Raw genomic sequence first — 227,197 nt, forward strand, 5'->3', positions numbered from 1 at the left:
CCCGACGCCGTCGCCCTCGACGCCGCACTCGGCCCCGTCGCGCAGCAGGTGTTCGGGATGGCCGAGGGTCTGATCTGCTACACCCGTCTCGATGAACCGCGCGAGCTTGTTCACCAGGTGCAGGGTTCGCCGATGTCGGAGCTCGACGAGGTGCGCGTGGTCGACGAGGACGGCGACGACGTCCCCGATGGCACGGAAGGTGAACTCCTGGTGCGTGGGCCGTACACGATCCGCGGTTACTACCGGGCCGCAGCCCACAACGAGAAGTCCTTCACGCCGGACGGTTTCTATCGCTCCGGCGACAAGGTGACGAGGCTGCCGTCGGGCCACCTCGCGGTGACCGGCCGCATCAAGGACACCATCGTCCGAGCCGGCGAGAACGTCGCTGCCGACGACGTCGAGGAGAACCTCCTCGCCCACGACTCGGTCCGACAGGTGGCGGTGGTCGGCCTACCCGACGACGCACTCGGGGAGAAGATCTGCGCCGCCGTGGTGCTCTCGCATGAGCACCCCCCGGCCCAGCCGCTGGAGCTCGCGACCATCCGCGCGTTCCTCGCCGAGCGCGGACTCGCCTCGTTCAAACTGCCCGACGCGGTGCGGATCGTGACCACCCTCCCGGTGACCGCGGTCGGCAAGATCGACAAGAAGGTGCTGCGCGAGACCCTGCTCGCCGACTGAGCCGGCGCACCCCTCACACCGGAGCGAGGGTGACGATCCCGGGATGGCTGTCGAGGTAGCGCTTGGTGAACGTGCACACCGGACGCAGCCGGGCGCCCTGTTCGCGGGTGTAGTGCACGACGGTGCGGGTGAGCCGGGTGGCGAGACCGTGTCCGCTGTACTCGTCGTAGAGCACGGTGTGCAGCACGGTGATGGTCGTCTGACCGTCGGCCGTCTCGGTCGTGTAGCCGAGAACGCCGACCAGATCGCCGGCCACCCAGAGTTCGAATCGGTCGCGGTCGGGGTTGTGTACCACCTGCGAGATCTGTTGCAGAATCGACTTCGCCGACTGTGGTGGTCGCTGACGATGCTTGCGGAGCACCCGACCCTCCTCACCTCGTGATCACGGACATCGGACCACCGGCGCGCGCCGCCCTGACTCGACATGACACCCGCCTGTGATCCGGGTCACACGGTACCTTACGGAACCGTAACTGCCGACCCCATGGCTCGGTTGTCGCATATCGATACGGTTCGCCGCACCCTGCCCGCCCGTCTCGTCGGGCGATGTAGGGTTGCGGACGCACGACAACTACACACCGCGGGGGCTCTCACGATGACCGAGGGCTGAGATGGCGACGGGCGGTCGCCGACCGCTCGAACCTGTCCGGGTAATGCCGGCGTAGGGAGATGAGCCATGGGTACGTCTGTATCCGCCACATACGACAGCAGCGCACCCGCCGATTCCGGATCCCTGTCCCTCGAGACGGTTGGCGAGAAGTGATGCGCACAGTCGACGCAGAACAACGCACAGTCGACGGACATCGACGCACGCTCGACGAGGGTTTCGTGGAACTCCCTGTTGCACAGCCCGGTTCTGCTCCCGTTCGGGTCCTGACCATCGCCGGATCGGATTCGGGTGGTGGTGCGGGAATCCAGGCCGACATGCGCACCTTCGCTCTGCTCGGGGTGCACGGGTGTGTCGCGGTGACTGCGGTGACCGTCCAGAACTCGCTGGGTGTCCGCGGTTTCGAAGAGATCTCACCGCAGACCGTGGCGGCGCAGATCGACTCCGTCGCCGGTGACATCGGTGTCGCCGCGGCGAAGACCGGCATGCTCGCGTCGGCACCGATCATCGAGGCCATCGTCGAGCAGTGCGGCGCGAGCGGCATCGGCCGCGATGCATCCGTCCCGCTGGTGGTCGACCCGGTGTGCGCATCGATGCACGGAAACCAGCTGCTCGCCGACTCCGCGCTCGACACGTTGCGTCACAAGCTGTTCCCCCTCGCCACGGTCGTGACACCCAATCTGGACGAGGTCCGCTTGATCACCGGGATCGAGGTCACCGACGCCGATTCGCAGCGCGATGCCGCCAGGGCACTGCTCGATCTCGGGCCGCGGTGTGCCCTGGTCAAGGGCGGGCACCTGCGGACGTCGGATCGGTCCCCGGACCTGCTCTACGACGGTGACCAGTTCATCGAACTCAGTCATGAGCGGATCGACACCCCGCATGACCACGGCGCGGGCGACACCCTCGCCGCGGCGATCGCGAGCGCCCTCGCACACGGCTACCCGGTCCCCGAGGCGGTCGGCTTCGGAAAGGGTTGGGTCACGCGCTGTCTGGCCGCTGCGTATCCGCTGGGCGCCGGTCACGGTCCGGTCAATCCGTTGTGGCGACTGGGCGCCGGTTCAACGGACTGACTGATACGGCTGGTTCGCCGCTACGCATCGGCGACGACCCGTGGCCGCGCCGTCCCTATCGACGGGTCACCACCGGTGGAATCCAGGAACCGTCAGCGATCGCCGATCGCCCACCGTAGGCACGTAGGTACAGTGAGAATTCGCCGGCCGGAGACGGTAGCCAGTTGGCCTGCCGGCGCTTTTCGGGTGAACTGTTACCGACCTGAAGGGTCAATGAACCGTCCTCGCCGTACACCAGCGACTTGTTCTTGGTGCCGAGCGAGTACCGCGCCAACTCGTTGGGCACGAAAAAGTGTGCTGGGTCGTACATCGTCAGCGACCAGAACCCGTCCACCGGAGGCAGATCGCCTGCGGCAAACGTGACCTCATACTGATGCTCGCCGGTCAATTGCACACCGGCAGAATCGACATCGAGGTAGTAGTACTGGGTTTCGTTCGCTCGGTTCTCGAACATGTTGGACCGCGAGGTCGCCGCCCGGTTGTAATAGTCCAACCCCCATTCGGAATTGTTGACCGACCTGTTCCACCCGTTTCCTACCGCTTTGCCGTTGTACTGCCACCGCATCGCGTTCGCTACGAAGGTGTCATCGGCCTCGTGGAATGCGTCCACAATCTGCCGTCTGATCGCGGGATCGCGCTCGCCGGAGTCGAGCAGCGCGGCGAACTGGGCGTACAACGCCTCTTCGCCGCGTTGCGGTGGTACAGACTGCAGCACTTCTCCGAGTTGATCGAAAAATCGCTGTGGATCAACCCATTTGGTCTCCGCACCCGCGCTCGGCCCGGCATCGAAAGCCGGAACATCACCCCAGTCCTTCGCCTGCATGTGCCCGGTGAATCGGTCAGCGGGTACACCATGATCTGGTTGATGAGCGGACGAATCGCAGCACGGTCCTCGGCTGTGTCATCCATGAAGACACGCGGGATCGCGTTGCCGAGAGTGGTGGGGCTGCGCAGCACATCGACGATGCCATCAGGAACGGCCCCCTCCCACGACGGGCCCGCCAACAGATAATGGCCGGGAGCACTGCCATACAACGATCCCACTCGGCCGAACTGATCGGTGCGGGCATCGTAGAAGGCGTACACATAGAACCGGTCACCGAAGTCCGGTACCTGCACCACCACCGGTTGCTCGTCGAGTGAAAAGAATCCAAGCCCGTACACCACATCCTGATTCGGGCAGGCGATGAACCTTTGCTCCGGATCGATGTAGTCGTCGAGCATGGCGATCTGTCCAGTCGGCGACGCCGGCAGAACCCCGCCGAGGCGGCCGGGTTCCGGTGCCTCACTCAACTTGGCCCGCCGGTTCAACCTACGAAACATCTGCGGCGGTCACGCGTTCACAGCCGATTCGGTTCTGGCTCCCGTTCTCCATGCCCGATTCCCCGACTCGGGCATCAGCCGGCTCTCCACATGGCGTCAGGCGACATACCGAGGCGCCGCGTCCGACATCAGGCAGGACCCGGTGCCTCATGGGCAACCGCGTCGGCGACCGTGGGGTACAGCTGCAGCCGGTCTGCGGGGTCGACAGCATGCACCACATCTCTGAACTGACCGATGTCCCGGGCTATGCGCAGACCGACGCCCCTGCGGGCCAGTGCATCTCGGAGTTCGATCAGCATCTGCACCGCGCTCACATCGATGAACGGCGAGGTCTCGGCGTCGAGCACCACGACCCTGGTGTCGTCGTCGGCGATCGATTCGATCCGATCCCGGACGTGGTCGGAGTTCGCGAAGTACAGACCGGATTCGACCCGGACCACCCGGACGCCGGGGATCGTCGTCAGGCCCGGGTTGTAGGCGACGTCGACCCAGCGCCGTCCATCCTTGGCCAGGACGGCAACATTCGGCTGGGACGACCGGTAGAGCAGCAGCAGAATCGATACGACGATCCCGATCACGAGTCCGGGAAGGGTGTCGAAGACGAGGACCCCGGTCATCGCAGCGACCGCGGAGAGAAAGTCGAGTCGGGTGGTCCGGCCATAGATCCCGGCAAGTCTCGTGGTCCAGACCCGGAACAGGGCCCGCAACGCGGGCGTGTCCACCAGTTCGATCACCGCGGCGATGACGACCGCGGCGAGGGTGGCCTCGGGCAGTTTCTCGAAGAGTGGCGTCAGCACGAGCAGGGTGACGATCACCAGCGCCGCGACGATCAGTCCACTTGCTTGTGTCCGGGCACCGGCCCCACCGTTGACCGCGGTCTTGGAAAGACTGCCGTTGACGACCATCCCCGACGCCAGGCCCGAGCCCAGGTTCGCGGCGCCCAGACCTGCCAATTCGCGATTCGCGTCGACGGTGTAGCCGGCCTTGGCCGCGTACGTTTTCGCCGCGCCCAGACCTTCGGCGAATCCGATCAGGACCACACCCACCGCGGGGCCGGCCAGGTCCAGATAGTCCGACCAGTCGAGTCCGGTCGGCAGCCCGAGCGCGGGCAGCCCGGCGCTGATGTCGCCGACGACCTCGACCCCGTGGTCGTCGAGTGCGAACACGTAGACCGCCACGATGCCCACGGCGACGACGACCAGCGAACCGGGTATCAGCGGAAGCCACCGTTTGAGGGCCACCACCACGATGAGGCTTGCGATCCCGACTGCCGCCGTCGTCCAGTCGATCCGCCCGATCTCCCGGAACACACCTACTAGCTGTTCGAAGAAGTCGCCGGGTTCCTTGTCCATCCCGAGGAGCGCCGGCACCTGACCCACGATGATCGTCAGGGCGAGTCCGACGATGAAACCCTTCAGTACCGGTTCGGAGATGAACGACGCGACGAAGCCGAGACGGGCCACGGCGGCCAGCAGCGCGACCGCCCCGGCGACGATCGCCAGTGCCGTCGACAACGCGATGTAGATCGCCGGGTCGCCGCCGGCCATCGGCGCAATGATGGCCGCTGACAGGGCAGCGGTCGCCGACATGGGTCCGACGACGAGGTGGCGCGAACTACCCAGTGCCGCATACAGAATGAGAGCAGGTACCGCCGCATAGAGGCCGACGACGGCCGGCACCCCCGCGATCGACGCATAGGCGAGCGCCTCCGGCACCATCACGGCCCAGACCGTCAAACCGGCGATCAGGTCGGGTCGGATGTATCTGCGCCGGTATCCGGCGAGGGACGGAAACAGCCGGAGTGAGGTCGACACACCGGTAGGTTACGTCCACGACGGCGACAGCGGGCAGGTTGAACAGCACCGCACGCCGATCACCGGACAGATCTCGCCGAACAATGGCATGCTCATTACATGTCAAATCCCAAGAAAGTGGAATCGACGATCACCAAGCAGCACCGCGCCCTTCTCGAGCAGCTGCCCTTCTCCGACACCCAGGATTTCGAGGACGCCACGCGGGGACTCATCGCCCGCCGCGAGCCGAATGCGGTTCGCTCGGACAGCGGCGAGATCATCTGGGACAACGACACTTACGATTTCCTCGACGGCGACGCCCCGGACTCCGTGAATCCCAGCCTGTGGCGGCAATCGAGACTGAACGCCATTCAGGGACTGTTCGAAGTGGTGCCCGGGATCTATCAGGTTCGCGGTATGGACCTTTCCAACACGTCGTTTATCGAGGGCGACGACGGCGTCGTCGTCATCGACACCTTGTTGTCGGTGGAGACCGGCAGGGCGGCGCTCGAACTCTACCGCGAGCTCCGCGGAGACCGCCCGGTCAAAGCCATCATCTACACCCATTCGCACGCCGATCATTTCGGCGGCGTTCGCGGATTCGTCACCCCCGAGGAAGTCGAGTCGGGAGCGGTGAAGATCTTCGCGCCGGAAGCATTCCTCGAACACGCGGTGTCGGAGAACGTCTACGCGGGCATCGCGATGAACAGGCGCGCTGCGTACATGTACGGAGCAGCACTCGATCGCGGCGCGAAGGGCCAGGTCGGTGCCGGGCTCGGGCAGACGATCTCGACCGGTACCGTGTCCCTGATCCCGCCGACCGACACGATCTCCGTCACCGGTCACGAGGAGACCGTCGACGGGGTACGCATGGTCTTCCAGATGGCCCCGGGGACCGAAGCCCCGTCGGAGATGCTCATCTACCTTCCCGACCACAAAGCGCTCTGCGCCGCTGAAGACGCCACCCACACGCTGCACAATCTCCTGACCCTGCGCGGCGCGATCGTCCGGGACCCGCATGCATGGGCGTTCTATCTGACCGAGGCGATCGACCTGTTCGGGGACGATGTCGAGACTGTTTTCGCGTCGCATCACTGGCCGACGTGGGGGCGCGAACGTGTCGTGGAGTACCTGTCGATCCAGCGCGACATCTACGCGTACCTCCACGACCAGACCCTGCGGCTCCTGAACAAGGGCTTGACCGGTCCGGAGATCGCCGAGGAGATCACACTCCCGCCCGTCCTCGAAAACGCCTGGAGTGCGCGGGGATACTACGGTTCGGTCAGTCACAACGTGAAGGCGATCTATCAGCGCTACCTGGGCTGGTTCGACGGCAATCCGGCCCACCTGTGGCAACATCCGCCGGTCGAGCAGGCGAAGCGGTACGTCGACTTCATGGGCGGCGCCGACGCGGTGGTGGACAAGGCACGCACGTCATTCGACGAGGGCGACTTCCGCTGGGTCGCCGAAGTCGTCAATCATGTGGTCTTCGCCCAACCCGACCACGCAGCCGCGCGTGAACTTCTCGCCGACACCTACGAACAACTCGGCTACGGCTCGGAGAACGGGACCTGGCGTGACTTCTACCTGTCCGGGGCAACGGAGTTGCGCGACGGCCAGTTCGGCACCCCGACCGAGACGAATGCACCGGACGTTCTCGGCCAACTCACCCCGTCGATGCTGTTCGATGCCATCGCCATTCAGGTCGACGGCCCCAGGGCATGGAACGAGAAGGTGTCGATCGACATCGTGTTGAGCGATGAACAAAACTACCGACTCCGGCTGGCCAACGGCGTCCTCACCTACAGCACCGCAGCACAATCCACCGCTGCCGACGCGACCGTGAGGGCCACGCGCAAGTCACTGCTGGTCCTCGCGGGCGGGGACCTCAGCGCTGAGACGCTCAGCGCGGCCGGCATTCAGATCGAGGGTGACACATCGGCGCTCGGGCGCCTGACCGCCGTCCTGGACCCAGGGGACAAAGACTTCGCCATCGTGACTCCGTGACCCGCTTCGCACAAGCGACAGTCAACCGTCATCGCTCGAGGAGGATTCCATGGCAGCCACCCCCACCCCGAAGGCCACCCCATCGAAACGAAACCCGTTGGCCGCCATCTCCCTGACCGGGTGGGTGGCACTGGTCATCACGATCGTGGCCGTGGTGTTCATCCTGCAGAACCGCACGTCGGTCTCCATCGAGTTGTTCTGGGTGAGTGTCCGATCCCCCATGTGGTTCATCCTGCTGGTCATCTTCGCCGTCGGCTGGCTGGTCGGTGCTCTCACCGTGGTCGGGGTGAACAGGCGACGGGCCAAGGCCCGGGCTGCATGACACCGGACTGAGTCACTTCGCTCGGCTTCGCCCGCGATGCCGCAGATGAGCGGCTTCGGGCGGGTCATGGTGCGCTGCACTCAGTTGGAGAGTCGCTCACCGAACTCGTGGATGACCTCGATGTCGGATTCCCACGGCAGCAGATCATGGATGGACTGTTCGAGTTCGGACAAGGGCGGCAGCTTCTCGGGACCGAGCACGGAGATGGTCGCGGTGTCTCCCTGCCAGGTCACGCTGGACACCTCGGCACCCGGCGTATCCGCGAGCCACTGCTCCGCGGCGTCGTACACCTGCTTCGCCCACACCGCGGACAGGGAGTTGAGCACCATCGGGACGACGACGAGTACGAGTGCGGCAGAGAGCACAACATAAGCACGACGGCGTCGACGACGACCCTCGTCTGCCACATCGTGGTACTTCGCGATCACCAGCACGACCGCGCAGGTGATGATCATCGCGATCATGTTCGAGGCGAACAGGATGAACGCTCCGATTGCGAGAGAGGGCGCACCCGATCCGAAGCACACTCCGGTGACTGCCAGCGGAGGCACGAGAGAGATCGCTATGGCCACACCGGGCAGCACATCGCCGAGGTCGCGCCGGGTGACTGCTATCGAACCGACCAAGCCGGTGGCCAGCGCCGCCAGCAGATCCATCAGCGTCGGCGACGTCCGGCCCACCACTTGCGAATTGCTCAGCACGGCGGTGGGATTGGGAAGCAGCTGGGCGACTACGATGCCGATGGCGACCACCATCAGCATCCCCGCACAGACGTACAGGAGACTCTTCGTCGCGAGACGGCCGCGACCTGTGACGATACCGAGGCCGATACCCAGGATCGGAGTGGCGAGGGGAGCGACGATCATCGCGCCGATCACCGTGGCGGTCGAGTCTGCCGCGACCCCCGCGGTCGCGATGACGCTCGACAAAACCAACATGAGCCAGAAGGCCGACTGCTTGGCACGGACGTCGCCGCTGGACAGATCGAGTCGGTCGTCGAGCTCGTCAACGGTGCGCCGCTGATTCTTCGGGATCAAGTCGAACATCGTCAGCTCACCGCCCCCACACCCTTGCCGATCAGCGCCACACCGATCACGAGGATGAGGACCGCCATCACCGTCGCGTTGTTCTCCTGTAGCCAGACCTTCACACTGTCCAACGGGGTTCGTAGACGTTGGGCGGCAACCTGGTAAGCGACCACGGGGACGACAACCGACGTGGCTGCGAGCACCGCGAACACCGCAACCACTGCGACATCGTCCGACGTCGACAAGCCGCCGGTCCCGATCGTGACGCCGGCCGCCGCGCAGAGGACCAGGTTCTTCGGGTTGATGGCGGCGAGAGCGAATCCGATGCCCATCGCAGCGGGCGGCTTCATCTCGTCGATGGCCGCCATCCACTTCGGCGTGGCGGATTCGGCGTTCCGAGAACGCCATTGCCGCACGCCTACCACCAGCAACAACACACCGAGACCCATCTTGATCCAGCCCGATGTCGTCGACGACTCACCGCCCGAATCGACGGCGCTGCCCAGCACGACGAAGATCGTGACGGCCACGACGATCCCGGCCAGCCAGCCGATGGCGAAGCCGATGCTAGTGGTCCGGGCATGACGCCCGAGGAGCATCAAGATCGCCGCGATGATGGGGATCGGCGACACGGCCACACCGACCGCCAACGGCAACAGATCTCCGATGACCGAACCCATGGAGCATCCCTACTTCATCTATCCGATTGATGTCCGCTCGATTTCGGCGGAGATCCGACACCGACAACCGACATCGGAGTCGACCGGAGAGGCAAACGGGCGACGGCGTCGTACGCCGTCGCCCGTGTCCTCAACACTCGAACGGGACTCAGACGGTCGTCCCGAGCGCCTTGGACTTCAGGTGCTCGAACTCCTGGGGAGTGATGGCCCCGGAATCGAGCAGCGACTTTGCTTCGGTGATCTGCTGGGTCGGCGAGGTACCGGCGACGGACTTGATGTACTCGTCGGAGGCCTGCTTCGCCTGGCTGTAGGCCTCACGCTGACGCTCGGCCATCCCCTTGCCCTTGGCCAGCAGGTACACGATGGCGGTGAGGTATGGGAAGACGATCAGGAAGATCACCCACGCCGCCTTCTGCCAGCCCGAGGCGGCCTTGTCCCGGAACAGGTCGCTGATGATGTGCCACAGGACGATCAGGTAGGCGACGAACGCGAAGATGACGATCGTGTACCAGATGAAGTCCCAGAATGAATCCCACATGAATAGTCTCCTTTGTCTAGAAGCAAGCCCTGCCCGGCGCACCGGACCCGTGAATCCCTATGAGCATGTCACAGCTCTACGGTGGTCAGCGCAACGAACATAGAAGAAACTCGTGAAATCCTGGGACTGCGGTAATCGATCGGGCAACCCAAGAACGGGATCGATCAACTCCGAAACCCGCGAAGGGCGACATGAACTCTCACACTGCGGTCTCCGGCGTCGAACTCGGGCTCGACACGTTCGGGGACATCACCGCCGACGCCGACAGCACCCGGCGTTCCGGCGCCCAGACGCTCCGCGATCTGCTCGAGCAGGCCGTACTCGCCGACGAGGTGGGCGTCGACTTCCTCGGTGTCGGTGAGCATCACCGGGACGACTACGCGGTGTCGGCACCCGAGGTCGTGCTCGGCGCGATCGCGGCGCGCACCACCCGGATGCGCCTGGGTTCGGCGGTGACCGTGCTCAGCTCCGATGATCCGATCCGCGTCTTCCAGCGATTCGCGACGGTCGACGCCCTGTCGTCGGGACGAGCGGAGGTGATTCTCGGTCGCGGATCGTTCACCGAGTCGTTCCCGCTGTTCGGATTCGACCTCTCCGACTACGAGGAGTTGTTCAGCGACAAACTCGCCCTGTTCGCCGAACTGCGCACCGGCCGACCCGTGTCGTGGTCGGGTTCGACGCGCGGACCGCTGCAGGGGCAGACGGTCTACCCCGAACTCGAGAACCCACCCCTGCCGACCTGGATCGCCGTCGGCGGCAGCCCCGAATCGGTGGTGCGCGCCGCGTCGTACGGGCTGCCCCTCATGCTCGCGATCATCGGCGGCGACCCGCTTCGGTTTCAGCCGTACGTCGACCTCTACCACCGCGCCCTGCGCGAGATGGACAAGTCCCCGTTACCCGTCGGCGTGCATTCGCCGGGCCATGTCGCCGAGACCGACGCCCAGGCACGCGACGAGTTGTGGCCGCATTACCGCGAATACGTCGGTCGCATCGGCCGCGAGCGCGGGTGGCCGCCGCCCACGCACATCGAGTTCGAACGCTCGACCGGACCGGGGGGCTCGCTCTACGTCGGGTCACCCGAGACGGTCGCGCGCAAGATCGCATCCACCGTCCGCGCACTGGGTGTGAGCCGCTTCGATCTGAAGTACTCGCACGGGACACTCGGCCATGCCGAACTGATGCGGAGCATCGAGTTGTACGGGACGCAGGTCATCCCGCGCGTGCGGGAACTGCTCAGCGCCGAGTCAGGGTGAGCTGAAAATCCCCGGCCGGGTCGGTCCAGGTCGCCTCGACGGTCAGGCCCGACGCCTCGAGTTCGCTCTGCAGCGCACCGGGTTCGAACTTGGTGCTGATCTCGGTGTGGATCTCCGTCCCCGCGGGCACCCGCCATGACCGGCCGAGCGCTCCGAAGTAGGCATCGACGTCACGTCGGGCGCGCAACCACATCTCGATGCGGTGCTCGTCGGGATTCCAGCGCGCGATGTGCTCGAAGTCGTCGACGTAGAGCCCGCGCGCATCGAGCCCGGTGCGCAGCACCTCGATCATGTTGCGGTTGAAATCCGCTGTGACACCCGCCCGGTCGTCGTACGCGGCAACCAGACGCCCGGTGTCCTTGATGAGGTCGGTGCCGAGCAGAAAGTAGTCACCGGGCGCGAGTGACGCCGCGAGCCGTCGATAGAACCCGGCGCGGTCGTCGGGTACGAAGTTCCCGATGGTGCCCCCGAGGAACACCGCGAGCCGAGGCCCGTCGGCCGCGGGCAGCTCGAGATCCGGTTCGGTGAAATCAGCGACGACCGGCACGACGTCGATCCCGGGATAGTCGGCCGAGAGCACTTCCGCAGTGGTGGTGAGCATCTCGGTGCTCACATCGACCGGAACGTAGGTCAGGCGCCGATCGGTGCCCATCGCCGCGCTGAACGCGTCGAGCAACAGGCGCGTCTTCGTCGAGGTTCCCGATCCGAGTTCGACGATGACCGCCGCCCCGGTCGTCGCCGCGATCTCCGCGGATCGTGCACGGAGGATGGCGGTCTCGCGGCGCGTCGGGTAGTACTCGTCCAGCCGCGTGATCTCGTCGAACAGCTTGCTGCCGCGCTCGTCGTAGAGCCACTTGGTCGGCAGGGTCGGCGGGTTCTGCCACAGGCCCGACAATGCGTCGGCGGCAAGACCGCTGGTGGTGGTCCCGGAATCGACGCTCGCGTCGCTGTCGAGGGTCATCGGGCGAGTCGCAGCCCCGAGAAGACCCAGCGCGACTGTGCCGGGAAGAAGTTCCGGTAGGTGATCCGCTCGTGGCCGACCGGGGTCACCGCACCGGCACCGCGCAGCACGTGCTGATCGGACATGAACTTGCCGTTGTACTCCCCCACCGCTCCGTTGGCCGGCACGAAACCCGGGTACGGGAGGTAGGCGCTCGCGGTCCACTCCCAGACGTCGCCGACCATCGCAGCACCCGCGCGACCGGGGTGACACCGCTGCGGATCGAGGAGCATTCCGCGTTCGTCGCCCAGCGACGCCGCGGCGATCTCCCACTCGAACTCGGTGGGCAATCGTGCGCCCGCCCATCGCGCGTATGCGTCGGCCTCGTAGAACGAGACATGCAGCACGGGCTCGTCGAGGACGATGGGGCGTCGTCCGGACAGCGTGTAGGTGGTCCACTCCGCGTCCCGGCCGGTGGACCCGGCCCCGGCCTCGTTCCGCCAGTAACCCGGGGCGTCCCAGCCGGTCTCGCGGATCCTCGCCCAGCCGTCGGACAACCAGAACTCGGCACGGCGGTAGCCGTCGTCGGCCATGAACTCCAGCCAGTCCGCATTCGTCACGGCGCGGTCGGCGATCTCGAAGTCCTCCAGGTAGACGCGGTGCCGGGGCCCCTCGTTGTCATAGGAGAACCCGTTGCCCAGAGCACCGATCTCCTGGACGCCGCCGTCGAATCGCCGCCAGCCCAGCGGTTTCGACGTGCCCGGTTCGTCCGGTTCGCGATCGACGTACACCGGGGCGAACACGTTCGTGGAGAACAGATGCTTGATGTCCATGAGCAGAAGCTCCTGGTGCTGCTGCTCGTGATTGCACCCCAGCTCGACGAGCTCGAGGGTCGCGTCGTCCAGAGTCCCGCTCTCGAGCCGATCGACCATGGCAGCGTCGACGTGTTCGCGGTAGCGGGTCACGTCGCGCACTCCGGGCCTGGTGACCAGGCCTCGATCGGGGCGCGGATGTCGTTCTCCGACAGCCTCGTAGTAGCTGTTGAACAGGTAACGGAAGGACTCGTCGTAGACCCGGTATCCGGGATCTTGCCGGAGGACGAACTCCTCGAAGAACCAGGTCACATGTGCCCGATGCCATTTCGCGGGACTGGCCTCGGTCATCGACTGCGGCGTCTGATCCTCGGGTGACAGCCTCGATGCCAACGTGTCGGTCAGCGCACGGACATCGACGAACCGCTGGGCGGCGTCGGTGCGCGAGTTGTGGGTCGGCGACGCCGCGCCGTTCACGGGCACGTCATGCGAGGACTCGGGACGGATCGACGGTTCGGTGATGCTCACTGGAATCCTCCGTGGCAAGAAGGGAGTCGCCGGCGACGTCTTCGCCGATCTCCGCATCCATCGTCACGACGGTTTCCGATCCTGTCAACGAACGCGGCCGAACGCCCCGGTCGCCGCGGTTCGTCAACCAAGGGTTGACGGGCATCGGTCGTCAACCTATGGTTGACGCATGCCTGATACACCTGTCACCATCCGTCTCGACGACCTCATCACCGCGATCCGAAAAGTCCACGACGACCCGCTGGATCAGCTGTCGGACGCCGTCCTCGCCGCCCAGCATCTCGGCGACGTGGCCGACAGCCTGATCGGCCATTTCGTCGACCAGGCACGACGCTCCGGCGCGTCCTGGACATCGATCGGCGCCAGCATGGGGGTGAGCAAACAGGCCGCCCAGAAGCGGTTCGTCGACCGGGTGTCGACGGCGAGCAGCGACGAGGCCCCCGCCGACGACAACCCGTTCTCGCGCTTCACCCCACGCGCGGCGAACGTTCTCATGGCTGCCAACGCAGGCGCGGCCGCCGACCGGGCCGAACACGTGACCCCCGCCCATATCGCGCGGTCCCTCACCGCCGAGCCGACGTCTCTCGTCTTCGTGGTGTTGTCCGAGTTCGGTGTCGACGCAGCCGCGTGGACGACCGCGATCACACCGCTGGTGCCGAGTCCGCGGGACATCCCCGACGCGGAGGCCACCAGCGTGGTGCCCTATGACGAGGCGGCCAAGGCGGTACTCGAGTCGACCGTGGGCGTCGCGGTCGAGCTGGGCCACAACTACATCGGCACCGAACACCTGCTTCTCGGCATGTTCGTCGATGACGGCCTGGCCGGCGCACTCGGCGGACTGGGCCTGACCCCCGAAGCAATTCGGGGGAAGATCGTCGAGGCGCTCGCTCAGGTCATGGAGCAGACGCCGCCGTCCGATTAGCGCACGGTCAGGCCCGAGGGAATGCCTGCGCCGCAACGCTTTCCGTCGAATCGCTTCGGGGTCCGACGGGTGGTGGAGTTCTCGGCGAGACCAAATGAGCGCCCGGCATTAGCATGCGTTCATGGGTCAGGTCATCGTCCACGCATCCGCGGTACCTGCCGGCCACGGCCCTCATCCGGCAGCCAGCCCGTTCGACCGGCGCATCAGCGAGGCCATCGACGTCACGGCTTTCGAGATCTACCAGGTGGAGCTCCCACCGGGCGCCGAAACGGTCGACCACGATCACATCGACGATCGCAACGATGACGTCTACGCCGTCATCGCGGGCAGCGGCTGGGTCGTCGTCGACGACGAACCGACGCCGATCGCGCCGGGCCAGTTCATCTCCGTCGATCTGCAGACCCGCCGTCGCCTACGCGCCGGGCCCGACGGGCTGACCGTCATCGCCGTCTGCGCCGAACAGCGCTGAGGAGAAGGGTTGTGGACGCCCCTACTCCGGGCTGTCCGAGATGTAGTGCACGGCAGCCTCTTCCGCGGAGGCCCCGGCTCCGTCGATCCCGGCGTCCTCGGCGACCGCCTCGGCCTCGGTGTCGATGCCGGAGCCCGCATCCGGGGCGATCAGCCGACCCGCTCGGGTATCCCCGACCTCGTCGTCCTTTTCGAACTCTTCGTCGCGGTCGGAATCATGTGCGCGCCAATCGGTCCGAGAACGTTCCTCGGCGGTGATCTCGTCCAGCGGGTCCACCGCCCCGACGTCGGGCTCCTCCTCGGCGAGCCTCTCGTCGAGCGTCTCCCCCTCGGCCTGCTCGCGGGAGGTCAGCCCGTGCACCGCACCCTTGGGCTCGTAGTCGGGCGGTGAGTACCCCTCGTCGAGGACGTCGTCGACCCCGCGGTCGTCGAGGGTGTCCTCGGGCTGGAGCTGATCGTCCTCGTCGAGGCTGTACTCGCCGTCCGAGCCCTCGGGGGTACTGCCGATGTCGTCCTTCATCCTTGCCACGATGCCAGCCCGTCGGTTGCTCCGCCAGGCGCGCAGGTGCGTGGGTCCTTTGAGCGCTGCGACCGCCGCCCGGTTCGGCGAAACGAGCCATGGTGGATCGCGCTATCGGCGACAATCACAAAGGTGATCGAGGAAATGCAGGCCGAGGCCCAGGCGCTGCTCTCGGCCGGTGAATACGACCACGCGCTGGCCGAGTTCTCCGTGCTCCGCGAGATCAGGTCGCGCCGTGAGGGACCCTATTCGGTGATGTACCTGTCCAATCTGCACGACTGCGTCCGGTGCATGTCTCACCTCATGCTGTGGTCCGACGCCAGTCATCTGTGTCGTGAGTTGCACGGCAAGTACGTGCGCACGCACGGGCGGGCCGAGGCCGACACGGTGGATGTCGCGAAGCACTGGGCCTGGGCGCTCGTGCACCTCCACGAGTACCCACCGGCCGTCCGCTTGTATCTGCTCACCGCCGACGCGCTGTGGGAATCCGATCCGGGCCAGGCGCAACGCCTCCTCGGCGCGGCGGTCATCCACCGGCACGATACCGATCCCCTCGCCCTGCTCTCGCCCGGTCTCATCGACGGCGTCGGCCTCCGTCACGCGGAGGAGGAACGCGAGACGATCGCACGACTCGTCGCCGCCCTCGCCGACACCGGCGCGGTGTCGACGAGCACGGCCACGATCGATGGTCTGGCCTTCGCCTGATCCGTCAGACGACGTCTCGGCGTCGTCGCCGCATGATGTAGCTGTCGGCGCCCATCCGGCCCGCCGACGTGTACCCGACCGCCAGCAGGCCCGCGATCAGCGCCAGCGGCCACTCGTAACCGCCGTCCATGTTCCAGAACCCGGCGTCCCAGTGCACGAAGACGATCGCACCGATCATGTCCGCGATCAGCAGGGTCGCGACGATCGGCAGCAGCAGTCCGAGGATCAGCAGGATGCCGCCGATCAGCTCGACCCAGGTGGCGTAATAGGCCGCCAGCTCCGGGTAGGGCACGTCCATCCCGCCGGGCCCGAAGGCCACCTTGGTGGCATCCATACCCTGCGTGAACAGCTTCTGCCAACCGTGGGCGATGAAGATGATGCCGAGTATCAGGCGCGCGAGAAACTGCGCCACACTACCGAATCCGCTCATTCCGCACTCCTCGAATCGATCGGGCGGGCCGGTTGCGCCGCCGCCAGGTACTCTCTCAGTGTCCGGGACAGCATCGCCCCGTCGCGGGTGAACTGCAGAATCGAGACATCACCACCCAACCGCAACCGCTTCGTGACCGGTCGCAGCGCGTCGCCGACGCGACTCGTCGAAGCGCGTGACCGCACGTCAGCCCGCAGGGCAGAACGGAGTAGGAGTCGAGAGTGCCGGGAAAGTTTGGGCTGGGTTCACGGGGCAATTCCGGGCAACCAGTGTTGGGAGCACCCGCCGACGTCCTCGATCCCTACCTGCCCGACAACGGCAATCTGGGGTATCGGATCTCCCGATACGACCTGGAGCTCGAATACAAGGTCGCCAGCAACCGGCTCGAGGGCACCGCGATCCTGACCGCGACGTCGTACGCCGAGCTCAAACGCTTCACCCTCGACCTGGCGAGTTCGCTCTCGGTGCACCGGGTGTCGGTGAACGACAAGCGCGCCCGCTACTCGCACCGGAACCACAAGCTGACCATCACGCCGGACACTCCGCTCCCCCCGGGTGGAGCCATGACCGTCACGGTCCGGTACCACGGCAGCCCCCACCCGATCCGCGGCCCGTGGGGCGAGGTCGGCTGGGAGGAACTGACCGACGGTGCGCTCTGCGCGAACCAACCCAACGGGGCGGCATCGTGGTTCCCGTGCGATGACCACCCGAGCGCCAAGGCGCCGTACCGGATCTCGATCACCACCGACAGCCCGTACCACGCGCTGGCGAACGGCGTGCTGGAGTCCAAACGTGTCCGCGCCGCGCACACCACCTGGGTGTACGAGCAGGTGGAGCCGATGCCCACCTACCTGGCGTCGATCCAGATCGGCCAATACAAACAGATCTCGTTGGCGTCCAAGCCGATTCCGGTCTCGGGTCTGGTTCCCGCGCGCCTCGAGGAGAACTTCGGCATCGACTTCGGCAAGCAGACCGAGATGGTCTCGGCGTTCATCGAGATGTTCGGGCCCTACCCCTTCCCGCTGTACACCGTCGTGGTGACCGATGACGAGCTCGAGATCCCCATCGAGGCACAGAGTTTCTCCACCTTCGGCGCGAACCACTGTGACGGCAGCCGGCATGCCGAGCGGTTGATCGCCCACGAACTCGCACATCAGTGGTTCGGCAACTCGGTGACCGCGGCCCGGTGGCGCGACATCTGGCTCCACGAGGGTTTCGCCTGTTACGCCGAGTGGCTGTGGAGTCAGCACTCGGGTGGCCGGAGCGCCGACGAGTGGGCGCGTCACTACTACGCGAAACTCGAATCGTCTCCGGTGCGTGTGCCACTCGCCGATCCCGGCCCTCGCAAGATGTTCGACGACTGGATCTACAAGCGCGGCGCACTCACCCTGCACGCACTGCGGCTGACCCTCGGCGACGGGGACTTCTTCGCACTCTTGCAGCGATGGACCGACAAGCACCGCTACGGCTCGGTGACCACCGAGGACTTCATGGCGCTCGCCGCGACCCAGTCGTCGACGCCACTCAAACAACTCTGGGACGACTGGCTGTTCACGCCCGAACTGCCGCCGTTCCCAGGTCCCTCCTGACCGTTCGATGACGACCGATCCGACGACGCCGGGTCCCGACCCGAGTGCGACGGTCCCGTCCGCTGACATGTCCGCCCGTTCGCTGGGTCGGGTCACGATCGCGACGGTTGTCGCGGCCGCGTCGGGATATGCCGTCCTGCTCTTGGCGGCCCGCCATCTCGGCGCCGTCGGTTATGGCGTGTTCGCCGTGTTCTGGGCCGCGTATGGGCTGGTGACCGGCGCGCAGAACGGACAGCTGCAGGAGACCACCCGAACGGTGCGAACCGCGGCGTCGGAGGGCCTCGCCCGGTCGAGGCCGCTGCTGGTGAACACGGGCATCGGTGTGGGCCTCGCCGTTCTCGTCCTGGTGTCGTCACCGCTGTGGAGCGGCCGGGTCTTCACCGCGGACCGCGGACTGTCGGTGCTGCTGCTCGCAGTGGGCGTGGCGAGCTTCGCGGTCTACGCCCACCTGTGTGGCGCATTGTCGGGACGACTGAACTGGTCGTCGTTCGCGATGTTGTTGTCGATCGACGCGCTGATCCGGCTCGCCGGTGCCGGGATCGTGGTGGCAGCCGGCTGGGGCACCACCGCGTTCCTCGTCGTCACCGTCATCGGTTCCGTGTCGTGGTGCGTGGTCCTGGCGGTCTCGGCGACGGCCCGCCGCGCGATCGGCGTTGCCGGCGACATCCCGCCCCGGAGCCTGACGGTCAACACGCTGACCGCGATGGCCGCCGCAGCGGCGAGTGCCGTCCTCGTCATGGGGTTCCCGGTCCTCATCAACCTCACCACCGACCTGCGCGGCGGGTCCGACGCCGACGACACCCGGACGATCGGCGCACTGATCCTCGCCGTCACCCTGACGCGCGCGCCACTGCTGGTGCCGCTCAACAGCTTTCAGGGCGTTCTGATCTCGCGATTCGTCGATGGCCGGGACCGTCGGCTCGCCTCGCTCGGTGTCCCACTCGGGATCGTCGCCGCGGTCGGCGGGGTGGGGGTCCTCGCCGCGTGGCTGCTCGGCCCGTGGTTGCTGAGGTCGGTGTTCGGGGCTGATTTCGATCTCGACGGGCTGGTCGTTGCCGCCCTGACACTCGGCGCGACCTGCCTGGCGCTGCTGACGGTGACCGGCGCCGCCGCGATCGCCGCGGGCGCCCACCGCTGGTATGCGGCCGGTTGGTGGGTGGCGACCCTCGTGGCGGTTGCGATGCTCCTGCTGCCGTTCGACGTCGCGACCCGGACCTGCGTCGCCCTCGTCGTCGGTCCGCTGATCGGGCTCGGTGTGCATCTCGTCGGGGTCCTGCGGGCCTGACCCTTCGTGACGCTCGCAAGCTCGCTCCTCAGGGAGCAGGGGTCCGCTCGCAAGCTCGCTCCTCAGGGAGCAGGGGGGTCCGCTCGCGAGCGCGCTCCTAGCTCGCGGACGACCCCCGCAATCGGCCGATGCCCGGCCCGACGCGAGCGGAGAGGTGGTTCAGCCTCGACGTCGCGTGCCACCTCGCGGCGCGCGCCGCCTTCGGCCAACCGCGCGCGGCGCATCGCTGCGCTTCCTCTGCGAAGAAGCGGTTCTCCTCGGCGAACCGCCGGCCGTCGACCGCCTGGATCGAACTCACCGACGCGCTGTGTCTGCGGTAGGAGAAGACCACCTCAGGGTCGTAGACCAGTGAGCCGTCGGCGCTCGCGAGATCGACGAGAAGCGCCAGGTCGAGGACGATCTCGAGTCCCGGACGGAACCCGACCTCGCGGACGGCGGCGGTTCGCCACAGCAGGGACGGGAAATATGTCCAGTTGCCGTGGTAGAGCGTGGTCGCGAGCCGCTCCCCTGCCAGCACGGTCGCGCGCGGCGGCGCGAGGATCGACTTGATCCGGTCACCCAGCGGTGTGACGGCCTGACCGTTCTCGTCGATGACGTCCACACCGGGCGCGATGACCGCGGCATCGGGGTGGTGGCCGGCCAGCGTGCGGACGGTGCTCAGGTAGTCCCGATGCATGAGGTCGTCGCATCCCATGACGACGAACCAGTCGGCGGTCACCAGGTCGACGCAGCGTCGGAAGTTCCCGTTCACGCCGAGGTTGGTCTCGTTGCGCAGGTAGTGGACCCGGGCATCGCCGAGCGACTCCAGCCACCGTCGGGGCGTCGGATCCGGGTAACAGTCGTCGACGACCACCAGGCGCAACTCCGGGTCGCTCTGCTCGAGAACGCTGGTCACGGCCTGCTGGAACTGGTCGACGTCGCCATAAAACGGCATCATCACGTCGATCGTCACCGGGCAAGACTAACCAGGTCCGAACCCACTGCCGCGCAGGAGGCGTGCCAGACGACAGACACCACGTGGGAGCGGGTTAGGGTTGGTGACCATGGCCGACCCCAGTACCAACGCCGACGTGTGGCTGGTGGTACCCGTGTTCAACGAGGGCCAGGTCATCCGCGAGGTGGCAGCCAAGGCCCGCGAGACGTTTCCCAACATCGTCTGCGTCGACGACGGCAGTTCGGACAACTCGGCCGAGGAGATCCGGGCCGCAGGCGTGCATCTGGTGCGCCACCCCGTGAACCTCGGTCAGGGCGCCGCCATCCAGACCGGCGTCGAATATGCGCGTCGCCGGCCGGGGGCCCGGTTCTTCGTGACGTTCGATGCCGACGGCCAGCATCAGGTCGACGACGTCTCGGCGATGATCGAGCGGTTGCGACGCGAGCCGGTCGACATCATCGTCGGAACCCGCTTCGCCGACGGCCGAAGCGAGTCGGTTCCGTTGCTGCGCCGAATGGCGTTGCGCACCATCGTGTTCCTGAGCCCGCGCACCCGTCGCCTCGGATTGTCCGACGCGCACAACGGGCTTCGCGCTTTCAACAAGACCGTGGCCGATGAGCTCGATCTCCTCATGAGCGGGATGAGCCACGCGTCGGAGTTCATCGCGCTGATCGATCACCACCGGTGGCGGGTGGCCGAACAACCGGTGACGATCCTCTACACCGACTATTCGCGCGCGAAGGGTCAGTCGCTGATCAACGGGGTCAACATCGTCGCCGACGGACTCTTCCACACGCGGATGAGGAAGTGAGGCCTCGATGATCTGGTTCCAGATCCTCGCGATCCTCGGTCTGGTCGCGCTCGTCGGTTTCTTCGTGGTGAACCGCGGAACGGCTCGCGCATCAGCGGGTGTCAAGCTGCTGTTCGTCGCGTTCATCGGATTCGGCCTCTACGCGATGCTGCGTCAGGACGATGTCACCTGGGTCGCCAACAAGATCGGCATCCAGCGCGGCCTCGACCTGGTGCTGTTCCTGTTGGTCATCGCGTTCGCGTTCACCACGGTGTCGACGTATCTGCGGTTCCGCGATCTCGAGGTCAAATACGCGCGCCTGGCCCGCGCCATCGCGCTGCAGGACGCCGAGCGGGAGCACCGGGGCGGACCAGGCGACTAGCGTCCGACCGTCACCTCCTGAGCCGTTGCATCCGCCGACTCGGGTTGTTCGTTGTCATCATCGACGGCAGAACGCCTTACGGTCGTGGCCACCTGAAACATGCCGGCGACGATGGAGGCGTACAGAACGAGCTCGCCGAAGTTGCCGAGCCAGAGAACCGACATACCCCCCGCCGCGGTGACCAGCATCATGACCGACCCGATGAGCAGCCAGCACGATCGGGCCTGACGCCAGGCGGACACACCGATCGCGATGAGCAGCAGCACGGTGCCCAGCGCCGGGATCGGCTGGCCGGCAGCCGCCGCGTTGGCGTACCGCAGCGCGTCACCGTCAGTCTCCGGCGTCAGATCCAGCGCCACGAACAGTTCGACGATCCCGACGACCACGAGCGCGGCGACCAGGAGGGCCCCGACAACGACGACCGAGCGGCGCCACCGAACTCCCAGACGCCAGACCAGGATCGCCGCGGCCACCACGATCAGCGGGGTCATCAGACCGTGAATCCAGAAGCGCGGCAGATTGATCGCGTGGAGCACGTCGCCGAATCCGACCATGCGTCCGACCGCGACCGCGACATTGTCGAACGTCAGCGCAACCCCGAGGAGGACCACGAGCCAGGTCACCGCCCCGCACGATCGCCTCAGGTGGAGCGCACACGCGGTCAACGCGATCATCCCCAGCCCTATCGCGGCCATGATCGCCGAATTTCCCAACAGTTCCGAGAGCATCCGCTCGCCACCTCCCAACACTCAGCCTACTGAACGATTCGGAGACCCGAGGCCGGCGGACTGGTCGCCCGAGGAACTTCGCATTCACCCTTGCGTCTACGTATACATCTACTTATAGTTGGCGCATGCCCAACAAGACCATCTACGTCTCCGACGAGGACATCAAGGTCCTCGAACGCGCTCAACAGGTGTCGGGAGGCAATCTCTCCGGCGCGGTCGTCGAAGCGTTGCGCGCCTACGTCCGGGCGGCCGATTACCGCGACGCGGGCTACGAGGAGGTGGTCCTGCGGGACGGACCCGACGGCGTCCGACGCAAGCGATTCTTCGGTCGACTCCTGGCCGAGGAGACCGAGTACGACGAGGCCACCGGCAACGCGACGAAATTGAGCGCCTACGAGGGTCGCACGGGCAAGATCGTCCTCGCGGTCCACCACGTCGACTGGGCGAACTACGGGGTGACCCATCGGCAGAAGACCGGCAACTGGCTGAAGGACTTGACCGGTCTGCCCAGCGTCCGCAGCCTGTTCACCGCCGACCTCCCCGACTGGGGTGACTACCGCGTCGACATCGTCGACACTGCCGAGCAACTCAAACCTCTTGTCCCCGAGCGGTTCTACGCGCGCACCGCAGCCGCCCTCCGACCCGAGGTCGAAGACCTGGACGTGTGACAGTCGAAGACCCTTCGTGACGCTTCGCTCCTCAGGGAGCAGGGGTAATCCCACCCGACCGACCCGCTAGCACAACCGAGCACTTCCGACGACGTCCATCAGGGATGGCCGTCTACCCACCTATGCATATATGCGCATGTGTTTATTCATTTTTCCATCCACCGTAGGGAGCACGATCATGACAACGACCGCCATCCGCGCCACCGGACTCACGAAGTCCTTCGGCGATCACACCGTCCTCGACGGTATCGATCTCGAGGTACCCGCGGGCAGCGTGTTCGCACTACTCGGTCCCAACGGTTCGGGAAAGACGACCACGGTCAAGATCTTGTCCACGTTGTCGCACCCGGACGCCGGGGACGTGGAGATCGCCGGCCGCGATCCGCGAACCGACCGCGCGGAGATCTGCGCCCAGATCGGTCTGACCGGCCAGTTCGCCGCCGTCGACACCTTGCTGACCGGACGGGAGAACCTCACCATGGTCGCCCGGTTGCGGCACCTGTCGAAGACGGCGACCCGCGAACGGGTCGATCGGCTGCTCGCCGACTTCGACCTCACCGAGGCCGCCGACCGTCGGGTCGCCGAGTACTCCGGCGGCATGACCAGGCGCCTCGACCTGGCCATGACGCTGGTGGGCGAACCGGCGATCATCTTTCTCGACGAGCCGACGACCGGACTCGACCCACGGTCTCGTCGCACGGTGTGGGACACCGTCCGCGGCCTTGTCGCCGGCGGCACGACCATCTTCCTCACCACGCAGTACCTGGAGGAGGCCGACCATCTCGCCGACCGCATCGCCGTGCTCGACCGGGGCCGGATCGTGGCCGAGGGCACGGCCGCCGAACTGAAACGACTCGTCCCCGGCGGGTATATCCGGATCGACTTCACCGACGCCGACGACCTCGAACGGGCGCGGGTCCGCTTCCCATCGGCGGTGGACACCCCGGGCGAGAACACCCTCGCCGTGCCGGGGGGTGCCGGCATCGGCGCGGTCCGGGACGTCCTGTCCACCCTCGACGAAGCGAACATCGACGCCTCCGGGATCTCGGTGCACACACCGGATCTCGACGACGTCTTCCTCACGATCACCGGCCGCGCCGCCGCCACCAACTAAGGAGAAGCCATGACCACCACGCTCGACCACACCCTGTCGGACTCCGCTGTGATGGTGCGACGCAATCTGATCCGGTTGCGGCGTTATCCCACCATGATGTTCTCGACGATCGCCATGCCGGTGGTGATCCTGCTGATGATGACCTACTTCTTCGGCGGTGCCATCGAGAGCGCACTGTCCGCGGACGGACCGATCGACGGAAAGTACATCAACTATCTGCTGCCCGGCCTGCTCCTCTTCGTGCCGTCGTTCCTGACGGTGGCGGTGGCTGTCTCGGTCAACCAGGACGTCACCGAGGGCATCATCAACCGGTTGCGATCGCTGGCCACTCCGCCGACGGCGATCCTGGCAGGACACTTCGTCGGCGCCCTGATCCAGGGTGTCGTCGCGGTCTGCTTCCTGTTGGCGGTGGCCTTCGCACTCGGATTCCGCGCCGACGCAAGCCTTCTCGACTGGTTCGCGGCCGGCGGGCTGCTCCTGCTGCTGACCGCGGGCCTGGTGTGGATCGCGGTGGCCATGGGCGTCGTCGCGCCGAACCCCGAGAGTGCCAGCAACATGCCCTTGCCGTTGCTGTTCCTGCCCTACCTGGGCAGTGGGCTGGTCCCGACCGACAGCATGCCGAACGGCGTCCGCCAGTTCGCCGAGTACCAGCCGTTCAGTCCGATCGCCGACACGCTTCGCGGACTCCTCATGGGTCTCGACATCAGCGATCGCTGGCCGTGGGCGCTGGGCTGGTGTGTGGTGTTCCTGGTCGTCGGTTACTTCTGGGCGGTCACCGCCTTCCGGCGGTCGACCAACGGCTGACTTCCGCCCGCCCCGGCACGTGTACGGCCACGCCGTACACGTTTCGGCGTTCGGACGCCTCAGCTACGTCGGGCCCGCAGGAACTCGGCCACCTCGTCGTAAACCGGGAGCAGGCCCGACTCACGTGCCTCGGAAAGCCCCGGCGCAGCGGTGTCCTTCGGGGAGAGTTCGAATTCCAGGGGTGAACCGTCGCGTGCCCGCGTCGGCCAGTCGATGGCGAGCTCGGGATCGAGCGGATTGATGCCGTGTTCACCGGTCGGGTTGTAACCGGTGGAGCAGAGGTAGGTCACGGTCGAGTTGTCGGCGAGGGCACAGAACGCGTGTCCGAGTCCCTCTGCGAGGTAGACCGCCCGGCGGTCGACATCGTCGAGCAGGACGGTGTCGTACGCACCGAAAGTGGGTGAGCCGACCCGGATGTCGACGATGACATCGAGGATCGCACCGCTGGGGCAGGTGACGTACTTGGCCTGTCCCGGCGGGACGTCGGCGAAGTGGACACCGCGGAGGACGCCGGCGGCCGACACCGAGAGATTCACCTGCGCGAGGTCGAAGCGGTGCCCGATGGCCTCGGCCAGCACATCGGCCTTGAACGCCTCCGCGAACAACCCCCGGGCGTCGCCGTGCTGGACCGGCGTGAACTCCCAGGCACCCTCGATGGCGAGTGGGCGGACCTTCATGAGAAGCCTTTCGCGTCAGAAACCCTTGCCACGCTGAAGGAGCTCCAGCAGGTAGTCACCGTAACCCGACTTGCGCAATGTGTCGGCCCGAGCCCGCAGCTCATCGTCGTCCAGATAACCCTGGCGCCAGGCGATCTCTTCCGGAACAGCGATTTTCAGCCCTTGCCGTTGTTCGACGGTGCGCACGAAGTTGCCGGCGTCGAGCAGGCTGTCGAACGTTCCGGTGTCGAGCCAGGCCGTCCCGCGGGGCAGCACGGTGACCGACAGCTTGCCGCGGTCGAGGTAGTGCGCGTTGACGTCGGTGATCTCGTATTCGCCGCGGGCGCTGGGCTTCAGGTCACGGGCGATGTCGACGACGTCGTTGTCGTAGAAGTACAGACCGGGCACCGCGAAGTTCGACTTCGGGTCGGCGGGCTTTTCTTCCAGCGAGATGGCGGTGCCGTCGGCGTCGAAGTCGACGACGCCGTAGGCCTCCGGGTTGGCCACCCAGTAGGCGAAGACCGCACCGCCGTCGACGTTCTCGAAACCCTGCAGCCGGCTGCCGAGACCGGGGCCGTAGAAGATGTTGTCGCCGAGCACGAGTGCGACCGACTCGGTCCCGACGTGCTCGGCGCCGAGGACGAAGGCCTGGGCGAGGCCGTCGGGCGAGGGCTGGGTCTTGTAGGTCAGGTTGATGCCGAACTGGTCCCCGTTGCCGAGCAGGTTCTCGAAGGCCGGGGCGTCGTGCGGGGTGGTGATGATCAGGATGTCGCGGATGCCGGCCAGCATGAGCGTCGAGAGCGGGTAGTAGATCATCGGTTTGTCGTAGACCGGGACGAGCTGTTTGCTCACCCCCTGCGTGATGGGGTGAAGCCGGGTGCCCGTACCGCCGGCCAGGATGATCCCTTTCATGGCGATCAGGGTAATGCCCGACACCCTTCGCGACGCCAGGTGCGTCGTGCCACCATGCGTTCACCCGGGACGCCCGCACCGGCTGCTCGGTAGAGTGACGGCGTCCACCGACCTCGACGAAAGGCGTCGCACGTGCGTGTTCTCGTGACCGGGGGTGCCGGGTTCATCGGCGCCAACTTCGTGCTGCGCACGCTGGCCACCCGCCCCGACACCTCGATCCGGGTACTGGACAAACTCACCTACGCCGCCAACCCCGACACCCTCGCCCCGGTCGCCGACCGCGTCGAACTCGTCGAGGGCGACATCACCGACGCCGCCCTCGTCGACCGCCTGGTCGCCGAGGCCGACCTCGTCGTGCACTTCGCCGCCGAATCCCACAACGACAACTCCCTGGCCGACCCGTCGGCCTTCGTCACCACCAACCTCGTGGGCACCTACACCCTGCTCGAAGCCGTCCGCACCCACCAGGTGCGCTACCACCACATCAGCACCGACGAGGTCTACGGCGACCTCGACCTCGACGACCCCGCCCGCTTCACCGAGACCACCGCCTACAACCCGTCGAGCCCCTACTCCTCGACCAAGGCCGGCAGCGACCTCCTCGTCCGCGCCTGGGTCCGCTCCTTCGGCGTCGCCGCGACCATCTCCAACTGCTCCAACAACTACGGCCCCTACCAGCACATCGAGAAGTTCATCCCCCGCCAGATCACCAACGTGCTCTCCGGCGTGCGCCCCAAGCTCTACGGCGACGGCCGCAACATCCGCGACTGGATCCACGTCGACGACCACAACGACGCCGTCTGGACCATCATCGACCGCGGCCGCATCGGTGAGACCTACCTCATCGGCGCCGACGGCGAAATCGACAACCGCACCGTCGTGGAAACCATCCTCGAACTCCTCGACCAGCCCACCGACGCCTTCGACTTCGTCACCGACCGCCCCGGCCACGACCGCCGCTACGCCATCGACTCCACCCGCCTGCGCACCGAACTCGGCTGGACCCCCTCCTACCTCGACTTCCGCACCGGCCTGGCCGCCACCATCGACTGGTACCGCGACCACGCCGCCTGGTGGCAACCCACCAAAGAATCAGTCGAACAGAAATACGCCGCCACCGAACGCGTCACCGGGTAGCCGCCCCGCCGCTGGTTGAGCCGCCCCGCCGCCGGTTGAGCCGCCCCTCCGCTGGTTGAGCCGGCGACGAGCGCAGCGAGGAGCCGAGTCGAAACCACGCCCCTTGGCCCATTCCCAGGGTCGCCGCATACGGTGGGGGTCATGCGCGTACTCGTGAGCGGCGGCGCGGGCTACATCGGCTCGCACACCGTCGTCCAATTGGTCTCGGCCGGACACGACGTGGTCATCGTCGACGATTTCAGCAATGCCAAACCGACTGTCGTCGGTCGGCTCGAGGCGCTGACCGAGCGTTCCATCCCGGTGCACGCCTTCGACCTCGCCGACGTCGACAAGACCGAACACTTCTTCGCCCACGAGGACATCGACGCGGTCATCCACTTCGCGGGGTACAAGGCGGTCGGCGAGTCGGTGGCCAAACCGCTCGACTACTACCAGAACAACCTCGGCACGACCTTCGCGCTGCTCCGCGCGATGGAGCGCCACGACGTGCACACGCTGGTGTTCTCGTCCTCGGCGACGGTCTACGGTGCCGAGCCCGAACTACCGATGACCGAGGATCTGCCCACGTCGGCGACCAACCCGTACGGCTGGACCAAGGTGATGATCGAGCAGATCCTGCGCGACGTCGCCGCGAGTTCGGATCTGTGGCGTATCGCGGCGCTGCGCTACTTCAACCCCGTGGGCGCTCACCCGAGCGGGACGATCGGCGAGGACCCGTCGGGCATCCCCAACAACCTCATGCCGTTCGTCGCGCAGGTCGCGGTCGGCCGGCGCGAGAAGTTGTCGGTGTTCGGCGACGACTACGACACCCCGGACGGAACCGGTGTCCGCGACTACATCCACGTCGACGACCTGGCCGCGGGTCACGTCGCCGCGCTCGACCGGATCAGCACCGGAGGGGCCGGCATGTCGACGTGGAATCTCGGTACGGGCCAGGGCGTCTCGGTCCTCGAGGTCGTGCACGCGTTCGAGCGGGCCAGCGGCCGACCCATCCCCTACGAGGTCGCTCCCCGTCGTGCCGGTGACATCGCCGCGTCCTACGCCGACCCGACTCGGGCGAACGCCGATTTGGGCTGGCACGCCGACAAGACCATCGACGACATGTGCGCGGACACCTGGCGGTGGCAGTCGGGCAATCCGAAGGGGTACCCGGACGCCTGAGGCGGTCCCCGGCCCCCGCTCACGCGGGCGTGTGCGGGTCGTCGGGGTCGACGATCTCGTCTGTCGCCCAGCCGATGTAGCGCCGGGCGGAGGTTTCGACGACGCCGCGGGCGTCGTGGTCGATCACGACGCCGAACGCGTCGTAGAGCCGGTCGAACCGGAGTTCACCGATACGGTCGACGATCTGGCGGACGAGCCGCGGCGACAGCGGAATCATGTTCGGGTAGCTGCGCATGAAGGTGACCATGCCCGGTTGCATCACACCCTTGACGGTGTCGCCGGTCAGGATCGCGCCCCGCCCGTTCGCGGCGTCGGGTAGGTGGAGGACCGCGCTCCCGGGAAAGTGCCCACCGCACCGGACGAGTCGCACCCCGCCGGGAAGATCAGCCGTGTCGGTCCAGAATTCGATCACCGGGTCCGGGCGGGTCACCCAGCGTCGGTCGAAGTCGTTGTAGTACACGGGGACCCGACCGAATCGATGGCTGAGCGACACACTCGCGCCGACGAGGTGCGGGTGGCTGGCGGCGACGGCGGCGAGCCCGCCGTGCCGTTCGAGCCACTCGACCAGCGCGGGCCCGATGAACCCCGGTGGCTCCCACAGGATGTTCCCGTCGGACGTGGCGATCACGAAGCCGCGCTGCCCGATCCCGACCGACGGACGCACCGTCAGCGCGGTCAGGCCGGATTCCACCTCGTCAGTGGTCAGTGCGTTGTCGGCGGTCTCGTCCAACGGCATGAAATACGGTCCGCTCTCCGGGAGCCACTGCCGGTCGTCGTCGCAGATCGGGCACATCGCGGGCGGGGTATCGCCCGGCGGGAACTCGTTGGCGCAGAAGACACACATCCAGGGCCGCATGTGTCGACGCTAGACCCCATCACCCGCGCGGTGTCGGGGATCGGCGCCGCGGCCGGGGCAGGACGATCAGGGCGCGGGCGGCGGATAGACCAGGTCGTTGACGCGGTAGATCACCGCGTCGCCGCGGCGGAACACCTCGGTCAGTCCGGGCGCACCGTTCTGCCGTAGCGACAGGAACGGGTCCCCCTGGTGGCCCCGCGAGGGATCGGGCATGCCGCGCTGGAACTCCCAGTAGCTCGGCGGCGAGTCGATGACGTAGTGCACGTTCATGTCTCGCACGATCTGGTCGATCGCCGGGTCGGCGCCGATCTTCGACACACCCCAGAACACGTCGCGCTGCCGCTCCGAGAACTCGTTGGCCCGATAGAACGGGAACATGGGTGTGACCCCGGTGACCGGGTAGAGCCAGCCGGTCCCCTGGTCGAGGTTGTTCAGGACGAGCACGTCCTGGGCATCGGGTTGCGACGCCAGCCATGCGTAGGCGGCGAGGTCGTCGGGGCCGACGTACTTGCCGCCCCGCTCCTTCGACGCGATCTGCGCATTCGGCGGATAGCGGACGACGGCGGCGCCGGCGATCAGCGCCAGCAGCACCACATACGTCGCGGCCACCACCCAGCCCGCCTTCCCCGACGTCGTCTCGCCCGGTTCCCGGCCCTCGGCCTGACCGGACACCGCGCGGCGTCGGACGAAGCCGGCCACGCCCAGCGCGAGAGCGCCGATCGCCACACCGGCGGCCGCCGCCGAGATGATCGCGACGACGAACGTGAGGCGATGCGGCGAGTTGTAGAAGTACCCGCCGATCACCCCGAGGGGCGCCGACAGCGGGCCGAGAGACACCATGGCGTTGGCGGTGACCAGCGCGAACACGAACCACGCGGCGAGCCCGGCCCAGCACCGCGACCAGGCCAGCGCGATCAGGCCCAGCAGGGTGACGGCGATCAGCGGCCACACCGGGAAGTGGTCGAGTTCGAGCGGGATCGTCCCGTTGAACGCACCTTTGACAAGTCCGTCGAGCACGCCGATCGTGTCCTCGCGGAAGTCGAAGAACGGGAGCTCGTTGGTGTCGGCGACCCGGATGGTACCCAGCACAACCGGCGCGATGAGGACCAGTGTCAGCACGGCCGTCACCGCCAGGGCCGCAAGGTCGCGCAGGCGCCCGGCAACCGGACGCCACAGACCCTCGCACAGCCACCATAGGCCGACGATCACGCCGACGACGATGAGACCGGACGGGTGCGTGGCGGTCACACCGGCAACGGCAAGCGCGGCGGGCAACACACGGGAGCGGTCCGAGACGACGCTCATCACGAGCACGGCGGCCACCGGCGCCAGGCTGACGCCCACCGCATTGGGCACGGAGGTCAGCTGGATCTCGACGTACGGCAGCGACGGGAACAGCGCGCTCAGCGCTCCCGCCGTGCCGGCGATGAAGGCGGCCGAGTCGACGTCGTAGCGGTGCCGCGCGAACCAGTAGGCCAGCGACGCGACGCCGAGCGGCACGGTTACCGCAAGCACCGCAGGCGAATAGGTGTTGTAGAGCTCCACCGGGTCGACGCCGGTCAGCGGAAACAGCAGCGCGCCCAGCGCATGCCAGGTGTTCGGGTAGTAGTTGAAGCCCTGGGTGTCGTAGTTCATCAGCTCGCCCATACGCATGGCCGAGCCGATGCCCGTCTCGTGGATCCAGCGCAGAGAACTGGCGTGCCACAACGAGTCCCACACCTGCGAGATGTTGCCGAGACCCGCGAACGCGGTGTTCACGATCGGCCGGATACAGGTGACGGCGATGACGATGCCCCCGAGTGCGAGGCCCGCGGCGACCCGCAGCACCGCCGTGCGGCCCACCCGGTGTTCACCGGTGTCCTCGGATGGCGGCGCCAGCCGTCTACCCCGGCGCGTGAGCAGCAGCGCCGAATAGATCCAGGCGCCGGCGACCGCGAAGACCAGGCCGACGAGCGCCGACACCCCGTTCCACTCGAAACCGACGATCGAGTACAGCACCGTCAGGATCGAGACGAGAGCGAAGGTGATGGGCGGGCCGGCGGCCAGCGCGACCGGCCACGGGAGGTTCATCCGCCGGCCGACGAGCGCGCCCGGCACGATCAGCACGAGCGCCGACACCACGACGACCCATGCCCCAAGCATCATCGCCCGCGCCTTTCCACACTCACCCGCTGCACTCCCCGTCGCACCGTCGACCACACCGCCTGCGGTGGCCGACCAAACTCCCAGCAGGGTACCGGGTGGTTGCGCGGCGGTGCCGGGTCACCGCGCCCGGGCGGCCCCGAGGTCTGCGGTCGCGAGCGGGGCATGCGGGTCGACCGCGGCGTCCGGCCCGTGGCGTCGATGCCCGACGAGTGTCACCGCCAAGCACACGACGGCGGCGACGGCCCCGAACCCGAACATCATCGGATACGAGATCCCCACCCACGTCTCCGAGATCCACGCCAGCACCGCAGGCACGGCGAAGCCCAGGTAGGTCACGCCGTAGTAGACCGCCGTGAGACCGGCGAGGTCGTCGGGGCCGGCGATGCGCTGCACCTCCAGGAGACCGGCGATCATCGCCATGCCGTAGCCACAGCCGAGCACCGTCGACGCCAGGAGCGCGACCCAGACGGTCAGCACGTGGGCGGCCACCGCCGCCAGGACCATTCCGACCACGAGCACCACCAGGGCGACGACGACTCCGCGGATACTCCCCGGCCGGTCGATCCGCCGCCCCAGCGACTGGATGCCGAAACCGGCGGTCAGACCGACCACGCAGCACAGGCCGGCGAACGCGATCGGCGCTCCCGCGGTGCGCGCGGACATGAGGGCGGGGACGATCGCATAGCCCGACGCCGCGGCACCGAACACCCAGGGTGCGAGCGGCATCACGACGACCAGGAAACGACGATGACCTGCGGACGGGATGCGCAGGTCGTCGCGCAGACGCCCCGGAGAAGCCTGCCGGGCACGCGTTTCCGGCACCAGCACGATCAGGTTCGCCGCCACGACCGCGACGCCGATGTTGATCAGATAGGGCAGGACGTGCGGCCAGGGTCCCCATTGCGCGAGCACACCGGCCACTCCCGCCCCGACGCCGAAACCGGCGGTGAGGCTCATCGCCGCGCGACCGGCACCGGCCCCGGTCCGCGCGCCGTCGCGGTCGGAGAGCTCCTTGATCCAGCTCCCGCCGACAGCCATCGACAGACCCAGCGCGATCCCGCTGCACACGCGCCCTGCGGTGAGCAGCGCCACCGACTCCGATCCTGCGGCCAGCAGGCCCGAACCGACGGCCGCGAACAGCGGGGCGGGCAGCATGAGTGGTCGTCGACCCAGCCGGTCCGACAGCGGACCACCGATCAGCAGAGCGGGCACGATGCCCAGCACGTAGGCGAACAGCAGCGCGTCGACGACCACCGGTGACAGATCGGTGATCTGGCGGTACATCACCAGCAGCGGCGTGAACTCGTTGCCGCCCCACGCGGTGGCGAACACGGCGAGCGCGACGGCGGGCCATCCGAAGCGCGCGCGGCCGGCGCTCACGCCCGTGCCCCGGGGAGGTCGTGTCCGGGTAGATCGTGGACCGCGACGAGGTGGCCGGCGAGCAGCTCGTCGAAGCGGTCGGCATCGGCGGACTCGACGGCGTCGAGGAGCGCGAGGTGGTCGTCGAGGATTCGGGCGGCGACGGCGGCGTCCCGGTGGACCGAGGCCGTCGTCATCCGACGATGGCGCTCCCCCAACGTCGTGTAGAAGTCGGAGAGCAACGGATTGTCGCCGGCTGCGGCGATCAGCTGATGGAACTCGGCGTCGATCCGCGCGAACTGCCGGATGTCAGCGGCGTCTGCTCTGCGATGCGCGGTCAGGTTGTCGCGCAGACTCCGCACGAGTGCGGCGGTCGCGGCCGGGCGCGCGACCACCGACTGGACCGCGTGCCGTTCGAGGAGGAGCCGAGCGTCGACGACGTCCCGGATCTCGCGCTCGCCGATCGGCACCACGAGCGCCCCGCGCTTGGGGTAGAGGCGCATCCAGCCCTCTGTCTCCAGACGCAGGAATGCCTCGCGCACCGGAGTGCGGCTCACAGAGCACCTCGCAGCGATCTCGCCCTCGCTGATCAGCTCACCGCCGGCAATCTCGTTTGTGAGTATTTGCTCTTTGACCTCGGCGTATACCCGCTCAGCAGCAGATTCGGTGGTCGCATGCAACATAGACACAAGTTGTACCTTACCAATGACCATTGTGTGGTCTACCTGGCCCGACCCACCTATCGGCACAATCCCAGACGGTGAGACACTTAATCCGGCCGTAACGAGCGTCACCCCGCTCACACGAGCCCGACCCGCGTCCGCTGAGTCCACCCGCTCGCGTCGATGCGGATCACTTCTAGCTCGCGGGCAGCGTGGCCGGCGAGACGATGCAACCCGCATATTTCGCGGCATTCCAGGAGGACCCGTGACGAGCACGGAGGACACACGTATGGGTGAGACCCCCTACACCGAACCCACGATCGCCGATCACCCCATCACCGATGAAGAGATCTTCTTGGCGCACGTCGGCGGCAAGCTCTCGGTGGAGTTGCGCGCACCCATCGACACGCAGCGCGACCTGTCGATCGCCTACACCCCGGGCGTGGCCCAGGTGTCGCGCGCGATCGACACCGACGCCACCCTGGTGAACAAGTACACGTGGACCGACCGGCTGGTGGCCGTCGTCAGCGACGGATCGGCAGTTCTGGGACTCGGCGACATCGGACCGCGCGCTTCGCTGCCGGTCATGGAGGGCAAGTCCGCACTCTTCCGCAGCTTCGCCGGACTCAACTCGATCCCGATCGTCCTCGACACCCAGGACCCCGACGAGATCGTCGAGACCCTCATCCGGCTGCGTCCGAGCTTCGGCGCCGTGAACCTCGAAGACATCTCCGCGCCCCGCTGCTTCGAGATCGAACGTCGCGTCATCGAAGCCCTCGACTGCCCGGTCATGCACGACGACCAGCACGGCACCGCGATCGTCGTCCTGGCCGCCCTCAAGGGTGCGACGACGCACCTCGGCCGCGACCTCGCCGGCCTGAAGGTCGTGATCTCGGGCGCCGGCGCCGCGGGCGTCGCCTGCGCGAACATCCTTCTGGCAGTGGGTATCTCCGACGTCGTGGTGCTGGACTCCAAGGGCATCGTGTCCCAGGGACGGGACGGACTGAACGAGTCGAAGAGCGAACTGGCCTCCCGCACCAACCCGCGCGGGCTGACCGGCGGCGCGGTCGAGGCACTCGCCGGAGCCGACGTCTTCATCGGTGTGTCGGCGGGTCTCATCCCCGAAGAGCTCATCGCGTCGATGAACGACGATTCGATCGTCTTCGCGCTGTCGAACCCCGACCCGGAGATCCATCCGGAGGCCGCGGCCAAGTACGCCGCGATCGTCGCGACCGGCCGCAGCGACTTCCCGAACCAGATCAACAACGTGCTCGCGTTCCCCGGCGTCTTCAAGGGTGCCCTCGACGCGGGCGCACGCCGCATCAGCGAGGGCATGAAAATCGCTGCGGCAGAGGCGATCTTCTCGGTCGTCGCCGACGACCTGCGCGCCGATCGCATCGTGCCCAGCCCGCTCGACGACCGGGTCGCCCCGGCCGTCGCGGCTGCTGTCGCCGAGGTCGCCCGCGCGGAGGGGCACTGCTCGTAGTCGCTCGGCACTGACTGCCAGACCTCAACTCGACTGCCAGACTTCGATCGAAGTCTGGCAGTCGAGTTGAGGTCCATTGGTCAGAGAGTGCTCAATAGTTCTGGTCCTGCCAGGTGCACAGGCACACCTCGTTGCCTTCCGCGTCGGCAAGCACCCAGAAGGCCGGGGCGTACTGGTCGGTGAGCAGTTGTCCGCCGGCGGTGATCGCCGCTTGCAGACGCTCGTAGAGTTCGTCGGTCGGAATCCACAGGTCGACGTGCATGCGGTTGCGTTGCGGGCGCGGCTCGTCCATCTGCTGGAACCAGACGCTGGGCAGTCGGCCTGCCGGGTCGACGAGGTCTACGGGTTCGCGCTCGGTGGCGTCGCCGTAGCCCAGCACTGCTTTCCAAAACGGCCGGATGGCCGGGATGTCAAGGGCGTCGATGGCCAGGTTGAACTGCGTGACGGGTGCGGAGGCCGGTTCGAGGCCGAGGTCGGCGGCGATGCCGGTGATCCGGTTCGCCAGTGCGACATCGGCTTCGGTGAGCTGATGCGCACTGTGCGTGGTGAGCACGAGATGCACTGTCCCGTAACGCAGATCGATGTCGGGGTGGTGGTTCGCTTCCTCGGCGGCGTCGATGATCTTCGCGACGAACTCACCGCCGCGCACCATCGAGCCGGTGTTGTAGGCGGCGGCCAGCCTGTCGGCGATGACGCGCCAGGGATCGGCCACCATCTCGGCAGCCTGGGCGGTGGTGAGCGGTGAGCGGGTTGAGCCGGTCATACCGCCCCATGCTGCCCGCTTCATCGGCTTTACGAAAGGGTGCGCGCGGTTCAGCTTCTGTTGGTGGTCGCCGCGGCGAGTGTTGCGATCGCTTGGTGCGTCGCCGGGAGGCACCCGCGACGCGCATCGTGATCGAGGGCGGTACCCGCGCCGATGACGGGGTCGTAGTCGAGGCCGATCACGCCGCCGACTGCCCCGGACACCACATTGACCAGCATGTCGGCGAGTCCGTCGTCGTGGGTGGTCGGCAACTGCGAGGAGATGACGACGATCGTCTTTTCGAGTACGCCTGCCCGGTCCCATTCGGCGAAGACGACGCGGGCGCGGTTGAGCAGGTCGGGCCGCGCCGCGATGACGAGTACCGGTGTGAGATTCGGGAGGTCGTCTTCGGCGAGCTCGGGCAGCAGCGTGAGCGGGTGCGCGCCGGCGTCGACGACGGGAACCGCGCCCTGCCGCCACGTTTCGACGACGGCGTCGGTGGCCGTCGCATCATCGGGCGGGAGCCAGAGGCCGGTCCCCGACGCCGTGCGGAGCAGTTCCTGATTCCCCGAACCACGCAATCGCAGCTCGATGTCGCAGTCGTTGCCCGAGGCGTCCACCCACCATGAGAGTAACCCGAGCGTCGACGACGCCCGATGCTCGGCAAGCAACGCCGAAACAACCGATGCCCCAACGCCGCCGGCTGTCCCGCACACGACGACGGCCCGCTCGGCCCAGGCCTGCGGGTCGCCGTCGCGTGGGGTGGTTGGTGCGGTCATCTGGGGTCAGGGAACGAGCATGTGAAACCCGACGAGTCCACCGGTCGGTGTCCGAACTGGGTTGTTGATGGCGTAGGTCGTGATGCCGATGGTCGCCGGCCCCGACCCGGTCGGGACATCCCACACCTTCTTCGCTCCGGGCCGGGGGCCGAACGTCGCGGGCACCCACTTGTGTAGGGCGTAACCCCGGATGCTCGTATACGTCGTCTGAAATAGCACGCGGCAGTTCGGATTCCGTTTCCAGCTGGCACCGTCACCACCAAATCCGTTGGACCGCGCAGTGACCCGGACAACGCCACGCTCGTTCTGCGGTGTACGGATCGTCACGTTGACGGTCCCGCGGCAGTAGGAATGGTCGCCCATCGTGCCCAAGTTGTTGCCGTAGAGCGCGATGTTCGGAATCGGCGCAGCAGTCGCCTGACCGACACCAGACACCATCGCCGCCGCGAATGCGGCCAGCAAAACCACAATAGCCAGTTTCTTCACGTCCAACTCTCCGTCGCTAGGACTATTCTGCTTCTCGTCGGAATTGCGCGCCTCGCAGCAAGCAGCGCCCGTCGAAGGGCATGCAACTCGCCCAGGACCTTTGGCTGTAACGCTCGATTTCAGGGAACGAGAACGTAGTAACTGACCCCTCGCGAGTAGATCTGACGGAATCCGCTATTGGGCGCATACGTCCGAGTCTCAATTGCCACTGGGCCCGAGCCCGTGTGCACGTCTTGCACCACTCTGGTTCCGGGTTTTGGTCCGAATGCGACGTTGGAGTACTTCGGCACGAGATACCCACGTGCGCTGATGAACTCGGTGCCAAGGACCATGCGGCACACTGGATTTCTTCTCCACCCAGGCCCGTCTCCAGTGAATCCATGGGAAGTTGCAGTCACGCGGACTACACCTTTCTTGCCTTTCGGAACCGAAAGCCGGACGTTTATAGCTCCGCGGCAAAATGAGTGGTTCCCGATCGTCCCAAAGTTGTCACCCAGCACCGCGAACTGAAGTGGGAGTGGTGCAGACTGTGAACTTCCAGTCCCTGCAAAGGTGGCTGCAGAAGCGATCAGCGCAGCCAAACAAACGACAATCAATCGTCCCATCGCTACTCTCCTTTTATAACCACAAGACAGCGAATATTTCCGAACCGCTAGAGTCCGGGCCTATCAGCGCCCGTCGCTTCCGCAGGCCACAGCACGTCCCCGCCGGGGATCGCGTTCTTCAGACTGTCGGACTGAGAACGGGTCCAGGCACGAACCGACTTCTCAGCGTGCGGACCAAATACCGCGTACGGCGATCGAGCCTGCACACCAGACCATTTGAAAGTCGAGGCTCCGATCTTTGCGTCAACGTCGCCACGGTGGTTCACCACGTAGACCACCGCAGGCAGTCCTGAGCGGCGTGCGTGATCTGCCGACAGATGAAACTCGAACTGGTTCGGTCCGCTGGCATCGGGAAGTGCGTGACGCGGACGCTTTTGGCGCCACGGCTCATCTGGGTTCGCTCCGGGGTCTCCCGCTCCCAGTGCGTAGGCGAGGACTCCGCCGGCAGTCCCGCCGATAGCGAGACCAATCGCCGCGCCCGCGGCGCCCGCGCCGATCCCTCCGACTGCCGCTCCGATACCGGCACCGGTTCCAACCGCGGGAACCAAGTTAACGAATCCGAGCACGGACCCCACACCTAGTCCGATGCCTGCTCCTACTCCTGCGCCTACCCCCGCCCCCACAACCGCCGACGGAATACCAAGCGCGACAGCACCAGCGGTACCACCGGCCATCACACCGATGATCGTCGCAGCAGCACGACGAGTCGCCTCGTCCTCCGGAACACCAGCAGAGATCAGACCCTGCGCGATCTTCGCCTCGCCATACGCCGACCACGCATTGATCGAGTTCACATCCCGCTTCGACATGCCCTGCGGGATGTCAGTGACGAAGTTGCCCACACGAATCTTCTCCGGCGGCGGCGCAATCGGCCGAACCGGCGGCGCAACCCGCGGAGCCACCCGATTGTTGATCAACGGCGTGTACGGCTCGTCATACGAATAAGACCCAGGCGCGGTGTACGCCTGATACGGCGCCTCCACCGGCGGACCCGGAATACTGCCCGGACCCGGAACCACGACCGGCTCGACCGTCGCCTCAGCCCCGGCACCACCATCCGGAGACACATCCCCCGGACTCGTCCCACCCTGCTCCGGCACCGCAAACGCCGCCCCCGCGCCCGCGGTGATCGACACCGCGACCACCGCCGACGTCACCGACAACAACGGACCACTCGGCACACGACGCTTCCGATGCCGACCCCGACCATGACTCATTACTCGACTACCTCTCTGGTACGCCCGCGGTGACCCCAAGCACAGTACGGTTTTTTTCGCATGTTCCATGCTCGAAATAGCGGAAGCCATTCTCCTACTCGGCGAGAAGCGCTTTCATCCCCGTTTGCTTGCTAGCCAAGTCCGATCATGAGAGCCGGGCCTCGACCTAAGGCACCAGCATGTAGTGGGAAACTCCGTAAGACTGCATGACGCGAACGGGGTTGTTCCGCGCATACGAGACGGCCTGGAACTGAACAAGACCGGACCCGGTCCGGATGTCGTGGACCACCTTCTGCCCACGCCTAGGACCGAAATCGGCGTTGAAGAAGCTCCATTTGGCATACGCCTCGATGCTCGTATGCACTGTGCCGATCAGAAGCTTGCACACCGGCTTCCGCTTCCAGCTCGGACCGTTTCCTATGAAGCCGGAAGACGTGAGGGTGACCCGAACGACCCCGCGCTTGGATGGGGCGGCAGTCAAGCCCACATGCAGGACCCCTCTGCAGTAGGAATGATCACCAAAGGTTCCCATGGTGTCGCCAGTAATACCTATGCGTGGCAGCTGAGGTGCAGCATCGCTCTTCCCAGCTCCGACGACCAGAGCCGCGCACGCCACGATGAGGGCGACCGCTAGACACAGCAAGCGTTTCATTTTTTCTTCAGAGCTCCGTTTCTCAGTGGTTTATGGCCGCAGAGTGGCCGCCCTCGGCCGGCCACAGGACGTCACTCCCGGGGAATGCATTCTGCAGGCTGTCAGATTGTGCGCGAGTCCAATCACGGACCGACTTCTCAACGTGGGGACCGAGCACTGAATATGGCGATCGAGCCTGAACCCCGGACCAATTGAAGGTTGAGGCTCCGATCTTTGCGTCAACGTCGCCACGGTGGTTCACCACGTAGTCCACCGCGGGCAATCCCGAGCGGCGTGCATGGTCTGCCGATAAATGAAACTCGAACTGATTTTGCCGTTCTGCCTCCGGAAGCGCGTGACGCGGGCCATTCGGACGCCACGGCTCATCTGGGTTCGCTCCGGGATCACCCGCTCCAAGCGCGTATGCGAGTGCTCCGCCAGCCGTCCCGGCGATCGCGAACCCGACCGCAGCCCCGGCAGCGCCCGCGCCGATGCCGCCAATCGCGGCACCTGCACCGGCTCCGATAGCCGCCCCTGTCAAACCCATCACGCCCCCGAAGAAGGGTGACGAACCGATGAGCGCACCCGTTGCAGCACCAATCGGCGCGCCAACGACTGCCCCCACAACCGCCGACGGAATACCAAGCGCGACAGCACCAGCGGTACCACCGGCCATCACACCGATGATCGTCGCAGCGGCACGACGAGTCGCCTCGTCCTCCGGAACACCAGCAGAGATCAAGCCCTGCGCGATCTTCGCCTCGCCATACGCCGACCACGCATTGATCGAGTTCACATCCCGCTTCGACATGCCCTGCGGGATGTCGGTGACGAAGTTGCCCACACGAATCTTCTCCGGCGGCGGCGCAATCGGCCGAACCGGCGGCGCAACCCGCGGAGCCACCCGATTGTTGATCAACGGCGTGTACGGCTCGTCATACGAATAAGACCCAGGCGCGGTGTACGCCTGATACGGCGCCTCCACCGGCGGACCCGGAATACTGCCCGGACCCGGAACCACGATCGGCTCGACAGTCGCCTCGGCACCGGCACCACCATCCGGGGAGACATCACCCGGACTCGTGCCGCCCTGACCGGGAGCCGAATCACCCGGACTCGTCCCACCCTGCTCCGGCACCGCAAACGCCGCCCCGGCGCCGGCGGTGATCGACACCGCGACCACCGCCGACGTCACCGACAGCAATGGACCACTCGGCACACGACGCTTCCGATGCCGACCCCGACCATGACTCATTACTCGACTACCTCTCTGGTACGCCCGCGGTGGCGGGCAGAAACTCACTCAACGGATCGAATGGACTGGATGTAGGACTTGCCGCCGGTGGTCGTGGTGCGGATGACCTGCCGGTAGGTAATGGGCGCCGCGTCGGGCTGCAATTCGGTCAGCACCACCGAGTACTCGCCGGGTCCGCGGTCAGAGACTGTCAAGCAGTGCCGGGTCCCGAGCGGTCGCTGGTTGATGTACTGCTGCATGACGTACTCAGAGGCCACCGCGCCCGGGGCTGCGACCGCGCGTGCCGCCCTCGCCGAACGCAGGACGTAATACGCGTGGTTGAAGGCACGGATCGCCCCGGCGCCGGACTCCTGATTGCCGGCGTCGTCACCGTCGGACACCGTGGTTCCGGCACCCACCGGGCGCTGGGTACACGCGGGCTCCGGGACCACGGGCGATGTGGACGCTGCCAACCCGGCAGACGTGGCATCGCTGCTCGACGTCGATGCCGTCGTCGCCTCGGGTCCGTCACCGCGGGTCAGTACTACACCCAACACTGTGGCCACAATCACAAGAATCGCTGCTGCCGCACCGGCGATTCGCAGTGGCGAACCGACACGTGGGGACTTCTCGTCGCGCCCACCCGATCCGGTCTTCCGCTTGGCTCGCACCGACTTCTCGGCCTCGGCCAGGAACACGTCGAGCTCCGAGGGGACGCGTGGCGTGATGACTTCCGGCCCGGCGACCACCGGCCTGCTCGGCGGCGCGACAACCTCAATCGGCCGCTCGAGGACGGCCACTCCGGACGACTGCGCAGCTGCGTGAGCTGGGCCGACGGAACGGTGTCGGGCCAGGTGAGCGGCCAGATCGGAGGCGGGTGTCGCGTCGACGGCAGGCCACGGCGGGACGTCGGGAAACCACAGAGCAGGAGCGCGCGGCGGCACCAAAGATCCCTCCCCCCGGCCGGTGATCGTGTCGTCGTGAAGTTGCGCTCAACGACAGCACGACGCACGGGGTCCCCCGAATACGTCGGCAGTGCCGTCGCTGACCTCGGGTCACCCTACAACAGCTCTCAGGGACCTCTCAGCTGTCATCCACAAGGGTGACACGGGCGCCTGACCTCGGGTCCTGCACCGAAACGCCCCGCTCGCTAGGGTCGCGACTGTGCTTCTCACGGCCGCAGTTGCTCGCGGGGTCGCCGACGGAACAGTCGACCTCGCCTTCCGGCGATGGGGCGATCCGCGCATACATCCGGGCTCGAGCTTCATCGCGCTGAAGCACATGATCGAGGTGACGTCGATGCAGCGCGTCGACCCCGAGCGGATCACGGACGACGACGCACGTCGCGCGGGATACGAGGCTGCCGACGACGTGCGCGCCGCCCTGTGCGTCAACGTCCAGAACCCGACCTACCGGATCGGACTGCGGTGTATCGGCGAGGACCCGCGGATCGCCCTGCGCGCCGATGATGATCTGTCCGACGACGACGTAGACGAGATCCGGAGCCGCCTCGATCGCATGGACGCGCGGTCCAATCGCGGACCGTGGACGCGCGAAGTGCTCGACGCCATCGCCCGCCGCCCAGGGGTGGTGTCGACCGACCTTGCGGCCGAACTCGGTCGGGAGAGAGCGGGATTGAAGCAGGACATCACCAAGCTCAAGAAGCTCGGACTGACCGACAGCCTCGTCGTCGGTTACGAATTGTCGCCGCGTGGCGTCGAGTTCCGCCGTCGCGACGCCCAGTAGAGGCGAAACGCCGTGCCCCTACCGTCCGGTCGGCCACAATCCTCCGCATGGACCGCATCCGAGCCGGAGTCACGTCAGCGTTCGTCGCGGTGGTGGCCGCAGTTCTGTGCCTCGCCGCGGGCACCGCGCACGCCGCCCCGTTCCCGGTCACGACCGACGCGGCGACTGCCATCGCCTCTCGGTATCTGAGCCCGGCGTCGGAGTCGCCTCCCGGCGCCAATCGCTTCGACTGCCGTGACCGTGACGGACGCAACCCCGTCGTGCTGCTGCACGCGACGGCCATGAACCAGAGCGCCAACTGGGCGTACCTCGCGCCCACGCTGGCGAACGCGGGATATTGCGTGTTCAGCCTGACCTACGGCCAGACCAGTTGGAGTGGCAACACCGGCGGGCTGGGGAACAAGGAGCAGTCCGCCCGCACGGTCTCGGACTTCGTCGGGCGGGTCCTCAGCGCCACGGGCGCAAAGCAGATCGACTTCGTCGGTCACAGCCAGGGCGGCGCGATCGCCCAGCTTGTCACCCAGATACCCGGACGCGCGGCACAGGTGGGCACGATCGTCGGACTGTCCGCGTCCAACCGCGGCTACTCGCGCGTCGGCTCCCTCACCGATCGGCTGCCGGCTCGGGCACCCGGACAGAGCTATTGGGGTCCCAGGCATCCCTCGATCGAGTACGTCAATCTCGCGACGCGATACGACGAGATCTCGACGCCGTACCCGGTCACCTTGATGCCGCCCGGGCCAAACATCACCAATACGCTGGTCCAGGATGTGTGCCCGGCGTCGAGGATCGGTCATGTCGGGATGGCCTACTCCCCCACCGTCGGGGCGCTGGTCCGCAACGCGCTCGACCCGGATCACCGGGTGCCCGTCGTCTGCGGCTCGGACTTCCCGGGCTGACCGACATCCACTTCGACGGAAGCTCCACCTGCGTCGACGACCCGGGTTTTGCTCGTTCTCCGACCCTCGCTAGACTCGTCTGCGCTGCCTCGCGTAGCACGCCGCCCTAGCTCAGTCGGTAGAGCAATTCACTCGTAATGAATAGGTCAGGGGTTCGATTCCCCTGGGCGGCTCGGATAAGGCCAGGTAGATCGGGTTCCCACACTCGGTCGCCTGGCCTTCGTCGTTTCTAGGGCACGAATACGGCACGGAATCAGGCCAATCGGTCGAGGATGTGGCGGGTGTCGGGGGCGTCGATGGCGCGCTCGACGTAGTGCCGTTCGGTGACCGCTGTGCCCGAGTGGCCGAGCTGGATCGATGCCGCGCCGACGCCGAGTTCGCGCTCGACCATCGTGCCCACGGTCTTGCGGAAGCTGTGCGGCTTCACCCACCCGTAGTCGTCGCCGCGGGCTTTCCGCCACGCGGTCCGGACGTTCGCCGGCCATCGCGGTGCGCCGGTGCGCGTCGGGAAGATCAGGCCCTCGGCCGAGGGGATACCGCGGTCGCGTTGGCGTCTGAGCGCCTCGACGGCGAACTGGGGCAGGATCACGGTGCGCCGACCCGCGTCGGTCTTCGTTCGGTCCTGTCGGTAGCAGCCGCGGCCCTTGCTCGTCACGACGGTGCCGGCGATCGTTGCCGCGACGCGGTCGGCGTCGAGGTCGGTGAGGTCCTGCCAGCGGAGCGCCAGCACTTCTCCGATCCGGGCGCCGGTGCCCAGCATGACGTCGACGATCTCGACGAGGTCGTGCGCGCGCTTCGGCCCAAGGCGCTGTTCGTCCTGCCACGCGCGGATCCGCCGGCGCAACTCCTGGACGTCGTCGACAGTCAGGGCCTTCGGTTTCGCGCGGGACGTCGGCGGCCGATACGCGTCTGTCACGGGATTGTGCGGGACGCAGTCATACCGGGCCGCGAGTGCGAACGCCTGCCGCAGGACGACCCGGGCGTCGCGCTGACCCGACGGTGTCGGGATTGCGCGGAGGAATCGGTCGATCTGGCCGACCGTCGACTCGCGGAGGGTGACCGCGCCGAGACCGGGCTTGATGAACTTCTCGACCGCCCGTTCGTAGTACTCGACGGTGGACTGCGAGCGGTCCGAGTTGCGGACGTCGCCCATCCAGCGGTCCAAGAGGTCGGCGACGGTGCTGTCGGCGGTGAGGTCGTCACCGCCCGCCGCGCGGTGTCGTTCGCGGATCGCGTCTTTCAGCGCCGCTTCGGCTTTCGCGCCGGTCGTACCGTGGGCCTTCACCTGACGGGTAACTCCGTCGAAGTCGCGGTATCGGGCTCGCGCCATCCAACGACCGTCGCCGAGCTGGCTGCGCGTGATCTTGCCGTACGTGCCGATCCCGAGGCGCGGCCTACCCATCGTCATCCCCGTTCATCTGCTCCGCAGACACTCCCCAGTAGAACGGGTAGTCAGCCTGCCTCATTGAGCGCTCGGCAATCTCAACATCCTTTGCACGCCTGAACAATTCGACACGAGTCTCTTCGGGGGCGTCTCGAATATCCGGCTCGTCGAGCAACTTTCGCGCGGCCTGTCCGCGGTCCGCCGTCGCTTCAGCCCACCGACGTGCCATCGCCATGACGTCGATTGACTCATCTCCCGAACCGGGCTGCGGGAGCTCGCCCGCGAACATCTGGGCCGCGTCGATTGCACGAACGGAGCCACCGGGGAGGTATTCGACTGGCGCGCTGGGCAAACCGGGATACAACAACTGCAACGGGGGCACCTGCAGAGCAGCGGCGAGCACCACCAACTCCTGGACCGGCAGGGTTCCTCTCCGGCGCCCTGTTTCAGTCTCGGAGATCGTCGTTCGGGGGACGGGGTAACCCAGCTCGGCGGTTCGGTCCGACAGCCACTGAGCAGAACGCTTGCCTCGCAGCCTCTTGATCTCGACTCCCACGCGACTGGTCATATCTGTTGCCCATGACGACATGCCGTCAGATTACAGCGTCGTAGACGCACCGCCGACACTGTGCTAGGAATGACGTGTGCTCGTCGTTCATACGGCACCTTGACGAATCACAGTCAAACTATTGGAGATCACATGACACCCGAAGAGATCGCCGCCCTCGGCGTCAGCACCGACCTCGTCACCGCTGCCCGCGCCCTCGGCGTCAGCAAGTCCAGCGCGTACGCCGCAGCGCGGAGCGGCACGTTTCCCGTCCGCACGATCCGGGTCGGTTCGCGGTACGTCGTCCCGACGGCCGAACTGAAGGCTGCTCTCGGTCTCGCGGCATCAGCATGACCTCAACCGTGAACCGCTACCAGCGCCTCGACGAGTACAGCGATCTGGGCCTCGGCGCCGACGAGGTCGGTACCCGTCGATTCACCCGACCGTGCGAGCGGGTCGATCCGGACGCCGAGGCCTCGCGCGTGGCCGTCGACAGCTCGCGCGTCGAGGTAGGAGACCCGTCCGGGATGGACCTCGACTCGATGTTCGCCGCGATCGACGACGGCCAACGAGCGGACCTCGAATCCGAGATCGCCGAGGGATGGCGCGAATGGGAGACGATGCCCGCCGGCGCCGACCGCGACGCGTTGCGCGACCACATCTGGGCGATGGAAGACCGCGCCGACGCCATCACCACCGAAGACTCCCGGGCCGACCGGCCCGGAGATGGAAGCGGCCTCGGCGGTGCGCCAACACCGTTTTCCGAGGCCCGAGTTTCCAACCCCCACCAAGAGGAAGAGAACTACTGATGAGGAAGACTACTCGCCCCGGCCGACAGTCCGCACCCCCCGTCGTTCGAACGGTTACACCTCTGGCGGCCGACGACGACCTCGTGCTCGATGTCCTGCACGACGCGCTCGCCGTGATCGAGCCCGAGACGATCGCCGATCTGCTCGAGCTCGCGGACCTGGCGCTCGATGTCGACCGCGGTGCACTCACGCTGCAGACGGCGGTGGTCGTATGACTCACGACGAAGGGTGGCACACCCGGCTCGTCAGGCCCACGGCGTTCGACGCGATCCGCGACTTCGTGCAGGTCCGCGTCGACGGCGACGAACCGGTGTTCCGGTTCCGCGACGGGCGCCTCTGGAAATCAGCCTGCTGGATCAAGGTGTGGGACGACGGCCGCGTCCTGGTCGTAGCCGAGAAGCACCTCACAGCGCGGCAATTCCGCGTCGTTGCCGGTCTCGCCGAGGAGTACTGGCGGGGCGGACCGGCACAGTGCCGCGTCGAGCGGTGGCGCCGAATCCGCAAGTGCAAGAACCGTCCCGTCGGTTCGTGGTGCTCGGACTTCTGGGTTGTCGCCGACCGACACGAACCGGGACACGCCGCCGCACACGCCGACCACGCGTTGGTCGTCCAGTCCGCCGATCCCGGCCACCTGGATTCGACCGCGGAGCAGTACTCGACCGGTCGTCGTAGCGCGGGAGTGCCGTGACCGACACGATCGCAATCACCTGACGAACCGCCCTGCGGTGGCCGGGCTTTCGGGCCTGCCACCGGCCACCGCAGGGCACCCCATCCCTACCGACGACAGGAGACCGGGTGTGGACCCGACACCATTCACAGACGACGATCCGGCAGGCCCGCCGACACGAAGGCACCTGCGACCGGTGAACGACGACTACGACGCCCTCGTGTTCAACGAGCACGGCCGCGCCGGCATCGGCAGGTATCAGTGGGAGCGCTGGGTCAAGCGGATCGGTATGCCGCAGACAGTGAAGCTCGTCGCGATGATTCTCGCGACGTACGCCGACGGCCGCGGCGAAGGCGTGCGGCCGTCGGTTATCCGCGTCGCGCTCGAAGCTGGCGTCTCTGATCGGACCATCAACCGGGCCATGAGGACACTGCACGGTCACGGACTGATCGAGCTTGTGCGCCAGGGCGCGCGGCGCCACGGTGGCGAACCGAACGAGTATCGACTCACGATTCCGGACGACGTGCTCGATCGCTGCCAACTTGATCCGGACGGCCGACGGATCGGCGGCGGCGATGTCTAGGCGACACGGGTGTCGTTCAGAACCGGCTTTCCAGACGACACGGGTGTCGCCTAGAAACGGATTCCAACTGACACGGGTGTCGCTCAGAACCGGCTTTCTAACCGACACGATTGTGTCGCTTAGAAATACGATCCCGGGCGGCTTCCAACCGACACCGGGGACCGTTCTAACCGACATCTGGCGTTTTCTAACCGACACCGGTGACCGTTCTGACCGACATAGCTGTGTCGCACGACCAACCAGACCAACCACTAAGACCATCCATAGACCAACGAGTGGTTGCGTTTTCGGGGGACGTTGCGTCGCGCGCAAGATCGGCGGCGTGCAATGACTCCCCGACTCGACCGGACCGGCGAACCGATCGACGACGAGGGCCCGACGCTGCCCGCCCACGACCCCGCCTGTGACGCCGGCTGGATCGGCGGCCGCGACGCCGACCATCCCCGCCCGTGCCTGCAGTGCCGGCCCCACCTCCGGCAGCTCGCCGACGTCGCCGACTGCACACCCGAACCCCGCCCAGGAGACCCGCGATGAACCACCCCACCGACCGCCGGCACCAGGACGAGCACCAGTGCCACCCTCATGGCCTGTGCTGCCGTCTGCTCGACCCGCACACCCGCGTACCCCTCGGCCCGTACGGCGCCCCCGGCGTCGAGGTCGCCGAAAGCGTCGACGGGTTCGGCGACCGCCAGCTCTGGATCGTCCAGACGGCCCACATCGGCGCAGCTGTCGACCACGGAAACCCGAAGCCCGACCACGAGAACCGCGGCCGGCTCCCTGCCGAGATCCGAGACCGGATCTGGGGATCGGCGCTGCGCTGTGGTCGACCGACCACCGCCGGCCGTCCGTGCCGCGCTCGCGTGGCCGAACCCGGCACAGCGTGCCCGTCCCATCGGGAGGTTTGCCGATGAGTCCCATCATCACCGCGGACGAGCTGACCCGCGTGCACCTGTCGCTCGTCGCGCTCCTGGCCGAGGACCGGCGCGACGACGCACGAGCGCTGCTGAAGACGCTCGACGCCGAGACCGAAGCAGCGATGTGGGCGCGCAGCCTGTTCGACACGCTGCTACTGGCCACCGCGCTCGCCGCGACCCTCGGCGTCGAGGACCTACCCGCGTGGTTGCGCGACTTCGGCCGCAGCGACGGAGAACCGTCGTGAGGGCGGAGCCACCTTTTTCCCGGCGCCGGGAAAAAGGTCACCGGCGCCGGGGACCTTTCGAGAGCGCCCCAGAGCTTTTCGGTGGCGTCACCGAAAAGACCACGACGTCGGAAGTAGATGAGTCGTGAGAGTCCACGGCCACACCGCGCCCGCCCGGGTCCGCCGAGTCGACGCCGACCGGCCGATCCAGTTCCGAGTGGGATCGCTGCTCGTCTCGATGACCGACCACGAAGCCCTCGACCTCGCCGACCAGCTCGTCGACGCCGCAGAAGGAGACCCCACGTGAACGAACACGCCCCGGACGACTTCCCCGAGCGCGACCTCGCGGTCGTCCACCGCGAACGGCGCATCGAACGTGCCGTCGTCATGGCGGTGCTGCACGGCTACGAACGCCAGAACGTCGGCTACAACGAAGCGATCGCCGACCTCGCGCTCGTCGAGCACGCAACCATCGCCGAGATCGTCGGCACGCTGTGGTGGGCGCTCGAACGCGTCGGCCGCGACGGCGGACCCGACCTCCTACGCCAACACCTCCTCCTCCTGACCGGGATCCCGAATGCCGACGATTGAACCCATCACCGGTGTCCTGCTGGGCGTCGACGAGGCCCGGGTCCTGGCCGAAGCGCTCGACGTGTTCGTCGAGGTCCTGGCCGAACGCGGCTCACAACCGACCGCCAAGCTCGACGACCTCCGACACCGCCTGTCTCGCGCAAACACTCGCGTTTCAACGTCCAACACTCGCGTCCACGCGAGAGAAGTAGCGCCGCAACCAGATTCGGGTGTACACCTCGGATATGAGCTCATCGACACCGCCCGCGCCGCGGCAATCCTCGGGATCTCACCCGACGGCGCCCGCGACCTCGCGCGCCGGGGGACGCTACCGGCTACACAAGCCGGCGGGCGGTGGCTATTTGCGGCGGCTGCCGTCGTCGCCCGCGCCGACCAACGCGGCCACCCCACCCCCCAAAGTCTTGAAAGGGGGGCCTCGCGCGCCACTCCCCGGTGAGTGGGATTTTTTTGCGCGCGACCCCAGAATTGCCGGGGCGCACCGTGGGTGAGGTCGAGCGGATCCGCGATGTCGAGCTCGCGAAGGTCGGTGAATGGGGCATCTCGACCGGCGACTGGACCGTCACTCGCGAGGACCTACGCTCGGCCGTCGAGGCGCACCGCGCCGGCGTCCTGCGCAAGCCCGTGATCAAGCTCGGACACGTCGACGACCGGTTCGACGGCCAGCCCGCATTCGGGCACATCGAGAACCTGCGGCTGGCCCACGGCGGCGACACCCTCGTCGGGGACCTCGTCATGCCGGCGTGGCTGGCCGCCGCGGCGCCGATGCACTACCCCGACCGGTCCGTCGAAGCGCTGCAGGGATTCCGGGCCGCCGACGGCCGGACGTGGCCGCTGGTGCTGACCGGCGTCGCGCTCCTGGGCGCCACCGCCCCCGGCATCGACACCCTCACCTCGTTGCAGGACCTCGTCGCTGCCTCGACCGCGCGGATCACGCTGCGCCCCCGAACGCCTGCCAGGAACACCCACACCGTCCTCGTCGCGGCCGCCCGACGCCGCCGCGCCACCCGAAAGGCGCCCTGAATGTCGACCACCATCGCCAACCCCCGCGTGTACGCGCCCGGGGCCGACGTCACCGCCGAGGCCACGGCCGCGGTGACCGCCCGCCGATTCGTCGGCATCTCCGGTAGCCGCGTCACCGGCGGGAACCTCGCCGTTGCGCACGCCACCGCCGCCGGCCGCTCGTTCGGCGTCGCCAAGCACGACGCCAACACGGGTGAGCTCGTCGGCGTCGCCCGCGACGGCGTCGTCCTCGTCCGGGCCGCCGCGAACATCGCCGCCGGCGCCGACGTCGAGGTCGGCACCGCCGGCCAGGCCATCACCAAGACCAGCGGGGTGGCCGTCGGCTACGCCGTCACCGCCGCCGCGTCGGGAACCGACGCCGAAATCGCGCTGATCTGACAGGAGACCACCGATGCCCAACGCACTGATCCCCGAACTCAACGGCCGCCGACTCACCGTCGACACCGCACTCAGGACGCCGAACGTCATCCGCAACCAGATCGCGAAGCTCGCCGACGACCAGATCCTCCTGCCGAAGTTCTTCCACGCCCTCGGCGCGCCGGTCACCGGTGGCGGCATGCTCTACAGCGTCATCAAGGCGAGCGACTTCTACACCTCGAACATCGAGAAGCGTTCTCCCGGTAACGAATACAAGGTCGTCGAGGGTGTCGACCCCGAGCCGAAACTCGCGACCGTCGAGGACTGGGGCGGCAAGTTCCAGGTCCCCGACGAGGTCGTCCGCCGCAACGACACGAACTACCTCGACCAGCAGACCACCCAGCTCTCCAACACGATCGCCCGCAAGCTCGACACCGCCGCGATGGAAGCCGTCGCCGACGCCGCTATCGAGTCGATCGTCGGGAACAACTGGGCGACGCTGGTGATCGTCGGACCCGAGGCCGACCTCACCCCGTCGATCGCGCGGCCCACCGCCGACCTGTCCGCCGCGCAGCTCGAAGCCGACCTCGAGGAACTCGGCGTCACCCACAACCTGCTCGTCGTGCACCCCAACGAGGCCCACAGCCTGCGCACCGCGTACGGCGAAGGTCTCGACGCGATGCTCAAATCGGCCGGCGTGAAGCTGTTCTCGAACCCGCGCGTCGAGGCCAGGCGTCGCCTGGGCCGTCGAGGCCGGCGAAGTCGGCACCGTCGGTTTCGAGGCGCCGCTGACCACCGAGGTGTGGGACGACCGCTCGACCCGCTCGAAGTGGGTGCAGAGCTACGCGGTGCCCGCGTTCGCCGTCGACCGCCCATTCGCCGCCAAGAAGATCGTCGGACTCGCTGCCTGAGAGGGGCACCCGCCATGACCATCACCTTCACCGACGAGCAGACCACCCGGCTGCTCGAACTGATCGGCGCACCCGCCGACACCAGCGACGTCGAGGCGATCCTCGCCGTCATCGACGACCTCGCCAAGCAGGCCGTCGAGGCAGGCGACGACGCGAAGCCGTCCGAGATTGCCGCCGCGGCGAAGCGTCTCGGACTCGAAGCGATCGACGCTGACACCCTCACCGCGCTGCGCAACGACGCCGCCGAAGGCCGCCAGATCAAGGCTGCAGCTGCCAAGGCGAAGATCGAGGGCCAGGTCGACGACGCCATCCAGCACGGCAAGATCACCGTCGGCCGCCGCAAGCACTGGGTCGACCTCATCACCGCCGACCCCGGCATGGCCGACGTCCTCGCCAGCGTGCCCAACGAGACCGCCGTACCGCTCTCCGAGATCGGCCACGGCCAAGGCGCCGACGGCGAACCCATCGAGGAAGCCGCCTGGTTCCGCTGACCGACAGACCTCGGCGTCAAACTCACCCCGACGGCCGTAACGCTCCAGTTCCAGCCACCCAGGGGAATGCATGGCCGCGAGAGTCCCGTCCCGCCAGTGGACTTTCCAACTCGAAGACCGGCCAGCGCCGACAACCCGAGGCCCCCGGACCCTCCCAGCCCGGGGGCCTCGGCACATCGACGACACCCGCGAGAGGACCTGCCGTGCCCATCCTCCTGTCCGACGGCCGCCGGTTCTCGGCACGAATTCCGGACCCTCCCCACAATCGGATGCGCATGTGGTCGCGCGACCTCGACGACCTCGGCCACATCGACAGGGCGGACGCCATCGTGGGCTGGCGCCTGTGGTGGCTCCTGGCGAAGTCCGATCAATGGGGACTCGCCGAGGCCAAGCTCACCTCGGCGCTCGACGGCCAGCCGATGTTCGAATCGCTGCCCGCAGAGTGCCGAACCGAGGCCGACCTCGCCGGCTGGTACGGCCGGCAACGTCAACACGCGGCCGGCGCCGACCACGAAGTGCCCGACCCCGACTGCACCTGCGGCTACTGCGTCGTGCGCGACCTCGAGGACCTCGTCGAGCTCTTCAACGACCACGAGTGGCGCACGCGCGTCGACGACCGAGCCCACACCCGCATCGGCGACCTACAGAACATCCCGATCCTCACCTACGTCTCCGCGTGGGGGGTGTGCGCCGAAGGCATGCCCTACGACCCCTGGGGGACCGCCCGCGTCCAACACTGCGCCGTCCACTACGCCATCCTCCCGGCGAGTACGAACCCCGACTGGGTCGACAACATCAGCGGATCCGGGCTCTTGAAGGTGCTCGGAACGGCGAACTTCGGCACCCTCGAAGAACGCCGGATCACCGTCCCGAGCCGCAACGGGAGGAAGAAGCGGAAGAACCGCCGGCGCTGACCCCACCCCCACCAAATATCCGACGGGGGCCGACGCCTGACTGGCCGGTGAGTCAGGAATATTTTTTGCGCGCCCCACGGTTCCTTGTGCATATTCGATGCGAAACCGTCACCGCCAGCCGCTACGGTGTCCGCATGGCGACGTCAGGGCTGGAAGTCACCTTCCACCAGGGACGAGAGCGTGCGCAGGTCATGCGGTTTACGCACACTCTCGACGAGGTCGTGCGCTCCCTGCGCGAGATCGACCAGGTCTATCTCGCACGTGCCGCGCGAGCGACGTGGGTATTGGCTTCGCTGGATCAGAAGTCGAACAGACTGGTCGTCCGTCTCGAGGCGAGCAACGTCCCCAACGGCCGCGGGGTCGCGGACATGCTGGTGCCGGCTGAAGCGTTCGTCGAGGGCGCCGAAACGCTCGCACAGGTCGCTACGGTGCCTCGGCTTTTCCGTCCGCACACCGTCACGCGTATGGCCCATCTTGCGGTTCCGAAGAGCGGTGTTCAGACCGTGTCGGTGGCCATGTACAACGGGACGCGAGGGCCCTCGGTCGAGCTTTCAGATCTCGTGCACGACAACGCGACCCGTGCGGTGCAGCCCTTCAGCATCTCCTATGGCACGGTGACTGGCCGGGTCTTCGGGGTCCGCGAGGTGCGCAAGGGGAGAGTACGACTCTCTATCAGGGATGAGCGCAACCAGACCGCGATCGAGGGTGAGATGACCGAGAAGCTGGCCGAAACCGCGCGAGAATCGTGGCGCCACAGGTTCATCCTGGGCGGCAAGATCCGGCGCAACGGACGAGGCCAGGCGATTCGAATGGACGTCGATCGACTCGAACCGATGCCCGAGGACAACAGCGGCCGGCCGACTACCGAAAGCCTTCTGGGTGCGGGAGCGTCTTGGTTCGAGAACGAGTCGGTCGACGACGCGATCGCGAAGATGCGCAATGACTAGGGCGTCGGCTCCGCCGATCGTGTACGTCGACACGAACGTGTACTGCGATCTCATCGGCAGGAACGGCGAGAAGCACAAAGACACCGGCGAGAAACGATGGAAGATCGCGAAGGCAATTTTCGACGCCGTCAACGCGGACCGCATCGTCCTTGCAGCTTCGGCGTTAGTTCAGGCCGAGGTCATGTGCCTCGGCGACTATCGAAACGGCGACCAGTCCGTCCACGATCTGGTCCGCGGTTGGTTTACAGCACGGTCCACTCTCTGGACCGACGTAGACCGCTTTCTTGCAGATGATGCCGCGAGACTCGCGCGCGTCTGGCACCCTCATCGGTTCGACCCCGAGAAGAAGCTGGGTGGGGCCGATGCCACCCACCTCGCGGCCGCGGTGCGCCTCGGGTGCAGCTTTCTCCTCACCCACGACGAAGGCTTCCCGCTCGGAATGGAGGTCGAAGGCGTCAACGTGATGCGGCCGCGCATCGTCTGGGAGGTGACCCTTGAGGACGAGCTCGCTGAGCTCGAAACCGAGGCTGCGGACACGTCTAGGGCACGCAAACCACCGGAATAGCTCACTCAGTCCGTTCCACACGTGACGGTCACAGCCGATCGACCAGCGATAACCGGAATGAGCGAACCTCGACGTCCTACCTGACTCGGCGGTTCTCAGTGAATAGGTCAGGGGTTCGATTCCCCTGGGCGGCTCCATCTCGTCTCGACCCGGTTGCGCCGCATGGCGCAGCCACTCCTCGCCCCCTTCGGGCAGCACAATCGCGCAGATGTCCCGATTTGCGTCATTCAGACGACACCATGCCACCCGTGCGTCGTCTACTATCTGATCGACAAAAGAGGGGGCCCAGGGGTGGCATCACATCGGCGCGGGACGCACCGCGCCGTCGACAACGACGGCGGCGGTCCTCTTCGACGACCCCCGGGTGTCGCCGGCACCTCCCTCACTCTCGCCGCACTTTCGCTTTTCACGGTGATCCCGACGGCAGTCGCGTCGATCAACGCCACCACCCTGGTCCACGCCCTCGCCGCACCCGCCACTGTCCAGGTCGCTGCGCAGCAACTCACCACCCTGCTCGGCCCGAACCCGGCCCCGCCGTCCGTCGTCGTGAACACCACGCCGCACACGCCTGCCGTATCGCTGCCGACCGACCCCGGCGCGGCCATCGCGCGCGAACTGCCTGTCGCCGGCGCGCCTCGGATACTGGTCATCGACCACCCGCAGTCAGTCGGTCCGATCATCGCCAGCGGCCCCATGACCCGCACCGTGTTGTCGACGGAGCTCGACGACGAGACCAAAGAGCGTGCGGTGCAACAGAACTTGGCGGTGATGACCGTCATCGCCGGACTGGACGCGAACAGCCCGTTCGTCGTCTACACCGGCGACCCCCAGGCCTCCGGCGGCCCGGGCGAGACCGACGGCAACACCAGCCTGACGCCTCCACCTCCGACCGACACCGATGGACCGGTCATCGTCCTGGTGTCGGATCCGCGGGGGCCGTGGAGCATCCGGGTCTGGCTCGAGACCATCCCGCTCGTCTCCGCGCTCCTGAAGTCACTGGGTCGAGACAGCGGTACCCCGCGAACCGACTCGCCTGTCGAGACGCCACGCACCGATCCCGACCCCCGCGGCGAGTCGGGCACCACGGAACCGCCGCGCGGCCGGCCCATCGAGCCGAACACCGGGACTCGCGAGACCGAGACCTCCTCTGACGGGGGTTCCGATGTCGAGTCGCCTCGGGGAGAAGTGGAACCACGGCGGGTGGATCGAGAGACGGTGCACGACACCGATGTCGACAGCAGTGCGGACACGCCGACCGAGCGCGAGGACGGTGGCGCCGACCCCGATACCGACTCGCAGTCGGGTGAGCAGGTCGACGACAGCCGGCCCGGTGAGTCCGGCGACCCGGGGTCGGGAGATCCGGCGGGTGGCAGCGGTTCGGGATCGGACCACGACTCCGACTCGAGTGACCGTTCCGATGGCGACAATTCCGGCAGCGAGTCGGCGGATTCCACCGCCTAGTTCATCGTCGGCCTCAGAACACGCACGCGAGTGGCCCGGCCGAGTCCGCGGACAACGGCGAGGCGAGCATCACCGGCCCCTGGGCCATGAATCGCGGTGTGGCGCCGCGATGTTCGTCGGCCGCGTGCACCGTGAACGGATGGACCACGTAGACGTCACCCGGGTTGCCGGTCGCGAAGGCAATCGGGCGGTCACGGCTCGCCGCTTCGACCGACGGGCCGACGTCGAACGGACTCTGCCCGTCGTCGGTGAGGACATCGACGGCATCGCGGTGCGATCCCAGCCGAATTCGGGTCGGCGCATCGGTCGGCCCGACCTCGGACAGCAGGGTCAGGATCAACACGGTATGGGGGCGTCGGCTCACCACCCATGACCCGTCCTCGCGCGGCGTGTTGGCGTCGATGTGCCAGCCACGGTCATCGACCGTCGGCGGCAGCGGAAAACGGACCGGGATGTTGCCCAGGGCGCCCCGGGGCGTCCACCCACCGACGCCGCAGATCGCGTCGAGCGCCTCGGTCAGCTCCGCGCTGTTGGCGAGCACTCCGAATGGGCCGGCGCCCACCATGTCCGACGCCCAGCGCACCGGTTCGGTCCAGCCCGCGGAGTCGTCCTCGGACAACCCCAGTTGCGCCCACAGACCCGCCCGCGCACGGTCTGCCGCGCTCCGCAATGACGGACGCTCGATCTTGACGAAGCCGTTCTCGATGAAGGTCTCGGCGATGGACGGGTTGGGGTCGGCCATCGTCGCAGCGTCGCATCGATCACGTTCCGGCGCGAGCGGTTTTCCCATCCGGCCCGGCCGTCATGAGCGAACGCCGTCGTTGTCACCCTGACGAACGATGCACAGTCGACGGGAATCGACGCCCGATCGACGAGAAACGACGCACGATCAACGGGAATCGACGCACGATCAACGCAGAGCTTGGTCGATCAGGATCTCGGCGGCGGCGCGCGCGTCGTCGGCAGCCCGGACCGAGCCGGCGATCGCCGCCGTGGTCTGCGCGCCCTCGGCGAGGATCGACAGCTGCGCGCCGAGGCCGTCGGGCGCGCCCAACTCGGCGACCAGGCCGGCGACATACTGTTGGAAGTCGGCCTTCTGGGCGCGAACCGCCGCGGCGACCGACGGCATCTCGGCACCGAGCTCGCCGTAGGCGTTGATGAACGCGCACCCGCGGAACTCGTCGGTGCCGAACCACTCGAGGAGGAAGTCGAACACGGCGAGGAGCTTGTCCCGAGGCGCCGAGAGGCCGTCCGCACACGCGGCGATCCCGGCGTTCCACTGCCGGGTGCGGTCCTCGAGCACGGCGAGGATCAGCGCCTCCTTCGAGGGGAACATCGAATAGATCTTCTTGAGCGACACCCCCGCGGCATCGCGAACCTTGTCCATCCCGACAGCGTGGACGCCGTGCGCGTTGAACAGCTGGTCAGCGGCACGGACCACCTGCTCTCGCGGGTCCACTGTGTCGGTCACCCGGAACTCCTCTTCAGCCGGTTCCCACGCAGGGGTTGCGCGGGGAACGATCGTTCTCTAGTGTAGCAATCACCGGCGAGAACGACCGTTCTCCCGCCCGCCGCACCGATCCCGATCTCGATCGGTCGCCTCAGCAGAGAGAAGTGATCGCAAATGGGCTACATCAAAGTCGGCACCGAGAACTCGACCGACATCGAGCTGTACTACGAAGATCACGGCGCAGGCCAGGCCGTCGTGCTGATCCACGGCTACCCGCTCGACGGCAACAGCTGGGAGCTGCAGGCGCGCGAGCTCATCGACGCCGGCTACCGCGTGATCACGTACGACCGTCGCGGATTCGGAAAATCCAGCAAGGTCGGCACCGGTTACCACTACGACACCTTCGCCGCGGACCTCGACACCGTGCTGACCACGCTCGACCTCCGCGACGTCATCCTGGTCGGATTCTCCATGGGCACCGGCGAACTCGCCCGCTACGCCAAGAACCACGGCACGGACCGCATCGCGAAGTTCGCGTTCCTGGCCTCGCTCGAGCCGTTCCTGGTCAAGACCGACGGCAACCCCGAAGGCGTCGACCGTTCCGTCTTCGAGGGCATCGCCGCGGCGGCCAAGGAGAACCGCTACGCCTGGTACACCCAGTTCTACAAGGACTTCTACAACCTCGACGACAATCTCGGCACCCGCATCACGCAGGAGGTCGTCGACGCGAACTGGAACACCGCCGTCAGCAGCGCACCGGTCGCCGCCTACGCGGTCGTCCCCACCTGGATCGAAGACTTCCGCGAAGATGTTGCTGCCGTTCGCGACTCGGGCAAGCCGACGCTGATCCTGCACGGCACCGCGGACAACATCCTGCCGATCGATGCCAGCGGACGGCGTTTCCACCAGGCCGTCCCGGACGCCGAGTACGTCGAGATCCCCGACGCCCCCCATGGCCTGCTCTGGACTCACGCCGCCGAGGTGAACGAGGCGCTGCTGGGGTTCGTTCAGAAGTGAGCGCCCCGGGGTGGGTTCAGCAGCGAGCACACCCTCAGTGAGCAGGACGGCCGCCGGATGGTTTCCCATCCGGCGGCCGTTTGGCGTCTGAGCCCTACCGGGCGTCGCCCTCGACGTGGGCCGCGCCCTCGGCGGTCTCGTCGGACGCGTCCGTGTCCTTGTTGTCGGCGAGGGGGTCGTAACCCGGCACACCCTCGAGCACCGTCAGTTCCTGATCGATGGCAGCCGAGACGGCCTTGGCATCTTCCTTGATCTTGCGGATGAAGTCCGACATCGTCTGCTCCTCGCTCATAGTCCGGTCGCGGCGCGACCATGAACTCATGATAGGTCCCGGCGCTCGTCGCCTTTCGGCGATCACGAACGAGCGCGACCGGATCAGTCCCGGAACATGGCCTCATACGACGACGCCAAGGCCGGGTAGTAGGCATCCCAGTCGACCTCGGCGACACTGCGGCCCCCCTCGGCTGCGACCAGACGATCGAGGTAGTACTCCCACCCTGGACCAACGTTCTCGGCCGAGTCCGGTCTCGGTAACCCCTGCGCAAAGGTGAGAGTGGTTGTCCCATCGGCTTCAATGAGATCGAGCTCCAGCCGCCAGACATCGCCGTCACCGTCGCCGCCGGGCGACTTCGACTCGACGACGAGCCGACGCGGCGGATCGCACTCCAGGATCGAGAACCGTTCGGACTCCACGTCGTCCCCTTCGGCGGTCATCCGGAAGTCGACGACACCGTCGGCCGGATCTCCCGCCCACGTGCCGATCCACCGCTCGAGCCGGGACGGTTCGGTGATCGCCGCCCACACCGCGTCGACAGGCGCGGTGAAGGTGCGCTCCAGTACGACGTGGGGCACACCGGCCCGGATCTCTCGACGGCCCGTGGCCGTGACGTCGGCGCTCATCCTGTCTCCTCGTGTCGCTTGATCGAATCTGTAAGTGAGGGAGCGGAATCGAGCGATTCGGCATCAGCCTCGGGTTTGCCGCGTTCGCGCACGGTGCGTCGCACCTCGAGGTCGAGCGCATCGAGATGGCGATCGTCGAATCTCGGCTCGACGACCTCCGAGCCCGCAACCTCCGAGTTCGCAACCTCCGAGTCCACGGCGTCGAGCCAGGCCCGAACCGGGGCAAGCGCACCAGGTGCGAGTTCGTAGTGTCGCTCGCGCCCCTGATCGACGACGGTCGTCATGCCGGCCTCACCCAGCACCCGGAGGTGTCGCGAGATCGCGGGCCGGCTGATCGGGTGGTCGGCCGCGAGGTCGACGACACGCGCCGGGCCTCGAGCGAGCCGCTCGATGAGGGCTCGACGCACCGGATCGGCGATCGCCTCGAACTCATCCACACCCCATTGGTAACATACGAGTTACCAATGCGGGAAGTGCCTACGTTCGAATCGGACGCGCGAGCGCCAGCCCGATCCGCGCGACCATGTCGTCGACGGCGAACTTCGGCTTCACGTTCATGTCGAGGGCCTCACGGCAGGCGAGTACCGCCTCGACGCACTGCAGCAGCTGCTCGGGCCTGGCGTAGCCGGCGAGCGGGTTCGCGAGGTCGTCGGCCTTGTCCGGGTGCATCGCGGTGACCTGCGCGCCCACCCCGACGACGAGTGCGTCGCGGAACAGCGCGGCGAGGTCGACGAGCGCGCGGTCGAGGACGTCGCGGCCGACGCGCGTGGCCCGCGACTTCTGCCGCTTCTCCAGTTCTTTGAGCGCGCCGGCACTACCGCGAGGCATCCGCGCAGTGCCCTTGCCGGTACCGCCCGCACCGAGCGCGGTCTTCATCTCCTCGGTCTCGGCCACGTCGAGTTCGGCACTGATCGCCTTGGCAGCCTCGTCGGCCGACCGGACCAGCTCCTCGGCTGCGGCGTACGCGGTCGAGTCCCGGGAGGCGGCACGTGCCAGCCCAAGGGCCTTCTCGCGTTGCGTGCGCGCCTCCGGGTCGGTCGCCAGCCGGCGCGCGCGACCGATGTGTCCGCCGCACACCGACGCCGCCCATCTCGCCTGCTCCGGGTCGAGGCCGTCCCGCTCGACGAGAACCCGCTCGATGTCTGCGGTCGTCGGCGTGACGAGCGCGACGTGCCGACAGCGCGACCGCAGGGTCACCGAGATGTCCTCGGGATCGACCGACGGCGCGCACAGCAGGAAGACCGTTCGTGACGGCGGCTCCTCGACGACCTTCAGCAGCGCATTCGCAGCCTGCTCGGTGAGTCGGTCGGCGTCCTCCACGATGACGATCTGCCAGCGTCCCGTCCCCGGCCGGCGGGCGGCGGCCTGGACGATGTCCCGCATGGCCCCCACGGCGAGACTCAATCCTTCCGGCACCACATGGCGGACGTCGGCGTGGGTCTTGGCCATCACGGTGACGCAGGCGCGGCACTCGCCGCAGCCGATGTTCGCGGCATCGGGCGATTGGCACTGGAGCGCCGCGGCGAAGCACTGCGCGGCCACCGACCGGCCGCTGCCCGGCGGCCCCGTGAACAACCACGAATGGGTCATCGATGCCCGCGACCATCCCGCGTCGACGGCCGGGATCTCATCGTCGGCGAGGAACAGGTCGGCCGAGGCCCCCGCGTCGAGCCTCGCCGCCAGAACCCGTGCGGCGCGCGCGGCCGCCCGCAGATCGTCGGCGATGGCCTCTTGCCCGGTCAGCCGATCGAAGACATTTGTCACAGCAACACCCTAATCCGCAGTTCGGACACGCCTGAGACACGGAACCGTGTTTAACGATTGCAAGCAGCCAGCTACCGTGGTCTCCGTGGTTCAACAACGGTCGCGGTGGTCAAAGGGCCTGCATCTGGCCCGATGGCTGATTCATACGCCGTGGCCGATTCTCGCGCTCGACATGTTGCGGGCGAATCTCGTCGGCGCACTGTTCACCTTCGCGTTCCTGCGTTTCGGCATGCCGATCCAGGATTCGATCAGCCTCGACGAGATCACCGCGCTGAACCAGGTCATCTTCGCGGCCTACCTGCTGATCGCCATGGTGATCGGCGGCTTCGCCAGCATCCAGTTGTCCCTACCGGTGCTCATCTGGCATCGGCGCCGCACCCGGCTCGACAACGAGGCCGCGCGACGCCGCGCACTCGCTCTGCCGATGCTGCTGACCGCGGTCAACGCCGCGCTCTGGGTGGTCGGCGGCACGCTGTTCACACTGGTCAACCTGACCGTGTCGTCGAAGAACGCCTTCATCGTGGCCATCGCCAGCACGATCGGCGCGATGGTGACGTGTGCGCTGAGCTACATGCAGGCGGAGAAGGTCATGCGGCCGATCACCGTCGCGGCGATGGCCAACAATCCCGACAACGCGATCGCGCCCAGTGTCACCACCCGCATCACCGCTTTTTGGGTGATCAGCGTCGTGGCGCCGATGCTCGTGATCATCGGGATGATCGTGCTCCACCGGCTCGGGATCATCGAGGCCGACTCCACCGGCCTCGAACGCCCGATCCTGTGGATGGCCATCTCCGCACTGGCGTTCAGCGTCATCGCGATCGTGCGCGTCGTGGCCGCCATCAACGATCCGATCAAACAGCTGCGCCGCGCGCAGGCCAAGGTCAGCGAGAACGACCTCAACGTCGCGGTCAAGATCTACGACGGCAGCGACCTCGGCCTGCTGCAGGCCGGCTTCAACGACATGGTCGCCGATCTGCGGGAACGTCAGCAGCTCCGCAACCTGTTCGGCCGCTACGTCGGCGAGGATGTCGCCCGGCGCGCCATCGAGACCGGCACCGAGCTGGGCGGCGAGGAGCGCTATGTCGGCGTCCTGTTCGTCGACATCGTCGGCTCGACGAGACTGGCGGTCAATCGGCCACCGCGCGAGATCGTCGAGCTGCTCAACGAGTTCTTCCGGGTCGTCGTCGGCGTCGTCGGACGCCACGGCGGATTCGTCAACAAGTTCCAGGGCGACGCGGCGCTCGCGATCTTCGGGGCCCCGCTCGACCTCGACGACTTCGCCGGCCGCGCGCTCGCCTCTGCGCGTGAGTTGCGGGCCGAGCTGTACGAGACCCTCGGTGACACCGACATCGGCATCGGGGTGTCGGCCGGCAAGGCCATCGCCGGTCACATCGGTGCCGAACAGCGACTCGAGTACACGGTCATCGGCGACCCCGTGAACGAGGCGGCCCGCCTGACCGAACTCGCCAAAGACGAGCCCACACGCGTCCTCGGGTCCGCCCGCGCGGTGTTCTTGGCGTCGCACGAGGAAGCCGAGCACTGGGAGATCGGCGAGGGCGTCGAACTCCGCGGCCGCGGGATCGAGACGCTTCTCGCGCGCCCGCATCTCGAGCCGGACCGGTCGGCCTGAGCGACGCCCCGGGCGTCACTCGGCGTCCGGGGTCGCCTTCTTCGCAGCTGTCTTCTTCGCGGTGGTCTTCTTCGCTGCCGTCTTCTTGGCGGTCGTCTTCTTCGCCGTGGTCTTCTTGGCCGCCGTCTTCTTCGCCGCCGTCTTCTTCGCCGCGGCCTTCTTGGCCGGAGCCTTCTTGGCCGCCTTTTTCGTGGCCTTCTTGGCGGGGCCGCGCGCGCGCCGATCGGCAAGCAGTTCCATCGCGCGTTCCGGCGTGATCGAGGCGACCTCGTCGCCCTTGCGCAGGCTCGCGTTGGTCTCGCCGTCGGTCACGTACGGTCCGAAGCGGCCGTCCTTGATGACCATCGGCTTGCCGCTGACCTCGTCGTCCTTGCCGAGTTCACGGAGCGGCGGTGCGGCGGCCTGCCGACCGCGACGCTTGGGCTCGGAGTAGATCTTCAGCGCCTCGTCGAGGGTGATCTCGAACAGCTGCTCCTCGGAACCGAGCGACCGCGAGTCCGACCCCTTCTTGAGGTACGGACCGTACCGGCCGTTCTGCGCGGTGATCTCGTCGCCGGACTCCGGGTCGACGCCGACGACACGCGGCAGCGACAGGAGCTTCAGCGCATCGTCGAGCGTGACCGTCGAGATGTCCATCGTCTTGAACAGCGAGCCGGTGCGCGGCTTGGGACCGGCCTTCTTCGCAGCCTTCTTCGCGGTCTTCTTGGCCGCGGGCTTCGTCTTCGTCGCCGTGCCGCCGCCCGGCGCGTCGAGCGGGACGACGTCGCCGTCGGCGGAATCGGAACCGCCGGTGCCACCGCCGGCCCCGCCATCGCGCGGGGTCGGGCCCGCGGGGATGGTCGCCGGGGTGTCGCCGTCGTCGTCATCGTCGTCCGACGGCAGGATCTCGGTCACGTACGGACCGAACCGGCCTTCCTTGGCGACGATCTCGTGGCCCGTTGCCGGGTCCGTGCCCAGCGAGCGGCCCTCTTGCGGTGTGGCGAACAGCTTTTCGGCGATCGCGAGAGTCAGCTCGTCCGGTGTGATGTCGGCGGGCAGGTTGGCGCGCTGCAGATCCGGCTCGGCGTCGGGCGATGTCGCGACATTGCGCTCCAGGTACGGCCCGAATCGGCCGACCCGCACGTAGATCGGACGCCCTTCCTCGTCGTTGAACAGGCGGATCGAGTTGACCTGCCGGGCGTCGATCTCTTCGAGGTTGACGCCGACGAGCTTCTTGAGTCCGCCGTACTGCGCGATCGCCGAATGGGCGGAACGGTTCTCGCCGTCGGCACCCGGGTGGTCATCGCCGAAGTAGAACTCCGTCAACCACTTCGTCCGGTTCTCGTTGCCGGTCGCGATCTGGTCGAGGTCGTCCTCCAGGGTCGCGGTGAAGTCGTAGTCGACGAGGCTCTGGAAGTACGCCTCGAGCAGCCCGACGACCGCGAAGGCGATCCACGACGGCACGAGGGCATTGCCCTTCTTCACCACGTAGCCGCGGTCCTGGATGGTGCCGATGATCGAGGCGTAGGTCGACGGGCGGCCGATGCCGAGTTCCTCGAGCACCTTCACCAGCGAGGCCTCGGTGAAGCGTGCGGGCGGGTTGGTCGAGTGACCGTCCGCGGTCAGGTCGGTCGCCGTCAGCGACTGGCCCTCGGTCAGCTGCGGGAGCCGGTTCTCGGCGTCGTCGGCCTGGCCGCCGCTCTGCTCGTCCACCGTCTCGACATACGCCGACAGGAAGCCGGGGAAGGTGATCGTGCGGCCCGACGCGGCGAACGTCGCGCGCTCTCCGCTGGAGGCAATCCCCGCGATGCGCAGGCTCAGCGTGGTGCCCTTGGCATCGGCCATCTGCGAGGCGACGGTGCGCTGCCAGATCAGCTCGTAGAGGCGGAACTCGTCGGCCTCGAGCTGCCCGGCGACCTGGCCGGGGGTACGGAAGGTCTCGCCGGCGGGCCGGATCGCCTCGTGCGCCTCCTGAGCGTTCTTCACCTTGCGGGTGTACTGCCGGGGCGTCGGATGGACGAAGTTGTCGCCGTAGAGCTCGCGGGCCTGCGCGCGGGCGGCGTTGATCGCCGACTCGCTCAGGCTCGTCGAGTCGGTACGCATGTAGGTGATGAAGCCGTTCTCGTACAGGCGCTGCGCGATCCGCATCGTGCGGTCAGAGGTGAAGCGCAGCTTCCGGCCGGCCTCCTGCTGCAGCGTCGAGGTCATGAACGGCGCATACGGACGACGCGTGTAGGGCTTCTCCTCGACCGACGTCACGGTCATCGCCGCGCCCCGCAGACCGGCCGCCAGCCCCTCGGCGCGGTCGGCGTCGAGCACGATCACCCCGTCGGACTTCTTCAGCGCACCCGTGGACTCGAAGTCGCGGCCGGTGGCGACCCGGGCATCGTCGACGTTGACCAGCCGCGCCTTGAAGGTCTGGGGGTTGCCGACACCGGCATCTGCGTCGGCATCCATCGTCGCCGAGATGTCCCAGTACTCCGCTGACACGAACGCCATGCGCTCGCGTTCGCGCTCGACGATGATCCGCGTGGCCACCGATTGCACGCGGCCTGCCGACAGCTTCGGCATGACCTTCTTCCACAGCACCGGCGACACCTCGTAGCCGTACAGGCGGTCGAGGATGCGTCGGGTCTCCTGCGCGTCGACGAGGTCGATGTCGAGGTCACGCGGATTCTCCGCGGCCGCCCGGATGGCCGGTTCGGTGATCTCGTGGAACACCATGCGCTTGACCGGGATCTTCGGCTTGAGCGTCTCGAGGAGATGCCAGGCGATCGCCTCCCCCTCGCGGTCACCGTCGGTGGCGAGGTAGAGCTCGTCGACGTCCTTCATCAGGGACTTGAGTTCGCTGACGGTGGACTTCTTGTCGGGCGACACCACGTACAGCGGCTCGAAGTTCTCGTCGACGTTGACCCCGAGACGGGCCCACGGCTGACCCTTGTACTTGGCCGGCACGTCGGCGGCGCCGCGCGGGAGGTCGCGGATGTGCCCGCGGGAGGACTCCACCACATAGTTCGACCCGAGGTAGCCGGCGATCTTGCGGGCCTTGGTCGGCGACTCGACGATCACGAGGCGTCGGGTGGCCCCACTCGAGCGGGATGCGGTGCTGGTCTCTGCCACCGGGGCGTCCTTTGGTTGACTGGGTGGAGAACGTTCCTGCGTGTCAGTTCAGGTGTGTTCGATGGGTTTGTACCTTATGTATAGCGCCGTTTGCACATCTGAATTCCGCGCCGGACCCCAGCGAGCGACGGATCCGCCGGCACTTTGACACGTTCTACCAGTTCAGAGCCTCGAGTGTGGGATGGCTAATGCTCGTCCACCGGCGGCCAGTCCGCGACGGCCTCGGCGCAGGGCGGCACTCCGACGTACTCGTGCAGGCGCGACAGTCGCCGATGGCCGGCGATCCGCAGTGCCGGCGAATGCCCACGCGTACCGACCAGGGTGGGCGCGATGCCGACACGCATCAGCGCGGTGGCGAGCGCGGCGTGCGACTCCGGGGCGTGCGGATCCAAACCGAGCTGGTAGCGACCGTCGTCCAGGTGGCCTGCGGCGATGACCCACAGACGCAATGCCCGGTAACTCGGAACCCAGCCGGACGGCATCGCCTTCACCGCTCCCGCCGACCATGCCTTGTGCAGCGGGTCCAGTTCATGACAGGAGGCGGTGCGTGCCAGTGGAGTGCCCTCGTCCGACGCCGTCGACTCGGCGTCGAGTCCGGCCGCACGCATCTCGACGACGATCTGCTCGGCCCGCCAGCGGTCGGCCACCACGATCGAGACCCGCGTACCGGTTTCGGAGCGGACGGACTGTCCGTGCGCCGCGAGCAACCCCGCGAGATCGGCGTACGCGGGCTGTTCGGTCTCGGCAGAGAAAAACGACAACTGGCCCACGAGTCGAGACTAGTGGTGTGTCTCGGAAACCGGTGGGAGGTTTCCCAGGGAGCAATCGGTGATCGGCACGACGAAGGAGGAGGTATGGGAGCGCGGACAGAGGCGCATTGTGGGGCACGGACAACAAACCGCTCCCGCCTCGACGAATCGAAACGGGAGCGGTGGTTTGCCCCGACTGCGTGGTGCAGTCACACGCGGGTGTTCTCAGACGGCGCGAACGCCGGTGGCCTGCGGCCCCTTGGTGCCCTGTCCGACCTCGAACTCGACCCGCTGGTTCTCCTCGAGGGTGCGGAAACCGGATCCCTGGATCTCGGAATAGTGGACGAACACGTCGTCGGAACCCTCATCAGGCGCGATGAAGCCGAAGCCCTTTTCCGCGTTGAACCACTTCACAGTTCCCTGTGCCATTCTTGCAATCCTTTACATATCAACTGTCGCGACACGATGGGTCATCGTGTCGTGGCCGGTCGACCGCCATACCTCAAAGAGCCCCGCGAAGATCTGCATCGATCCGCCAAACTAACCTCAGTACCACGGCTGCAACATGCTTGTCGCCCACCGGGCGGTGGGTCGCGAAAGCTGCGGCCGGAACCAGTCAATCATGTTCGGCCCCCCAGCGATAGTCACACGAACCAAAGTGAGTCAAAACCTCGTCAAACTTCAGAGCAACGACATCAGCCGGTAACATCGCCGCAGGTCAGGAGACCTGAAGCCGCGACACTATTTCGAAGAGTTGTCACCAGAAGATGCAGTACTCCACATTCGGGACAGGACTACTGGCCCGGACCCTCGCGGGTTCCGACGCCGACCCCTCCCCCCTCACCCACCTGTCGGTAATCCCGTCGCGCTCAGCATCTTTCGTCGAGTGGCCGGAATGGGTGCCGCAACCGCTGATCGACGCCTACGCCGACAACGGCATCGAGAAGGTGTGGACTCATCAGGCGAGCGCGGCCGACGCCGCATTCCACGGAAATCATGTCGCTATTTGCACGGGTACCGCATCGGGCAAATCCCTGTCGTATCAAATGCCCATTCTCACTGCTTTGCTGAACGAAAAGAATGCGACGGCGCTATACCTCGCGCCGACAAAAGCACTCGGCGCCGACCAGATCCGGGCGGTGTCGTCGATCATCGCCGGACGACCGGAGTTCGGGCACCTGCAGCCGTGCGCATACGACGGCGACACCGACCCCGAGATCCGACAGTGGGCGCGTGCGCATTCGCGCTGGATCTTCACCAACCCCGACATGCTGCACATCGGCATCCTGTCCCACCATCACCGGTGGCGACAGTTCTTCCGACATCTTCGATTCATCGTCGTCGACGAATGTCACCACTACCGTGGGGTGTTCGGCTCGCACACCGCGCTGGTGATGCGGCGGTTGCTGCGCATCGCGCGGGCCGCAGGCGCCGACCCGATCGTCATCGGGGCGAGTGCGACGGTCGCCGAGCCGGCGGAGGCGCTGGGAAGGCTGATCGGCGAGCCCGCGGTGGCGGTGACCGAGGACGGGTCTCCCCGCGGTGAGCGGACCGTCGCCCTCTGGGAGCCCGACTTCCTGCCGGTGGTCACCGGGGAGAACGGCGCACCGGTGCGCCGCTCGGCCGGGGCCGAATCCGCGCGACTGCTGGCCGATTTCGTGGTGGAGGGGGCTCGCACACTGTGCTTCGCGCGCAGCCGACGAGGCGTGGAGCTCACCGCGCTCAGTGCGCGACACCTGTTGTCGCAGAGCGCCCCCGAGCTCGAGTCCCGGATCGGGGCCTACCGCGCCGGTTATCTGGCCGACGACCGGCGCCGTCTCGAGAAGGCCATCTCCGACGGCGAACTGCTCGGCGTGGCCACCACCAACGCGCTCGAACTCGGCGTCGACATCAGCGGACTCGACGCCGTGATCGTCAGTGGATATCCCGGCACGGTCGCCTCGTTCTGGCAGCAGGCCGGACGGGCGGGACGCCAGCGCGAGTCCGGCGATTCGCTCGTCGTGCTCGTCGCGCGCGATGACCCACTCGACACCTACCTCGTGCACCACCCCGAGTCGCTGCTCGGCAAGCCCGTCGAGGCCACGGTCACCGACCCGGCCAATCCCTACATCCTGGGCCCGCACCTGTTGTGCGCTGCCATGGAGAAGCCGCTGTCGGACACAGAGATCGACGCCTGGAATGCACACGACGTGGCACACGACCTCGCCGCCGAGGGTCTGCTCCGCAAACGCAAGTCGGGCTGGTACGTCACCGCCGGGACCGAACCCCACGCCGACGTCGACATCCGCGGCGGCATCGGCGGTCAGGTCCTCATCGTCGACACCACGACGTCGCAACTGCTCGGCACGGTCGACACCGGCCGGGCCATGTCCACGGTGCACCCCGGCGCCGTCCACATCCACCAGGGCGAAAGCTATCTCGTCGACGAGCTCGACCTCGACGACGGTCTCGCGCTGACACACCCCGAGGACCCGGACTGGACGACGTCGGCGCGAGAGACGACCGACGTCACCGTGACCGCAACCCTCGCGAGCCGACGGTTCGGTCCGTTGACGGTCGCGTTCGTGGAGGTCGACGTCACGCACCAGGTCGTGGGGTATCTGCGCACGTTGCGGACCGGCGAGGTGCTCGACGCCGTCGAACTCGACATGCCCGAACAGACACTCAGTACCCGCGCGGTGATGTACACCCTCACACCGGAGTCGCTCGCCGACGCCGGCATCGACGAGACCCGGCTCCCCGGCTCTCTCCACGCCGCCGAGCATGCGGCCATCGGCCTCCTTCCCCTGGTGGCCACCTGCGACCGCTGGGACATCGGTGGACTCTCCACCGACCTCCACCCGGACACCGGGCTGCCGACGGTCTTCGTCTACGACGGGTACATGGGCGGTGCCGGCTTCGCCGAACGGGGGCACTCGGCATTCCTGACCTGGATCGACGCCACCCGGGACGCGGTGGCCGGCTGCGGGTGCGAGAGCGGCTGCCCGTCCTGCGTCCAGAGCCCCAAGTGCGGCAACGGCAACGACCCGCTGGACAAGAATGGCGCAGTGGCCGTCCTGGATCTTCTCCGTCGGGAATACTTGGCCCATGCATGACGAGGCATCCGACCGGGGAACCCACACGTACCGTCAGGTCACCCGCCCCTCCCGTGCCTTCTTCCTGCTCGCCCGGCCGACGCAGAACACCGACCAGTTGCCGTCCTCCATCGGCGAACGCGACGTATTCTTCTCCGAAGAGGAGGCACTCGACGCCCTGGACCTCCACTACGCCTGGTGCGCTGCCCGGTCCGGTGGGTTCACCGACGTCGTGACGACGGCGCAGTGGTACCTCCAGACGGCGATGGTCGGGCCACGGGTGACCGCGTCGCTCGGCGAGGTCTATCTGGCTTCCTCCGATGCCCAATCCGGCGAGATCTGGGCAGCAGCAGGAGGTTTCCTCACCGAGGGCGAGCTCATCCACTGGTCGTCGTTCGTTCGGGCTGCCCGGTCGTGGATTCCCTTGAACACCGGCACCGACGGCTTCGAACTCGCGTACCGCGGTGACACCGAGGTTCACTTTCACCAATTGTGGTTTGCCCCCATGCAATCCATCCGCGTGTACCCGAAGCAGATCGCCGTCGACTCGGACGGGCTCGGATGAGTCCGCCCCGGCGGCGTCAGTCGATCGGCCCCGCCCGGGCCTGTGCGGTGGCGTGATTCGTCCCGAGGCTTCCGAGTTCGACCGGCACCCGTACCGTCACCACCACGTCATCGCCGTCGACACGACACCCGACCAGTTCTGCGCGGGGTCGTTGACGGCCGGCCAGGTCGTGCGCGGCCGCACACGGATTCACCTCGCCGGCGACGTGATCGATCGCCGCGGCCAGTGCCGACAGATCGGCCGCCGACTGCGCCCGGTGCCGGGCGAGCACCGCGCCCCCGACGTAGATCACCATCACGAGGACGGCGGCGAATGCCGCGATCGTGAATGCACCCAGTACCGTCGCGTGACCGTCATCGTCCACGACCAGTCCCCGGCCGGCCGTCATGGTCCGACCCCCGGCGCGAACATCACCTGATCCGCACCCGTCGGCTCCTTCGCCGCCACCGCCCGTGCCGACATCGTCAGACCCGGCAGCATCGCCACCTCCGACCTGACCTCGACGACGACATTCTCGTCCGAGGCCGAGATCGACACGCGTGCAGCGTCACCGACGAGCCGCCGGGCGGCCTCCCGCGCCGAGGAATCCCCCGCGGCGGACAGTCGCGCCACCTCTCGTGCCGCATCGGTACATCGGATCTGCGTGGTCACCGCGGCGATGGCGCCGACCGCGATCAGCACCGTGACGACAATCGCGGCGATCGCGTACGCGGCCTCGACGGTCACCATCCCCGATTCGTCGACGGCCAAGCGTCGCAATCGTTGTGACCCGATCATCAGCCGACCGAGGTGTTGAGCGCCTTCCCGATGATGCCGGTCAACGCGCTCACGATGTTGTCACCGGTGACGACCGTGTAGAGGATCGCACCGAACGCGGCCGCGGCAATGGTCCCGATTGCGTACTCCGCGGTCGACATCCCTTCCTCGTCGGTCATGAGGAGGGTCAGGTGCGCGCCGAGACGTTCGGTCACGGTGCCGGGGTCGTGCGCGGCGGGAGTGTCGTGAGTCCGGAAAATGGTGCGTGACATGATCTCTCCTGAGAGTCGATGGAACCGCGGGCCGATCTGGTCCGAGCACTTGCGGTGTTGCAGGTACTTGGACGCGCCGGGCGCCGATTCGGATCCCTCGGATTTCGAGACCATGCCGAGCCCTGGCCGGACCCGGACGAGGCTGCCTACGAGGTCGACCACACCCCGAGTTCGTTGCCGCTCGGATCCGTGAAATGGAACCGTCGGCCGCCGGGAAAAGCGTAGGGTCCGTTGACGATCTCGCCACCGGCGGCGCGAACCTGTTCCGCCGTGGCGTCCAGGTCGTCGGAGTAGAGCAGCACGAGCGGGCCACCGCGCACCGCAGCCGTCTCGCTCGTCGCGAGGCCACCGACCTCGGGCAGGTCGGGACCGCCCGGGTTCACGATCCCCGCGTACGCGGGCCCGTAGTCGTTGAACTGCCAGCCGAACGCCGACGAATAGAACGCCTGCGCCGCGGCGGAGTCGGTGACGGTGAGTTCGATGTAGTCGATCGCGTGGTGTCGAGAACCTGAGTCGGTCATGGGTCCATTGTGCGTCCTCGCACCGACAGCGCGTCAGACCGAACCCAGAACCGTCGAGGCGAGGCCGACGACGACCGGAACGATACCGAGGCAGATGAATGCGGGTAGGAAGCACAATCCGAGCGGGCCGCTGATGGCGACCCCGGCCCGCTCGGCGGCGGCAAGGGCGTCGTCGTGGGCCCGGCGCCGCACGTCCTCGGCGAGTTCGGCGAGCCCGCCCGCGAGCGACGAGCCGGCCCGCGCCGAGCGACGAGCCATCGCGGCGAGCGCGTCGAGATGGTCGTCGGAGGCCGCGCCGTTCGACCCGTCGATCAACGCCGACCACGCCGCGTCCGGATCGGCGCCGAGCTGCAGCAGGTCGGCGACGTGAGCGAGGGGCCCGGCCATCGACGCCGGTGCGCGCTCGGCGACCACCGACGCCGCGGTCCCCACCGGGAGTCCGGCACGTAGGCACACGGCGAAGAGATCGAACGCCGACGCGACTGCGAACGGGTCGTCGGGAGCAGGTCCGGCACCCAGCCACCGTGGCGTGCGATCCGGGGGTGGGGGCGGCCCGGTCACCCGGCACAGCAACCACCGCGGCGCCGGCCAGAGCCACAACGCCACGGCCAACAGTGCCGCGGACCAGGCGGCGCCCGCCATCCCGCCGGGCATCACCGCGCCAGCACCTTCCCGGTGATGCGCTCCGACCAGCCGATCCCTGCGGCCACCAGGCCACACCCGACCACCAGCAGAACGCCGCCCAGACCGCCACCGAGGAGGACCTGGATCGGTCCCGCACCCGTCGCCTGCCCCAGCGCGATCCCGAGCAGCGGCAGACCGGCCAGAACCGCTGCCGTCGCGCGTGGCCCCGACAGTCCGGCCCGTGTTCGATCCGCGAAACCCCGCCGTGCCTGCAGGTCCGAGCGCACCGCGCCGAGGAGGTCGCCCATCGGCAGACCGCGGTCGTCGGCGATCTGCCACGCCACACCGATACGACGCCACGACTCGCCACCCGCCGAGGCGTCGTCCCCGGACGTCGAATCGAGCACCGAACCACCCAGGGCGGCACGGCAGGCCATCGCCTCGAGGCCGTCGGCGATCGCTGATCCGGAACCCCCGTCACCGGGATCACGACGGCGGAGTTCGGCGACCGCGACCTCGCAGGCCCGCACCGGTGGCGCGCCGACCGACAGTTCGGCGATCATCAGCGACAGCGCGAGGAGCAGGTCGTCCGACCGACGATCGCGCGATTTCTCGGCCAGTCGGCGGCGGCGCACCCAGAGCACGACCGTCACGATGATCGCGGCCGCGATGGCGGCGGGCAACCCGCCCATCAGGGAGACACCGAAGGGCGCCGCCATCGGAGCCAGCACGACCGGGATGGATGACCGGCTGGGGTCCTCGCCTCCGCAGACAGCCAGGATTCGGTACGTCACCCGTGGCGGAGAAGTCATCAGTACCGCGACACCCGCAGCGGCCGACACCAGCGCGACGGCGACCGGAGTCGACATCACCGGCACTCCCCCGTAGCCGTCCCCCGGCCGGCGACCAGCGCGTCGAACTGCCGACGATCCGCGGTGAAACCGTTGTGGCGCAACCAGATCGGCACGATCATCACCCGCCCGGAGTCGTCCCGTCGGACGATCCCGATCTCGACGAGACCCCGTGTTCCACCCGCATTCCGTGCCACCCCGAGGACCACCTGCAACGCGGCACCCAGCTGACTGTGGAGGGCATCACGTCCCATACCTCCCAGCGCGGCAAGTGCTTCCATCCGCGCCGGCACCTCCGAGGTCGAGTTCGCGTGCACCGTACCGGCACTCCCGTCGTGACCGGTGTTCAGCGCCGTGAGCAGGTCGATGACCTCACTGCCTCGAACTTCGCCGACGATGATCCGGTCGGGTCTCATCCGAAGCGCCTGCCGGACGAGCGTCCGCACCGGGACCTCACCCACACCCTCGACATTCGATGCCCGCGCGACCAGCCGCACCACCTGCGGGTGGCGCGGGGCGAGCTCGAGGGCGTCCTCCACACACACCACCCGCTCGCGCGGATCCATGGCGCCGATCAGCGCGTTCAGCAGGGTCGTCTTCCCCGAGCCGGTGCCGCCGATCACCAGGAAGGCGAGCCGGTGACGCAGGATGTCGGCGATGACCGGCACCACCTCGGACGGGATCGCGCCGTTGTCGATCAGGCTCGGCAGGTCCTTGGACGCCGAACGCAGAACCCGCAGTGAGATGCACGTTCCGTCCGCAGCGAGTGGCGGAATGATCGCGTGGAGCCGCACGGTGTACCCGCGGCGTCCGACGTTCGACAACTGCCCGTCGACCCAGGGCTGGGCGTCGTCGAGGCGTCGTCCGGCCCCGAGTGCGAGCCGGCCCGCCAGTCGACGCACCGACCCCTCGTCCGGAAATCGGATCGGCGTCGACTCGAGCCCGGAACCCCGATCCACCCACACCTCGTCCGGACCCGCCACCAGGATGTCGGCGATGTCGGGTTCGGCGAGGAGTTGCTCGAGCTTGCCCGCCCCGGTCAGTTCGGTCTGCAGGAATCGGAGCGCGGCGAGCAGGTCGGTGTCGCCGAGCACTCCCCCGGCCTCTGCCCGGATCGCGTCGGCGATGACGGCCGGACTCGGGTCGGCCGCGTCGGCGGCCAGACGCGAGCGCACCCGGTCCAACAGCGCTTCGTCGGCCTGCCCGTCCGTTCGTGCCCGCGTCATGATGCGAGCCGCCGTCGCTCGGCGACCCGCGAGTGCACCGTCGCGGCCGCGCGGCCGAGTGGGCTGCGAGGTCGCAGTCGCAACGGGCCACCTTCCAGCCGCACGGCCAGACGCGGGTCCGGGCGAAAGGCGGCGAGCAGTGGGAGTCCGATCGCGTCGGCGACCTGCTGTGGCCGTAGCCCGCCGGGCGAGGGTCCCCGCACGACGAGCTCGACGGCCACCTCGTCGCCGACGACACGGTCGACGATGCGTCGAGCGGCGGCGCATCCGCCGACGGTGGGAGTGGTCACCACCACCACGACGTCGGTGGATGCGATTGCGGCGCGCACCACGGGGTTGTCGGAGCGCGGCAGGTCGACCACGACAAGATCGCCGTGCGTCTGTCCCGCATCGATGACCGCGGTGACGGCCTCCACGCTCAACCCGGCGGCGGGCAGTCGCTGGGAGGTCAGCACCGCGAGACCGTCACGCGCACTCGGCAGCGCCTGGTGGAGGGCCGTACCGCCGACGACCCCACCGTCGAGCGCGAGATCCTGCCAACGCAGCCCTGGGCGGCGCTCGATGCCGAGCAGAAGGTCGGCACCTGCGCCCATGTCGTCGAGGTCGAGGAGAAGCGTGGGCGAGCCGGCGTCGGCCGACGTCAGCGCCACCGCGGCAGCCAGCGTCGATGCGCCGGCGCCGCCGTGTGCACCGATGACCGCGACGACGCCGGCCGGGCGGCGTCGAGGTACCCGACACTCGGTCAGCACGCGGACCAGGCGCCCCTCCTCGGCCGGCAGGGTCGACGCGTCCTCGGCACCCAGGTCCATCGCCATCCGCCAGGTGTGTGCCCCCGGCTCGGCAGCACTGACCAGCACGAGTCCAGGGCGACGGGGCGGGCGTATGCGGGACAGGACCGCGACCGCAGGCGGGTCCGCGACCACGGCCCGGGCCGTCAGCCACTCGCGTCGGCAGTCGTCGGCAGACCCGACGTGCACGAGGTAACCGGCCGCGGCGGCGCAGCGCGCGACGTCGTCGCGGAGGTCAGGGTCTACGAGAACCAGCAGTTCGTCGGGCATGCGGACGATCATGCGGCAGGCGGAGGACGCCGACCGGCCGGAACACCGCCGCCTGGGGATGGAGTCCGGGCCTGTGGACAACCGGGCGCGACCGCCGAAGTTCCGCGGTAGAAAAGACCCCAGACAGAGGACAACCCCGGCCAGGGGGGGAGGAGGCCGGGGTCGTCACGTTTCAGCCCCGGGGGGTCGGGCTGAAACGTACCGGTATGAGAACCGGGTACCGATGACTATACACACGGTTTCGGATTCTTTGCAAGCACAACAATCGCATTCGCGAATGTCCGTTCTACTCCTCGGTAACAAGTTCTGCGAAATGCATGCGCTTCCTGGCCGCTATCGAGGAAACGCCTTTTAGGGACGCGCGAATCTTCGCAACGTCATTGCAACGTCTACTCAGCGCGCCCAGCAGGCTCGCCACATTCCGCCTCGGGCCCCGAGACCTCGACGGGTCGTTCGGTTCGCCTGCGCCCCAAGCGATCTCACTGAATTCGGCAACTGGTCCAACATTCCGGCGCCGAACGCTTGATGTGATCGGCATCACGGTGTAGAACAGTGGTTACGGAAACTCGGAAGGCCAAGTTCGATCCGGAAGAGAAGGAACGGACCCCCACGCCGAGCACTTCCCAGCACGGGCGGCAAGCACCCACGCGGAGCACGCCGCATATGGCAAAAGTGTTGTGCGCCTGCGACATCACAGTCAGGACGACCGACCGCCACCACTCGATGCGCCACCGCCTTCCTCTCATGAGGCGCCAGGCCCGGGAGGAATGGCCCACAGCTGGCAGCACGTGGACGGTCCGCAATCCCGACTCGTGGTCAATCGCCGAGGCGGTAACCACAGCCCACCAAGCACGCTTGGTAACTTGGGTCCGTGCTACGCGGGCGGCAACCGCGTCGTTTACGACGCCGGCGGCCGCCCGCAGTGCTGTCCGGGGCCGACCCCGGGACGCTAGCCCGCCCGCGCCGCGTCGGCGATCGATTTCGCCTCCGCCGCACCGGCTTCCAGGGCCTCGCAGCAGAAGACGATCCAGTCCCGCAGGCCCGATTCGGTACCCGCCCCGAAGTTCGCCGCCAAGGTGCGGTACTCGCCGACCCGTTTGAACCAGGTCACCTCCGGCACCCCGAGACAGTGCGGGTCCAGACCGGTCGCAGCACTGACGAGGCGGGACGCGGCTCGGGCGACGACGCCGTTGGCGGTCGGGAAGGCATCCACGGCGAGCAGCTCGCCGTGGACCACCGCGACGAGCACCGGCGCCGGGACCGACGTAGCACCGGTTGTCAACTGCCCCAACAGGTTGAGACGTTCACCCGCATCCGTCCCACTTCGTGGCCGTCCCAGCTCCTCGGGGTCACCGACGAGGTCCGCCGCGGCCAGGGTGTGCAGCCGCGCCAGAGCCTGCGCAGGCGCCCGCCGGATCACGGCGGTCAGCGTGACGAGGGAGTCGCCGTCGAGCGCCTGCGACACCCGCATCGCGCCCGCCAGGATCGGATCGTCGAAGTCGCCGTCGCGCCGGAGTTCGACGCTTCCACCGTCGATCGCGGCCGAGGACCGACCCGCGCGCCACGAGGCCTCGGTGGCGGTCTTGTCCCATCCTCGCAGGTTGGCGGGGTGCCGGTGGACCGCAGACAGAGCATCGCGCGCGCGGTCGGCAGCGTCGGCGACGCCGGGGAGTTCCAGCAGGGGCAGCAGCGGGTCGGTGGTCACGAACCGACGATAGTTGCGTCGTCGACACCCCGGCCAGGACGCCCCGGGTTGGACGATCGGATGGCCACCCCCCGCATCGAGAGTTACACCTTTCGGCGAATTGGAAACTCCGACGATCCATTGTTAGTCGTCGTTTCAGGAAATCCGTGTAGTCAATTGTTTGCGGGATATGTCAGAACTCTGAGTGAAACGTCGGCGTGGGTCGTCGTAAGGCACCCCGGATGGGCGTACGACCGTTCGTCGTCGCTCACCTGCCGTTCATCGCGTATCGGTCGCGTTCGCATACGGGGCGGTTCCTGGCTCGACTCCTACGTGACTACGCTCACACTGTTTCCCCGTACTGACGTCGGGTCACCTTACTGTTGAGTGACCGCCGTCGACAGCGAAAGGCCCTTGTCACCGATGTCCTCCACCGTCCAGGCATTCCCACCCTCCGACGAGTTCGCCGCCCAGGCCAACGGCACCGCCGAGATGTACGACCATGCCGATGCCGATCGCCTCGAGTTCTGGGCCGAGCAGGCCCGGCGGCTGGAGTGGGCCACCGATTTCACCACCACCCTCGACTGGTCCGACGCACCCTTCGCCAAGTGGTTCGTCGGCGGCAAGCTGAACGTGGCCGTCAACTGCGTGGACCGCCACGTCGCCGCAGGAAAGGGCGACCGGGTCGCCATCCACTGGGTCGGCGAACCCGGCGACACCCGCGATCTCACCTACAGCCAGTTGCTCGCCGAGGTCAGCAAGGCGGCCAACTACTTCGCCGCCATCGGACTGGTCGCCGGCGACCGCGTCGCCATCTACATGCCGATGGTGCCCGAGGCCCTGATCTCGATGCTCGCCTGCGCCCGCCTCGGACTGACCCATTCGGTGGTCTTCGCCGGCTTCTCCTCGGGCGCGCTGCGCTCACGCGTCGACGACGCCGAGGCCAAGCTCGTGATCACCACCGACGGCCAGTACCGCCGCGGCCAGCCGGCGCCGCTGAAGACGCAGGTCGACGAAGCGCTCGGCACCGGCGAGGACGCCGCGAAGTCGGTCGAGAAGGTCCTGGTCGTGCGTCGGACCAACCACGACCCCGACCTGAACTGGGTCGAAGGCCGCGACGTGTGGTGGGAAGACACCGTCGACGAGCAGTCCGACACCCACGAGGCCGAGGCGTTCGACGCCGAGCACCCGCTGTTCCTGCTCTACACCTCGGGGACCACCGGCAAGCCCAAGGGGATCGTCCACTCCTCGGGCGGCTACCTCACCCAGGTCAGCTACTCGTTCCACTACGTGTTCGACCACAAGGAAGGCCGCGACGTCTTCTGGTGCGGTGCCGACATCGGCTGGGTGACCGGCCACTCCTACCTCGTGTACGGCCCGCTCTCCAACGGCGCGACCGAAGTCGTCTACGAGGGAACCCCCAACTCCCCCAACGAGCACCGCCACTTCGAGATCATCGAGAAGTACGGCGTCACCATCTACTACATCGCGCCGACGCTGATCCGCACCTTCATGAAGTGGGGCCGCGAGATCCCCGACGCCCACGACCTGTCCACCATCCGGCTGCTCGGCAGCGTCGGCGAACCGATCAACCCCGAGGCCTGGAAGTGGTACCGCGAAGTCATCGGCGGAAACTCCGCGCCCATCGTCGACACCTGGTGGCAGACCGAGACCGGCGCCATCATGATCTCGCCGCTGCCCGGCGTCACCGCGACCAAGCCGGGATCGGCGATGAAGCCCCTGCCCGGCATCAGCGCCAACATCGTCGACGACCAGGGCAACCCCGTCGGTGCGGGCGAGCAGGGCTACCTCGTGCTCGACCAGCCGTGGCCGTCGATGCTGCGCGGCATCTGGGGCGACGACGAGCGATTCCGCGAAACCTACTGGTCGCGCTTCGCCGAGCAGGGCTGGTACTTCGCCGGTGACGGCGCCCGCTACGACGAGGACCACGCCCTCTGGGTCCTCGGACGTGTCGACGACGTCATGAACGTCTCCGGCCACCGCATCTCGACCGCCGAGGTCGAGTCCGCCCTCGTCGGCCACTCCGGTGTCGCCGAAGCCGCGGTCATCGGCGCCGCCGACGAGACCACCGGCCAGGGCATCGTCGCCTTCGTCATCCTGCGCGAGGGCGTGGAGAACACCGGTGATCAGCTGATCGCCGAACTGCGCCAGCAGGTGTCGGTGGAGATCTCGCCGATCGCCAAACCCCGCGAGATCAACGTCGTGCCCGAACTGCCCAAGACACGGTCGGGCAAGATCATGCGTCGCCTGCTCAAGGACGTCGCCGAAGGACGCGAACTGGGCGACACCTCGACGCTCGTCGACCCGTCGGTGTTCGAGGCAATCCGCGCGAAGAAGGCCTGATCGGGCCCGGACGACCGCTCCCCCGCGAGCACTACTGTGTCGATGCGCCGCCGGCGGACTCCCGCCGGTGGCGCATCGCACGTCCGGGGAACTCACCGACGCACCCGAGGGTGGGCCGCCACCTCAGCGGCACTCGCATGGCAACATAAGGCGCATCTGCCGAACAACGGAGGATTCTGTGAGCCCCAACGAGCACGGCCTGCCCGACGCGGGCCGGGACTCCGTCCCGTCGATCCCGCTCTCCGACGCGAACGCCGGCCACAACGGCGAGCCGACAATCGGAAGCCTGGTCAAGGACGCGACCACCAGTGTCTCCACCCTGTTCCGATCCGAGGTCGCGCTCGCCAAGGCAGAGCTCGTCACCGAGGCAAAGAAAGCCGGCACCGGCACCGGGCTGCTGATCGTCGCCGGCGTGATGGCGTTGTACTCCAGCTTCTTCTTCTTTTTCTTCCTGGCCGAGTTGCTCGACGAATGGGTCTGGCGCTGGCTGGCCTTCCTGATCGTGTTCCTCATCCTGGTCCTGGTGACCGTGGTCGCCGCGTTCGTCGGGTATCTGTTCTTCAAACGCGTGCGCGGCCCCAAGAAGACGATCGAGTCGGTCAACGAACTGCCGACCGTCCTGCCGAACCGTCATGCGACACACGAGACCACCCACCCGAGAATCCCGCCCGCCCGCGAAGGCTGATCCGTGAGCGAGGAGCCCGACCCCTCGAGCGTTCGTCTCCCGGGCGACTGGGAGCACTTCGACGTCCGCGCCAACGGAGTCCGGTTCCACGCCGTCCAGCCCGCGGGCGTCCCGGCAGGCGACCGTCCACTGGTGTTGTTGCTGCACGGCTTCGGCGAGTTCTGGTGGAGTTGGCGGCATCAACTGACCGCACTCACCGACGCCGGATTCCGCGCCGTCGCCGTCGACCTGCGCGGCTACGGCGACACCGACAAGCCGCCGCGCGGCTACGACGGCTGGACCCTGGCCGGCGACACCAACGGCCTCGTCCGCGCACTCGGGCACTCGCGCGCCACCCTCATCGGGCATTCCGACGGCGGACTGGTCTGTTGGGCGACCGCGACCCTCCACCCACGGGTCGTCGACCGGATCGTCGTCATCGCGTCCCCCCATCCGCGCGCCCTGCGCCGACGGGTACTGCGCGACAAGGCCCAGCGGGCCCGATTCCTGCCGCTGTTCCTGCGCAACCAGATCCCGCGTCTCGGCGAACGTCAGGTCACCCGCGACGACGCCGCCTTCGTCTCCGACTACTTCGCGGAACGGTCGTCGGCTCCCTGGCGGGCCGAGCCCGACTACGGTCACACCGTCGAGCTCAATCGTTCGGCCATGCTGATCCCCAACGTCGCGCACTGCAGCCTGGAGTACCGGCGCTGGGCGTTCCGTTCGCAATTCCGGCCCGACGGCGCCCGCTTCATGGAACTCATGGATCAGCGATTGCACCTGCCGGTGCTCGCCCTCCGCGGCCGCGACGACCCGTACATCCTCGACGACGCGATGGCCGACAGCCACCGGTGGGCTGCACACCAGCTGTACCGGCAGGTCGAGGGCAGCGGTCACTTCGTCCACCAGGAACAACCGGCCGCGGTGACCGGGCACATCATCGAGTTCCTGCGCCACGAGCCCGAACCCACCGCGGACGGCACGCGCCGATCAGCGCGGAAGGTCAGGCGAGGACGCAGCGCTGTGTACTCACCCGCTCGCTTCGCCGCTCGGATTCGTCGAAGTCGGAGCGGACCTGACGGGCGGTGAGCACGAAACCGGTCTCGTCGGCCGCGTTCTCGGCCGCCCCGAACACCACGCCGAGCACCTCGCCGTCCGAGTTGAGCAGCGGCCCACCCGAATTGCCCTGCCGGATCAGACCACGCACGGCATAGACCTCACGGGTCACCTGCCCGGTGCGGTAGATGTCGTCGCCGGTGTGGGCGAACACCGCGCGAACCCGCAGCGGACTCACGTAGAAGGGTCCGGCCTCGGGGAAACCGAGCGCGATCGCGTCGTCCCCGGTCGACGCGGGCCGTGAGGCGAACCGCAGGGCAGGCGCACGCAGACCCGGGACGTCGAGCACCGCGATGTCGTTCTCGCTGTCGAAGAGCACCACGCGCGCCGGGAGCTGCGCCCCGGTCGAGGTCTGCACCTCGAGCCGCTCGGTACCCGCGACCACGTGCGCGTTGGTCATGACCCGCTCGGGCGACACGACGAACCCACTCCCCTCGAGCGCCTGCCGGCAGCTCGGCGCAACGCCCTCGATCTTCACGACGCTGGGACGTGCCTGCGTCACCACCGGCAGTTCGGCCAGCGCCTGGTCCGGCGGGTCGACATTCGTCGACGGGGTGCTGACGAACGGGAGCTTCGGGAGCCCCGAACTGTCCAGAAGCGCCTTGAAGTCGTCGGGCAGGTCGTCGACCCACTGCGGCGACACCGCGTCGACGCCGGTCAGCACCTTGGAGTCACGCACCGCCCCCGCGATCGCCGGGTCCGCCGACTCCCGCAACGGGATGGCCAGCAGGCCTGCGGCCAGCAGCACGGCGACCACCTGCAGGAGCGAGCCGACACCACTGTCGACGGCACGCAGCCCGGGCGACCGGATACCACCGCGAGCCGCGCGGCCCAGAACCATGCCCGCGACCTCGCCGACGACGACGAGTACGACGAGCACCAGGATTCCGGCGAGCACCCGCACCTGCAGGTCGTCGAACTGTTCGATCAGGCGCGGCGCGAGCAGCAGACCGGCCACGGCGCCGAGCGCGACACCGATGAACGCCAGGGCGGATGCGACCGCACCCGATCGGTACCCGCTGGCCGCGGCGAGCAGGGCGATGCCGATCACGATGATGTCGACCCAGGTCGAGCCGGTCACCGGGGACCACCCGACTCGGCGTTGCGGGCATCGACGACGTCGCGGTCGTCCGGGTGGAGTTCGGCGAAACCGGATTCCTGACGGCTGCCGGCGAGTTCGATCATCTTCTCCAGCGAACGCACGTCGTTCTTGTCCCAGGGGCGGTCCCAGCCGGACACCTCGCTGATGGCGGCGACGAGCCCACCGGTGAAGCCCCACACGAGCAGCCGGTCGACGAAGAAGGCCGGACCCTTGTAGACGATGCCGACCGCCTTGCGACGGACCTGGAATCGGTTGTCCGGGTCGAGCAACTCGCGCAGGTTGATGCGGTCCACCCGCGCGGTCTCGCCCTCGTCGACGACGCGCACTTCGCTCGGACGGTGCCAATAGCCGATCACCGGGACGACGTCGAACCCCGAGACCCCGACCGGAAAGCTGGGGAGGGTCGCGAGGATGCTGACCCCGGAGGCATCGAGGCCGGTCTCCTCGGCGGCCTCACGCAACGCGGTGCCCACCGGGAAGTCGTCGCCCGGATCGGCCGCACCGCCGGGGAACGCGACCTGCCCGCTGTGTTGGCGCAGCGTCGGCGCACGCTCGGTCAGCAGGACCTCGGCGTCGGCGGGCACACCGCCGGGATGGTCGTCGGCCGACTCCCACGACCCGGAGAACAGGATCAGGACCGCCGCCGACCGCGACTTCGTCGGCAGCATCGACGCCCACCGCGACCGGTCGCCGCCACGATTGTCGACACTCCTGGTGACAGCGGTGACATCCTCGGTGAGAGCTCGTAGCCAGGGTGGGATCTCCGCACGCGGGACCAGCGGACCCGCGTCCGCGCGCGGCCGCCCGCTCATATCCGCACGCCCAGGTGCTCGGCCACCGAGTCGGCGATCTCCTCCGGGCTGTCGAAGACACCGGGATAGACCTCGGCCACCGTGCCGTCGGGCCTGAGGAAGACGGTCGACGGGAACACCCGCGGCGCGCCGATGGCCGCGGCGACCTTCCCGTCGAGGTCGAGCACGGACGGCAAACGGACTCCGATCTCGGTGAGCAGCGTCAGCGGGAAGAACGGATTGCTACCGCCCTCCTTGGCGTGCAAGGCCAGCACGGTGACCCGGTCCCCGGCGCGCGCGGCGAACTCTTCGAAGTAGGGCAACTCGGTCTTGCACGGACCGCACCACTGCGCCCACACGTTGATCACCAGCGGGCGGCCCGCAGTCGACGCACCGAGGTCGTACGGCGCGCCGGTGCCCAGACAGGGCTCGACGACACCCTCGAGGACGGAATCGGGTGACTCCGGCAGACCCGTGACCGGGCACTCAGGCAGTGCGGCGGCTTGGCGCGCCTCCGCCACCCGCGCCTCGTCGACCGGGGCGTCGATCGGGCGGGGTCCACTCGCCGACGACGGCGTGCCGGTCATCGGCGCCGGATCCTCCCCGCGCGGCCAGATCGCGACGATCAGGGCGATCATCACGATCACGAAGACGACGGTCCACCGCGCGACAGGGGGAAAACGCGAATCCCGCGACGACGGACCCGCTTCGGTCCCTGCGCTCTGGTCTGTGTCCGTGGTGTCGTTCACGGGGCGGCGATCCCGGCCAGCGCGAGGAGATGCTCGGTCTCCGGCCCCTTCACCAGAGCGGCGGCGTCGGCCTTGTCCATCGGACCGGTCCCCACCGACGGGCAGTCCTTGGCGAGGATGCACACGCCGCAGGCCGGTTTGCGCGCATGACACACCCGGCGGCCGTGGAAGATGATCCGGTGTGACAGGTCGGTCCACTCGCGCCGTTCGATCAGCTCGCCGATGGCGTGCTCGACCTTCACCGGATCGGTCTCCTCGGTCCACTGCCAGCGTCGGACCAGGCGGCCGAAGTGGGTGTCGACGGTGATCCCGGGAACCCCGAAGGCATTGCCCAGCACCACGTTCGCGGTCTTCCTCCCGAATCCGGGCAACGACACCAGGTCTTTCAGGTTGTTCGGCACCGCCCCGTCGAACCGCTCGACGAGGGCTTGGCCGAGTCCCATGATCGAGTTCGCCTTGTTCCGGTAGAACCCGGTCGGGCGGATCATCTCCTCGAGCTCGGTGCGGTCGGCGCCGGCGTAGTCCGCGGCCGTCCGGTACTTCGCGAACAACGCCGGGGTGGTCTGGTTCACGCGGACATCGGTGCACTGTGCAGACAGGATCGTCGCCACCGAGAGCTCCAGCGGATCGGTGAAGTCGAGCTCGCAGTACACGTGCGGGAAGGCGACCTTCAGGGTGCGGTTCATCCGTCGCGCGCGCCGGACCAATCCGAGATGGGTCTCCTGCTTACGTGCCGGGGCCGGGCCCGTGGCAGCGGTCTTGCGTGCGCTCACCTGATTCAGGTTAGCGATGTGCAGCGGCAATCCCGATTCCAGCGGCTCCAAGCACACCCCGGCCTGCCGGCACCACGTCGGAATGCCCACCGTTTGCGCAGTTCAACGCGGGTTTTCCGCCCTGCGCGAAGTCCTCCGGCCGGTCGCGGGGATCAGCTCACCCACAACCTACGGTCAGGTAACAAGTCAGTGACGGCGGCACTCCGGATGGGGATTCCGGCGGGTCCATTGTGTTTACTGGTCCCCATGCACGGTCTCGCGGCGCTGCTGTTCCCGGCTGTACTCATGCTCTTCGCCATGGGCATGGACAAGGTCCAGTCCCGGATCGACCGCACGGCGGTCTCCCGCGACGAGGTCGAGGACTTCCTCGACTCGGCCGACGCCCAGAACGTCCAGACCCTCGCCCGCGAGGGGATGCCGGCCGCACTCGACGAGCTCCGCGACCGACGCGTCACGCGTCACGAATCGGCCGTCGCCGACCACGCCGCGTCGCCGCAGCGGGCCAGCTGATCGGTCACCGCGAGTCCGCCTCCACCTCGCACCGGACGCCACGTCGACACCTCGACGACGGGACACACGCGCAATGAGCTTTCAGTGACCCATCCAACACATATGCTTGTGCGCGGGGTAGCGTATCCAAGGGCGCGATCTGACGCGGGGCTGTAGCAAAGATTCGAGAAAGGTTCCCTAGGTGGAAGAAGTACTGGCGCGGGCGGGCATATTCCAGGGCGTCGAGCCCTCCGCCGTCGCGGCGCTGACCAAGCAGCTTCAGCCCGTCGACTTCCCTCGCGGACATGTGATCTTCCACGAAGGCGAGCCCGGGGATCGGCTCTACATCATCATGTCCGGCAAGGTGAAGGTCGGCCGCCGCTCCCCTGACGGACGCGAGAACCTGCTGACGATCATGGGACCGTCCGACATGTTCGGCGAGCTCTCCATCTTCGACCCCGGCCCGCGTACCTCGTCCGCGACGACCGTCACCGAGGTGCGTGCGGTGTCGATGGACCGCGACGCGCTCAAGGCGTGGATCAAGGACCGCCCGGAGATCGCCGAGCAGCTGCTGCGCGTCCTGGCACGCCGCTTGCGCCGCACCAACAACAACCTCGCCGACCTCATCTTCACCGATGTCCCCGGTCGCGTCGCCAAGCAGCTCCTGCAGCTCGCACAGCGCTTCGGAACCCAGGAGGGCGGCGCCCTGCGCGTCACCCACGACCTGACCCAGGAAGAGATCGCCCAGCTCGTCGGGGCGTCGCGCGAGACCGTCAACAAGGCGCTCGCCGACTTCGCCCAGCGCGGATGGCTGCGCCTCGAGGGCAAGAGCGTCCTCATCGCCGACTCCGAGCGTCTCGCGCGCCGCGCGCGCTGACCCTTCGAGACGCTCGCTACGCTCGCTCCTCAGGGAGCAGATGTAGGGCGCCGCGCTCGCTCCTCAGGGAACAAACAGCGAGGCACACCGACACGAACAGAAGGCCGCCGGCTCCACGAGCCGGCGGCCTTCGTCGTGGTCAGGCCTCGCGCAGGTACTCCAGCTGTGCTTTCACCGACATCCGGGCGGCGGGCCACAGCTTCTTGTCGACGTCGGCGTACACCTTGCGCACCACCTTCATCGGCTTCGCGTCCCGGGCCGAGACCCCCATCGTGTCGAGGGCGGCGACGATCTGGTCGATCCGCTCCTCGCGATGGGCTTTGTAGTACCGCGCGACGGGTCCGAGGTCGGGATGGTCCGGACCGTGCGCCGGGAGCAGCGCCGCCCCCTCCCCGTCGACGATGAGGCGGTTCAGCGAGTTCAGGTAATCGCGCAGCCCACCGTCGGCGGGATCGAGCACGGTCGTGCCACTCCCGAGGATCGTGTCGCCGGTCAGGACCGCGCGCTGCCCCTCGTGTTCGACGAGGAAGCTGACGGAGTCACCCGTGTGCCCGGGCGTGGACAACACCGTGATCCGCAGGCCCGCGGCCTCGATCACCTCACGGTCGCGCAGCGGTGTCCCGCCGCGACAGTACTTCTCGAGACGAGCGCGCACCGGAGCACCGGTGCGCTTGTGCAGACGCGACACCCCGCCGGTGTGATCGAAGTGCCGGTGGGTCACCAGCACCAGCGAGACCCCGGGCAGCTCGGCGAGGCGTCGGGCATGGTGCTTGTACTTCGGCGGCCCCGGGTCGACGACCACGCACTCGTCGCTTCCGGGCGCACGGAGCACATAGGTGTTCGTACCATCGAGTTCCATCATCCCGGAGTTGTCGCACAGCAAGACCGACGCGAAGGGGGTCACTTCGCGAAGCACCCCGTAGGCCGGGTGCGTCGGTGCGGCGTCATTCGGTGAGCTCATGGTCTCCGAGCCTATCGACTCGGCCCGGACGGCCGGGCGAAGCCCGACGATCCGACCACGCCGAGCCGAACGGCCCGATCAGTTCTCGCGGACCTGGGTGCCGTTCACGTGATGCTCGTCGGCGGATCCGTCGACCAACGTCGGCGCCACCTGATCCTGCAGACTCCGCAGGAGCGCGGCACCCTGGGTGATCACACCGGTCATGATCTCGTTGACCCCTTCGGCGCCGTTGTACACGGTGAGATTCGCGGTGCTGAGCCCCTTGGCGACCTCGCCGACGAGCGTGGGCAGGGCCTCGATGAGCTGCTGGTCGAGGGCGATCCGATTGTGCTGCGCGGCGGCCGCCGACTGGATCTCGACCGCCTTGGCCTCCGCCTCGGCGATGATCTGGCGGCGCAGCGCCTCGGCCTCGGCCGGTTTCACGACCTCCGAGATCAGTTCCTGCTCACGGAGTTCGGCCTGCGCCTGCGCGAGCACGGACTGTTCACGGATGACCTCCTGGTTGACGCGGGCTTGCGCGAGTGGACCGGCCTGGGCGGCTTCGGCATTGGCCTTGTCGGTCTCGGCCTTGATCGCGGCCCGCTTGATCGCCGTCTCCCGCTCGTAATCGGCCTGATTGCGCAGCGACTCCTGCTGCGCCTTGGCCGACTCCTGGTCTGCGCGAGCCCGTTCGACGGCGGCCTCGCGCTGCACCTTGGCGATGTTGGGAGCGGCAAGCGCATTGATGTAACCGGAGTCCATGTCGTCGATCGACTGGATCTGGAACGAGTCGACGACCAGGCCGATCGATCCCATCTCGCGCTTCGAGGCATCGAGCACCTGACGGGCCAGGGTGTCGCGTTCGCGGATGATCTGTTCGACGGTCATCGAGCCCACGATGGACCGCAGATGGCCCGAGAAGATCTGTCCGGTCAGCTGGTTCATCTCGTTCTCCTGCTCGGAGATGAACCGTTGTCCGGCATTCACGATCGACGCCACGTCGTTGCCGACCTTGTGGGCGATGACCGCCCGCACGTTCAGCTGGATGCCCTGCGTCGTCACGCACACCTCGCGAATCGTCGCCTCGTGCAATGCCATCGACAGGAAACGGACCTTCCGGAAGAAGGGCATGACCCATTTGCCGTGCCCCACCACCACGACGAACGGCGCGTTGTCGGCCTCGGATTTGGCGCCGGAGATCAGCATCGCCTCGTCGGGTTCGGGAACGTAGTAGCCGAGCATGGTCTCTCCTCGAGAGGCAGGCGGTAGGTGTCGACGTCAGATCCTGCCTCATCCGGGACGTTTCGACGATCGGTTGTTCACATGGTTCGGTCCGCCGTGCCCGGGACCGGCATCCACGGTTCGACGTCGACGATTCGGCCGGGCCGTTCGGCGATCACCAGTACGGGCGCGTCGAACCCGATCGGTTCGACGGCGCGTGCCAGGAACCTCTCGGTTCCGCCTGCCAACGGCAACTCGATCTCCCCGAGAACCTCACCGCCCGGTATCGACATCGTCACCGTTCCGGTACGCCCGACGAGATGCGACGCTGTCATCCGACGGCCTCCCCTGTGTTCCCGAGCAGTGTGTCGAACCCTAGGCCATCACGGTCCGACGCCGGTCGCGGACACCGTCGAGCACGACGTAGGCCGCGGTCACCACCGCGATCACCGCGGCACCGAGAACCAGCGCCGGGTATCCGAAGGCACCGACGACGATCCCGGCGAGCGCGCCCGCGGCCGCTCCGGCGAGACTCATCGAGGTATCCGAAACGCCCTGCGCCGGTGCACGTCGTGCGGTGTCCACACTGTCGGTGAGCAACGTCGACGCTGCGACCGTAGACGCCGACCATCCGATGCCGAGCAGGACCAGGGCCACGACGAGGCCGGTCTGCGACTCCGCGAAGACGAAGCCGACGACGCAACTGACGACGAGTACCGCCTGACCGCCGAGGATGACCGGGACTCGCCCCGCCCGGTCCGAGAGCAGTCCCATCACCGGTGCGAGCGCGTACATCCCGGCGATGTGCGCGCTGATCGACAGACCGACCAGGGTCACCGAGGCGCCGCCGTGATGCATGTGGACCGGCGTCAGCGCCATGACCCCGACCATGACCGCATGCGCCGACACCACCGCAGCCATCGCCGCGCGGGCCGGCGGTGTGTGCACGATCGCCGAGAACCCCTCGGCCAGCGACACTCTGGCACGCGATCCACCGGTCGCGCCGATCGCCACGACGAGGGGGTCGGGACGCAACCCGACGAAGAGCACGGCGGCGGCGCCGAAACACCCCGCGGCGCCGACGAGGAACGGACCCGACAGCTCGGTCATCGCGAACCACCCCGCGACGGTCGCACCGAGCGGGACGACCGCGGGTCCGATCACCGCGCCGACCATCGTCGTCCACACCACGAGTGAGAGATCGCGCCCCCGTGTTCCCGGCGACGACAGATCGGTCGCGGCGAACCGCGCCTGCAGACTCACCGCACTGCCCGACCCCAGTCCGGCCATGCCGATGAGCATCAGCACGAACCAACCGTGGTCGACCGCCACCGCCACGGTCAGGGTCCCGAATCCGGCGATCAGCAGACCGGTGGTCAACGCGGGACGACGACCGCGCCCGGCTGCCAGGGACGCCAGCGGGAGGCCCGCGGCAGCCGCACCGAGAGTGACCACAGTGGTCGGCAGACCGGCCAGCGAGTCCGTCCCCGACAGTTCCTCACCGAGGATCGCGCCGAGCGCCAGCGCCCCACCCATCGACAACCCGCCCAGGACCTGGGCCACACAGAGCAGCACGACGGTTCGCCGTTGCAGGGCGACAAGCGAACTCATGATCGCCGCCGACCCGCCCCGCTTCTCATCCGCAGCGCGTTGACCGTGCCGAGCACGCCCGCGGCCAACGGGATCACGAGTGCCACCTGGAGCGCGACCGGTCGCACCTCGGTGTTGATGCGGATGATCTCGTCGCGAACGTCCGCGGGCTGACCGGCCAGCAACTCGGTCAGCTGCGTGTTGCTCATCACCTGCGCGTCGTCGTCGAGTACTCGAGCCACCTGTTGCTGTTCCGCGGGTGCCAGGACCGCACTGGACTCCGCCTCGCGGACGAATCCGAAGGCGAGCGACGCCAGCAAGATCGCGCCTGCGCCCGCCAGACCGAAGGACAATCCGAATGACCCGGCCGCAGAGTTCGTCCCGGCGGCCTCGCTCACGCGTTCGTCGCTGATCGGCCCAAGCGTGTAGTCGTTCAGCTGCGAGACGAGCAGTCCCAGACCGGCACCCGCCACGATCAGCGGCACGATCAGACCCCAACCGAAATCCGCCCGCGGCACGATCGGGAGGAGGACGGCGACACCGAGCGTGAGCAGCCCGAAACCGGCGAGCACGATCGTCGACGGGGGCCGGGTGTGCGTCCGCCGCCCGGCGAGCAACGCGACCACGAACATGCTGAGCGACAAGGGTGCCAGTGACAGCCCGGCTTCCATGGCGTCGTACTCGAGGACCATCTGGAGATAGATCGGCAGCGAGATCATGATGCCGCCGAGTGCGATCTGCTGGAGTAGCTGCTGGCTGACGCCCAGACGAAACGGCCTCGAGCGGAACAGATCCGGGTCCAGGAGAGTGGGTCGGCCGGCGCGGCGCCGGCGAATCAACCACCAGGTGAGGCCGACCAGACCCGCGGCTCCGACCACGAGCAGGATGCCAACCGCCTCACCGCCCTCCTGCCAGACGAGGATCCCCAAGACGATCCCGCCCATCCCCAGCACCGACAGCAGCGCTCCGATCGGGTCGACTCCGCGCGGCCCGGTGTACGCGACATCGCGGACCAAACCGATTCCACACAACACGATTGCGATGATGACGACTTCGGCGACGAAGGCCAGGCGCCACGAGAGGTACGTCGTGATGAATCCGCCCAACAGCGGGCCGACCGCGGCCGCGATCGCCGCCGCGGCGCCCACGAGGGCGTACACCCGCTTCTGATCGTCGCCCTGGAAATTGCCGTGTACCAGCGACTGCATCGCGGGAAGGAGGAGCGACGCCCCGATCCCACCGATGATCGCCCAGAAGACGATGATCGTCGTGAGTCCCTGCGCGAGGGCCATGGCGGATGCGCCGACGGCGTAGGCCAGCAATCCGATGACGTACGCCCGCCGCCGGCCGATCAGATCGCCGACCTTGCCGCCGATCAGGATGAACGCCGCGGACACCAGTGCCTCCAGGGCGATCGCCGACTGCACCCCACTCACGGTCGTGTCGAGATCGCGAACCACCGCCGAGATCGACACGTTCATGAACGAGGTGTCCACGACCAGAACGAACATCGCCATCGCGAGCAGCAGCGCGAGCACCCGCTGCTTGCCCGACAGCGGAGCCGCGGTTTCCGAAGTCGCCGAATCGCCCATGGTGCACCGCCTCCACGACAGCCGCGTCACGGCCCGTCCGCCGCGGGCTCGACGAGGAGAGCATAGATCGGCCGGAGCCGTTCCACCCGCCTGTTGCGACGCCCGGCGGCGTTCACCCCGCGATGAGGTCGTACCCGAGCTTCCCCACCATCACCACGACGATGGCCAGCAGGACCCACCGCACGAACGAACTACCCCGTCCGATCGCCATGTGGGATCCGATCTGGGCGCCGATGACGTTGGCGACGGCCAACCCCAACCCCAACAGCCACAGGACATTTCCCTGCAGGCCGAATACCGTGAGCGCACCGAGGTTGGTGCCGGTGTTGACGACCTTCGCCATCGCCGAGCTCTCCAGAAAGCTGGTACCGACCAGCGCGGTCAGGCTGATGATCAGGAACGTGCCGGTCCCCGGTCCCATCACCCCGTCGTAGAAGGCGACGACGACGCCGGCCACCACGAGACCGGCGATCGTCGACACGCGCGAGCGCGGGCCCGCCGACGCGTCACCGCCGAAGCCCGGGTTGAGCGCGACGAACAGTCCGACGCACACCAGCATCACCAGCACGATCGGCGTGAAGATCTCGGTGGGCAGGGCCACGGCCACCGTTGCACCGAGCGCCGAGAAGAACAGCGCCGCGACGAAAACCGGGATCAGCCGACGAAGATCGACCCGGACATGACGCGTGTAGCGCCATGCCGCCGACGCGGTGCCGAACACCGCGGCGAGTTTGTTGGTCCCCAGGGCCGTCGCGGTGGGCAACCCCGGTTGAACGATCAACATCGCCGGGATCAGGACGAGTCCACCGCCGCCGACCACGGCGTCGACCCAGCCCGCCGCGGCGGCCGCGGCGATCAGGAGTGCGACGTCCAAGGCGGACGTCAGGCCACTTCGACGATCAGTTCCACCTCGACGCACGCACCGAGCGGCAGTTCGGCGACACCGACGGCAGAGCGGGCGTGCACCCCGGCGTCACCGAAGATCTCGCCGAGGACATCCGAGGCTCCGTTGATCACGCCGGGCTGACCGGTGAAACCGGGGGCGGACGCGACGAACCCGACGACCTTGATCACCCGCACGATCGAGTCGATCCCGACCAGCGCGTCGATCGCCGCCAGTGCGTTGAGCGCGCAGACCCGGGCTGCCGCAGTCGCATCCTCCGGTTGAACGATGCCCTCGGCGCCCTCGTGGACCTTGCCGCGCGCCGACAGCTCGCCGTCGACGACGGGCAGCTGACCCGAGGTGTAGACGAGGTTGCCGGTGCGCACCGCCGGGGTGTAGCTCGCCACCGGCGGCACCACGGACGGGAGCTCGATGCCCAGCTCGACGAGACGATCGGTCCACGTGGTCGCCATGGTCAGCCCTTCGGTCGCTTCAGGTACGCGACGTGCTGCTCGCCGGTCGGACCGGGCAGAACCGAAACCAGTTCCCAGCCATCGGCGCCCCACTGATCGAGGATCTGCTTCGTGGCGTGCGTCAGCAGCGGCACGGTCACGTATTCCCACGCGGTCACTTCACTCATGGACTCACCCTATCTGGCGACGGTGAATGGATAAGGTGTTGCCGTGGCCAATGAACAGGGCTCGCGATCCGGGTCGGGTGAGTCGCTCGATTCCGGCGTGACAGACGACGCTTCCGGCAGCGGTGCGACAGACGCTTCGTCCGTCGCGGGTGGGAACGAGTGGCCTGCGGCCGCCGCCCGCGCCCGCCTGCACTTCGTGTCCGGCAAAGGCGGCACCGGCAAGACCACGGTCGCGGCCGCGCTGGCGCTGGCGCTGGCCGCCGACGGCAAGAAGGTCCTCCTCGTCGAGACCGAGGGACGCCAGGGCATCGCGCAGGTCTTCGACATCCCGCCGTTGCCGCCGACCGACACCCGCATCGCGACGGCCGAGGGCGGCGGCGAGGTGTCCGCGCTGGCCATCGACATCGAGCATGCCCTGCTCGAGTACCTCGACATGTTCTACAACCTCGGCTTCGCCGGCCGCGCGATGAAGCGGATCGGTGCCATCGACTTCGTCACGACCGTCGCTCCCGGCCTTCGCGACGTGTTGCTCACCGGCAAGATCAAAGAGCGGATCATCCACACCGACAAGCAGGGCAACCGTGTGTACGACGCGGTGGTCGTGGATGCCCCGCCGACCGGACGCATCGGGAATTTCCTCGACGTCACGCAGGCGATGGCCGATCTCGCCAAGACCGGCCCGATCCGCAACCAGAGCGAAGGCGTGGTCCGGCTCCTGCATTCGGAGGAGACGATCATCCACCTCGTGACGCTCCTCGAGGCCATGCCGATCCAGGAGACCATCGAGGCCATCGACGAGCTCCGGGGCAAGAACCTCACTCTGGGCAGCCTCGTCATCAACCGCGTGAGCGCGCCCCATCTGCCCGCCGACGTGATCGACGAGATCGCCGAGGGCCGGATCGACGCGGGGCGAGTGGAGGACAGCCTGACCGCGGCCGGACTCAAGCTCGCCGACGGGGATCTGGCCGGCCTGCTCACCGAGACCATCGAGCACGCGACCCGGCTGCAGGCGCAGCAGATCGCCAAGGCGCAGCTCGACGAGGTCGAATTGCCGACGCTCGAACTCCCGTCCCTCGGCGACGGCGTCGACCTGGGATCCATCTACGAGCTGGCCAACCTCCTCCAGAAAGCGGGTGCGTGATGCCACTCGACCTCAAGATGGGCTCGGTGCTCACCGATCCGTCGACGCGCGTCGTGATCTGTTGTGGCGCGGGCGGAGTCGGCAAGACGACCACCGCGGCCGCGATGGCCATGTACGCCGCCGAGCAGGGCCGGACCGTGGCGGTGCTGACGATCGACCCGGCCAAGCGTCTGGCCCAGTCCCTCGGGATGTCCGAACTCACCAACGATCCGCAACCGGTGGCGATCGACGGCAAGGGCACGCTCGACGCGATGATGCTCGACATGCGACGCACCTTCGACGAGATGGTGCTCGAGTACTCCTCCCCCGAGCGGGCCGAGGCGATCATGGAGAACGCCTTCTATCAGACCGTGGCCTCGTCGTTCTCCGGCACGCAGGAGTACATGGCGATGGAGAAGCTCGGCAAGCTGCTGGAACAGGACCACTGGGATCTGATCGTCGTCGACACCCCGCCGTCGCGGAACGCGCTCGACTTCCTCGACGCGCCACAGCGACTGGGTTCGTTTCTCTCCGGCCGCCTGATGAAGGTGCTGGTCGGCGGCGGCCGCGGGGTCGGCCGCATGGTCACCGGCGCGATGAGCCTGGCCATGCGCGGTGTCGCGACGATCATCGGCGGCGACATGCTCCGCGACGTCGCGATGTTCGTGCAGTCGCTGGACTCGATGTTCGGCGGCTTCCAGGACCGTGCCGCGAAGACCTACGCCCTGCTCAAGCAGCCGGGCACCCAGTTCGCGGTCGTCGCCGCCGCGGAGGCCGACGCCCTGCGGGAGGCCGCGTTCTTCGTCGACCGCCTGTCCGAGGAGTCGATGCCGCTCGCCGGGTTGATCCTCAACCGGACCCATCCGAACCTGACGTCGATCCACGAGGAGGCCGCGTTGGTCGCCCTCGACTCGGTGACCGACGACCTCACCCGGGGAGTCCTCCGGATTCACGCCGATCGGGCGGCCACGGGGAAACGCGAACTCCATCTGCTGCAACGATTCACGGCGTCGCATCCGCGGGTACCGATCGTCGGGGTGCCGGCGCTGCCGTTCGAGGTCGCGGACGTGACCGCGCTGCGAGCGGTGGCCGAGCAGATCACCGGCCGCGGCTGATCACTGCTCCCCCTGAGTTCAGACCGCGTCGCGGTGGCGCCGACGCTGCGCGGCGAAGAACGCCGACCAGGATGTGACCTCGGGGTGCTGGCGGAGGAGTGCACGGCGCTGGCGTTCGGTCAATCCGCCCCACACGCCGAACTCGACACGGTTGTCGAGCGCGTCGGCGCCGCATTCGAGCTGCACCGGGCAGTGGCGGCAGATCGTGGCGGCTTTGCGCTGGGCCGCGCCTCGCACGAACAGATCGTCGGGGTCTCCCCCTCTACACCGCGCCTGAGCAACCCACGCCAAGCGATCCTCTTCGTTGGAAACTGCCGCTGTCGCCATCCGCCACCCCTACCTGTCGTATCTGCGTAGCTGCGAGAACGTCTCAACCTCGCTGCTCAAGCCACATTTGCAGCGAACTGTTAAGTGAGTCACATTCTGCACTCAATCTAGGGATCTGTGCTGGGGGGCGCAACCCCTGGAAGCAACAAAGTGGGACAACCGTGCAAACTCATCCGTTCGGACGGTCCGCGATCACCCTGTCGCGCGGACGCACCCCGCCGCCCCGGGAACTCCGGTCGACCCGGTCATCGTCGTCGCCGCGGGCGAGTGCAGGGAGGTGTTCGGGAAGAACGCACGTATCCTGTCGGGGTGATGTCGAAGAAACTGTGGTCGCTGGCGTGGGCGAGCCTGCTGGCCGGAGTTCTCGTCGCCGGTCTGCTCTATCCCGTGGCCAGCGGAATCGGGGTCGTCTCCAACCGAGCGGCGGCCGCGGTCGAGAACGTGTCCTCCGAACTCCTCAACGGCACGTTGCCAGAGGTCACCACGATGACCGATGTCGACGGGAAGCCGATCGCGGTGCTGTTCGACCAGTACCGCTATCAGGTGGGCTACAACGACATCTCGCCCGACATGATCCGCGCGATCATCTCGGTCGAGGACCGACGGTTCCTCGAACACGACGGCGTCGACTGGAAGGGCACCATCCGTGCCGCGCTGAAGAACTCGTCGTCGGGCGAGGTCCAGCAGGGTGCGTCGACCCTCGATCAGCAGTACATCAAGAACTACCAGCTCCTCGTGCTCGCCCGGACCGAGGCCGATCGCCAGGCCGCGGTGGAGACCACGCCCGCGCGCAAGCTCCGCGAGGTGCGGATGGCGCTGACCCTCGAGCAGACCCTCATCGATCAGGCCAAGCGCGACAAGGGACTCGACGACGCCGCTGCCAAGCAGGAGGCGAAGAAGCAGATCGTCACCCGGTACCTGAACGTGGTGCCGTTCGGCAACAACGCCTACGGCATCGAGGCCGCCGCGCAGACCTACTTCGGCATCCCCGCCAAGGACCTCCGGGTCGAGCAGGCCGCGCTGCTCGCCGGCATGGTCCAGTCCAGCTCCGCGCTGAACCCGTACTCCAACCCCGAGGCCTCCCTCGCCCGCCGGAACGTCGTGCTGGACACGATGATCGAGAACTTCCCGGAACGACGTGACGAGCTGATCGCGGCCAAGGAGAAGCCGCTCGGCGTGCTGCCGCGCCCGCAGACCCCGACGCAGGGATGCATCGCGGCGGACAACAACGGCTTCTTCTGCGACTACGCCCTGCAGTTCCTGGCCGAGAACGGCATGTCCCGCAACTCGGTCCTGCGCGGCGGCTACATCATCCAGACCACGCTCGACCCCGAGGTCCAGCGTTCCACCGTGCGGGCGGTCAAGGCACAGGCCAGCCCGACCGCCGACGGTGTCGCCGACGTGATGAGCACGCTGCGCCCCGGCAAGAAGTCGCACGACGTGCTGTCGATGGCGTCGAGCCGCGATTACGGCCTCGACCTCGGCGCCGGCGAGACGATGCAACCCCAGCCGTTCTCGATGGTCGGCGACGGCGCCGGCTCGGTGTTCAAGATCTTCACCGTCGCCGCCGCGATGGAGAAGGGTCTCGGCGCGGGATCCAACATCCCCGTCCCCGGCTCCATCGCCGTGGAGGGCATGGGCAACAGCGGTGGGGCCAACGGTTGTCCCGTCAACGCCTACTGCGTCAAGAACGACGGCCGGTATCCGGCCTCGATGTCGGTGACCAACGCCCTGGCGCAGTCGCCGAACACCGCGTTCGTGAAGCTGCTCCAGCAGGTCGGCGTCAAGCCTGCGGTCGACATGGCCGTTCGCCTGGGCCTGCGCTCGTACACCATCCCCGGATCGTCGGGTTACGGCGAGAAGAGCATGGCCCAGTACGTCAAGGACGGGAACTTCGGCTCCTTCACCCTCGGCCCCCTACCGCTCAACGGTCTCGAGCTCGCCAATGTCGCCGCGACCATCGCGTCGGGCGGCACGTGGTGCCCGCCGAACCCGATCAGGGCGATCAGCCGGATCAAGCGGGACCAGTACGGCAACCCGGTCATCGGACCGGACGGCCAGCGCGCCCTGACCGCGGTCCCGTTCACCCCTCCCCCGTGTGAGCAGGTCGTGGACGAGGGACTCGCGCACACCCTCGCCAACGCGATGAGCAAGGACGACGTGGGCGGCGGCACCGCGGCCGGTGCGGCCGGCTCGGCGGGCTGGACCCTGCCGATGTCGGGCAAGACCGGTACCACCGAGGCGCACCGCTCGTCGGCGTTCGTGGGCTTCACCAACCAGATCGCCGGTGCCGCATACGTCTACAGCGACGGCCCCAACCCGCAGGGCGTGTGCAGCAGCCCGCTGCGGTCCTGCTACGACGGCGACCTCTACGGCGGTATGGAACCCGCGCGCACGTGGTTCCAGGCCGTCAAGCCGGTAGCGACGAAGTTCGGTCCCGTCAACCTGCCCCCGGTCGATCGGGAGTACTGGAACGGGAGCGATCGAGGGCGCATCCCGCAGGTCAGCGGCCTCCCTGCGAGCGAGGCCACGTCGCGCTTGCAAGGCGCCGGATTCAAGGTCAGCGAACTCGACGTCGACAGCGGACGTCCGCAGGGCACCGTGGTCTTCACCGCGCCGTCCGACTCGGCCATGCCCGGCAGCACCGTGACGATCTACGTCAGCAACGGCCGCCGTGCCGGTGGCGACGACGGCGGTCCCACCGAGACGACGGTCGTCGTGCCCGGCGTCGGACCGGTGGTGATCCAGCTCCCGGGCTGATCGCGATCGGACGGTCGACGACCCGCCCGCGCCGCCGGGGAAACGGGGGCGGAACCGGCGCGCGGGATGCGTATCCTGGGGGGATGCAGCACTCCGAACTCGACATCGCACGCCTCGGCATCCCCCGCCTCGGTCCGTCCGGTTCCGGGGTACCCGTCCGCGCTCTGGCCGGCGCCGCGGGACTCGCCGCGGCCGGGCTGTTCTACTCGACGGTGATCGAGCGCAACGCATTCGCGCTGCGACACACGACGCTGTCGGTCCTCGAACCCGGCGCCTCCCCGCTGCGGGTCCTGCACATCAGCGATCTGCACATGATGCCCGGCCAGCGGCTGAAGCAGGCGTGGATCGCCGAGCTCGAGGCGCTCGAACCGGACCTCGTCGTCAACACCGGAGACAATCTCGCGCACCCGCAGGCGGTCCCGTCGGTGATCCAGGCGCTCGGCGGCCTGCTGTCGCGGCCCGGCCTGTTCGTGTTCGGGTCCAACGACTACTTCGGTCCCAAGCCCAAGAACCCGCTCAAGTACTTCAAGAAAGACCACCAGCGCACGCAGGGCGAGCCGCTGCCGTGGCAGGACCTGCGGGCCGCGTTCACTGAACGTGGATGGCTCGACGCGACGCACACCGTCCGCGAACTCGAGGTCAGCGGCGTACGGGTCGTCGCGGCCGGCGTCGACGATCCACACATCGAGCGGGACCGCTACGAGACGATCGCCGGACGTCCCAACCCACTGGCCCATCTGCGGCTCGGTCTGACCCACTCGCCCGAGCCGCGGGTCCTCGACCGGTTCGCTGCCGACGGTTATGACCTGGTCATGGCCGGTCACACGCACGGTGGGCAGCTCTGTCTGCCGTACTTCGGCGCGCTGGTGACGAACTGCCAGCTCGATCGGTCCCGGGTGAAGGGCCCGTCGAGCTGGGGCTCCTCGATGAAACTGCACGTGAGCGCCGGCCTGGGTACCTCGCCGTACGCTCCGGCACGCTTCTGCTGCCGTCCGGAGGCCAGCCTTCTCACCCTCACGCCCGTGTCCCACGGCGACGCCGACTACGACGCCGACCAGTCGCTGCCGCAGCTGGCCCGGGAGACCATGTGAGCGCTGACCTTCATCCCCGTGTGAAGGTCCTCGCTTTCGACACCTTCGGAACGGTCACCGACTGGTTCACCGGCATCTCCGACTCCGTCCGCGAGACCGTCCCGGGTGTCGACGCCGCGTCGTTCGCCAAGGACTGGCGGCGCCGGTATTCGCCGATCCTGGCTCGCGTCGAATCCGGCGAGCTGCCGTGGCGCCGCCTCGACGATCTGCAGACCGAGACCCTGCAGGAGGTCGCCGCGCTGCACGACGTGTCGCTCGACGACACTCAGTCCCGCTCTCTCGTCCGTGCCTGGCGGACGATCCCCGGCTGGCCGGACGCCGCCGACGGCCTCCGGCGCCTCAAACGCGATCACATCATCTGCGCGCTGAGCAACGGGACCGTCGCCCTGCTCACCGACATGGCCCGGCACAACGGATTCCCCTGGGACGTCATCGGCGGTTCCGACCTCTGGCTGCACTACAAGCCGGCGCGCGAGACCTATTGCGGGCTGGCCGATCTCCTTGAGGTCGAACCAGCCGAGGTGATGATGGTGGCAACCCACCAGAGCGATCTCGACGCCGCCCGGTCCTTCGGACTGCGGACGGCGTTCATCGAGCGGCCCGATGAGTGGGGCGGGGACGAGAAAGACGACTCCGGTTCGCCGGACAACGACTACCACGCCACGGATCTGCTCGACCTCGCGCGTCAGCTGAGCCGCGCCGAGAGCGTCGCCCCCGGATGACCCTCGAGGACCTGCTGCGCTGGGAGGACTCCGGGGCGTCGTGGCGGGTGGTCCACCACGGACCGGCCGGGGTGACGCTGGGCCTGCTCCGCTGCGACGGTGGCGAGGAAGTCGACCGCGTCCTCACCGACGACCCGATCATCCTGGCCCACATCGGTGGTCGGCTCTCCTCGGAGGAAGAGCCGGAGTGACCCGGCGACCTGCGGAAACGAGGAGACCCCGACCGGATGTCTCCGGTCAGGGTCTCTTCTGCAATCTCAACCTTGCGTCGGGGTGGCGGGATTCGAACCCACGACCTCTTCGTCCCGAACGAAGCGCGCTACCAAGCTGCGCCACACCCCGTGTGTAGCCTGCGATAGCTTATACCCCACTGTGGTCGAGTACTAAATCGCCTGGTCAAAGATGTGCCCGGTCTGGCTCGAATGCTGTGCGAAAGTGCCTCCCGCACCTCATTCTTGTTGTGGTCCATCCGTACCAGTGCCGCCGCGCCGTCGGTCGGGACCAGGGAGTCGGCGTACAACCACTGAAAGGACACGCCAACCATGAGCGCTTCCCCGGATCAGCAGGCCAACTCGTCTGCCAAGCAGGGTTTCGCATTCGGGATCGCGATCGTAGCCGCCGCGCTGCTCTTCGTAGCCGGCTTGGTCTCGATCTTCCAGGGCATCTCAGCCATCGCCAACGATGAACTGTTCGTCGCCGGACCCCAGTACATCTGGCAGTTCGACCTCACCACCTGGGGCTGGATCCACCTGATCCTCGGCATCGTCGGGGTCCTGGTCGCCGGTGGCCTCGCCGTGGGCGCCGACTGGGCGCGCATCTCCGCGATCATCATCGCGTCGCTGTCGATCATCGCGCAGTTCCTGTGGCTGCCCTACTACCCCGCGTGGGCCATCCTGATCATCGTCCTGGATCTGATCGTGATCTGGGCCGTCTCCACCTGGAATCCCACCAACGAATACAACCTGTGACCGACCGGCCACTGACGCAGTGAGAACACTTCGCTGAGACGAGGGCTGCGGGGACCGACCAATCCACGACGCGCATCCGGTCCGAATCGTCTGGTGACGCTGCTCCACCTCGAGAGCCGCGCGACGACGTTTCGCCCGAAAGGAACACCATGCGCATCACCCGGTCCCTTGCAGCCCTTGTCGCAGGCGTAGTCCTCAGCGTCGGCTTCGCATCCGGAGCCGGCCCGGCGCAAGCGGCGCCGCTGGCCCCCGTGGCGAAGGTCGAGGTGGACCGTTACCTCGGTAAGTGGTGGCAGCTGGCGACAGTGCCGTCGTTCTTCGGCGTCACCTGCGCCCGGGACACCAGCGCGACCTACACCTACATCGACGCCACGACGATCGGCGTCGACAACCAGTGCACCGGCCCCACCGGCATGCGCGGAGGCGTCGTCGGGCGCGCGACCGTCGTCGACCCGCAGACCAATGCGCAACTGAGCGTTCGCTTCCCGCAGACCCCGGGCAGCATCAACCCCGGCGGCGCGCCCAACTACATCGTCGCCTATCTCGAGGACGGCCCGAACCCGACCGGCCCCTACCGGTATGCGATCGTCGGTGATCCCACCCGGGGATCGGGATTTCTGCTCTCCCGCGACAAGGTGGTCCCCAACTCGGAGCTGCGTCGATTGACCAAGGAGATCGAGAAGGTCGGGTACAACCCGTGCACCTTCCTGGTGTCTCCGACCACCGGCGGACGCAGCGACTACTCGCCCTTGTGCACGGTGTGACGGCCACCGTCAGACGATGACCACAGACTCCGGCGCAGGCACGAAAGTGTTTGCGCCGGAGCTTTTTCAGCTTGCCTCGGCGTCCGGCCCGGGCATCGGCGCGGTGCGGCGGAACTCGTCGGGGGTGCAGCCGAACTTCGACCGGAAACGGTTGCGCATCGTCGCCGTCGAGGCGAAGCCGGACGCGTGCGCGATGGCCTCGAGTTTCAGATTGCCCGGCCCCATGAGCAATCCCTGGGCCCATTCCAGGCGGCGGTCGGCGATCATCTCCGCGAGCGAGGTGGTGCCGCCGGCGAGGACCCGGTAGAGGTGCCGGCGACTCACGTGCAGGTGCCGGGCGACGATCTCGACGCTGAAGTCGGGATCACGGAAGTTGCGCTCGATGAGGTCGGTGACCGCGGCGCGCAAGTACCGCTCACTCGTCCGCATATCCGACCGCGGAGCACCCGAATTCGATTCCGGCACTACGCGTATCGACTGCACGTCCCGACCATTGAGGATTGCGGTCACCTGGGTTCCTTCCACACGAAGACTGCTCCCACCCGATACACGAGCTTATCGACGCTCACGTCGCCGGTCTTGGGCCTTTGGTCCCACTTTCAAGGATTCTGGTCCCGGGATCGTGCTGCGCCACGACGGGTTCCGTGAGCCGGGGCGGCGCCAGACCGGGTCAGACGTCCAACTCTGGAGGCCGGCGGGAGCACGCGTCGTAGGGTGAGAACCGTGACCACCGACGACGCCGCAGACGCACGACGCGTCGAGCTCCGGGCGGCCGCGCTCAGGATCGCCGATGAGGTCTTGTTCCCGGCGGCCGGAGAGGTGGACCGCACCGGCACAGTGCCCGAAGCGCACTGGCAGGCGCTCGCCGACGCCGGCCTGTACGGGATGGCCGCGCCGGTCGAGGCCGGTGGGCCGGGACTCGAGTTCGGTCAGATCACCGAGATCCTGGAGGTACTGACCAGCGGTTGTCTCGCCACCGCCTTCACCTGGATTCAGCATCACGGCGTCGTGGTGGCCCTGTCCCGGACCACGAACGCCGACCTACGAGCGGAATTCCTCGAAGCGACCGTGGCCGGACGACTGCGTGCGGGGGTCGCCTATGCCGGGGTCGTCCCCACGCCGCCACGGATGTCCGCGACGGCCACCGCCGACGGCTGGCTGCTCACCGGTCACGCTCCCTTCGTCAGCGGCTGGGGCGACCTCGACCTCCTGCAGATCTCGGCACGCGACGCCGGCACCGACGATGTCGTGTCCGCGATCGTGCGCATGTCCGATCTCCTCGACGGCTCGTCGGCCCGCGCGGTGCAGGCCACACCCGTCGACCTGTCCGCTGCCGCCGGGACGAAGACGGTGTCGCTGCACGTCGACGGCCTCATCGTCCCCGTCGATCGGGTGGTGACCCGAGTGGGCCTCGCGGAGTTCTTCACGAACCAGAACGTCGGAGTCCGGCTCAACGGCACCCTCCCGTTCGGACTCCTGCGCCGATGCACCGCGCTGCTCGACGTCAGCGGGCACGACCGTGAAGCCCGTGCGCTGCGTGAACGCGCCGACGTCGTGCGAACCGCACTCGACGCCGGGATGGCGGATGCCACCGCGTTGCTGGCAGCCCGGGCCGACGCCGCCCGCCTGGCACTCGACGCCGCCGCCGCGCTGGTGTCCGCGGACGGCGGACGCGCACTCGTGCGCGGGAGTCATTCCGAGCGACTGTTCCGCGAAGCCGCGTTCATCCTGGTCGCCGCGAGTCGACCGGAGCTGAAAAACGCGCTGCTGCAGCTCTTCAGCGGTAGGTGAAGTCGCGCAGGAAGATGGCCTCGGCCAGCGCGATCCGTTCGATCTCCGAAGGGTCGACGCTCTCGTTGGGTGCGTGGATCAGGCAGCGCGGCTCCTCGACACCGAAGAGCATGATCTCGGCGTCGGGGTACAGCGACTGGAGAACGTTGCACAACGGGATCGACCCGCCCTGTCCCTGGATCAGCACCTCACTGCCGTAGGCGGTCGACATCGCGTCGGTGAGTGTGTCGTACGCCGGGCCGCTGGTGGACCCGACGAACGGCGCCCCGACCGCCTCGCGTTCGAAGGACACCCGTGCGTTCCAGGGCGTGACCCCGCGGAGATGCTCGATCAGTGCGTCCTGCGCATGCGTGGGGTCCATCCCCGGCGGCACCCGGAGATTGATCCGCGCCCGCGCCCGCGGCTGCACGGCCGCCGACGATCCGACCACCGGTGGGCAGTCGATACCGAGCACCGTGGCGGCCGGACGCGCCCACACCATGTCCGACACCGATCCCGATCCGACCAGTTCGACCCCGTCGAGAACCGTTGCATCGCCACGGAATCGCTCGGGCGGGTAGGACACCCCAGACCAGCGGGCGTCGGCGTCGAGTCCACTGACGGTGGTGTTGCCGCGCTCGTCACGCAGGGTGGCGAGCATCGAGATGAGGGCGGCGAGGGCATCCGGCGCGGCGCCGCCGAACATCCCGGAGTGCATGGCCGACCCGAGCGTCTCCACCGACACCACGATGTTCGCGATACCCCGCAGGGTGGTCGTCAGGCTCGGTTTCCCGACGGCGAAGTTGCCGGAGTCCGCGATCAGGATGGCATCGGCCGCAAGCAGTTCCGGATTCCGGACCGCGAAGTCCTCGAGGCCGCCGGTCCCCTGCTCCTCCGAGCCCTCACCGATGATCTTCACCGTCACCCCGGCCCGGCCGGCAAGTGCCCGCAGCGCGGTGAGGTGTACCGCGATGTTGCCTTTGCAGTCCGCCGCTCCGCGCCCGAACCAGCGACCGTCGCGCTCGGTCAATTCCCACACGGGAGAATCCCATTCGTCGTCACCGAGGGGCGGTTGGACGTCGTGGTGAAAGTAGAGCAGGACGGTCGGTGCGCCCTCCGGGCCGGGAATCGATCCGGTGATCGCCTTGCTCCCGTCGCTCGTGACATGTGCGGCGATGTCCTCCACGCCGACATCCCGGAACGCCGACAGCAGCCAGTCGACCATCCCGTCGCACTCCTCGACGGGGAACTGATGCGGATCGTGCACCGACCGGAAACCGACCATCTCCGCGAGATCTGACCTCGCCTGCGGCATCAGCGCGGCCACCTGGTCACGCAGTTCGACGTCCCTGTCGTTTTCTCGCGCAGTCGATTTCACCGGCGATCTCCCGTCTGTCCTCGAATCGGGCGGTCCCGGCCGAACGGACGGGACTCAGCTCTTTCCCTCGGCCGCCAGGTCGTACACCTCGAGTTCGCCGCGGCCGATGGCCTCCATCATCCTCGAATGGTCGGAGTCGTTGAGATCCGCGTAGCCGATCGAGAACTCGGCGATGGCCTCGCCGAAGCCCTTGGTGGTCTCCAGGTACTCGGCGATCCGGAAGCGGCTCGCGGTGCGCGCATGCGCCTGACCCAGGACCAGACCGCACAACTGCGCATACAACTTCATGCCCTCCGGGCTCAGGGCCTCGACGACCACCGAACCCTTGCCATCCCGCAGTTGGCGCACGTAGAAGTCGCGTCGCTCGCCGTTCTCGTCGGTCCCCGTCGACCAGCCGAGGAACAGATCGCTGGTCGCCTGGAGCAGTCGCTGACCCTCGACCACCCGCTGGCCCTGGTTGTCGAAGCCGGACGCAGGCACATGGTCGGCGAGAACCGAGCGTTGCGCTTCCTTGACCTGGAGGAAGAGCGGGTCACCCATCTCCTTGCCGGTGAGCAGGATGATCCATGCCCGCGTACCGACGCTGCCGACTCCCACCACCTTGAACGCGATGTCGACGATCTCGAACTGGTCGAGGAGCGCCGCCACGTGCAGGGGCACGGTGTCGCGGTAGGCACTGATCCGCTCGCGGACCCGCTCCGCGACGACGTCGGCGGTCTCCGCCGGGAACCGTTCGTGCAGGGGCACCAGAAGCGGAGGGTCACTGCGGATGTGCGCCGTACCGTCGGCGTCGATCACGCAGAGCTTCGCAAGGGCCTGGGCACTGTCGCGGTGACGCGCCTTCTTGAGGGCCTTCTGCGTACGCTCACTCATCGACGTGTCGAGCTTCGGACCGAAATCCGTCAGGAAGTCGTCGGCGTCGATGCCGGCGTACCAGTTCTCGAGCGTCGTCTGCGTGGCGCTGCGCGCGATGGCCCGCCGGTACGACTTGGCGACGGTCTTGGCGACCTTGCGGTTGATCGCGTCGTCGAATCCGTTGTTGCGTCCGGCGATCGCGAAGCTCGCCGCGAGGCGTTTGACGTCCCACTCGAACGGGCCGACGTGCGTCTCGTCGAAGTCGTTGAGGTCGAACACCATTCGACGTTCGGGGCTGAAGAAGAGACCGAGATTGCTGAGGTGTGCGTCGCCACAGAGTTGCGTGATGATCCCGGTGTCCGGGGTTCGCGACAGATCGTCGGACATCACCGCGGCCGCACCGCGGTAGAAGGTGAACGGGGTGGCCGACATCCGGGCGTGCCGCACCGGGATCAGGTCGGCGACCCGGGTCTGTGCCTGCGCCGCCAGGATTTTCAGCGGGTCGGCGCGCTCGGTCGGCGTGGGGCACGCGGCGAGTTCGGCAGCGGTGGGCAGGGTGGAGAGGGATGTCGCCACGGGCGCTCCTTCACGTCGGTGCGGCCCCGCCACCGGGCGGAGTTGCAGTTCTCCGGGTCCCGTTCGGAACCCGCGGTGAACCGCCGCGAACGACGTCCGTCCGGCCCGGACCGCATGGTGACGTCGGAGTCACTGATACGACACGAACCAGGGGGACGGGCGCACCGCCAGCGTGGTCGCGGGCGAGAACGTCGGCTTGTCCTCCGTGTAGAAATTCTTCCAGCCCATCCACATCCCCGCCGGGAGATCGGTGACCAATCTGCGCCAGGTTTCCATCTTGACGTCCGGGGTGCCGTGCCCGTCGGCGTGCAGAACCACCTGCAACTCGTCGCGGTCGGTCACGATCGCGGGCCGATCGTCGAGCATCCCGGCGTCGAACTGGTGCAGCACGAACAATTTCTGCGGGAGGCGGCGGCTTCGGACGAGTCCGGCGAGCCACTCCGAGGTCCGGTTGACCTCCCCGGCCCCGACCGAGCCGATCTGGGTGAGATGGACCTGATCGGGTTCGAGCCGCCACTCGGGGTCCAGCGCCAGGCCGACATGCGGCTGGGCCAGCAGGTCGGCGTAGCGACGCGCCTGCGTCAGGAAGTCCATGCGCCCCGGTTGGAGGTCGAGGGTCACGTAGACCCCGGCGCGGCCGGCGGCCTCGACCCAGGGCCGCAGGGTCTCCGGATCGATCATGTTCGTGTAGGTCGACCCCGGGCCCGGTTCGGCCGAGGCGACCGACGCGATGATCTCGAACGCCGGGACCACCGGTTCGGCACTCACCCGCTGATACTCGGCGGCGAGGCGACGCACCCGGTCTATCGACGCCGCGATGCCCTGCCGGCCGAGGGGACCGAGCGCCGGCGCGTCCGGCGAGCCGTACAACGCCACCATCCGCCTGCCCGGGAAGACGACCTGCCCACCGCCGGGCAGTTCCGGTGTGTCGCGGGCCAGTTCGACGCGCCGGGCGAACTCCTCGGTGGTGCCGAAGCCGGGTCCCACCGCCCGCACGGCGGCCGGTTCGGACGCGGCCGCCTCGATCGTGGCCACCGACTCGGCGGTCGCACGCGGGTCGGGTACCGGCACCTCGACGACACGTGCCGCCGACCGTGCCGTCATGATCGCGTCGGCCGGGGCGTCGCGGGTCAGCATCACCACCGGTGCGGTCCCCGACCTCGAGGCGTTGCCCCGCAGGTCGTCGAGAGCCGCCGAGATACGCGGCGACGGGATGCCATCGACCCGACCGAGCCGGACCTCGGTCTCGACCCCGAGTCGTCGGAGTTCGTCGGTGACGCTGGGCGCCGTCTGCGGGGTCACGGCCAGGACCGGCACGTGCTTGTCCTGTGCGACACGTGCTGCAGCGGCCCGGCCGGCGGCGTCGTCGAGTGCGTCGGGACCCACCAGGATCGCCTCGTCGGATCGGGCGTACAGCTCGCGACTGAGCTGAACGGACTCCGGTGCATCGCCGGAGAGCACGCCGACGCCCGGCGGCGGGTTCGTATACGCACCGATCCCGGACGCCCCGACGCCTGAAGCCCCGACACCGGTTGCCGAAGCGCTCACGACGAGGCCGACGACCACGCACACGATCGACGTCCAGATCACCCGACCGGTCACCCGCGCACCCTCCCGTTCGTTGCCGAATCCTCCGCGCGGCTGCCGGGCTCGCCCCGGTCCGTCCGTTCCGGCGCAGACGGACGCCCAACGTAGCAGCGCCGGCAGTGCGGGTTCGACGGCCACCGCGGGGGCGAGGCCGTGACCGGCCACGACGACGCGGCCCTGTGACCCGCTTCACGACTGCAACAGGTTCTAGTTGTAGCGTGCATGTCGTGGACTACTGGGGTGTGATGGTCGGGTTGGGACTCTTGGCTACGGCGTTCGGCGTCGTCGGATTCGTGCGATACCGCGAACGGGAATCGACGACCCTGCAGCGCCAGACCCAGCTCGCCCGGGAACTGCGCGACCTCGCCGGCGACGACGAGGTGCGGCTGGCCGCGGTCGACGAGTTCTCGTTGACCATCTATCACCGGCTCTTCTACGCCTCGGTGGTCGCGCCGTGGATTCGGAGCGCCGCGTGGGCGCTTCTCGGTTCAGTGCTCGCCGGAGCGGGAGCGCTCGCGGTGGGATCACTCGACGGCGTGTTCGCGACCGTCGTACACGTCGCGACGATCGTGGCCGCAGGCGTCTTCGGGGTCTCGACGCTGGTGTACGTCGGCATCGCGCTGTATCACTCGGCGACCACGCCACGGGTGTCCTTCAGCGACTCCTACGCCGGCGAGGACTCGGATCCGGACTCGGCCCCGTCCACCGAAGCCACGTCCACCGAGGCCCCGACGGCCGAAGCCACGTCCACCGAGGCCCCGTCCACCGAAACCCCCTCCACCGAAACCCCGGTCTCCACACGGCCCGTCGACTGACCGACCGGCGACCCGAGACACAACGAACCCCCACCGGGCTGGACCGCCCGGCGGGGGTTCGTTGCTGTGAGAGGGTCAGGCGGCTCGCTAGGCGATCTGCGCCTGCCACATCCAGTGCAGCTGCTCGAGCTTCGAGGCGAACGAGATCAGCAGATCCTGGGTGACCGGATCGGCCTCCTCGGTGACCCCGATTCGCTCGCGGAGACCCGCGACGACTGCCTTGAGATTGTCGACGATCGCCTCGACGACGTCACTGTCCTTGGTCCATCCCTCACCGAATCCCTTGGTGTGGGCGGTCTTCGCGACGGTCTCGGCACGGCCGTCGGGGCTCACGCCGATCGCGGTGGCCCGTTCGGCCGCCGCATCGGTGAACTCCCGGGACACCGTGACCAGCTCATCGAGGTCGAGATGCACCGACCGGAACTGCTTGCCGACCACGTTCCAGTGCGCCTGCTTCGCGATGAGCGACAAGTCGATGAGATCGACGAGAGTGTCCTGCAACGCCTTTCCGGCGACGGACTGCTGCTCGTCGGTGAGTGTGCTGGTGATCGGAGTGGTGGTCATGATCAAGAACTCCCTTCTTGTCATAGCTGGTCGCAGTCGTGCTCCGACTGCGCTGTGCGACGCGGTCAGACGCGGACGGTGACCGCGGAGTCGATGTTGCCCTTGGTCGCCTTCGAGTACGGGCAGAACGTGTACGCGAGGTCGGCGAGCTCCTTGGCCTTGGCCTCATCGAGGCCGGGCAGCGACACCTCGATGGCGACGGTGAGCCCGAATCCGTTGTCCGCGGGGTCTTTCCCGATTCCGACGGTCACGTCCACGGTTGCCCCGTCGGGGACCGAGGTGTCCGCCTGCTTGGCCGTGGCACGAAGCGCGCTCAGGAAGCAGGCCGCGTAGCCCGCGGAGAACAACTCCTCCGGATTGGTTCCCTCGCCGTTGCCACCGAGTTCCTTCGGCGGGCGCAGGTCCAGGTCGATCTGGCCGCTTGCCGAGACGACTTCGCCGTCGCGTCCACCGCCGGACGCCTTCGACGAGATGGTGTACACCGGTTCGATTGCCATTCGAGATCCTCCTGGATGCTCAGTGCGGGTTCGGGCCAACGGTCGTTCCAACCCGTTCCGTTCACCGAACATTCCGGCGACACCGCCGTCGGCGACGTGATGGTCGCGACACCGGTCTCCGCAACCGGCTCAGCGTCCGCGCATCATCCGCGTCGGCTTCATCCGGGTCGACTCCGGTAGCCATTGGTTGACCGGGCGACGCAGGGTGCAGAGGGCGGCGACCACGAGCAGAACGAATTGCGCATAGCTCAGGACGACCATGGTCGACGACACGTCCGGGTACCGGAAGAGGAGGTCGACGCCGACGGGGATGCACAACAGGTGCACGACGACGGCAGCCAGGAAGAAGTTCCGGAGGTGGCGGCTGTGCTGTGTGGCAGCGGTGACCAGGCACGCGTACTCGATGGCGAGCACGACGATGATCATCACCAGCATGAACGGCGGGAAGAACCCGGCGAGCGTATCGACCTCGCTCTCCGGGGCGGAGTTCGCCGGGTCGGCCACCACTCCTTCCAGCAACCGGCCACGCAGGTCGTCGGTGATGGTCCCCAGGTTGAAGAAGCCGTAGATCGTCAGCACCAACCCGATCACCGCAGCGCCCCACCACACGATCCGTGCGTGCACGGCGAGCGCATCCGGTGGCCGTCCGGGATCGCCGGGCCGGGCCGGATAGAGCGCCGCCTGGTCCCGGTCTCGGGAGGATCGTTCGAGGGCGGCCAGGTCCTCGGCATCCAGCTCGGCCTGGCTCGGGACACGGTCGGGGTCACGCCCGGCCGGGTCGCCGGACGTCCCGCCGGTCGGGTCCTTCGGATCCGTCATGCCCCGATCCTGCCACTCGCCCCGGCGGCCCTCCAGCGCCGAGAACCGCCCGACAACGTGCGGCCTATTTCCGGAACTCGGTCAGTACGAATTCCATCCCGGGCACGAATGTCCCGAGCATGGGCACGACGTGGTTGACGATCGACTTGGTCAGGATGGGCGGGGTGGGATCGGTGACGAAGGTGACGTCGGCGCCCTGCGCCCGCCAGTCCGCGGCGAGCTGCGCGACCTGGCCGTACGGGATCACGTCGTCGTGCAGTCCGCCTTCGACGAAGACGGGCGCGTTCGGCTTCAGGCGTCCGATCCGCTGTTGCCGGACCACGTCCTGCAGCCCCGGCGATCGCGCGATGAGGGCTGACAGCGTCTCACCGGTTCGCGTCCACGTCTCGACGCGGCGGAAACCGAAGGCCGGGATGATGTCGCCGATACAACTCGTCGAGATCTGCTTCAGTGCGGCCTTGCCGGTCGGATTGGTCTCTCGGCGCACCACGTCGGCGACGTTCGGATACCGCTCGGTCAGTCCGTTGATCGCGAAACCGATCGCACCCGCGATGGTGGTGCCGTCGATCGCCGGGATGACCTTCTCCAGGTCGGCCGGGGGTGCGCCGGCATAGGTGGCGCGGACGTTCAGCTCGGGCGCGTAGGTCTCGGCGAGTTCGGCGGCCGACGCCGCGGCTCCCCCGCCTTGCGAGTACCCGGCGAAGCCGACCGGCGCATCGGCGGGCGCGCCCGAGAGGTCGAGCGCGGCCCGCGCACCGTCGAGCATGGCCTGTCCGGACTCGGCGCGGTTGACGTAGGTGTGCACACCGGGCGTGCCCATCCCGACGTAATCGGTGACGAAGACCCGCACGCCGTGGACGAGCATGTAGTACATCTCAGGTGCCGTGTAGTTGACCGAGATGCTCGGCTTCGTGAGGTCGACCGCCATCGGCAGACCCATCAGCTTCGACGGGGCGCACTGGTCGCCCTGACCGATCGTTCCGGAACCGACGACCAGAGTCGGTCGCGGACCCTTGCCGCGCCACGGCGCGGTGGGCTCGACGACGGTGCCGGTGACCGGGACGGGTGTCCCGTCGGAACGACGCGAGGTGTACATCACGGTGCGCGCCGTCCCCGGCCACTGACCGGCCATCCCGGGGATCTGGAGCAGCAGCGGACTCGACTGGCTGCGGATCACCGAACCCGGCTCGGATGCATACCGGGCCGGTGGGCTGTAGAAATCCGCCGCGGCAGCGGTCCCGGCCGCAGCCGGAACCAAGGATGCGGCACAGGCCGCCACCAACGCGCCGGCGACACCGACGATGCGTCTCGATGTCCTGCGATGAGTCATGTTCTTCCCCGACCTCACGTTCATGGCTGTGTAACCTACCCCACAGTAACTTGAGTCAGGTGACTGGCATCGCGTCGGGGGTCCGGGCACCAGGAGTTCCCCACTCCGGCATCCGGGGGAGCAGCCGACGACGGAGTCCCGACGCGGTGGGCCGAACATCCTCCCCAAGGGGCCCGGTCATTTCAGTGCAGCGAATGAATTCGTTACGGTCTCGTGATTGAATAATGCGCAATTTCGCTCGCGTTCCCCAAAAAGAATGACCGGCACTTTTCCCTCACCCATTCATACGAATAGCCTCGAATTCGGATCGGTACATTTCTCAGGTCGATTCCGACCCCATTTCGATCGGTTTCTCGGGCGAATCGGCACACCACGACGAGAGGCGAAAAGTGAACAAGAAGGTCAGCAAGGGTCTGTTCGCAGCGGTGGCGGCCGTGCTGCTGTTGCTGGGCGGCCTGGGCACCTACGCCCTGTGGAGCGACAGCGAGACCACCGACTCCGGCGACGTCCAGACCGGAACGCTCGACCTGACAGCAGTGAATGCGGGTCAGTGGCAGGATGTCTCGAATGCCGCGGCCCCGGTCGACATCGATCCGGCGACCTTCCGGATGGTGCCCGGTGACGTCCTGCAGTTCACCGCGAGCTACCGGGTCGCGGCGGTCGGCGACAACCTGACCGCGCGCATCACCACGACGAATCAGGGCACCAACGTCATTCCGGCAGCGCTGACGGATTGGGTGACGGTCACGAACACCGCGACCTTCGGCGGCGCGCCCATTCCGAGCAGCGTGATCACGACGGCCGACAACGGAAAGACCGTTGACGTCACCGTCACGGTGGACTTCGATCGCGGCACCCCCGATCAGGTGGGGATCAACTCGACGGTCAACCTCTCGCAGCTGCAGGTGACCCTGCAGCAGGAACGCGCCTGAGCGACCTCGACGACGACGGATGCGCATGTCGCGCCACGTGTTCGGGCCCGTCGCGGGCGCGGTCGCGCTCGCGGTGGTGGTCGTCCTGATCGCGGTGTCGGTGCGCTCGACCGGGGCGTACTGGACCGAGACCGCGTCGTCGGCTCCCGGCCAGGTGGCCACCGGCCGACTGGCCCTCGCCACCGGCTCGGGAGCCGACAACGTCTACACCTTTCCCGAGCTGACCGGAGCGGCTCTCGTCCCGAACCAGTTCCGGCAGGCGCCGCTGGCGATCGTCAACACGGGGACGACGCCACTGCGGTACCGATTGACCTCCGCCGGCCCACAGGTGTCGACGGCGTCGACGGTCACGGTGACCCTCGCCGGGGCAATCGGTGGAACCTGTACGGCAACATCGGCTCTCGGGCCGACGAGCGCCTTCCCGACGCTGTCGGGCGTCGGCTCCGTCTCGACCGTCGCATCGGCGTTCCGCACCCTGGCCGCCGGGGCGCAGGACACCTGGTGCGTCCGGAGCACGCTGATCTCCGTCGCCGGGGCCGAACCGGCCACCTACACCCACGTCTTCGGCTTCCGGGCGGAGCAGGTATGAGCCACCGGCACACCGACACTCGGTCGATCACGGAGGCGGATCCGTCGCGCACCGGACCCTGGTGGTGGGTCAGCACGATCGTCACCTGGCTACTCGTGTTCGCGGTCTCGGCACTGGTCCTGGCGCTCGTCGTGATCCCACTCGTCGGCAACGCCCAGCCGTACACGGTGCTGACGGAGTCGATGCGACCCACCTATCCACCGGGCACGCTTGTCGTGGTCCGGGACTCGGACACGAACCGCCTGCCGGTCGGCGAGGTGATCACCTTCCAGATCCGGTCGGGCGAACCCGCAGTCGTCACGCATCGGATCATCGCCACGGGCATGGACAGTACCGGCGGACGTACGTATACGACGCAGGGCGACAACAACCCACAGCCCGACCCCGGGTCCGCGGAGCCGGCCCAGATCCGCGGAGCGGTGTGGTACTCGATCCCGTACCTCGGTCACGTCAACAACTGGCTCACCGGAGACACTCGCGTTCTGGTGGTGACCGTCATGGCGGGCGCCCTCGGGCTCTATGCCGCCGTTCAGCTCGTCGGTGCGGTCGTCGACAGGCGGCGGGTGTCGACCGGATCCGCGCCGCGATGAGCACGATGCGCGCGGCCGCGCGCGGGTTCGGACGATTCCTGCGGTCGACCCGCGTCCGTGCGGTGCTGTCGGTCGGGATCGTTCTCGGACTCGGCACAGTCGGGACACTGGCCGCCTGGTCGGCAACCACGACGACCACCTCCGGGACCTTCACCACCGGCACCGTCGATCTGTGGCTCGACAACGTGAACGCGACTCAGGCCGCGCCGCTGTCGGTGCCACTCGGGTCGGCGCTGCTGCCCGGACAATCCGCCGCCGTACGTGTCACCGTCCAGAGTCGGGGCAATGTCGCCGCGACCTACACGACCAAGGTCCGAGGGACGGGCACGGCCGGTACCGCGGTACAACTCGCCGTCGTGGTCGGCGGCACCATCTCGGGATCGACCTGCACCGGCACCCCCACGGTTCCCACCATGCCGCTGACCGGCGCCGACGCCGCCATCCTCGGTACGCGCGGCCCACTCGCGGCCGGCACCGGAGCCGAGATCCTGTGCCTTCAGTTCACGCTGCCCGCAACGGCATCGAATGCCACCCAGGCCGCAACCGGCGGCGTCCTGTTCACCTTCGACGGCACCGGGGTGGCGAATGCCTGAGCCCGTCACCCCCGGTCGCCGGCCCGGGCGAGGAACCGACGTCGCGCTGAGCGTCGGTGCCGTCGCGGGCGTGGTCTGTATGTGCCTGGCCTTCTCGGCCGTGCTGTTCGGCATCACACCACTCGTCTTCCGGTCCGGATCGATGGAGCCGGCGATCCCCGTCGGTTCCCTCGCCCTCGCTCGCGAGGTCCCGGCCGGCGCGGTCGAGCCGGGTGACGTCGTGAGCGTGACCGCCGACAACGGCAATCGGATCACCCACCGGGTGGTGAACGTGGATGCCGGCGCGGGCAATTCGGTGGCGCTCGTACTGAAGGGTGACGCGAACACCGAACCCGACCTCACCCCGTATGTCGTCACCGACGTCGAGCGCGTGATGGCCGATGTCCCCTATCTCGGTTATGCCGTCGCGTGGTCGTCGACGCCCGCTGCCCGCGCGGCGGGCATCGTCCTGGCGGTCTGGCTGCTCATCGCCGTGTTCGGACCCCACCGGCGCAGACGCAGCAGCGGTCGGCACCGGGCGGCCGCACCGCACCCCGGCGTCCCCGGACGCGCCACGCATGCCGGGATGCCGATCGTCCTCGTCGGTGCGCTGTCGGCGACGTTGATTGTCGCCTCGCCGCCCGGTGCCGCCCGAGCGGGAATGACGGACCGGACGGTCGGCCAGGTGACGATGACGCTGGGCACCGCGCCCCGGCCGGCGAGCTTCACCTGTGCGACCCAGGGAACACTGCTGACGAGCGCCCTCTTGAGCTGGCCGGTGGTCGGGCCCGCGTTCGGTTACCGGCTCGAGTTCCGGGCCACGACGACCGGTCTCCTGCTCAGTACCCAGGACCTACCGGCCCAGGCGTCGGGGACCGTCAGCTACACGGTGAGTGCGGGTCTCCTGGATCTGCTCCCCAGCTCGACGACGGTTCATCTCGTCTCCCGCGTGGGGAACTTCTGGATCTCGCCGAGTCCCACACTGACCCATCGGATCACGAAGGCTGTCTTGAGTTCGTCGTGCGCGACGCCGGGGACGGTGACGAGTCCCGGGGCAGCACCCGGACGTCAGGCCCGCACCGCCCCGTCCGTGTCGAGCACGACCCCGAGCGAATCCGGCTCGCCGAGTTCGGCGTCGCAGACCCCGGGATCATCGTCGACCGAGCCGTCCACGGACCCGGCCTCACCGACCGATGGCCCACAGACCTCGACGCCCCCGACGCCGACCACTTCCCCGGCGACACGCGAATCCGAAGTCGGACAGGCAGTTCCCGATGTCTCGCGAACCTCGGAGCCGACAACGGCCGACGGGTATCGCTGAGAGGCGATTCAGCGACCCGGCGCCACCTTCAGCATGCGGCCGAGAGTCGCCTGCCACAGTGTTCCATCCGCGGTGATGGTTCCGGTCAGTTCGAGCGGCTCGTCGAATGGTGCCGCCCCGACCGGCACGGTCGCCACCCGCCGCCCCGTCGCGAAGTCGGTTGCGAGGTAGACGACTTCACCCAGTTGTTGGGGGCGGCGCGACTCGAGAGGTCCGTACCCGATCGCATGGATCAGCCCATCCGCGCGAGACAGCTTGGGAAGCGTGGCGATCCGGTCGTCGTTCTCCCACACGCGACGACAACCGCCGTCGCCGACATCGATGCGGGTGGCGCCGCCGACGAACGGGGCATCGGCCGGGACCGACGGCCCCCGCACCGCCATCGGCGGGTACTGGTAGCCGTGGGTACTCGGGATGACCAGCGAGTTACCCCAGGCCATCGGCGAATTCTCGGTGCCCGGCCCCGACCTCGCGAAGGCCCGCATCCGGCAAACCTCGGAACCGTCGTCGCTGCGCAGCACACGAAGACTCGGCGGCTCCGCGTTGTCGACGATGGCGACCCACCCGTCGCCGCCCGGACCGAAATAGGTCGGCGTCGTTCCCGAACCCCAGGTGAGCTGCCCGGGTTTGCGTGCCGGTCCCCGGTCATATGCGCGACGCCAGACGACTCGCGGTGCCGCGCCCGGGTCGGCGCGCATCTCGTACAGCGCCTGCGTCGTGAGGATCGACGCACCGGTCCGCCGGATGGACAGGCCGTTGCCCAGTTCCTCTCCCGCCGGGAGCCGGGTGGACCGGACGGCGCGATGCCGGTCGACCGTCCCGACCACCCCACCCGTGGTCGCAAACCAGACGCGGCCGTCGAAGTCCGGCGCCAGGCCGGTGATCGCGTCACCCGCCGGGATCGCCTGGCCGACGTCGACCCGATCATCGACGTAGACCCGCCAGCCGTTCGCCGTCTTCGCATGCGCGACACGAAGAATCGAGTTCGAGCCGTCGGCTACGACCACCCGGTCACGGTCGTCGAGGTAGCCGTACACACCGCCGAGCAGGCCGCCCTTCGTGAGCTGCGTCGACGCCAACGGTTGCGCGGTCCGGGGATCGAAGAGGACGACCGTCGGTGCCGCGAATGCGGGCGGCGTCGTTCCGACGAACTGCGTGCACAACGCGACCGGCATCCCGTCGCGGCCCACGAAGGTCGCCGCACAGGCTCCGCCGGGGACGGAGGAGGCGGCCAACCGGGCACCGCGGCCGGGTCCGCGATGCGACGTAGAGTCGGTGGAGGCGAGATCGCCGTGCATGAGCGAGGTGTCGGCCGGTCCGAGCCCAACGCTCGGCGAGTCCGGTTGCGCCACCGCGGGGTACGCGAGACCCACCGCCATCGCCATGACTCCGCTGACCACCGCCGTCCAGACCCGCTTCATCCGCGTCATGGAAGGTGAAGCTACCGGACCCCAGCAGAAATCCGCCTCTGAAACCCACCCCCCACAGACTGCTCGACGACGATATGTCGACGGCCCGGCTGCTGAGGGTGGGTTTCAGGCGCGGCCGCGCGGCTCAGATGACCAGGCCGAGAGCGAGTACCACGATCAGTCCGGTCACCGACAGGACGGTCTCCATCATCGACCAGGTCTTGAAGGTCTGGCCGACGGTCATCCCGAAGTACTCCTTCACCAACCAGAAGCCGGCGTCGTTGACGTGCGACAGGAACACCGAGCCGGCACCGATCGCCAGGACGACCAGGGAGAGCTCTCCCGAACCCATACCGTCGACCAGTCCGAGGATCAGCGACGACGCGGTGATGGTGGCAACCGTCGCCGAACCGGTCGCGAGGCGGATCAGTGCCGCGAGGGTCCAGGCGAGCAGGAGGACGGAGACGTTCGCACCGGTGGCCCAGTCCGCCAGCAGGGTGCCGATACCCGTGTCGACGAGCACCTCCTTGAATCCGCCACCGGCCGAGACGATCAGCAGGATTCCCGCGATGGCGGGCAGCGCCGCACCCGTGCACTTCGAGATCGTCTCGCGGTCCATCCCGGACCCACGGCCGAGGGTGAACATCGCGACGATCACGGCGATCAGCAGCGCGATCAGCGGGGTGCCGAGGATGTCGAGCACCTTGCGCAGGGGCTGGTCCTCGTCGGCGATGAAGATCTCGGCGATGGCTTTGCCCAGCATCAGCACGACGGGCAGCAGGACGCTGAACATGGTGATCGCGAAAGACGGCCGCTTCGTCGTCGGGCCGTCTGCCGGATCGACGTCGAAGGTCGTCGGGGCGTCGACCGTCACCCATTTCCCGGCGAGCACACCGAACAGCGGTCCGGACACGATGATGGTCGGAATGGCCACCAGCACACCGAGTCCGAGGGTCATGCCCAGGTCGGCGCCGAGAGCGTCGATCGCCACCAGCGGGCCCGGGTGCGGCGGGACGAAACCGTGCATCGCCGAGAGCCCGGCCAGCGCGGGAATGCCGATCGGGATCAGACCGAGTCCCGATCGTCGGGCCACCAGGTAGATCACCGGCATCAGCAGGACGAGACCGATCTCGAAGAACATCGGCAGCCCGATGATGGCGCCGACGAGGGCCATCGCCCACGGCAGCATCCGCGGTGACGCATGACCGACGATCGTGTCGACGATCTCGTCGGCCCCGCCGGAGTCCGCCAGGAGTTTGGCGAACATGGCACCGAGTGCGATCAGGATGCCGACACCCGCTGCGGTGGTGCCGAATCCGGCGGTGAACGACTCGAGGACCGTCGGGATGGACTCACCCGCGACGATGCCGACCGTCGCACCGCCGCCGACGAGCGCGAGGAAGGGGTGGACCTTCGCGATCGTGATCGCGACGACGATGACGGCGATGCCGGCCAGCGCCGCGAGGATGAGTTGCCAACCGGGGGCAACGGGTTCGGGTAGGTCCGCACCGGCGGCGAGGATCGTGATCGTCGTCGACATCGTCAGCTCTCCTCGCCGTCAACGTGCGTATCAGGCAGGGACGCGACCAGTTCGTCGACGATGGCGTCCACACTCTGGTCGACGTCGACGGTGAACCCGCGTTCGTCCGCGGTCAGCGGCTCCAGGGTCTCGAACTGCGAGGCGAGCAGTGCCGGGGGCATGAAGTGCCCGGGCCGCGACGCCTGCCGTCGCGAGATGACATCGACCGAGCCGGCCAGGTGGGCGAACAGTGTCGCCGGCGCGTGCTCGCGGAGGCGGTTCCGGTAGTCGCGCTTGAGTGCGGAACAGCTCATGACGCCACCGCTCTCGTGCTCGGCCAGCCAGACCCCGATCGATTCGAGCCAGGGGCCGCGATCGTCGTCGTCGAGCGGTTGTCCGGCCGACATCTTGGCGATGTTCTCCGCCGGGTGGAAGTCGTCGGCGTCGGCGAACGGCACGCGCAAACGCTGCGCCAGCGCTGCTCCGACCGTCGACTTCCCGGACCCCGACACCCCCATGACGACAATCGGTGATCGCATGTTCACTCCTCACGACATTGTGCTGCTGATCACGTAGGCTGCCTCAATAGTAATACTTTTGCAAGCCTGTCCTGCCATTAAGTACGCACATTCGGCCGGACCTCGACTAATGAGAAGATGAAACGGTGAGTCAGGGCACACGAAGCGCACCCGAACGACACGAGGAGATCCTTGCGGCGATCGGCAGACGCATCGTGTCCGGAGCACAGCCGGCCGGCAGCGTGCTGACCCTCGACTCCATCAGTGCCGAACACGGCGTCTCCCGGACAGTGTCCCGCGAGGTGATCCGGGTACTCGAGTCGATGGGGCTGGTCGAGTCGAGGCGGCGCGTCGGCATCACCATCCAACCGCGGACGCGCTGGAGCGTGTTCGACGCACGGCTGATCCGGTGGCGGCTCGACGGCGGTGAGCGCGCCGAGTTCCTGGCGACACTGTCGGAGTTGCGGCGTGGTTTCGAACCGGTGGCGGCAGCGCTGGCCGCGGAACGCGCGAACGAACACCAGTGCCGCATCCTCGCCGCGGCGGTGTCGGACATGTCGGTGCATGGCCGCACCGGCGACCTCGAGTCATACCTGTTGGCCGACAAGGTCTTCCACCGGACCCTGCTCGAGGCGAGCGGCAACGAGATGTTCCGGTCACTCACCGGCGTGGTGAACGAGGTCCTGGCCGGACGCACCCATCACGGGATGATGCCGGCGACCCCCAACCCGGCCGCCATCGCACTGCACGACGACGTGGCCAGAGCAATACGCCTCCGCGACCCGGAGGTCGCGGAGGCGTCGATGCGGGCGATCATCACCGAGGCGGCGGCAGCCGTCTCCGAGGAGACCCCCTTGCCGCCTGAGGTGCGAGCGTAGCGAGCCACCGCTTTGCTGCCTGAGGTGCGAGCGCAGCGAGCCACGAAGGCCGCTCGGGAGGGACCGCTCAGACCAGCAGTTCGGCGATCTGGATGGTGTTGAGCGCAGCGCCTTTTCGGAGGTTGTCCCCCGAGATGAAGAGCGCGAGTCCGCGGCCGTCGGGAACACCCGGGTCCTGGCGGATCCGGCCCACGAGCGACGCGTCGTTGCCCGCGGCCGCCAGTGGCGTCGGCACGTCGGCGAGCTCGACACCGGCGGCCGCGCCGAGGATCTCCTGGGCGCGCGCCACCGACAGCGGACTCGCGAACTCGGCGTTGATCGACAGCGAGTGTCCGGTGAACACCGGCACCCGCACGCAGGTGCCGCTCACGAGCAGCTCTGGGAGGCCCAAGATCTTGCGAGACTCGTTGCGCAGCTTCTGATCCTCGTCGGTCTCACCCGAACCGTCGTCGACGAGCGACCCGGCGAGGGGCAGCACGTTGAAGGCGATCGGCGCGACGTACTTGTTCGGCGCCGGGAACTCGACAGCAGATCCGTCGTGGACCAGCTTCTCGGCCTCACCGGCAACAGCACGCACCTGACCGGCGAGTTCCTCGACACCGGCCAGGCCACTGCCCGAGACAGCCTGGTAGCTCGAGACGATCAGTCGCTGGAGGCCGGCCTCGTCGTGCAGCGGCTTGAGGACCGGCATCGCGGCCATGGTGGTGCAGTTGGGGTTGGCGATGATCCCCTTGGGCGGGTTCTTCGCCAGCTCGCCGTTGACCTCCGAGACCACCAGCGGCACATCGGGATCCTTGCGCCACGCCGACGAGTTGTCGATGACGGTCACGCCGGCCGCGGCGAACCGCGGCGCCTGCTCGCGGGACATCGTGGCCCCCGCGGAGAACAGCGCGATGTCCAGACCCGACGGGTCGGCGGTCGAGGCGTCCTCGACGACGATCTCGCCGTCGCCCCACGGCAGCGTCTTGCCTGCCGAACGCGACGACGCGAAGAACCGCACCTCGTCGGCCGGGAAGTTGCGCTGGGCCAACAGGGTTCGCATGACTGCACCGACCTGACCGGTCGCACCCACGACTCCGATACGAACACCCATGGCTATCGCCCCGTTCCGGCGTAGACGACGGCTTCTTCTTCGCCGCCGAGGTCGAATGCGGCGTGCAGGGCGCGCACCGCGTCGTCGAGTTCGGTGTCGCGGCACAGCACCGAGATACGGATCTCCGACGTGGAGATCAACTCGATGTTGACGCCGGCCTCACTGAGCGCCTCACAGAACGTGGCGGTGACGCCGGGATGCGACTTCATGCCCGCACCCACCAGCGAGACCTTGCCGATGTGATCGTCGTAGAGCAGATCGGTGAAGCCGATCTCCTGCTGCAGCTTGGTGAGCTTCTCGACACCGAGCGGTCCGAGCTCGCGCGGCAGGGTGAACGTGATGTCGGTCTTGCCGGTGTCGATCTTCGAGACGTTCTGGAGCACCATGTCGATGTTGATCTCGGCGTCGGCGACGGCACGGAAGACCCGCGCGGCGTAACCGGGCTTGTCGTCGAGCCCGACGACGGTGATCTTGGCCTCGCTGCGATCATGTGCGACGCCGGTGAGAATGGCTTCTTCCACGGGAATGTCCTCCATCGATCCGGTCACCACGGTGCCGGGTTTGGTCGAGTACGACGAGCGCACGTGAACGGGAACGTTGTACCGACGGGCGTATTCGACGCAGCGCAGCATCAGCACTTTGGCACCGCAGGCGGCCAGTTCGAGCATCTCCTCGAAACTGACGGTGTCCAGCCGGCGGGCGTCGGGCACGATGCGCGGGTCCGCGGAGTAGACGCCGTCGACGTCGGTGTAGATCTCGCAGACATCCGCTTCGAGCGCCGCGGCGAGCGCGACCGCGGTGGTGTCGGAACCACCGCGTCCCAGCGTGGTGACGTCCTTCGTGTCCTGCGAGACGCCTTGGAATCCGGCGACCAGCACGATCTTGCCCTCGTCGAGGGCGCTGCGGACCCGGCCGGGGGTCACGTCGATGATCTTGGCCTTGCCGTGGCTGCTCGTCGTGATCACGCCGGCCTGCGAGCCGGTGAACGACTGCGCCTGCGCACCCATCGAGCTGATCGCCATGGCCACGAGCGAGTTGGAGATCCGCTCACCCGAGGTCAACAGCATGTCCATCTCGCGCGCCGGCGGCGCCGGATTGACCTGCTGGGCGAGGTCGAGCAGCTCATCGGTGGTGTCGCCCATCGCGGACACGACCACGACGACGTCGTTGCCCTGCTTCTTGGTCTCGACGATCCGCTCGGCGACGCGACGGATGCGTTCGGCCGTTGCGACCGAGGATCCGCCGTACTTCTGCACCACGAGGGCCACGTCGAGTTACCTCCTGCCGGCCGCGTCGGCCGGACCATAGACGTCAACTTGCCGGGACAACCTTACCGGGACCACGCCCGACGGCCTGACCTGGTCTCCGCGCCACCCATCGGCACCCGGACGATCCGATCCGCCCTAGGATCGCTCGGGTGGCCTCCCCTACCGACGTCGGCGATACCGGAAGCGGCGCCGACGGCCGGACCGGGAGCCGGTCCGACGCGGGTCGTCGGCTACGGACGCTGACCTCGGCGTTCTTCGGTCCGGTCGGCTCGTCGCCCGCCGGCCTCCGCAGACATCGCTGGTGGCTAGACGCGCTACTGGTCTTCCTCGTCATCCGAGCGATCGGCATCCTGGTCCTGGCCCGATTCGCCGATCTCCGCGGGACCACGCTCGGCGACTCCCTGGCGGTGTGGGACGGGCAGTGGATGATCGCGATCGCGACCCACGGTTACGACGGCGTGCCCTACGCCCTCACCGACGCACGGGGGCTGCACACCGTCGACACGGCCTACGCCTTCTTCCCGGGATATCCGTACCTCGTCGGGTTGATCGCGAAATTGCCCGGGCTGAGCCCGTTCGGTGCCGCCCTCACGGTGAACCTGCTCCTGGGTTGTGTGGCCGCGGTCGGCGCGGCACGCCTGGGCATGGTGTGCGCGCGACTCATGGCCCGCCGGTCACCGGTCGGCCCGGCCCCCGAGCGGGGCACCGGACTCTTCCTGGTGGCGCTGTTCGCGGCGACGCCGATGTCGATCGTGCTGAACATGGCCTACACCGAGGCGCTGTTCTGCGCGCTCGCGGTGTGGGCGCTGGTCGGGATCCTCGAGAAGCGCTGGCTCCTCGCCGGCGTCGTGGCCGCGATCTGCGGGTTGTGCCGGCCGACGGCGGCGGTCCTGATCGGGGTCGTGATGCTCGCGGCCGTCGTGTTCCTGTGGCAGGCACGCCGAACCACCGTCTCCCGAGGGGCACGGGTCCGCGCGATCGTCGCCATCCTGATCAGCCCCCTCGGCTATCTCGCATACCTCTGCGTGGTGTGGGCGCACACCGGATCACCGACCGGATGGTTCCGAATCCAGACCGAGGGGTGGGACACCCAGTTCGACTGGGGTGAGGCCGCTTTCCGGTTCGTCAACGAGATGCTCGTGCACTCGGCCGAGATCGCACCGGTTGCCACCGCGTGGATCGTCTTGAGCACGCTGGCGATGCTCGGCGTCGCGGTGTGGTCACGGATGCCGTGGCCGGTCCTGCTCTACGGCTCGCTGCTGGTCGCGCAGATCGTGCTGTCGAGCGGGCTGATGATGAGCAGGCCGCGGCTGCTCCTGCCCGCGTTCGTCCTGCTGATCCCGCTGGCGATGGCGCTCGCCCGGATGCGACCGGTCGTCGCCGGCCTGATCGTCGTGCCGATCGTGGTGGGCAGCTCGTGGTTCGGCGCGCACATGCTCACCGTGTTCCCCCACGCCATGTGACCCACCCGCGCTGAGGTTCTGGGGTCCTCTCGTACCGAGGGCACGGACTCACACCGCAGACGCCGCGAATCCCCGGCAGAGGTAGTCGATCCCGGCGTCGAGCCGCGCGCGGGGATCGAGGAGCCGGCCGGCATCGGGCCGCCCGGCCAGACGGGCGAGGTGCGACGGGACCTCGACCTCGGACTCTCCCGAGATCACCTCGGCGAGTCCGGCGGACGGGAGCAGCGAGTCGTCGCGCAGCAGTTGGTCGCTCACCGCAACCAGCGCCACACCGTGGACGAAACTCCAGACCGACAGCGCCATGTCGGTCGCGCGTTCGATGCCGACGCCGAGTTCCAGGAACCCCGCCGCGAGCCAATCGAGGCACGCCAGCGAATCCTCGCCATAGCTGTGCCGGGGCGACGAGTAGGCGAGGACGACCCATGGGTGCCGCGTGTAGAGCTCCCAGTCGACGTCGACGGCCACCTCGACCCGGGCGCGCCACCCGGGTGCGGTGTCCACCGGGTACGGGAACCGACGCCCCACCTCGGTCGACATCGCCTGCAGCAGCGCGTCCTTGTCCGCGACGTGGCGATAGAGCGACATCGCACCGACCCCGAGTTTCTCGGCAACCCGCCGCATCGACAGCGATCCGATGCCGTCGTCATCGGCGACGGCGATCGCGGCGTTCACGATCGTCGCGGGCGACAGCTTCGAGGTGTCGGACGTCACTTCCGGGTTCCTCCTGCTCAGGGCGGGAATAAAGCGATTGCGTACAGCGTACTCATCCCCGTACGCTGACCCGCGTACACCGTACGCGTAGGTAGCTGTCGTCTGCCGCGAAGGAGGAAGCGATGTCCGCCCAGCTCGACCCGTCGAACCGGCTCCACCCGACCCCGGGTGCCGCCGACCGACGAACGTGGCTGGGACTGGCCGTGCTCACCCTGCCGGTGTTCCTGGTCTCGATGGACGTCTCGGTGCTGTACCTCGCCATTCCGTCGATCACCGACGCGCTCGCGCCGTCCGCGGCCCAGCAGCTGTGGATTCTCGACATCTACGGGTTCCTCATCGCCGGACTGCTCATCACGATGGGCAACGTCGGCGACCGCGTTGGGCGTCGTCGCATCCTGCTCGCCGGCGCCGGCCTCTTCGGCGTCGCCTCGGTCATCGCGGCATTCGCTCCCACGGCCGGCATCCTGATCGCGGCGCGCGCCCTGATGGGCATCGGCGGCGCGACCCTGCTGCCGTCGAGCCTGTCACTCATCGCCAACATGTTCCCCGACGCCCGCGAGCGCGGTCGCGCGATCGGCGTGTGGACCGCGGCGTTCGCCGGCGGCAGCGCGGTGGGCCCGGTCATCGGCGGCGTTCTGCTGCACCACTTCTGGTGGGGCGTGGTCTTCCTCATCAACGTTCCGGTGCTCGTCCTGCTCTTCGTCTTCGGCCCGCGCCTGATCCCGGAGTACCGGGCTGCGACCACCGATCCCTTCGACGTCCTCGGCGTCGTGCTCTCGATGGCAGGCATCCTCCCGCTGGTCTACGCGGTCAAGACGGTGGCGAGCGACGGCGCCACGACGGCCGTGGTCGTCGCGGGCGTGGTGGGTGCGGCTCTGCTCATCGCGTTCCTGCTGCACCAGCGGCGGATCGCGTCCCCGCTCCTCGACCTCAAACTGTTCGGCAACGCACAGTTCAGCGGCGCGGTCGCCGTCGCGCTGATCGGCATGATGGCCCTCGGCGGCATGTCCTACCTGACCGGCGTCTATCTCCAGTCGGTCATGGGCCACGACGTCCTGGCCGCGGCCATCGCCGGCCTCCCGATGGCCGTCGCGGTGGCGGTGTTCTCGATCGGGGCGACCAGGGTCGCCGCCTTCCTGGGCACCCGGTTGGCCTTCGTCGGTTCCGTCGGCCTCGCGGCGGCGGGCAACCTCGGCATGCTGACCCTCGGCACCTCGTCTCCGGTCTGGGTGTACATCCTGTGCACGACGATCGCGGGCATCGGTTACGGCATCCAGTTCAGCCTGGTCTCCGTCGTGGTCGTCGGTTCGGTGCCCCCGGAACGATCGGGCGCCGCATCCGGTATCTCGGAGACGAGTTTCGAGCTCGGCACCGCGATGGGTCTGGCGCTTCTCGGATCGCTGGCCACCCTCGTGTTCCGGGACGGCGATCGCGGCTGGGCGTTCGGCGACACCCTCGGCGAGACGCTGCACCGCTCGGCCGACATGGGTCCGGCCGGCGAGGGTCTGGCCACGGCGGCGAAGCAGTCGTTCGTCGACGGCATGCATGCCGCATCGCTCGCGAGCGGTCTCGCCCTGCTCGTCCTGGGGACGATCCTGCTCGTCGTGATGCGCGACGAGCCGACCGATCCGCAGGCCGAGGTCGCCGACGTGCAGCTGCCCGACGGTGATTCGGTCGGCGCCGCACACACCCGGTCCTGACGGCGTCGCCGCACTACTCTCGGGCGGATGCACGAACTGATCTCGGGGCGCTGGAGCGCCCGCGGCTACGATCCCGCCGCGACCATCTCGGTCGACGACGTCACCACCATCGTCGACGCCGGTCGCTGGGCACCCACCTGGGGCCGGGTGCAACCGGTGCGGTTCATCGTGGGCCTGCGCGACGACCCGACCTTCATCGCCCTGAGCGGCGTCCTGACCCGCGGCAACTCGGGGTGGGCGCCGCGCTCGGCGGCGCTGGTCCTGGTCTGCACCACCGATGACCCCGACGACGCGAAGGCCCATACCTACGGGGCGGTCGACTGCGGACTTGCCGTCGCCCAGATGATCCTGCAGACCGAGGCACTCGGTTTCAACGCTCATCCGATGGCCGGGTTCGACGCCGAGGCCGCCCGAGACGCTTTCGGGATCCCGGCCGGCCGACGGCCGCTGGTGTTGCTCGGCATCGGAGTGCTCGTCGCCGACGCGGCGTCGCTCCCCGAGGACATCCGCGCCCGCGACGAGAAGCCACGCACCCGACTCCCACTCAGCGAGGTCGCCTTCGCCGGCGAGTGGGGTCGCGCTGCATTCACCGACCCGCAGGCCCCCTGACCGGCGGATGTGACGAACGAGGCATATGGGACAGGAGTGACTTGTGGTACTTCTTCTGCATGACTGTCACACCTCCTCGACGAGGAATGCTCCGCCGATTGGGAGCGCACCTCGCTCCCGTCGCCGCCGTCACGGCACTGTCGGCCGCTGCGGCATTGTCCGTGCCGGCGACCGCCCACGCCGATGAGCCCTTCAGCCTCGAGTTCAACGGCGCGGCCGGCACCTTGCCGTCGGCGCTGCAGCACGAGACCGGCGCCGGCGGCTGGGGCAACAACGAGGTGCAGAACTACACCGCCGACCGCCTGAACTCACGACTGGACGGCAACGGCAACCTGCTCATCGAGGCACGCCGCGCCGCGACCGGCGGCTGGACATCGGCCCGGCTGACCACCAAGGACAGCTTCGAGTTCACCTACGGAACGATCTCCGCGCGTATCTCCCTACCGCAGGGTCGCGGGCTGCACCCGGCATTCTGGTTGCTGGGCAGCGACATCGACTCGGTCGGATACCCGGCGGCCGGTGAGGTCGACATCGCGGAGACGATCAACACTTCCGACTGGGTGCATGTGGGCGTACACGGTCCGACGGCCCTGGGGACCGCCACCGGGTCGCTCGACATCTCACTCACCGACCTGCTGCCCGGACTCCCCCTGCCGGGCCCCCTCGCCGGCCGCTGGGAGCGGGGCCACGACCTCACCGGCATCGACCCCGGCGACTTCCACGTCTATGCCGTGACCAAGACGTCGTCGCAGATCCGCTTCACCATCGACGGAAACGCGGTCCACACAATCAATCGTTCCTCCCTCACCGGCGATGAACGATGGGTCTTCGACAAGCCGATGTACGCATTGCTCAACGTGGCCGTCGGCGGGATCTGGCCCGGCCCACCGTCGTCGACGACCCCGAGTCCGGCGACGATGACCGTCGACTGGTTGCGCTACACCCCCTGAGTCCGCCGACCCTCGTCCCACAACACTCCGCCCCCGAGCCGTTCGGCTCGGGGGCGGAGTGCGTATGCGTTGGGTGACAGTCGTTTACGCAACCAAGACGTTTACGCGACCAAGACCTGGTCCTCGTCGGTTGCCGACGCACGCATGGTCTTGTCCTTCGTCTCGACGATCATGATCGTGCAGACCACGCTGAGCGCCGACAGACCGGCGAGCAGGACGCCCACCCAGATGGCACCGGGACCGGCGATCAACGGGGCGGCGATCAGCGGCGGGATCGCCCCACCGAGGATGCCGGCCAGGTTGTAGCCCATTCCCGCACCGGTGTAGCGGTACCGCGCCTCGAACAGTTCGGGCAGGAGCGCACCGGCAGGCCCGTAGGCGATGCCGAAGATGAGCAGCGTGCCGAGGAGCCCGACGACGAATGCCAGGCCGCCGCCGATCTCGAGGATCGGGAACAGCACCAGCGTCCACGGAATCGCGATGGCACACGAGGTGAGGATGACCCGGCGACGCCCCACGCGGTCCGACCACACCGCCGAAGCCGCGGTCGACAGACCGAACACCACGGCCGCACCCATCCCGGCGGTCAGCACGAACGTCCGCGACAGCTCCAGCGACTTGGTGCCGTAGTTCGTGAGGAACGCGGTACCCATGTAGAACAGCGAGAACAGGCTCGCCAGCGCACCGCCGGCGATGAGGATCTCGCGCCACTGGTGCCGGAACGCGTCCAGGAACGGCAGGGCGGGGCCGTCGGTCGTGGCGGCGCCGGTCGCCTTGCGCTGCTGCGCCTCCCGGAACACCGGGGTCTCGGCGACCGCGAGCCTAACCCACAACCCGACAGCCACCAGCGCGAACGAGAGGATGAAGGGGATCCGCCAGCCGTAATCGAGGAAGGCCGAACTGGTCTCGCCGAGGGTCAGGCTCGCGATGAGGAAGGTCAGGCTCGAGAGGAAGAACGCGAAGGCCGGGCCGAGCTGAGGGAACATCGCGTACAGCCCACGCTTGCCCGGCGGGGCGTATTCGGCGGTGAGAAGTGTTGCGCCCGCCCATTCCCCGCCGACGGCGAAGCCCTGCAGGAACCGCAGGAACACGAGGAGGATGGGGGCCGCGATACCGATGCCGGATTCGGCGAAGCCGAACACACCGGTCTCGTAACCGGGCAGAAGTCCGATCGCGACCGTCGCCAGTCCCATGATCAGCAGGGTCCACACCAGGGTGCGCTTGCGGCCGATCCGGTCGCCGAAGTGACCGAAGAGCATGGCGCCGACCGGGCGGGCGAAGAAGGCCACGGCGAAGGTCGCGAAGGAGGCGATCGTCCCGGTGACCTCGTCGGCGGACGGGAAGAACACCGTCGGGAACACCAGCGCGGCGGCGGTGCCGTAGATGAAGAAGTCGTAGAACTCGATGGTCGTACCGATGGAGCTCGCGGCGGCCACTCGTCGAAGGCTTGTGCGCTTGCCCTCCGGCGGGTCGGTCACCGGGGGCTCGGCGGGGATGGTCGTCACTGGCGTTCGTCCCTTTCTGCAGACGGCCGCGTGGGCGGCGCGCTATCCCGGACGACAACTCACCCGGGCGCCCCGTCGGCCGCATGGATGAATTACGTCACTCACGCTGCCGACTGAGAGGCATGTCATAGTCTGGAATGCGGGCAGCTGGGGCGGCACCCCCCGAAGAGGGGGGAACCGATCTGGGGCCTCACCTGCAGCTTTGGTCACTTCGTCGCCGGGGAGTACAGTCGGGCGCATGCAGCGCGCACTCCTCCTCGGTTGCCGCGGCGGGGTCTGAACCGACCGGCCCTCCGTCGCGGGGCCTCATCACGCGCCGGTCACTTTCCTTCCACACACGGAGAATGACCACCATGGCACCAGCAGACAGCTTCACTTCCGGCGCCAGCCGAATCGTCGAGCCCGCGGGCCCGATTCCCGCCGGACAGCCCTCATGGAACCCGCAGCGCAGCTCCGCGATGCCGGTTCATCGTTATCGCCAGTTCGCCGACGAGGTCGAGAGGGTGGCGGTTCCCGACCGCACCTGGCCCGACAAGGTCATCACCACCGCCCCGATGTGGTGCGCGGTCGACCTCCGCGACGGCAACCAGGCACTCATCGACCCGATGAGCCCGGCACGCAAGCGCCGCATGTTCGACCTCCTGGTCCGGATGGGCTACAAGGAGATCGAGGTCGGCTTCCCGTCGGCCAGCCAGACCGATTACGACTTCGTCCGCGAGATCATCGAAGACGGCGCCATCCCCGACGACGTCACGATCCAGGTGCTGACCCAGTGTCGTGACGAACTGATCGAGCGCACCTTCGACGCCTGCCGCGGCGCGGCCAACGTGATCGTCCACTTCTACAATTCGACGTCGGTCCTGCAGCGTCGCGTCGTGTTCCGCGCGGACAAGGCGGCGATCACCAAGATCGCGACCGACGCCGCGCACAAGGTCCTCGAGGTACAGCAGAACTACCCCGACACCAACTGGCGGTACGAATACTCGCCGGAGTCCTACACGGGCACCGAGCTGAGCTTCGCCAAGGAGGTGTGCGACGCGGTCACCGAGATCATCGCCCCCACCCCGGAGCGCCCGATGATCATCAATCTGCCGGCGACCGTCGAGATGGCCACTCCCAATGTCTACGCCGACTCGATCGAGTGGATGCACCGCAATCTCGCCCGGCGCGACTCGGTCATCCTGAGCCTGCACCCCCACAACGACCGCGGAACCGCCGTCGCCGCAGCCGAACTCGGCTACCAGGCGGGCGCCGACCGCATCGAGGGATGCCTGTTCGGCAACGGCGAGCGCACCGGGAACGTCTGCCTGGTCACCCTCGGCATGAACATGTTCAGCCGCGGTGTCGACCCCCAGATCAGCTTCTCCGACATCGACGAGATCCGCCGGACGGTCGAGTACTGCAACCAGCTGAACGTCCCCGAGCGCCATCCCTACGGCGGAGACCTGGTCTACACCGCCTTCTCGGGCAGCCATCAGGACGCCATCAACAAGGGCCTCGACCAGATGAAGGTCGACGCCGACGACGCCGATTCCGACGTCGACGACATCACCTGGGCCGTCCCGTATCTGCCGATCGACCCCAAGGACGTGGGCCGCAACTACGAAGCGGTCATCCGGGTGAACAGCCAGTCCGGCAAGGGTGGCGTCGCCTACATCATGAAGGCCGACCACGGCATGAACCTGCCGCGTCGTCTGCAGATCGAGTTCAGCCGCGAGATCCAGAAGATCACCGACGGCGAGGGTGGCGAGGTCAATCCCAAGGAGATGTGGGACGTCTTCGCGGAGAACTACCTGCATCCGATCTGGCCGCTGGAGCGCATCCGTCAGAAGGTCGACGCCGCGGAGGTCGACGGCGGCGACGACCACATCACCGCGGTGGTGAAGGTCGAGGGCAACGAGCGCGAGATCTCCGGCTCGGGCAACGGACCCTTGGCGGCGTTCGTCGACGCGCTGGGCACCGTCGGTTACGAGGTCCGGGTGCTCGATTACAGCGAGCACGCACTGACCGCGGGCGGCGACGCGAGCGCCGCGGCGTACGTGGAGACCGAGGTCAACGGCGAGACGGTGTGGGGTGTCGGGATCGCCTCGTCCATCACCACCGCGAGCCTGCGTGCAGTCGTCTCGGCGGTGAACCGCGCCTACCGGGTCGTCTCGGTGCCGGCCGCCGACGACGAGACCGCCCCGGGCACCTGGGCGCCCTGACCCCACCTTCCTCGAACCGCCGCCGTTCGGCTGATCTGGTCCGATCCGCCGAACGGCCGCGGGGTCGCGGGGTCGCGGGAACAAAACGGACCGGAGTTTCATTTAGAGGGTCATGAAGAACATCGGTTTCCTCTCGTTCGGCCACTGGTCGGACGCCCACGGGTCCCAGGTGCGGTCCGGCGCCGACACCTTGCTCCAGTCGATCGACCTGGCAGTGGCCGCCGAGGAGCTCGGCGCCGACGGCGCGTACTTCCGGGTCCACCACTTCGCCCGACAGCTCGCCTCGCCGTTCCCGCTGCTGGCCGCAATCGGCGCGAAGACCAGCCGGATCGAGATCGGCACCGGGGTCATCGACATGCGGTACGAGAATCCGCTGTACATGGCCGAGGACGCCGGCGCCGCCGATCTCATCTCCGAGGGCCGACTCCAGCTCGGCATCAGCCGTGGATCGCCTGAGCAGGTCATCGACGGGTACAAGTACTTCGGATACGTCCCGCCCGACGGCGAGACCGACGCCGACATGGCGCGTCAACACACCGAGGTCTTCCTGCGGGTCATCGAGGGCGGGGGTTTCGCGACCCCGAACCCGCGTCCGATGTTCCCCAATCCGCCCGGCCTGCTGCCCATCGAGCCGCAGTCGCCCGGTCTCCGGGATCGCATCTGGTGGGGTGCCGGGAGCCGGGCAACGGCTGAGTGGACCGCTCAGCAGGGCATGAACCTGATGAGTTCGACGCTGCTGACCGAGGACACCGGCGTGCCCTTCCACCAGTTGCAGGCCGAACAGATCCAGCGCTTCCGCAAGGCCTGGGCCGACGCCGGGCACCCGCGTGAGCCGCGAGTGTCGGTGAGCCGCAGCATCTTCGCCATCGTCGACGACCACGACCGCGCCTACTTCGGCCGCGGCGGCGCCGAGTCGGACCAGGTCGGTGTGATCGACAACAGCGTGGCCCGGTTCGGCCGCAGCTACGCCGATGAGCCGGACAAGTTGATCGAGCAACTACGTGAGGACGAGGCGATCGCCGCGGCCGACACCCTGCTGCTGACGGTGCCGAATCAACTGGGTGTGGACTACAACGCGCATGTGCTCGAGTCGATCCTCACCTATGTCGCGCCGGCGCTCGGCTGGCGCTGACACCGCGTCCGCCGGCCCCGGCCGGTCGCACCGGTCTGCGCGCGAAGCTGTTCGGGGGCAGCGCTTCTGCGCGGGGTGTCGAAACCGCCACATGGAGTCGACTCGCTGACCTAACGTCAGCGGGGGGTCCGATGTCCGAGGGACATCACCGACGAGTTGTCGAGATACACGCCAAGCCCCATCGCGAATGGAGAACCACGAATGTCCGAAGTGATCGTTGTCGCCACCATCTCCCCCAAGGCCGGGGAGGAACAGGCCGTGCGCGACGCCGTCCTCAAGGCCATCCCCCAGGTGCACGATGAGCCCGGTTGCGGGAAGTACGCACTACACGAGGCCACCGGGGACTCGACCGATCTGGTGATGATCGAGCGCTGGGAATCCATGGAGGCCCTGGCCACCCACGGCGCCGCACCTGCCCTCACCGAACTCGGCAAGACGATCGGCGGTCTGCTCGCCGGACCTCTCGATGTCCGCACATTCACCGCGGTCCCCGCAGGTCAGGACGACAAAGGCACTATCTGACGCTTTCGCGGCAACCGCCCTCACCCGACCACCGGGTGAGGGCTTCGTCGTGTCCACCGGTCCCCGATCTTGATTCCGCTGCTGATGGCGTGCTAGACCGGGTATAACGATCGTTAGATAAAGTGACGCGTGCCATGCACTGTGCTGCGTCGCGCCATCGAGAGGAACCCCATGCCCGAAGCCGTCATCGTCGACGTCGTCCGTCTCGCGTCCGGAAAGGGCAAGCCCGGTGGGGCGCTCTCGGAGACCAAGCCCGTCGAGTTGCTGGCGCACGTGTTGCGTTCGCTGGTCGAGCGCAACGACATCGATCCGGCCATCGTCGACGACGTGATCGGCGGCTGCGTCGGCCAGGCCGGCGAGCAGGCCCTGAACATCTCGCGGACCGCACTCCTCTCGGCAGGCTTCCCCGAGTCCGTCCCCGCCACCACAGTCGACCGGCAGTGCGGATCGAGCCAGCAGGCCGCCCACTTCGCCGCGCAGGGCATCATCGCCGGCGCCTACGACGTGGTCATCGCAGCGGGCGTGGAATCCATGAGCCGCGTCCCGATGGGATTCACCACCGCCGGACAGAGCCCGTACGGTCCGAGCATCGCCGCGCGCTACCCCGAGGGTCTGGTCAACCAGGGCATCTCGGCCGAATTGATCTCGGCCAAGTGGAAGTTCGATCGCGACACCCTCGACGCCTTCGCCGCGCAGTCGCATCAACGCGCCGCAGCCGCGGCCGCGGAGGACTTCTTCGACCGCGAGGTCCTGCCGATCGACGTCACCGACGCCAACGGCGAGACCGTCACCCACCGCATCGACGAAACCGTCCGGGCGACGACCACCGCCGAAGGACTGTCCGGTCTGCGCCCGTCCTTCTACACCGAAGAGACCGCCGCACGCTTCCCGGACATCAACTGGCTCATCACGCCGGGCAACTCCTCACCGCTGACCGATGGCGCATCGGGTGCGCTCATCATGAGCGACACCATGGCCGCCAAGCTGGGGCTCACCCCGCGCGCGCGTTTCCATTCGTTCTCGGTCGCCGGCGATGACCCGATCTTCATGCTCACCGCACCGATCCCGGCGACCCACAAGGTGCTCAAGCGATCCGGGTTGTCCATCGACGACATCGACACCTACGAGGTCAACGAGGCGTTCGCACCGGTGCCGCTGGCCTGGGCACACGAATTCGGTGCCGACCCCGCCAAACTGAACCCGCGCGGTGGTGCCATCTCGCTGGGTCACGCGCTCGGTTCGTCCGGTACCCGCCTGCTGTCGACGATGGTCAACCATCTCGAGGCGACCGGCGGCCGCTACGGCCTCCAGACCATGTGCGAGGGCGCCGGCATGGCCAACGCCACCATCATCGAACGTGTCTGAGGCGGCGCGGACGGCTCCCACCCGGAAGCTGACGATCGAGACCGAGGGGCTGGACTGGCGGGAGCGCGAGCCCGTGCCGCTTCCGGCCACCCTCGTCGCGGCCAAGCACGCCTTCTACGAGCGCGGTTATCACGGCACCTCGATCCGCGACATCGCCTCGCGGGCAGGCGTTTCCCTGCCGACGCTCTACTACCACCACGACAACAAACTCGGCATCCTCGTCGAACTGCTCGAGGCCGCGATGACCTCGGTGCTGGCATGGGTCGGTGCGGCCATCCAGTCCGGCCGGACGCCGAGCGAGCAATTGTCCAATGCCATCGAGTCGATCGTCCTGCACATGACGAGCGATCTCGAACTCGCCAGCGTTGCCCACGAGTTCCGCCATCTCGACTCCGACGATCCGCGACGTGAGACCTACGTCGCGATGCGCACCGAAACCGAGGACCTGCTCGCCGATGTCATCGCGCGCGGTGTCGAATCGGGCGAGTTCCACTTCGAAGAGGACCCGAAAGAGGTCCTGCGCTATCTCTTCGGTGCGTGCCAGGCGGTGACCACCTGGTACCGCCCGTCTGGTCCCCGGACACCGGCCGAGGTCGCGGCGTCGTACGCCCTGATCTCCCTGCGCGTCGTCGGTGCCCGAGGACACAGCGACGCCGACCGATCACCGACCGACATCTGAGACAGACTCACTCACGAAAGGGAGAAGCCATGAAACGCACCATCTTCGAAGACGAGCACGAGGCCCTGCGGGAAACCGCGCGCCAGTTCCTGCAGCGCGAATGCGCCCCGTACACCGAGGAGTGGACGCGAGCCGGTCAGGTCGATCGCATCGCGTTCAAGAAGGCCGGTGACGCAGGCCTTCTCGGGTTCAACATCCCGGAGGAGTACGGCGGCGGCGGCGCCATGGACGACTTCCGGTTCAACGCCGTGGTGGTCGAGGAATTCGCGAAGTTCGACGGGGCGGCACCCGGCCTCAGCCTGCAGAACGACGTCGTCGCACCGTACTTCGTGCACCTCGCCAACGACGAGCAGAAGAAGCGCTGGATGCCCGGGATCGCCACCGGTGAGACGATTCTCGCCGTCGCGATGACCGAGCCGGGCGCCGGCTCCGACCTCGCGGGCATCAAGACCTCGGCGAAGCTGGAGGGTGATCACTACGTCCTCAACGGCAACAAGACGTTCATCTCCTCGGGCATCAACTCCGATCTCGTGGTCGTGGTGTGCCGGACCAACCCGGACCCCGAAGCAGGCCACAAGGCGTTCTCGCTCCTCGTCGTCGAACGCGGCATGGAGGGCTTCGAGCGCGGGCGCAAGCTCGACAAGATGGGCCTCAAGGCGCAGGACACCGCCGAACTGCACTTCAACGACGTGCGCGTGCCGGTCGAGAACCTGCTCGGCCAGGAGGGCATGGGCTTCTACCACCTCATGCAGAACCTGCCCTCCGAGCGCCTGTCGATCGGCATCGGCGCCATCGCCGGGGCACGCGCCATCTTCGACGAGACGCTGCAGTACACCAAGGACCGCAAGGCCTTCGGCCGTCCGATCGGCACCTTCCAGGCGAATCGCTTCACCCTCGCCGAGATGGCCACCGAGCTCGACATCGCCGAGGTCTACATCGACCGCTGCCTGCAGGGCGTTCTCGACGGCGAGCTGAACGCCGTCGACGCCTCGAAGAACAAGTGGTGGTGTACCGAACTGGCCAAGCGCGTCATCGACAGCTGCCTGCAGCTGCACGGCGGCTACGGCTACATGAACGAGTACCGCGTCGCCCGCGCTTACACCGACGCGCGTATCCAGACGATCTTCGGTGGCACCACCGAGATCATGAAGGACATCGTCGGCAAGAGCCTCGGCGTCTGAGTCCTCGACATCGTCCACAGCCCGGGGCCACGCCCCGGGCTGTGTGCGTCATCCTGGCGCCACCCGCGCCCGGCGGCGGTCAGCCCTGGTCGGCGCCGACGCCGCGCAGGTGGTCGACGACCTGCTGCACGGCCGCTCGCGAACGTGGCCGGGCGAGCGCCTCGTAGACCCGTGCGGCACGAACACCCTTGAGCACCAGCCGTTTCACCCCCGGGTGGCGGACGGCGAACCGCGGCATCAGAGCGATGCCGTGCCCATGGGCCACCAGGGCCTCGATCGTCGTGAAGTCCAGCATCCGCTGGGTCACCCGTGGCGCCACACCGGTCGCCGCCGAGATCGACAGCAGCACATCGTCGACCGGGAAGCCGCCTTCGACGCTGATCCAGTCGTGGTCGGCGAGTTCGGTGACCGCGACCTGGTCTCGCAGGGCCAATTCGTTGTCGGCGGCGACGATCACGTCGACGGGTTCGCGCATCAGCTCGGTGACCCGGACCCGGGGTACGTCGATCGCCGGCGTGCGTTCGTCACGGTGGGTGACCACGATGTCGTGATCCGCGAGAGCTGGTGCGGCATCGTGATATCCGACGTCCAGATGCACTGCGTGCACGTCGATGCCCGACGCCGCGGCGCGCTCCAGGGCCGATGGCAGCAGGAGCGTCGCACCCGACGGGAACATCGCCAGCCGGACGCGCGCCTTGCCGGACCGGTACGACGACATCTCCTCCTGGGCCCGATCCACCGCCGCGATCACGTCGTCGGCGCGCAACACGAGTGCGCGTCCGGCCTCCGTCAGACGGATTCGCCTGCCGTCGGGTTCGAACAGCGCGACCCCCGCCTCCTCGGCCAGGACCTTCAACTGCTGTGACACCGCTGACGGGGTCATGTGCATCGCATCGGCCACCGCACCGATCGACTCCCGATCGGCGAACTCACGCAGCAGCCGTAGACGCCGGACCTCCATGCGGCAACGGTACTCACCCATGCCGGCGGCCCACTCCGGCCGACTGCTCGCGCAACGTGCATCGAGTCCCCGTCCGGGCTGCCCGGAATGTCTGGACGCCCCACACCGTTGTCGGGGGCATGGCATCACAAGACATCACCCTGGAAACCTTCGAGGACACCATCGCCTCGGACGGCATCGTCCTGCTCGACTTCTGGGCCGGCTGGTGCGGTCCGTGCCGCCAGTTCGCGCCGGTTTTCGAGAAGGCTTCCGAAACACATTCGAACATCACGTTCGGCAAGATCGACACCGAGGCCGAGCAGCAGCTCGCCGGCAGTCTCGGCATCCGTTCCATCCCGACACTGATGGCGTTCCGCGACGGGATCCTGGTGTTCAACCAGCCGGGCGCGCTCCCCGCGGCTCAGCTCGAGGAATTGATCGGCGCCGTCGAGGGTCTCGACATGGACGACGTGCGCGCGAAGGTCGCCGCGGCCCAGGAGTGACGCGCGTAATATTCAGTAAATCTGAATAGTCAGTGCGTCAAAATTAGATTGTTCTTCATTTGGGTAGCGCCGACGATGGGGCCATGTCCACTCGTGATCGCCTCCTCGCGTTGTTCGTCGTCGTCCTCTGGGGACTGAACTTCATCGCGATCCGACTCGGACTCGACCACTTCCCGCCGTTCTTTCTCGCCGCCATGCGATTCGCGGTGCTCGCGATACCGGTGATGCTCTTCGTCCGGCTCCCGAAGGTGCGCCTGAAGTGGTTCCTGCTCTACGTCGCCGGCTTCGGCAGCGTGCAGTTCATCTTGTTGTTCCTGGCGATGGATCTGGGCATGCCCACCGGGCTCGCCTCGCTGGTGCTCCAGACCTCGGCGCCGTTCACCGTCGTGCTCGGCGTGCTGTTCCTCCGGGAGCGGATGACCGTCGGCCAGGTCCTCGGACTGGCGATCGCGGTCGTCGGCATGGCGGTGATCGCGCTGGACCGCGTTCACGGCAGCGACCTCGGCGCGGCCGCACTGCTGCCGATCGGCCTCACCGTTCTCGGCGGTCTGAGTTGGGCGGCCGGCAACATCGGTGGCCGGCTCGCCCGGCCGGATGATTCCCTCCGGATGACGCTGTGGATGGCCGTCGTCGCCACCCCGCCGCTGTACGCGGTCAGTCTCATCGTCGAGGGGCCGGCCGCGGGGTTCGAGGCGCTCGCCACGCTCGGCACCGAGAGTGGTCTCCGCGCCCTCGGCGGTCTGCTCTACCTCGCGGTCTTCGGCACCGTCATCGGCGCGGGCCTGTGGACCACACTCCTCGGGCGCAACGACGCCAGTCGGGTGTCCCCGATGTCGCTCCTCGTGCCCGTGGTCGGGATCTCGGCGGCCTTCGTCGTCCTCGGCGAGGTCCCGTCGGTCGGCGAGATCATCGGCGCGGTCATCGTCGTGGCCGGCTGCGCGGCCGGGGTGATGGCCCGTCCGCGGGCCCGCAGAAGAGCCGCGGTCGACGTCGATCCGGCCACGGCCGAGTCACCCGACTCCGAATCGGTCGACCCCGCCGCGCTCGTCGGCATCGGGACCCCGGTGCGTTCAGACCGGTGACGTCGTCCCGCCGGGCGGAGTCGCGGCGAGCGCATCGCGCACCACCGCGCACAGGCGGTCGACCGCCGCGCGGGCGCCGGGACTGATGAGGGTCATGTTGACGAATCCGTGGATCATCGCGCCCTCTCGGCGAACCGTGACCGGCACGCCCGCCTCCTCGAGTCTGCGCGCGTACGCGAGGCCCTCGTCGCGGAGCGGGTCGAACCCGGCGACCATCACATGCGCGGGCGGGAGGCCACTGAGATCCTCGGCCAGCAGCGGCGAGCAGCGCGGGTCGCGCCGCTGCGCGACATCGGGCACATACCGGTCGGTGAACCAGTCGATGCCGTCGGCGGTGAGGAAGTATCCGGTGGCGAACTCCCGCCGCGACGGGGTGTCGGCGCCCTGATCGGTGACCGGATAGATGAGCAGCTGGAACACCGGGGTCACCGCATCGCCCCGGACCTCGCGGGCGACGACGGTCGCGAGGTTCCCGCCGGCGCTGTCCCCGCCGACCACGATCCGCCCCGGATCGAGCCCCCACCTCGGTGCGACCTCGACGGCGAAGCGCCAGGCCGCCACCGCATCCTCGACCGCTGCGGGGAACGGCGCCTCCGGGGCCAGGCGGTACTCGATCGACAGCACGTCGAGTCCGGTGCCGTGCGCGAGACGCCGGACGAACGCGTCGTGGCTGATCCGACTGCCGGTGACGAACCCACCACCGTGGTAGTAGACGAGCAATCCCGCCGACTCGGTCGAGGAGCGGTACCGGGTGGCCGGGATCGGTCCGGCGGGCCCGTCGATGACGAGGTCCTCTTCCACCGCCAGCGGCGGCAGCACCTCGGCCATGGATGCGCCGCTCTCATCGGTCTGCGCGCGCGACTGCGCCACCTCACCCTGGAAGGGATTCAAGCCGGGCACGTTGTCGTTGGCCCAGCCGATCGCCGCGAGTTCGGGGGCCACCCGTTCGCCGTCGGAGTTCACCGGGGCCCGACGCCCCAGAACGGCCAGCGCGCCGGCGGGGATCCGCGCGGCGGCGAGCAGCACGCGGCGTTGCACTCGAGCGGGCAGGGACAGTCGCAGTTGGGTGTCGCGGCTCACAGCCGCAGAGCCTACGCGGCGCCGGCGCATGGCACGACCACTCCCGCCGGATCGGGCTGTGACACACTCGTGCGCATGCCCGACCGACTCTCTTCCGCCGGTTCCGCACCCCGTACGAATACCCGAGTTCCCGCGCGTACCGCCGTTGCACTGGGTGCTGCCGCTGCCGCTCGGTGGGCGTCGCGAACCGCGGGACGAGGCAAGGGATCGATGATCGGCGGTCTGGTCGCCGCGAAGATCGACCCCCAGATCATGGGCAGGCTCGCGGCCGGCAAGCGGACCGCCATCGTCACCGGCACCAACGGCAAGTCGACGACCACGCGGATGACCGCGGCCGCCATGGCCGAACTCGGTGAGGTCGCGACGCAGGCCGACGGCGCCAACATGGACGCCGGGATCATCGCGACACTCACACTCAGCCGCACCGCCCCGTTCTGCGCACTGGAAGTGGACGAGCTGCACGTCCCCCATGTCAGCGACGCCGTCGACCCCGAGGTCCTGGTGCTGCTGAACCTCTCCCGGGACCAGCTCGACCGGGTCGGCGAGATCAACATGATCGAGCGCCGTCTCCGCGAGGGCATCGCACGTCACCCCGAGACCACGGTCATCGCCAATTGCGACGATGTCCTCGTGACCTCCGCCGCCTTCGATGCCCCCGACGTGGTGTGGGTCGCGGCCGGCGCGAGCTGGGTCGGCGACTCGGTCAGTTGCCCGCGGACCGGCGAGCCCATCGTCCGTTCCGAGGAGGGGTGGCGCTCGACCGGCGACGACGACTTCCGGCGCCCCACCCCCGACTGGTGGTTCGACGACGAGAACATCTACGGCCCCGACGGATTCAGCGCTCCCCTGCAGCTCGCGGTACCGGGTAGGGCCAACCGCGGCAACGCGACCCAGGCGGTGGCGGCGGCCGTCGCGATGGGCGCCGACCCGCGCAGCGCGGTGGCAGCCGTCGGCACGGTCGGCGAGGTCGCCGGCCGGTACGGCATCCATCAGGTCGGGAACTATTCCGTCCGAACACTTCTGGCGAAGAACCCGGCCGGCTGGCAAGAGGCGATGTCGATGATCGACCAGGACGCCGACGGACTCGTCATCGCGGTCAACGGCCAGGTACCCGACGGCGAGGACCTGTCGTGGCTGTGGGATGTGCGATTCGAGGCGTTCGAGAGCATGCAGGTTGTCGCGGCCGGCGAGCGCGCCGCCGATCTCTCCGTTCGGTTGCTCTACGCGGGCGCCGAGCACACCACCGTCCCCGACCCCATGGCGGCCATCGCATCCTGCCCGCCGGGACGCGTCGAGGTCCTGGCCAATTACACGGCGTTCCGCGACCTCGGGACCGCCCTGGAACGCGCAGCACGATCGCGGAAGGCAGAGCAGTGAGCGAATCGACCCTGCGGATCGGTCTCGTCCTGCCCGACGTGATGGGCACCTACGGGGACGGCGGGAACGCGCTCGTGCTGAAACGTCGAGCGCTGATGCGCAGCATCGACGCCGAGGTCGTGCACATCACGCTCGACGACCCGGTCCCCGACTCCCTCGACGTCTACACCCTCGGCGGCGCAGAGGACTACGCGCAGCGGCTCGCCACCCGACATCTCACGCGCTACCCCGGTCTGCAGCAGGCCGCGGCGGCCGGACGTCCGGTGCTGGCCATCTGCGCGGCCATCCAGGTGCTCGGCCACTGGTACGAGACGTCGGCGGGTGAACGCGTCGACGGCATCTCCCTGTTCGACCTCACGACGGCCCCCCAAGCAACCCGGAGCATCGGCGAGCTGCTCGTCGAGCCGTCGCTGCCCGGCTTGACCCAGACTCTCACCGGCTTCGAGAACCACCGCGGCGGAACCACTCTCGGTTCCGACGCAGCCCCGCTGGGTCGAGTACGGCACGGCGTCGGCAACGGCGTCGGCGACGGCACCGAGGGCGTCGTCCAGGGCAGCGTCATCGGCACCTACATGCACGGTCCGGCACTGGCCCGCAACCCCGAACTCGCCGATCATCTCCTGGCGACCGCCATGGGCGTCGAATCCCTTGCGCCGCTGGATCTCCCCGAGGTCGACCGGCTTCGTCGCGAGCGCCTCGCCGCCGGTCGGCGGCGGTAGCGACGACCCCCTGCTTCCCGACGCCCGGAGCTTGCGGAGGGCGGCCCCGCCACCGGCAGACTTCAACTCGACCGACAGACTTCGATCGAGGTCTGGGAGTCGAGTTGAAGTCTGTCGGTCACGAAATAAGGCGTTGGGGTAGGTCTTTCGTGGCCCATGACGGTCGCCAGGCCGCAGATCCTGAGGTGTGAGGAGCGATAGCGACGAGCCTCGAAGGGCCTGGTGGGACACCTCGCGAGCCCCTTCCTGGCTCGCTTCGCCGCACCTCAGGGAGCAGGGGAGGCTTCGTTCGCACCTCAGAAAGCCGGGCGGTGGCCGTTCTCGATACCCGCGGACCGTGCCGCCGCGGTGAGCACGTCCACGACCATCTCCACCGTCAACCGTCCGGTGAAGGTGTTCTGCTGGCTCACGTGATAACACCCGAACACCTCGAGCTCGGCACCCTCGCGGACAAGCGTCGTGGAGGCGCCGTGCCCGAACTTCGGCAGCGGCTTGGGGACCGTCCAGCCAAGTTTCGCGAACGTGCGAAGCGTTGACTGCCAACCGAATCCACCGAGGGTGACCACCGAACGCACGGTCGGCGCGAGCAGTTCGAGTTCGGCATGCAACCAGTGGGAGCAGGTGTCGCGTTCCGCGACCGTCGGTTTGTTCTGCGGCGGGGCACAATGCACCGGCGCGGTGATCCGCGTATCGAAGAGCTCCAACCCGTCACCGATCGCGACCGAATGGGGTTGGCTCGCAAGGCCGGCGAGGTACAACGCCGAGAACAGGACATCGCCGCTGCGATCTCCGGTGAACATACGCCCGGTGCGGTTTCCGCCGTGCGCCGCGGGGGCGAGTCCGACGATCAGCAGTCGCGCGTCGGCCGGACCGATACCGGCCACCGGCCGGCCCCAGTACTCCTCGTCGGCGTACGCGCGACGCTTCTCGCGGGCGACCTGCTCCCGCCATTCGACGAGGCGCGGGCATGCTCGGCACTCGATCAGCTGCGCGTCGAGCTCCGCCAGATCACGGAAGCGTCGTCGGGTGGCCATACCTCGACACTAACCGTCGAGTCGGAAGCGGCACCTCATCGGCCGAGGACCCCCGTCAGTCGAGGACGACGCACCGTTCCCGGGTGCGATCCACGCCGAACCAGCCGCGTTCGAACTGCTGCCAGGCCTCCAGATGTGCCCGCGCGCCCTCCCCGTCACGGGCGATCGTCCGCTCGAGTCGTTCGCCGGGTGTTCCGCCGTCGAGCCACAGCGCGTGGGACAGGCGGTCGGCGATCCGTCGCCGCGCCGAGGAGACCCCTTCGATGATGAGCAGGGGCTGCCACTCGATCCACACACGGGGTCCGGGGGTCGGGGTACCGTCCTGCCATACGCGCGGCCGGTATCGGTAGTCCCGTCGTCGCGTGAAGGGATGCAGCACATCGGCTTCCAGCTCCGGCCACCATGCGACCGGGTCGTCCCACGTCGCGAAGTCGTCGGTGCGGACCAGGGTCACGCCGACTCCACGGGCTCGCAGGTCCGCGACCAGGAGGTCGGCGACCGTCGATTTCCCCGCTCCCGACGGCCCGTCGACGGCGACGATCCCCGCATCGAGTCGATCGGCCAAGTCGGTGACCCGGGCGCGGATCCGGGGGTTCACCGGATCAGGATGGGTCACCGACCGGCCGTGCCGACCGCGAATGCCGGCGGCATCTGCGTCAGCGGCGCCGTGATGGGTGCTTCGGGAACGCGCTGCACGGCGGTCCGCCCCGTGCGGAGGTATTCGACGATCGCGTTCTCGAGCGGCTTGTTGGCCCGGCCGAGTTGCGCGTGGTCGCCGCCGCCGACGGTGATGAGGTGGCTGCGCATGAGTGAACGCATCTTCAGCGCGCCGCGGTACGGGGTCTGCGGGTCGCCGACGCTCTGGATCTGCAACGGTGTCACCGCCAGCCCGCGATTGCGGATCTCGATCGGCCGGGCGAGGGCCGGCGCGCCGGCGCAGGCGAGTCCGGACTCGTAGGCCAGCCCGGGCGCCTCGAACGGATCCCCGGTGACGTAGTTCGCGACGAACGCCTGGAAGCCGAGCGACGGCTGTGCGGGCACCCGGTTCTCGTTGCAGAGGACCGCGCCCTGCATGTCCTGAGAGACCTGCGCGGCTTCGAGGACCGCGGGCGCCGGGGTGGGCAGCTTGCGGCCGGGCTTCGCGGTCAGCTGTGCGACGAGTGGCCACGAGTTCCGATCCGGCGCGAGGGCGCGAGTGAGCACCAGTAGCTGCGACGACAGTTGCAGCGAGCCGGGTCGGAGCAACGTGAGCATCAGGTTCTCGAACCGCGCCCGCGCGTCCGCGGTGAGGTCGGTGCCGGCGATGTACTGCTGGGCGAACGCCCGCAGTCCCGGGGGCACGTCGCCCACCTGGGCCGGCGGCGCCAGGAGGGACGGCGGGACGCCTGCCTCCGCACTGACCCGGTCACTCCACTTCCGGTACACGGCCAGCGGAGTCTTTCCGAGACCGTAGATCCGGTCGTGGCGCGCGATCCACGCCATCATCGCGTGTACGCGGGCCTTGTAGCCGGGCGTCTGGGCGGAGAGGAGTGTGTTCCACACGAGATCGGGGTCGAAACCGGAATCGAGGACCATCCGGTCGACCCGCTGCGGGAACAGTGTCGCGTACGTCGACATCAACAGGGTGCCGTAGGAGATGCCGTAGAGACTGACCTTCGACTCACCGAGCAGACCGCGGACGACCTCCATGTCCCGGGCGGTGTTCTCGGTGGTGAGCGAGGCTCCCAGACCCGGTGTCCGGGCCTCACAGCGATCGCGATTCACCTTGCCCAGCGCAGTCATCAGTTCGGGTTCGTCGCCGGTGATGGGTTCGCAGCGCAGCGGCGTGCCCGACACCAGACCGCGGGGCTGTACGGCCACCAGGTCCCATTCGTCGAGCATCGCCGCGGGCGGGGGCACCTGGCTGAACATCGCGATGCCGTCGCCACCCGGACCTCCCGGGTTGCCCATCACGACACCGCGCCGGCGCGATTGGTCTCGCGCCTGCATCCGGCTGACACCGATCTCGATCGTCTTGCCATCCGGCTTGCGGTAGTCGAGCGGCACCTCGACCGTCGCGCATCGGACGGTCGCCGGGACGCCGTGAACGGCGGGACATGCTTCCCAGTCGAGCGCGGGCGCCGCCGACGCTTCGGGCGTCGCCGCGAACTGACCCACGCTCACCAGCCCGGCCACGACCACCGCCGTCAGGCCCGTTGCCACTACCCGATTTCGACGACGCCACCGATTACGCGAGATCACCACCTGACAGTAGCCGTCCGGTTTGCCGGGTACGAGGGGCCGGGTAGGAGGGCCGGGCCTCACGCCAGGATGCGACGACCCGACAGGGCGCGGCCCAGAGTGAGCTCGTCGGCGAACTCGAGGTCGCCGCCCATCGGCAACCCCGACGCGAGTCGGGTGACCGACAGACCGGGGAAGTCCTTGAGCATGCGCTGGAGGTAGGTCGCGGTGGCTTCGCCCTCGGTGTTCGGGTCGGTGGCGACGATCACCTCGGAGACGTCGACGCCGTCCTCCTGATTGGCCAGCCGACGCAACAGCTCGCGGATCCGCAACTGGTCGGGGCCGATCCCCGACAACGGATCCAGAGCACCCCCGAGCACGTGATAGCGCCCGGTGAACTCCTTGGTCCGTTCGATCGCATGCACGTCCTTGGGCTCCTCGACGACGCAGATCTTGCTGGCGTCGCGACGCGAGTCCGAGCAGATCCGGCACAGGCGGTTCGCCGACACGTTTCCGCACTCGGCACAGAAGACGACGTCGTCGCGAACCCGCCCGAGCGCCGCGATGAGGCGATCGATGTCGGATTTCTCTCCGGCCAGCAGGTGGAACGCGATCCGCTGGGCCCCCTTCGGACCGAGCCCCGGCTGTTTGGCCAGCTGGTCGATCAGGTCCTGGATCGGTCCCTCATACATGGTGTTCTGCGTCCATGGTGTCCGGGGTCTCTACTCGTCGTTCGGCGTCGTGCGTGGGCGTGGTGCTCAGCCGCCGAGTCCGGGAAGGCCGCCGCCGAGGCCACCGGCGAGCGGGCCCATCTTCTCGCCGGCCAGCTGCTCGCGATTCTCCGACAGGTCGGCGAGCGCACCGAGCAGCAGGTCCTGCAGGGTTTCCACGTCGTCGGGATCGACGACCTTCGGGTCGATCGACACCGCGGTCACCTCGCCGGTGCCGTTGCCGGTCACGGTGACGAGTCCGTTGCCCGCGCTGCCGACCACCTCTGCCGCAGCGATCTCGTTCTGCGCGGACAGGAGTTTCTCCTGCATCTGCTGAGCTTGCGCGAGCAGTCCGGCCATCGGGTTCTCTCCGCCCTGACCGCCGCCGAACAACGCGCTGGGATCGAATGGTTGCGTCACCCGGCCCAGGGTAGTCGCAGCGTCAGCGCAGCAACCGATCGACATGCGCGGCGATGTCGTCGACGGTCGACTCCTCGACGGCCGCGACCTCGAAAGACAGGACCTCGTCGCCGAACAGCCGTCCCGCTCGCGCTGTCAGTGCGAACTCGAATCGGTCGTCGACCCGACGCCACTGTGTGATCGCCCCGTAGATCGGCGCACTCGCCCCCGTCGTGACGCAGTACTCGTCGGCGCGCGGTCCCCCGACGAGATCGCGTTGGATCTGAAAACATGCCAGCGACTCGTCGTCGATGAAGACCACGGCCTCGCACCCCAAGTCGGGATGCCGCTCGTAGGACGCTCGGATGGTCATGCGGCCAGGGTAGATCGTGTCCTGCTACCCCGACACCGACCGCAGGCTCTCGAACCTGCGGTGCTCGCCGGTCAGGGGATCGTTGAACTCCAACACCCGTGCCAGCAGACGCAGGGGCCTCGAGAAGTCCGCGTGGTCGGGGCGCGCCGCCAGTTCCGGACGCACCTCGGGGTACAGCGGGTCATCGACGATGGGCACACCCAGTGACGCCATGTGCAATCGGAGCTGATGCGTGCGACCGGTGTGCGGCACCAGCCGGTAGACGCCGTGGCGCCCCGCGCCGTCGACGAGAGTGATGTCACTGATGGCGTTGACGGGTCCGTCGACGACGAGCGCGCGGAGGTCGCCCGCGGTCTTCTCGATCCGATCCCGCACGGTCACAGTGGTGGCGAGTGCCTCGTCGGCGGGCGCGAGCGCGAGGTACTCCTTGCGGGCGATCCGGGATGCGAACAGATCTTGATAGGCCGCCCGCACCTCCGGGCGCAGCGTGAACAGCAGCACTCCGGCGGTGAGCCGGTCGAGTCGGTGAGCCGGCGAGATCGTGTCGGAGCCCAGCTCGCGACGCAGTCGGACCAGCGCGGTCTCGGTGACGTGGCGGCCCCGGGGCATGGTGGCGAGGAAATGCGGTTTGTCCACCACGACGATGTTCTCGTCGCGGTAGAGCACCGGTAGGTCGAACGGGACCGGCACCTCGTCGTCGAGGTCGCGGTAGAGGTAGAGCGAGATGTTGCGGCGCGACGGCGAATCGAGATCCACCGGGTGACCGTCGGCATCGACGACCTCGCCGGCGGAGGCGCGTCGACGCAGGTCGTCGGCGGTCAGCCCCGCCAGACCGGGCGCGGCCAGCAACGCCTGCGACACCGTCGTCTCCGGCCCCGAACGCAACACCACGCGCGTGGCGTCGACGCCGTCGCGGATGGGCAACGGCGATGGCCGCGCCCGGCCCCGACGTCGCCTGCCGGAAGGCCCCGCGCCGGTCATGTGTGTGTGTTCGAACGCCGCCGGAGGAGACTCCGACTTCTCAGCGCTCGAGGCGCTTCTTCAGATTTCCGAGCACCTCGGCCTGAATTCGATTGAGACCCTTCGGCGCAAACGTCTTTTCGAAGAATCCGCCGATGCCGCCCGCACCCTGCCACGTGGTGGTGGTCGTGACGCGCGAACCGCTTCCCGACGGAGCGACGGTGTAGGTGGTCACCATCGTCGAGTTGGCATCGCGCTCGGTGACGGTGTCCGGGGTGACGCTGACCGTCGCCTGCACGTCACGCTGACGCTTCGAGGTGGCCTGCAGGATCCAGTGCACGACGGTGCCGTCGCCGTTGCCGCCGCTGATCACCTTGTAGTCGCGGTACTGCTCCGGGAGGATGGCCGGGCGTACGTCGTTGTAGTCGGCGAGTGCTCCGACCACGGCGTCCGGGGCGGCGGCGATGTCGAGCGACTGCGATGCGGAAACCTGACCCACGATTGGACACTCCTCAGTACGAAACGATTGGCGGGCGAACTGATCAAGTCCTAGGCTATCCGGGTGAGCAACCGGCTGGAGATGGGGGGAGCGGCATTCGACCAGGGGGTGTCCGACCTTCTGGCCAGCTATCGTGCCATTCCGCCGCACGCAACCGTGCGCCTGGCGAAGAAGACGTCCAACCTCTTCCGCAAGCGCGCCGCCAATCCGCATCCCGGACTGGACGTCTCCGGACTCGACCGCGTGATCTCGGTGGATCCGGCGGCACGAACCGCCGACGTCGCCGGGATGTGTACCTACGAGAACCTGGTCGCGGCCACCCTGCCGTACGGCCTCGCGCCGCTGGTCGTCCCGCAGCTCAAGACGATCACCCTGGGCGGCGCGGTCACCGGCCTCGGCATCGAGAGCACATCGTTCCGATCCGGCCTTCCCCACGAATCGGTGCTGGAGATCGACATCCTCACCGGCGACGGCGAGATCCTCACGGCGACGCCGACCAACGAGCACGCCGATCTCTTCTACGGATTCCCGAATTCCTATGGCACGCTCGGATATTCGGTTCGCCTCCGCATCGAGCTGGAGCCGGTGAAGCCCTACGTGGCGTTGCGCCATCTCCGGTTCACCACCATCGCCGACCTCCAGTCGACCATGGACGCGATCGTCACCACCAAGACGCACGACGGCGAGCCCGTCGACTATCTCGACGGAGTCGTCTTCTCCGCCAACGAGTCCTACCTGACACTGGGCCGTCAGACCGACGACGACGGGCCGGTCAGCGACTACACCGGGATGGATGTCTTCTACCGGTCCATTCAGCGAAAGACCACCGATCGGCTCACGATCCACGACTACCTGTGGCGCTGGGACACCGACTGGTTCTGGTGCTCCCGCGCGTTCGGCGCACAGAACCCGAAGATCCGACGCTGGTGGCCGAAGCGGTACCTGCGCAGCAGTTTCTACTGGAAGCTCATCGGACTCGACCAGCGGTTCGACATCGGTGACCGGCTCAACGCCCGCAAGGGCCTGCCCGCGGGCGAGCGGGTCGTGCAGGACATCGAGGTGCCCATCGAACGGACCGCCGAGTATGTGGAGTGGTTCCTCGCCGACATCCCGATCGAACCGATCTGGCTGTGCCCACTGCGTCTTCGGGAGCCGGCCCTCCCGAGCGCCGATCCGGTACGCCCGTGGCCGCTGTATCCCCTTGCCCCGCAACGCACCTACGTCAACGTCGGCTTCTGGTCGGCCGTGCCGGTCACCCCGGGCGATCCCGGACACACCAACAAGATCATCGAACGCAAGGTCGCCGAACTCGACGGCCACAAGTCGCTGTACTCAGAGAGTTTCTACACGCCGGAGGAGTTCGACGAACTCTACGGCGGAGAGAGTTATCGGCTCCTCAAGAAGCGGTACGACCCGCGCGGCCGTCTGCTGGACCTCTATGCGAAAGCGGTGAAACGCCAATGACCACGTTCAAGGACAGCACGCCGTCGAGTGTCGACTCACACGCCGGCAAGATGACCCTCGCCGAGATCTTCGAGACCCTCCTCGGCGGCAATCTCTCGATCCGGATCACCGCCTACGACGGCAGCAGCGCCGGACCCGCGGACGCCCAATACGGCCTCGACCTCAAGACCCCGCGGGGGACGACGTATCTGGTGACCGCGCCCGGCGACCTCGGGCTCGCACGGGCCTACATCGCAGGCGATCTCGAACTCATCGGCGCCCACCCCGGCGACCCGTACCCCGCGCTGAAGGCTCTCGCCAGTAACCTGCAGTTCCACCGTCCCTCCCCGCTGGCACTCGCGCACATCGCCAGGTCGCTGGGCATCGAGCACTTCAAGCCGATCGCACCGCCGCCGCAGGAGGCCGTGCCGCGCTGGCGGCGATTCGCGGAAGGACTGCGGCACAGCAAGTCCCGCGACGCCGAGGTCATCCACTACCACTACGACGTCTCGAACACGTTCTACGAGTGGGTCCTCGGACCGTCGATGACCTACACCTGCGCCGTCTACCCGGAACGCGACGCATCGCTGGAAGCCGCGCAGGAGAACAAGTACCGCCTCATCTTCGAGAAGCTGCGCCTGAAACCCGGCGACCGCCTCCTCGACATCGGTTGCGGCTGGGGCGGAATGGTCCGCTATGCCGCCCGACGCGGCGTCCACGCCATCGGGGCGACACTGTCCGCCGAGCAGGCGCAGTGGGCCCAGAAGGCCATCGCAGACGAAGGACTCGGCGAGTTCGCCGAGGTCCGGCACAGCGACTACCGCGACATCACCGAGAGCGGATTCGACGCCGTGTCGTCCATCGGGCTCACCGAGCACATCGGCGTCCACAACTACCCCGCGTACTTCGGCTTCATGCGCGACAAGCTCCGCCCCGGCGGCATGCTGCTCAACCACTGCATCACCCGGCCCGACAACGCCAGTCGCAGCAAAGCCGGATCGTTCATCGACCGCTACGTGTTCCCCGACGGAGAGCTCACCGGCTCCGGCAAGATCATCTCGAAGCTGCAGGACATCGGCGGCATGGAGGTCATCCACGAGGAGAACTTCCGCGAGCACTACGCGATGACGCTGCGTGACTGGAACATCAACCTCGTCGAGCACTGGGACGAGGCGGTGGCCGAGGTCGGCGAGGGCACCGCGCTGCTGTGGGGCCTCTACATGGCAGGATGCCGAATCGGCTTCGACCGCAACATCATCCAGCTCCATCACGTGCTCGCCACGAAGCTCGACGAGGACGGCGGTCACCAGGTACCACTCCGGCCGTGGTGGGACGCCTGAGGTCGCGCCCGCGCTGCTGAAATCCGCCCTCTGCACACAGTTCGACGACGTATCGTCGTCGAACCCGCTGTGCGAGGCGGTTTTCAGCCACCCTCTGTCGCCGCCCCTCAGGTGACCGGCACGTCGATGACCGGGCGGCGGACGTGGGCGCCGGGTCCGTCGAAGTGCCACCACTCCCCCGCGTAGATCGTCAGCCCACCGGCGGCCATCGCCTCTCGAAGGCGGGTTCGAGCGGCCCGTGCCGGCGCGGACACCCCCTCGGTCGCATACGCGGTGGCCCGCGGGGTGAACGAGTCGAAGTCGGTCCCCATGTCGAGACGACACCGGTCGCCGACGACGCGCGCCGGAGGACAGTTCGGGCGGCCGTCGGCCAGTGTCACGTCAACCGAACGTCCGGCTTCGTGGCTGGTCGAATACGGCCCCGGCCTGGCCACCCACGCGGGATCCGGCACCTTGTCGAACATCTTCTGCTGCACCGAGTGCGGCCGGTAGCAGTCCCAGAACACCAGCACCTCGCCGCGGGCCCGTAGAGTCCGCGCGGCGGTTCGAAGTCCCGGGGTCATCGATTCGTGGACCAGACAGCGGGCGTTCGGCGGGTACAGTCGCTCGCCGACGAAGTTGTCGGCCGTCGCATATCGCAGGTCGAGGACGGCGTCGGGAACCGCGGTCCGGACGTCGACGAAACCGACGGCGCTGACCCGCCGGTCGACCGGCATCCGCATCGACGGCGCCGGCCCGACGGCGGGAGCTCTGACCGCCGATCCCGATGTTCCGCCGCCGGGAGACGCACCGACCGCAGGCGCTTCGGTCGGGGTCGCCGCAGCGCACGCCATCGACATCGTGAGCGCCGCCGTCACCGACATCAGTGACAATCCGAGGCGCACCGCTACTCGTCGCATCTGTGCGTTCTACCACGAACGGCCGTACACGAGCGCCGGCCGCGAACACACCCGGTCACTCGAGCGGCCTGGCCCCCAACTCGGACTTGAGCAATTCCAGCGCCACCTGGTCCGGGTCGAGCCGCTGCTCGGGGTTCCCGGTCCGCGCGTCGGCCACCATCTCCGCGCGCTCGTCGTGCGGGATGTCCTCGTCGGCGCGTGGCGGCTCGGGTTCCTCCGGTTCGGCAACCGGTTCCGGCGCGGGCGCCGGCGTCGCCGACTGGTCGCGCGCACGACTCGGCCGTGAATACGACTGGCGCGCCTTACCCGGCTGCTTCGACGGCGGTGCGGCAGACGCGCCCGTGGGCGCGGCGGCACCCGGCGCCTGGTGCACCGTGCGAACGTCGAGTTCGGTACCGAAGACCTCGGTCAGCGCCTCTCGGATGATCGTGACGGCGTGCGGCGCCGACAGACGCCCGACCAACACCTCAACGGGATGCGACAGCACCACGGTCGTTCCGTCGACGTCGGCGATGACCGCTGCCGAGAGCATCGGTTCCAAACTCTTCGAACGCTCACGCACCGCGGCCCGAAAGTCCTGATACCGCTTGCGCACCGAGTCGGCGTCGAGACCGGCGGGCGCCTCGGGCTCGGGCTCGGCTTCTGCTTCCGGCTCGGGTGCGGGTTCTGGCCGGCGGGCGCGGACGGGCATCGCATCCGGTGGTGGGACGTCGTCCTCGTCGACGGGTTCATCGGGAAGCGGGATGTCGTCGTAGGGCGACGTCGACGCGGATTCGGCGACTGGTTCCGGTTCCGGCGAAGACGTCACCCGCGGACGCGACGGCGGCTCCGGCGCGGACGGAGTCCGCTCGGCACGAGCCGGCGGTTGCGTCGGCGTGGCAGGCGCTGGGTCGGCCACCGGGTCGGGGTCTGTCGCATCGGCGCTCGGCTGTTCGGCGATCAGCTCGTCGAACATCGATTCGTCCTCGGCGGACCCTTCGGTCGGTGCGGCCGAGTCGAGGTCCGCGGGGGTCGGCGCCGCAGGTTCCGGCGCCGCAGGTTCCGGCGCCACAGGTTCCGGCGCCACAGGTTCCGGCGCCACGGGTTCCGGCGCCGCAGGTTCCGGCGCCGCAGGTTCCGGCGCCGCAGGTTCCGGCGCCACGGGTTCCGGCGCCACGGGTTCCGGCGCCACGGCATCGGCCTCCACCGCCTCGGCAGCCGCACGGTCGGAGGCCTGGGCGGCCTTGGCGTCTTCCATCGCCTTGCGTTGCGACGGCCGGACGAACTTCGGCTCCGGTTCCGGCTCAGCCGGTTTCGCGGGCACCGGGATCGACGTGGTGCCGATGCCCGACTCGAGTCGTTCGAGTCGCTGCAGCAGCGCCGCGTCGTCGGCGGACACTGCGGGCAACAGCATCCGCGCGCACATCACCTCGAGCAGCAGCCGCGGCGACGTGGTGCCCCGCATCTCCCCGAGCGCGTTGTGCACGATCTCGGCGAACCGCGTCAGCGACGCCGGGCCGAGGGTCTCGATCTGGGCGCGCATCCGGACGAGCTGGTCGCCCGGGGCCTCGACCAACCCGCGGTCGGCAGCATCTGGAACCGCTTGCAGCAGAATCAGATCGCGCAGACGCTCGAGCAGGTCGACGGCGAATCGCCGGGGGTCGTGCCCGGCGTCGACCACCTTCTCCACCGTGCCGAACAACGCCGACCCGTCGGCATCGGCGAGGGCGTCGACGGCGGTGTCGATCAGCGCGACGTCGGTGACACCGAGCAGGGCCAGGGCGCGTTCGTAGGCGACCCCGTCGTCGTCGGCGCCGGCGAGCAACTGGTCGAGGATCGACAGTGAGTCACGAGGAGATCCGCCGCCCGCACGGATGACGAGCGGATACACCTCGGGAGCGACCGTCACGTTCTCGCGCTCGCAGATCTTCTCCAGCAGGCCGCGCATGACCGGCGGCGCGAGCAGCCGGAACGGATAGTGATGGGTCCGCGACCGGATGGTCGGGAGCACCTTCTCGGGTTCGGTGGTCGCGAACACGAAGATCAGGTGCTCCGGCGGCTCCTCGACAATCTTGAGGAGCGCGTTGAAGCCCGCGTTCGTCACCATGTGCGCCTCGTCGACGATGAAGACGCGGTAGCGCGACTCGGCGGGCGCGTAGAACGCACGGTCGCGGAGCTCGCGGGTGTCGTCGACACCACCATGGCTCGCGGCGTCGAGTTCGATGACGTCGAGGTTGCCCGGTCCGCCAGGCGCGAGCGCCACGCATGAGGCGCAGGTCCCGCACGGTGTGGAGGTCGGCCCCTGCACACAGTTCAGCGAACGGGCCAGGATTCGCGCCGACGACGTCTTGCCACAGCCACGCGGACCCGAGAAGAGATACGCGTGGTTGATGCGCCCGGAATCCAGGGCGCGGCTCAACGGATCGGTGACGTGCTCCTGCCCCACGACGTCGGCGAAGGTAGCCGGGCGATAGGTGCGATACAGAGCCACGCGTCGAGACTACCGGCGACCCGTGACACTCGATGAGCGTGCCTCACACTGGCGGAGTAGACCCCTGTTCGGGTGTCTCGCTGACGGGTTCGCCGTCGGTTCCGACCAGGTCATCGGACATGCCGTGGACGTGGTCGGTGGGCTCGGACGGGCGGTCGGACTCGCGTGGTCCGGACTCGTCGCCGCTTCTCTCCGCTCGCCGCCGGTCCTCGGCCCCGGAGCCGCCCGCATCACCGGTCGGCAAGCCGCCGTCGGCGATGACAGCGGCCGCGACGCCGGCCGGGATGACCGGGTCGGAGGTCGACGGTCCGCGGCTGCCGACCATCCGCAGGCCGACGACCGTTGCGATGAGCACACCGAGGTAGGCCCACAGGTAGGGGCTGACGGTGAACCAGTTCAGCCACCGGATGTGGGTCTTGACGTACAACCCCGTGTAATAACCGTCGGGGATCAGCGCGGGCACGTGCGTCGGCCACGAGAACGCGAGGAGCACGAGAGCCGCGACACCAACACCCGCCCACACCCGCGGGGTGCGCGGGCGTCGGACGTCGAGGACCAGATGGATCCCGATGACCAGGATCGGGATGAACCAGACCCAGTGATGGCCCCAGGACATCGGCGACACGACGCACGCGGTCATGCCGACGATGCTGATGGCCAGGAGTTCCTGGCCCTTGCGATGGGCGTAGGTCGCGACCGCGAAGCCGACCGCGAGTGCCGCCAGGACCACGACGAGCCACAGGAGCGTCGGCGGATTGTCGGTGTCGAGGTGGTTGGCGAGCATGCCGCGGAGGGACTGGTTGCCGCGCAACTGCGCCGACCCGACCCGGTCGGACTCGAACAGTTTTCCGGTCCAGTACGACCACGAATCCCCCGGCAACACCGCGAAACCGATCACCACGGTGGTGGCGAAACCGCCGATGACCCCCGCGAGGGCGCGCCAGTTCCGCTGCACCAGGAAGTATCCGGCGAAGATGAGGGGTGTCAGCTTGATGCCGGCGGCGACGCCGGTCCAGAACCCCTTGAGGCGTCCACCGTCCGGACGCGTCAGGTCCGCGAGGATGACGAGCATCAGGAAGACATTGATCTGTCCGTACCAGATGGTCGTCCGCACCGGCTCGAACAACATCGCCACCGCGACCAGCGACACCGCGATGACGCGCAACGGCCAGGTCACCGGTCGGCCGAGGCTACGGAAGCTCAGCATGATCACCAGGTAGAGCGCCACGACGATGCCCGCGGTCCACAGCGGACGCGCGAGGTCGAAGGACACCCAGGCCAGCGGACTGAACAACAGCGCGGAGAACGGCGAATAGGTGTAGTCCAGGTCGCCGACCATCTTGACGTCGTAGAGGCTGATGCCTCCGGTCACCGACCGGGCGCCCGCCTGATACACCGCAAGGTCGATCTGATTGTTCAGCAAACCCCAGAACTGGGCGCCCAAGGGTACGACGACGTCCTGGAGCGCCAGTGCGATGACCCCCACGACGGCGAAACCGGTTGCGAGAAGAACCGGCCTGGGCAGATTCACGATTTGAAAGCCTGTCACAAAGTGGCGTGCACGCCAGCGCACTCGCCGGAGAATGAGAGCAATCTAACGCCGCGGTCGGCGCGTTGCCGGTGTGTCGGCACCGTCCGCGGCTTCCACGGCCGCCATGTCAGCGGCCGCGGGTGCGCGCGACGACCTCAGCTGGACCGGGCGAGGAGTGTCTCCGCCGCCGCCAGCAGAACGCACGTGGACACCCCGTCCATCGCGGCTCGCAGGTCGTCGGTGTTCGGGAACGTCGGTGCGAGGCGGATGTTCTGATCGTGCGGATCGGTCTTGTACGGGAACGCCGATCCGGCCGCGGTGAGAGCGATACCGGCCTCTTTGGCCAACTCGATGGTGCGTCGGGCCGCGCCGTCGACGACGTCGAGGCTGATGAAGTAGCCGCCCTCCGGCTCCGACCACGACGCGACCTTCGACTCCGTGAGGCGATCGTCGAGGATGTCGAGCACGAGCTGGAACTTCGGGGCGAGGATCTCCCGGTGACGGGCCATGTGCGCCCGCACGCCGTCGGCATCGCCGAAGAACTTGAGGTGACGCAGCTGATTGACCTTGTCGGGTCCGATGGTCTTCAGCGAGAGGTACTTGCTGAACCAGGCCAGGTTCTCCGGCGACGAGCCGAAGAACGAGACGCCGGCGCCGGCGAAGGTGATCTTCGACGTCGAGCCGAGGACGTACACGCGGTTGGGGTGGCCGGCGGCCGCGGCCATCTCGACGATCGGCAGCGCGGCGGGCGGGTTCTCCACCAGGGTGTGCACCACGTAGGCGTTGTCCCAGTAGATCCGGAAGTCGGGGGCTGCGGGCATCTCCAGCAGACCGCGGGCGGTCTCTTCGGAGAAGGTGACGCCGGTCGGGTTGGAGTAGGTCGGCACGGCCCACATGCCCTTGATGCTCGGGTCGCCGGCCACGAGTTCGGCGCACACCCGCACGTCGGGACCGTCGGGAAGCATCGGCACCGGGATCATCTCGATGCCGAGGCTCTCGGTGATCGCGAAGTGGCGGTCGTACCCGGGCGAGGGGCACAGGAACTTGATCGGCTCACGACCCCACGGCGCATCGGAGTCGGCGGTGCCGTGCAGCATCCCGAACACGGTGAGGTCGTGCATGATCTCGAGACTCGAGTTGCCGAGCGCGAGGAGGTTGTCGGGGTCTACGGCGAGCAGCTCGCCGAAGATCCCGCGCAGCTCCGGGAGTCCGTTGAGTCCGCCGTAGTTGCGGGTGTCGGTGCCCGCCCCGTCGCGGTACTCGTCGCCCGGGAGGGACAGCAGGCCGTTGGAGAGGTCGAGCTGCTCGGGAGCCGGCTTGCCGCGGGTGAGGTCGAGCTTCAGGCCCAGAGCGCGCAGTGACTCGTACTGCTTGGTCAGATCCGCCTGGGTCTCGCGAAGCTGGTCGGCACTCATCGAGTGGAAGTTCAACGTGGGCCCTCTCGCGGCTCGACGCCGGTGCGGGTGGCCGACGCCGCAGACCTAGAAGATGTGTATCGGATATAGGGGACCCCGCGCACCCGAGAGAGCCCGTTGACCCTTGCTGCCTTCCGGCCCTGGGGGAGTTCACAGGATGCACGCCGCGCGGGATCCGTCGTCCAGTGTAGCGAGGGCCTCCGGCGGGGCGACACCACCCCCGGCCCAGTCGTTACAACGACGAAGGTCCGCGGTGCACCCGGCGAGCGGGCGTCACTGCGGACCTTCGGTGGCGGAGGATAGGGGATTCGAACCCCTGAGGGCTGTTAACCCAACCCGCGTTCCAGGCGAGCGCCATAGGCCACTAGGCGAATCCTCCAACGTCGAGATGATAGCCGCCGAGCGTGCACCAACCCAAACCGTCCGGCGGGGGCATCACACCGCTAGGGTCGACGGCATGGCGGATACCTCTCCTGTTGTTGTCGTCGGAGCCACCGGAGGGCAGGGCGGCGCCGTGCTCGATGCGCTGCTCGACGCCGGTTTCCCCGTCCGCGCCGTCGTGCGGGACGCGGTGTCGAGCAAGGCGGCACGCCTGGCCGATCGGGGTGTCGAACTCGCGGTCGGCGACATCGTGAGTGGCGTGGGTCTGACCGAGGCGTTCACCGGGTCCGCAGGCGTGTTCGCACTCACCACGCCGTTCGAGTCCGGGGTCGGCGCCGAGATCGGACAGGGTCGCGCACTCATCGAGGCGGCCACGTCCGCATCGATCCCGTACCTCGTGTTCTCCTCGGTCGCCTCGGCCGATCGCCAGACCGGCGTGCCGCATTTCGATTCCAAGTTCGAGGTCGAGCAGATGCTGGCGGCCACCGAGATCCCGCACACGATCGTCGGCCCGGCCTATTTCTTCGACAACCTGCTCGGCGGCGCCGACGCCCTAGCGGCAGGCGTGATGCCGATCGCTATGCCCGCCGACAAGCCGCTGCAACAACTCTCGCGGCGCGACCTCGGACGACTGGTCGCCACCCTGTTCGCCGCACCCGAGGTCCACGTCGGGCAGCGCATCGACCTCGCGTCCGACCAGCCGACGCCGGCCGAGATGGCGCGCATCATCGGCGAGGTCCTCGGCACCACCGTCACCGCGGAGTCCTACGACCCGGAACGCATCGAGTCCGAGGACATCCGGGCGATGTTCACCTTCCTCGGCGGGCGCGGCTACGAGGTCGACATCCCGACGCTGCATCGACGATTCCCCGATGTCGGCTGGCAGAGCTTCGCCACCTGGGCCGCGGAGGCGCTGCGCCGCTGATCACCCCGCAACGGTCGGGAAGGAGTCCGGATGGTCCTCGACGCCGCGCTGATCCTGGCGGGCCTGGCCGGACTGATCGTCGGCGCGGAGTTCCTGGTCCGCGGTGGGTCGGCGATCGCGAGCCGGCTCGGTGTCTCTCCCCTGCTGGTCGGGCTCACGATCGTCTCCATCGGGACCAGCATGCCGGAGCTCGCCGTGGGCATCGATGCGTCCCTGAACGATGCGGGTCCGCTCGCGGTCGGCAACATCGCGGGCACCAACATCGTCAATCTCCTTCTCATCCTCGGCCTCTCGGCTGCCCTGGTACCACTCGCGCTGGGACGTCAGACCATTCGGCTCGACCTGCCGGTCATGACCGCCAGCGCACTGCTACTCCTGGTGTTGAGCCTGAACGGCGACCTGAACCGTCTGGACGGCGTGCTGCTCCTGGCGGTCGCGGTTGCCTACACCGTGACCGCCATCCGCGTGGAAGTGAAGGCCAGGGCGTCGCCGACCGTCACCGACGAGCTCCCCGCCACCGGTGGACCGGTCTGGGGCCGGGTACTCGAACTGCTCGGTGGGATCGTCTTGATCGTGCTCGCGGCCGACTGGCTCGTCCGCGGATCGGTGGACGTGGCAACGGAGCTGGGCGTCAGCGAGGCGTTCATCGGCCTCACCGTGGTGGCGATCGGCACGTCCGCACCCGAGCTCACGACGACCATCATGTCGACGCTCCGCGGCAACCGCGACCTCGCCATCGGCAATCTCATCGGGTCGAGCGTCTACAACATCACCTTCATCCTCGGCGTGACCGCACTGGTACGGCCGCTCGAGGTCACCGATGACCTGATCCGGGTGGACCTTCCACTGATGGCCGCCGTTGCGTTGCTGTGCATTCCGGTGTTCCTCTCCGGGCGGCGGGTGTCCCGGTACGAGGGCGTCGCGTTCGTGGCTCTCTACCTGGTCTACCTGGGGCTCTTGATCGCGTTCCGTACCTGACGGCTCCGCTCCTCACCCATCGGAACGTCGATTCCCCTTCTCGTCCCAGTGCTCGGCGACCTTCTTGCTCGGCTGCACCCGCGGCGGCTCGCCCGGCATCTTGGGGTAACTGGGCGGATAAGGCATGTCACCCAAGCCGTTTGCGTCGTCGGCCTGCACCATCTCCAGGAGCTTCTCGACGCCGCGCCGATGGTCGGCGATGTCGGCCCACGGATCGCCACGATCCGCGAGGAGCTTCGGGACGGTCGCGATGGTGCAGTCGTCCGGGTCGACATCGGCGAGTTCGTCCCACGTCACCGGCGTCGACACCCGCGCGCGGGCGCTGCGTCGAACGGAATACGGTGACGCCATCGTCCGGTCGCGGGCGTTCTGGTTGTAATCGATGAAGATCCGTTCTCCGCGTTCCTCTTTCCACCACGACGTGGTGACCGCATCCGGGTCGCGGCGTTCGAGTTCGCGGGCGAGCGCGATCACGCAGCGTCGGGTCGCGATGAAGTCCCACAGCGGCTCGATGGGCACGTACACGTGCACTCCGCGCCCGCCGGAGGTCTTCGCGAAACCGACGAAACCCAGGTCGTCGAGCAGCGGCTTCAACCCCTCGACAGCCACGCGCCGGACGTCTTCGAAGGTCGTGCCGGGCTGCGGATCGAGGTCGATGCGGAGCTGGTCGGGGTGATCGTTGTCGGGATGCAGCGTCGGCCAGGTGTGGAAGGTGACCGTCCCCAGATTGGCGCCCCACACCAGGTCGGCGGGCACCGTCGGCCGGATCGCATCGCCGGTTCGCTTGGACGGGAACACGATCGGAGTCGATTGCACATGCTCCGGACGCTTCTTCGCGATGTGCTTCTGATAGATCTCCTCGCCCTCGACCCCGTCGGGGAAGCGCTGCAGGAACGTCGGCCGATCGCTGGCCGCGTGCATCAACGGGCCCTCGCCGCTCTCCTCGACTCCCAGCGCGACGGTGCGGTAATACCCCACGAGATCCCGCTTGCGGCCCCCGTTCTCGCCGAGTTCGGGGAAGTAGATCTTGTCCGGGTTGCTCATCCGGACGGCGATTCCGTCGACGTCGAGTTCCTCTGCGGGAGAGCGAGATGCCATGGTCATTCTCCTTCGAGGACGTCGTGGAGATCGTAGGTGAGGGGGACCTCGAGCTGGTCATAGCCGCAGCTCTCCGGGTCCCGATCGGGCCGCCACCGCAGGAACTTCACGGTGTGCCGGAAGCGGTGGTTCTCCATCTGGTCGTAGGCGAACTCCGCGACCAGTTCGGGACGGATCGGAATCCACTCCCCCGACTTCTCCGATCGCCAGCGCGTCGGCTCACCCGGTGACGCCTTCTCGGGGTCGAGGCGCATCGGCTCGAACATCTGCTGCAGCTCGATCCGCTTCGCGTCGGAGAAGGCACCGGCCCCACCGACCATCCGCAGTTCGCCGTCGTCGCCGAACAATCCGAGCAGCATCGAGCCGATCCCGGTCCCCGACTTGTGGATTCGATACCCGAAGATCACGCAGTCCGCGGTGCGCTTGTGTTTGATCTTCAGCATCTCCCGCTTGTTCTCGACGTACACGCCGTCGAGTCGTTTGGCGACGACACCGTCGAGCCCGGCACCTTCGAAGGCGGAGAACCAGTCCTCGGCGACCGCGGGGTCGCTCGTCACCCGGCTGACATGCACGCGACGATCCCGCCCACCCGGACCGACGGCCCGCAGCAGCGCCTCCCGTCGTACTTCGAACGGTTCGGCCATCACGCTCGTCGACGCCAGCGCCAGCGCGTCGAAGCCGATGAAGATCGCCGGGGTCTTCTCGGCGAGCATGGTCACGCGCGACTCGGCGGGATGTATCCGTTGCGCCAGCGAGTCCCAGTCCAACCGGTGGGTGTCACCGATGAGGGCGGGCACCCCGATCTCGCCGTCGAGGACCACCTTCTCGGGCAGTTCGTCTTTCACCGCCGCGACGATCTCGGGGAAGTACCGTGCCAGGTCCTTGCCGCCTCGCGATCCGATCGTGACCTCGTCGCCGTCGCGGAAGACCAACGCGCGAAAACCATCCCATTTGGGTTCATACGACCACGCCACCGAACCGTCCGGTTGCGGCGGCACGCTGGTCACCGCCTTGGCCAGCATCGGCGCTACAGGCGGCATGACCGGGAGATCCATGAAACTCATCGTTCCTCACTCGTCGACGCGACCGCAACGCCTACGCGCCGCCGCGTACCCGGGGGCGTGGTCCGGGCCGCACAGGCAGACCGGTCCCGACGACGATTCTCATCGCGGGGCGGTAATCTCGACGCGATGTCGACGCCGCGAGCGGGCCGGTACGCGCCCTCCCCCTCCGGGGACCTCCACGTCGGCAACCTGCGGACCGCGCTCCTCGCGTGGCTCTTCGCGCGTAGCACCGGCCGGCAGTTCCTGATCCGGATGGAGGATCTCGACCGCGCCGTCCCGGATGCCGACTCCCGCCAGCTGTCCGACCTCGCGGCCCTGGGCATGGACTGGGACCCGCCCGTCATCCATCAGACGGACCGGCTCGCCACATATCGCGCCGTCATCGCCGACCTCCGCGATGCCGGTCGCACCTTCGAGTGCTTCTGCACCCGCCGCGAGATCCTCGAGGCGCCGTCCGCGCCGCATGCGCCGCAGGGCGCCTATCCCGGTACATGCCGTGACCTCACCGCGGCCGAGCGCGACGAACGCCGCGCCACCCGCCCACCCGCGATCCGGCTCCGCGCCGATGTCGAGGTGTTCGGCGTCGACGACCTGCTGCACGGCGCGTACTCGGGCGCGGTCGACGACTTCGTGTTGCAGCGCAACGACGGCACCCCGGCCTACAACCTGGCCGTGGTCGTCGACGACGCCGCGCAGGGTGTCGATCAGGTCGTCCGCGGCGACGATCTGCTGTCCTCGGCACCGCGCCAGGCCTACCTGGCGACGCTGCTCGGATCGACCCCGCCGGAGTACGCGCACGTCCCGATGGTGCTGAACGCCAACGGGATACGGCTCAGCAAACGCGACGGCGCGGTCACCCTGTCCGACCTCGCGGACGAGGGCATCTCGACGTCGACAGTGCTGTCCCGCATCGCCCACTCGCTGGGCCTCGGGGGCCGGGACGAGCCCGTGACCCTCCCGCTGCTGGCCGAACGTTTCAACCCGGCGGCGCTGCCGACCGAGCCGTGGTTCCTCACGTCCGGCGAGTGGACCTAGCGGCACCCCTCCTACGCCGTGGTGGCCAGCAACCGCTGGAGCACGTCGTTGATCGTGATGAGCCCGACCGCGCGGCCGTCATCGGTGACCAGCGCGAGGTGAGCGCGCTGTTCGCGCATGGCGGTGAGTGTCTCGTACACCGGCTGACCCGACTCGACGCTGAGGACCGGACGCATGAGATCGGCCGCCGTGGCGCCCGGCGACGCGCTCAGACTGTCGCGGACGTGCACGACGCCGCGGACGGGCGCCGCCGATGCGTCGTCGCGGACGAGCAGTCGCAGGTGCCCCGAGGTCCGGCCCGCCGTCTGGATCTCATCGGTGTCCGCGGTCGGACCGACGGCGGCCAGATGGTCGTTGGGCGTCACGACGTCTCCGACGGTCAACGACTCCAGTTCCAGCGCACTCGTCAGGTGGGCGTGGTACCGCTCGTCGAGCGTGCCCACGGTGGCCGAGTGCTCGACCAGATGTCGGAGGGCATCGCTGTCCTGCCCCGTCGCGACCTGATCGACGGCTTCGACGCCGACGCGCTTGAGGCACCAGTTGGCCAGGTTGTTGAGCTGGACGATGAACGGGCGGGTGACCCACATGAAGGCGCGCATCGGGATCGCCAGCATGATCGCCGACTTCTCGGGGTGGGCGATCGCCCACGACTTCGGCGCCATCTCGCCGACGACGAGGTGGAGGAACGTCACGATGATGAGGGCGAGGACGAAGCCGATCACATCGGCCGACCAGTACGGCAGCCCCCATCCCGCGAACAGCGGCGTGAGCCAGTAGTGCACGGCCGGTTTCGTGATCGAACCCAGTGCGAGCGTGCACACCGTGATACCGAGCTGCGATCCGGCGAGCAGTACCGACAGTTCCGATGCGCTGCGGAGTGCCGCGCGGGCGCTGCCGCTGGTCGCGGCCGCATCCTCGAGCCGGTGCCGCTTGGCGGCGATCAGTGCGAACTCGATCGCGACGAAGAAGGCGCTCGACGCGATCAGGGCCACTGTGATGGCCGTGATGACCCATGGGTTATCCATTGTCTCGCCCCTCTCCGCTCTCGGCCGGATTCTTCGCGTGCGTATGCGTCTCGTCTTGGGCAACGCTGATCGACAGCAGCGCGGGAACCCGCTTGTCCACTTCGAGCACCGTGGCCCGCACGGTGCGGGGTGGCGCCTCGTCGTCGTCGAGCAGGGTCGACGGGTCGGGTTCGATCGCGATCGTGACCGTGTCGCCGACCTCGGGCAGTCCGACGAACTCGGCGATCACCAGACCGGCCATCGTCTCGTAGTCGCCTTCGGGTAGGTCCCAGCCGACGGTCCGGGAGACCTCGTCGACATGTGCGTCGCCACGCACACGCCAGCCCTCGGGGATCTCCTCGATGGCGACGGTCGACTCGGGATCGTGTTCGTCGTCGATCTCGCCGACCAGTTCCTCGGCGATGTCCTCGGCGGTCACGACGCCGGCGAAGCCGCCGTACTCGTCGATGACCACCGCCATCTCGTCATGGGCGTCCGCGAGGTTCTCCAACACCTCGGGCAGCGGGAGCGTGGAGGGCACGACCACCGCCCGACGGCAGAGATCGACCGCGGTGGCGTTCTGATCAGCTTGCGGCGGTTGCTGTTTCAGCGCATGAGTCCACTCGAGCAGATCCTGCAGGTGGATCACGCCCCGCACCTCGTCGTCACCGCCGGCGAGTACGGGATAACGCGTGTGCCCGGTACTCATCAGGGTCAGCACGTCGCCGGCCGGCAGATCCGCATCGACATGATCGGTGTTCGGCCGCGGGATCATTGCGTGTTCTGCTGTGCGCGTAGGGAATTCGAGTACGCGGTCGAGCAGTACGGACAGATCGTCGGGTAGATCGCCGGCGTCCCGGGACTCGGCCACGATGTGCTCGAGATCGCGCACCGACGCCGAATGCTCGACGTCGTGGACGGGTTCGATGCGCAGCGCCCGGAGCAACAGGTTCGACGACTTGTCGAACAGGGCGATGAGCCAGCCGAACACGGCCAAATAGATCGTGGTCGAGCGAGCGAGCCACCGTGCGACCGGCTCGGGCCGGGCGATGGCGAGGTTCTTGGGGAACAGTTCACCGAAGACCATCTGCACGACGGTCGAGAAGATGATCGCGATGATCGTGCCGATCGCGACGCCCACACCGACCGGGATGCCGACGCCGCCGAGCAACTCCCCGACGCCGGAACCGATCAGCGGTTCGGCGACGTAACCGACGAGAAGGCCGGTGACGGTGATGCCCAGCTGCGCGCCGGAGAGCATGAAGGATGTGCGGCGGGTGACCGCGAGCGCGCGTTTCGCGGCAGCGTCACCGGCTTCGGCACGGGCTTTGAGGCGGGACCGGTCGACCGCCATGTAGCCGAATTCCTGGGCCACGAAGTAACCGGTGAGGGCGGTGATCAGAAAGACCACCAGGATTCCGAGTCCGATTCCGAGGAGGGTCAGCATGTGACCGCCCCGGTGCCGGTGCCGGGCGGAACACCCGGATGATTCAGTTCAGAACAGGGGGCCGACTGGTGTCGTCGGCGTTTTCGGCGCTTTCCGCGTCTCATCGTCTCTCTCGCTGGTGCTCGGCTGTTCCATACCGGGTGCCGAGCGCTGAGGCATGTGGGTAAATGTCCGGTATGTGGTCCCAACGTACCCAACGCGCCGCGAGTTCCGCGACACGCCCGGCGATGTCTTCCCACGGCCCCCGGGTCTACACCCACGTCCGATGACGTTCTCGTCGCTGCGCAAGCAGGTCGCCGAGGCCGCTCGACGGGTGGCCGCCGAAGGCCTCCTGATCGGCACCGCGGGCAACCTGTCGGCCCGCGCGGGCGACCACGTCGCCATCACCGGGACCGGGATCGTCCTCGCGGAATGTTCGGCAGCCGACGTCACGGTCGTGTCCCTCTCCGGCGACGTCGTCGACGGGATGATCGCCCCGTCCTCCGAGCTCGACCTGCACCTTCGCGTATACGAGCGAACGAGTGCCCAGGCGATCGTGCACACGCACGCACCCTTCGGCACCGCGGTTGCCTGTGTGAGCGGACTGACCTCGCTGCCGGTGCTGCACTATCAACAGCTCGGTCTCGGTGGCGCGATACCGATCGCCCCCTATGCGACGTTCGGCAGCCCGGAACTGGCGGAGATCGTCGCCGGCGCCCTGGTCGACACACAGGTCGCGCTGATGGCGAATCACGGTTCGGTGGCACGCGGTTCCAGCCTGGCCGACGCCGTGGCGAACGCCCTGCTGTTGGAATGGCTCGCCACGTTGTACCACCGGGCCAGCAGCATCGGCCGACCCCGAGAGCTGACCGCCGACGAACAACAGTCCACTGTCGCCCAGGCGATCCGACTGGACTACGGGACCCCCAAGGAGAACCGCACGTGACACCCTCCTCCGCGACGACCGCTCCCCTCACGATCGCGACCGTGGGCGTCCATGTGCTGGACATACATGTCGTCGGTATCGATTCCATCCCGGCGGGTTCCGACGGCGCGTTGGTCGAGTCCATCGGCTTTTCGGCGGCCGGTACCGCGGGCGGCACCGCGCTCGTGCTCAGCCGGTTGGGCGCCTCGGTCCGAACCCACGGCGCGATCGGCGGCGACCCGATCGGGCGATCGCTGACCGCGCTGCTCGACGCCGAGGGCGTCGACACGCGCGGCCTCGTGCTCAAGGACGGGGTCCAGACGTCGTCGTCGGTCATACCCGTGCGGCCCAACGGGGACCGGCCCGCGTGGCACTGCATCGGAGCCAATGCCCAGTTCGTCCTGGACGACCTCGCCTCGGGCGCGCTCGACGGGCTCGATCATCTGCACCTCGGCGGACCCGAATTCCTCGGCGGCCTGGTGGCCGCCGAACTCCTGGGCCGCGCCCGCGACCGCGGGATCACGACGTCGGCGGACCTGCTCTCCGGTGGCGACCCCGGGCTCCTCGAGTGGATCGGCGAGGCGCTTCCCCACCTCGACTACCTGCTGCCCAACGACGAGCAGACCCGCGGCCTGACCGGCTCCGACGACCTCGAGAACGGCGCACGAGCGCTCCTCGGGCTCGGCGTCGGATGTGTGGCACTCACCCGCGGCGCCGAGGGTGCGCTGGTCGTGACCGCCGACGACGCGATCGGGGTACCCGCGTTCCCGGTGGACGTCGTCGACACCACCGGGTGCGGTGACGCGTTCTCCGCCGGATTCCTCACCGGTCGGCTCCGCGGGCTCGATCTCGCCGACTCCGCCGAACTCGGTTGCGCTGTCGCCGCGCATGTCGCGCAGGGCATCGGAACCGCCGCGAACTCCTACGACCTCGCCGCGATCGAGACGTTCCGGCAATCCCGCGCCGCCACCTGAGCGTCGGCACCATCATGCCGTGGGCGGTGGACACACCGTGGTGGGTTCACGCCGCCAACTACACCGGGCACGAACCTCGCATGTTCTGCGTGATGTGTCGGGTCATCGGTGAGAGTTCTACATCAAGACATTGACTGCGAGATGGCCAGAGACACCAGACCGAATCGCACAGGAGTCGTCATCACCTCACCGTCGCACACGTCGACCTCATACCGGGCCTGTTGCTGCATGCCACGATGGCGAGGTGCGCAAAGAAGGAGACGCGTGGAACCACAACATCCACTACTACAACAAAGCCCTCGACGCCGCGCCGACGAACACACGCACTGCTCTTGACGTGGGCACTGGTGATGGACTCCTGGCGATTCGTCTCGCTGAGAAGTTCCCTGAGGTCACCGGTATCGATTCGGACGCCGAGAGCATCGCCCGTGCTCGGTCGAGCGCCCCGGCAGACATCACCTGGATCGCCGGGGATGTTCTGACTTACAAGCTGCCCGAAGCTCACTACGACCTCGTGGTCGCCGTCGCCACCGTTCATCATTTCCCTGAGCTTGCCGTCGGACTCGAGCGGCTGGCCGAACTCACCGCTGCCGGCGGCACCCTTGTTGTGATCGGCTGCGCCCGTAGCTCATCCGCGTATGATTTCGCCTGCGACCTGGTAGGAACGGCGCAGCACCAGGTCTTGTCTCGCACTCGCGGCTTCTGGCAGCACAATGCCCCTGTACGGATGCAGTTTCCGCATACCTTCGTCGAGGTCAGGCAGATCGCCGCCGCGGTACTTCCCGGTATGAAGTGGCGTCGACTACCACTGTGGCGATACTCGATCACCTGGCACAAACCGAGCCAGCGGCACAGAGAGCCGCCTGGCGGGGCGCTACCCGGACCGTGGGCATCCTACTTCGCCGAGGCCTGCAAATGTCATGTCGCAAGACATCGGTGACACTTCTGCATCACGACATCGGTGACAGTGTCAGCGATCCTGGTGGTGACACTTCTGCATCAACGGGTCAGGACTGACGATGCCCCCTTGCCGTGTTGGCGGTACGGAGCTGTCTGAGCGGAACACCCGAAAAGGGCATTGTGTGCGCACGTGCGCACATATATGGTTGAGGCTCGTCCAGTTCACTGCGGAGGGAGTCTTGCCGTGTGGGATGTGTTGCGCTACCGCACATATCGACGGTTGTTTACCGCGCAGGTCGTCGCGCTGGTCGGCACGGGCTTGCTCACCATCGCGCTAGGTCTGCTCGCGTTCACTATCGCCGGCAGCAATGCGGGGGCGGTGTTGGGCACTGCGCTGGCCATCAAGATGCTCGCTTACGTGGGCGTTGCTCCGGTAGTCACTGCACTGACCGAGCGGTTCCCACGCACGCGGGTCATGGTGAGCGCCGATCTGATCCGCGGCGGCATCGCTGTGTTGTTGCCCTGTGTCGATGACGTGTGGCAGATCTATGTCCTGATCTTCTTGTTGCAGGCCGCGTCAGCAACGTTCACCCCCACCTTCCAGGCGGTGATACCTGTCGTCCTCGAGCGCGAGGACGACTACACCAAAGGCTTGTCGCTGTCACGGCTCGCGTACGACCTCGAGGCAGTGATCAGCCCTGTACTCGCCGCGGCACTACTGACCGTCATCAGCTACAACCAGGTATTCCTCGCGACCTCGGTCGTATTCGCAATCTCGGCGATCCTCGTCGCGAGTTGCCCACTGCCACCTCAATCTTCGAACGGTCAGGCCCGGCAACCGCTGGTGAAACAGATCACCAAAGGCGCCCGCGTGATGGTGGCGCGGCGGCCGCTACGGGGCCTGCTGGCGCTCAACCTCGTGGTCGCCGCGGCCACCGGCATCGTCGTGGTGAACACCGTGGTCTACGTCCGCGGCATGCTCGGCGGATCCGAAGCAGGTGTGGCTATCGCGCTAACTTCCTATGGGGCGGGATCGATGATCATCGCCCTAGCACTCCCCAAACTTCTCACCACCAGCACCGACCGACAAGTGATGCTGGCCGGCGCCGCCGTTGTGCCCGCCGGGATGGTGCTGCTGTGCGTGCTCATCGCCACCGACCCTGCGCCTGGCATCGGTTGGGGATTGCTGATCCTCACCTGGGCAACCCTGGGCGCGGCGACCTCGCTGATCACCACCCCCTCCGCCAGGCTGCTGCGCGCATTCTCCTCCGACAGCAACCGCCCAGCGGTCTTCACCGCCCAATTCTCGCTCTCACACGCCTGTTTCCTGCTCACCTATCCCATTGCCGGATGGGTGGGAGCGGGCCCCGGTCAGCTCACTGCCGCGCTCGTTCTGGTCTGCCTGGCTACACTCGCAGCCATCACAGCCGCCACGCTGTGGCCGGCACACACTGAGTCCGACGTGCCGGCGGAGGCTGAAAGGTGAGCGTCATCAGTACCCGAGAGCGCAGCAGCGATCCAGCGGCAAGCCTGGCCCACCTCAACGAACCCGACGACACCCGCCTGGCGGTGGCCGCCGAGACCTTCCGCATGCTCGCCGACCCCACCCGCCTGCACATCCTGTGGCTACTCGCACAAGCAGAAGCAGACGTCACCACCCTCACCGAGGCCTGCCACACCTCACGCACCGCCGTCAGCCAACACCTGGCCAAGCTCCGATTCACCGGCCTCGTTGCCAGCCGCCGAGACGGCCGCCGCGTCATCTACACCCTCGCCGACGGCCACCTCACCCGCCTCGTCCGCGAAGCCCTCAACCACGCAGACCACCAAGTCACCGGCGAAGCCCCCCACGACTGACGACCGCCACGAGCGTTATCTGCTCGTGGCCTGGTTCAGCGCCTCTTCGAGGTCGTCGATCGAGGTGGGTTCCAGCAGGATGATGCGCACGATCTGCCCGAGAGCTTCGCGCCGACATGCTGACGCACAGCGAATCTGAACATGGCGACGTGATTCGCGGTGTGCAACCACGGGTCCGGCTGAGACACGTTGTGGGCGCGCTCGAGGTGATGCCACCGCTGCTCGGCCACCTCGGTGACGGCCGCCGCTGCCATCTCTGACCAGTAGAGGCCACGGGCGGCGTCACTGATGCGAGCCATTGCCAGCCCCCTCGGCGCAGCACGAGCACCGATGGTCCTGACCGCCGGTCTCGCCGGCACCGGCGAGCTGGCCGACAGGGGCGCAGCAGGCATCGCCCTTCCACGCGTTGATGCCCTCACGCACGGCGATCGCCGCGATCACCAAGGCGGCGATCGGATCGGCCCACGACCAGCCGAACAGGCTGTTGAGCAGCAAACCGACCAGCAGCACCGCCGACAGATACGTGCACAACAGGGTTTGCTTGGAGTCGGCCACCGCACTCAATGAACCGAGCTCGCGCCCTGCGCGGCGTTCAGCCCATGACAAAAGCGGCATAATCGCCAAACTGACCGCGGCCAACGCGATGCCGATCGAGGAATGCTCGGCGTCGCCACCCACGCCCAGCAACGTGCGGATCGAGTCGACGCTCACGTACGCCGCCAGCGCGAAGAACGAGAACGCGATGATCCGTAGCGCGACCTTCTCCCGCCGTTCGGGATCTTTGCCGGCGAATTGCCAGGCAACCGCCGCGGCCGAGGACACCTCGATCACCGAATCCAGGCCAAAGCCGATCAGCGCGCCCGAGGAGACCCGGGCACCCTCGCTGATCGCGATGACGGCTTCGATCACGTTGTAGGTGATGGTTGCCGCGACAAACCAGCGGATGCGGCGCTGCAGCAGCTCGCGCCGCTCCACGCTCAACGACGGGCGTCCCACACTCGGTAGGCCCAATTCCGCGGACATCAGCAGCACCCCTGGTCGTCGGACTCGGGACAGCACGCCGGGTCGACCGCCAACACCAACCCGAGCAGATCATCGAGCGCATGCCCAATCCGACTGTCAGCCAGCTCATATCGACTGCGCCGCCCCTGCGGCACCACAACCACCAAACCGCATCCGCGTAGGCAGGCCAGATGATTCGACAACACCTGCCGCGACACCCCGATTTCCTCGGCCAACTCCGCCGGATACGCCCCACCGTGCCGCAGCCGCAACAACACCTGCGTTCGCGTCGAATCCGACAAGGCGTAACCGAAACGAGTCAGGGCGTCGCGCTGACTCACAGCAACCGTCTCCACACACGAGACGATACATAAATTCCTGTATTCAGGTAACCCTGTACGGCGCGTGGCCGAGACGTCGTTTCAGTGTGCGCACCACCTCGACTTCACGCCAGGTACTACCGGGACTGCCACAGGGAGCCGACGCGCCCGATTCTTGTGTTCCCACACCGTCACCGTGGTCTCAGTTCGAGGTGCGACAGTCGATGCCCAGGCGATGACTGTCAACGAACTCATCGATCCTGTTGTGCGGCCAGCAATCTCACAGTGGCCTGATGATGCACCGCGCGGTGGGCTCGCATGTGTCCTCCAGTGAAACCACCGATGCCGCGATCACCGTGTTCGACAAGGCCTTGCCGCCCATGGCGCACCCCGGCGACTGCTCTCCGACAACGGGCCCGCGTTCAACCCCTCGCACCGGGGTCGCATAGGTCAACTCGTAGCCAAAACCCGCGGAATTCCCTTGACTCGAACACATATTCGAGTACAGTGGAGTCATGTCATCGGGGGCGGGGGCCGGATCCACCACACCGGTGGACCCATCACAGCATTCCGTCGAACCGCGCCTTCGTCCCGACAATGAACTCTCCGCCGCCGAACTCGTCGAGGTCTTGAATCATTGCGCCGGCCTGGCGGCCGCGTCTGCGTATCGAATGATGACCGTTGCCAGTCTCATTCACGACGAACGCGAAATGGACTACACCCAGCGGCGCGCTGAGGTGCACACCGGCGAACTCGACTCCATCGAAGCCTTCGACGCCCTGTCGGCACGCGTCGCCGCCGGGGAGAACCCGTACGAGCAGTTCGGCCCGACCGGCCTCGAACAGGCCATCGCCGAAGTCGGCGCCACCCTCACGGTCACCCCGGCCGAAGCGAAAGAACTCATCGAGGCCGGCGACGCACTGCGCTACCGGCTCGCGTTCACCGGACACGCACTCGCCTGCGGTCGAATCGACAAGCGCCGCTTCCTGATCGCCCTCAAGCGCACCGAACTGATCACCGACGACGAAGAAATGCAGACCGTCGACGCCCACCTCGCCGAAGCGATCTTCGCCCGAGCAACGATGTCGACCACCCGCTTCACCGCCATGGTCGACGCGATCGTCGCGACATGGGCACCCGAGGCGATCCGGCGACGCAAGGAACGGGTGACCAAAGACCGCAAGGTGACCGTCACCCCCGATCGGTTCACGCCCGGACAGTCCCGGATCTCCGGCACGCTCCCCGTCGCCGACGCTGCCGAGTTCGACGCCCGCCTCTCGTCGATGGCCGGCGACGTCCACGCCGGCGATCCACGAACCTTGCCCGAGCGCCGCGCCGACGCCCTCAAAGCACTAGCCCGCAGCCAAACGTCGATCGCCTGCCAGTGCCACGACTGCACCAATGCCGCAACCGAATCCGACAACGCAGCGGTTCAGGACATCGACGACACACGTCGTGTCGACGAGGCACCAGTCGCCGACCCGCCCGGGCCGACCGCCTCCCCGTCGCCATCACAGGCTCCGCGCGCGACCTTTCACATCGTGGTGAACCTGTCGACGCTGATCGGCCTCGACGACGACCCCGCGTTCCTCGACCGGCTCGGCATCGTCGACGCCGACACCGCCCGAACCCTCCTCGCCGAAGCCCGACGCACCTACATCCAGCCGGCACCGGCCGACGCCGGCCCGCCAGTGGCAACCACCGACCCGGCGTCCCGATACACCCCATCGAAGAAGCTGCAGGCGTTGGTGCGTGCAGGAGAACTGTGCTGCACCTTCCCCGGCTGCAATGCGCCGGTGTGGCAGATCGATCTCGATCACACCGACCCGTTCGACCACACCGACCCACGACGCGGCGGACCGACCGATGCGCGCAATCTGAAACCGCTGTGCCGGTTCCACCACCGAATCAAGACCTTCACCAGCTGGCAGGACCACCAGGACGACTTCCTGACGGCCTGGTTCACCACACCCACCGGGCACATGTTCGTCGGCAACGCCTTCAGCGGGCGGGACCTGTTCAACCGACTCGCCCCGAGACGGCCACCCGACCACCCCGCACGAGCCGAACTGAAACGGTTGCGCGACAACGATTTCCGACGCCAGCAGCGTGCCGAGAAACGCTGGAACGACGCCAACCCACCGCCCTTCTGAACACCGCCGTCACCGACGCGGTGGGCGAAGTCATGCGTCGCGCGACGCCCCGTAATAGCGGCGAAGGAATTCGTCGCGGTACTCGGTGTACGTGCCGTTCTCGATGGCCTCGCGGGCCCGGTCGACGAGCGTGACGATGAAGGACACGTTGTGCAGTGTGGCGAGGGTCGGGCCGAGTCCTTCCTTCGCCTTGAACAGATGGTGCAGATATGCGCGGCTGTACTGCGACGTGTAGTTCTCGACCTCGGGGTCGAGCGGACGGAAGTCGCTGCGGTACTTGGCGTTGGTGACGTTGTACCGGCCGTCGAGTGAGTAGATGGCACCGTTGCGGGCGACCCGCGTCGGCGACACACAGTCGAAGGTGTCCACCCCGTTCTCGATGGCGGTGAAGATGTCGTCCGGTTCACTGATCCCGAGCAGGTGTTTCGGCGAGTCCTCCGGCAGCTCGTCGTTCACCCATCCGACTATCGTGCCGAGGTTGTCCTTCTCGAGCGCCCCGCCGATGCCGTAGCCGCCGAACCCCTTTCCGCCGGCCCCGCGATCCGCCTCGCTGAGGGCGACGAGGTCGCGAGCCGCCTTGCGCCGCAGATCCTCGTACTGGGCACCCTGGATGACACCCCACAGGGCCTGCTGCGGCCGATGAGCGCGCTCGACGCTCAACCGATTGTGTTCGTCGAGGCACCGGATCGCCCACAGCCGGGTCCGCTCCAGCGAATTCACCTGATAGTCGCGGGTGTTCATCAGCGTGGTGAGTTCGTCGAAGGCGAAGATGATGTCGGCGCCCAGCTGGTGTTGGATCTGCATCGACACCTCCGGGGTGAAGCGATGCGTCGAGCCGTCCAGGTGCGACTTGAAGGTCACCCCGTCGTCGTCGACCCGCGACAGCCGTTCCTTGCCGTTGGCGGTCAGGTCGTCGTCGGGGGTGCCGGTGGCCTCCATCGAGATGACCTTCTTGAATCCCGCACCGAGCGACATCACCTGGAATCCGCCGCTGTCGGTGTAGGTGGGTCCTCGCCAGTTCATGAACGCGCCGAGCCCGCCCGCGGCGTCGATGATCTCCGGACCCGGCTGCAGGTACAGGTGGTAGGCGTTGGCGAGCACCGCCTGGGCGCCGAGGGCCGAGACCGATTCCGGCAGTACCGTCTTGACCGTCGCCTTGGTACCGACGGGCACGAACGCCGGGGTGTGGATCGGCCCGTGCGGCGTGGTGATCGTCCCCGTGCGCCCGCGGGTGCCGGGCAGGGTGGTGCCGATGGCGTACGTGGGGTCGGCGAGTTCGGTTCCGGTACTGCTCACGTCCTGCATCTTCGCAGGTCCAGCGCGCCCGCCCAAACCGGCGCGGGTGGCGATGACCTGTTCGGAGCGCGCCACCCCATTCGCTACCGTGGGGAACCATGTCGCGCAGAACTCGTCCCACCGGTGCCACCACGAGCCGCCCTCGCCGAACGATCAAGGTCGCCGCGACGGCCGTCGGACTCGCCGCGGCGATGTCGACGCTCCTGGCGTGCGGCGCGGAACAGGACGTGACCACCGCCTCGTCGACCACCCAGGCCGGCGCTGCGGAGTCCGTACCGCAGTCCGCCGAACAACCCGCCACGTCGCCCCCGGTGGTCCCTGGTCGCAAGCCCGTGTCGTCGACGCCGACCTCCAGCGCAGTCGCATCCGACGACTCCGACACCTCCTGCGGCACGATCCCCGGCCCCGACGGCTCGTTGCGGGTCATGGTGCTCGCCGGCGACGTGGCCTGCGACTCGGCGCGCACCATCGCCACCCAGTACGGACCGAAGATCACCACCGGCCAGCAGCAGTCGATCGCCGGCTGGACCTGCGCGCCGTCGCAACTCGAGGGCGTCCTCGCCGCCTGTCAGAAGGGCACCACGGTCATCGGCTTCGCACCGTGAACCCGACGACAGCCCGAACCCCCCACACTTGACCCTCACGCGACGTCAGGCAGCAGGGTAGGTGCCGTGAGCGAGGAAAAGCGCACCGAGAGCGACAACGTCCGCGATCTGACCGTGGGTGTCGTCGCCGGGCTGGTGGGGGTCAGCGTCCGCACCCTGCATCACTACGACCAGATCGGTCTGGTGGTGCCGTCCGGCCGGACGCCGGCCGGGTACCGCGTGTACGACGACACCGACGTCGAACGACTCCACCAGGCACTCACCTACCGTGAGCTGGGCTTTTCCCTCGAGCAGATAGCGACCCTGCTCGACGACCCCGATGCGGACCCGCTGAGTCATCTCCAGACCCAGCGCGAGATCCTCACCGGCCGGATCGATCGCCTGCTCCGGATGGTCGCAGCACTGGAGGAGATGATGAACGCCAAGAAGAAGGGCATCACCCTGTCGGCGGCCGACCAGGCCGAGATCTTCGGAGACGACTGGCCCGGCGAGGAATACGCCGCCGAAGCCGAGGAACGCTGGGGAAACACCGAGGCATGGACACAGAGCCGGCAGCGGACCGCCCAGTATTCCAAGGAGGACTGGCAACGGATCAAGGACGAGACCGACGATCTCGAGCGCCGTCTGGCCGAGGCGATGCGTCGCGACGTGACACCCGGTTCGGCGGAGGCCAACGCGCTCGCCGAGGAGCACCGGGCTCAGATCGGTCGCTTCTACGACTGCGACCACGCCATGCAGGTCTGCCTCGCCGACATGTACGTCGCGGACCCGCGGTTCACCGAGCACTATGACGAACACGCGCCCGGGCTCGCCGTCTACCTGCGAGAGGTGATCCGAGCCAACGCGGCGCAACAGTGACCGATGCCGGGCACGGTCGTCGAACACCGGAGGATGAGTTCGACGACCGTGCGCGGGCGGTTCACTCACGAAGCGCTCCGAAAGTGGTCCGGTTCGACTAGCTTCGGTGCACATGACCACCGACCCGGGCGTTCACAACCAGTCCGGTGGCGCCCGCGCCACCACCAACATCGGCGATGCGATGACCCTGCGCACCGTCTTCACCCGCGATGGAGAGGCCACCGACCTCCCCAAGTTCGCGCTGGGTGACTCGATGTTGTTGCCCGAGACGGCATATCAGATCGTCCACGACGAGGCGATGCTCGACGGCAATGCTCGCCTCAACCTCGCGACCTTCGTATCCACGTGGATGGACGACGAGGCGCAGAAGCTGTACGCGGAGACCGTCGACAAGAACATGATCGACAAGGACGAGTATCCGCAGACGGCGGCCATCGAGGACCGGTGCTGGCGCATCCTCGCCGACCTGTGGCACAACCCGGACGTCGACAACGCGATCGGCACCTCCACGATCGGTTCGTCGGAGGCGTGCATGCTCGGTGGACTCGCCCTCAAGCGGCACTGGCAGACCCGACGCCGTGCCGAGGGCAAGTCGACCGAGAACCCCAACATCGTTCTCTCGACCGCGGTCCAGGTGTGCTGGGAGAAGTTCTGCAACTACTTCGAGGTCGAGCCGAAATGGGTGCCCATCAGCCCCGACCACCTCGTGCTCGACGGCCACGAACTCGAGAAGTACGTGGACGAGAACACCATCGGCGTCGTCGCCATCATGGGTCAGACCTACACGGGCATGTACGAGCCGGTGACCGCGATCGCGGCGAAGCTGGACGAGATCCAGGCCGAGACCGGCCTCGACGTCAAGATCCACATCGACGGGGCGTCGGGTGCCATGATCGCCCCCTTCTGCCAGCCGGATCTCGAGTGGGATTTCCGCGTCGATCGGGTGGTCTCGATCAACACCTCCGGCCACAAGTACGGGCTGGTCTATCCCGGTGTCGGATGGATCGTGTGGCGCAACACCGACGCGTTGCCGGAGAGCATGGTGTTCCACTGCTCCTACCTCGGCGGCGACATGCCGACGCTCGCGCTCAACTTCTCGCGCCCCGGCGCCCAGGTCCTGTTGCAGTACTACATGTTCCTGCGACTCGGCCGCGACGGCTTCACCCAGGTCCAACAGGGCTCTCTCGATGTGGCGCAATGGCTTTCCGGCCAGATTTCCCAGATCGACGGTCTCGAACTGGTCAGCAAGGGCGACACCATTCCGGTCTTCGCCTGGAAACTGAAGGCCGGGCACAGCGAGAACTGGAACCTCTACGACCTGTCCGACCGGCTACGCATGAAGGGCTGGCTGGTACCCGCCTACCCGATGGCCGACGACCTCGCCGACCTGACCGTCCAGCGAATCGTCGTGCGCGCCGGGCTGAGTCACGACCTCGCCCGGGCCCTCATCGCCGACATCCGGGCCGAGGTCGACTTCCTCAATCGTCTCGAGAGCCCGATGCCTCGCGAGGGGGACGGGTCACACTTCCACCACTGACCCTGCCGGTTGAGCTTGTCGAAACCTCAGTCCAGCAGCGCCTGCGCCACCCGTTCGAGTGCGGCGACCCGGCTGCCCTTGACCAGGACCGCGGTCCCCTCGTCGAGGGCGCCGAGTTCGGCCGTCACGCCGTCGACGTCGGACACGTGCCGGGCGGTGTCGCCGTAGCCGGTCTCGGCGACGGCGATGACCTCGATCCCGAGGTCTCGGGCCTCGAGCGCGATCGCCTGATGTTGGGCCGCCGAATCGGCGCCGAGTTCGGCCATGGTGCCGAGTACCGCCACGCGTCGGGTCGCGGCCAGAGCGGCCAGCGACCGCAGCGCGGCCGACATCGACGTCGGATTCGCGTTGTAGGCGTCGTTCAGCACGACGACGCCCTTCGATGATGTCGCGAGTTCCATTCGCAGGCCGGACAATTGCGCTCCGAGCAGGCCGGTCGCAATGTCGTCGACGGGGACGCCGAGACCCCCACCCGCAGCAGCGGCGGCCAACGCGTTGGGGACCTGATGCTCGCCGCGGGCACCCAACCGCACATCGGTCGAACCCCACGGGGTGTGCAGTCGGAACGACGCGCGCAACTCGTCGTCCATCACGATGTCGGATGCGTACACATCGGCATCCGGCGAGAGTCCATATCGCAGGACGCGCGCCGAGGTGCGATCCGCCATCGCGGCGACATACCGGTGGTCGGCGTTGAGCACCGCGATCCCGTCGGCCGGGAGCGATTCCACCAGTTCACCTTTCGCGCGCGCGACGGACTCGATGTCGCCGAACAGCTCCAGGTGCACACCTTCGACGCGCGTGATGACGCCGACCGTCGGACTGCCGATGGAGCACAGCAGGTCGATGTGTCCGATCCCGCGCGCACCCATCTCGAGGACCACCGCCTCCACGTCGTCGGCGGCCGCCGCGAGGGTGATCGGGAGTCCGAGCTCGTTGTTGAACGACCTCTCGCTGGCCGCGGTCCGGTAGGTGGTGCTCAGCACCCCGGCGAGCAGGTCCTTGGTCGAGGTCTTGCCGACAGACCCGGTGATGCCCACCACGCGGTCGGGGATCCGGGCACGGACGGCGCGCCCGAGGTCGGCCAGCGCGAGCGCGGTGTCGGGGACACGGATCGCGGTCCCACCGACCGGATCGGTTCGCGACGTGAGGTAGGCGGTGGCACCTCCGTCGAGGGCCGCCGGGATGAAGTCGTGGCCGTCGCGCTCGGCGACGATCGGTACGAACAGCTGCCCCGGCCGGACGCTCCGCGAGTCGATGCTCGCCCCGTCGATCTGCACGTCGGGGCCGAGAAGCTCCCCGCCCACGGCCTCCGCGACCTCACTCGCTCTGAAATGCACGGTCTCACGCTAGCCGACGGGCCTGCCCTGCCGGCTGAGCCGCCGACGTGCACAGGGCCGTATCGTGACAGGCATGTCTTCTCGGCTGTTGCGTCTGGTGGTCCTCTTTGGTGGAGTCTCCGCCGAGCACGATGTGTCGCGGGTCACAGCCGCGCATGTCCTGGCCGCGGCCGATCGGAACAAGTACGACCTGGTCCCCATCGGCATCGCCAAGGACGGGACCTGGCTACGCAACGACAAGGCGATCGCGGCCATCGCCGACGGGACGCCACTCCCCGACACGCTCGAGGTCGCCGGGACCGTCGTCGACCCGCTCACCGAACTGCGCGGTCACGCGGACGAGGCCATCACGGTCGTCCTTCCGCTTCTGCACGGACCGCACGGCGAGGACGGCACCATCCAGGGCATGCTCGAGCTGTTCAAGCTGCCGTACGTGGGCGCGGGAGTGCTGTCGTCGGCGGTCTGCATGGACAAGGCGATGGCGAAGATCGTCGCCGAGCAGGCGGGCATCCCGCAGTGCCGCTGGGTCGAGTTCCGCGACGGCGTCGACGACCCGGAGACGATCACCGGCCGGGCGATCGACGCCCTGGGGCTTCCGGTCTTCGTCAAACCCGCGAACCTCGGCTCGTCTGTCGGCATCACCAAGGCCCACGACGAGGCCGAACTCGACGCGGCGGTGAATCTCGCGCTCCGCTACGACAACGTGGTCATCATCGAAGAGGCCGTGACCGGGCGCGAGATCGAGGTCGCCGTTCTCGGCGACACCGCGCCCGAGACCTCGGTGCCGGGGGAGATCAAGCCGGGGAGCGAGTTCTACGACTACGAGGACAAGTACGTCACCGGTGCCGCCCAGCTGGTCATCCCCGCCCCGGTGTCCGACGCTGCGGCCGCCGAGGTTCGCGAACTCGCGGCGAAGACGTTCACCGCGATGCGATGCTCCGGCATGGCCCGCGTCGACTTCTTCTACGAGGAGTCCGGCCGCGGCTGGCTGCTCAACGAGGTCAACACCATCCCGGGATTCACCCCGGGGTCGATGTATCCCAAACTGTGGGAAGCGACCGGAGTTCCCTACCCCGATCTGATCGATTCGCTGGTCACCTTCGCACTCGAGGTGCACCGACGCCGCGTGGGGTTCTCCACCGAGCACTGACCCCGCGCTCCGTGGCGGCCGCGCGGCGCCCGCATGTTTTCCACAGATCCGGAGGGTGGCGGGTTGTAGCATCACACCCGTGACCCACTCCCAGTCTGCGCGGGCCCTGCGGGTGCTGGTCTATTCCGACGACGCGCAGACCCGCGCCCAGGTCATCGGTGCGATCGGCAGCCACCCGGATCCCGGCATCCCACCCGTCAGCTATATCGAGGTCGCCACGGCCCCAATGGTGTTCGCACAGCTCGACGCCGGTGTCGTCGACGCCGTGATCGCCGACGGCGAGGCCACCCCGGCCGGCGGCATGGGCCTGGCCAAGCAGATGAAGGACGAACTCGACCCCGCTCCGCCGGTGCTCGTCCTCCTCGGGCGCGCCGATGACCGATGGCTCGCGGACTGGTCCCGCGCCGATGCCGTGGCCGTCCTGCCCGTCGACCCGATCGCCCTTCCACGCGCGTTCGTCGACATGATCGGAAACGCCGAACTCTAGAAAACAGTGACTCGCGCCACACACTCACCTAGGCTTGTGTTGCAGCTCACATTCGTACTGGCGGACCAGATCGGCCGGCGGCGCGGATAGGACGAACACCCGGGCCGGCCGCACCGAACAAGTGCACTCCGGTCGCCACAAGCGAGGAGGGGTCCGCGCTTTGAACGCCTACGTCCCGATCATGGTCCTCGGGGCAATCGGCGTGGCGTTTGCCGTTTTCAGCGTCTTCATCGGCATCGCGATCGGCCCGAAACGGTACAACCGCGCCAAACTCGAGCCCTACGAGTGCGGCATCGAGCCGGTCGAACAGAGCCTGCTCTACCCGACGCGCCGCACCGCGGGCGGCACGGTGGCAACCGGCTCGATCCAGCGCGTGCCGGTCAAGTACTACCTCACCGCGATGCTCTTCATCATCTTCGACATCGAGATCGTGTTCCTCTACCCATGGGCTGTCGCATTCGACTCACTCGGGTGGTTCGGCCTCATGGCCATGCTCCTGTTCATCGTCAACGTGTCCGTCGCCTACGCCTACGAATGGCGTCGCGGCGGACTGAGTTGGGACTGAGAGCTTTTCACCGATCCGACCCCGACAAGGAGGCCACCCATGGGACTCGAGGAACGGCTCCCCAGCGGATTCCTGCTGAGTACCGTCGAGGATCTGGCGGGGTTCATGCGCAAGGGCTCGTTGTGGCCGGCGACCTTCGGCCTCGCCTGCTGCGCCATCGAGATGATGGCCACCACGTCGGGACGCTACGATCTCGCCCGCTTCGGCATGGAGGCGTTCCGGGCATCACCCCGGCAGGCCGACCTCATGATCGTCGCCGGTCGCGTCAGCCAGAAGATGGCCCCCGTCCTGCGTCAGATCTACGACCAGATGCCGGAACCCAAATGGGTTCTCGCCATGGGGGTCTGCGCGTCATCGGGCGGGATGTTCAACAATTACGCGATCGTCCAGGGCGTCGACCACGTGGTCCCCGTCGACATCTATCTGCCCGGCTGCCCGCCACGTCCGGAGATGCTCCTGCACGCGATCCTCAAACTGCACGAGAAGATCCAGGAGATGCCGCTCGGAGTCAACCGCGAGGAGGCCATCTGGGCGGCCGAACGCGCAGCGCTCCAGGCCACCCCGACGATCGAGCTGAAGGGGTTGCTCCGATGACGACGCCCGCAGGCCATCAGGATCCCGAGAACCCGGCGCCCCCACCGCGCGACGCAGAACAGATCGGCGTACGGCACGGGCTGTTCGGCCCGCCCGGGACCGGCGACACGTCCGGATACGGCGGGTTGATCCGCCCGGTCACACTGCCGCCCAGCTCGTCCCGCCCGTACGGCGGCTACTTCGACGAGATCGCCGACCACCTGCTCGGCGAATTGGGCAAGCGCCACGACGAGGCCATCGAAAAGGTCGTGATCTTCCGCGACGAGATGACCATCCACGTTGCACGCGAGCACCTCCCGACCGTCGCTCTTGCACTCCGTAATGCGCCGGCGCTACGTTTCGAGCTCTGCCTCGGGGTCAACGGTGTCCACTACCCCGGCGACGCGGACCGTGAACTCCACGCCGTCTATCCCATGGCGTCGCTGACGCACGGTCGACGGGTCCGGCTCGAGGTCGCCGCCCCGGACACCGATCCGCACATCCCGAGCATCTGCGACATTTACCCGACCAACGACTGGCACGAACGCGAGACCTACGACTTCTTCGGCATCGTCTTCGACGGACACCGATCGCTGACCCGGATCGAGATGCCCGACGACTGGGAGGGTCACCCCCAGCGCAAGGACTATCCGCTCGGCGGAGTTCCGGTGGAATACAAGGGAACCCGCGTCGACCCGCCCGACCGGAGGAGGTCGTACAACTGATGACCGACACCAACACTCGCACGTACACCGTGTCCGGGCAGGACTGGGATTTCATCGTGTCCGACGTCCGCACCCGTGCCGAGCAACAACCCGGGGACGAACGCATCGTCGTCAACATGGGTCCGCAACATCCGTCGACGCACGGTGTCCTGCGCCTGATCCTGGAGATCGAAGGCGAGACCGTCACCGAGGCCCGGTGCGGAATCGGCTACCTGCACACCGGCATCGAGAAGAATCTGGAGTACCGCAACTGGACCCAGGGCGTCACGTTCGTCACCCGGATGGACTACCTGTCCCCGTTCTTCAACGAGACCGCCTACTGCCTCGGCGTCGAGAAACTCCTCGGGATCACCGACGACATCCCGGAACGTGCCACCGTCATCCGGGTGATGCTGATGGAGCTCAATCGGATCTCCAGCCATCTCGTCGCACTCGCAACCGGCGGAATGGAACTCGGCGCGGTGACGGCGATGTTCCTCGGATTCCGCGAGCGGGAGATGATCCTCGACCTGTTCGAACTCATCACAGGCCTGCGGATGAACCACGCCTACATCCGGCCAGGCGGCGTCGCACAGGACCTCCCGGCCGACGGTGTCGACCGCGTCGCCGAGGTGATCCGGCAGCTTCCCGGTCGCCTTGACGAACTCGGCGACCTGCTGAACGACAACTACATCTGGAAGGCCCGGACCCAGGGCGTCGGCTATCTGGACCTCACCGGCTGCATGGCACTCGGGATCACCGGCCCGGTGCTGCGGTCGACCGGGTACCCGCACGACCTGCGCCGGACCGAACCGTACTGCGGGTACGAGACCTACGAGTTCGACGTCATCACCGAGGACACGTGCGATTCGTACGGCCGCTACCTGATCCGCGTGCGGGAGATGCGAGAGTCGATCCGCATCGTCGAACAGTGTCTGGAACGACTCCGCCCCGGACCGGTGATGGTCGCCGACCGCAAACTCGCCTGGCCGGCCGACCTCGCGCTCGGACCGGACGGACTGGGCAACTCGCCCGAACACATCGCCCGGATCATGGGCACCTCGATGGAGGCCCTCATCCACCACTTCAAACTGGTCACCGAGGGGATGCGCGTACCGGCCGGTCAGTGCTACGTAGCCGTCGAATCACCGCGCGGGGAACTCGGCGTCCACATGGTCAGCGACGGCGGCACCCGTCCCTACCGCGTCCACTTCCGCGACCCGTCGTTCACGAATCTGCAAGCGGTCGCGGCGATGTGCGAAGGCGGGATGGTGGCCGACGTCATCACCGCGGTGGCCAGCATCGACCCCGTGATGGGAGGCGTGGACCGATGACCGATCCCGTGTTCGTGGACCTGAGCACCGCACCCCCACCGGAGGGAACGGGACCCACGCACGACATGCCGGTCCCGCCGATCACCTTCGACGGCCCGGCCAATTACCCCGATGAGGTCGTCGAACATCTGACCGCCGAGGCGCTTCCGATCATCGGCCGCTATCCCCACGCACGATCGGCGCTGCTACCACTGCTGCACCTGGTGCAATCCCGAGATGGCCGCCTGACCCGCGCCGGCATCGAATTCTGTGCCGCACAACTGGATCTGACGCCTGCCCAGGTGGCCTCGGTCGCCACCTTCTATTCGATGTACCGGCGCACACCCACCGGCGAGTACCTGGTCGGGGTCTGCACGAACACCCTGTGCGCGACCCTCGGCGGCGACGAGATCCTGCGGTCGGTCTGCGACCACCTCGGCATCGAACCCGGAGACACGACGGCCGATCGCCGAATCACCGTCGAACACGTGGAGTGCAATGCGGCCTGCGACTTCGCGCCGGTGGTGATGGTCAACTGGGAGTTCTTCGACGACCAGACCCCGGAGTCGACGATCGAACTCATCGAGGACCTCCGCGCCGGTGTCGCGGTCTCCCCGGTTCGAGGCACCGGTCCCGTGCGGTCGTTCCGCGAGACCGAACGCGACCTCGCCGGCCCGGCTTCCCCGCTGGTCGATCCGGCACCCACCCCGCTGGCCGACCCGTCCCGGAGCGCTTCTCCGCTGGTTGAGCCGTCCCGGAGCGCTTCTCCGCTGGTTGAGCCGGCACCGAGCGCTTCTCCGCTGGTTGAGCCGGCACCGAGCGGAGCGAGGCGCCGAGTCGAAGCCACCTCGCAACCACCATCACCCGAGCCCGAACCCCCCGAGACCCCGGTCCTGTCCCGCCACTGGGACGAGCCGGAATCCTGGACCCTGGACAACCACCGGCGCCACAACGGGTATCGGGCGTTGTCGACCGCATTGACATCCCCTCCCGACGAGATCATCGAGACCATCAAGGCCTCCGGTCTCCGCGGGCGCGGCGGTGCGGGGTTCCCGGTGGGGATGAAATGGTCGTTCATTCCCCAGACCGACCCGTCCGTCCCGCACTACCTCGTGGTCAACGCGGATGAGTCCGAGCCCGGCACCTGCAAGGACATGCCGTTGATGCTCGCGTCGCCGCACACGCTCGTCGAGGGCGTGATCATCGCGGCGTACGCCATTCGCGCGCACCACGCGTTCATCTACGTTCGCGGCGAAGTCGCCTCGGTTCTCCGTCGACTGCGCACCGCCGTCGACGAGGCCTACGCCGCGGGCTATCTCGGCACCGACATCCTGGGTTCCGGCTTCGATCTCGAACTGGTCGTCCACGCCGGTGCGGGCGCCTACATCTGCGGCGAGGAAACCGCTCTGCTCGATTCGCTGGAGGGCCGACGCGGGCAGCCCCGTCTACGCCCACCGTTCCCGGCGGTCGCCGGGCTGTATGCGAGTCCGACGGTCGTGAACAACGTGGAGTCGATCGCCAGTGTCCCAGCGATCATCCGCAATGGTGTCGACTGGTTCCGGTCCATGGGCACCGAGAAGTCGCCCGGGTTCACCCTGTACTCGCTGTCGGGTCATGTCACGCGCCCCGGGCAGTACGAAGCGGCGCTCGGGGTTTCGTTGCGCGAGTTGCTCGATCGTGCGGGCGGGGTACGCACCGGACACGAGCTCAAGTTCTGGACTCCGGGCGGGTCGTCGACGCCGCTCCTGACGCCGGAGCACCTCGACGTACCGCTCGACTACGAGGGCGTCGGGGCGGCCGGTTCGATGCTCGGTACCAAGGCCCTGCAGATCTTCGACGAGACGACGTGCGTGGTCGGTGCGGTCCTGCGATGGACGGAGTTCTACGAACACGAGTCCTGCGGCAAATGCACCCCGTGTCGCGAAGGCACGTACTGGCTGGTGCAACTGCTCCACCGGTTGGAACACGAGGGCGGAACCGCCGCCGACCTCGACACCCTCGCCGACGTCACCAACAGCATCGTGGGCAAGTCGTTCTGCGCGCTCGGGGACGGCGCGGGCAGTCCGATCGTGTCGTCGTTGAAGTACTTCCGCGACGAGTACCTGGCCCACCTCGACCACGGATGCCCATTCGACCACTCACGATCGACCGTCTGGTCGGGAGGCGTCCGATGACACTCACCCACGGCAGCGATCCCACTGCGACGACCGACAACCTGGTGGGCATCACCATCGACGACCGTGCCGTCCGGGTGCCGAAGGGCACCCTGGTCATCCGTGCTGCCGAACAGATCGGGATCACGATCCCGCGGTTCTGCGACCATCCGCTTCTCGACCCCGTCGGCGCCTGCCGCCAGTGCCTCGTCGAGGTCGAGGGGCAGCGCAAGCCACTCGCGTCGTGCACGACGGTGGCGACCGAGGGGATGGTGGTCCGCACCCAGCTCACCTCGCAGATCGCGGCGGGAGCGCAACGCGGGGTGATGGAGCTGCTCCTGATCAACCACCCCCTGGATTGCCCGGTGTGCGACAAGGGCGGCGAGTGCCCCCTGCAGAACCAGGCCATGTCGGCCGGACGTTCCGAATCGCGATTCGACGGCGTCAAGCGAACTTTCACCAAACCGGTCCCGCTGTCGTCGGAGGTCCTGCTCGACCGGGAACGCTGTGTGCTGTGTGCCCGATGCACGCGGTTCGCCACGGAGGTCGCCGGCGATCCGCTCATCGAACTCGCGGATCGCGGTGCGCTGCAACAGGTCAGCATCTACGCGGACGAACCGTTCGACTCCTACTTCTCCGGCAACACCGTCCAGATCTGTCCGGTGGGTGCACTGACCGGGGCGCAGTACCGGTTCCGCGCCCGCCCCTTCGACCTGGTGTCGACGCCGAGCGTGTGCGAGCACTGCGCGAGCGGGTGCGCCCAGCGCACCGATCACCGTCGTGGCAAGGTGTTGCGCCGCCTCGCCGGTGACGATCCCGATGTCAACTCCGAGTGGAACTGTGACAAGGGCCGGTGGGCGTTCGCCTACGCGTCCTCGGCCGAGCGGATCACCGCCCCCCTGGTTCGCGACCGGAACGGTGAGCTGACCGAGGTGTCGTGGGTGCATGCCGTACGCGCCGCCGCGGAGGGGCTGTCCGGTGCGCTCGGCAACGTCGGCGTCCTCACCGGCGGACGGTTGACCGTGGAGGACGCCTACGCGTACTCCCGGTTTGCGCGAACTGTCCTGCACACGAACGACATCGACTTCCGCGTACGCAGCCACAGCACCGAGGAGGCCGCCTTCCTCGCCGCCCGGGTGGCCGGCCACGGACTCGCGGCCACGTACGACGACCTGTCCGCTGCCCCCGCGGTGCTGCTCGCCGGCTTCGAACCCGAGGAGGAGTCCCCGATCGTCTTCCTCCGCCTCCGCCGTGCGGTACGCACCGCAGGCCAACGCATTGCGACCGTGGCACCGTTCGCGAGTCGCGGAGCGGCCAAACTCGACGCCGCCCTGTTCCCCGTCGTACCGGGCGACGAGGCCCGGGTGCTGCGGTCCGACGCCGTGCTCGCCCATCTCGGGGCACCCGGTTCGATCATCCTCGTCGGCGAGCGGCTCGCCTCCCGGCCCGGTGCACTGCTCGCGGCCACCGAGCTGGCCGACCGCTCCGGCGCCCGACTCGCCTGGATTCCGCGGCGCGCCGGCGAACGAGGCGCGCTCGAAGCGGGTGCGTTGCCAGGCCTCTTGCCCGGCGGCCGGCCGCTCGCCGACGATGCCGCTCGTGCAGCGGTATCCGCGGTCTGGGGCACCGATCTCGACCCGCGGGTGGGACGCGACACCGCCAGGATCATCGATGCCGCGCGGTATCACGGACTCGCGCTGGTGGTCGCCGGCGTCGACGTCGACGACCTGCCCGACCCGGCCGCGGCGACCGAGGCCCTCGCGGCCGCGCCGTTCGTCGTCAGCCTCGAGCAACGCCTCAGCGCGGCCGCCCGATCCGCGGACGTCGTCTTCCCGGTGGCCGCCGTCGCGGAGAAGGAAGGCACCTTCGTCGACTGGGAGGGCCGCCCACGCAGCTTCACCACTGCGCTGAAGGATTCGGGCCATCTGCCCGACCACCGCATCATCGACGCGATCGCCCGGCAGATGGGTGCCGACCTCCGATGCGCCGACGTACCGACCATCCACATCGACCTGCGGCGGATCGGCGCGTGGTCGGGCCGCCGAACCACCATCGACGCCGTCGACCGGACGCAACCCAGTCCGGCTGCCGGCCAAGCGGTTCTGGCCGGATGGCACACACTGCTCGACGACGGCCGGTTGCAGGACGGGGAACCGCACCTCGCCGGCACCGCCCGCCCGCCGGTGGCCCGGCTCGCGCCGTCGACCGCCGCCGAAGCCGGTGTCGGTGCGGGCGACCGTCTCCGCGTCAGCACCGCCGACGGCGCCATCGTCCTGCCGGTCGAGATCACCGACATGCCGGATCGGGTCGTGTGGCTCCCGCTGTTCTCACGCGGCTCACACGTCCACGCCGCGCTCCGCGCGCAGGAGGGCGACCTCGTGGCCCTCGCTCCGGCCCCAGCAGCGGTCGACATCACCGACGACGCCGAAGGGGGTGCCGCGTGAGCATCGCCGCCGATTTCCCCACACTCGACGACTTCGGGCACGACCCGATCTGGCTCGTCGTCGCCAAGGCGCTGGCCGTGTTCGTGTTCCTCGTGGTCAATCCGCTCATCGCCATCCTGCTCGAGCGAAAGATCATGGCGCGCATGCAGACCCGGATCGGACCGAACCGGGTCGGCCCCCGGGGGATTCTGCAGAGCCTCGCCGATGGCGTCAAGCTCGCGCTCAAGGAGGGGATCATCCCCACCGGCGTCGACAAGGTGATCTATCTTCTCGCACCGATCATCGCGGTCGTCCCCGCGGTGATGGCCTTCGCGGTCATCCCGTTCGGACCGATGGTGTCGGTGTTCGGTCACCAGACGCCGTTACAGCTCACCGATCTCCCGGTCGGGGTGCTGTACGTCCTGGCCGTGACGTCGGTGGGCGTCTACGGGATCGTGCTGGCGGGCTGGTCGTCGGGCTCCACCTACCCGCTGCTCGGCGGACTCCGCTCGACCGCCCAGGTGATCTCGTACGAGATCGCGATGGGACTCACCTTCGCCGCCGTGTTCCTCGACGCCGCGACGATGTCGACATCGGGAATCGTTGCCGCGCAGGAACACCACTGGTATGTGCTGCTGCTCCTGCCCTCGTTCGTCATCTACGCCATCTCGATGGTCGGCGAGACCAACCGGGCGCCCTTCGATCTGCCCGAAGCCGAGGGCGAACTGGTCGGCGGGTTCCACACCGAGTACTCGTCGTTGAAGTTCGCGATGTTCATGCTCGCCGAGTACATCAACATGGTCACCGTCTCCGCGCTGGCCACCACGCTGTTCCTCGGTGGGTGGCAGGCGCCGTGGCCGGTGAGCATCTTCGACTGGGCGAACTCCGGATGGTGGCCGGTCCTCTGGTTCACGCTGAAGGTGTGGGCGTTCCTGTTCGTGTTCATCTGGCTGCGAACCAGCTTGCCGCGCTTGCGATACGACCAGTTCATGAATCTGGGCTGGAAGGTCCTGATCCCCATCTCGCTCACCTGGGTGATGGTCGTCGCGATCATCCGCGCGGCTTTCGCCGGTGACGGGGCCGACCTCACCCGCGCGCTCGTGTCCGCCGGCGCCGGGCTCGTCGTCACCGGACTGATCGCCTACGCGGTCTGGCGGCTGATGCGGGTACCCGACATCCCGGACCCGTCCGAGGAGTCCGGGGACCCGGCGGCATCCGACGAATTCGATCCCATGGCCGGCGGATTCCCCGTGCCGCCCATGCCCCGCAGCGTGAGGGAGACCACCGATGCCTGACTTCCTGAGACCGGTCAGCGGACTACGCGTGACATTCGGCGGCATGTTCCAGCCCACGATCACCGAGCAGTATCCCGAGGAGAAGCGGCCCACCGCTCCCCGCTATCACGGTCGCCACCAACTCAATCGGCATCCCGACGGCCTCGAGAAGTGCATCGGCTGCGAGCTGTGCGCCTGGGCCTGCCCCGCCGACGCCATCTACGTAGAGGGTGCCGACAACACCGCCGACGAACGCTACTCGCCCGGCGAACGGTACGGGCGCGTCTACCAGATCAACTACCTGCGCTGCATCGGTTGCGGGCTGTGCATCGAGGCGTGCCCCACGCGCGCACTCACCATGACCAACGACTACGAACTCGCCGACGACAACCGCGCCGACCTCATCTACGAGAAGGACCGTCTGCTGGCCCCGCTGAAGCCCGGCGTCGACGCGCCGCCGCACGCGATGGCGCCGGGCTCCACCGAGGAGAACTACTACCGAGGCGAGGTGACTGCCGACGGTCGCGTGACCCTGCCGAATCCGACTGTGCGTGACAGCAGCGCACGGGAGACACGGCCATGACCCCCGCGGGCACGCTGTGGCTCGCCGACGAGGTGGTGCGCACCTCCACCGGTGAGGCAATCCAGTTCTGGGTTCTCGGTGCCGTCGCGGTTGCGGGCGCGCTGGGCGTCGTCTTCGCCACCAAGGCCGTGTACTCGGCGATCTTCCTGGCCACCACGATGATCGTGCTCGCCGTCTTCTACGTCGCACAGGGCGCGCTGTTCCTCGGTGTGGTGCAGGTGGTGGTGTACACCGGCGCGGTGATGATGCTGTTCCTGTTCGTCATCATGCTGATCGGCGTCGACTCCTCGGATTCACTGCGAGAGACGTTGCGCGGTCAGCGATTGTCGGCCGCACTGATCGGTCTGGGCTTCGGCATCCTGCTGATCGCCGGGATCGGCAGCGCGACGGTCGGTGTCGTCACCGGCGCCACGGGTCCCGGCGTCATGGCCGCCGGAAGCGACTCCTCCGTCGAGGCCATCGCCGAACTGATCTTCGTCCGCTACCTGTGGGCGTTCGAGCTGACCGGTGCACTCCTCATCGCCGCCACACTCGGGGCCATGGTGCTCGCGCACCGGGAGCGTTTCGGACCGCGCCTGACGCAGAAGGAGATGTCGCAGGCCCGGTTCCGCGCCGGGGTGAATCTCACTCCGCTGCCGACGCCGGGTGTGTATGCGCGTCACAACGCGGTCAACGTGCCGGCACGCCTGCCCGACGGATCGCCGTCGGACCTGTCGGTGAACGCCATCCTGGCCGCACGCACTCTGCGCAACCGCCGGCCCGACGATCCGGGTGACCGATGAATCCGGAGAACTATCTCTACCTCTCGGCGCTGCTGTTCACCATCGGCGCAGCCGGAGTGCTGCTGCGACGCAACGCGATCGTCGTCTTCATGTGTGTCGAGCTGATGCTCAACGCGGCCAATCTCGCGTTCGTCACCTTCGCCCGGATGAACCAGTCGTTCGACGGCCAGGTGATCGCGTTCTTCACGATGGTCGTCGCCGCCGCCGAGGTCGTGGTCGGACTGGCGATCATCATGACCATCTTCCGATCACGCCGCTCGGCGTCGGTCGACGACGCGGATCTGCTGAAGCGGTAGAGGAGGATTGGTGAACACCGAACTCACTGCGTCACTGCTCTGGTCGATCCCGGCACTGCCGCTGCTCGGCGCCGCGATCCTTCTCCTCGGCGGCAGGGTCACCGACCGGTGGGGGCACCTGCTCGGCACGGTCCTCGCGATCGCGTCGTTCGCGGTCGCGCTGATCATGTTCGTCGGCATGGTCTCTCGTGGCGCCGACGACCGCGCCGTGTCGGACATCCTGTTCAGTTGGGTACCGGTGGGCGAGCTGCAGGTCGACTTCGGACTTCTCCTCGATCAGCTGTCGATGTGCTTCGTCCTCCTGATCACCGGCGTCGGTTCACTCATCCACGTCTACTCGATCGGATACATGCAGGACGATCCCGATCGTCGTCGATTCTTCGCCTACCTCAACCTGTTTCTCGCGGCCATGCTCGTCCTCGTCCTGGCCGACAACTATCTGGGCCTCTACCTCGGCTGGGAAGGAGTCGGCCTCGCGTCCTACCTGCTGATCGGCTTCTGGCAGCACAAGCCGTCGGCGGCCACCGCGGCCAAGAAGGCCTTCGTCGTCAACCGGGTCGGCGACATCGGGCTGGCCGTCGCCCTCATGATCATGTTCGCCACGTTCGGCTCGGTGGCCTTCACCGCGGTGTTCGGCAGCGCCTCCCAGGCGGGCGAGAGCACCCTCACCGCACTGGGTTTCGTGTTGCTCCTCGCCGCGTGCGGCAAGTCGGCACAGGTGCCGCTGCAGTCCTGGCTGGGCGACGCAATGGAGGGACCGACCCCGGTGTCGGCGCTGATCCACGCCGCGACCATGGTGACCGCGGGCGTCTACCTCATCGTCCGCTCGGGTCCGATCTTCGACCTCGCCCCCGCCGCCCAGGTCGGGGTCGTGGTCGTCGGCGCGGTCACCCTGTTGTTCGGCGCGATCATCGGTTGCGCGAAGGACGACATCAAGAAGGCGCTCGCCGCGTCGACGATGAGTCAGATCGGGTACATGGTCCTGGCCGCCGGGCTCGGGCCGGCGGGCTACGCATTCGCCATCCTGCACCTGCTGACCCACGGATTCTTCAAGGCAGGCCTGTTCCTCGGCGCGGGTTCGGTGATGCACGGGATGAACGACGAGACCGACATGCGCCGCTACGGTGGCCTGCGCACCCTCATGCCGATCACGTTCGTCACCTTCGGCGTCGGGTACCTCGCCATCATCGGGGTGCCGCCGTTCGCCGGCTTCTACTCGAAGGATCACATCATCGAGGCGGCGTTCGGTGCCGGTGGGGCAAAGGGACTGATCCTCGGTGGCGCTGCACTCCTCGGTGCCGGGATCACCGCCTTCTACATGACCCGGGTCATGCTGCTCACCTTCTTCGGCGAGAAGCGCTGGCACGACGGCACGGACTCGCCGGCACCGCACCCGCACGAGTCGCCGCGGGTCATGACCGGCCCGATGATCCTGATCGCACTCGGGTCCATCGCCTCGGGCGGCCTCCTGGCCATCGGCGGATCGCTGGAGACGTGGCTCGAACCCGTTGTCGGCGAACACACCCCGCACCACCTCATCCCGGTGTGGGCCATGACGGCGATCATCCTGCTCGTGGTCGCCGTCGGCGTGGCTGTCGCCTACCGTCGATACGCGACTCGGCCGGTGCCGGTGACCGCACCCGAGGACGTGTCCGTGCTCACCGTCGCCGCCCGACTCGATCTGTACGGCGACGCCGTCAACGAAGAGCTGCTGATGCGGCCGGGTCAGCGGGTCACCGCCGGCCTCGTCGCAGTCGAGTCCGACGGCGTCGACGCGCTCACCAGCGGCGTCGGTGATGCGGTGATCGGCGCGTCGAGACGAATACGCGGGTGGCAGAACGGATATGTCCGGTCCTATGCCCTGTCGATGTTCGCCGGCACCACTGTGATCGTCGCCCTGGTGATGGCGGTGAACGTCCTGTGAGCATCCCCTGGCTGACCGTCCTCTGGGTCGCGCCCGCGGTCGGCGCCGCGCTCGTCCTCGCAGTCCCGGCACATCGGGTGACCGCGGCGAAGTGGTTCGCGCTCGTGGTGTCCGTGGCCGTTCTCGCCCTGTCGATCGGTCTCGCGATCGGTTTCGATCCGGACGGCGAGCGGTACCAGTTCGTGGAGGACGTCAGCTGGATACCGGCGTTGGGTACGCGGTACGGATTGGGGCTCGACGGCATCGGGCTGGTCTTGATACTGCTGACCGCGGCGCTCCTGCCACTTCTGCTCGTCGCCGGCTGGCGCGACGTCGAATCGTCGGGCTCGCTGGACAATTCGGGCGGCCGCGCACAGAAGGGCCCGCACATCTACCTGGCGCTGTTCCTCGCGACCGAGGCGATGGTGCTGATGAGCTTCGTCGCGCTCGACGTGCTGCTGTTCTACATCTTCTTCGAGGCGATGCTCATCCCGATGTACTTCCTGATCGGCGGGTTCGGCACCGGACCCAACCGGTCGGCGGCCGCGGTGAAGTTCCTGCTGTACAACCTCTTCGGTGGCCTCGTTCTGCTGGCCGCGGTGATCGGACTCTACGTGGTGACCGCCCAGAACGGAGTCGGTGCGGACGGTGGCGGAACCTTCGCACTGCCGGACATCGCAGCCGCTGTCGCGAGCGGACAGATCGACGACTCGACCGGACTGGCCAAGCTGCTGTTCCTCGGCTTCCTGTTCGCGTTCGCGGTCAAGGCGCCGCTGTGGCCGCTGCATTCGTGGCTGCCCGACGCCGCGATCGCGGCGACTCCGGCCTCGGCGGTACTGATGATGGCCGTGATGGACAAGGTCGGGACCTTCGCGATGCTGCGATTCTGCATGCAGCTGTTCCCGGACGCGTCACAGTATTTCGCTCCGCTCGTCTGTGGGCTGGCGGTGGTCAGCATCGTCTACGGCGCGGTGCTGGCGATCGGCCAGACCGACGTGATGCGGCTGATCGCCTATACGTCGATCTCCCACTTCGGCTTCATCATCCTCGGCATCTTCGTGATGACCGACCAGGGCCAGACCGGCTCCGCCCTCTACATGGTCAACCACGGGATCTCGACCGCCGCACTGTTCCTCATCGCCGGGTTCCTGGTGTCCCGGCGCGGGAGCACCTTGATCGCCGACTACGGCGGGGTACAGAAGGTCGCGCCGGTCCTCGCGGGCACCTTCCTCGTCGCCGGACTCGCCACTCTCTCCCTCCCCGGTCTCGCACCGTTCATCAGCGAGTTCCTGGTCCTCATCGGCACATTCACCCGCTATCCGGTCGCCGCAGTGGTCGCCTGTTCGGCGCTCGTCCTCTCGGCGATCTACATCCTGTGGACCTATCAACGCATGATGGGCGGACCGCCGAAGGCACCTGATGTCCGAGGGTCGTCGATGCGCGACCTGGCGGGACGTGAACTGGTGGTCGTCGCCCCGCTGCTCGCGCTGCTCATCGCGCTGGGGGTGTACCCGAAGCCGATGATCGACCTGATCGATCCCGCGGTGCAGGCAACTCTCACCACAGTCGGCGTCGAGGCGCCCGAACCAGCGGTGGCCGAACCGGATGCGGAGGGCAACTGATGAACCCGACAACCCTCACCGACGGTCCGATGACGCTCGCCGCCATCGCCACCCCCAGCGTCGAATACGCGTCACTGTCGCCGATGCTCATCGTGTTCGGCGCCGGCGTCATCGGGGTGCTCGTCGAAGCCTTCGCGCCCAGCCGACTGCGATACCCACTGCAACTGTCGCTCTCACTGGGCGCACTGATCGTCGGCCTCGCCGTGCTGGTCACGGTGACGATCGCGCAGACGCACGACGGCGCGAACGGCGAGTTCGCTATGTCCGGCGCGGTCGTGATCGACCGCCCGACCCTGTATCTGCAAGGGCTGCTGATGATCATCGCGATCGTCGCGGTCGGGTTCATGGCCGAGCGTCGCCTCGAGCGGGTCGTGGCGCCCGTGACGATGCGCAAGCTCGCCGGGGTCGGCGGACCGGATGGACCGTCGACCGGCAACGGCATCACCACCGGCGGCCCGGCCGGCGGTGGCGTCGACGCCGACATGTTCACCCCGTCCGGGGCGTCGGTGCCCAACACCGACGCCGAGTTCGAGGCCACCCGCGCCGGCGCGGTCACCACCGAGGTCTTTCCCCTGGCACTGCTCGCGGTGGGTGGGATGATGCTGTTCCCGGCATGCGGCGACCTGCTCACGATGTTCGTGGCGCTGGAGGTGTTCTCGCTCCCGTTGTACCTACTGTGTGGACTTGCGCGGCGACGGCGCCTCATCTCGCAGGAGGCCTCGCTGAAGTACTTCCTGCTGGGCGCGTTCTCGTCGGCGTTCTTCCTGTTCGGTTCGGCATTCGTCTACGGCGCCACCGGTTCGCTCAACCTCTCGACGATCGGTGCGTCGATCTCCGCGACTGCCGACAGCGGTGGCGACACCACGCTGGCCCTCATCGGGCTGGCACTGCTCGCCGTGGGCCTGCTCTTCAAAGTGGGTGCGGTGCCGTTCCATTCGTGGATTCCCGATGTCTACCAGGGCGCGCCGACGCCGGTCACCGCGTTCATGGCCGCAGCGACCAAGGTCGCCGCCTTCGGGGCGCTGCTGCGCGTGTTCTACGTCGGCTTCGAGGGGCTCCGCGAGCAGTGGGAGCCCGCGTTGTGGGCGGTGGCGATCGCCTCGATGGTCATCGCCTCGGTGATGGCGGTGACCCAGAACGACGTGAAGCGGATGCTCGCGTACTCGTCCATCGCACACGCCGGGTTCATCCTGCTCGGCCTGATCGCCTTCGACGAGGCCGGTCTCGGCGCCACGCTCTTCTACCTCGCCGCCTACGCGTTCACCACTCTCGGCGCCTTCGCGACCGTCGCGGTGATCCGCGAACCCGACTCCGCCGCCGGGACCTCCGCTCGCAGCGCCGCCGTCCACGGCACGACACCCGCCCCACGGAACCCGCACCTGTCCGGCCGGGAGGCCACCGACCTCACCCAATGGTCGGGGTTGGGACGCCGATACCCGTTGGTGGGCGCCATGTTCGCGGTCTACCTGCTCTCGTTCGCGGGCATCCCCCTGACCAGCGGTTTCATCGCCAAGTTCGACGTCTTCGCCGCAGCCGCCGGCTCCGGCGGCGGCGTGCTCGTGGTCGTCGGCGTCATCAGTAGCGCGATCGCCGCCTACGTCTACATCCGCATCATCGTGGCCGTCTTCTTCGACGACGTCCCCACCACCGGCGCCCCGCATGTGGTGAAGCCGAGCGTGCTGACGACCTCCGGGATCGCCCTGTGCACGCTGGTGACGGTGGCGCTCGGTGTCTTCCCCCAACCGCTGCTCGATCTCGCGGAATCCGCCGCGGTGTTCCTGCGCTGACGGCCGCGGTTGGGGCAGTTGTGTCCGCTATACGGCACAAACTGCCCCGTCAAAGGCCGCACCACGGCGTCGGTACAGCGTTCGCGGAAGACACTCGTCCACCGCTCGGCCGGCACCATCGCAGGTCGACCATGCCATCCTGGAACGCGTGGATCTGATCAGGCACCTGCGGTTCTTCGTCGCCGTGGCCGAGGAGGGCCATTTCGGCGAGGCTGCGGCCCGCCTGGAGATGACGCAGCCGCCGGTGTCGCAGGGACTGCGGCGTCTGGAAAAGCAGTTGGGTCTGCAGCTCATCCGACGCACCACGCGCGGCGCCGAGCTGACCGACGCCGGCCGCGAACTCCTACCCCGAGCCCGACTGCTCATCGACGACGCCTCGAGGTTCCTCGGCGAAGCCCGTCGACTCCACGAACGAACTGAGGTATTACGTTGGGGTGCTGCATCACTCGTCGGCTCGACGATCACGGCCACTCTGGCACAGCGCATCGCAGGTGTGACATCAGGGCAGGACTCCGTCAGCGCCTCGACAGTGAACCTCATCGAACAGGTCTCGGCAGGTACCATCGACCTCGCCGTCGTCGAAGCACCCTGTGTCACCGGCTCGTTGGGGGTCGGGCCGGTCGTCGTACTCAAGCGTTCGGTGGTGGTGCCTGCAACGCACCCGGTGGCATCTACCGACCGGCCGCGCCTGCGGCAACTGGCCGACTTGCGGTTCTGCCACACGCCGCGATCGTTCAACCCGCCGGCACACGACCAGCTGATCGACCGGCTCCGCGAGTCGGGACTCGACCCGCAGTTGCATCCGGTGACCTCGGCCGATCAGGTGCTGGCGGCGGTCGCCGCCGGGCACGCCTTCGCGCTCACCGCCGATCGTGACGCCCTCGCCGCGGTCGAGGCCGTCGGCTGCGTTCCCATCGGCCGGGACGCCACCGCCCTGCGCCTTCGGGTCGTGTATCGCGAACCCGGCCTCGGCGAGGTGGCCGAAGTCGTCACCGCTGCCCTCTACCGGATCGGCAAGGCCTCGTGAGCGCATCGTCGACCCTGCCCGAGTCCGTCCGTACCGAACTCGATCGGGTTGTCCGCGAGTCTTTCGCCGACGCAGGTTGTTCTGGTTGTGTGCATGTTCGGACGATCGGCCCGACGCCCATCGAGTACTGCCACGACGCCGACACGCCGGTCGTCCTCGCGTCGGTCTACAAATTGGCCGTGCTGATCTCTTTGTGCCGCATGGCAGATCGCGGCGACATCGATCTCTCCGCGTCGGTCACCGTCGATCCCACCCGTTGGGCTCAGGGCCCGACCGGACTCGCGCTCTTCGTGGATCCGGTGACCTTGTCCTGGCGTGACCTCGCAACGTCGATGATGACCGTGTCCGACAATGTCGCCGCCGACGTCATCCTTGCCCAGATCGGATTGCAGCAGGTCCGAGACGATCTCGTCGAACTGGGCCTGACGAACACCCGGATCGTCGGAGGTGTCGCCGAACTGCACGAACGTCTGCAGCGGGAGACCGGCACGAGTACGGTCGCCGAGGCATTCGCCGCACTGGCCGATCCCGATCTCGACGCGTCGGTCAGCGCCTACGACGCCGCCTACTCCAGCTCCGCGACACCGCGCGACTGCACGACCCTGCTCGACGCGGTCTGGACCGATCGCGCAGCGTCCGCACCATCGTGCGAGTTCGTCCGCCAGACGATGAGGAAGCAGGTGTTCACTTCGCGACTCGCGTCGGGGTTTCCGTTCCGACGAGTCAGCGTCGCGGGAAAGACGGGCACGCTCGTCGCCGTCCGCAACGAGGTCGGGGTCGTCGAGTTCCCCGGCGAGCTGCCGGTCGCGATCGCGGTGTTCACGATGAGTGCGAGATCCGAGATGGCCCTACCGGAGGTCGATCGTGCGATCGGGTCGGTCGCGCGCGCCGTCGTCACCGAATTGCGGACGCCCGATGACGGAGGTTGATGGGGCGTCCCAACAGCGGCGATAGCGAATCACTATCGTCCTATCGCGTGCCGAAACTTTGCGTCACGGTGGCCCGATGGGTTGGCTTGCGGACATGCGTCGTTGGTGGGCACTCCTGAGTGCATGTGCGGTGATCGTGGGCACGGTGTCGGGGTGCTTCCTGACCTCGGACTCGCCGGAGGATGCGTTGCGGTCGTTCGCCGCTGCTCTGCAGAAGGGTGATGCCACCGGTGCTGCGGCGCTCACCGACGATCCGGCAGCGGCAGGCGCGGCGATCGCAGCGGTGTTCGACGGCATGGGTCAGACGCCGAAACTCTCGGTGACCGGCAGCCTCGTCGACGACAAGGAGGTCAGCGGTTCGCTCGATCATCGTTGGCAGATCCGGGACCGCAGTGTCGAATATCAGACCTCTGTGACGCTCGTGGAGTCGAATTCGCAGTGGCGGGTCCGGTGGCAGCCGTCGGTGATGCACCGGCAGCTCAGTGCCGGAGAATCGTTCTCCTACAGCGACGATCGCGCATACCGAACCCCGGTGCTCGACTCCAACGGTCGACCCCTCATGACGTGGCAACCCGTGACGCTGGTGAGCCTGTCGCGCGCCCAACTCAATTCGGCAGCCACACTCGCGCGTGCGCTCCGGCCTGTCGAACCCGGGATGACGGCAGCCGGGATCCGCGCGAGCTTCGAGGGCAACGACGCTCCGCAACACACGGTCATCCGACTCCGCGACTCCGACATCGGCCGGGTGAAGCGCGACGTGGCAGCCATCCCCGGCGTCACGCTCACCGAGCAGGGCGCGCTCCTCAGCGCGACGAAAGCTCTCCACTCGCCGGCGATGTCGGGACTCGAGGACATCTGGCGCACGGCGATCGACGCCACGGCCGGGTGGTCGGTTCAGATAGTCGACGCCGAGGGCACTCCCACCCACCTGGTGGATTCGGCTCAGCCCGGTCCGACACCGCCGGTGCGAACCACCATCGACCGGGATATCCAGACCCGGGCTCAGCTCGCCGTCGACGGTGACCGACGCCCAGCCATGATCGTCGCAATCAAGCCCTCGACCGGGGGCATCGTCGCCGTCGCACAAAACGGCGCCGCCGACAAGTCGGGGTCGGTGTCGCTGTCCGGCCTTTATCCACCGGGTTCGACCTTCAAGACCATCACGACCGCCGCTGCGCTCGATGCCGATGCGGTGCAGGTCGGTTCGCAGGTCCGCTGCCCCGGTCGCGCCACCATCGAGGGGCGGACCATCCCGAATGAGGATGACTTCGACCTGGGGACCGTGCCACTGCCCACCGCGTTCGCACGGTCGTGCAACACGACGATGGGCGCACTCGCGAACAAGCTCTCCGACGACGCCCTGACCACGATGGCGCGCCGCTTCGGCATCGGCGCGGATTACACCATTCCGGGCCTGACGACTGTGACCGGCTCGGTACCCAGAGCCGACTCCCCCGCGCTACGTGTCGAGAACGGCATCGGTCAGGGCACGGTGACCGTGAGCCCCTTCGGCCTTGCGCTCGCCGAGGCTAGTCTCGCGCGCGGCGAAACCGTCGTCCCCAGCTTGGTTCAGGGTCAGCGAACGACGGGAGACATCGAACCGCAACAGATCTCGGACGATGTCACTCGTGCACTTCGGGGCATGATGCGTGACACGGTCATTAGCGGTACGGCCACCGCACTCCGGGACATTCCCGGCTTGGGCGGCAAGACCGGCACCGCCGAGTACGGTAACAACAAGAACCCGCATGGCTGGTTCGCCGGGATCGTCGGGGACCTGGCGTTCGCAACCTTGGTCGTGGGCGGCGGGTCGTCGGCCCCCGCCGTCGACGTGACCGGTGAGTTCCTGCGGCCGTTGAGCTAGTGAGCGCTCCCGAGAGTGCGGAACAGGCACCGGATTCCGGGACGAATCCCGCACTCTGTCAACGGGTCGTCACGACGCCGGCTCGAGGTCCTTTCGGTACAGGTCCTTTCCCGATGCGTCGACCAGAGTCACACTCAGCACCTTGGTCCTGCCGTCGATCGTGACCTCGCCGAAGTGCTGGAATCCCTCGGCCGGCGACACATTCGACTCCGTCGGCGCGTGAACGAACTCGTACTCGGCGCCGAATGTACGGTCCAGCGGACTCTCGGGGAACGCTCCGGCGTGCAGTGGTCCGGCCACGAACTCCCAGAACGGCGAGAAGTCCTGGAAGCCCGCGCGGTCGGGCTCGTAGGAGATCGCGGCGGCGTAGTGGACATCGGCGGTGAGGAACACCATGTTCTGAACGTCCCTCGTCTGAGAAAGGATGCGAGAGAACGCGATCTCTCGACCGAGCGGGCCACCGTCATCCCCCTGCGCGACTGCTTCCATCGCCTTCGGGCCATGGGCCGGTGTCGTGTTCTTGTCCTCCACGACGATGCTCAGCGGCAGGTCGTTGGCGACGATCTTCCACGTGGCCCGCGAACCCCGGAGTCCGTCGATGAGCCACTGCGTCTGCTCGGAACCGAGAAGACCGTCGGCGTTGTCTTTCGACCAGGCATCGGGATTCGGGTCCTTGTGGCTGCGCATGTCGAGGAGGAAGACGTCCAGCAGCGGGCCGTACGAGACCTTGCGATACACACGACCAGCGGAGCCGATCTCGACGGGTTGCCATTCCTGCCAGGCCTGACGTCCATTGCGCGCCAACACATCGACGCTCATCTCGGTGTAACCCTCGCGCCCCTGCCCCGCGAGGCTCTCGCCCGGGAACCAATTGTTGACGACCTCGTGATCGTCCCACTGCACCAGCTGCGGGACAGACCCGACGAAGCGTCGAAAATGATGGTCCGTCAGGTTGTATGCGTAGTTCCCGCGGAACTGGTCGACGGTCTGCGCCACCTGTTCCTTCGCCGGGCTGGTGATACTGCGGTAGACCTTGCCGTCATTTTGCTCTTGCGTCGGTTCGACGGGGTTGTCGGCGTAGATGGCGTCGCCGGAGTGGACGAAGAACTGCGGATCGCGATCGGCCATGGTGCCGAAGATGGTCATCCCGCCCATGTCGGGGTTGATTCCCCACCCCTGACCGACCACGTCGCCGGACCATTGGAACCTGATGTCCCTCTCTCGCACCGGAGCGGTGGTGAAGACGCCGGTCACCGGTTCGGACAGCGCCCCGTCCTCACTTTCGAGAGTGACGCGGTAGTGCACGGTCTGCCCGGGTTCCAGACCGGCCACCCGCAGTCGGCCGGTCCCATCGCCGGCGGGAGTGAGCATCGGTCCACGGAGTTTCCGTGCATTGCTGAAGGTTTCGCTCGACGCCGTCTCGACGATCATGGTCGCCGGACGGTCCGACCGCGCCCACACGAGCGCCCCTCCGCTGGTGACCTCCCCGGAGGCCACTCCATGAGTGAGAACGGGGCGATTCCGGACCAGGCTCGGCGCCGCCGAACCAGTATTCGACGACCCACAGGCCGCCATCGCCGATCCGACCGGGACGAGCAGCGCGCCTGCAGCGGCGGTGCGCAGAATCGTGCGTCGTGACGGGGTGCCGACTCGTTCGGGTTGGGTCATGATCCTCAGGGTCGCGCAGCACTTTCAATGGATCGTGAAGCACGGGTGACCAGAAGGTGTCCGTGTCACGGGTCGGCGTTTCTCGGCACGCATGTCGCTTGACCGGACCCATCCGGTCCGTTCAGATGGACTGATGAGCGACGAACTGTTCGAGCACAAGACCAAGACGGAACTGACTCGCGAGGAGGCGGCGAAGAAGATTCACGAACTCGCGGACGCCATCGCGCGACACAACGAAGTGTCCTTCGTGGAGAACAACAAGACCGTCCGCGTGGACATCCCGGCCAGGGTCCAGTTGAAGATCGAGATCGAGCGGGGCGAGGACGAATCCGAGCTGGAGATCGAAATCACCTGGTAGACAGGCGATATTCTCAGTCGGCGGGCCGTGTCAGACGCCGCGCTGCGTCAGCACCCCGGTCCCGTCCCGTGCCGCATCCGAGCGAACCACACGCGTCAGCCGCCAAGCGGCGAGCGCGAAAGCTGCCTGGCCGACCGCGTTGATCGACTGCTCGAGCCACTGCAGCGACAGCGTCTGTTCTCGACCCGCCAGCGGGCCCAGCGTGTAAGCCGCCACCAGGCACACGGCGAGCAGCGCCACCGTCGTGACGTCACGGACCTTCCACGCATCGCGAGCGAGGGCGGCGTAGAGCGCTGTCGATCCGAGTATCACCGCGATCAGGTACCAGCCCGCGATCGCCGGTACCGCCACACCAACAGCCGCCACACCCATGAGAAGGAGAGCGACCGCGAGGTTGCGGACTCCCCACGCAGCTGCCGCGAGCAGCAGAAACCCGCATCCCATGAGTGGAAACAACCCATCCGCCAGCCTGGGGATATCAGCAACGTCGGAGGCAGCCAGGAGCTTCCAGGTAGCTTTCGCGAATCCACCGGCAAAGATCAGGGTCGCGCCGACATACGCAGGGAGCCAGCCGATTCGGCGAGCGACGATGAATGCCCCAAGAGCACCGAAGACCACCGGCACGAAGTCGAACAGCGCCAGTGGAATCGAGACCTGTTCCGCAGGTGTCACACTCGCCCCTCAGTCCTCGGCGAGTGGCGGCACGCGCTAGGCACCTCGACATTGTTCAGCATGCTGAACAATGTAGCGGGTTCGGTGCGCTCATGCCACCACCCAGCCGCTGTTCGCCCCCACTCCCAGACTTCAACTCGACTGACAGACTTCGATCGAGGTCTGTCAGTCGAGTTGAAGTCTGGCAGTCAGGGCCGACAGCGCTACGAATCACGATCTGCGGACGCGCAGGATGCGCTCCCGTGCGACAACAGTGAAGGCTTCCGCCCAGCCTGACGCAGAACCTCGCCGGTCACCGCGTCGCCCGCTAGCTTCGTCGGCAACCAGACCGTCGAAGGAGCACCATGACCGAGACCGCCACCCGCCTCAATGACGTGGACATCGCCGCCGTCGGCCAACTGGTCGAAGCGATCCAGGGCGACGCCACCAAGGCTCAGACGACGTGGGCCGCGCACGTCCAGTGGAACGGTTCGTTCGCATCGGCGGCCCGGATTCGCAACTTCTCGCCGATCGCATCCGACGAGCCCGCCGCGCTCGGGGGCGGCGACACGGCGCCCAACCCCGTCGAGCAACTACTCGGTGCGTTGGGCAACTGCCTGGCCGTCGGTTACGCCGCGAACGCCACGACGGCGGGCATCGAACTCAAGGATCTGCGAATCGATCTGAAAGGCGACCTCGACCTCCACGTCTTCCTCGGCCTGGCGGAGGGCCATGCGGGGTTCGAGTCCATCACCGCGACAGTCACCATAGACTCCGACGCCCCGCGCGAGAAGCTCGACGAACTGCACGCCAAAGTCCAGGCGAGCTCACCGGTCGGGCACACCCTCGGCAACTCCGTTCCTGTGGAGATCGTCTTGAACTGAGTTCTACGGAGTTCTCGGACTCGGCGACCTGCTGGTCGAGATCCGAAAGAGGCTGGGCGGGGTGCATCACATGCACCCGCCCAGCCTTGTGCGGTGCCGACGCGAAACGGTCAAACTGTCATACCCCCGTCCTACTCTGTGAGTGTCAGGTGTTCGAGACCCTTTTCGACCGTGGTCACGGCCCGAACGTTGTCGGAGGAATGAGCCATCGTCACAACTGATCCAGCGCAGAGGGAGTCACACATCATGACAGAGGCGCCGGTGGTTACCACCAAGAAGATTCTTTACATCGACATGGACAACACGCTCGTCGATTTCCAGTCCGGCATAGACAAGCTCAGCGCAGCTGAGCACACACGATTCGAGGGCCGACTCGACGACGTTCCCGGGATCTTCTCTCTGATGGACCCCATGCCCGGCGCCATCGAAGCCTTCGACGACCTGTCGCGACTATTCGACACCTACATCCTGTCCACCGCCCCCTGGGACAATCCCCTCGCCTGGACCGAGAAGCTGCTGTGGGTGAAAATGCACTTCGGTCGCGAGAAGGACTCCCGCGCCCACAAGCGACTGATCCTCTCGCACCACAAGAACCTCAATCGAGGCGACTTCATCATCGACGATCGCACCGCCCGCGGCGTCGAAGATTTCCAAGGGACCCACATTCATTTCGGCCGGCCAAAATTCGAGAACTGGGCGAAAGTCGTCGAACACATGCGGCCACTGGCGGAGTCGTAAGCTCTTTGGGTGTCCGTCCCCGCTGATCCCTTGGCTCTCGGCCAGAAGCTCGTCGCCATTCTCGAGAGCGGAAGGCGCACAGCAACATATAAACTCGCAGTACTCGTGGCGCTGCTCGACCTCGCCGTCGAGTCCGTTCCCGAGAACACCGAGGCGCCGGTGGACATCGACCTGGATGAACTCACGAGCCGAGTGATCGAACTGTACTGGCGTCAGTTGCGACCCCTCGACGGTAACCAGTTGCGTCAATCCAGCGATGGCCGAGGGGTCGTCTTCGACGCGGTCGCCGTCTTGCGGTCCCAGACGACCGGGCCACGCCAGGGCACAGCCGAACTCTTCGCTTCGCGTAAGTCGGACGCGTACTTGATCGCCCATGCCAGTGTGAAGCGAACCCTCGTCCGCTATCCACTGAAACTGTTGCAGAACCTGACATCTGGCGATACCAATGAACGCTTCCTGTATGACGACTCATGGATGGGACCGACTCGCGAAGAGCGGTCATCGATCACGGGAACAGGCTCACGCTGTTCCCCGGTGTCTGTCTCTCCCTTGCGCGCCTTGCGCCCTTGCTCAAACCGGCTTTTCAACTCGCCTGGGTGGATGACGTGCGTCGAATGAACAAGGCCATCCTCGACGACGGTCCGGACCTGGTCGGCCACCTCTTCGGTACCGACCGAGTATCCCTGCAGCGAGCAGGAGAAGCTCTGGTCGACAGGTTCGGCCCGTCGTGCTTCTACTGCGGGACAACGACAACACGCCTTCGGCACGTAGATCACGTCTTACCGTGGTCACGCCTGGGCATCGACGGACTGGCCAATCTCGTGACCGCCTGTCAAGGTTGCAACATCAACAAGTCCGACCGCTTGCCCGCGCCGGTCCACGTGCAACGCGCGCTAGACCGTGGACGTGCGACACTCGACGGGATCGCCGCCGAGATCAACTGGTCGAGCCAGTACGACCGCGTCGTCGCGGCACGCCGTGGGCTGTACGTCACGCAACCAGTCAGTACTCCGGTCTGGTTGGGCCGCAACAACATCACGACACTCTCCCGCACTGACATCAACTGGCGTCGACCGGAGACCAGCTGAATCGACTGCGTGCAGATGATCGACCTCCGGCGCCCCAGGGCCGCGCTCACTCCGGGGACAAACCGGCCAGAATTCGAGCCATCAGGTAACCGGACACCCGCAACTCACCGTTCTGTCCGTTCCGGGGATAGTCGGAGTGGATGTACGCACCCTCGCGTTCGACGCCGTCGGCGGTGGTCCGGCTGTTCACATCAAGGTGCTCGAGTTTTGTCTCTACCGGCGCCGGGCCGTTCGGTCCGCCGCCGACATGCTCGATGAAGTCGCTCGTGCCCATCATCACGTAACCGTGCCCGTCCTTGAGACCGAGTTCGGGCTCGTCGTTGGCCTCGAACCCAGGAGATCCGTAGAAAACGGCCTCATCGACTGGGTGGCCACCGGGGTCCTGTAGTGCAAGTCCCTGTGTCAGCGACCCGTAGGAATGACCCAACGCGACGATATGCGGATCATCTTTGGTCGATGTGGCGTCGATCGCCCGGTAGAAGTTCGCGAGGTCGCTCGCACCATCGCTGGCACGGTCCTGTTGTGCAACTTCGAGATAGGGGATACCAGGAAAGCGGCTGCTGTCGTTGTCTGGCGGCTCGAAATCGAGCCAGGAGATTGTCGAGACCTTCTCATGGCCACGGCCTGCGTCTTCCAGCCCCTCGATCGTCTGCCGACGGAGTGCTGCAGACTCGTCGAGCATGGAACCAAAACTGTTACGAATGTTGGTATCCAGGCCGGGCGTCGTCACCGACACGTGGTCGGCATCATCCGGATTTCCCAGCGCTATTGCAGCCTTACCTTGTTCGCCTGAGAACATGTCCAGCACCAAGAGCATTCGCCCGTCTGGGTTGCTCACGGAATCCCATTCGCCATGGCCGATCAGCTCTTGGAGCTTCATGACGTCGTCGATCTTCTTTTCGACCTGCTCGAGCTCCGCATCCTCGTTGCTGAACAGACCCCACAACTTGATCTGCTTCTTCAGCTGATCACGACGGTCCTCGAGTTGCTTGAGCACCGGACCTAGTTGGGCCATATTCGCCTCGTGTCGGACTGCCGAGGGGATGCCATCGACATTTCCCAACAACTCGGGGCGATCGTGCAACAGTTCCTGCTGCTGCTCGGGAGATAATGCGTCCCAGTAAGCCTTCACCTCGTGCGGAGTCTTGTCCTTGGGTGGTTCGAGCGCGGTCAGTCCGCCCTGGTCAGCGCCGGCCTTGATCGCTTCGTCTACTGAGGCCGCTCCGTGCGCGGAGATCGTGCCGTCCCGGATCGCATCGAACACCTTGGCGGCGTCACCATCGATGTCGGACGCCTGCGTGATCAGCGCTTTTGCCGCTGTCTCCAGGGACTTGCGCAGACCTTCGCGGGCCTCGTCATCGTCGTGCTCTGGCGTCGGCGCCGCGGTGACGGACCCGTCGTTATGGATGGTCATCCGGGCACCCGCGGCTTGGGCGCGAAGGCCGGCCAACCGACCTTTCAGGTGATTGACCGCCGAGGATGTCTCGACCGCGAGCTGACGCGCCGCGCCCAGGACGGCCGCCTCGTCGCGGAGGTCGTCCGCGGTCAGGGTGTAGAGCTGGCGAGCGGAGTCTGCTCCCTCGCCATACCAGCCCGGCAACCGGCTCACTGTTCGGAGGGCTTCGTCAACCTCTGAAACCGTGGTCACCCGCTTACCGAGTGAGTCGGCCATCGTGTCCAGCGCGCCCGTGTCCCACGCGTCTATGGTGGCCAGATCCATTACTACCAGCCCTCACCTGCGGGTGACGCGTCCGTCGGCCCACTGGGTGGGGTCGGTACCGCCGGCCCATCAGGGAGCCGGCACGGCGTGCGGATCGACAACACCGCAGCCTTGAACGATGACAGATTTATCGTGGCGTTCCGTGAGTTGGAGAAGCGGATTTCTCGGTCACCCGGCACGCTGTTGATTGCCGACTCATAGTCAATCCCGCGGTCGCCGGCAGCGTTCCGAACAATCGCCACAGCTTTCAGCCACGCCTCCTCACCGATGGGCACGTCGGACACCCACATGGCGAGGTCTACGCTCATCCCGTCGGTGTCCAACCACTCCCCCGAACACGACCGACGGTCGTCCGGATAGTGATCGCCAGGCTCCATCGTCGACTCGAATCGCGTCCCCGGCGCGATCGCCTCGATCTGCTCAACCAGCGACGCCCGCATCTCGCGGTACTCACCAAGAGTCGCCTCCAAACTCGGCAACTCACGAAGCTCCTTGTTCAACTCAGCAAGCCGCTCCGCCGACACCTCCTCGGTCGGACCGAACGTGGCCTGGTTCACCGCCGAACACCCCGAGACGAGCACACCGACCAGCAACAGCGCACTCACCAAACGTCCACGCATCAACAGGCCCCCTGACCCTGTCCGACGAGGCACACCTCCGCCTCCGACACCGATTCAACGCAGCAGACTCGGGTAGAGTTCACCGCACTGCAGAGAATGTACATGCTGGCGACGGGGGTGTCGGATGTCTACCAACCGGGTCGAGGTCGATCCAGAAGCTCTCTGGTCGGCAGCTCGCACGATCTCGACCACCGGCGACGTGGCCAACACCCAACTGCAGAGCAGAGACACCGAGATGACCGGATGCCGCGCCGGATGGGCGACACGTGCATCTCACGGTTTCGACGAGTTCATGGACCGTTCCGAACGCTTCACCAGGAACTTGTCACACAAACTGGCCGACATCGAGCAGGCTACTCGGGCGGCCGCCGCCCACTACGAACGCACCGACAGCACGTCCGGCCAGCGGATCGCCAAGTCGACCGGTTCCCCACGACTGCTAGATCTCTGACCCGCGAGCCATTCGTCGCCACAGCCAGACCCACCACCGTCAGCTCTCACCCACGACAGGAGAACGAGGCTGCGCGGCCGGCGGTGTCGACACTGCCGGCCCCTCCGGGAGTCGGCACGGCGTACGGATCGACAACACCGCTGCCTTGTACGACATGAGCTTCAGCGAGGCGTTCTCTGAGTTGGTGAACCGAATCTCCCGGTTACCCGGCGAGTTCTTGAACGACGACTCGTGCGTTATGTCGAGATCACGAGCGGCCACACGGATGATAGACAGAGCTCTTGGCCAGGACTCCTCACTGATCGGCACACTAGAGACCTGCGAATCGAGATATTCACTCAAACCATCGGTCTCAACCCACTCGCCAGAGCACCCCTCACGATCATCCGGATAGTGATCGCCAGGCTCCATCGTCGACTCGAACCGCACCCCCGGCGCGATCGCCTCGATCTGCTCGACCAGCGACGCCCGCACCCCGCGATACTCCTCAAGAGTCGCCTCCAAACTCGGCAACTCACGAAGCTCCTTGTTCAACTCAGCAAGCCGCTCCGCCGACACCTCCTCGGTCGGACCGAACGTCGCCTGATTGACCGTCGAACACCCCGAGACAAGCACACCGACCACCAACAGCGCACCCAAACGTCCACCCATCATCGAGCCCCTTACCCTCGACGGCACCTCACCGACATGGACTTCGATACGAATGATCAACCACGCGCATCCGAGAGACACAGCAACCGGTAATGCGCCTCATGCTTCCCGTCCACCACTCCCTCGGCCCCGTAGTAGAACATCAGCGTCGAATCAGCGGCTCCCGCGTTGATGCAATCCCGCTTGGCGTCGGGATGATTCTGTGGCAACGGGTGGTCGACTCGCGCGTCGACCTTCCTCGCCCCGCTCTCGGTGCACGCCACCCGGCGTGGCCGCTGCGGCGGCACCTCGGACGAGATGCACTCGCCCCGTTGCACATTGTTGATGGACTTCGAGGGATCGATGTCTTTCGGTCCCACACAGAGGGCCACGCGGTCCGGCGACGTCAGGGTCACCGCACGCTCGACTCCGTCCACCTGGACACATCGAGCGAGCTCCGTCAGCTCGACCACCGCGTAGACCTTGTCCACCGCACGCTGCGACGAGCACGGGACGCGGTCGAACACTATCCCCGCCGCGTTCCACACCACACAGTCGCCCACTGCGAACATTCGTTGCCTGTCCGCCCCGCTCTGCCCGTCACGGAACGCCGTCATGAGCCCGACGGCAAGAACGACCACACCGAGGACGATTCCACCACCGATCAGCAGCGCGACCATGCATCCGCTCCCCTGCTTCCGTGGCGGCGGAGTACGGTTCACCGGGACGCCGAAGGCGGGATGCGGACCGGGATGCTGGGTGGGCCAGGGAGTTCCGGGATTCGGGCGGTGAGAGTATCCCGGCGGATAGCGCGAATTCACACGGCGGACAGTAACAGCGCGGGCCGATCACGTTCCCGAATACATCCACAGGCTTCAACACCCACGTGCAATCCCGCACCCCGACGTGCCACCACCGATGTTCGCACCGTGTGGGCGTATCGTCACCGTGTGACCGACCGCATCATCGACGAACGGGTACCCGAACACGGAAGCACCGGTCACGCCTTGCTCGACAATCCGGCTCTCGCCGCGCTCACCGGTCCGCACGCCCACTTCGCACAGCGCCATGGTTCGGCTCTGCGGTATCACCCCGACGTCTGCCCCATGGCAGCTCTCCCCGACTCTCCCACCGCGCAGGACTGGTCGGACGCCGCCGAACTCGTCGGTCGGGGTGGTTCCCTGTTCTTGCCGGTGGTCACCAATCGTCCACCCACCGAATGGGATACGACGATGGACCTACCCGGAGTACAGATGATCGATGCAGGCGTCGACACGCGGCGAGACGACGAGGCCGTGCCCCTGACACCTGCGGATGTGCCGGAGATGACCGATCTGGTCGAACGGACCCGCCCCGGCCCGTTCCGTCCTCGCACCATCGAGATGGGCACCTATCTCGGGATTCGACGCAACGGCCGTCTCATCGCGATCGGCGGCGAACGGCTGAGGCTTCCGGGGTACACCGAGATCAGCGCCGTGTGCACCGACCCGGAGTTTCGCGGTCTCGGGCTGGCCTCACGACTCGTACTCGATCTGGCAGACCGTATCCGGGACCGAGGCGACACCCCGATTCTTCATGCCGATGCCCGCAATGTCAGCGCGATCCGGCTATACGAGCAACTGGGTTTCGTCGTCCGCCGGGAGGTCTTGTTCCAGATCGTCACCGCCCCGCGATGAGCACACCGACCGGTCTCGGTCAGTTGCGCTTCAACGACTTCGCCAGCGGCGCAATATCATCGAGGTAGATCGAGGCCAGCACATCCGATTCGTCGGCCATGTGCCGTACCCGGTCGGCCTCCGCCCGATCCCATTCGGTGGCGACGACATGCTCGAAATCGTTGATTCCGCCGACACGGTCGAGCCACGCCTGCTTCTCCTGCCGATGCTGGATCTGCGCAACGATCTGCTCGTAACCGGCGAACGCCTCCAGGCGCCGGACCAGTTCGTCGAGGCGGCCCGACAGCAGGAGTGACTTCTCGGCAAAAGTGGAGACCACTTCCGGGTCCGCGGCCAGGTGCCCCGCCGGCGCGGCGCCGAGAATGGCGAACTGGTCGCGAAGGCCGACGGCCGCGTTCGCGATTGCGGTGACCTCACCGCTCAGGTCGACGCGCACCGAGTGGCGATCGAAGAAGTCGAGGCGCCACGCGGGGAGACCGTCGATGCGTTCGGCAACCGACGCGGTCGTCCATGCGATCTGACCTATCGGGTCGGACGAGAAGCCGTCGAGTTCGTCCACGGCTCGTCTGTACCCCTGAGCCCGACCTCCCGCATCGTCGGGCCCATCGTCGAACCCCTCGAGCGATCGACCACACCAGATGTTCAGGGCTCGGAAGATGAACCCGCCGGGATCGCCCTCCCCGCCGTCGGAGGGATCGACGTCCAGGCGCTGTCGAATCGACTCGCATGACTCCCACCGCCGGGCCTGCGCCACCCGAAGCGTGTCGGCGAGTTCGGCCAACGGGTCCGCCGAGGATTCCTCGGGTGCGCGCGTCGGGAGTGGGCCGCCTGCCTTCGACCGTGTGGCCGCCCTCCGGCTGCGGATGTCGTCACGCATGCCGGTGAACATCGCCGAGAACGCGCCGATCGCCATGCCCAGCAGCACGACGAGGGCCGCCGCCATGACCACCACGAAGACGGCAATCACGACGTACATCATCCATTCAGTAGACCACGGTTCACACCCCAACGGTCGCTGTCGCCCAGACAACCGAACCGGCACCAAGCAAGCACTTGGTTTGCTAGGTTCTCCGACGATGGGATTCCTGAAACAGACAACCCCGGAGATCGACTTCCCGACGTGGAGCCGGGGCTCTCGCGCGGAAAAGATCAAGCCGATGGCCCGGCACTGGGCCGAAGTCGGGTTCGGCACGCCGGTGGCCCTACACCTGTTCTATGTGGGCAAGATCCTCGCCTACATCCTCATCGGCTGGGTCATCGTGATCAGCACCCCCGGCGTCGACGGCTTCTTCGACGTCACGACTTGGTACAACGAGCCGATCGTCTTCCAGAAGATCGTGCTCTACACCATGTTGTTCGAGGTCGTGGGCCTCGGATGTGGGTTCGGTCCGCTGAACAACCGGTTCTTCCCACCGCTGGGTTCGATCCTCTACTGGTTGCGCCCGAAGACCATCCGTCAACCACCGTGGCCGCGAATCCCGTTGACCGCAGGAGACTCTCGTGGTCCGGTCGATGTCGTCCTCTACGGCGCGCTGCTCGTCGTCCTCGTCATCGCGCTGTTCAGCCCGGGTTCCGGCGCGAACCCGGAATTGGACACGACCGTCGGTGTCCTCCCCAGCTGGCAGATCTGGGCCGTGCTGGGCTTGCTCGCTGCTATCGGTCTGCGCGACAAGACCGTGTTCCTCGCGGCGCGCGGCGAGGTCTACGGCGCGTTCACGGTCGCGTTCCTCTTCAGCGGTGTCGACATGATCATCGCCGCGAAGCTGGTATTCCTCTGCATCTGGCTCGGGGCGGCGACGTCGAAGCTGAACAAACACTTCCCCTTCGTCATCGCGACGATGATGTCCAACAACCCGATCTGGCGGTCGCCGAAGATCAAGCGCAAGTTCTTCGAGAACTTCCCCGATGACCTGAGGCCAGGGCGTCGTTCGCGGTGGATCGCCCACTTCTCGACTGCGATCGAGGGCCTCGTCCCGCTTGTCCTGTTCTTCTCGCACGGCGGATGGGTGACCGCGATCGCGGCGACCATCATGCTCGTCTTCCACTTCGGCATCCTGTCGTCGATCCCGATGGGCGTTCCGTTGGAATGGAACGTCTTCATGATGTTCGGGATCGTGGCGATCTTCCTCGGTCACCCCGGCATCGGACTGACCGATCTCCAATCGCCCTGGCCGATACTGCTCTTCGCAGTCTCCGCAGGCACTGTCGTCGTCGGGAATCTGATGCCGCGCAAGGTCTCGTTCCTGCCGGGAATGCGGTACTACGCCGGCAACTGGGACACCGGCCTGTGGTGCATCAAACCGTCGGCGTCGGCGAAGATCGAGCAGGGCATCGTCGCCATCGCGTCCATGCCGGCCGCACAACTCGAACGCTTCTACGGCAGCCCGGAAGCAGCCCAGATCCCGCTCTACATGGGATATGCGTTCCGTTCGTTCAACAGTCACGGTCGGGCGCTGTTCACGCTGGCGCACCGAGCGATGCACCCGACGCCCGAAGAGCAGTACGTCCTCACCGACGGCGAACGCATCTGCAGCACGGCGATGGGGTGGAATTTCGGGGACGGGCATCTCTCGAACGAGCAACTCATCGAATCCCTGCAGCGACGTTGCCATTTCGAGCCCGGTGAAGTTCGGATCGTGCTGCTCGACGCGCAACCCATTCACCGTCAGACGCAGGAGTACCGTCTCGTCGACCCGGCGATCGGCGAGTTCGAGCGCGGGTACGTGCGTGTCGCCGACCTCGTCACCCGCCAACCGTGGGACGACCAGGTCCCGGTCACGGTGACCTGGCGCGCCGACGGGGACCGCACGGACGAACCCGCCGGGTGAGGTGCAACGCCCGACCTCAGGGAGCAGCGGTTGCCGTACGCGCTTCGGCCTCTCCCCGATCACGTGCCTCGGGCGGCGGTGCCGCACGATTCACCACCCAGGTGGCGCCGCATGCCATCACGAGCCCGAGAGCCGTTGCCCAGCCGAAGGGTTCGCCGTACATCGCGGTGCCCCAGACAGCGGTGACAGGCGGCATGAGGAACATGAGCGTGTTCACCGATGTGACGCCGGATCGTCGTAGGAGCACCCAGTACAACCCGTAGCCGCCGAAGGTGGACAGCACCGTCAGCCAGACGATGGCCAACCAGAAGGCGCCGTCTGCCGGCGGCATCGCCACGCCCGCGAGAAGCCCTGCCACGGTGAAGATCACCGCGGACGCTCCGCAGTGGATCGCCAAGACGACGACAGGCGAGGGTGAGTCGTCGACGCGCCGCTCGAGGAAGGTGGCCGCGACGAGGGCGGCCATCCCCAGCAGCGGAACCAGGTATGCCCACCAGGGCGCACCTGCCGACGATGCCGCGTCCGACCAGGTGACCACGACGACGCCGGCCGCTCCCACGAGCAGTCCCCACCACTGGCGTCGATGGGTGACCGCCCCGAGCAACGGCCCAGCCATCGCGGCGACGACGAGCGGCTGGACGCCGTCGATCAGTGCCGTCGTGCCGGTGCTGACGCCCAGCGCGATCGCCCAGTACACGGTGACGGTGTAACCCGCTTGCGAGAGGGCCCCGATCACGAGCTGAGAACCGAGCCACCTCGCCGACATAGTCGCCAGACCACGCCGCCGCCACAGGACGTACACGACACCCCCGAGCACGACCGCCACAACCAGGAAGCGCCACATGAGCACGGTGAGCACCGATGCCGCCCCGGCGCCGAGTTTCGCTCCGATGAATCCAGACGACCAGCAGATGACGAACACCGCCGACATCGCAAACGTCGCCCAACGCGCGGGTATACCGATCTGTGAAGTCTGCATGTTCGCCGACCTTACCGATCGGTGTAGTCTTTGTCATGTGCCCACTCATCACGAGGCCGCACCGGCGACCGTGGACTGGACGCCGAAGGCCCGCCTCATCCTGGACGCGGCCTCCGCGCTGTTCTACGAGCGCGGAATCCATGCGGTCGGCGTCGACTCCATCGCGGAGGCGGCAGGCGTCACCAAGCGCACGCTCTACGACCGTTTCGGCTCCAAGGAACAGTTGGTGGTCGAGTACCTACGTGCCCGCAACGCCACCTGGCAGGAATTCCTCCGCTCCCGGCTCGACGCGGCCGACGCGACTCCGGGCGCGCAACTCTCCGCGGTCTTCGACGCCACGCGGGACTGGTCGGCCGACCGAGGCCACAAGGGGTGCGCGATGATCAACGCGCACGCCGAGATCAGCGATCCCGACCATCCGGCCTATCCGATCATCGTCGGGCAGAAGTACGAGCTACGGGATCTGCTCCGCTCGATCGCGGCGGATGCCGGTGTCTCCGACGGGAACACACTGGCGCAACGGTTGTTCATCTTGCACGAGGGCGCGCTGGTGACCGCCGGCATGGGCGTCGAACCCGATGCACTCGACGCCGCTCGGGACGTCGCGCTCGAGATGCTCGCGTCGCAGCAGCCGAATTGACGAACTCTTAGCGCCAGGATCTGTTCCCCGACACCGTTTCACGGAGTAGATCTGATCCGGTGACCTTGTTCGACATGCTGCCCTCACTGAAAGGTGTCACCGTGACCAGAACGTTCGAGACGACAACGTGGGGAACAACGCTGCACGCGTCGGGCACGGATGTCGTCGCCGGCGATCTCTCGCTCCGCGCAGAATCCCTGCACCGCAAGATCGCGTTCTACCTCGACACCGAGGGCCAACCGGTCTGCCAGTCCCTGTGCCCGACCTCGGTGTGGTTCCCCACCCTTGTCACCCGGATCACGTCCGCGGTTGCCGCACACGGTCGCGTCGTCGTCCAGGTCGACGCCGCTCTCCCCCTGCACTCCGCGGTGCTCGACGTCGCTTTCCCCGGCACGCACCTCGCGGGCGCCACCATGGCCGACCTCACCGTGGTCGACCTTTCCCGCCATCGTCGCACCCTGCACGCCGAGGTTCCCGCGCATCTCACGGTCACCGGCACCATCGCCCTGGCGCTGTCACCGGTGGTCGCGCCGCGGACATCGGCCTCGAGAAGCGTCGCCCGGACCGTCACCGCCTGACCCGATCGAATCCGGCACGATATCCACTCGGCAAAGGCGTGCCGACGCGGCCGGGAAGGCCCATAATCGCCTGATGCAACCGGAAACGGTCTCACGGTTCCTGCCCGGGCTGGGAGTGCTCCGCGGTTACGAGAAGTCGTGGCTGAAGGGCGACATCGTCGCCGGTATCGTGCTGACGGCGTTGCTGATCCCCGCGGGTATGGGATACGCCGAAGTCGCCGGGTTGCCGCCGGTCACCGGGCTCTACGCCACGGTGATACCGCTGCTCGTGTACGCCGCCGTCGGACCGTCCCGCATCCTGGTCCTCGGCCCCGACTCGTCGCTCGCACCGATCATCGCGGCGTCGATCATCCCGCTCGCGGCGTTCGACGAAGAACGGATCGCGCTCGCCGGCGTACTGGCCATCGAGGTCGGCCTGGTCCTGCTGATCGGCGGGTTGCTCCGGCTCGGCTTCGTCACCGATCTCCTGTCCAAGCCGATCCGTATCGGTTACCTCAACGGAATCGCACTCGTCGTCGTGCTCAGCCAACTGCCGAAGCTGTTGGGGTTCAGCGTCGACGGCGATTCCGTCATCCAGGAGGCGGTCAACATCGTCAAGGGTGTCGCGTCCGGTGAGGCCGAACTGCTCCCCTCGGCCATCGGCATCGCATGCCTCGTCCTGATCTTCGCGCTCAAGTTCTGGCGCAAGGCCATTCCCGGTGTCCTCGTCGCGGTGGTGGCCTCGATCGTCGCAGTGGCGGTGTTCGGATGGTCCGACGATCTGCCGGTCGTCGGCGCCATGCCCCGCGGGTTCCCGTCACCGTCGTTGGAAGGCGTGACCGTCGACGACGTCATCAGCCTCATCGGCCCAGCTGTCGGTATCGCACTGATCGCCTTCGCCGACACGAGTGTGCTGTCCCGGACCTTTGCTGCCCGAGCCGGCGACCAGGTCAACGGCAGCCAGGAGATGGCGGCCATCGGCACCGCCAACATCGTTACCGGGTTCCTGAGCGGGTTCGCGATCTCGGCGTCGTCGTCCCGGACCCCGGTGGCCGAACAGGCCGGGGCCAAATCGCAACTCGCCGCGGTCGTCGGGGCGCTCCTGATCGTCGTGTTCATCTTCGTCGCACCGGGAGTCACCGCCTACCTGCCGTCGGCAGCGCTGGCCGCCGTCGTGATCGCCGCGGCAATCTCGCTGATCGACATCTCCGGCGTGTTGGCGCTGTTCCGCGCCAACTGGGTCGAGGGCGCGCTGTCGATCGCCGCGTTCCTCGGTGTTGCGCTGATCGGTGTCCTGCAAGGCATCCTGGTGGCGATCGGCCTGTCGTTCATCGCCTTCGTGAATCTCGCGTGGCGTCCGTACCGGACGGAGCTGGGGCGGGTTCCGGGACTACGCGGCTACCACGATGTGACCCGCCATCCCGACGCCGAACGCATCGACGGTGTGCTCATCATCCGGTTCGACGCACCACTCTTCTTCGCCAACGGCGGCATGTTCGACGACTACGTCCGCGGTAAGGTCCGCGAGGCGAGAACAGCGGGCCGACAACTGCACACCGTGATCATCGCGGCCGAACCCATCGTCGACATCGATGCCACCGCGGTCGACGAACTCGTCGAACTGGACGACTATCTGCGCACCCACGCCATCACACTCGTCTTCGCCGAGATGAAAGACCCGGTGCGAGAACAACTGCAGCGTTACGACCTCCGCGTCGACGGTTCCCCCAGGTTCGACGACTCGCATTTCGCACCCACGACCGGCGCGAAGATCGACGAGATCACCGGGCGGTTCCGTGGCGACATCGAGCCGTCCGACGGACGGGCCTGACACCCGGACACCGGACGCCAACGCCCACACCAACGCTCACCGCGCGAACATCACCGGCCCGAGGAATTCGCAGACCGTCAGTGCCAGAGCGAGATCCAGGCGATCGCGGTCCGCCGGGACCTCGGCGAGTGCTTTGCCGACCCGGTACTTCACCGTGTTGCGATGGAGGTTGAGCCGCTCGGCGGTGTGGAGGTGGCTCTCTTTGGTGGCGAAGTACACAGACAGGGTCTCCCGCAACATGTTCGCGGTCGAGGTGTCCTCGGCGAGCCCGCCCAGGACCTCCCGGACCCAGGCCCGCGTCGACTCGAGATCCCGTGCCAGCAGGGACACCACGGCCACACCCCGGTCTCCGAATCCGATCACCCGATCCGCCGTACCACCCGGCATGGTCGCCACCGAGTAGGCGGCGCGCGCCTGCTCGTGGGTTCGCCGGAATCCTCGCGCCCCGGATGCAGGCAGTCCCACCGCGACTCGGATCCCCGCCGGCACGGTCGAGCGGACGGTGACCACGGAGGAGTCGTCGGTGATGTCCCGCCCGACCAAGGGAATCCAGGCCCAGACCGTCGAACGGTCGATCGCGGTGACGATCGGTGGTGCGCCTCCGCCCAGTCGGGTACCGAGTTCGCGGGCCGCGTGGGTGAGCGTCACCAGTTCGCGCGGTTCATCGTCGGAGGACCAGAGGATGAGCGCGACGTGCCGCCGGTCCAGTGGATAACCGGTCTCGGACTCGAAGGCCCGCTCATCGGGTTCGGCGCTGTCGAGGAACGAGTGGATGGCCGCTGATTGCACGTTGCCCTCGACCCCGAGCCACCGCCGGCGTTCATCTTCGTACGCCTCGAACACGTACAGGGAGATCCAATCGATGTAACCGGACAGCACATCGGAGATGTGCCGGGTCAACGCCATCGACTGACCCGCGTCGAGATCGAGATCCTCGACCAATCGATAACATTGGCGCATCACGCTGTTCTGCCCGAGATGGTAGGCCCGGACGAGCGAGTTCGAGGGCACGTCCCGTTGCGCCAGTCGCAACGCGTATTCCACCGCGGCGGTGGTCGGTTGCAGGTGCTCGATCGGGATGTCGTTCGCCAGGACGTGGATGATCGTGGAGACGTTGCCGTGCACGCTCGCCTCGAGCAACTCCACCAGCTTGGGGTCGGTGTCGAGCTGATCGATCTCCCGGGCCATCATCGCACTCAACTCGGAGACGATGTCGGACACGTTCTCCTGCAACGTCTTCGCGATCACGGCCGCCTGCTCGAGCAGTTCGGAACCGGCTGCCGCGGGAACTCCGGCGAGCCGGTCGCGCGCGGCGTCTCCCGCTGTCCACAGCGCACGGGACGATCGCGAGGCGGTCATCGTGTCGACCGTGCGTACCGTAATGCCGACTCGGCGGCATGGTACCCACACAACCCGTGGATACCAGCACCTGGCGGGCTGGCCTGGGAGCAGATGTACACACCCGGTACTCCGATCGCGTACGGATCGAGCGCCGCACGGGGCCGTAGGACCATCTGCAACCCGTCGTTCGCTCCGCCGATGATGTCGCCGCCGGCGAAGTTGGCGTTCGAGGCATGGAGTTGTTCGGTACCAGTGCTCGCGGTCGCGACGATCCGGTCACGGAATCCGGGGGCGAATCTCTCGATCTGCGCGACGATCTGCTCGGTGGCATCCCCGTCGAAGCCTCGAGGGACGTGCGCGTAGGCGTAGATCGGATTGATGCCGCCCGCACTGCGACCGGGATCGGCGATGTACTGCTGACCGAGCAGGACGAACGGCCGTGTGACCATCACACCGGCCGCTCGCTGTCGCTCGGTGTGGGCGATCTCGTCGAAACTCCCACCGAGGTGCACTGTCCCGGCTCGCAGGCAATCCGGATTCGACCACGGGATGTCCCCGTCGATCGCGAAGTCGACCTTGTACGCCGACGACCCGATCCGGTGACGCCGGTACGAGCGTCGGATTCGAGCCGGCATCTCGTCGCCGAAGATCGAGAGGACCTGCGCCGGGGACAAGTCCAGCAACGTGATGTCCGCCGGCGGCAGGTCGGCACGCGAGCTCACCCGGACACCGGTCTCGATCTTGCCGCCCGAATCCCGTAGTGCGCCGACGATCGCCGCGGTGATCGCCCCTGAACCGCCTTCGGCCACCGGCCATCCGTAACGGTGTCCGCTCGCGGCGATCATCAGCCCGAGCGACGCGGTGAGCGGGCGGTCCAACCGGGAGAACAGGTGTGCCGCGATCCCGCCGTACAGCGCGCGGGCACGCTCGGTGCGAAACCAGCGCGCGATGACGGTGGCAGGCAGGACGGCTCGGGGCCCGAACGACGCCAACCGGATCGGGTGACCGGGCACGTGCATGACCGGACGGAGCAGATCGTCGCCCAGATCGTCGAAATGCCGGGCCAGATCACCGAACATCGCCTGCCAGCGCGATCCGTCGGCGCCCAACCCCGCCGCGGTGGCGCCGACCGAGCGGAACAGCAGCCCGGCCTCACCGGAATCGAGAGGATGTGCGCAGTCGGCGTCGGGCCACTTCCACACCAGCCCGTACCGTTCGAGACCGACCTCCGACCAGAACGGCGAGCCCACACCCAACGGGTGGAAGGCCGAACAATGGTCGTGGATGACACCCGGCACCGTGAGCTCGCCCGACCGGGCCCCGCCACCGACGACCTCGGCCGCCTCGAGGACCTGCACGTCGACACCGTTGCGCGCCAGGTGCAGAGCGGCGGCGAGCCCATTGGGCCCGCCGCCGACCACGACAGCTGTGGTCACTGCGGCGCCTGATCCGTCAGCCGGACCGGCGTCGCGCTGCGATCATCGGAGCGCATCTGCGGTTCATGCACCACTTCAGGATCGGTGACGGCGCGACGAGCGTCAACGTCGAGAGTCCAGTCGACATGGAACGGGATGGGGCCGTTGGGCAGCCACGGCTGCTCATTCACCGCATCCACCACCCGGTAGGTTCCGGTCTCGATGACGCCCAGCGCCGCATCGATCACCTTGAACCGCTGTGTGCCCCGGTGGATCGGCTGGGACTCGATCCAGGCCACCGTGAACTCGCCCGGCGCGAAACCGCACCGCTTCTGCAGCGCCGCGATGAGCCGTTCGTCGTGGAGATGCCCGTCACCGAAGTTGAAGGCCACCAGCGAGTTACACGAGAACTCCGCCTCCCTCAGCGTGTAGGAGTCGATGTCGGTGCCGAGATGACGGATCATCAGCGAGTACAGCGCACGCCCCTGGCTGTGCATCGAACGCCAGGCCAGCAGTTGGTGCATCACGACATCGGCCACGTCGGCCGGGTACGACGCGAGGAGCTGGGTGCGGGTGTTCTTCGCGGGCCGCACGATGTGCTGGTCGAGCTTCTCCTCGGCACCAGGCGCGAAAGCCCAGGTGGCCGACGCCCAGTTCCCCGCATACTGGCGCATCGACGGGAGGAACGAGACCAGATCGGGACGGAGGTTGCCGAGCACGGGGAAGAAGCAGAGCGCGGCGGCGATCAGCACCATCGCCCACGGCATCGACGTGTCGGTCAGCGCATAGCCGTCCCAGGCCGGGAATCCGAGGAACAGGAACACCGCGGCATAGGCGAAGAGCAGGTTCCATTCGAGCGGAACGGCCAGTGGGAACGTCGACAGGATGAAGAAGTGGAAGCACACCATGAGGACGACCGCCGCCACGGTGAGCGACTTGCTCGTCGAGAACAGCAAGACCAGTGGGGTGACGACCTCGACGATGGTGCCCAGGACGTGCCCGACGCCGCCGGCCAGCCTCGACGGCCGCATGTCCTCGGGGAAGTTGCGATAGTGCGCCCGCTTGATCTTCTTGCTCGGCAGCCACGGGGTGTTCGACAGCATCGGTGGGATCACCATCGAGAAGTGATGTCCCAGCTTGGAGATCCCGGCGCCGACCCAGACCGACACGATGAGCAGTTTGAGCGCGAGGATCATGTCGACGAAGGGCAGGAAGCCGAAGAAGATCATCGCCGGGAGGTACTGCTCGGAGCGAGCGGCGATGAAGATGACCTTGTCACGCAGGCCGATCACGACGAACAACGCGATGAGCGGGTACATCAGGACGGGGTTCACCAGTCCCTGATTGTCGGCCACCACCGAGTCCAGCGAGTTCGACACGATACCCGGGAGTGCTATCGCAACAGCAAGATTCGCGAGGATGAGCGCGTAGACCGCGATGTCGAACGCGGTGCGGGAGTCACCCTTGGTGAGGGGCACCTTGCCGGGCCATGGTGGGAGCCGGATCGTCTGTGGCCGCAGCCAGTACAGGAAGCCACCGGTCATCGGTTTGAAATGTCCGGCCAGCGGCCCCCACGACCCTCCGATGCCCAGGACCTCCACCAGCACGGTCCACAAGACCAGTTTCTGATAGACGATCGGTTGATTCCACCACTCGGTCACATGCAGCGGGTTCAGTCCGGATGTCAGCGTCGCGAGCACGATCCCGACGCCTCCGTAGAAGACGAAGACCTTCATCAGATAGATCAGATGGACCATCTTCGGTGTCCCGAAACCGTGGTCGGCCCAATGTGCTCCCAGCACGCGAATCCGGTCGAAGAACGGCCGCTGGAGAAATGTCTCCGGGTCCACCTGGGGGAAGTCTGGTTGGGTGAGTCCCATTGGTGCGCACTCCTTGTCTTGTTCTGTGTGTCGGTTGTGTGATGCGGGTCGGGCATTCCCGGTCTCGGCGCGCCGGCCACCGACCCGGCGCCCAGCGCGGGCGTCGAGGTCGGGTCGACGTGAGGATCAGATGGGCTGCGGACTTCGGAGACCGGATCGCAGCGCCGGTTTGTCGATCTTTCCCACCGGATTTCGCGGGAGTTGGTCGACGACCTGGATGATGCTCGGCTGCTTGACCTTTGCCAATCGACCGGCGAGGTGAGCAGCCAGCGTCTCGGCGTCCACCGCGCGGCCCGGGTATGCGACGACGAATGCGACCGGCAACTCGCCGTAGAGCTCGTCCGGCGCGCCCACCACCGCGCACTCGAGCACGTCCGGGTGGGTCGCGAGGGCGTTCTCGATCTCCTTGGGATAGATGTTCTCCCCGCCCCGGATGATCATGTCCTTGATGCGGTCGACCAGGGTGAGGTATCCGTCCTCGTCGAGCCGGCCCACATCCCCGGTGTGCAGTCGGCCGTCGACGATGGTCGACGCGGTGGCTTCCGGCCGGTTCAGGTAGCCGCGCATGACATTCGGCCCACTGATGACGACTTCACCGATCTCACCGGTGGGCACCTCCGTGCCCTGTTCGTCGACGACGGAGATCCGCTGGCCCGGTAGCGCGGGGCCCACCGTCCCGAGTTTGCGTACTCCGACGACCGGATTGCAGGCCGACGCACAGGTGCCCTCGGTCAGGCCGTAGCCCTCGACGACAGGTATCCCGAAAGCGCCCTCGACCCGGTCGAGGAGTTCCCTCGATATCGGGGCGGCGCCGCAGACCGCGAACCGGAGTGACCCGATGGCCTCGCTTGTCAGTCCGTCCTGCGACACCAGTAGCGCGTAGATTGTCGGCACGGCCGAGAAGTATGTCGGGGTGAGGCGTGCGACATCATCGAAGAACCTTGACGGCGAGAACTTTCCGGTGATGCTCAGCTGTCCGCCCGCGAGCATCGGCGCCAGGAAGCTCACGCAGATGGCGTTGACGTGGAACAGGGGCAGCACCAAGAGGGCGTGGTCGGCCTCGGTGAGACCGAAGTGCGTGACCATCGTCGACGCCATGTAGTGCAGATTGCCGTGCGACAACCGGACACCTTTGGGCCTGCCGGTGGAGCCGGAGGTGTAGATGAGCAGTGCGTCGTCGTCGGCGGACGGCGATTCTGAGCCCCGCCAGTCCGCGCTCGGCCCCGTCGCCAGCTCATCCACGTCGAACCGGGCAAGTCCGGACCCTAGTTCCGCTGTGCGGGTGCCGATGACGACCCGTGCTCGCGAATCCGTCAGCTGGTACTCGGCTTCCGCGGGGGTGAATGCCGGATTGACCGGAGTGGCAACCGCACCGATCCGCCATGCCGCCATCAGCGTGACCAGCAGTTCGATCCGGTTGGGCAGAAAGGTGGCCACGACGTCCCCGCGTCGAACGCCACCCCGGCTGAGTTGTTCGGCGACACCCTCGACGCGCCGCGCGAAACCGGCGTAGTCCAGGGCGACCTCGTCATCGCGAACACACGGGGTGTCGGCGCGGTGGGTCAGATCCCATGCGAAGTACGTGCTGGTCAACGGGCTTGCCTCCGAATTCGTAGTGATCGATGTGATCCAGAACACTATGAAAGCGAGAGGCGAACGGGAACGGTCGCGGAGGCCAGACTTCCTCCTGACCTTTGTGCTCGGGGGACAATACGATGGTGGACGAGAACGCACCACCCATGACCGCGCATGCCGGCGGACTCTTGGCGTCGGAACGGACGCCGGGCGACAGGCAGGCGCTCGACGCGGTCGCCGCCTTCGACGCCGGACTGTCCGGCCAGGAGCGGCGGGTGCTGACCGAGCGGGTCTACGCCGCCCACCCTCGAACACAGTCAGAGGTCGCCGAGATCCTCGGACTGTCCCGCGAGCGGATCACCCAGATCGATCGCTCCCTCCGAGCCCGTCTGGCCTCGTTGATAGACGCGGATCCGGTTCTCTCCGAGCTGTCGGCGATGATCGACCGGCGGGCCGCGCCGATCGCGGACGCCACTGCGCTCACCGGCGACTCGACGCTCGCCGGGTCACCGGTGGGCGACCTCGAGGCCCCGTGCTGGCGAGTGGTGGCCGCGGCGTCGGGTCTGCGCACGAGCGAGAACTGGATCATCCGGGGCGGCCTCCGCGCGGTCGCCGAGTTCACGAAGTCAGCCGTCGCGGCGGCGGCACGCCCCGGCGAGGTGCCTCCGGTTGCCGCCATCGCCGACCACCTCGGCCTGCCCGATGATTCGGCCGCACGGTGGTTGCGGCGGGCGGGATACGAAGTGCTCGACGGCCACGCGATCGCCACCCGCTCGACGACGGGGGAGATCGTCGTCGCGACGCTCGCGATACACGGCGCGCCGTTGACATTCGACGAGATCGTGAACGCGACATCGTCGATCCCGCGTGCCCACAACAGTATTCGAAACGCCCTCGCATCGGACGCACGTATCGTCAAGACCGACCGCACCCGCTATGGCCTCGTCGAGTGGGGCCTCCCACGATACGAACCGGTCCATCTGCAGATCGATGCGATTCTCTCCGACCGCGACGGCGCCGCGCCTCTCGACGACGTCATCGCGACGATCCGCGGCCGTCACGACGTCAGCGAGGCCACCATCCGTGCGTACGCCGGGGCCGGCGAGTTCCAGACCCGCGGCGGCATTGTCACCCGGCGCGAACGAACACATCGGCCCCGCCGGACGCCTGGACGGACACGCGGCCTGTACCGCGAGAACGACGTCGTGCACTGGGCGACCACGATCACTCCGGCGCAGTGTCGCGGAACAGGATTCAACATTCCCAGCGCCCTCGCCGGCGTCCTCGGCATCGGCCCCGGCACACCGGTCGCCCTCGAGACCGGGCTGGGGTCACAGACTTTCACGTGGGCGTCGGTTCAGGCACGAACGGGTTCGATCAAACGGTTCATCGACGCACTCGAACTCACGGCCGGTTCGGCGGTCTTTCTCGACTTCGGGCCGAGCACCTTCGCCGTTCGACGGGCCGAGCACTCCAGCACGTCACCCGGCAACTCCATCCTGACCCGGATCGGGCGTCGCCCGGAACGCGTCACCAGGTCCCGGCTCACCCGGATACTCGCGGAATCATTGTGGTTACCCGACGATTCCACCCTCGACGACATCCTCGGCCTCCTCGCCCGGCGTCGTGAGACCGACCTCGCCGACCGGGTCTCCGCCGCGCTGGGCTGAGGTATCGGGCGCATCGGTCACGGAGCGACGGGGGCACCCCACTCGGGCAGCCCGAAGGGCGCGTCGACCGCCACACATGCGCCGGCAGACGCACACGCGAGAATTCGGACCATGGTCTCGCGGGTGCCGAGATCCCCTTCCAGTCGGACACGGGCACCTCGCCGCACACCGCCGTCGTCCTCGGCCATCCACTCCGCCTCGGCCACGAGGCGGCGAGCACTGTCGACAGACCCGGCATCGAGGTCGGTGACGAGGCCACCCTCCTCGCGGATCGGAGCAGCCCCTCCGAGAGCGACGAGTACGAAATCACCGGCAACCCGGTACAGCACCCGGGATCGAGTCGGCGGCACAACGGCTTCGATGAAGTCCTCGACCTCGACGCACTGGTCGATGTGGGCGAAGACGAAACCGACATCCTGAGTGCCGACCGCATTGCAGCGTGGGCCGAGGACGATCGGGACCGTCACGACGTCGGCCTCCAGCAACGAATGCCACGCGAGGACGAACTCCCAACCCGTGTGGATCGCGAGTGCCACCCGGCTCCCGGGAGTGACCCCGCAGAAGACCAGTTGCTCGGCCATCCACTCCACGGACTCATAGAAGCGTTCGAAGTCGATGACGACGTCGCCGGTGTGCACTGCGGGCAATGCACCGTGAATGTCGTGGGCTGCTCCCAGCAGCGAGCACGAAGTCGACGTCCGAGTCACACATCCCCGATGGTCAACGAGTTCGTCTGCGCTGCAGTCGAACCCGACACACAGTGCGTGAACCACAACCCGCGAACGCCGGAGGAGCCCACCGCCTTACAGAGGTTAGGCTACCTTTATTCGAGGGGTGTGTGTCAACCCCTACATAGTTTTTCACTCATCTTCTATTTAGGGTACGTTCACCTACGATCGCCACCCTGCCGCAGCTGACGGGCTCATCCCCCTGCGATGAGTTCTCGACGCAGTGCGACACCCCGTCCGCGGACGGGGAGATGAAACGAGGAGAGCACGAGATGACACAACGAACCTTGCGGGCCGTCGGACTGTCCGCACTCATCGGCGGATCGGTGACTGCCGCGCTG

The 227,197-nt window shown here is 67.5% G+C and carries 227 protein-coding genes, 3 tRNA genes, 1 other RNA gene, 3 pseudogenes and 1 riboswitch (2 of these 235 only partly in view); of the genes and pseudogenes, 122 read left to right on the forward strand and 112 right to left on the reverse strand.

The annotated features are described in order from the left end of the window. Window positions 1–678 carry the 3' portion of a (2,3-dihydroxybenzoyl)adenylate synthase gene (locus ABIC25_RS10505; RefSeq protein ID WP_354561324.1) on the forward strand. It extends 981 nt beyond the left edge of the window, so the window shows 678 of its 1,659 coding nt (coding positions 982–1,659); its start codon lies off the left edge, out of view; the stop codon is at window positions 676–678. Between the two features lie 13 nt (window positions 679–691). On the opposite strand, the gene ABIC25_RS10510 is transcribed toward ABIC25_RS10505, so the two are convergent. Beyond that, window positions 692–1,039: a GNAT family N-acetyltransferase gene (locus ABIC25_RS10510; protein WP_004019726.1), complete on the reverse strand. Its 348-nt coding sequence runs from the start codon at window positions 1,037–1,039 to the stop codon at window positions 692–694. Between the two features lie 209 nt (window positions 1,040–1,248). Then, a riboswitch (TPP riboswitch) is annotated at window positions 1,249–1,363 on the forward strand. 77 nt (window positions 1,364–1,440) lie between these two features. Between ABIC25_RS10510 and thiD the strand changes: the two genes are divergently transcribed. Then, window positions 1,441–2,358, forward strand: coding sequence for a bifunctional hydroxymethylpyrimidine kinase/phosphomethylpyrimidine kinase (gene thiD / locus ABIC25_RS10515; RefSeq protein ID WP_354561326.1), 918 nt, complete (start codon window positions 1,441–1,443; stop codon window positions 2,356–2,358). Between the two features lie 55 nt (window positions 2,359–2,413). Here the strand turns inward: thiD and ABIC25_RS10520 are convergent, their stop codons facing one another. From ABIC25_RS10520 to ABIC25_RS10530, 3 genes and pseudogenes are all read right to left on the reverse strand, one after another. Then, on the reverse strand, window positions 2,414–3,181 hold the full coding sequence (locus tag ABIC25_RS10520) for a DUF1214 domain-containing protein (RefSeq protein WP_354561328.1): 768 nt from the start codon (window positions 3,179–3,181) through the stop codon (window positions 2,414–2,416). Between the two features lie 80 nt (window positions 3,182–3,261). After that, window positions 3,262–3,681 (reverse strand): annotated as a pseudogene (locus tag ABIC25_RS10525) (DUF1254 domain-containing protein); the annotation flags it as partial. A 128-nt stretch (window positions 3,682–3,809) separates the two neighbouring features. Next, window positions 3,810–5,477, reverse strand: a complete 1,668-nt coding sequence (locus ABIC25_RS10530; protein WP_354561656.1) for a SulP family inorganic anion transporter — start codon at window positions 5,475–5,477, stop codon at window positions 3,810–3,812. A gap of 117 nt (window positions 5,478–5,594) precedes the next feature. On the opposite strand from ABIC25_RS10530, the gene ABIC25_RS10535 reads away from it, so the two are divergent. After that, the gene (locus ABIC25_RS10535; protein ID WP_354561330.1) at window positions 5,595–7,481 is read left to right on the forward strand and encodes an alkyl/aryl-sulfatase; all 1,887 of its coding nucleotides are present in this window, start codon (window positions 5,595–5,597) and stop codon (window positions 7,479–7,481) included. Window positions 7,482–7,530: 49 nt separating this feature from the next. Next, complete coding sequence (locus ABIC25_RS10540; RefSeq protein ID WP_354561331.1) at window positions 7,531–7,803, forward strand: LapA family protein; 273 nt, start codon at window positions 7,531–7,533, stop codon at window positions 7,801–7,803. 80 nt (window positions 7,804–7,883) lie between these two features. On the opposite strand, the gene ABIC25_RS10545 is transcribed toward ABIC25_RS10540, so the two are convergent. The 3 genes from ABIC25_RS10545 to ABIC25_RS10555 all read right to left on the reverse strand — a co-directional run bounded on the left by ABIC25_RS10545 (window position 7,884) and on the right by ABIC25_RS10555 (window position 10,049). Next, window positions 7,884–8,849 carry a TIGR00341 family protein gene (locus tag ABIC25_RS10545; protein WP_354561333.1) on the reverse strand — a complete coding sequence of 322 codons (966 nt, stop codon included), beginning with the start codon at window positions 8,847–8,849 and terminating at the stop codon, window positions 7,884–7,886. A 2-nt stretch (window positions 8,850–8,851) separates the two neighbouring features. Continuing rightward, the gene (locus tag ABIC25_RS10550; RefSeq protein WP_354561335.1) at window positions 8,852–9,511 is read right to left on the reverse strand and encodes a GAP family protein; all 660 of its coding nucleotides are present in this window, start codon (window positions 9,509–9,511) and stop codon (window positions 8,852–8,854) included. Window positions 9,512–9,659: 148 nt separating this feature from the next. Then, window positions 9,660–10,049, reverse strand: coding sequence for an SHOCT domain-containing protein (locus tag ABIC25_RS10555; protein WP_354561336.1), 390 nt, complete (start codon window positions 10,047–10,049; stop codon window positions 9,660–9,662). A 191-nt stretch (window positions 10,050–10,240) separates the two neighbouring features. On the opposite strand from ABIC25_RS10555, the gene ABIC25_RS10560 reads away from it, so the two are divergent. Continuing rightward, entirely contained in the window at window positions 10,241–11,302 is a 1,062-nt protein-coding gene (locus ABIC25_RS10560; protein WP_354561338.1) for an LLM class flavin-dependent oxidoreductase, read from the forward strand. On the opposite strand, the gene egtD is transcribed toward ABIC25_RS10560, so the two are convergent. Both egtD and egtB read right to left on the reverse strand, forming a co-directional pair. Next, on the reverse strand, window positions 11,283–12,263 hold the full coding sequence (gene egtD, locus ABIC25_RS10565; RefSeq protein ID WP_354561339.1) for an L-histidine N(alpha)-methyltransferase: 981 nt from the start codon (window positions 12,261–12,263) through the stop codon (window positions 11,283–11,285). The two genes, ABIC25_RS10560 and egtD, sit on opposite strands and share 20 nt — an antisense overlap. Next, window positions 12,260–13,582, reverse strand: coding sequence for an ergothioneine biosynthesis protein EgtB (egtB, locus tag ABIC25_RS10570; protein WP_354595832.1), 1,323 nt, complete (start codon window positions 13,580–13,582; stop codon window positions 12,260–12,262). Before egtB ends, egtD begins: the two co-directional genes overlap by 4 nt. 169 nt (window positions 13,583–13,751) lie before the next feature. On the opposite strand from egtB, the gene ABIC25_RS10575 reads away from it, so the two are divergent. Continuing rightward, window positions 13,752–14,504 carry a Clp protease N-terminal domain-containing protein gene (locus ABIC25_RS10575; RefSeq protein WP_354561341.1) on the forward strand — a complete coding sequence of 251 codons (753 nt, stop codon included), beginning with the start codon at window positions 13,752–13,754 and terminating at the stop codon, window positions 14,502–14,504. Window positions 14,505–14,625: 121 nt separating this feature from the next. Next, the gene (locus ABIC25_RS10580) at window positions 14,626–14,973 is read left to right on the forward strand and encodes a cupin domain-containing protein (RefSeq protein ID WP_354561342.1); all 348 of its coding nucleotides are present in this window, start codon (window positions 14,626–14,628) and stop codon (window positions 14,971–14,973) included. A gap of 21 nt (window positions 14,974–14,994) precedes the next feature. On the opposite strand, the gene ABIC25_RS10585 is transcribed toward ABIC25_RS10580, so the two are convergent. Further along, window positions 14,995–15,492, reverse strand: coding sequence for a DUF5709 domain-containing protein (locus ABIC25_RS10585; RefSeq protein WP_354561344.1), 498 nt, complete (start codon window positions 15,490–15,492; stop codon window positions 14,995–14,997). Between the two features lie 132 nt (window positions 15,493–15,624). Between ABIC25_RS10585 and ABIC25_RS10590 the strand changes: the two genes are divergently transcribed. After that, window positions 15,625–16,197, forward strand: coding sequence for a hypothetical protein (locus ABIC25_RS10590; RefSeq protein WP_064570965.1), 573 nt, complete (start codon window positions 15,625–15,627; stop codon window positions 16,195–16,197). 4 nt (window positions 16,198–16,201) lie between these two features. On the opposite strand, the gene ABIC25_RS10595 is transcribed toward ABIC25_RS10590, so the two are convergent. Continuing rightward, the gene (locus ABIC25_RS10595; protein ID WP_004019708.1) at window positions 16,202–16,627 is read right to left on the reverse strand and encodes a DoxX family protein; all 426 of its coding nucleotides are present in this window, start codon (window positions 16,625–16,627) and stop codon (window positions 16,202–16,204) included. A 221-nt stretch (window positions 16,628–16,848) separates the two neighbouring features. Here ABIC25_RS10595 and ABIC25_RS10600 point away from each other — a divergent pair, with 221 nt between their 5' ends. Continuing rightward, window positions 16,849–18,216 carry a M1 family metallopeptidase gene (locus ABIC25_RS10600; protein ID WP_004019707.1) on the forward strand — a complete coding sequence of 456 codons (1,368 nt, stop codon included), beginning with the start codon at window positions 16,849–16,851 and terminating at the stop codon, window positions 18,214–18,216. A gap of 7 nt (window positions 18,217–18,223) precedes the next feature. Beyond that, on the forward strand, window positions 18,224–19,501 hold the full coding sequence (locus tag ABIC25_RS10605; protein WP_354561346.1) for a lipopolysaccharide biosynthesis protein: 1,278 nt from the start codon (window positions 18,224–18,226) through the stop codon (window positions 19,499–19,501). 97 nt (window positions 19,502–19,598) lie between these two features. Here ABIC25_RS10605 and ABIC25_RS10610 read toward each other — a convergent pair whose 3' ends face one another. Beyond that, complete coding sequence (locus ABIC25_RS10610) at window positions 19,599–20,453, reverse strand: glycosyltransferase family 2 protein (protein WP_354561347.1); 855 nt, start codon at window positions 20,451–20,453, stop codon at window positions 19,599–19,601. A 91-nt stretch (window positions 20,454–20,544) separates the two neighbouring features. On the opposite strand from ABIC25_RS10610, the gene ppgS reads away from it, so the two are divergent. Both ppgS and ABIC25_RS10620 read left to right on the forward strand, forming a co-directional pair. Beyond that, window positions 20,545–21,246: a polyprenyl-phospho-N-acetylgalactosaminyl synthase PpgS gene (ppgS, locus tag ABIC25_RS10615; protein ID WP_004023608.1), complete on the forward strand. Its 702-nt coding sequence runs from the start codon at window positions 20,545–20,547 to the stop codon at window positions 21,244–21,246. 7 nt (window positions 21,247–21,253) lie between these two features. After that, entirely contained in the window at window positions 21,254–21,607 is a 354-nt protein-coding gene (locus ABIC25_RS10620) for a DUF2304 domain-containing protein (protein WP_004023609.1), read from the forward strand. Here the strand turns inward: ABIC25_RS10620 and ABIC25_RS10625 are convergent. Next, window positions 21,604–22,335: a hypothetical protein gene (locus ABIC25_RS10625; RefSeq protein WP_354561349.1), complete on the reverse strand. Its 732-nt coding sequence runs from the start codon at window positions 22,333–22,335 to the stop codon at window positions 21,604–21,606. The two genes, ABIC25_RS10620 and ABIC25_RS10625, sit on opposite strands and share 4 nt — an antisense overlap. Before the next feature lie 125 nt (window positions 22,336–22,460). Here ABIC25_RS10625 and ABIC25_RS10630 point away from each other — a divergent pair, with 125 nt between their 5' ends. From ABIC25_RS10630 to ABIC25_RS10640, 3 genes are all read left to right on the forward strand, one after another. Continuing rightward, a complete protein-coding gene (locus tag ABIC25_RS10630; RefSeq protein ID WP_354561351.1) occupies window positions 22,461–23,003 on the forward strand; it encodes an EXLDI protein in 543 nt (180 codons plus the stop codon). Between the two features lie 178 nt (window positions 23,004–23,181). Beyond that, a complete protein-coding gene (locus ABIC25_RS10635) occupies window positions 23,182–24,117 on the forward strand; it encodes an ABC transporter ATP-binding protein (RefSeq protein WP_354561352.1) in 936 nt (311 codons plus the stop codon). 9 nt (window positions 24,118–24,126) lie between these two features. Then, window positions 24,127–24,921, forward strand: a complete 795-nt coding sequence (locus ABIC25_RS10640) for an ABC transporter permease (RefSeq protein WP_064570959.1) — start codon at window positions 24,127–24,129, stop codon at window positions 24,919–24,921. Between the two features lie 59 nt (window positions 24,922–24,980). Here ABIC25_RS10640 and ABIC25_RS10645 read toward each other — a convergent pair whose 3' ends face one another. After that, on the reverse strand, window positions 24,981–25,598 hold the full coding sequence (locus ABIC25_RS10645) for a dTDP-4-dehydrorhamnose 3,5-epimerase family protein (protein ID WP_004023614.1): 618 nt from the start codon (window positions 25,596–25,598) through the stop codon (window positions 24,981–24,983). Window positions 25,599–25,613: 15 nt separating this feature from the next. Further along, entirely contained in the window at window positions 25,614–26,489 is an 876-nt protein-coding gene (gene rfbA, locus ABIC25_RS10650) for a glucose-1-phosphate thymidylyltransferase RfbA (RefSeq protein ID WP_354561353.1), read from the reverse strand. 132 nt (window positions 26,490–26,621) lie between these two features. Between rfbA and rfbB the strand changes: the two genes are divergently transcribed. Together rfbB and galE are read left to right on the forward strand one after the other, a co-directional pair. Continuing rightward, the gene (gene rfbB, locus ABIC25_RS10655; protein WP_354561355.1) at window positions 26,622–27,626 is read left to right on the forward strand and encodes a dTDP-glucose 4,6-dehydratase; all 1,005 of its coding nucleotides are present in this window, start codon (window positions 26,622–26,624) and stop codon (window positions 27,624–27,626) included. Between the two features lie 141 nt (window positions 27,627–27,767). Continuing rightward, window positions 27,768–28,787, forward strand: coding sequence for a UDP-glucose 4-epimerase GalE (gene galE / locus ABIC25_RS10660; RefSeq protein ID WP_004022136.1), 1,020 nt, complete (start codon window positions 27,768–27,770; stop codon window positions 28,785–28,787). Between the two features lie 19 nt (window positions 28,788–28,806). On the opposite strand, the gene ABIC25_RS10665 is transcribed toward galE, so the two are convergent. The 4 genes from ABIC25_RS10665 to ABIC25_RS10680 all read right to left on the reverse strand — a co-directional run bounded on the left by ABIC25_RS10665 (window position 28,807) and on the right by ABIC25_RS10680 (window position 33,830). Further along, window positions 28,807–29,643, reverse strand: coding sequence for an MBL fold metallo-hydrolase (locus ABIC25_RS10665; protein ID WP_354561356.1), 837 nt, complete (start codon window positions 29,641–29,643; stop codon window positions 28,807–28,809). 66 nt (window positions 29,644–29,709) lie between these two features. Continuing rightward, window positions 29,710–31,788 carry a DUF6541 family protein gene (locus ABIC25_RS10670; protein ID WP_354561358.1) on the reverse strand — a complete coding sequence of 693 codons (2,079 nt, stop codon included), beginning with the start codon at window positions 31,786–31,788 and terminating at the stop codon, window positions 29,710–29,712. A gap of 117 nt (window positions 31,789–31,905) precedes the next feature. After that, window positions 31,906–33,168 carry an MFS transporter gene (locus tag ABIC25_RS10675; protein ID WP_354561359.1) on the reverse strand — a complete coding sequence of 421 codons (1,263 nt, stop codon included), beginning with the start codon at window positions 33,166–33,168 and terminating at the stop codon, window positions 31,906–31,908. After that, complete coding sequence (locus tag ABIC25_RS10680; protein ID WP_354561660.1) at window positions 33,165–33,830, reverse strand: GntR family transcriptional regulator; 666 nt, start codon at window positions 33,828–33,830, stop codon at window positions 33,165–33,167. The genes ABIC25_RS10675 and ABIC25_RS10680 overlap by 4 nt, the downstream gene beginning before the upstream one ends. A gap of 268 nt (window positions 33,831–34,098) precedes the next feature. Here ABIC25_RS10680 and ABIC25_RS10685 point away from each other — a divergent pair, with 268 nt between their 5' ends. After that, window positions 34,099–35,295 carry an NAD(P)-dependent malic enzyme gene (locus ABIC25_RS10685; protein WP_033204498.1) on the forward strand — a complete coding sequence of 399 codons (1,197 nt, stop codon included), beginning with the start codon at window positions 34,099–34,101 and terminating at the stop codon, window positions 35,293–35,295. 91 nt (window positions 35,296–35,386) lie between these two features. Here the strand turns inward: ABIC25_RS10685 and ABIC25_RS10690 are convergent, their stop codons facing one another. From ABIC25_RS10690 to ABIC25_RS10715, 6 genes are all read right to left on the reverse strand, one after another. Beyond that, on the reverse strand, window positions 35,387–36,058 hold the full coding sequence (locus ABIC25_RS10690; RefSeq protein ID WP_354561360.1) for a 4a-hydroxytetrahydrobiopterin dehydratase: 672 nt from the start codon (window positions 36,056–36,058) through the stop codon (window positions 35,387–35,389). 50 nt (window positions 36,059–36,108) lie between these two features. After that, complete coding sequence (locus ABIC25_RS10695) at window positions 36,109–36,816, reverse strand: hypothetical protein (RefSeq protein ID WP_354561361.1); 708 nt, start codon at window positions 36,814–36,816, stop codon at window positions 36,109–36,111. A 6-nt stretch (window positions 36,817–36,822) separates the two neighbouring features. After that, window positions 36,823–37,308 (reverse strand): enoyl-CoA hydratase, encoded by a 486-nt coding sequence (locus ABIC25_RS10700; protein WP_354561362.1) that lies wholly within the window; start codon window positions 37,306–37,308, stop codon window positions 36,823–36,825. 646 nt (window positions 37,309–37,954) lie between these two features. Then, a complete protein-coding gene (locus tag ABIC25_RS10705; protein WP_354561662.1) occupies window positions 37,955–39,124 on the reverse strand; it encodes a hypothetical protein in 1,170 nt (389 codons plus the stop codon). A 674-nt stretch (window positions 39,125–39,798) separates the two neighbouring features. Then, on the reverse strand, window positions 39,799–41,010 hold the full coding sequence (locus ABIC25_RS10710; RefSeq protein WP_354561364.1) for a hypothetical protein: 1,212 nt from the start codon (window positions 41,008–41,010) through the stop codon (window positions 39,799–39,801). A 44-nt stretch (window positions 41,011–41,054) separates the two neighbouring features. Then, window positions 41,055–41,933 carry a DUF8176 domain-containing protein gene (locus ABIC25_RS10715; protein WP_354561365.1) on the reverse strand — a complete coding sequence of 293 codons (879 nt, stop codon included), beginning with the start codon at window positions 41,931–41,933 and terminating at the stop codon, window positions 41,055–41,057. 220 nt (window positions 41,934–42,153) lie between these two features. Between ABIC25_RS10715 and ABIC25_RS10720 the strand changes: the two genes are divergently transcribed. The 3 genes from ABIC25_RS10720 to ABIC25_RS10730 all read left to right on the forward strand — a co-directional run bounded on the left by ABIC25_RS10720 (window position 42,154) and on the right by ABIC25_RS10730 (window position 43,807). Next, window positions 42,154–42,735 (forward strand): hypothetical protein, encoded by a 582-nt coding sequence (locus ABIC25_RS10720; protein ID WP_354561367.1) that lies wholly within the window; start codon window positions 42,154–42,156, stop codon window positions 42,733–42,735. A gap of 47 nt (window positions 42,736–42,782) precedes the next feature. Continuing rightward, the gene (locus ABIC25_RS10725) at window positions 42,783–43,634 is read left to right on the forward strand and encodes an esterase/lipase family protein (protein WP_354561368.1); all 852 of its coding nucleotides are present in this window, start codon (window positions 42,783–42,785) and stop codon (window positions 43,632–43,634) included. 100 nt (window positions 43,635–43,734) lie between these two features. Then, window positions 43,735–43,807, forward strand: a tRNA-Thr gene (locus ABIC25_RS10730). Window positions 43,808–43,887: 80 nt separating this feature from the next. Here the strand turns inward: ABIC25_RS10730 and ABIC25_RS10735 are convergent. Together ABIC25_RS10735 and ABIC25_RS10740 are read right to left on the reverse strand one after the other, a co-directional pair. Then, complete coding sequence (locus ABIC25_RS10735; RefSeq protein ID WP_354561369.1) at window positions 43,888–45,042, reverse strand: tyrosine-type recombinase/integrase; 1,155 nt, start codon at window positions 45,040–45,042, stop codon at window positions 43,888–43,890. Then, window positions 45,029–45,607: a hypothetical protein gene (locus tag ABIC25_RS10740; protein WP_354561371.1), complete on the reverse strand. Its 579-nt coding sequence runs from the start codon at window positions 45,605–45,607 to the stop codon at window positions 45,029–45,031. The genes ABIC25_RS10735 and ABIC25_RS10740 overlap by 14 nt, the downstream gene beginning before the upstream one ends. A gap of 111 nt (window positions 45,608–45,718) precedes the next feature. On the opposite strand from ABIC25_RS10740, the gene ABIC25_RS10745 reads away from it, so the two are divergent. From ABIC25_RS10745 to ABIC25_RS10830, 18 genes are all read left to right on the forward strand, one after another. Beyond that, complete coding sequence (locus ABIC25_RS10745; RefSeq protein ID WP_317736518.1) at window positions 45,719–45,919, forward strand: helix-turn-helix domain-containing protein; 201 nt, start codon at window positions 45,719–45,721, stop codon at window positions 45,917–45,919. Then, complete coding sequence (locus ABIC25_RS10750) at window positions 45,916–46,374, forward strand: hypothetical protein (protein ID WP_354561372.1); 459 nt, start codon at window positions 45,916–45,918, stop codon at window positions 46,372–46,374. The genes ABIC25_RS10745 and ABIC25_RS10750 overlap by 4 nt, the downstream gene beginning before the upstream one ends. Continuing rightward, window positions 46,374–46,589 (forward strand): hypothetical protein, encoded by a 216-nt coding sequence (locus ABIC25_RS10755; protein WP_354561373.1) that lies wholly within the window; start codon window positions 46,374–46,376, stop codon window positions 46,587–46,589. Before ABIC25_RS10750 ends, ABIC25_RS10755 begins: the two co-directional genes overlap by 1 nt. Then, window positions 46,586–47,062 carry a hypothetical protein gene (locus ABIC25_RS10760; protein WP_354561375.1) on the forward strand — a complete coding sequence of 159 codons (477 nt, stop codon included), beginning with the start codon at window positions 46,586–46,588 and terminating at the stop codon, window positions 47,060–47,062. Before ABIC25_RS10755 ends, ABIC25_RS10760 begins: the two co-directional genes overlap by 4 nt. A gap of 175 nt (window positions 47,063–47,237) precedes the next feature. Then, window positions 47,238–47,624, forward strand: a complete 387-nt coding sequence (locus tag ABIC25_RS10765; RefSeq protein ID WP_354561376.1) for a helix-turn-helix domain-containing protein — start codon at window positions 47,238–47,240, stop codon at window positions 47,622–47,624. Between the two features lie 327 nt (window positions 47,625–47,951). Then, the gene (locus tag ABIC25_RS10770) at window positions 47,952–48,158 is read left to right on the forward strand and encodes a hypothetical protein (protein ID WP_354561377.1); all 207 of its coding nucleotides are present in this window, start codon (window positions 47,952–47,954) and stop codon (window positions 48,156–48,158) included. Continuing rightward, complete coding sequence (locus ABIC25_RS10775; RefSeq protein ID WP_354561378.1) at window positions 48,155–48,535, forward strand: 2EXR domain-containing protein; 381 nt, start codon at window positions 48,155–48,157, stop codon at window positions 48,533–48,535. The genes ABIC25_RS10770 and ABIC25_RS10775 overlap by 4 nt, the downstream gene beginning before the upstream one ends. Then, window positions 48,532–48,783 (forward strand): hypothetical protein, encoded by a 252-nt coding sequence (locus ABIC25_RS10780; RefSeq protein WP_354561379.1) that lies wholly within the window; start codon window positions 48,532–48,534, stop codon window positions 48,781–48,783. Before ABIC25_RS10775 ends, ABIC25_RS10780 begins: the two co-directional genes overlap by 4 nt. A gap of 124 nt (window positions 48,784–48,907) precedes the next feature. Further along, window positions 48,908–49,069: a hypothetical protein gene (locus tag ABIC25_RS10785; RefSeq protein ID WP_354561380.1), complete on the forward strand. Its 162-nt coding sequence runs from the start codon at window positions 48,908–48,910 to the stop codon at window positions 49,067–49,069. Then, on the forward strand, window positions 49,066–49,353 hold the full coding sequence (locus tag ABIC25_RS10790; RefSeq protein WP_354561382.1) for a hypothetical protein: 288 nt from the start codon (window positions 49,066–49,068) through the stop codon (window positions 49,351–49,353). The genes ABIC25_RS10785 and ABIC25_RS10790 overlap by 4 nt, the downstream gene beginning before the upstream one ends. Then, a complete protein-coding gene (locus ABIC25_RS10795) occupies window positions 49,340–49,789 on the forward strand; it encodes a helix-turn-helix domain-containing protein (protein ID WP_354561383.1) in 450 nt (149 codons plus the stop codon). Before ABIC25_RS10790 ends, ABIC25_RS10795 begins: the two co-directional genes overlap by 14 nt. 44 nt (window positions 49,790–49,833) lie before the next feature. Next, the gene (locus tag ABIC25_RS10800) at window positions 49,834–50,373 is read left to right on the forward strand and encodes a hypothetical protein (protein ID WP_354561384.1); all 540 of its coding nucleotides are present in this window, start codon (window positions 49,834–49,836) and stop codon (window positions 50,371–50,373) included. Further along, window positions 50,374–50,751, forward strand: coding sequence for a capsid cement protein (locus ABIC25_RS10805; protein WP_354561385.1), 378 nt, complete (start codon window positions 50,374–50,376; stop codon window positions 50,749–50,751). It abuts the gene before it with no gap. Window positions 50,752–50,764: 13 nt separating this feature from the next. Further along, the gene (locus tag ABIC25_RS10810; protein WP_354561387.1) at window positions 50,765–52,132 is read left to right on the forward strand and encodes a major capsid protein; all 1,368 of its coding nucleotides are present in this window, start codon (window positions 50,765–50,767) and stop codon (window positions 52,130–52,132) included. Window positions 52,133–52,335: 203 nt separating this feature from the next. Then, window positions 52,336–53,046, forward strand: a complete 711-nt coding sequence (locus tag ABIC25_RS10815; protein ID WP_354561388.1) for a hypothetical protein — start codon at window positions 52,336–52,338, stop codon at window positions 53,044–53,046. A 134-nt stretch (window positions 53,047–53,180) separates the two neighbouring features. Beyond that, window positions 53,181–53,993: a hypothetical protein gene (locus ABIC25_RS10820; RefSeq protein WP_354561390.1), complete on the forward strand. Its 813-nt coding sequence runs from the start codon at window positions 53,181–53,183 to the stop codon at window positions 53,991–53,993. Further along, window positions 53,986–54,558: a type II toxin-antitoxin system VapC family toxin gene (locus ABIC25_RS10825; RefSeq protein WP_354561392.1), complete on the forward strand. Its 573-nt coding sequence runs from the start codon at window positions 53,986–53,988 to the stop codon at window positions 54,556–54,558. Before ABIC25_RS10820 ends, ABIC25_RS10825 begins: the two co-directional genes overlap by 8 nt. Before the next feature lie 411 nt (window positions 54,559–54,969). Next, on the forward strand, window positions 54,970–56,019 hold the full coding sequence (locus tag ABIC25_RS10830) for a hypothetical protein (RefSeq protein WP_354561393.1): 1,050 nt from the start codon (window positions 54,970–54,972) through the stop codon (window positions 56,017–56,019). A 13-nt stretch (window positions 56,020–56,032) separates the two neighbouring features. Here ABIC25_RS10830 and ABIC25_RS10835 read toward each other — a convergent pair whose 3' ends face one another. Both ABIC25_RS10835 and ABIC25_RS10840 read right to left on the reverse strand, forming a co-directional pair. Continuing rightward, on the reverse strand, window positions 56,033–56,761 hold the full coding sequence (locus tag ABIC25_RS10835) for a phytanoyl-CoA dioxygenase family protein (RefSeq protein WP_354561395.1): 729 nt from the start codon (window positions 56,759–56,761) through the stop codon (window positions 56,033–56,035). A gap of 168 nt (window positions 56,762–56,929) precedes the next feature. Then, window positions 56,930–57,490 carry a TetR/AcrR family transcriptional regulator gene (locus tag ABIC25_RS10840; RefSeq protein WP_354561396.1) on the reverse strand — a complete coding sequence of 187 codons (561 nt, stop codon included), beginning with the start codon at window positions 57,488–57,490 and terminating at the stop codon, window positions 56,930–56,932. Window positions 57,491–57,643: 153 nt separating this feature from the next. On the opposite strand from ABIC25_RS10840, the gene ABIC25_RS10845 reads away from it, so the two are divergent. Beyond that, entirely contained in the window at window positions 57,644–58,486 is an 843-nt protein-coding gene (locus ABIC25_RS10845; protein ID WP_354561398.1) for an alpha/beta fold hydrolase, read from the forward strand. A 94-nt stretch (window positions 58,487–58,580) separates the two neighbouring features. Here the strand turns inward: ABIC25_RS10845 and ABIC25_RS10850 are convergent, their stop codons facing one another. From ABIC25_RS10850 to ABIC25_RS10865, 4 genes are all read right to left on the reverse strand, one after another. Next, the gene (locus tag ABIC25_RS10850) at window positions 58,581–58,760 is read right to left on the reverse strand and encodes a hypothetical protein (RefSeq protein WP_354561663.1); all 180 of its coding nucleotides are present in this window, start codon (window positions 58,758–58,760) and stop codon (window positions 58,581–58,583) included. A gap of 101 nt (window positions 58,761–58,861) precedes the next feature. Continuing rightward, on the reverse strand, window positions 58,862–59,386 hold the full coding sequence (locus tag ABIC25_RS10855; RefSeq protein WP_101820988.1) for an SRPBCC family protein: 525 nt from the start codon (window positions 59,384–59,386) through the stop codon (window positions 58,862–58,864). Continuing rightward, entirely contained in the window at window positions 59,383–59,823 is a 441-nt protein-coding gene (locus ABIC25_RS10860; protein ID WP_354561400.1) for an ArsR/SmtB family transcription factor, read from the reverse strand. The genes ABIC25_RS10855 and ABIC25_RS10860 overlap by 4 nt, the downstream gene beginning before the upstream one ends. Window positions 59,824–59,863: 40 nt before the next feature. Then, complete coding sequence (locus ABIC25_RS10865; protein ID WP_248644471.1) at window positions 59,864–61,150, reverse strand: DNA polymerase III subunit delta'; 1,287 nt, start codon at window positions 61,148–61,150, stop codon at window positions 59,864–59,866. 172 nt (window positions 61,151–61,322) lie between these two features. Here ABIC25_RS10865 and ABIC25_RS10870 point away from each other — a divergent pair, with 172 nt between their 5' ends. Next, window positions 61,323–62,783: an adenylate/guanylate cyclase domain-containing protein gene (locus tag ABIC25_RS10870; RefSeq protein WP_101821047.1), complete on the forward strand. Its 1,461-nt coding sequence runs from the start codon at window positions 61,323–61,325 to the stop codon at window positions 62,781–62,783. Between the two features lie 15 nt (window positions 62,784–62,798). On the opposite strand, the gene topA is transcribed toward ABIC25_RS10870, so the two are convergent. The 3 genes from topA to ABIC25_RS10885 form a co-directional block, all read right to left on the reverse strand. Next, window positions 62,799–65,882 (reverse strand): type I DNA topoisomerase, encoded by a 3,084-nt coding sequence (gene topA / locus ABIC25_RS10875; RefSeq protein ID WP_354561402.1) that lies wholly within the window; start codon window positions 65,880–65,882, stop codon window positions 62,799–62,801. Between the two features lie 185 nt (window positions 65,883–66,067). After that, a complete protein-coding gene (locus tag ABIC25_RS10880; protein ID WP_004022111.1) occupies window positions 66,068–66,652 on the reverse strand; it encodes a hypothetical protein in 585 nt (194 codons plus the stop codon). 204 nt (window positions 66,653–66,856) lie between these two features. Beyond that, a complete protein-coding gene (locus tag ABIC25_RS10885) occupies window positions 66,857–67,060 on the reverse strand; it encodes a cold-shock protein (RefSeq protein ID WP_004022110.1) in 204 nt (67 codons plus the stop codon). Between the two features lie 338 nt (window positions 67,061–67,398). Here ABIC25_RS10885 and ABIC25_RS10890 point away from each other — a divergent pair, with 338 nt between their 5' ends. Both ABIC25_RS10890 and ABIC25_RS10895 read left to right on the forward strand, forming a co-directional pair. Then, on the forward strand, window positions 67,399–69,726 hold the full coding sequence (locus tag ABIC25_RS10890) for a DEAD/DEAH box helicase (RefSeq protein WP_101820993.1): 2,328 nt from the start codon (window positions 67,399–67,401) through the stop codon (window positions 69,724–69,726). Further along, complete coding sequence (locus tag ABIC25_RS10895) at window positions 69,719–70,270, forward strand: hypothetical protein (protein WP_004022108.1); 552 nt, start codon at window positions 69,719–69,721, stop codon at window positions 70,268–70,270. Before ABIC25_RS10890 ends, ABIC25_RS10895 begins: the two co-directional genes overlap by 8 nt. Window positions 70,271–70,286: 16 nt before the next feature. Here ABIC25_RS10895 and ABIC25_RS10900 read toward each other — a convergent pair whose 3' ends face one another. The 9 genes from ABIC25_RS10900 to ABIC25_RS10940 all read right to left on the reverse strand — a co-directional run bounded on the left by ABIC25_RS10900 (window position 70,287) and on the right by ABIC25_RS10940 (window position 77,283). Beyond that, window positions 70,287–70,658 (reverse strand): Rv3654c family TadE-like protein, encoded by a 372-nt coding sequence (locus ABIC25_RS10900; RefSeq protein ID WP_239401930.1) that lies wholly within the window; start codon window positions 70,656–70,658, stop codon window positions 70,287–70,289. Further along, window positions 70,655–70,999, reverse strand: a complete 345-nt coding sequence (locus tag ABIC25_RS10905) for a TadE family type IV pilus minor pilin (RefSeq protein WP_354561665.1) — start codon at window positions 70,997–70,999, stop codon at window positions 70,655–70,657. The genes ABIC25_RS10900 and ABIC25_RS10905 overlap by 4 nt, the downstream gene beginning before the upstream one ends. 47 nt (window positions 71,000–71,046) lie before the next feature. Further along, complete coding sequence (locus ABIC25_RS10910; RefSeq protein WP_354561404.1) at window positions 71,047–71,298, reverse strand: DUF4244 domain-containing protein; 252 nt, start codon at window positions 71,296–71,298, stop codon at window positions 71,047–71,049. 146 nt (window positions 71,299–71,444) lie between these two features. Further along, window positions 71,445–71,819, reverse strand: coding sequence for a VOC family protein (locus ABIC25_RS10915; protein WP_004022104.1), 375 nt, complete (start codon window positions 71,817–71,819; stop codon window positions 71,445–71,447). Between the two features lie 33 nt (window positions 71,820–71,852). Further along, window positions 71,853–72,461: a type II secretion system F family protein gene (locus ABIC25_RS10920; RefSeq protein ID WP_033204595.1), complete on the reverse strand. Its 609-nt coding sequence runs from the start codon at window positions 72,459–72,461 to the stop codon at window positions 71,853–71,855. A gap of 11 nt (window positions 72,462–72,472) precedes the next feature. Next, window positions 72,473–73,312, reverse strand: coding sequence for a type II secretion system F family protein (locus ABIC25_RS10925; protein WP_354561405.1), 840 nt, complete (start codon window positions 73,310–73,312; stop codon window positions 72,473–72,475). Next, window positions 73,312–74,520, reverse strand: coding sequence for a TadA family conjugal transfer-associated ATPase (locus tag ABIC25_RS10930; protein ID WP_354561406.1), 1,209 nt, complete (start codon window positions 74,518–74,520; stop codon window positions 73,312–73,314). Before ABIC25_RS10930 ends, ABIC25_RS10925 begins: the two co-directional genes overlap by 1 nt. Beyond that, on the reverse strand, window positions 74,517–75,578 hold the full coding sequence (gene ssd / locus ABIC25_RS10935; RefSeq protein WP_239401938.1) for a septum site-determining protein Ssd: 1,062 nt from the start codon (window positions 75,576–75,578) through the stop codon (window positions 74,517–74,519). The genes ABIC25_RS10930 and ssd overlap by 4 nt, the downstream gene beginning before the upstream one ends. Window positions 75,579–76,527: 949 nt before the next feature. After that, window positions 76,528–77,283 carry a hypothetical protein gene (locus ABIC25_RS10940; protein ID WP_004022099.1) on the reverse strand — a complete coding sequence of 252 codons (756 nt, stop codon included), beginning with the start codon at window positions 77,281–77,283 and terminating at the stop codon, window positions 76,528–76,530. Between the two features lie 402 nt (window positions 77,284–77,685). Between ABIC25_RS10940 and acs the strand changes: the two genes are divergently transcribed. From acs to ABIC25_RS10955, 3 genes are all read left to right on the forward strand, one after another. Further along, entirely contained in the window at window positions 77,686–79,626 is a 1,941-nt protein-coding gene (gene acs, locus ABIC25_RS10945; protein ID WP_354561408.1) for an acetate--CoA ligase, read from the forward strand. Between the two features lie 178 nt (window positions 79,627–79,804). Beyond that, a complete protein-coding gene (locus tag ABIC25_RS10950) occupies window positions 79,805–80,311 on the forward strand; it encodes a phage holin family protein (protein ID WP_004022097.1) in 507 nt (168 codons plus the stop codon). Window positions 80,312–80,314: 3 nt separating this feature from the next. Continuing rightward, window positions 80,315–81,379: an alpha/beta fold hydrolase gene (locus tag ABIC25_RS10955; protein ID WP_354561410.1), complete on the forward strand. Its 1,065-nt coding sequence runs from the start codon at window positions 80,315–80,317 to the stop codon at window positions 81,377–81,379. Here the strand turns inward: ABIC25_RS10955 and ABIC25_RS10960 are convergent. From ABIC25_RS10960 to nth, 4 genes are read right to left on the reverse strand one after another with little or no spacing between them, the layout of a single operon-like run. Continuing rightward, complete coding sequence (locus ABIC25_RS10960; RefSeq protein WP_101820999.1) at window positions 81,294–82,487, reverse strand: MarP family serine protease; 1,194 nt, start codon at window positions 82,485–82,487, stop codon at window positions 81,294–81,296. The genes ABIC25_RS10955 and ABIC25_RS10960 overlap by 86 nt on opposite strands. Next, complete coding sequence (locus ABIC25_RS10965; RefSeq protein ID WP_004022094.1) at window positions 82,484–83,320, reverse strand: NUDIX hydrolase; 837 nt, start codon at window positions 83,318–83,320, stop codon at window positions 82,484–82,486. The genes ABIC25_RS10960 and ABIC25_RS10965 overlap by 4 nt, the downstream gene beginning before the upstream one ends. After that, a complete protein-coding gene (locus ABIC25_RS10970; protein ID WP_239401942.1) occupies window positions 83,317–84,048 on the reverse strand; it encodes a TlpA family protein disulfide reductase in 732 nt (243 codons plus the stop codon). The genes ABIC25_RS10965 and ABIC25_RS10970 overlap by 4 nt, the downstream gene beginning before the upstream one ends. After that, entirely contained in the window at window positions 84,045–84,821 is a 777-nt protein-coding gene (nth, locus tag ABIC25_RS10975) for an endonuclease III (protein WP_239401944.1), read from the reverse strand. Before nth ends, ABIC25_RS10970 begins: the two co-directional genes overlap by 4 nt. A gap of 246 nt (window positions 84,822–85,067) precedes the next feature. On the opposite strand from nth, the gene ABIC25_RS10980 reads away from it, so the two are divergent. Together ABIC25_RS10980 and ABIC25_RS10985 are read left to right on the forward strand one after the other, a co-directional pair. Further along, window positions 85,068–85,331: a hypothetical protein gene (locus ABIC25_RS10980; RefSeq protein ID WP_004022090.1), complete on the forward strand. Its 264-nt coding sequence runs from the start codon at window positions 85,068–85,070 to the stop codon at window positions 85,329–85,331. Window positions 85,332–85,512: 181 nt separating this feature from the next. Next, window positions 85,513–86,187, forward strand: coding sequence for a Crp/Fnr family transcriptional regulator (locus ABIC25_RS10985; RefSeq protein ID WP_004022089.1), 675 nt, complete (start codon window positions 85,513–85,515; stop codon window positions 86,185–86,187). Window positions 86,188–86,326: 139 nt separating this feature from the next. Here the strand turns inward: ABIC25_RS10985 and ABIC25_RS10990 are convergent, their stop codons facing one another. The 8 genes from ABIC25_RS10990 to sp36 form a co-directional block, all read right to left on the reverse strand. Beyond that, window positions 86,327–87,148 carry an MBL fold metallo-hydrolase gene (locus ABIC25_RS10990; protein WP_239401946.1) on the reverse strand — a complete coding sequence of 274 codons (822 nt, stop codon included), beginning with the start codon at window positions 87,146–87,148 and terminating at the stop codon, window positions 86,327–86,329. Between the two features lie 78 nt (window positions 87,149–87,226). Beyond that, window positions 87,227–88,369: a flotillin family protein gene (locus ABIC25_RS10995; protein WP_239401948.1), complete on the reverse strand. Its 1,143-nt coding sequence runs from the start codon at window positions 88,367–88,369 to the stop codon at window positions 87,227–87,229. 77 nt (window positions 88,370–88,446) lie between these two features. Continuing rightward, complete coding sequence (locus ABIC25_RS11000) at window positions 88,447–88,683, reverse strand: NfeD C-terminal domain-containing protein (protein ID WP_354561411.1); 237 nt, start codon at window positions 88,681–88,683, stop codon at window positions 88,447–88,449. 40 nt (window positions 88,684–88,723) lie between these two features. Next, entirely contained in the window at window positions 88,724–89,959 is a 1,236-nt protein-coding gene (locus ABIC25_RS11005; RefSeq protein WP_239401950.1) for an MFS transporter, read from the reverse strand. Further along, window positions 89,956–91,530, reverse strand: a complete 1,575-nt coding sequence (locus tag ABIC25_RS11010; RefSeq protein ID WP_354561412.1) for an MFS transporter — start codon at window positions 91,528–91,530, stop codon at window positions 89,956–89,958. The genes ABIC25_RS11005 and ABIC25_RS11010 overlap by 4 nt, the downstream gene beginning before the upstream one ends. 112 nt (window positions 91,531–91,642) lie before the next feature. Next, the gene (locus ABIC25_RS11015) at window positions 91,643–92,404 is read right to left on the reverse strand and encodes a TSUP family transporter (RefSeq protein ID WP_239401954.1); all 762 of its coding nucleotides are present in this window, start codon (window positions 92,402–92,404) and stop codon (window positions 91,643–91,645) included. An 8-nt stretch (window positions 92,405–92,412) separates the two neighbouring features. Beyond that, a complete protein-coding gene (locus ABIC25_RS11020) occupies window positions 92,413–92,886 on the reverse strand; it encodes a RidA family protein (protein WP_101821005.1) in 474 nt (157 codons plus the stop codon). Between the two features lie 2 nt (window positions 92,887–92,888). Beyond that, a complete protein-coding gene (gene sp36, locus ABIC25_RS11025; protein ID WP_004022081.1) occupies window positions 92,889–93,053 on the reverse strand; it encodes a Sp36 family protein in 165 nt (54 codons plus the stop codon). A gap of 43 nt (window positions 93,054–93,096) precedes the next feature. Here sp36 and bagA point away from each other — a divergent pair, with 43 nt between their 5' ends. Together bagA and bagB are read left to right on the forward strand one after the other, a co-directional pair. Further along, window positions 93,097–94,194, forward strand: a complete 1,098-nt coding sequence (gene bagA, locus ABIC25_RS11030) for an ATPase BagA (protein ID WP_004022080.1) — start codon at window positions 93,097–93,099, stop codon at window positions 94,192–94,194. Then, window positions 94,194–95,288 carry an ArsA family ATPase gene (gene bagB, locus ABIC25_RS11035; protein WP_004022079.1) on the forward strand — a complete coding sequence of 365 codons (1,095 nt, stop codon included), beginning with the start codon at window positions 94,194–94,196 and terminating at the stop codon, window positions 95,286–95,288. Before bagA ends, bagB begins: the two co-directional genes overlap by 1 nt. A gap of 18 nt (window positions 95,289–95,306) precedes the next feature. Here bagB and ABIC25_RS11040 read toward each other — a convergent pair whose 3' ends face one another. After that, window positions 95,307–95,615 carry a WhiB family transcriptional regulator gene (locus ABIC25_RS11040; RefSeq protein ID WP_004022078.1) on the reverse strand — a complete coding sequence of 103 codons (309 nt, stop codon included), beginning with the start codon at window positions 95,613–95,615 and terminating at the stop codon, window positions 95,307–95,309. A gap of 312 nt (window positions 95,616–95,927) precedes the next feature. On the opposite strand from ABIC25_RS11040, the gene ABIC25_RS11045 reads away from it, so the two are divergent. The 4 genes from ABIC25_RS11045 to ABIC25_RS11060 all read left to right on the forward strand — a co-directional run bounded on the left by ABIC25_RS11045 (window position 95,928) and on the right by ABIC25_RS11060 (window position 100,379). After that, window positions 95,928–98,375 (forward strand): penicillin-binding protein, encoded by a 2,448-nt coding sequence (locus ABIC25_RS11045; RefSeq protein WP_239402179.1) that lies wholly within the window; start codon window positions 95,928–95,930, stop codon window positions 98,373–98,375. An 83-nt stretch (window positions 98,376–98,458) separates the two neighbouring features. After that, complete coding sequence (locus ABIC25_RS11050) at window positions 98,459–99,466, forward strand: metallophosphoesterase (protein WP_004022076.1); 1,008 nt, start codon at window positions 98,459–98,461, stop codon at window positions 99,464–99,466. Next, window positions 99,463–100,188: a haloacid dehalogenase type II gene (locus ABIC25_RS11055; protein ID WP_354561414.1), complete on the forward strand. Its 726-nt coding sequence runs from the start codon at window positions 99,463–99,465 to the stop codon at window positions 100,186–100,188. The genes ABIC25_RS11050 and ABIC25_RS11055 overlap by 4 nt, the downstream gene beginning before the upstream one ends. Next, window positions 100,185–100,379, forward strand: a complete 195-nt coding sequence (locus ABIC25_RS11060; RefSeq protein WP_354561416.1) for a hypothetical protein — start codon at window positions 100,185–100,187, stop codon at window positions 100,377–100,379. The genes ABIC25_RS11055 and ABIC25_RS11060 overlap by 4 nt, the downstream gene beginning before the upstream one ends. Before the next feature lie 77 nt (window positions 100,380–100,456). On the opposite strand, the gene ABIC25_RS11065 is transcribed toward ABIC25_RS11060, so the two are convergent. Further along, window positions 100,457–100,530, reverse strand: a tRNA-Pro gene (locus tag ABIC25_RS11065). 200 nt (window positions 100,531–100,730) lie between these two features. Here ABIC25_RS11065 and ABIC25_RS11070 point away from each other — a divergent pair. Then, complete coding sequence (locus tag ABIC25_RS11070; protein ID WP_004023358.1) at window positions 100,731–101,156, forward strand: DUF7144 family membrane protein; 426 nt, start codon at window positions 100,731–100,733, stop codon at window positions 101,154–101,156. 149 nt (window positions 101,157–101,305) lie between these two features. Beyond that, a complete protein-coding gene (locus ABIC25_RS11075) occupies window positions 101,306–101,920 on the forward strand; it encodes a lipocalin family protein (protein WP_239401960.1) in 615 nt (204 codons plus the stop codon). 66 nt (window positions 101,921–101,986) lie between these two features. Here the strand turns inward: ABIC25_RS11075 and ABIC25_RS11080 are convergent, their stop codons facing one another. Next, entirely contained in the window at window positions 101,987–102,430 is a 444-nt protein-coding gene (locus tag ABIC25_RS11080; protein ID WP_239401962.1) for a helix-turn-helix transcriptional regulator, read from the reverse strand. Window positions 102,431–102,643: 213 nt separating this feature from the next. Between ABIC25_RS11080 and ABIC25_RS11085 the strand changes: the two genes are divergently transcribed. Then, the gene (locus tag ABIC25_RS11085; RefSeq protein ID WP_354561418.1) at window positions 102,644–103,711 is read left to right on the forward strand and encodes an acyl-CoA dehydrogenase family protein; all 1,068 of its coding nucleotides are present in this window, start codon (window positions 102,644–102,646) and stop codon (window positions 103,709–103,711) included. Here the strand turns inward: ABIC25_RS11085 and ABIC25_RS11090 are convergent. From ABIC25_RS11090 to ABIC25_RS11100, 3 genes are all read right to left on the reverse strand, one after another. Then, window positions 103,698–105,068 (reverse strand): dipeptidase, encoded by a 1,371-nt coding sequence (locus ABIC25_RS11090; protein WP_354561419.1) that lies wholly within the window; start codon window positions 105,066–105,068, stop codon window positions 103,698–103,700. The genes ABIC25_RS11085 and ABIC25_RS11090 overlap by 14 nt on opposite strands. 54 nt (window positions 105,069–105,122) lie before the next feature. Beyond that, on the reverse strand, window positions 105,123–106,499 hold the full coding sequence (locus ABIC25_RS11095) for a DUF2252 domain-containing protein (protein ID WP_354561420.1): 1,377 nt from the start codon (window positions 106,497–106,499) through the stop codon (window positions 105,123–105,125). Window positions 106,500–106,628: 129 nt separating this feature from the next. Continuing rightward, on the reverse strand, window positions 106,629–108,101 hold the full coding sequence (locus ABIC25_RS11100) for a serine/threonine-protein kinase (protein WP_354561667.1): 1,473 nt from the start codon (window positions 108,099–108,101) through the stop codon (window positions 106,629–106,631). Window positions 108,102–108,304: 203 nt separating this feature from the next. On the opposite strand from ABIC25_RS11100, the gene ABIC25_RS11105 reads away from it, so the two are divergent. Beyond that, the gene (locus tag ABIC25_RS11105) at window positions 108,305–108,901 is read left to right on the forward strand and encodes a hypothetical protein (protein WP_354561422.1); all 597 of its coding nucleotides are present in this window, start codon (window positions 108,305–108,307) and stop codon (window positions 108,899–108,901) included. 87 nt (window positions 108,902–108,988) lie between these two features. On the opposite strand, the gene ABIC25_RS11110 is transcribed toward ABIC25_RS11105, so the two are convergent. From ABIC25_RS11110 to ABIC25_RS11125, 4 genes are all read right to left on the reverse strand, one after another. After that, window positions 108,989–109,465, reverse strand: coding sequence for a Dps family protein (locus tag ABIC25_RS11110; protein WP_004023350.1), 477 nt, complete (start codon window positions 109,463–109,465; stop codon window positions 108,989–108,991). A gap of 65 nt (window positions 109,466–109,530) precedes the next feature. Then, the gene (locus ABIC25_RS11115) at window positions 109,531–109,962 is read right to left on the reverse strand and encodes an organic hydroperoxide resistance protein (RefSeq protein ID WP_354561424.1); all 432 of its coding nucleotides are present in this window, start codon (window positions 109,960–109,962) and stop codon (window positions 109,531–109,533) included. A gap of 129 nt (window positions 109,963–110,091) precedes the next feature. Then, a complete protein-coding gene (locus tag ABIC25_RS11120; protein ID WP_004023348.1) occupies window positions 110,092–110,781 on the reverse strand; it encodes a hypothetical protein in 690 nt (229 codons plus the stop codon). A 64-nt stretch (window positions 110,782–110,845) separates the two neighbouring features. Continuing rightward, a complete protein-coding gene (locus ABIC25_RS11125) occupies window positions 110,846–112,111 on the reverse strand; it encodes a lipase family protein (RefSeq protein ID WP_354561425.1) in 1,266 nt (421 codons plus the stop codon). Window positions 112,112–112,500: 389 nt separating this feature from the next. On the opposite strand from ABIC25_RS11125, the gene ABIC25_RS11130 reads away from it, so the two are divergent. The 5 genes from ABIC25_RS11130 to ABIC25_RS11150 are packed head-to-tail and all read left to right on the forward strand — an operon-like array spanning window position 112,501 to window position 116,115. After that, window positions 112,501–113,043, forward strand: coding sequence for an alternate-type signal peptide domain-containing protein (locus ABIC25_RS11130; RefSeq protein ID WP_354561427.1), 543 nt, complete (start codon window positions 112,501–112,503; stop codon window positions 113,041–113,043). Between the two features lie 25 nt (window positions 113,044–113,068). After that, window positions 113,069–113,632 (forward strand): hypothetical protein, encoded by a 564-nt coding sequence (locus ABIC25_RS11135; RefSeq protein WP_354561428.1) that lies wholly within the window; start codon window positions 113,069–113,071, stop codon window positions 113,630–113,632. Next, window positions 113,629–114,222: a signal peptidase I gene (locus tag ABIC25_RS11140; RefSeq protein WP_354561430.1), complete on the forward strand. Its 594-nt coding sequence runs from the start codon at window positions 113,629–113,631 to the stop codon at window positions 114,220–114,222. Before ABIC25_RS11135 ends, ABIC25_RS11140 begins: the two co-directional genes overlap by 4 nt. Further along, window positions 114,219–114,815 (forward strand): SipW-dependent-type signal peptide-containing protein, encoded by a 597-nt coding sequence (locus ABIC25_RS11145; RefSeq protein WP_354561432.1) that lies wholly within the window; start codon window positions 114,219–114,221, stop codon window positions 114,813–114,815. Before ABIC25_RS11140 ends, ABIC25_RS11145 begins: the two co-directional genes overlap by 4 nt. Next, window positions 114,808–116,115, forward strand: a complete 1,308-nt coding sequence (locus ABIC25_RS11150; protein ID WP_239401974.1) for a signal peptidase I — start codon at window positions 114,808–114,810, stop codon at window positions 116,113–116,115. The genes ABIC25_RS11145 and ABIC25_RS11150 overlap by 8 nt, the downstream gene beginning before the upstream one ends. Window positions 116,116–116,123: 8 nt before the next feature. Here the strand turns inward: ABIC25_RS11150 and ABIC25_RS11155 are convergent, their stop codons facing one another. The 3 genes from ABIC25_RS11155 to ABIC25_RS11165 form a co-directional block, all read right to left on the reverse strand. Further along, on the reverse strand, window positions 116,124–117,536 hold the full coding sequence (locus ABIC25_RS11155; protein ID WP_354561669.1) for a hypothetical protein: 1,413 nt from the start codon (window positions 117,534–117,536) through the stop codon (window positions 116,124–116,126). Between the two features lie 133 nt (window positions 117,537–117,669). Continuing rightward, window positions 117,670–119,064: a GntP family permease gene (locus ABIC25_RS11160; protein WP_354561433.1), complete on the reverse strand. Its 1,395-nt coding sequence runs from the start codon at window positions 119,062–119,064 to the stop codon at window positions 117,670–117,672. A gap of 2 nt (window positions 119,065–119,066) precedes the next feature. Continuing rightward, window positions 119,067–119,582 carry a gluconokinase gene (locus ABIC25_RS11165; protein WP_004021626.1) on the reverse strand — a complete coding sequence of 172 codons (516 nt, stop codon included), beginning with the start codon at window positions 119,580–119,582 and terminating at the stop codon, window positions 119,067–119,069. 125 nt (window positions 119,583–119,707) lie between these two features. Between ABIC25_RS11165 and ABIC25_RS11170 the strand changes: the two genes are divergently transcribed. After that, window positions 119,708–120,439 (forward strand): FadR/GntR family transcriptional regulator, encoded by a 732-nt coding sequence (locus ABIC25_RS11170; protein WP_354561434.1) that lies wholly within the window; start codon window positions 119,708–119,710, stop codon window positions 120,437–120,439. 67 nt (window positions 120,440–120,506) lie between these two features. Here ABIC25_RS11170 and ABIC25_RS11175 read toward each other — a convergent pair whose 3' ends face one another. Then, entirely contained in the window at window positions 120,507–121,532 is a 1,026-nt protein-coding gene (locus tag ABIC25_RS11175; protein ID WP_354561436.1) for an aspartate-semialdehyde dehydrogenase, read from the reverse strand. A gap of 2 nt (window positions 121,533–121,534) precedes the next feature. Next, on the reverse strand, window positions 121,535–122,800 hold the full coding sequence (locus tag ABIC25_RS11180; protein ID WP_064569710.1) for an aspartate kinase: 1,266 nt from the start codon (window positions 122,798–122,800) through the stop codon (window positions 121,535–121,537). A gap of 149 nt (window positions 122,801–122,949) precedes the next feature. On the opposite strand from ABIC25_RS11180, the gene ABIC25_RS11185 reads away from it, so the two are divergent. Then, window positions 122,950–124,263 carry a putative hexosyltransferase gene (locus tag ABIC25_RS11185; protein ID WP_354561438.1) on the forward strand — a complete coding sequence of 438 codons (1,314 nt, stop codon included), beginning with the start codon at window positions 122,950–122,952 and terminating at the stop codon, window positions 124,261–124,263. Between the two features lie 48 nt (window positions 124,264–124,311). Here the strand turns inward: ABIC25_RS11185 and ABIC25_RS11190 are convergent, their stop codons facing one another. Next, window positions 124,312–124,974: a TetR/AcrR family transcriptional regulator gene (locus ABIC25_RS11190; RefSeq protein ID WP_354561439.1), complete on the reverse strand. Its 663-nt coding sequence runs from the start codon at window positions 124,972–124,974 to the stop codon at window positions 124,312–124,314. Between the two features lie 122 nt (window positions 124,975–125,096). Between ABIC25_RS11190 and ABIC25_RS11195 the strand changes: the two genes are divergently transcribed. The 3 genes from ABIC25_RS11195 (at window position 125,097) to ABIC25_RS11205 (ending at window position 128,233) form a co-directional block, all read left to right on the forward strand. Continuing rightward, complete coding sequence (locus tag ABIC25_RS11195) at window positions 125,097–126,674, forward strand: MFS transporter (RefSeq protein WP_354561441.1); 1,578 nt, start codon at window positions 125,097–125,099, stop codon at window positions 126,672–126,674. Window positions 126,675–126,701: 27 nt separating this feature from the next. Beyond that, window positions 126,702–127,283: a nitroreductase family protein gene (locus ABIC25_RS11200; protein ID WP_354561442.1), complete on the forward strand. Its 582-nt coding sequence runs from the start codon at window positions 126,702–126,704 to the stop codon at window positions 127,281–127,283. An 86-nt stretch (window positions 127,284–127,369) separates the two neighbouring features. Further along, entirely contained in the window at window positions 127,370–128,233 is an 864-nt protein-coding gene (locus ABIC25_RS11205) for a glycoside hydrolase family 16 protein (protein WP_354561443.1), read from the forward strand. A gap of 101 nt (window positions 128,234–128,334) precedes the next feature. Here the strand turns inward: ABIC25_RS11205 and ABIC25_RS11210 are convergent, their stop codons facing one another. Further along, a complete protein-coding gene (locus ABIC25_RS11210; RefSeq protein WP_239401983.1) occupies window positions 128,335–129,738 on the reverse strand; it encodes an MFS transporter in 1,404 nt (467 codons plus the stop codon). 353 nt (window positions 129,739–130,091) lie between these two features. Here ABIC25_RS11210 and leuA point away from each other — a divergent pair, with 353 nt between their 5' ends. The 6 genes from leuA (at window position 130,092) to ABIC25_RS11240 (ending at window position 136,821) form a co-directional block, all read left to right on the forward strand. Beyond that, window positions 130,092–131,942 carry a 2-isopropylmalate synthase gene (gene leuA / locus ABIC25_RS11215; protein WP_354561444.1) on the forward strand — a complete coding sequence of 617 codons (1,851 nt, stop codon included), beginning with the start codon at window positions 130,092–130,094 and terminating at the stop codon, window positions 131,940–131,942. A 112-nt stretch (window positions 131,943–132,054) separates the two neighbouring features. Then, window positions 132,055–133,074, forward strand: a complete 1,020-nt coding sequence (locus ABIC25_RS11220; RefSeq protein ID WP_354561445.1) for an LLM class flavin-dependent oxidoreductase — start codon at window positions 132,055–132,057, stop codon at window positions 133,072–133,074. Window positions 133,075–133,275: 201 nt separating this feature from the next. Continuing rightward, on the forward strand, window positions 133,276–133,596 hold the full coding sequence (locus tag ABIC25_RS11225) for a putative quinol monooxygenase (RefSeq protein ID WP_004021603.1): 321 nt from the start codon (window positions 133,276–133,278) through the stop codon (window positions 133,594–133,596). 171 nt (window positions 133,597–133,767) lie between these two features. Beyond that, the gene (locus ABIC25_RS11230) at window positions 133,768–134,961 is read left to right on the forward strand and encodes a thiolase family protein (RefSeq protein WP_354561447.1); all 1,194 of its coding nucleotides are present in this window, start codon (window positions 133,768–133,770) and stop codon (window positions 134,959–134,961) included. Continuing rightward, entirely contained in the window at window positions 134,954–135,640 is a 687-nt protein-coding gene (locus ABIC25_RS11235) for a TetR/AcrR family transcriptional regulator (protein ID WP_354561448.1), read from the forward strand. The genes ABIC25_RS11230 and ABIC25_RS11235 overlap by 8 nt, the downstream gene beginning before the upstream one ends. A gap of 29 nt (window positions 135,641–135,669) precedes the next feature. Then, window positions 135,670–136,821, forward strand: coding sequence for an acyl-CoA dehydrogenase family protein (locus ABIC25_RS11240; protein WP_064569701.1), 1,152 nt, complete (start codon window positions 135,670–135,672; stop codon window positions 136,819–136,821). 79 nt (window positions 136,822–136,900) lie between these two features. Here ABIC25_RS11240 and ABIC25_RS11245 read toward each other — a convergent pair whose 3' ends face one another. Then, window positions 136,901–137,782 (reverse strand): LysR family transcriptional regulator, encoded by an 882-nt coding sequence (locus ABIC25_RS11245; RefSeq protein WP_354561449.1) that lies wholly within the window; start codon window positions 137,780–137,782, stop codon window positions 136,901–136,903. Window positions 137,783–137,901: 119 nt separating this feature from the next. On the opposite strand from ABIC25_RS11245, the gene trxA reads away from it, so the two are divergent. Continuing rightward, complete coding sequence (trxA, locus tag ABIC25_RS11250; RefSeq protein ID WP_101821033.1) at window positions 137,902–138,264, forward strand: thioredoxin; 363 nt, start codon at window positions 137,902–137,904, stop codon at window positions 138,262–138,264. Window positions 138,265–138,347: 83 nt separating this feature from the next. After that, window positions 138,348–139,346 carry an EamA family transporter gene (locus ABIC25_RS11255; protein WP_354561451.1) on the forward strand — a complete coding sequence of 333 codons (999 nt, stop codon included), beginning with the start codon at window positions 138,348–138,350 and terminating at the stop codon, window positions 139,344–139,346. On the opposite strand, the gene ABIC25_RS11260 is transcribed toward ABIC25_RS11255, so the two are convergent. Beyond that, window positions 139,335–140,426, reverse strand: a complete 1,092-nt coding sequence (locus tag ABIC25_RS11260; RefSeq protein WP_101821035.1) for an alpha/beta hydrolase — start codon at window positions 140,424–140,426, stop codon at window positions 139,335–139,337. The genes ABIC25_RS11255 and ABIC25_RS11260 overlap by 12 nt on opposite strands. Before the next feature lie 75 nt (window positions 140,427–140,501). Here ABIC25_RS11260 and ABIC25_RS11265 point away from each other — a divergent pair, with 75 nt between their 5' ends. Further along, window positions 140,502–141,803 (forward strand): MurT ligase domain-containing protein, encoded by a 1,302-nt coding sequence (locus ABIC25_RS11265; protein WP_354561452.1) that lies wholly within the window; start codon window positions 140,502–140,504, stop codon window positions 141,801–141,803. Next, window positions 141,800–142,522, forward strand: a complete 723-nt coding sequence (locus ABIC25_RS11270; RefSeq protein WP_354561453.1) for a type 1 glutamine amidotransferase — start codon at window positions 141,800–141,802, stop codon at window positions 142,520–142,522. The genes ABIC25_RS11265 and ABIC25_RS11270 overlap by 4 nt, the downstream gene beginning before the upstream one ends. Before the next feature lie 296 nt (window positions 142,523–142,818). Here ABIC25_RS11270 and ABIC25_RS11275 read toward each other — a convergent pair whose 3' ends face one another. The 8 genes from ABIC25_RS11275 to ABIC25_RS11310 form a co-directional block, all read right to left on the reverse strand. Then, window positions 142,819–143,556 carry a uracil-DNA glycosylase gene (locus ABIC25_RS11275; RefSeq protein WP_354561455.1) on the reverse strand — a complete coding sequence of 246 codons (738 nt, stop codon included), beginning with the start codon at window positions 143,554–143,556 and terminating at the stop codon, window positions 142,819–142,821. Window positions 143,557–143,611: 55 nt separating this feature from the next. Continuing rightward, window positions 143,612–144,154 (reverse strand): uridine kinase family protein, encoded by a 543-nt coding sequence (locus ABIC25_RS11280; RefSeq protein WP_435529074.1) that lies wholly within the window; start codon window positions 144,152–144,154, stop codon window positions 143,612–143,614. Between the two features lie 14 nt (window positions 144,155–144,168). Beyond that, the gene (locus tag ABIC25_RS11285) at window positions 144,169–145,758 is read right to left on the reverse strand and encodes an alpha/beta fold hydrolase (protein ID WP_354561458.1); all 1,590 of its coding nucleotides are present in this window, start codon (window positions 145,756–145,758) and stop codon (window positions 144,169–144,171) included. 98 nt (window positions 145,759–145,856) lie between these two features. Next, entirely contained in the window at window positions 145,857–146,468 is a 612-nt protein-coding gene (gene recR / locus ABIC25_RS11290) for a recombination mediator RecR (RefSeq protein ID WP_004021589.1), read from the reverse strand. A 66-nt stretch (window positions 146,469–146,534) separates the two neighbouring features. Beyond that, window positions 146,535–146,951 (reverse strand): YbaB/EbfC family nucleoid-associated protein, encoded by a 417-nt coding sequence (locus ABIC25_RS11295; protein WP_435529073.1) that lies wholly within the window; start codon window positions 146,949–146,951, stop codon window positions 146,535–146,537. Then, a complete protein-coding gene (locus tag ABIC25_RS11300; RefSeq protein WP_004021587.1) occupies window positions 146,929–147,258 on the reverse strand; it encodes a hypothetical protein in 330 nt (109 codons plus the stop codon). The genes ABIC25_RS11295 and ABIC25_RS11300 overlap by 23 nt, the downstream gene beginning before the upstream one ends. A gap of 24 nt (window positions 147,259–147,282) precedes the next feature. After that, a complete protein-coding gene (locus ABIC25_RS11305) occupies window positions 147,283–148,239 on the reverse strand; it encodes a pseudouridine synthase (protein ID WP_180819390.1) in 957 nt (318 codons plus the stop codon). Window positions 148,240–148,279: 40 nt separating this feature from the next. Beyond that, a complete protein-coding gene (locus ABIC25_RS11310) occupies window positions 148,280–148,717 on the reverse strand; it encodes an SRPBCC family protein (RefSeq protein ID WP_004021585.1) in 438 nt (145 codons plus the stop codon). A gap of 81 nt (window positions 148,718–148,798) precedes the next feature. On the opposite strand from ABIC25_RS11310, the gene ABIC25_RS11315 reads away from it, so the two are divergent. Continuing rightward, the gene (locus ABIC25_RS11315; RefSeq protein WP_033204647.1) at window positions 148,799–150,181 is read left to right on the forward strand and encodes an FAD-binding oxidoreductase; all 1,383 of its coding nucleotides are present in this window, start codon (window positions 148,799–148,801) and stop codon (window positions 150,179–150,181) included. Beyond that, complete coding sequence (locus ABIC25_RS11320) at window positions 150,178–151,500, forward strand: class I SAM-dependent methyltransferase (protein WP_004021583.1); 1,323 nt, start codon at window positions 150,178–150,180, stop codon at window positions 151,498–151,500. Before ABIC25_RS11315 ends, ABIC25_RS11320 begins: the two co-directional genes overlap by 4 nt. A 107-nt stretch (window positions 151,501–151,607) precedes the next feature. Here ABIC25_RS11320 and ABIC25_RS11325 read toward each other — a convergent pair whose 3' ends face one another. The 6 genes from ABIC25_RS11325 to ABIC25_RS11350 all read right to left on the reverse strand — a co-directional run bounded on the left by ABIC25_RS11325 (window position 151,608) and on the right by ABIC25_RS11350 (window position 158,194). After that, window positions 151,608–152,399: a M15 family metallopeptidase gene (locus tag ABIC25_RS11325; protein ID WP_101820711.1), complete on the reverse strand. Its 792-nt coding sequence runs from the start codon at window positions 152,397–152,399 to the stop codon at window positions 151,608–151,610. Window positions 152,400–152,454: 55 nt separating this feature from the next. After that, the gene (locus tag ABIC25_RS11330; protein ID WP_354561461.1) at window positions 152,455–154,869 is read right to left on the reverse strand and encodes a DNA polymerase III subunit gamma and tau; all 2,415 of its coding nucleotides are present in this window, start codon (window positions 154,867–154,869) and stop codon (window positions 152,455–152,457) included. A gap of 43 nt (window positions 154,870–154,912) precedes the next feature. Beyond that, window positions 154,913–156,400 carry a glycosyltransferase 87 family protein gene (locus ABIC25_RS11335; protein ID WP_354561462.1) on the reverse strand — a complete coding sequence of 496 codons (1,488 nt, stop codon included), beginning with the start codon at window positions 156,398–156,400 and terminating at the stop codon, window positions 154,913–154,915. A 155-nt stretch (window positions 156,401–156,555) separates the two neighbouring features. Next, a complete protein-coding gene (locus ABIC25_RS11340) occupies window positions 156,556–157,830 on the reverse strand; it encodes an aspartate aminotransferase type Ic (protein WP_354561463.1) in 1,275 nt (424 codons plus the stop codon). 70 nt (window positions 157,831–157,900) lie between these two features. Continuing rightward, window positions 157,901–157,995: signal recognition particle sRNA small type (gene ffs, locus ABIC25_RS11345), an RNA gene on the reverse strand. A 110-nt stretch (window positions 157,996–158,105) separates the two neighbouring features. Next, window positions 158,106–158,194, reverse strand: a tRNA-Ser gene (locus tag ABIC25_RS11350). Between the two features lie 78 nt (window positions 158,195–158,272). Between ABIC25_RS11350 and ABIC25_RS11355 the strand changes: the two genes are divergently transcribed. Then, window positions 158,273–159,121: an NmrA/HSCARG family protein gene (locus ABIC25_RS11355; protein ID WP_354561464.1), complete on the forward strand. Its 849-nt coding sequence runs from the start codon at window positions 158,273–158,275 to the stop codon at window positions 159,119–159,121. 30 nt (window positions 159,122–159,151) lie between these two features. Further along, window positions 159,152–160,099: a calcium/sodium antiporter gene (locus ABIC25_RS11360; RefSeq protein ID WP_354561465.1), complete on the forward strand. Its 948-nt coding sequence runs from the start codon at window positions 159,152–159,154 to the stop codon at window positions 160,097–160,099. A 12-nt stretch (window positions 160,100–160,111) separates the two neighbouring features. Here the strand turns inward: ABIC25_RS11360 and ABIC25_RS11365 are convergent, their stop codons facing one another. Further along, the gene (locus tag ABIC25_RS11365; protein ID WP_354561466.1) at window positions 160,112–161,197 is read right to left on the reverse strand and encodes a DNA polymerase domain-containing protein; all 1,086 of its coding nucleotides are present in this window, start codon (window positions 161,195–161,197) and stop codon (window positions 160,112–160,114) included. A 2-nt stretch (window positions 161,198–161,199) separates the two neighbouring features. Beyond that, window positions 161,200–162,252 carry an ATP-dependent DNA ligase gene (locus ABIC25_RS11370; protein ID WP_033204651.1) on the reverse strand — a complete coding sequence of 351 codons (1,053 nt, stop codon included), beginning with the start codon at window positions 162,250–162,252 and terminating at the stop codon, window positions 161,200–161,202. 135 nt (window positions 162,253–162,387) lie between these two features. Here ABIC25_RS11370 and gluQRS point away from each other — a divergent pair, with 135 nt between their 5' ends. Further along, window positions 162,388–163,296 carry a tRNA glutamyl-Q(34) synthetase GluQRS gene (gluQRS, locus tag ABIC25_RS11375; protein ID WP_354561468.1) on the forward strand — a complete coding sequence of 303 codons (909 nt, stop codon included), beginning with the start codon at window positions 162,388–162,390 and terminating at the stop codon, window positions 163,294–163,296. An 11-nt stretch (window positions 163,297–163,307) separates the two neighbouring features. Here gluQRS and ABIC25_RS11380 read toward each other — a convergent pair whose 3' ends face one another. Together ABIC25_RS11380 and ABIC25_RS11385 are read right to left on the reverse strand one after the other, a co-directional pair. Beyond that, the gene (locus ABIC25_RS11380) at window positions 163,308–164,321 is read right to left on the reverse strand and encodes a hemolysin family protein (protein ID WP_004021573.1); all 1,014 of its coding nucleotides are present in this window, start codon (window positions 164,319–164,321) and stop codon (window positions 163,308–163,310) included. Continuing rightward, window positions 164,314–165,747 carry a hemolysin family protein gene (locus ABIC25_RS11385; RefSeq protein ID WP_239401999.1) on the reverse strand — a complete coding sequence of 478 codons (1,434 nt, stop codon included), beginning with the start codon at window positions 165,745–165,747 and terminating at the stop codon, window positions 164,314–164,316. Before ABIC25_RS11385 ends, ABIC25_RS11380 begins: the two co-directional genes overlap by 8 nt. A gap of 265 nt (window positions 165,748–166,012) precedes the next feature. On the opposite strand from ABIC25_RS11385, the gene ABIC25_RS11390 reads away from it, so the two are divergent. The 5 genes from ABIC25_RS11390 to ABIC25_RS11410 all read left to right on the forward strand — a co-directional run bounded on the left by ABIC25_RS11390 (window position 166,013) and on the right by ABIC25_RS11410 (window position 170,382). Further along, a complete protein-coding gene (locus ABIC25_RS11390) occupies window positions 166,013–166,672 on the forward strand; it encodes a class II aldolase/adducin family protein (RefSeq protein ID WP_354561470.1) in 660 nt (219 codons plus the stop codon). Continuing rightward, on the forward strand, window positions 166,669–167,625 hold the full coding sequence (locus ABIC25_RS11395) for a carbohydrate kinase family protein (protein ID WP_354561471.1): 957 nt from the start codon (window positions 166,669–166,671) through the stop codon (window positions 167,623–167,625). Before ABIC25_RS11390 ends, ABIC25_RS11395 begins: the two co-directional genes overlap by 4 nt. Window positions 167,626–167,869: 244 nt before the next feature. Further along, on the forward strand, window positions 167,870–168,565 hold the full coding sequence (locus ABIC25_RS11400) for a class I SAM-dependent methyltransferase (protein WP_354561473.1): 696 nt from the start codon (window positions 167,870–167,872) through the stop codon (window positions 168,563–168,565). Between the two features lie 204 nt (window positions 168,566–168,769). Further along, on the forward strand, window positions 168,770–170,011 hold the full coding sequence (locus ABIC25_RS11405; RefSeq protein WP_354561474.1) for an MFS transporter: 1,242 nt from the start codon (window positions 168,770–168,772) through the stop codon (window positions 170,009–170,011). Window positions 170,012–170,016: 5 nt separating this feature from the next. Next, window positions 170,017–170,382, forward strand: coding sequence for an ArsR/SmtB family transcription factor (locus ABIC25_RS11410; protein WP_435529075.1), 366 nt, complete (start codon window positions 170,017–170,019; stop codon window positions 170,380–170,382). A gap of 57 nt (window positions 170,383–170,439) precedes the next feature. On the opposite strand, the pseudogene ABIC25_RS11415 reads toward ABIC25_RS11410, so the two are convergent. From ABIC25_RS11415 to ABIC25_RS11425, 3 genes and pseudogenes are all read right to left on the reverse strand, one after another. Next, window positions 170,440–170,681: pseudogene (locus ABIC25_RS11415) on the reverse strand (DUF3703 domain-containing protein); the annotation flags it as partial. Next, window positions 170,665–171,405 (reverse strand): cation efflux transmembrane domain-containing protein, encoded by a 741-nt coding sequence (locus tag ABIC25_RS11420; protein WP_248644412.1) that lies wholly within the window; start codon window positions 171,403–171,405, stop codon window positions 170,665–170,667. The pseudogene ABIC25_RS11415 and the gene ABIC25_RS11420, both read right to left, overlap by 17 nt. Then, complete coding sequence (locus ABIC25_RS11425) at window positions 171,405–171,740, reverse strand: ArsR/SmtB family transcription factor (RefSeq protein ID WP_248644411.1); 336 nt, start codon at window positions 171,738–171,740, stop codon at window positions 171,405–171,407. Before ABIC25_RS11425 ends, ABIC25_RS11420 begins: the two co-directional genes overlap by 1 nt. A 479-nt stretch (window positions 171,741–172,219) precedes the next feature. Between ABIC25_RS11425 and ABIC25_RS11430 the strand changes: the two genes are divergently transcribed. After that, window positions 172,220–173,857, forward strand: a complete 1,638-nt coding sequence (locus ABIC25_RS11430; RefSeq protein WP_435529072.1) for an HNH endonuclease signature motif containing protein — start codon at window positions 172,220–172,222, stop codon at window positions 173,855–173,857. A gap of 30 nt (window positions 173,858–173,887) precedes the next feature. Here the strand turns inward: ABIC25_RS11430 and tgt are convergent, their stop codons facing one another. Then, the gene (gene tgt, locus ABIC25_RS11435; RefSeq protein WP_101820737.1) at window positions 173,888–175,162 is read right to left on the reverse strand and encodes a tRNA guanosine(34) transglycosylase Tgt; all 1,275 of its coding nucleotides are present in this window, start codon (window positions 175,160–175,162) and stop codon (window positions 173,888–173,890) included. Between the two features lie 89 nt (window positions 175,163–175,251). Between tgt and ABIC25_RS11440 the strand changes: the two genes are divergently transcribed. From ABIC25_RS11440 to gad, 3 genes are all read left to right on the forward strand, one after another. Further along, entirely contained in the window at window positions 175,252–175,758 is a 507-nt protein-coding gene (locus ABIC25_RS11440; protein WP_354561477.1) for a hypothetical protein, read from the forward strand. Window positions 175,759–175,824: 66 nt separating this feature from the next. Continuing rightward, window positions 175,825–176,616: a MerR family transcriptional regulator gene (locus tag ABIC25_RS11445; RefSeq protein WP_354561478.1), complete on the forward strand. Its 792-nt coding sequence runs from the start codon at window positions 175,825–175,827 to the stop codon at window positions 176,614–176,616. A 112-nt stretch (window positions 176,617–176,728) separates the two neighbouring features. Then, window positions 176,729–178,153, forward strand: a complete 1,425-nt coding sequence (gad, locus tag ABIC25_RS11450) for a glutamate decarboxylase (RefSeq protein ID WP_248644408.1) — start codon at window positions 176,729–176,731, stop codon at window positions 178,151–178,153. A 26-nt stretch (window positions 178,154–178,179) separates the two neighbouring features. Here the strand turns inward: gad and ABIC25_RS11455 are convergent, their stop codons facing one another. Further along, the gene (locus ABIC25_RS11455) at window positions 178,180–179,493 is read right to left on the reverse strand and encodes a UDP-N-acetylmuramoyl-tripeptide--D-alanyl-D-alanine ligase (protein WP_180819388.1); all 1,314 of its coding nucleotides are present in this window, start codon (window positions 179,491–179,493) and stop codon (window positions 178,180–178,182) included. 73 nt (window positions 179,494–179,566) lie between these two features. On the opposite strand from ABIC25_RS11455, the gene ABIC25_RS11460 reads away from it, so the two are divergent. From ABIC25_RS11460 to ABIC25_RS11545, 18 genes are all read left to right on the forward strand, one after another. Then, window positions 179,567–180,643 (forward strand): D-alanine--D-alanine ligase family protein, encoded by a 1,077-nt coding sequence (locus ABIC25_RS11460; RefSeq protein ID WP_004021561.1) that lies wholly within the window; start codon window positions 179,567–179,569, stop codon window positions 180,641–180,643. A gap of 79 nt (window positions 180,644–180,722) precedes the next feature. After that, a complete protein-coding gene (locus ABIC25_RS11465; RefSeq protein ID WP_004021560.1) occupies window positions 180,723–181,130 on the forward strand; it encodes a hypothetical protein in 408 nt (135 codons plus the stop codon). A 160-nt stretch (window positions 181,131–181,290) separates the two neighbouring features. Then, window positions 181,291–181,695: an NADH-quinone oxidoreductase subunit A gene (locus ABIC25_RS11470; protein WP_004021559.1), complete on the forward strand. Its 405-nt coding sequence runs from the start codon at window positions 181,291–181,293 to the stop codon at window positions 181,693–181,695. A 39-nt stretch (window positions 181,696–181,734) separates the two neighbouring features. Next, a complete protein-coding gene (locus tag ABIC25_RS11475) occupies window positions 181,735–182,289 on the forward strand; it encodes a NuoB/complex I 20 kDa subunit family protein (protein WP_004021558.1) in 555 nt (184 codons plus the stop codon). Continuing rightward, window positions 182,286–182,993 (forward strand): NADH-quinone oxidoreductase subunit C, encoded by a 708-nt coding sequence (locus ABIC25_RS11480; protein ID WP_354561479.1) that lies wholly within the window; start codon window positions 182,286–182,288, stop codon window positions 182,991–182,993. The genes ABIC25_RS11475 and ABIC25_RS11480 overlap by 4 nt, the downstream gene beginning before the upstream one ends. After that, on the forward strand, window positions 182,993–184,306 hold the full coding sequence (gene nuoD / locus ABIC25_RS11485) for an NADH dehydrogenase (quinone) subunit D (RefSeq protein ID WP_354561480.1): 1,314 nt from the start codon (window positions 182,993–182,995) through the stop codon (window positions 184,304–184,306). The genes ABIC25_RS11480 and nuoD overlap by 1 nt, the downstream gene beginning before the upstream one ends. Continuing rightward, a complete protein-coding gene (gene nuoF / locus ABIC25_RS11490; protein ID WP_354561482.1) occupies window positions 184,303–186,459 on the forward strand; it encodes an NADH-quinone oxidoreductase subunit NuoF in 2,157 nt (718 codons plus the stop codon). Before nuoD ends, nuoF begins: the two co-directional genes overlap by 4 nt. Then, window positions 186,456–188,882, forward strand: coding sequence for an NADH-quinone oxidoreductase subunit G (locus tag ABIC25_RS11495; RefSeq protein WP_354561483.1), 2,427 nt, complete (start codon window positions 186,456–186,458; stop codon window positions 188,880–188,882). The genes nuoF and ABIC25_RS11495 overlap by 4 nt, the downstream gene beginning before the upstream one ends. Next, entirely contained in the window at window positions 188,879–190,156 is a 1,278-nt protein-coding gene (gene nuoH, locus ABIC25_RS11500) for an NADH-quinone oxidoreductase subunit NuoH (protein ID WP_354561485.1), read from the forward strand. The genes ABIC25_RS11495 and nuoH overlap by 4 nt, the downstream gene beginning before the upstream one ends. Then, the gene (gene nuoI, locus ABIC25_RS11505) at window positions 190,149–190,718 is read left to right on the forward strand and encodes an NADH-quinone oxidoreductase subunit NuoI (protein ID WP_354561487.1); all 570 of its coding nucleotides are present in this window, start codon (window positions 190,149–190,151) and stop codon (window positions 190,716–190,718) included. The genes nuoH and nuoI overlap by 8 nt, the downstream gene beginning before the upstream one ends. Continuing rightward, entirely contained in the window at window positions 190,715–191,500 is a 786-nt protein-coding gene (locus ABIC25_RS11510) for an NADH-quinone oxidoreductase subunit J (protein ID WP_354561488.1), read from the forward strand. The genes nuoI and ABIC25_RS11510 overlap by 4 nt, the downstream gene beginning before the upstream one ends. After that, window positions 191,497–191,796 (forward strand): NADH-quinone oxidoreductase subunit NuoK, encoded by a 300-nt coding sequence (gene nuoK, locus ABIC25_RS11515; protein WP_004021549.1) that lies wholly within the window; start codon window positions 191,497–191,499, stop codon window positions 191,794–191,796. The genes ABIC25_RS11510 and nuoK overlap by 4 nt, the downstream gene beginning before the upstream one ends. A gap of 10 nt (window positions 191,797–191,806) precedes the next feature. Continuing rightward, the gene (gene nuoL, locus ABIC25_RS11520; RefSeq protein ID WP_354561489.1) at window positions 191,807–193,720 is read left to right on the forward strand and encodes an NADH-quinone oxidoreductase subunit L; all 1,914 of its coding nucleotides are present in this window, start codon (window positions 191,807–191,809) and stop codon (window positions 193,718–193,720) included. Continuing rightward, window positions 193,717–195,321 (forward strand): NADH-quinone oxidoreductase subunit M, encoded by a 1,605-nt coding sequence (locus tag ABIC25_RS11525; protein WP_354561491.1) that lies wholly within the window; start codon window positions 193,717–193,719, stop codon window positions 195,319–195,321. Before nuoL ends, ABIC25_RS11525 begins: the two co-directional genes overlap by 4 nt. Next, a complete protein-coding gene (gene nuoN, locus ABIC25_RS11530) occupies window positions 195,321–197,108 on the forward strand; it encodes an NADH-quinone oxidoreductase subunit NuoN (RefSeq protein WP_354561492.1) in 1,788 nt (595 codons plus the stop codon). Before ABIC25_RS11525 ends, nuoN begins: the two co-directional genes overlap by 1 nt. A 148-nt stretch (window positions 197,109–197,256) precedes the next feature. Next, on the forward strand, window positions 197,257–198,135 hold the full coding sequence (locus tag ABIC25_RS11535) for a LysR family transcriptional regulator (protein WP_354561493.1): 879 nt from the start codon (window positions 197,257–197,259) through the stop codon (window positions 198,133–198,135). Continuing rightward, window positions 198,132–199,064 carry a serine hydrolase gene (locus ABIC25_RS11540; RefSeq protein ID WP_354561494.1) on the forward strand — a complete coding sequence of 311 codons (933 nt, stop codon included), beginning with the start codon at window positions 198,132–198,134 and terminating at the stop codon, window positions 199,062–199,064. The genes ABIC25_RS11535 and ABIC25_RS11540 overlap by 4 nt, the downstream gene beginning before the upstream one ends. Window positions 199,065–199,158: 94 nt before the next feature. Next, entirely contained in the window at window positions 199,159–200,928 is a 1,770-nt protein-coding gene (locus ABIC25_RS11545) for a penicillin-binding transpeptidase domain-containing protein (RefSeq protein WP_354561672.1), read from the forward strand. A gap of 69 nt (window positions 200,929–200,997) precedes the next feature. Here the strand turns inward: ABIC25_RS11545 and ABIC25_RS11550 are convergent, their stop codons facing one another. Further along, window positions 200,998–202,596 (reverse strand): alkaline phosphatase D family protein, encoded by a 1,599-nt coding sequence (locus ABIC25_RS11550; protein ID WP_354561495.1) that lies wholly within the window; start codon window positions 202,594–202,596, stop codon window positions 200,998–201,000. Window positions 202,597–202,729: 133 nt separating this feature from the next. Between ABIC25_RS11550 and ABIC25_RS11555 the strand changes: the two genes are divergently transcribed. Then, complete coding sequence (locus tag ABIC25_RS11555; protein ID WP_004021534.1) at window positions 202,730–202,954, forward strand: amphi-Trp domain-containing protein; 225 nt, start codon at window positions 202,730–202,732, stop codon at window positions 202,952–202,954. A 30-nt stretch (window positions 202,955–202,984) separates the two neighbouring features. Here the strand turns inward: ABIC25_RS11555 and ABIC25_RS11560 are convergent, their stop codons facing one another. Beyond that, a complete protein-coding gene (locus ABIC25_RS11560; protein ID WP_354561496.1) occupies window positions 202,985–203,626 on the reverse strand; it encodes a hypothetical protein in 642 nt (213 codons plus the stop codon). A 344-nt stretch (window positions 203,627–203,970) separates the two neighbouring features. Between ABIC25_RS11560 and ABIC25_RS11565 the strand changes: the two genes are divergently transcribed. The 3 genes and pseudogenes from ABIC25_RS11565 (at window position 203,971) to ABIC25_RS11575 (ending at window position 206,315) form a co-directional block, all read left to right on the forward strand. Further along, window positions 203,971–204,489 (forward strand): OsmC family protein, encoded by a 519-nt coding sequence (locus tag ABIC25_RS11565; protein ID WP_354561498.1) that lies wholly within the window; start codon window positions 203,971–203,973, stop codon window positions 204,487–204,489. 246 nt (window positions 204,490–204,735) lie between these two features. Then, window positions 204,736–205,227, forward strand: coding sequence for a 5' nucleotidase, NT5C type (locus tag ABIC25_RS11570; RefSeq protein ID WP_354561500.1), 492 nt, complete (start codon window positions 204,736–204,738; stop codon window positions 205,225–205,227). 9 nt (window positions 205,228–205,236) lie between these two features. Next, window positions 205,237–206,315, forward strand: a pseudogene (locus ABIC25_RS11575) (HNH endonuclease). 46 nt (window positions 206,316–206,361) lie between these two features. Here the strand turns inward: ABIC25_RS11575 and ABIC25_RS11580 are convergent. Both ABIC25_RS11580 and ABIC25_RS11585 read right to left on the reverse strand, forming a co-directional pair. Next, complete coding sequence (locus ABIC25_RS11580; RefSeq protein ID WP_354561501.1) at window positions 206,362–208,035, reverse strand: alpha/beta hydrolase; 1,674 nt, start codon at window positions 208,033–208,035, stop codon at window positions 206,362–206,364. A 2-nt stretch (window positions 208,036–208,037) separates the two neighbouring features. Continuing rightward, complete coding sequence (locus tag ABIC25_RS11585) at window positions 208,038–208,640, reverse strand: LppA family lipoprotein (RefSeq protein ID WP_354561503.1); 603 nt, start codon at window positions 208,638–208,640, stop codon at window positions 208,038–208,040. Between the two features lie 139 nt (window positions 208,641–208,779). Between ABIC25_RS11585 and ABIC25_RS11590 the strand changes: the two genes are divergently transcribed. Further along, window positions 208,780–209,106 carry a WXG100 family type VII secretion target gene (locus tag ABIC25_RS11590; protein ID WP_354561505.1) on the forward strand — a complete coding sequence of 109 codons (327 nt, stop codon included), beginning with the start codon at window positions 208,780–208,782 and terminating at the stop codon, window positions 209,104–209,106. Between the two features lie 39 nt (window positions 209,107–209,145). On the opposite strand, the gene ABIC25_RS11595 is transcribed toward ABIC25_RS11590, so the two are convergent. Together ABIC25_RS11595 and ABIC25_RS11600 are read right to left on the reverse strand one after the other, a co-directional pair. Further along, the gene (locus ABIC25_RS11595) at window positions 209,146–209,817 is read right to left on the reverse strand and encodes an LppA family lipoprotein (RefSeq protein ID WP_354561506.1); all 672 of its coding nucleotides are present in this window, start codon (window positions 209,815–209,817) and stop codon (window positions 209,146–209,148) included. Beyond that, window positions 209,814–210,416, reverse strand: coding sequence for a hypothetical protein (locus ABIC25_RS11600; RefSeq protein WP_354561508.1), 603 nt, complete (start codon window positions 210,414–210,416; stop codon window positions 209,814–209,816). The genes ABIC25_RS11595 and ABIC25_RS11600 overlap by 4 nt, the downstream gene beginning before the upstream one ends. A 270-nt stretch (window positions 210,417–210,686) precedes the next feature. Between ABIC25_RS11600 and ABIC25_RS11605 the strand changes: the two genes are divergently transcribed. Continuing rightward, window positions 210,687–211,412, forward strand: coding sequence for a GNAT family N-acetyltransferase (locus ABIC25_RS11605; protein WP_354561510.1), 726 nt, complete (start codon window positions 210,687–210,689; stop codon window positions 211,410–211,412). A gap of 19 nt (window positions 211,413–211,431) precedes the next feature. Here ABIC25_RS11605 and ABIC25_RS11610 read toward each other — a convergent pair whose 3' ends face one another. Further along, entirely contained in the window at window positions 211,432–212,391 is a 960-nt protein-coding gene (locus ABIC25_RS11610) for a hypothetical protein (RefSeq protein WP_354561511.1), read from the reverse strand. Between the two features lie 97 nt (window positions 212,392–212,488). Between ABIC25_RS11610 and ABIC25_RS11615 the strand changes: the two genes are divergently transcribed. Next, on the forward strand, window positions 212,489–214,240 hold the full coding sequence (locus ABIC25_RS11615; protein WP_354561513.1) for a DUF3556 domain-containing protein: 1,752 nt from the start codon (window positions 212,489–212,491) through the stop codon (window positions 214,238–214,240). 16 nt (window positions 214,241–214,256) lie between these two features. Here ABIC25_RS11615 and ABIC25_RS11620 read toward each other — a convergent pair whose 3' ends face one another. Further along, window positions 214,257–215,219, reverse strand: coding sequence for a DMT family transporter (locus ABIC25_RS11620; protein ID WP_239402061.1), 963 nt, complete (start codon window positions 215,217–215,219; stop codon window positions 214,257–214,259). 70 nt (window positions 215,220–215,289) lie between these two features. Between ABIC25_RS11620 and ABIC25_RS11625 the strand changes: the two genes are divergently transcribed. The 3 genes from ABIC25_RS11625 to ABIC25_RS11635 all read left to right on the forward strand — a co-directional run bounded on the left by ABIC25_RS11625 (window position 215,290) and on the right by ABIC25_RS11635 (window position 218,247). Next, entirely contained in the window at window positions 215,290–215,859 is a 570-nt protein-coding gene (locus ABIC25_RS11625; protein ID WP_239402188.1) for a TetR/AcrR family transcriptional regulator, read from the forward strand. A gap of 101 nt (window positions 215,860–215,960) precedes the next feature. Continuing rightward, the gene (locus ABIC25_RS11630; RefSeq protein WP_239402063.1) at window positions 215,961–216,437 is read left to right on the forward strand and encodes a hypothetical protein; all 477 of its coding nucleotides are present in this window, start codon (window positions 215,961–215,963) and stop codon (window positions 216,435–216,437) included. A gap of 73 nt (window positions 216,438–216,510) precedes the next feature. Further along, entirely contained in the window at window positions 216,511–218,247 is a 1,737-nt protein-coding gene (locus ABIC25_RS11635; RefSeq protein ID WP_239402065.1) for a SulP family inorganic anion transporter, read from the forward strand. Window positions 218,248–218,283: 36 nt separating this feature from the next. On the opposite strand, the gene ABIC25_RS11640 is transcribed toward ABIC25_RS11635, so the two are convergent. The 4 genes from ABIC25_RS11640 to ABIC25_RS11655 form a co-directional block, all read right to left on the reverse strand. After that, window positions 218,284–219,606: a PucR family transcriptional regulator gene (locus tag ABIC25_RS11640; RefSeq protein WP_239402067.1), complete on the reverse strand. Its 1,323-nt coding sequence runs from the start codon at window positions 219,604–219,606 to the stop codon at window positions 218,284–218,286. Continuing rightward, entirely contained in the window at window positions 219,603–221,024 is a 1,422-nt protein-coding gene (locus tag ABIC25_RS11645) for a phytoene desaturase family protein (protein WP_239402069.1), read from the reverse strand. The genes ABIC25_RS11640 and ABIC25_RS11645 overlap by 4 nt, the downstream gene beginning before the upstream one ends. Then, a complete protein-coding gene (locus ABIC25_RS11650) occupies window positions 221,021–222,883 on the reverse strand; it encodes a DUF3556 domain-containing protein (protein WP_239402071.1) in 1,863 nt (620 codons plus the stop codon). The genes ABIC25_RS11645 and ABIC25_RS11650 overlap by 4 nt, the downstream gene beginning before the upstream one ends. A gap of 126 nt (window positions 222,884–223,009) precedes the next feature. Further along, window positions 223,010–224,476: a class I adenylate-forming enzyme family protein gene (locus tag ABIC25_RS11655; protein ID WP_239402073.1), complete on the reverse strand. Its 1,467-nt coding sequence runs from the start codon at window positions 224,474–224,476 to the stop codon at window positions 223,010–223,012. Between the two features lie 125 nt (window positions 224,477–224,601). Between ABIC25_RS11655 and ABIC25_RS11660 the strand changes: the two genes are divergently transcribed. Then, window positions 224,602–226,128, forward strand: coding sequence for a sigma factor-like helix-turn-helix DNA-binding protein (locus tag ABIC25_RS11660; protein WP_354561516.1), 1,527 nt, complete (start codon window positions 224,602–224,604; stop codon window positions 226,126–226,128). 17 nt (window positions 226,129–226,145) lie between these two features. Here ABIC25_RS11660 and ABIC25_RS11665 read toward each other — a convergent pair whose 3' ends face one another. Continuing rightward, window positions 226,146–226,766: a hypothetical protein gene (locus ABIC25_RS11665; RefSeq protein WP_354561674.1), complete on the reverse strand. Its 621-nt coding sequence runs from the start codon at window positions 226,764–226,766 to the stop codon at window positions 226,146–226,148. Window positions 226,767–227,128: 362 nt separating this feature from the next. Between ABIC25_RS11665 and ABIC25_RS11670 the strand changes: the two genes are divergently transcribed. Then, window positions 227,129–227,197, forward strand: partial view of an MspA family porin gene (locus ABIC25_RS11670; protein ID WP_004021785.1) — the beginning only. It continues 600 nt past the right edge of the window; only the first 69 of its 669 coding nucleotides appear in the window; its start codon is at window positions 227,129–227,131; the stop codon falls past the right edge of the window.

The organism is Gordonia sp. PvP123, assembly GCF_040547295.1.
Classification (GTDB): Bacteria; Actinomycetota; Actinomycetes; order Mycobacteriales; family Mycobacteriaceae; genus Gordonia; species Gordonia terrae.

Bases quoted from the DNA above. Each gene is read 5' to 3' on its own strand.
- ABIC25_RS11145 (WP_354561432.1), top strand. From the start codon at position 114,219: ATGAGCACGATGCGCGCGGCCGCGCGCGGGTTCGGACGATTCCTGCGG.
- ABIC25_RS10980 (WP_004022090.1), top strand. From the start codon at position 85,068: ATGCACGGTCTCGCGGCGCTGCTGTTCCCGGCTGTACTCATGCTCTTC.
- ABIC25_RS10690 (WP_354561360.1), bottom strand. From the start codon at position 36,058: ATGACCGGCTCAACCCGCTCACCGCTCACCACCGCCCAGGCTGCCGAG.
- ABIC25_RS10820 (WP_354561390.1), top strand. From the start codon at position 53,181: ATGGCGACGTCAGGGCTGGAAGTCACCTTCCACCAGGGACGAGAGCGT.
- sp36 (WP_004022081.1), bottom strand. From the start codon at position 93,053: ATGAGTGAAGTGACCGCGTGGGAATACGTGACCGTGCCGCTGCTGACG.
- ABIC25_RS11315 (WP_033204647.1), top strand. From the start codon at position 148,799: ATGGGGGGAGCGGCATTCGACCAGGGGGTGTCCGACCTTCTGGCCAGC.
- gad (WP_248644408.1), top strand. From the start codon at position 176,729: ATGACCACCGACCCGGGCGTTCACAACCAGTCCGGTGGCGCCCGCGCC.
- ABIC25_RS11115 (WP_354561424.1), bottom strand. From the start codon at position 109,962: ATGGCAATCGAACCGGTGTACACCATCTCGTCGAAGGCGTCCGGCGGT.
- leuA (WP_354561444.1), top strand. From the start codon at position 130,092: ATGGCACCAGCAGACAGCTTCACTTCCGGCGCCAGCCGAATCGTCGAG.
- ABIC25_RS11040 (WP_004022078.1), bottom strand. From the start codon at position 95,615: ATGGCGACAGCGGCAGTTTCCAACGAAGAGGATCGCTTGGCGTGGGTT.
- rfbA (WP_354561353.1), bottom strand. From the start codon at position 26,489: ATGAAAGGGATCATCCTGGCCGGCGGTACGGGCACCCGGCTTCACCCC.
- ABIC25_RS10850 (WP_354561663.1), bottom strand. From the start codon at position 58,760: ATGTCGGACTTCATCCGCAAGATCAAGGAAGATGCCAAGGCCGTCTCG.
- ABIC25_RS10535 (WP_354561330.1), top strand. From the start codon at position 5,595: ATGTCAAATCCCAAGAAAGTGGAATCGACGATCACCAAGCAGCACCGC.
- ABIC25_RS10855 (WP_101820988.1), bottom strand. From the start codon at position 59,386: ATGAGCGCCGACGTCACGGCCACGGGCCGTCGAGAGATCCGGGCCGGT.
- ABIC25_RS10845 (WP_354561398.1), top strand. From the start codon at position 57,644: ATGGGCTACATCAAAGTCGGCACCGAGAACTCGACCGACATCGAGCTG.
- ABIC25_RS11075 (WP_239401960.1), top strand. From the start codon at position 101,306: ATGCGCATCACCCGGTCCCTTGCAGCCCTTGTCGCAGGCGTAGTCCTC.
- ABIC25_RS10635 (WP_354561352.1), top strand. From the start codon at position 23,182: ATGACAACGACCGCCATCCGCGCCACCGGACTCACGAAGTCCTTCGGC.
- ABIC25_RS10805 (WP_354561385.1), top strand. From the start codon at position 50,374: ATGTCGACCACCATCGCCAACCCCCGCGTGTACGCGCCCGGGGCCGAC.
- ABIC25_RS10930 (WP_354561406.1), bottom strand. From the start codon at position 74,520: ATGACGCGGGCACGAACGGACGGGCAGGCCGACGAAGCGCTGTTGGAC.
- ABIC25_RS11020 (WP_101821005.1), bottom strand. From the start codon at position 92,886: ATGGCGACCACGTGGACCGATCGTCTCGTCGAGCTGGGCATCGAGCTC.
- ABIC25_RS10795 (WP_354561383.1), top strand. From the start codon at position 49,340: ATGCCGACGATTGAACCCATCACCGGTGTCCTGCTGGGCGTCGACGAG.
- ABIC25_RS10870 (WP_101821047.1), top strand. From the start codon at position 61,323: ATGTTGCGGGCGAATCTCGTCGGCGCACTGTTCACCTTCGCGTTCCTG.
- ABIC25_RS10705 (WP_354561662.1), bottom strand. From the start codon at position 39,124: ATGAGTCATGGTCGGGGTCGGCATCGGAAGCGTCGTGTGCCGAGTGGT.
- ABIC25_RS11140 (WP_354561430.1), top strand. From the start codon at position 113,629: ATGAGCCACCGGCACACCGACACTCGGTCGATCACGGAGGCGGATCCG.
- ABIC25_RS11200 (WP_354561442.1), top strand. From the start codon at position 126,702: ATGCACGAACTGATCTCGGGGCGCTGGAGCGCCCGCGGCTACGATCCC.
- ABIC25_RS11225 (WP_004021603.1), top strand. From the start codon at position 133,276: ATGTCCGAAGTGATCGTTGTCGCCACCATCTCCCCCAAGGCCGGGGAG.
- nuoD (WP_354561480.1), top strand. From the start codon at position 182,993: ATGACCGACACCAACACTCGCACGTACACCGTGTCCGGGCAGGACTGG.
- ABIC25_RS10630 (WP_354561351.1), top strand. From the start codon at position 22,461: ATGCCCAACAAGACCATCTACGTCTCCGACGAGGACATCAAGGTCCTC.
- ABIC25_RS11510 (WP_354561488.1), top strand. From the start codon at position 190,715: ATGACCCCCGCGGGCACGCTGTGGCTCGCCGACGAGGTGGTGCGCACC.
- ABIC25_RS11355 (WP_354561464.1), top strand. From the start codon at position 158,273: ATGGCGGATACCTCTCCTGTTGTTGTCGTCGGAGCCACCGGAGGGCAG.
- ABIC25_RS11255 (WP_354561451.1), top strand. From the start codon at position 138,348: ATGTCCACTCGTGATCGCCTCCTCGCGTTGTTCGTCGTCGTCCTCTGG.
- ABIC25_RS10905 (WP_354561665.1), bottom strand. From the start codon at position 70,999: ATGGTGACCGTCGAGGCCGCGTACGCGATCGCCGCGATTGTCGTCACG.
- ABIC25_RS11060 (WP_354561416.1), top strand. From the start codon at position 100,185: ATGACCCTCGAGGACCTGCTGCGCTGGGAGGACTCCGGGGCGTCGTGG.
- ABIC25_RS10925 (WP_354561405.1), bottom strand. From the start codon at position 73,312: ATGTCGACTCCGGTCGCCGTCGCGCTGGTGTCGGCCGCTGCGGGTGTC.
- ABIC25_RS10725 (WP_354561368.1), top strand. From the start codon at position 42,783: ATGGACCGCATCCGAGCCGGAGTCACGTCAGCGTTCGTCGCGGTGGTG.
- ABIC25_RS11175 (WP_354561436.1), bottom strand. From the start codon at position 121,532: ATGGGTGTTCGTATCGGAGTCGTGGGTGCGACCGGTCAGGTCGGTGCA.
- acs (WP_354561408.1), top strand. From the start codon at position 77,686: ATGTCCTCCACCGTCCAGGCATTCCCACCCTCCGACGAGTTCGCCGCC.
- ABIC25_RS10780 (WP_354561379.1), top strand. From the start codon at position 48,532: ATGAGTCCCATCATCACCGCGGACGAGCTGACCCGCGTGCACCTGTCG.
- ABIC25_RS11245 (WP_354561449.1), bottom strand. From the start codon at position 137,782: ATGGAGGTCCGGCGTCTACGGCTGCTGCGTGAGTTCGCCGATCGGGAG.
- ABIC25_RS10740 (WP_354561371.1), bottom strand. From the start codon at position 45,607: ATGTCGTCATGGGCAACAGATATGACCAGTCGCGTGGGAGTCGAGATC.
- ABIC25_RS11365 (WP_354561466.1), bottom strand. From the start codon at position 161,197: ATGGCATCTCGCTCTCCCGCAGAGGAACTCGACGTCGACGGAATCGCC.
- ABIC25_RS10915 (WP_004022104.1), bottom strand. From the start codon at position 71,819: ATGACCGACTCAGGTTCTCGACACCACGCGATCGACTACATCGAACTC.
- ABIC25_RS10745 (WP_317736518.1), top strand. From the start codon at position 45,719: ATGACACCCGAAGAGATCGCCGCCCTCGGCGTCAGCACCGACCTCGTC.
- ABIC25_RS11300 (WP_004021587.1), bottom strand. From the start codon at position 147,258: ATGACCATCCGAGCGTCCTACGAGCGGCATCCCGACTTGGGGTGCGAG.
- ABIC25_RS10595 (WP_004019708.1), bottom strand. From the start codon at position 16,627: ATGAGCGGATTCGGTAGTGTGGCGCAGTTTCTCGCGCGCCTGATACTC.
- ABIC25_RS11005 (WP_239401950.1), bottom strand. From the start codon at position 89,959: ATGAGTTCGCTTGTCGCCCTGCAACGGCGAACCGTCGTGCTGCTCTGT.
- ABIC25_RS11635 (WP_239402065.1), top strand. From the start codon at position 216,511: ATGCAACCGGAAACGGTCTCACGGTTCCTGCCCGGGCTGGGAGTGCTC.
- ABIC25_RS11320 (WP_004021583.1), top strand. From the start codon at position 150,178: ATGACCACGTTCAAGGACAGCACGCCGTCGAGTGTCGACTCACACGCC.
- ABIC25_RS10900 (WP_239401930.1), bottom strand. From the start codon at position 70,658: ATGACGGCCGGCCGGGGACTGGTCGTGGACGATGACGGTCACGCGACG.
- ABIC25_RS11070 (WP_004023358.1), top strand. From the start codon at position 100,731: ATGAGCGCTTCCCCGGATCAGCAGGCCAACTCGTCTGCCAAGCAGGGT.
- ABIC25_RS10680 (WP_354561660.1), bottom strand. From the start codon at position 33,830: ATGTTGCATGCGACCACCGAATCTGCTGCTGAGCGGGTATACGCCGAG.
- ABIC25_RS10710 (WP_354561364.1), bottom strand. From the start codon at position 41,010: ATGAGTCATGGTCGGGGTCGGCATCGGAAGCGTCGTGTGCCGAGTGGT.
- ABIC25_RS11120 (WP_004023348.1), bottom strand. From the start codon at position 110,781: ATGACGGATCCGAAGGACCCGACCGGCGGGACGTCCGGCGACCCGGCC.
- ABIC25_RS11150 (WP_239401974.1), top strand. From the start codon at position 114,808: ATGCCTGAGCCCGTCACCCCCGGTCGCCGGCCCGGGCGAGGAACCGAC.
- galE (WP_004022136.1), top strand. From the start codon at position 27,768: ATGCGCGTACTCGTGAGCGGCGGCGCGGGCTACATCGGCTCGCACACC.
- ABIC25_RS11325 (WP_101820711.1), bottom strand. From the start codon at position 152,399: ATGCGACGAGTAGCGGTGCGCCTCGGATTGTCACTGATGTCGGTGACG.
- ABIC25_RS10605 (WP_354561346.1), top strand. From the start codon at position 18,224: ATGACGACCGATCCGACGACGCCGGGTCCCGACCCGAGTGCGACGGTC.
- ABIC25_RS10645 (WP_004023614.1), bottom strand. From the start codon at position 25,598: ATGAAGGTCCGCCCACTCGCCATCGAGGGTGCCTGGGAGTTCACGCCG.
- ABIC25_RS11295 (WP_435529073.1), bottom strand. From the start codon at position 146,951: ATGTCGATCGGTTGCTGCGCTGACGCTGCGACTACCCTGGGCCGGGTG.
- ABIC25_RS11050 (WP_004022076.1), top strand. From the start codon at position 98,459: ATGCAGCACTCCGAACTCGACATCGCACGCCTCGGCATCCCCCGCCTC.
- ABIC25_RS11010 (WP_354561412.1), bottom strand. From the start codon at position 91,530: ATGGGCGATTCGGCGACTTCGGAAACCGCGGCTCCGCTGTCGGGCAAG.
- ABIC25_RS11305 (WP_180819390.1), bottom strand. From the start codon at position 148,239: ATGACCGGCGCGGGGCCTTCCGGCAGGCGACGTCGGGGCCGGGCGCGG.
- ABIC25_RS11135 (WP_354561428.1), top strand. From the start codon at position 113,069: ATGTCGCGCCACGTGTTCGGGCCCGTCGCGGGCGCGGTCGCGCTCGCG.
- ABIC25_RS10620 (WP_004023609.1), top strand. From the start codon at position 21,254: ATGATCTGGTTCCAGATCCTCGCGATCCTCGGTCTGGTCGCGCTCGTC.
- ABIC25_RS10895 (WP_004022108.1), top strand. From the start codon at position 69,719: ATGCATGACGAGGCATCCGACCGGGGAACCCACACGTACCGTCAGGTC.
- thiD (WP_354561326.1), top strand. From the start codon at position 1,441: ATGCGCACAGTCGACGCAGAACAACGCACAGTCGACGGACATCGACGC.
- bagB (WP_004022079.1), top strand. From the start codon at position 94,194: ATGCCACTCGACCTCAAGATGGGCTCGGTGCTCACCGATCCGTCGACG.
- ABIC25_RS10555 (WP_354561336.1), bottom strand. From the start codon at position 10,049: ATGTGGGATTCATTCTGGGACTTCATCTGGTACACGATCGTCATCTTC.
- recR (WP_004021589.1), bottom strand. From the start codon at position 146,468: ATGTATGAGGGACCGATCCAGGACCTGATCGACCAGCTGGCCAAACAG.
- ABIC25_RS11650 (WP_239402071.1), bottom strand. From the start codon at position 222,883: ATGGGACTCACCCAACCAGACTTCCCCCAGGTGGACCCGGAGACATTT.
- ABIC25_RS10810 (WP_354561387.1), top strand. From the start codon at position 50,765: ATGCCCAACGCACTGATCCCCGAACTCAACGGCCGCCGACTCACCGTC.
- ABIC25_RS10540 (WP_354561331.1), top strand. From the start codon at position 7,531: ATGGCAGCCACCCCCACCCCGAAGGCCACCCCATCGAAACGAAACCCG.
- ABIC25_RS11495 (WP_354561483.1), top strand. From the start codon at position 186,456: ATGACACTCACCCACGGCAGCGATCCCACTGCGACGACCGACAACCTG.
- ABIC25_RS10920 (WP_033204595.1), bottom strand. From the start codon at position 72,461: ATGGCGGGCGCCGCCTGGTCCGCGGCACTGTTGGCCGTGGCGTTGTGG.
- ABIC25_RS11550 (WP_354561495.1), bottom strand. From the start codon at position 202,596: ATGACCCAACCCGAACGAGTCGGCACCCCGTCACGACGCACGATTCTG.
- ABIC25_RS10580 (WP_354561342.1), top strand. From the start codon at position 14,626: ATGGGTCAGGTCATCGTCCACGCATCCGCGGTACCTGCCGGCCACGGC.
- ABIC25_RS10735 (WP_354561369.1), bottom strand. From the start codon at position 45,042: ATGACGATGGGTAGGCCGCGCCTCGGGATCGGCACGTACGGCAAGATC.
- ABIC25_RS11275 (WP_354561455.1), bottom strand. From the start codon at position 143,556: ATGGCCACCCGACGACGCTTCCGTGATCTGGCGGAGCTCGACGCGCAG.
- gluQRS (WP_354561468.1), top strand. From the start codon at position 162,388: ATGTCGACGCCGCGAGCGGGCCGGTACGCGCCCTCCCCCTCCGGGGAC.
- ABIC25_RS11590 (WP_354561505.1), top strand. From the start codon at position 208,780: ATGTCTACCAACCGGGTCGAGGTCGATCCAGAAGCTCTCTGGTCGGCA.
- ABIC25_RS10520 (WP_354561328.1), bottom strand. From the start codon at position 3,181: ATGCAGGCGAAGGACTGGGGTGATGTTCCGGCTTTCGATGCCGGGCCG.
- egtD (WP_354561339.1), bottom strand. From the start codon at position 12,263: ATGACCCTCGACAGCGACGCGAGCGTCGATTCCGGGACCACCACCAGC.
- nuoN (WP_354561492.1), top strand. From the start codon at position 195,321: ATGAACCCGACAACCCTCACCGACGGTCCGATGACGCTCGCCGCCATC.
- ABIC25_RS11545 (WP_354561672.1), top strand. From the start codon at position 199,159: ATGCGTCGTTGGTGGGCACTCCTGAGTGCATGTGCGGTGATCGTGGGC.
- ABIC25_RS10550 (WP_354561335.1), bottom strand. From the start codon at position 9,511: ATGGGTTCGGTCATCGGAGATCTGTTGCCGTTGGCGGTCGGTGTGGCC.
- ABIC25_RS11430 (WP_435529072.1), top strand. From the start codon at position 172,220: ATGTCATCGGGGGCGGGGGCCGGATCCACCACACCGGTGGACCCATCA.
- nuoF (WP_354561482.1), top strand. From the start codon at position 184,303: ATGACCGATCCCGTGTTCGTGGACCTGAGCACCGCACCCCCACCGGAG.
- ABIC25_RS11440 (WP_354561477.1), top strand. From the start codon at position 175,252: ATGTCGCGCAGAACTCGTCCCACCGGTGCCACCACGAGCCGCCCTCGC.
- ABIC25_RS10670 (WP_354561358.1), bottom strand. From the start codon at position 31,788: ATGATGCTTGGGGCATGGGTCGTCGTGGTGTCGGCGCTCGTGCTGATC.
- ABIC25_RS11420 (WP_248644412.1), bottom strand. From the start codon at position 171,405: ATGTCCGCGGAATTGGGCCTACCGAGTGTGGGACGCCCGTCGTTGAGC.
- ABIC25_RS10885 (WP_004022110.1), bottom strand. From the start codon at position 67,060: ATGGCACAGGGAACTGTGAAGTGGTTCAACGCGGAAAAGGGCTTCGGC.
- ABIC25_RS11110 (WP_004023350.1), bottom strand. From the start codon at position 109,465: ATGACCACCACTCCGATCACCAGCACACTCACCGACGAGCAGCAGTCC.
- ABIC25_RS10995 (WP_239401948.1), bottom strand. From the start codon at position 88,369: ATGCTCGGCTACTACGTTCCCGAACCCGACGAGGCGATGCTGATCTCC.
- ABIC25_RS11570 (WP_354561500.1), top strand. From the start codon at position 204,736: ATGACAGAGGCGCCGGTGGTTACCACCAAGAAGATTCTTTACATCGAC.
- ABIC25_RS10775 (WP_354561378.1), top strand. From the start codon at position 48,155: ATGAACCACCCCACCGACCGCCGGCACCAGGACGAGCACCAGTGCCAC.
- nuoI (WP_354561487.1), top strand. From the start codon at position 190,149: ATGCCTGACTTCCTGAGACCGGTCAGCGGACTACGCGTGACATTCGGC.
- ABIC25_RS11370 (WP_033204651.1), bottom strand. From the start codon at position 162,252: ATGGATCTCCCGGTCATGCCGCCTGTAGCGCCGATGCTGGCCAAGGCG.
- ABIC25_RS11045 (WP_239402179.1), top strand. From the start codon at position 95,928: ATGTCGAAGAAACTGTGGTCGCTGGCGTGGGCGAGCCTGCTGGCCGGA.
- ABIC25_RS11640 (WP_239402067.1), bottom strand. From the start codon at position 219,606: ATGACCGCCTCGCGATCGTCCCGTGCGCTGTGGACAGCGGGAGACGCC.
- ABIC25_RS10835 (WP_354561395.1), bottom strand. From the start codon at position 56,761: ATGGCCGACCCCAACCCGTCCATCGCCGAGACCTTCATCGAGAACGGC.
- ABIC25_RS11555 (WP_004021534.1), top strand. From the start codon at position 202,730: ATGAGCGACGAACTGTTCGAGCACAAGACCAAGACGGAACTGACTCGC.
- ABIC25_RS11580 (WP_354561501.1), bottom strand. From the start codon at position 208,035: ATGGATCTGGCCACCATAGACGCGTGGGACACGGGCGCGCTGGACACG.
- ABIC25_RS10695 (WP_354561361.1), bottom strand. From the start codon at position 36,816: ATGACCGCACCAACCACCCCACGCGACGGCGACCCGCAGGCCTGGGCC.
- ABIC25_RS10910 (WP_354561404.1), bottom strand. From the start codon at position 71,298: ATGTCACGCACCATTTTCCGGACTCACGACACTCCCGCCGCGCACGAC.
- ABIC25_RS11155 (WP_354561669.1), bottom strand. From the start codon at position 117,536: ATGAAGCGGGTCTGGACGGCGGTGGTCAGCGGAGTCATGGCGATGGCG.
- ABIC25_RS10770 (WP_354561377.1), top strand. From the start codon at position 47,952: ATGACTCCCCGACTCGACCGGACCGGCGAACCGATCGACGACGAGGGC.
- ABIC25_RS11165 (WP_004021626.1), bottom strand. From the start codon at position 119,582: ATGCGATCACCGATTGTCGTCATGGGGGTGTCGGGGTCCGGGAAGTCG.
- ABIC25_RS10750 (WP_354561372.1), top strand. From the start codon at position 45,916: ATGACCTCAACCGTGAACCGCTACCAGCGCCTCGACGAGTACAGCGAT.
- ABIC25_RS11195 (WP_354561441.1), top strand. From the start codon at position 125,097: ATGTCCGCCCAGCTCGACCCGTCGAACCGGCTCCACCCGACCCCGGGT.
- ssd (WP_239401938.1), bottom strand. From the start codon at position 75,578: ATGCCCGACGAACTGCTGGTTCTCGTAGACCCTGACCTCCGCGACGAC.
- ABIC25_RS10560 (WP_354561338.1), top strand. From the start codon at position 10,241: ATGAACTCTCACACTGCGGTCTCCGGCGTCGAACTCGGGCTCGACACG.
- tgt (WP_101820737.1), bottom strand. From the start codon at position 175,162: ATGCAGGACGTGAGCAGTACCGGAACCGAACTCGCCGACCCCACGTAC.
- ABIC25_RS11160 (WP_354561433.1), bottom strand. From the start codon at position 119,064: ATGTCGACGACGATCACGATCCTCGCCGCCGGTGCGGACCTACCCGAA.
- ABIC25_RS11220 (WP_354561445.1), top strand. From the start codon at position 132,055: ATGAAGAACATCGGTTTCCTCTCGTTCGGCCACTGGTCGGACGCCCAC.
- ABIC25_RS11240 (WP_064569701.1), top strand. From the start codon at position 135,670: ATGAAACGCACCATCTTCGAAGACGAGCACGAGGCCCTGCGGGAAACC.
- ABIC25_RS10965 (WP_004022094.1), bottom strand. From the start codon at position 83,320: ATGAGCGGGCGGCCGCGCGCGGACGCGGGTCCGCTGGTCCCGCGTGCG.
- ABIC25_RS11600 (WP_354561508.1), bottom strand. From the start codon at position 210,416: ATGGTCGCGCTGCTGATCGGTGGTGGAATCGTCCTCGGTGTGGTCGTT.
- ABIC25_RS11230 (WP_354561447.1), top strand. From the start codon at position 133,768: ATGCCCGAAGCCGTCATCGTCGACGTCGTCCGTCTCGCGTCCGGAAAG.
- ABIC25_RS11360 (WP_354561465.1), top strand. From the start codon at position 159,152: ATGGTCCTCGACGCCGCGCTGATCCTGGCGGGCCTGGCCGGACTGATC.
- ABIC25_RS11565 (WP_354561498.1), top strand. From the start codon at position 203,971: ATGACCGAGACCGCCACCCGCCTCAATGACGTGGACATCGCCGCCGTC.
- ABIC25_RS10585 (WP_354561344.1), bottom strand. From the start codon at position 15,492: ATGAAGGACGACATCGGCAGTACCCCCGAGGGCTCGGACGGCGAGTAC.
- ABIC25_RS11000 (WP_354561411.1), bottom strand. From the start codon at position 88,683: ATGACAGCGTCGCATCTCGTCGGGCGTACCGGAACGGTGACGATGTCG.
- ABIC25_RS11265 (WP_354561452.1), top strand. From the start codon at position 140,502: ATGCCCGACCGACTCTCTTCCGCCGGTTCCGCACCCCGTACGAATACC.
- ABIC25_RS11380 (WP_004021573.1), bottom strand. From the start codon at position 164,321: ATGGATAACCCATGGGTCATCACGGCCATCACAGTGGCCCTGATCGCG.
- ABIC25_RS10640 (WP_064570959.1), top strand. From the start codon at position 24,127: ATGACCACCACGCTCGACCACACCCTGTCGGACTCCGCTGTGATGGTG.
- ABIC25_RS10665 (WP_354561356.1), bottom strand. From the start codon at position 29,643: ATGCGGCCCTGGATGTGTGTCTTCTGCGCCAACGAGTTCCCGCCGGGC.
- ABIC25_RS11385 (WP_239401999.1), bottom strand. From the start codon at position 165,747: ATGCTGACCCTCCTCGGAATCGGACTCGGAATCCTGGTGGTCTTTCTG.
- ABIC25_RS11475 (WP_004021558.1), top strand. From the start codon at position 181,735: ATGGGACTCGAGGAACGGCTCCCCAGCGGATTCCTGCTGAGTACCGTC.
- trxA (WP_101821033.1), top strand. From the start codon at position 137,902: ATGGCATCACAAGACATCACCCTGGAAACCTTCGAGGACACCATCGCC.
- ABIC25_RS11460 (WP_004021561.1), top strand. From the start codon at position 179,567: ATGTCTTCTCGGCTGTTGCGTCTGGTGGTCCTCTTTGGTGGAGTCTCC.
- ABIC25_RS11205 (WP_354561443.1), top strand. From the start codon at position 127,370: ATGCTCCGCCGATTGGGAGCGCACCTCGCTCCCGTCGCCGCCGTCACG.
- ABIC25_RS11615 (WP_354561513.1), top strand. From the start codon at position 212,489: ATGGGATTCCTGAAACAGACAACCCCGGAGATCGACTTCCCGACGTGG.
- ABIC25_RS11125 (WP_354561425.1), bottom strand. From the start codon at position 112,111: ATGACTCATCGCAGGACATCGAGACGCATCGTCGGTGTCGCCGGCGCG.
- ABIC25_RS10625 (WP_354561349.1), bottom strand. From the start codon at position 22,335: ATGCTCTCGGAACTGTTGGGAAATTCGGCGATCATGGCCGCGATAGGG.
- ABIC25_RS10760 (WP_354561375.1), top strand. From the start codon at position 46,586: ATGACTCACGACGAAGGGTGGCACACCCGGCTCGTCAGGCCCACGGCG.
- nuoK (WP_004021549.1), top strand. From the start codon at position 191,497: ATGAATCCGGAGAACTATCTCTACCTCTCGGCGCTGCTGTTCACCATC.
- ABIC25_RS10825 (WP_354561392.1), top strand. From the start codon at position 53,986: ATGACTAGGGCGTCGGCTCCGCCGATCGTGTACGTCGACACGAACGTG.
- ABIC25_RS11620 (WP_239402061.1), bottom strand. From the start codon at position 215,219: ATGCAGACTTCACAGATCGGTATACCCGCGCGTTGGGCGACGTTTGCG.
- ABIC25_RS11390 (WP_354561470.1), top strand. From the start codon at position 166,013: ATGACGTTCTCGTCGCTGCGCAAGCAGGTCGCCGAGGCCGCTCGACGG.
- ABIC25_RS10685 (WP_033204498.1), top strand. From the start codon at position 34,099: ATGGGTGAGACCCCCTACACCGAACCCACGATCGCCGATCACCCCATC.
- ABIC25_RS11610 (WP_354561511.1), bottom strand. From the start codon at position 212,391: ATGATGTACGTCGTGATTGCCGTCTTCGTGGTGGTCATGGCGGCGGCC.
- ABIC25_RS10990 (WP_239401946.1), bottom strand. From the start codon at position 87,148: ATGAGCTCACCGAATGACGCCGCACCGACGCACCCGGCCTACGGGGTG.
- ABIC25_RS10890 (WP_101820993.1), top strand. From the start codon at position 67,399: ATGCAGTACTCCACATTCGGGACAGGACTACTGGCCCGGACCCTCGCG.
- ppgS (WP_004023608.1), top strand. From the start codon at position 20,545: ATGGCCGACCCCAGTACCAACGCCGACGTGTGGCTGGTGGTACCCGTG.
- ABIC25_RS11480 (WP_354561479.1), top strand. From the start codon at position 182,286: ATGACGACGCCCGCAGGCCATCAGGATCCCGAGAACCCGGCGCCCCCA.
- ABIC25_RS10545 (WP_354561333.1), bottom strand. From the start codon at position 8,849: ATGTTCGACTTGATCCCGAAGAATCAGCGGCGCACCGTTGACGAGCTC.
- ABIC25_RS10755 (WP_354561373.1), top strand. From the start codon at position 46,374: ATGAGGAAGACTACTCGCCCCGGCCGACAGTCCGCACCCCCCGTCGTT.
- ABIC25_RS10575 (WP_354561341.1), top strand. From the start codon at position 13,752: ATGCCTGATACACCTGTCACCATCCGTCTCGACGACCTCATCACCGCG.